Annotated in this window: 148 protein-coding genes and 1 tRNA gene (1 of these 149 cut by a window edge); 65 read left to right on the top strand and 84 right to left on the bottom strand. The window is 72.7% G+C overall.

Features of this window, described 5'->3' with window-relative positions; genetic code table 11:
- Positions 1-2: 2 nt before the first annotated feature.
- Positions 3-605 carry a DUF222 domain-containing protein gene (locus tag ACYVK7_RS13530; RefSeq protein WP_460888244.1) on the bottom strand — a complete coding sequence of 201 codons (603 nt, stop codon included), beginning with the start codon at positions 603-605 and terminating at the stop codon, positions 3-5.
- A 415-nt stretch (positions 606-1,020) separates the two neighbouring features.
- Between ACYVK7_RS13530 and ACYVK7_RS13525 the strand changes: the two genes are divergently transcribed.
- Together ACYVK7_RS13525 and sigJ are read left to right on the top strand one after the other, a co-directional pair.
- The gene (locus ACYVK7_RS13525; protein ID WP_460888239.1) at positions 1,021-1,194 is read left to right on the top strand and encodes a hypothetical protein; all 174 of its coding nucleotides are present in this window, start codon (positions 1,021-1,023) and stop codon (positions 1,192-1,194) included.
- A gap of 17 nt (positions 1,195-1,211) precedes the next feature.
- Positions 1,212-2,258: an RNA polymerase sigma factor SigJ gene (gene sigJ / locus ACYVK7_RS13520; RefSeq protein ID WP_460888238.1), complete on the top strand. Its 1,047-nt coding sequence runs from the start codon at positions 1,212-1,214 to the stop codon at positions 2,256-2,258.
- A gap of 21 nt (positions 2,259-2,279) precedes the next feature.
- Here sigJ and ACYVK7_RS13515 read toward each other — a convergent pair whose 3' ends face one another.
- Together ACYVK7_RS13515 and ACYVK7_RS13510 are read right to left on the bottom strand one after the other, a co-directional pair.
- Complete coding sequence (locus ACYVK7_RS13515) at positions 2,280-3,704, bottom strand: MFS transporter (RefSeq protein ID WP_460888237.1); 1,425 nt, start codon at positions 3,702-3,704, stop codon at positions 2,280-2,282.
- Positions 3,705-3,795: 91 nt separating this feature from the next.
- A complete protein-coding gene (locus ACYVK7_RS13510; RefSeq protein ID WP_460888236.1) occupies positions 3,796-5,148 on the bottom strand; it encodes an alpha-hydroxy-acid oxidizing protein in 1,353 nt (450 codons plus the stop codon).
- A 124-nt stretch (positions 5,149-5,272) separates the two neighbouring features.
- On the opposite strand from ACYVK7_RS13510, the gene ACYVK7_RS13505 reads away from it, so the two are divergent.
- Entirely contained in the window at positions 5,273-6,283 is a 1,011-nt protein-coding gene (locus ACYVK7_RS13505) for an alpha/beta fold hydrolase (protein WP_460888235.1), read from the top strand.
- Between the two features lie 107 nt (positions 6,284-6,390).
- Positions 6,391-7,164, top strand: coding sequence for a glycerophosphodiester phosphodiesterase family protein (locus ACYVK7_RS13500; protein ID WP_460888234.1), 774 nt, complete (start codon positions 6,391-6,393; stop codon positions 7,162-7,164).
- A 59-nt stretch (positions 7,165-7,223) separates the two neighbouring features.
- Here the strand turns inward: ACYVK7_RS13500 and ACYVK7_RS13495 are convergent, their stop codons facing one another.
- Positions 7,224-7,949 carry an excalibur calcium-binding domain-containing protein gene (locus ACYVK7_RS13495; RefSeq protein ID WP_460888233.1) on the bottom strand — a complete coding sequence of 242 codons (726 nt, stop codon included), beginning with the start codon at positions 7,947-7,949 and terminating at the stop codon, positions 7,224-7,226.
- 167 nt (positions 7,950-8,116) lie between these two features.
- Here ACYVK7_RS13495 and ACYVK7_RS13490 point away from each other — a divergent pair, with 167 nt between their 5' ends.
- Positions 8,117-8,848 (top strand): hypothetical protein, encoded by a 732-nt coding sequence (locus ACYVK7_RS13490; protein WP_460888232.1) that lies wholly within the window; start codon positions 8,117-8,119, stop codon positions 8,846-8,848.
- 26 nt (positions 8,849-8,874) lie between these two features.
- On the opposite strand, the gene aroB is transcribed toward ACYVK7_RS13490, so the two are convergent.
- From aroB to rpsD, 11 genes are all read right to left on the bottom strand, one after another.
- Complete coding sequence (aroB, locus tag ACYVK7_RS13485) at positions 8,875-10,032, bottom strand: 3-dehydroquinate synthase (protein ID WP_460888231.1); 1,158 nt, start codon at positions 10,030-10,032, stop codon at positions 8,875-8,877.
- Entirely contained in the window at positions 10,029-10,655 is a 627-nt protein-coding gene (locus ACYVK7_RS13480) for a shikimate kinase (RefSeq protein ID WP_460888230.1), read from the bottom strand. Before ACYVK7_RS13480 ends, aroB begins: the two co-directional genes overlap by 4 nt.
- Positions 10,652-11,866: a chorismate synthase gene (gene aroC, locus ACYVK7_RS13475; RefSeq protein WP_460888229.1), complete on the bottom strand. Its 1,215-nt coding sequence runs from the start codon at positions 11,864-11,866 to the stop codon at positions 10,652-10,654. The genes ACYVK7_RS13480 and aroC overlap by 4 nt, the downstream gene beginning before the upstream one ends.
- A 96-nt stretch (positions 11,867-11,962) precedes the next feature.
- Entirely contained in the window at positions 11,963-12,844 is an 882-nt protein-coding gene (locus tag ACYVK7_RS13470) for a shikimate dehydrogenase (RefSeq protein WP_460888228.1), read from the bottom strand.
- 2 nt (positions 12,845-12,846) lie between these two features.
- Positions 12,847-13,869 (bottom strand): endolytic transglycosylase MltG, encoded by a 1,023-nt coding sequence (locus ACYVK7_RS13465; RefSeq protein ID WP_460888227.1) that lies wholly within the window; start codon positions 13,867-13,869, stop codon positions 12,847-12,849.
- Between the two features lie 341 nt (positions 13,870-14,210).
- Positions 14,211-15,347, bottom strand: a complete 1,137-nt coding sequence (gene mltG, locus ACYVK7_RS13460) for an endolytic transglycosylase MltG (protein ID WP_460888226.1) — start codon at positions 15,345-15,347, stop codon at positions 14,211-14,213.
- Between the two features lie 7 nt (positions 15,348-15,354).
- On the bottom strand, positions 15,355-15,924 hold the full coding sequence (gene ruvX / locus ACYVK7_RS13455; protein ID WP_460888243.1) for a Holliday junction resolvase RuvX: 570 nt from the start codon (positions 15,922-15,924) through the stop codon (positions 15,355-15,357).
- A 68-nt stretch (positions 15,925-15,992) separates the two neighbouring features.
- Positions 15,993-18,707, bottom strand: a complete 2,715-nt coding sequence (gene alaS / locus ACYVK7_RS13450) for an alanine--tRNA ligase (RefSeq protein ID WP_460888225.1) — start codon at positions 18,705-18,707, stop codon at positions 15,993-15,995.
- A gap of 142 nt (positions 18,708-18,849) precedes the next feature.
- Complete coding sequence (locus ACYVK7_RS13445) at positions 18,850-19,104, bottom strand: hypothetical protein (protein WP_460888224.1); 255 nt, start codon at positions 19,102-19,104, stop codon at positions 18,850-18,852.
- Positions 19,101-19,511 carry a DUF948 domain-containing protein gene (locus tag ACYVK7_RS13440; protein ID WP_460888223.1) on the bottom strand — a complete coding sequence of 137 codons (411 nt, stop codon included), beginning with the start codon at positions 19,509-19,511 and terminating at the stop codon, positions 19,101-19,103. The genes ACYVK7_RS13445 and ACYVK7_RS13440 overlap by 4 nt, the downstream gene beginning before the upstream one ends.
- A 219-nt stretch (positions 19,512-19,730) precedes the next feature.
- Positions 19,731-20,357, bottom strand: coding sequence for a 30S ribosomal protein S4 (gene rpsD, locus ACYVK7_RS13435; RefSeq protein WP_460888222.1), 627 nt, complete (start codon positions 20,355-20,357; stop codon positions 19,731-19,733).
- A gap of 328 nt (positions 20,358-20,685) precedes the next feature.
- Between rpsD and ACYVK7_RS13430 the strand changes: the two genes are divergently transcribed.
- Positions 20,686-21,996 (top strand): LuxR family transcriptional regulator, encoded by a 1,311-nt coding sequence (locus ACYVK7_RS13430; protein ID WP_460888221.1) that lies wholly within the window; start codon positions 20,686-20,688, stop codon positions 21,994-21,996.
- A gap of 62 nt (positions 21,997-22,058) precedes the next feature.
- Here ACYVK7_RS13430 and ACYVK7_RS13425 read toward each other — a convergent pair whose 3' ends face one another.
- The gene (locus tag ACYVK7_RS13425) at positions 22,059-23,711 is read right to left on the bottom strand and encodes an FAD-binding oxidoreductase (RefSeq protein WP_460888220.1); all 1,653 of its coding nucleotides are present in this window, start codon (positions 23,709-23,711) and stop codon (positions 22,059-22,061) included.
- 137 nt (positions 23,712-23,848) lie between these two features.
- Between ACYVK7_RS13425 and ACYVK7_RS13420 the strand changes: the two genes are divergently transcribed.
- Genes ACYVK7_RS13420 through ACYVK7_RS13405 form a run of 4 tightly spaced genes read left to right on the top strand, consistent with a single transcriptional unit; the run spans position 23,849 to position 28,497 of the window.
- A complete protein-coding gene (locus ACYVK7_RS13420) occupies positions 23,849-25,138 on the top strand; it encodes an aspartate kinase (RefSeq protein ID WP_460888219.1) in 1,290 nt (429 codons plus the stop codon).
- A 26-nt stretch (positions 25,139-25,164) separates the two neighbouring features.
- Positions 25,165-25,923: an amidohydrolase family protein gene (locus tag ACYVK7_RS13415; RefSeq protein WP_460888218.1), complete on the top strand. Its 759-nt coding sequence runs from the start codon at positions 25,165-25,167 to the stop codon at positions 25,921-25,923.
- Entirely contained in the window at positions 25,920-27,239 is a 1,320-nt protein-coding gene (locus ACYVK7_RS13410; RefSeq protein WP_460888217.1) for a phenylacetate--CoA ligase family protein, read from the top strand. The genes ACYVK7_RS13415 and ACYVK7_RS13410 overlap by 4 nt, the downstream gene beginning before the upstream one ends.
- 10 nt (positions 27,240-27,249) lie before the next feature.
- The gene (locus tag ACYVK7_RS13405; protein WP_460888216.1) at positions 27,250-28,497 is read left to right on the top strand and encodes an FAD-dependent monooxygenase; all 1,248 of its coding nucleotides are present in this window, start codon (positions 27,250-27,252) and stop codon (positions 28,495-28,497) included.
- 94 nt (positions 28,498-28,591) lie between these two features.
- Here the strand turns inward: ACYVK7_RS13405 and ACYVK7_RS13400 are convergent, their stop codons facing one another.
- Entirely contained in the window at positions 28,592-28,966 is a 375-nt protein-coding gene (locus ACYVK7_RS13400) for a VOC family protein (protein WP_460888215.1), read from the bottom strand.
- Between the two features lie 80 nt (positions 28,967-29,046).
- On the bottom strand, positions 29,047-29,523 hold the full coding sequence (locus ACYVK7_RS13395) for an AtaL-like protein (protein WP_460888214.1): 477 nt from the start codon (positions 29,521-29,523) through the stop codon (positions 29,047-29,049).
- A gap of 300 nt (positions 29,524-29,823) precedes the next feature.
- On the opposite strand from ACYVK7_RS13395, the gene ACYVK7_RS13390 reads away from it, so the two are divergent.
- Positions 29,824-31,254 carry an MFS transporter gene (locus tag ACYVK7_RS13390; RefSeq protein WP_460888213.1) on the top strand — a complete coding sequence of 477 codons (1,431 nt, stop codon included), beginning with the start codon at positions 29,824-29,826 and terminating at the stop codon, positions 31,252-31,254.
- 63 nt (positions 31,255-31,317) lie between these two features.
- Here ACYVK7_RS13390 and ACYVK7_RS13385 read toward each other — a convergent pair whose 3' ends face one another.
- Genes ACYVK7_RS13385 through ACYVK7_RS13375 form a run of 3 tightly spaced genes read right to left on the bottom strand, consistent with a single transcriptional unit; the run spans position 31,318 to position 36,469 of the window.
- Positions 31,318-34,134 (bottom strand): helix-turn-helix transcriptional regulator, encoded by a 2,817-nt coding sequence (locus ACYVK7_RS13385; protein ID WP_460888212.1) that lies wholly within the window; start codon positions 34,132-34,134, stop codon positions 31,318-31,320.
- Positions 34,131-35,738 carry an FAD-binding oxidoreductase gene (locus ACYVK7_RS13380; RefSeq protein ID WP_460888211.1) on the bottom strand — a complete coding sequence of 536 codons (1,608 nt, stop codon included), beginning with the start codon at positions 35,736-35,738 and terminating at the stop codon, positions 34,131-34,133. The genes ACYVK7_RS13385 and ACYVK7_RS13380 overlap by 4 nt, the downstream gene beginning before the upstream one ends.
- A complete protein-coding gene (locus ACYVK7_RS13375; protein ID WP_460888210.1) occupies positions 35,735-36,469 on the bottom strand; it encodes an SDR family oxidoreductase in 735 nt (244 codons plus the stop codon). The genes ACYVK7_RS13380 and ACYVK7_RS13375 overlap by 4 nt, the downstream gene beginning before the upstream one ends.
- Before the next feature lie 212 nt (positions 36,470-36,681).
- On the opposite strand from ACYVK7_RS13375, the gene ACYVK7_RS13370 reads away from it, so the two are divergent.
- Together ACYVK7_RS13370 and ACYVK7_RS13365 are read left to right on the top strand one after the other, a co-directional pair.
- Complete coding sequence (locus ACYVK7_RS13370; RefSeq protein ID WP_460888209.1) at positions 36,682-37,146, top strand: SRPBCC family protein; 465 nt, start codon at positions 36,682-36,684, stop codon at positions 37,144-37,146.
- An 8-nt stretch (positions 37,147-37,154) separates the two neighbouring features.
- Complete coding sequence (locus tag ACYVK7_RS13365) at positions 37,155-38,984, top strand: FAD-dependent monooxygenase (protein WP_460888208.1); 1,830 nt, start codon at positions 37,155-37,157, stop codon at positions 38,982-38,984.
- Here ACYVK7_RS13365 and ACYVK7_RS13360 read toward each other — a convergent pair whose 3' ends face one another.
- The 8 genes from ACYVK7_RS13360 to ACYVK7_RS13325 form a co-directional block, all read right to left on the bottom strand.
- Complete coding sequence (locus ACYVK7_RS13360) at positions 38,985-39,434, bottom strand: MarR family winged helix-turn-helix transcriptional regulator (RefSeq protein ID WP_460888207.1); 450 nt, start codon at positions 39,432-39,434, stop codon at positions 38,985-38,987.
- Between the two features lie 88 nt (positions 39,435-39,522).
- Entirely contained in the window at positions 39,523-40,650 is a 1,128-nt protein-coding gene (locus ACYVK7_RS13355; protein ID WP_460888206.1) for a 3-dehydroquinate synthase II family protein, read from the bottom strand.
- Between the two features lie 61 nt (positions 40,651-40,711).
- A complete protein-coding gene (locus ACYVK7_RS13350; RefSeq protein WP_460888205.1) occupies positions 40,712-41,527 on the bottom strand; it encodes a 2-amino-3,7-dideoxy-D-threo-hept-6-ulosonate synthase in 816 nt (271 codons plus the stop codon).
- A 24-nt stretch (positions 41,528-41,551) separates the two neighbouring features.
- Positions 41,552-42,754, bottom strand: coding sequence for an IS701 family transposase (locus tag ACYVK7_RS13345; protein WP_460888204.1), 1,203 nt, complete (start codon positions 42,752-42,754; stop codon positions 41,552-41,554).
- Positions 42,755-42,912: 158 nt separating this feature from the next.
- A complete protein-coding gene (locus ACYVK7_RS13340) occupies positions 42,913-44,799 on the bottom strand; it encodes an anthranilate synthase family protein (protein WP_460888203.1) in 1,887 nt (628 codons plus the stop codon).
- Positions 44,799-45,422, bottom strand: coding sequence for an isochorismatase family protein (locus tag ACYVK7_RS13335; RefSeq protein WP_460888202.1), 624 nt, complete (start codon positions 45,420-45,422; stop codon positions 44,799-44,801). The genes ACYVK7_RS13340 and ACYVK7_RS13335 overlap by 1 nt, the downstream gene beginning before the upstream one ends.
- 40 nt (positions 45,423-45,462) lie before the next feature.
- Entirely contained in the window at positions 45,463-46,239 is a 777-nt protein-coding gene (locus ACYVK7_RS13330) for a 2,3-dihydro-2,3-dihydroxybenzoate dehydrogenase (protein ID WP_460888201.1), read from the bottom strand.
- A gap of 49 nt (positions 46,240-46,288) precedes the next feature.
- Positions 46,289-47,503 (bottom strand): 3-deoxy-7-phosphoheptulonate synthase, encoded by a 1,215-nt coding sequence (locus tag ACYVK7_RS13325; RefSeq protein ID WP_460888200.1) that lies wholly within the window; start codon positions 47,501-47,503, stop codon positions 46,289-46,291.
- 175 nt (positions 47,504-47,678) lie between these two features.
- Here ACYVK7_RS13325 and ACYVK7_RS13320 point away from each other — a divergent pair, with 175 nt between their 5' ends.
- Positions 47,679-49,070, top strand: coding sequence for a replication-associated recombination protein A (locus ACYVK7_RS13320; protein ID WP_460888199.1), 1,392 nt, complete (start codon positions 47,679-47,681; stop codon positions 49,068-49,070).
- Positions 49,071-49,104: 34 nt separating this feature from the next.
- Here ACYVK7_RS13320 and ACYVK7_RS13315 read toward each other — a convergent pair whose 3' ends face one another.
- From ACYVK7_RS13315 to ACYVK7_RS13305, 3 genes are read right to left on the bottom strand one after another with little or no spacing between them, the layout of a single operon-like run.
- On the bottom strand, positions 49,105-49,719 hold the full coding sequence (locus ACYVK7_RS13315; RefSeq protein ID WP_460888198.1) for a GNAT family N-acetyltransferase: 615 nt from the start codon (positions 49,717-49,719) through the stop codon (positions 49,105-49,107).
- A 40-nt stretch (positions 49,720-49,759) separates the two neighbouring features.
- Positions 49,760-50,998, bottom strand: coding sequence for an AI-2E family transporter (locus tag ACYVK7_RS13310; protein WP_460888197.1), 1,239 nt, complete (start codon positions 50,996-50,998; stop codon positions 49,760-49,762).
- Positions 50,999-51,002: 4 nt separating this feature from the next.
- Complete coding sequence (locus ACYVK7_RS13305) at positions 51,003-52,145, bottom strand: AI-2E family transporter (RefSeq protein WP_460888196.1); 1,143 nt, start codon at positions 52,143-52,145, stop codon at positions 51,003-51,005.
- A gap of 239 nt (positions 52,146-52,384) precedes the next feature.
- Between ACYVK7_RS13305 and ACYVK7_RS13300 the strand changes: the two genes are divergently transcribed.
- From ACYVK7_RS13300 to ACYVK7_RS13260, 9 genes are all read left to right on the top strand, one after another.
- Positions 52,385-52,472, top strand: a tRNA-Leu gene (locus ACYVK7_RS13300).
- Between the two features lie 235 nt (positions 52,473-52,707).
- Positions 52,708-53,388: a GntR family transcriptional regulator gene (locus tag ACYVK7_RS13295; protein WP_460888195.1), complete on the top strand. Its 681-nt coding sequence runs from the start codon at positions 52,708-52,710 to the stop codon at positions 53,386-53,388.
- Entirely contained in the window at positions 53,385-54,344 is a 960-nt protein-coding gene (locus ACYVK7_RS13290) for a carbohydrate ABC transporter permease (RefSeq protein WP_460888194.1), read from the top strand. The genes ACYVK7_RS13295 and ACYVK7_RS13290 overlap by 4 nt, the downstream gene beginning before the upstream one ends.
- Positions 54,344-55,165 (top strand): carbohydrate ABC transporter permease, encoded by an 822-nt coding sequence (locus tag ACYVK7_RS13285; RefSeq protein ID WP_460888193.1) that lies wholly within the window; start codon positions 54,344-54,346, stop codon positions 55,163-55,165. Before ACYVK7_RS13290 ends, ACYVK7_RS13285 begins: the two co-directional genes overlap by 1 nt.
- On the top strand, positions 55,162-57,864 hold the full coding sequence (locus ACYVK7_RS13280) for a family 78 glycoside hydrolase catalytic domain (protein ID WP_460888192.1): 2,703 nt from the start codon (positions 55,162-55,164) through the stop codon (positions 57,862-57,864). The genes ACYVK7_RS13285 and ACYVK7_RS13280 overlap by 4 nt, the downstream gene beginning before the upstream one ends.
- 81 nt (positions 57,865-57,945) lie before the next feature.
- Positions 57,946-59,205 carry an ABC transporter substrate-binding protein gene (locus tag ACYVK7_RS13275; RefSeq protein WP_460888191.1) on the top strand — a complete coding sequence of 420 codons (1,260 nt, stop codon included), beginning with the start codon at positions 57,946-57,948 and terminating at the stop codon, positions 59,203-59,205.
- Positions 59,206-59,247: 42 nt separating this feature from the next.
- Positions 59,248-60,114 carry a dihydrodipicolinate synthase family protein gene (locus ACYVK7_RS13270; RefSeq protein ID WP_460888190.1) on the top strand — a complete coding sequence of 289 codons (867 nt, stop codon included), beginning with the start codon at positions 59,248-59,250 and terminating at the stop codon, positions 60,112-60,114.
- Between the two features lie 60 nt (positions 60,115-60,174).
- Positions 60,175-61,674, top strand: a complete 1,500-nt coding sequence (locus tag ACYVK7_RS13265; protein ID WP_460888189.1) for an exo-alpha-sialidase — start codon at positions 60,175-60,177, stop codon at positions 61,672-61,674.
- Between the two features lie 306 nt (positions 61,675-61,980).
- Entirely contained in the window at positions 61,981-63,018 is a 1,038-nt protein-coding gene (locus ACYVK7_RS13260) for a TerC/Alx family metal homeostasis membrane protein (RefSeq protein ID WP_460888188.1), read from the top strand.
- A gap of 154 nt (positions 63,019-63,172) precedes the next feature.
- Here the strand turns inward: ACYVK7_RS13260 and ACYVK7_RS13255 are convergent, their stop codons facing one another.
- Positions 63,173-63,955, bottom strand: coding sequence for a hypothetical protein (locus ACYVK7_RS13255; protein ID WP_460888187.1), 783 nt, complete (start codon positions 63,953-63,955; stop codon positions 63,173-63,175).
- Positions 63,956-63,975: 20 nt separating this feature from the next.
- Positions 63,976-65,472 carry a DUF1963 domain-containing protein gene (locus tag ACYVK7_RS13250; protein ID WP_460888186.1) on the bottom strand — a complete coding sequence of 499 codons (1,497 nt, stop codon included), beginning with the start codon at positions 65,470-65,472 and terminating at the stop codon, positions 63,976-63,978.
- Between the two features lie 98 nt (positions 65,473-65,570).
- On the opposite strand from ACYVK7_RS13250, the gene recQ reads away from it, so the two are divergent.
- The 6 genes from recQ (at position 65,571) to ACYVK7_RS13220 (ending at position 73,264) form a co-directional block, all read left to right on the top strand.
- Positions 65,571-67,418 (top strand): DNA helicase RecQ, encoded by a 1,848-nt coding sequence (gene recQ, locus ACYVK7_RS13245; protein ID WP_460888185.1) that lies wholly within the window; start codon positions 65,571-65,573, stop codon positions 67,416-67,418.
- Positions 67,419-67,470: 52 nt separating this feature from the next.
- Positions 67,471-68,133, top strand: coding sequence for a GntR family transcriptional regulator (locus ACYVK7_RS13240; protein ID WP_460888184.1), 663 nt, complete (start codon positions 67,471-67,473; stop codon positions 68,131-68,133).
- Positions 68,134-68,266: 133 nt separating this feature from the next.
- Positions 68,267-69,613, top strand: a complete 1,347-nt coding sequence (locus tag ACYVK7_RS13235) for an MFS transporter (protein WP_460888183.1) — start codon at positions 68,267-68,269, stop codon at positions 69,611-69,613.
- Positions 69,610-70,518, top strand: coding sequence for a dihydrodipicolinate synthase family protein (locus ACYVK7_RS13230; protein WP_460888182.1), 909 nt, complete (start codon positions 69,610-69,612; stop codon positions 70,516-70,518). The genes ACYVK7_RS13235 and ACYVK7_RS13230 overlap by 4 nt, the downstream gene beginning before the upstream one ends.
- Positions 70,515-71,663: a mandelate racemase/muconate lactonizing enzyme family protein gene (locus tag ACYVK7_RS13225; RefSeq protein ID WP_460888181.1), complete on the top strand. Its 1,149-nt coding sequence runs from the start codon at positions 70,515-70,517 to the stop codon at positions 71,661-71,663. Before ACYVK7_RS13230 ends, ACYVK7_RS13225 begins: the two co-directional genes overlap by 4 nt.
- Positions 71,664-71,767: 104 nt before the next feature.
- Positions 71,768-73,264: an aldehyde dehydrogenase family protein gene (locus ACYVK7_RS13220; protein WP_460888180.1), complete on the top strand. Its 1,497-nt coding sequence runs from the start codon at positions 71,768-71,770 to the stop codon at positions 73,262-73,264.
- Positions 73,265-73,665: 401 nt separating this feature from the next.
- Here ACYVK7_RS13220 and ACYVK7_RS13215 read toward each other — a convergent pair whose 3' ends face one another.
- Positions 73,666-74,964, bottom strand: a complete 1,299-nt coding sequence (locus tag ACYVK7_RS13215) for a hypothetical protein (protein WP_460888179.1) — start codon at positions 74,962-74,964, stop codon at positions 73,666-73,668.
- 88 nt (positions 74,965-75,052) lie between these two features.
- Here ACYVK7_RS13215 and ACYVK7_RS13210 point away from each other — a divergent pair, with 88 nt between their 5' ends.
- Positions 75,053-75,697, top strand: coding sequence for a hypothetical protein (locus ACYVK7_RS13210; protein ID WP_460888178.1), 645 nt, complete (start codon positions 75,053-75,055; stop codon positions 75,695-75,697).
- Positions 75,698-75,745: 48 nt separating this feature from the next.
- Here the strand turns inward: ACYVK7_RS13210 and ACYVK7_RS13205 are convergent, their stop codons facing one another.
- Positions 75,746-76,234 (bottom strand): heme-degrading domain-containing protein, encoded by a 489-nt coding sequence (locus ACYVK7_RS13205; protein WP_460888177.1) that lies wholly within the window; start codon positions 76,232-76,234, stop codon positions 75,746-75,748.
- Between the two features lie 127 nt (positions 76,235-76,361).
- On the opposite strand from ACYVK7_RS13205, the gene ACYVK7_RS13200 reads away from it, so the two are divergent.
- A complete protein-coding gene (locus ACYVK7_RS13200; RefSeq protein ID WP_460888176.1) occupies positions 76,362-76,736 on the top strand; it encodes an ANTAR domain-containing protein in 375 nt (124 codons plus the stop codon).
- A 47-nt stretch (positions 76,737-76,783) separates the two neighbouring features.
- Here the strand turns inward: ACYVK7_RS13200 and ACYVK7_RS13195 are convergent, their stop codons facing one another.
- From ACYVK7_RS13195 to ACYVK7_RS13165, 7 genes are all read right to left on the bottom strand, one after another.
- Complete coding sequence (locus ACYVK7_RS13195; protein ID WP_460888175.1) at positions 76,784-78,685, bottom strand: glycoside hydrolase family 76 protein; 1,902 nt, start codon at positions 78,683-78,685, stop codon at positions 76,784-76,786.
- Between the two features lie 102 nt (positions 78,686-78,787).
- Positions 78,788-79,882, bottom strand: coding sequence for a GntR family transcriptional regulator (locus ACYVK7_RS13190; RefSeq protein WP_460888174.1), 1,095 nt, complete (start codon positions 79,880-79,882; stop codon positions 78,788-78,790).
- Positions 79,883-79,945: 63 nt separating this feature from the next.
- Positions 79,946-80,992 (bottom strand): glycoside hydrolase family 76 protein, encoded by a 1,047-nt coding sequence (locus tag ACYVK7_RS13185; protein WP_460888173.1) that lies wholly within the window; start codon positions 80,990-80,992, stop codon positions 79,946-79,948.
- 13 nt (positions 80,993-81,005) lie between these two features.
- Positions 81,006-82,256 carry an ABC transporter substrate-binding protein gene (locus ACYVK7_RS13180; protein WP_460888172.1) on the bottom strand — a complete coding sequence of 417 codons (1,251 nt, stop codon included), beginning with the start codon at positions 82,254-82,256 and terminating at the stop codon, positions 81,006-81,008.
- 41 nt (positions 82,257-82,297) lie between these two features.
- On the bottom strand, positions 82,298-83,233 hold the full coding sequence (locus ACYVK7_RS13175) for a carbohydrate ABC transporter permease (protein WP_460888171.1): 936 nt from the start codon (positions 83,231-83,233) through the stop codon (positions 82,298-82,300).
- Positions 83,230-84,117 carry a carbohydrate ABC transporter permease gene (locus ACYVK7_RS13170; RefSeq protein ID WP_460888170.1) on the bottom strand — a complete coding sequence of 296 codons (888 nt, stop codon included), beginning with the start codon at positions 84,115-84,117 and terminating at the stop codon, positions 83,230-83,232. The genes ACYVK7_RS13175 and ACYVK7_RS13170 overlap by 4 nt, the downstream gene beginning before the upstream one ends.
- Positions 84,114-85,451 carry a glycoside hydrolase family 125 protein gene (locus ACYVK7_RS13165; protein ID WP_460888169.1) on the bottom strand — a complete coding sequence of 446 codons (1,338 nt, stop codon included), beginning with the start codon at positions 85,449-85,451 and terminating at the stop codon, positions 84,114-84,116. Before ACYVK7_RS13165 ends, ACYVK7_RS13170 begins: the two co-directional genes overlap by 4 nt.
- A gap of 183 nt (positions 85,452-85,634) precedes the next feature.
- Between ACYVK7_RS13165 and ACYVK7_RS13160 the strand changes: the two genes are divergently transcribed.
- The gene (locus tag ACYVK7_RS13160; protein WP_460888168.1) at positions 85,635-86,390 is read left to right on the top strand and encodes an SDR family NAD(P)-dependent oxidoreductase; all 756 of its coding nucleotides are present in this window, start codon (positions 85,635-85,637) and stop codon (positions 86,388-86,390) included.
- An 83-nt stretch (positions 86,391-86,473) separates the two neighbouring features.
- Entirely contained in the window at positions 86,474-87,226 is a 753-nt protein-coding gene (locus ACYVK7_RS13155; RefSeq protein ID WP_460888167.1) for a GNAT family N-acetyltransferase, read from the top strand.
- On the opposite strand, the gene ACYVK7_RS13150 is transcribed toward ACYVK7_RS13155, so the two are convergent.
- The 9 genes from ACYVK7_RS13150 to ACYVK7_RS13110 form a co-directional block, all read right to left on the bottom strand.
- Entirely contained in the window at positions 87,216-88,160 is a 945-nt protein-coding gene (locus ACYVK7_RS13150; RefSeq protein WP_460888166.1) for a DUF808 domain-containing protein, read from the bottom strand. The genes ACYVK7_RS13155 and ACYVK7_RS13150 overlap by 11 nt on opposite strands.
- A 107-nt stretch (positions 88,161-88,267) precedes the next feature.
- Positions 88,268-91,006: a glycoside hydrolase family 97 catalytic domain-containing protein gene (locus ACYVK7_RS13145; protein ID WP_460888165.1), complete on the bottom strand. Its 2,739-nt coding sequence runs from the start codon at positions 91,004-91,006 to the stop codon at positions 88,268-88,270.
- 94 nt (positions 91,007-91,100) lie between these two features.
- Entirely contained in the window at positions 91,101-91,805 is a 705-nt protein-coding gene (locus ACYVK7_RS13140) for an N-acetylmannosamine-6-phosphate 2-epimerase (protein WP_460888164.1), read from the bottom strand.
- Positions 91,802-92,764: an ROK family protein gene (locus tag ACYVK7_RS13135; RefSeq protein ID WP_460888163.1), complete on the bottom strand. Its 963-nt coding sequence runs from the start codon at positions 92,762-92,764 to the stop codon at positions 91,802-91,804. The genes ACYVK7_RS13140 and ACYVK7_RS13135 overlap by 4 nt, the downstream gene beginning before the upstream one ends.
- On the bottom strand, positions 92,757-93,683 hold the full coding sequence (locus ACYVK7_RS13130) for a dihydrodipicolinate synthase family protein (protein WP_460888162.1): 927 nt from the start codon (positions 93,681-93,683) through the stop codon (positions 92,757-92,759). The genes ACYVK7_RS13135 and ACYVK7_RS13130 overlap by 8 nt, the downstream gene beginning before the upstream one ends.
- 80 nt (positions 93,684-93,763) lie before the next feature.
- Complete coding sequence (locus tag ACYVK7_RS13125) at positions 93,764-94,588, bottom strand: ABC transporter ATP-binding protein (RefSeq protein ID WP_460888161.1); 825 nt, start codon at positions 94,586-94,588, stop codon at positions 93,764-93,766.
- The gene (locus tag ACYVK7_RS13120; RefSeq protein ID WP_460888160.1) at positions 94,585-96,594 is read right to left on the bottom strand and encodes a dipeptide/oligopeptide/nickel ABC transporter permease/ATP-binding protein; all 2,010 of its coding nucleotides are present in this window, start codon (positions 96,592-96,594) and stop codon (positions 94,585-94,587) included. The genes ACYVK7_RS13125 and ACYVK7_RS13120 overlap by 4 nt, the downstream gene beginning before the upstream one ends.
- A 1-nt stretch (position 96,595) precedes the next feature.
- Positions 96,596-97,552, bottom strand: coding sequence for an ABC transporter permease (locus tag ACYVK7_RS13115; protein ID WP_460888159.1), 957 nt, complete (start codon positions 97,550-97,552; stop codon positions 96,596-96,598).
- 113 nt (positions 97,553-97,665) lie between these two features.
- Positions 97,666-99,267 carry an ABC transporter substrate-binding protein gene (locus ACYVK7_RS13110; RefSeq protein WP_460888158.1) on the bottom strand — a complete coding sequence of 534 codons (1,602 nt, stop codon included), beginning with the start codon at positions 99,265-99,267 and terminating at the stop codon, positions 97,666-97,668.
- 184 nt (positions 99,268-99,451) lie between these two features.
- Between ACYVK7_RS13110 and ACYVK7_RS13105 the strand changes: the two genes are divergently transcribed.
- The 5 genes from ACYVK7_RS13105 (at position 99,452) to ACYVK7_RS13085 (ending at position 104,787) form a co-directional block, all read left to right on the top strand.
- The gene (locus ACYVK7_RS13105) at positions 99,452-100,147 is read left to right on the top strand and encodes a FadR/GntR family transcriptional regulator (RefSeq protein ID WP_460888157.1); all 696 of its coding nucleotides are present in this window, start codon (positions 99,452-99,454) and stop codon (positions 100,145-100,147) included.
- Positions 100,144-101,199: a Gfo/Idh/MocA family protein gene (locus ACYVK7_RS13100; protein ID WP_460888156.1), complete on the top strand. Its 1,056-nt coding sequence runs from the start codon at positions 100,144-100,146 to the stop codon at positions 101,197-101,199. The genes ACYVK7_RS13105 and ACYVK7_RS13100 overlap by 4 nt, the downstream gene beginning before the upstream one ends.
- The gene (locus tag ACYVK7_RS13095) at positions 101,196-102,293 is read left to right on the top strand and encodes a Gfo/Idh/MocA family protein (protein ID WP_460888155.1); all 1,098 of its coding nucleotides are present in this window, start codon (positions 101,196-101,198) and stop codon (positions 102,291-102,293) included. Before ACYVK7_RS13100 ends, ACYVK7_RS13095 begins: the two co-directional genes overlap by 4 nt.
- Complete coding sequence (gene nagB, locus ACYVK7_RS13090; protein WP_460888154.1) at positions 102,293-103,075, top strand: glucosamine-6-phosphate deaminase; 783 nt, start codon at positions 102,293-102,295, stop codon at positions 103,073-103,075. Before ACYVK7_RS13095 ends, nagB begins: the two co-directional genes overlap by 1 nt.
- Positions 103,076-103,518: 443 nt before the next feature.
- Complete coding sequence (locus ACYVK7_RS13085) at positions 103,519-104,787, top strand: sialidase family protein (RefSeq protein ID WP_460888153.1); 1,269 nt, start codon at positions 103,519-103,521, stop codon at positions 104,785-104,787.
- Positions 104,788-104,794: 7 nt separating this feature from the next.
- Here the strand turns inward: ACYVK7_RS13085 and ACYVK7_RS13080 are convergent, their stop codons facing one another.
- The 6 genes from ACYVK7_RS13080 to ACYVK7_RS13055 form a co-directional block, all read right to left on the bottom strand.
- A complete protein-coding gene (locus ACYVK7_RS13080; RefSeq protein WP_460888152.1) occupies positions 104,795-106,912 on the bottom strand; it encodes a heavy metal translocating P-type ATPase in 2,118 nt (705 codons plus the stop codon).
- Positions 106,913-107,066: 154 nt separating this feature from the next.
- Positions 107,067-107,408: a metal-sensitive transcriptional regulator gene (locus ACYVK7_RS13075; RefSeq protein WP_460888151.1), complete on the bottom strand. Its 342-nt coding sequence runs from the start codon at positions 107,406-107,408 to the stop codon at positions 107,067-107,069.
- Between the two features lie 23 nt (positions 107,409-107,431).
- Entirely contained in the window at positions 107,432-107,677 is a 246-nt protein-coding gene (locus tag ACYVK7_RS13070; RefSeq protein ID WP_460888150.1) for a YHS domain-containing protein, read from the bottom strand.
- Between the two features lie 45 nt (positions 107,678-107,722).
- Positions 107,723-109,981, bottom strand: coding sequence for a heavy metal translocating P-type ATPase (locus tag ACYVK7_RS13065; RefSeq protein ID WP_460888149.1), 2,259 nt, complete (start codon positions 109,979-109,981; stop codon positions 107,723-107,725).
- Complete coding sequence (locus ACYVK7_RS13060; RefSeq protein ID WP_460888148.1) at positions 109,981-110,877, bottom strand: heavy-metal-associated domain-containing protein; 897 nt, start codon at positions 110,875-110,877, stop codon at positions 109,981-109,983. The genes ACYVK7_RS13065 and ACYVK7_RS13060 overlap by 1 nt, the downstream gene beginning before the upstream one ends.
- The gene (locus ACYVK7_RS13055) at positions 110,874-111,089 is read right to left on the bottom strand and encodes a heavy-metal-associated domain-containing protein (protein ID WP_460888147.1); all 216 of its coding nucleotides are present in this window, start codon (positions 111,087-111,089) and stop codon (positions 110,874-110,876) included. Before ACYVK7_RS13055 ends, ACYVK7_RS13060 begins: the two co-directional genes overlap by 4 nt.
- A 125-nt stretch (positions 111,090-111,214) precedes the next feature.
- Here ACYVK7_RS13055 and ACYVK7_RS13050 point away from each other — a divergent pair, with 125 nt between their 5' ends.
- Positions 111,215-111,517 carry a hypothetical protein gene (locus tag ACYVK7_RS13050; protein WP_460888146.1) on the top strand — a complete coding sequence of 101 codons (303 nt, stop codon included), beginning with the start codon at positions 111,215-111,217 and terminating at the stop codon, positions 111,515-111,517.
- Between the two features lie 40 nt (positions 111,518-111,557).
- Here the strand turns inward: ACYVK7_RS13050 and ACYVK7_RS13045 are convergent, their stop codons facing one another.
- Positions 111,558-114,752: an efflux RND transporter permease subunit gene (locus ACYVK7_RS13045; RefSeq protein WP_460888145.1), complete on the bottom strand. Its 3,195-nt coding sequence runs from the start codon at positions 114,750-114,752 to the stop codon at positions 111,558-111,560.
- Positions 114,753-114,918: 166 nt separating this feature from the next.
- Here ACYVK7_RS13045 and ACYVK7_RS13040 point away from each other — a divergent pair, with 166 nt between their 5' ends.
- A complete protein-coding gene (locus tag ACYVK7_RS13040) occupies positions 114,919-115,368 on the top strand; it encodes a MarR family winged helix-turn-helix transcriptional regulator (protein ID WP_460888144.1) in 450 nt (149 codons plus the stop codon).
- 76 nt (positions 115,369-115,444) lie between these two features.
- Positions 115,445-116,611 carry an epoxide hydrolase family protein gene (locus ACYVK7_RS13035; protein ID WP_460888143.1) on the top strand — a complete coding sequence of 389 codons (1,167 nt, stop codon included), beginning with the start codon at positions 115,445-115,447 and terminating at the stop codon, positions 116,609-116,611.
- A 152-nt stretch (positions 116,612-116,763) separates the two neighbouring features.
- On the opposite strand, the gene ACYVK7_RS13030 is transcribed toward ACYVK7_RS13035, so the two are convergent.
- Positions 116,764-118,521 (bottom strand): HNH endonuclease, encoded by a 1,758-nt coding sequence (locus tag ACYVK7_RS13030; RefSeq protein ID WP_460888142.1) that lies wholly within the window; start codon positions 118,519-118,521, stop codon positions 116,764-116,766.
- Between the two features lie 278 nt (positions 118,522-118,799).
- On the opposite strand from ACYVK7_RS13030, the gene ACYVK7_RS13025 reads away from it, so the two are divergent.
- Positions 118,800-119,792, top strand: coding sequence for an aldo/keto reductase (locus ACYVK7_RS13025; protein WP_460888141.1), 993 nt, complete (start codon positions 118,800-118,802; stop codon positions 119,790-119,792).
- A 30-nt stretch (positions 119,793-119,822) separates the two neighbouring features.
- Here ACYVK7_RS13025 and ACYVK7_RS13020 read toward each other — a convergent pair whose 3' ends face one another.
- From ACYVK7_RS13020 to ACYVK7_RS12990, 7 genes are all read right to left on the bottom strand, one after another.
- Positions 119,823-121,316 carry an aldehyde dehydrogenase family protein gene (locus ACYVK7_RS13020; protein WP_460888140.1) on the bottom strand — a complete coding sequence of 498 codons (1,494 nt, stop codon included), beginning with the start codon at positions 121,314-121,316 and terminating at the stop codon, positions 119,823-119,825.
- Positions 121,317-121,377: 61 nt separating this feature from the next.
- The gene (locus ACYVK7_RS13015) at positions 121,378-122,379 is read right to left on the bottom strand and encodes a proline racemase family protein (RefSeq protein ID WP_460888139.1); all 1,002 of its coding nucleotides are present in this window, start codon (positions 122,377-122,379) and stop codon (positions 121,378-121,380) included.
- A gap of 24 nt (positions 122,380-122,403) precedes the next feature.
- Positions 122,404-123,321, bottom strand: coding sequence for a dihydrodipicolinate synthase family protein (locus tag ACYVK7_RS13010; protein ID WP_460888138.1), 918 nt, complete (start codon positions 123,319-123,321; stop codon positions 122,404-122,406).
- Positions 123,318-124,808 carry an FAD-dependent oxidoreductase gene (locus tag ACYVK7_RS13005; RefSeq protein ID WP_460888137.1) on the bottom strand — a complete coding sequence of 497 codons (1,491 nt, stop codon included), beginning with the start codon at positions 124,806-124,808 and terminating at the stop codon, positions 123,318-123,320. The genes ACYVK7_RS13010 and ACYVK7_RS13005 overlap by 4 nt, the downstream gene beginning before the upstream one ends.
- On the bottom strand, positions 124,805-125,128 hold the full coding sequence (locus tag ACYVK7_RS13000; RefSeq protein ID WP_460888136.1) for a (2Fe-2S)-binding protein: 324 nt from the start codon (positions 125,126-125,128) through the stop codon (positions 124,805-124,807). The genes ACYVK7_RS13005 and ACYVK7_RS13000 overlap by 4 nt, the downstream gene beginning before the upstream one ends.
- Positions 125,125-126,309 carry an NAD(P)/FAD-dependent oxidoreductase gene (locus ACYVK7_RS12995; protein WP_460888135.1) on the bottom strand — a complete coding sequence of 395 codons (1,185 nt, stop codon included), beginning with the start codon at positions 126,307-126,309 and terminating at the stop codon, positions 125,125-125,127. Before ACYVK7_RS12995 ends, ACYVK7_RS13000 begins: the two co-directional genes overlap by 4 nt.
- Before the next feature lie 52 nt (positions 126,310-126,361).
- Entirely contained in the window at positions 126,362-127,042 is a 681-nt protein-coding gene (locus ACYVK7_RS12990) for a GntR family transcriptional regulator (RefSeq protein WP_460888134.1), read from the bottom strand.
- 327 nt (positions 127,043-127,369) lie between these two features.
- On the opposite strand from ACYVK7_RS12990, the gene ACYVK7_RS12985 reads away from it, so the two are divergent.
- From ACYVK7_RS12985 to ACYVK7_RS12955, 7 genes are all read left to right on the top strand, one after another.
- Positions 127,370-129,079: an ABC transporter substrate-binding protein gene (locus ACYVK7_RS12985; RefSeq protein ID WP_460888133.1), complete on the top strand. Its 1,710-nt coding sequence runs from the start codon at positions 127,370-127,372 to the stop codon at positions 129,077-129,079.
- Positions 129,080-129,083: 4 nt separating this feature from the next.
- A complete protein-coding gene (locus ACYVK7_RS12980; RefSeq protein WP_460888132.1) occupies positions 129,084-130,007 on the top strand; it encodes an ABC transporter permease in 924 nt (307 codons plus the stop codon).
- The gene (locus ACYVK7_RS12975) at positions 130,007-130,999 is read left to right on the top strand and encodes an ABC transporter permease (RefSeq protein WP_460888131.1); all 993 of its coding nucleotides are present in this window, start codon (positions 130,007-130,009) and stop codon (positions 130,997-130,999) included. The genes ACYVK7_RS12980 and ACYVK7_RS12975 overlap by 1 nt, the downstream gene beginning before the upstream one ends.
- Complete coding sequence (locus tag ACYVK7_RS12970) at positions 130,996-131,892, top strand: ABC transporter ATP-binding protein (protein ID WP_460888130.1); 897 nt, start codon at positions 130,996-130,998, stop codon at positions 131,890-131,892. The genes ACYVK7_RS12975 and ACYVK7_RS12970 overlap by 4 nt, the downstream gene beginning before the upstream one ends.
- A complete protein-coding gene (locus tag ACYVK7_RS12965) occupies positions 131,889-132,740 on the top strand; it encodes an ATP-binding cassette domain-containing protein (protein ID WP_460888129.1) in 852 nt (283 codons plus the stop codon). Before ACYVK7_RS12970 ends, ACYVK7_RS12965 begins: the two co-directional genes overlap by 4 nt.
- A gap of 88 nt (positions 132,741-132,828) precedes the next feature.
- Complete coding sequence (locus tag ACYVK7_RS12960; RefSeq protein ID WP_460888128.1) at positions 132,829-134,271, top strand: aminopeptidase P family protein; 1,443 nt, start codon at positions 132,829-132,831, stop codon at positions 134,269-134,271.
- Positions 134,264-136,966, top strand: coding sequence for a glycoside hydrolase family 127 protein (locus tag ACYVK7_RS12955; protein WP_460888127.1), 2,703 nt, complete (start codon positions 134,264-134,266; stop codon positions 136,964-136,966). Before ACYVK7_RS12960 ends, ACYVK7_RS12955 begins: the two co-directional genes overlap by 8 nt.
- A 16-nt stretch (positions 136,967-136,982) precedes the next feature.
- Here ACYVK7_RS12955 and ACYVK7_RS12950 read toward each other — a convergent pair whose 3' ends face one another.
- Together ACYVK7_RS12950 and ACYVK7_RS12945 are read right to left on the bottom strand one after the other, a co-directional pair.
- A complete protein-coding gene (locus ACYVK7_RS12950; RefSeq protein ID WP_460888126.1) occupies positions 136,983-138,281 on the bottom strand; it encodes a glycosyltransferase in 1,299 nt (432 codons plus the stop codon).
- Positions 138,282-138,387: 106 nt separating this feature from the next.
- A complete protein-coding gene (locus tag ACYVK7_RS12945) occupies positions 138,388-138,774 on the bottom strand; it encodes a hypothetical protein (RefSeq protein ID WP_460888125.1) in 387 nt (128 codons plus the stop codon).
- Positions 138,775-138,896: 122 nt separating this feature from the next.
- Here ACYVK7_RS12945 and ACYVK7_RS12940 point away from each other — a divergent pair, with 122 nt between their 5' ends.
- Positions 138,897-139,583, top strand: coding sequence for a TetR/AcrR family transcriptional regulator (locus ACYVK7_RS12940; protein WP_460888124.1), 687 nt, complete (start codon positions 138,897-138,899; stop codon positions 139,581-139,583).
- The gene (locus ACYVK7_RS12935) at positions 139,580-141,154 is read left to right on the top strand and encodes an ABC transporter permease (RefSeq protein ID WP_460888123.1); all 1,575 of its coding nucleotides are present in this window, start codon (positions 139,580-139,582) and stop codon (positions 141,152-141,154) included. Before ACYVK7_RS12940 ends, ACYVK7_RS12935 begins: the two co-directional genes overlap by 4 nt.
- 60 nt (positions 141,155-141,214) lie before the next feature.
- Here the strand turns inward: ACYVK7_RS12935 and ACYVK7_RS12930 are convergent, their stop codons facing one another.
- On the bottom strand, positions 141,215-141,646 hold the full coding sequence (locus ACYVK7_RS12930) for a nitroreductase/quinone reductase family protein (protein WP_460888122.1): 432 nt from the start codon (positions 141,644-141,646) through the stop codon (positions 141,215-141,217).
- 87 nt (positions 141,647-141,733) lie between these two features.
- On the opposite strand from ACYVK7_RS12930, the gene ACYVK7_RS12925 reads away from it, so the two are divergent.
- Complete coding sequence (locus ACYVK7_RS12925; RefSeq protein ID WP_460888121.1) at positions 141,734-142,354, top strand: TetR/AcrR family transcriptional regulator; 621 nt, start codon at positions 141,734-141,736, stop codon at positions 142,352-142,354.
- 19 nt (positions 142,355-142,373) lie between these two features.
- On the opposite strand, the gene ACYVK7_RS12920 is transcribed toward ACYVK7_RS12925, so the two are convergent.
- Genes ACYVK7_RS12920 through ACYVK7_RS12910 form a run of 3 tightly spaced genes read right to left on the bottom strand, consistent with a single transcriptional unit; the run spans position 142,374 to position 144,467 of the window.
- Positions 142,374-143,306, bottom strand: coding sequence for a cation diffusion facilitator family transporter (locus ACYVK7_RS12920; RefSeq protein ID WP_460888120.1), 933 nt, complete (start codon positions 143,304-143,306; stop codon positions 142,374-142,376).
- Positions 143,299-144,069 (bottom strand): cation transporter, encoded by a 771-nt coding sequence (locus tag ACYVK7_RS12915; RefSeq protein ID WP_460888119.1) that lies wholly within the window; start codon positions 144,067-144,069, stop codon positions 143,299-143,301. The genes ACYVK7_RS12920 and ACYVK7_RS12915 overlap by 8 nt, the downstream gene beginning before the upstream one ends.
- Entirely contained in the window at positions 144,066-144,467 is a 402-nt protein-coding gene (locus ACYVK7_RS12910; RefSeq protein WP_460888118.1) for an ArsR/SmtB family transcription factor, read from the bottom strand. The genes ACYVK7_RS12915 and ACYVK7_RS12910 overlap by 4 nt, the downstream gene beginning before the upstream one ends.
- Positions 144,468-144,576: 109 nt before the next feature.
- Between ACYVK7_RS12910 and ACYVK7_RS12905 the strand changes: the two genes are divergently transcribed.
- A complete protein-coding gene (locus ACYVK7_RS12905; protein ID WP_460888117.1) occupies positions 144,577-145,710 on the top strand; it encodes an L-talarate/galactarate dehydratase in 1,134 nt (377 codons plus the stop codon).
- Positions 145,711-145,738: 28 nt separating this feature from the next.
- Complete coding sequence (locus tag ACYVK7_RS12900; RefSeq protein ID WP_460888116.1) at positions 145,739-146,455, top strand: FadR/GntR family transcriptional regulator; 717 nt, start codon at positions 145,739-145,741, stop codon at positions 146,453-146,455.
- A 16-nt stretch (positions 146,456-146,471) separates the two neighbouring features.
- Here ACYVK7_RS12900 and ACYVK7_RS12895 read toward each other — a convergent pair whose 3' ends face one another.
- From ACYVK7_RS12895 to ACYVK7_RS12880, 4 genes are read right to left on the bottom strand one after another with little or no spacing between them, the layout of a single operon-like run.
- Complete coding sequence (locus ACYVK7_RS12895) at positions 146,472-146,867, bottom strand: universal stress protein (protein ID WP_460888115.1); 396 nt, start codon at positions 146,865-146,867, stop codon at positions 146,472-146,474.
- Positions 146,864-148,402 carry a tripartite tricarboxylate transporter permease gene (locus tag ACYVK7_RS12890; RefSeq protein WP_460888114.1) on the bottom strand — a complete coding sequence of 513 codons (1,539 nt, stop codon included), beginning with the start codon at positions 148,400-148,402 and terminating at the stop codon, positions 146,864-146,866. The genes ACYVK7_RS12895 and ACYVK7_RS12890 overlap by 4 nt, the downstream gene beginning before the upstream one ends.
- Before the next feature lie 47 nt (positions 148,403-148,449).
- On the bottom strand, positions 148,450-148,956 hold the full coding sequence (locus ACYVK7_RS12885; protein WP_460888113.1) for a tripartite tricarboxylate transporter TctB family protein: 507 nt from the start codon (positions 148,954-148,956) through the stop codon (positions 148,450-148,452).
- A 35-nt stretch (positions 148,957-148,991) separates the two neighbouring features.
- Positions 148,992-150,008 (bottom strand): tripartite tricarboxylate transporter substrate binding protein, encoded by a 1,017-nt coding sequence (locus tag ACYVK7_RS12880; RefSeq protein ID WP_460888112.1) that lies wholly within the window; start codon positions 150,006-150,008, stop codon positions 148,992-148,994.
- Between the two features lie 171 nt (positions 150,009-150,179).
- Here ACYVK7_RS12880 and ACYVK7_RS12875 point away from each other — a divergent pair, with 171 nt between their 5' ends.
- From ACYVK7_RS12875 to ACYVK7_RS12855, 5 genes are all read left to right on the top strand, one after another.
- The gene (locus ACYVK7_RS12875; protein ID WP_460888111.1) at positions 150,180-151,064 is read left to right on the top strand and encodes a LysR family transcriptional regulator; all 885 of its coding nucleotides are present in this window, start codon (positions 150,180-150,182) and stop codon (positions 151,062-151,064) included.
- Between the two features lie 142 nt (positions 151,065-151,206).
- Positions 151,207-152,157: a 5-dehydro-4-deoxyglucarate dehydratase gene (gene kdgD / locus ACYVK7_RS12870; RefSeq protein WP_460888110.1), complete on the top strand. Its 951-nt coding sequence runs from the start codon at positions 151,207-151,209 to the stop codon at positions 152,155-152,157.
- Positions 152,154-153,758, top strand: coding sequence for an aldehyde dehydrogenase (NADP(+)) (locus tag ACYVK7_RS12865; protein WP_460888109.1), 1,605 nt, complete (start codon positions 152,154-152,156; stop codon positions 153,756-153,758). The genes kdgD and ACYVK7_RS12865 overlap by 4 nt, the downstream gene beginning before the upstream one ends.
- Positions 153,755-155,083, top strand: a complete 1,329-nt coding sequence (locus ACYVK7_RS12860) for an enolase C-terminal domain-like protein (RefSeq protein ID WP_460888108.1) — start codon at positions 153,755-153,757, stop codon at positions 155,081-155,083. The genes ACYVK7_RS12865 and ACYVK7_RS12860 overlap by 4 nt, the downstream gene beginning before the upstream one ends.
- A gap of 30 nt (positions 155,084-155,113) precedes the next feature.
- The gene (locus ACYVK7_RS12855; protein WP_460888107.1) at positions 155,114-156,064 is read left to right on the top strand and encodes an AEC family transporter; all 951 of its coding nucleotides are present in this window, start codon (positions 155,114-155,116) and stop codon (positions 156,062-156,064) included.
- 4 nt (positions 156,065-156,068) lie between these two features.
- Here ACYVK7_RS12855 and bla read toward each other — a convergent pair whose 3' ends face one another.
- Together bla and ACYVK7_RS12845 are read right to left on the bottom strand one after the other, a co-directional pair.
- Positions 156,069-157,046: a class A beta-lactamase gene (bla, locus tag ACYVK7_RS12850; protein ID WP_460888106.1), complete on the bottom strand. Its 978-nt coding sequence runs from the start codon at positions 157,044-157,046 to the stop codon at positions 156,069-156,071.
- A gap of 118 nt (positions 157,047-157,164) precedes the next feature.
- The gene (locus tag ACYVK7_RS12845) at positions 157,165-158,565 is read right to left on the bottom strand and encodes a cation:dicarboxylate symporter family transporter (protein WP_460888105.1); all 1,401 of its coding nucleotides are present in this window, start codon (positions 158,563-158,565) and stop codon (positions 157,165-157,167) included.
- A 167-nt stretch (positions 158,566-158,732) separates the two neighbouring features.
- Between ACYVK7_RS12845 and ACYVK7_RS12840 the strand changes: the two genes are divergently transcribed.
- Positions 158,733-160,415 carry a sensor histidine kinase gene (locus tag ACYVK7_RS12840; protein WP_460888104.1) on the top strand — a complete coding sequence of 561 codons (1,683 nt, stop codon included), beginning with the start codon at positions 158,733-158,735 and terminating at the stop codon, positions 160,413-160,415.
- Positions 160,412-161,107, top strand: a complete 696-nt coding sequence (locus ACYVK7_RS12835) for a response regulator (protein ID WP_460888103.1) — start codon at positions 160,412-160,414, stop codon at positions 161,105-161,107. Before ACYVK7_RS12840 ends, ACYVK7_RS12835 begins: the two co-directional genes overlap by 4 nt.
- A gap of 17 nt (positions 161,108-161,124) precedes the next feature.
- Here the strand turns inward: ACYVK7_RS12835 and ACYVK7_RS12830 are convergent, their stop codons facing one another.
- A complete protein-coding gene (locus ACYVK7_RS12830; protein ID WP_460888102.1) occupies positions 161,125-161,685 on the bottom strand; it encodes a hypothetical protein in 561 nt (186 codons plus the stop codon).
- 48 nt (positions 161,686-161,733) lie between these two features.
- Positions 161,734-162,738: a helix-turn-helix transcriptional regulator gene (locus ACYVK7_RS12825; protein WP_460888101.1), complete on the bottom strand. Its 1,005-nt coding sequence runs from the start codon at positions 162,736-162,738 to the stop codon at positions 161,734-161,736.
- A gap of 112 nt (positions 162,739-162,850) precedes the next feature.
- Here ACYVK7_RS12825 and ACYVK7_RS12820 point away from each other — a divergent pair, with 112 nt between their 5' ends.
- The gene (locus ACYVK7_RS12820) at positions 162,851-163,888 is read left to right on the top strand and encodes an ATP-binding cassette domain-containing protein (RefSeq protein WP_460888100.1); all 1,038 of its coding nucleotides are present in this window, start codon (positions 162,851-162,853) and stop codon (positions 163,886-163,888) included.
- Entirely contained in the window at positions 163,885-164,685 is an 801-nt protein-coding gene (locus ACYVK7_RS12815; protein ID WP_460888099.1) for an ABC transporter permease, read from the top strand. Before ACYVK7_RS12820 ends, ACYVK7_RS12815 begins: the two co-directional genes overlap by 4 nt.
- 38 nt (positions 164,686-164,723) lie before the next feature.
- On the opposite strand, the gene ACYVK7_RS12810 is transcribed toward ACYVK7_RS12815, so the two are convergent.
- From ACYVK7_RS12810 to ACYVK7_RS12800, 3 genes are all read right to left on the bottom strand, one after another.
- Positions 164,724-165,401, bottom strand: coding sequence for a response regulator (locus tag ACYVK7_RS12810; protein ID WP_460888098.1), 678 nt, complete (start codon positions 165,399-165,401; stop codon positions 164,724-164,726).
- On the bottom strand, positions 165,398-166,564 hold the full coding sequence (locus ACYVK7_RS12805) for a sensor histidine kinase (protein WP_460888097.1): 1,167 nt from the start codon (positions 166,562-166,564) through the stop codon (positions 165,398-165,400). The genes ACYVK7_RS12810 and ACYVK7_RS12805 overlap by 4 nt, the downstream gene beginning before the upstream one ends.
- A 65-nt stretch (positions 166,565-166,629) precedes the next feature.
- Positions 166,630-167,403 (bottom strand): hypothetical protein, encoded by a 774-nt coding sequence (locus ACYVK7_RS12800; protein ID WP_460888096.1) that lies wholly within the window; start codon positions 167,401-167,403, stop codon positions 166,630-166,632.
- A 93-nt stretch (positions 167,404-167,496) separates the two neighbouring features.
- On the opposite strand from ACYVK7_RS12800, the gene ACYVK7_RS12795 reads away from it, so the two are divergent.
- Both ACYVK7_RS12795 and ACYVK7_RS12790 read left to right on the top strand, forming a co-directional pair.
- Positions 167,497-168,120, top strand: coding sequence for a cation transporter (locus ACYVK7_RS12795; RefSeq protein ID WP_460888095.1), 624 nt, complete (start codon positions 167,497-167,499; stop codon positions 168,118-168,120).
- Positions 168,121-168,306: 186 nt separating this feature from the next.
- Positions 168,307-169,413, top strand: partial view of an HNH endonuclease signature motif containing protein gene (locus ACYVK7_RS12790; protein ID WP_460888094.1) — the 5' portion only. The gene runs 702 nt beyond the window's last position; 1,107 of the gene's 1,809 nt are visible here — the first part of the coding sequence; its start codon is at positions 168,307-168,309; its stop codon lies off the right edge, out of view.

Genomic DNA, 169,413 nt, shown 5'->3' with positions numbered 1-169,413 from the left:
CCCTACACGCCGCTGCCCACCCGGTCCCGGCAAGCCTGGAAACCAACTAACCAGCTCTCCACCAAACCCGGGGCTTGACACAGGACCAGGCCCTCACCCGTGACCAGCGTCCCGTCGGTGACCGCGTCCTGCAGCACCCGGGTGACCACCGCGCGGGTGCGGGACCCGTCCGGGTCATCCACCGGGTCCGGGACATCCACCGGGTCCGGGACATCCACCGCGACGCTCTGCACGAACTGTTCCGGTGTCGTCGTCTCACCCGTACGGGTATCGATCAACCACGCCAACGCATCCGTACGCGTCTCGCTGGTCGGCGCGACCTGCGTCAACACCCGCACATGATCCACACCCACGGTTCCCGCGACCAACCGCTCCCGCGTCACCGGCAGCGACGTGACCAGGCGGCGGGCCATCAGCACGTCCTTACGCGCCGTCCCCGCCGAGACACCCTCACGCACCCGCAGCCAGGACGCGAACGTACGCGCCACACCACCCGACCGCCACGACCCTTCCGCCTCGATCCGAGGCAGCAGGGTGTATCGGACACCGTCCAAGCGGCCCGTCACCCGCCGGATCCGCGCATGCGCGTCGACCAACCGGCTCACACTGGGTGCGTCCCACCCTTCCAACACCTCCGGGTCAGTCAGGACCGTGAGGTCAGCTACCGCGTCCTCGATCCGCGCCAGCGCGTCCTCGACCGACCGGGCAGGAGGCAGACCACCAGGAGGCAGACCACCAGGGGCCGTCCCGTTCGTCGACTGCACCACCAGCACTCACCCCCCGCCCGTCGCCTGTTCGCTGATCCCATTATCTCGAACACTCGTACGGGCTGCAGGGCCAAACTGAAATCTGTGGATAACTCTTCATGCGCCCGCAGTAACGGCTCCTCTGCTCGTCGCCGTCCCGCCGTGCCATGGAGAAGTTCGCCGAGTACATCGCGAGCCCGGGGGCTCGGCGCGGCACGTCGCCGAGCATGTACGAGCGCGAGCGCCTCAGCTCGTTCCGGATGCCGAGGAGGGCATGAGCTACGGCATCGACGCGATGCGCGCGCTGACCGGCCGCCCCCAACAGACGGCCGCGCCCGCAACAGACCCCCGCAACAGACCCCGCATCAGACGGGCCATCCCGCAGCAGATGCTGCAGTCGCGGCACGGCCGTCACGTCCGACGCTCGCATATCGTCATCGGAGCATGACGCGAGAGCATGTCCTCATGACGGAACCCGATTCCTCGCAGCCCGGCAGCGCACAGACACCCGGCAGCTCACCGAAGGGCGACGCCCGGCTCGACGGCGCCGCGCTGGACCGGCTGCGTCCCCTCGCGTTCACGGTGGCCTACCGGATGCTGGGCAGCGTCACCGAGGCGGAGGACGTGGTGCAGGAGGCCCTGGTACGGCTCTCCCAGGCGGAGGGTGTGCGCAACCCCGACGCGTTCGTGACCACCGTGACGACGCGCATAGCGATCGACGTGCTGCGGTCGGCCCGGGTGCGGCGGGAGTCCTACGTGGGTGAGTGGCTGCCGGAGCCGCTGGTAGGCCCGGTGCAGTCGACCCTCCCCGTCGCGATGTCGGCCCCGCCCGCCGACGCCGCGGCGCACGCGGAGCTGGCCGACGACCTGTCGACGGCGTTCCTGGTGCTGCTGGAGACGCTGACCCCGGCCGAGCGCGCGGCGTTCCTGCTGCACGACGTGCTCGGCTTTCCGCACGCCGACGCGGCCGACGTCATCGGCACGAGCGAGGTCGCCGCACGCCAGCTGGCGTCGCGGGCCAGACGACGGATCGCGGGACGGCGGGACAGCTCAGGTGGGGGCCGGGCCGAGCGGGCGCGTGCCGACGAGCTCGTGACCAGATTCCTGGCGGCCTGCGAGGAGGGTGCGGTGGACTCGTTCCTCGAGCTGCTGGCCGAGGACGTGGTGCTCTCGGGCGACAGCGGCGGGAACGTGCCGCGGGGTATGTCGCTCGCCCGGCCGGTAGCGGGCCGGGTCACGGTCGCGCGGATGCTGGCGAGCTTCATGCGCCGGGGCGGGCCGTTCCGGTTCGAGCGGGCGCTGGTCGGTGGCGAGCCGGGGCTGCTCATCATGGCGGACGAGGCCCTGGGCGGCGGCCTGATCGGCACGTGGGCGTTCGAGGTCTCCGACGGGCGGCTCGCGGCGATCCGCGGCGTGATCAACCCGGAGAAGCTGTGGCACCTGGCGCCGTTGGCCGACCTGGACCGGATCCAGGCGTGGCTGAAGGGCCCGGGGCGGCGGACGGCGCGTTGACCGCGCCCGCCGCCGTGCGTCTCACGCGTCGGCGGACGGCGCCTCGGCGGACGGCGCGTCGCGCACGAACCACATCAGCACGAGGCCGACGAGCACGACGGTGACGATTCCGAGGGTGCCCCAGATGGTCGCGCCGGTCGCGACGATCGCGACGGTCCACAGGGAGCTCGACAGCCACGAGGTCGCGCGCCCGGTGGTGGCGTAGAGACCGAAGATCTCGGACTCCTTGCCCGCGGGGGTCACCCGGGCGAGGTAGGACCGGGACGCCGCCTGCGCGGGGCCGACGCACGCCGACAGGGTCAGCCCGCCGATCCAGTAGACGACGGGGCCGAGGTCGCGCAGGAAGACCACGGCGAGCCCCGCGACGACGATGACGCCGAGCGCGCCGAGGATGACCGACCGAGGACCGAACCGGTCGTCGAGGCGGCCGACGAGCACGGTGCTCACGCCGGCGACCAGGTTGGCCGCGATGCCGAAGACGATCACCTGGTCGGCGGAGAAGCCGAAGCTCACGCTCCCGATGATCGCGCCGAACGCGAAGACCCCGCTCAGCCCGTCCCGGTACACGGCGCTGGCCGCCAGGAACCAGAAGGTGCGCCGGGAGGTGCGCCACAGGGCCTGGATGTCACGGAAGAGCACGACGTAGCCGGCGAAGAAGCCGACCTTGGGCCGGCCCTTCGTGGGAGCGAGCTCCGGGACGAACGCGAAGATCGGCCACACGAACGCGAGCGCCCACAGTGCGCAGGCCACCGCGATGATGCGGAACGCGAGGCCGTTGTCGGTGGGCATGCCCCACCACTGGGAGCTGTTCGCGACCACGACGAGGAGGAGCATGAGGATGCCGCCGACGTAGCCGAGGCCCCAGCCGAGGCCGGACACCTTGCCGACGGTCCTTGGGGTCGCGACGGACACCATCATCGCGTTGTAGTTGACGCCGGCGATCTCGCTCAGCACGCTGCCCAGGCCGATCACGGCGGCGCCGAAGACGAAGTAGGCCGGGTCTGCCTCGACGAACCACAGCGAGAGCATGCACAGGACCATGCCCGCGGTGGCGCCCGCGAGCCAGGCCTTGCGCCGGCCGGTGGCGTCGGCGCGCTGTCCCAGCACCGGGGCGAGCAGGAAGATGAGCACGCCGGCGAGGGCGTTCCAGAAGCCCAGACCGCTGGTCAGCTCGGCGAGCCCACGCTGGTAGGCGGGGCTGTTCTCCCCGAGGGCCGCGACACCCGGTTCGAGGAACGACTCCGTGGTCAGGTACAGCGCGGTGAACACGAAGGTGAGGATCACCGTGTTGAACGGCTGGGTGCCCCAGTCCCACAGTGCCCAGGAGAAGACCTGGCGGCGTGGGATCCGCGCGCCCTCCTGCAGCTCCAGCCCCATCGTCGGGGTGGGCGGAGCGTTCGTCGTTCCGGAGGCCGGTACGTCGGGTCGGCGGGGGGCGTCGGTCATGGCCGCAGTCTGCCCGGATCACATGAAGCGTGGGCGCCGGGCCGGTCACGATCTCATACCGACCGCCGCCCGGCCCAGGCCGGACGACCGGTCAGAGTGCCAGGTTGTGCCGCCCGATCTGCGCGGTGCTCGCTACGCCCGCGAGCGCCATCGTGAGGTCGAGCTCGGCCAGGACGTGCTGGGTGACGGCGCGGACGCCGTCGGCTCCGGCGAGGGCGAGGCCGTAGACCCAGGGGCGGCCGAGGAGGACTGCGTCGGCGCCGAGGGCGAGTGCGGTGAAGACGTCGGCTCCGGTGCGGATACCGGAGTCGAACAGGACGGGGACGGGAGGCCCGGCCGGATCGGCGCCCGAGTGCGTGCGGACGGCGTCGACGATCGGGGCGAGGGTGTCGAGCGAGGCGACGGCGTTGTCGATCTGGCGTCCGCCGTGGTTGGACACGATGATGCCGTCGGCTCCGTGGTCGAGGGCGGCACGGGCGTCGTCGGGGTGCTGGATGCCCTTGACAAGGATGGGCAGGGTGGTGCGTCGGCGCAGCCAGGCCAGGTCTGTCCAGGTGAGGGTGGAGCGGGAGAAGACGTCGAGGAAGGTCTCGACGGCGGCGCGGGCGTAGGGCTGGGTCAGGTTGCGCAGGGTGGGTCCTGGGTGGTGCGCGGCCATGGAGAGCAGGGAGCGGACGGCGGCGATCGTGGGCCGGGCCGGTGCCTCGGCGGGTGGTGTCGCTTCGCGGACGCGTGCTTCGACGAGCTTCTGGAACGCGGGGTCGGTGAGGTACTGGGCGATGCCCTCCGCGCGGGCGAAGGGCAGGTAGCCGAGGTCGAGGTCCATGGTGCGCCAGCCGAGCACGTGGGTGTCGAGGGTGACGACCAGGGCCTCGCAGCCGGTGGCCTCGGCGCGGTTGACGAACGACTCGACGAGCGCGTCGTCGGAGGACCAGTAGAGCTGGAACCAGCGGGGGCTGTCGCCGAGGGCCGCCGCGGTGTCCTCCATGGGTACCGATGCCTGGGTGGAGATGACGACGGGCAGGCCGAGGTCGCGGGCGGCGTGGGCGAGCGCCGGCTCGGCGTTGCGTGGTGCGGCGTTGCGTGGTGCGGCCGGCCGGCCCGCGCCGGTGCGCTGGTGCTGTACTGCGAGCTCCAGCGCGCCGACGGGCGCGAACAGCAGGGGTGCGGGCAGGTCGCGGCCGAGCAGCGTGGTGGCCAGCGACCGCTCCCCCACGTCGACCATCTGCCGCGGCACGATCGGGTAGCGGCCGAACGCCTCCCGGTTGGCCGTGACGGTGCGTTGCGCCCCGGCACCCCCGGCGACGTAGGACCAGGCGGCACGGTTCATCCGCCGTCTGGCCGCGGTGGCGAGCGCGTCGGGGCTGGTGGGGACGACCGGCCGGCGGCCGTAGACCCCGTTGCGGTAGATCGACGACTGCACGCTCCGGCCGATATTTCGCATGCCGGACATCCTGCCATGGGGCTTCGCTCAGCCGGCCGGACCCATCCCTCCGAGGATGAGCCGACCGGGACCGCACCGGCCCGTCGTGCCGGGCACCGTCACCGGACCGGGCTACGATCCACTCGTGCCCGTACCGCCCCTGCCCGAGTCGCCGCAGGTCACGCACGGCTGGCGCACCGACCGCCTGCTCGGTGAACCGTTCGAGGAGACCCCGCTCGGACCCGCGACCCTGGTGCGCTACCCGCGACCGGCCGACGTTCCCGAGCCGCACGCCGCCGTCATCCACGTGCACGGCTACAACGACTACTTCTTCCAGACGCACCTGGCCCGCGTGTTCGCCGCGGCCGGCTTCGCGTTCTACGCCGTCGACCTGCGGGCCGCGGGCCGCTCACTGCAGCCCGACCAGATCCCGCACTTCGTGATGGACCTGCGCGAGCAGGCCACCGACATCGCGGCCGCCGCACGGGCCGTGCGTGCCCTCGAGCCCGGGCTGCCGCTCGTCGTGCACGCACACTCCACGGGCGGGCTCACCGCGGCCCTGTGGGCGCACGCGCACCGGAACGCGGCCGGTGCCGACGCCGGGCCCGACGCACTCGTGCTCGACTCACCGTTCCTCGACCTGCACGCCCCGCGCTGGAAACGGACCTTCGGCACGCGGGTGCTGGACACCGTCGGTCACCTCGCCGCGACCGCCGTCGTCAGCGAGGGCCCGTCCCGGTACGCGGAGCATCTGCTCGCCGCCAACGGCGGACGCTGGGAGTTCGACACCACGCTCAAGCGTCCGGAGGGTGTACCCAGCAGGGTCGCGTGGTTCGTCGCCGTGCGGCGCGGCCAGGCCCGGGTCGCCGCCGGACTCGACATCGCGTGCCCCGTGCTGCTCGCCCGGTCCGACTCGTCCGGTCCCGACACGCTCGACAACCCGCTGCTCGACGCGCAGGACACCGTGCTCGACGTGCAGCAGATGGCGGCGCTCGTGCCGTGCCTCGGGCTCGACGTCACCGAGCTGGTCGTACCGGGCGGCGTCCACGACCTGACGCTGTCGGCCGACGGACCACGCGAGGCCTACCTCGACGGCATGTTGGAATGGACGAGGACCCGGGTGGGCGCCGCCGTCGGTGCCCGCGACGCGACATAGGACCGACCAGCGCACGACCGAGACACGGCGCAGCACGAGACGCAGCACCGAGACGCAGCACCGAGACGCAGCACCGAGACGCAGCACCGAGATACGAGGGACAGCCAGTGACCTACTTCGAGGGGCCGTTCCAAGCCCTCGCCCACCGCGGATTCGCGCACGCCTCGGCCGGCACCGAGGGTCTGGAGAACTCGCTGGCGGCGTTCGGTGCCGCCGTCGACCTCGGCTACCGCTACGTCGAGACGGACGCGCACGGCACGTCCGACGGCGTGGCCGTCGCCCTGCACGACGAGTCCCTCGACCGCACCACCGACGGCACCGGCCTCGTCGCCGAGCTGCCCTGGTCCGAGGTCCGCGAGGCGCGCATCGCCGGCCGGGAGCCCGTCCCGCTCCTCGAGGACCTGCTGGGCGGCTGGCCGGCGCTGCGGGTCAACATCGACGTCAAGCACGTCTCCGGCGTGGGGGCCGTGGCCCGGGCCATCGAGCGGACGGGGTCCTGGGACCGCGTGTGCGTCACCTCCTTCGACGCCGCCCTGCGCCGCGGGACGGTCGGGCGGCTGTCCCGCCCCGTCGCGACGTCGGCCGGGCGTGCCGAGGTCAGAACGTTCCTCGCCGGGGTGCGTCTGCGCGTGCGGCCCTTGGTCCGGCGCGCGCTGCGCGACGTCGACGCGCTCCAGGTCCCGGTCGGCGAGGGGTCGATCACCGTGGTCGACGGCGCGACGATCGAGGCAGCGCACACCCTCGGCAAGAAGGTGCACGTCTGGACCATCGACGACCCGGACGAGATGGACACGCTCATCGACCAGGGCGTGGACGGGCTGGTCACCGACCGCGCCGACCTGCTCAAGGACCTCCTGATCGGGCGCGGCCTCTGGGAGTGACCGCACGCTCGGGAGTGACCGCACGCTCTGGGGTGACCGCACGCTGACAGGCCCGGCCGTCACTCACAGCCCACGCCGTCACCGTCCCGGTCCAGGTGCGAACCGTAACCAGGGTCCCCGCTGTACACGGGCGCGGCTCCGGCGGCCCGCGCCGCGTCGCAGTTGTCGTAGTACTCCGCGCTGCCCATCTCCGTGCCGCCCGTGTCCGCGGCGCCGTCGTCCGAGGATCCCCCGCCCGCGGCTCCGGCGAGGGCCGCGGCCTCGGCCGCCTCCACCGCTGCCTCGCGTTCGTCGACCTCTGACTCCCTCGTCGCGACCTGGTTCTCGGCGGTCCTGACCGCCTCCTCACGGCCTGTCACCTTCTCCTCCTTCTGCGCGACGGCGGCCTCCCTGGCCTCGAGGTCCTTCGCGTCCTCCGCGAGCTCGGCCTGGTCGGTCTCGAGCGTCTTCTGAGCACGCGTGAGCGTCTTGATCTCGGACCGAGCCGCCGCGGCACCCTGGTCCCCGCCCCCGACGCCGACGCCGACACCGACGAGGAAGACGACCACGCCCGCCGCCACCGCCCCGAGAACCCGCAGCGGCCTGCGGCGGGTCGTTCTCCCCGCCGCCTCGTCCGGGACGTCGACGACCACGGCATCGCTGCCGATCATCGCCGTGTCCGGTACGTCGACCCAGAGCTGCCATCCCGGCGGCACTCTTCCCGGGTCCGGCTCCCACGCCGGATCGGGGCTCCAGTCGACGGGCGGAGCGGGCCAGCCGGGTGGGAGGTTGTAGACCTTGCGCACGTGGGCACCTCTCGGTCGGCGCACGAACGGGCCGTGCGCGGCTTCCCCCTGTGCCTCGGACGGTAGGCCTCATCCACCCCGCAAGCGCTCAAAATGGGACAAGATCACCCTCGGTGTGCAGCGGTCGGGACCTTGCGCACGCGTCGGTGCCCGTCGAGAATCAGGTGATGAGCAGCTCGGACGGTGTTCCCGACGACCCTGCGCCGCGCCCGCCACGACGTGGTCGGCGCACCGTGCTGCTCGCCGCCGTAGCAGTCGCTGCCGGTGTCGCCTCGACGGGAGTCGTGCTCGCAGCCACGGCGCACGACGCGACCCCGCGGGGCGGGGCCGCGCCGTTGCAGCCTTTCGCGACGCCCTCGCTGTCGTTGGCCCCGCCTGGGCAGCCCCCGTACGGGCGCGTCCCGGTCCCGGACCCGGAAGCAGGTCTGGACCCGGGCGAGCTGCGGCACGCCCCGATCGGTGACGCGACGGTCGAGTGGATCGACAGGCTACAGACCGCGGTGCAAAGCGACCCGGACTTCGGCTCCGTGGCGATCTCCGAGGACCGCACCACGGTCACGGTCACCTGGTTCGGCGACCCGAGCGCGACCCTGCGCGAACAGATCGACGCCGCCCCCGAGAAGCTGCGGGTCGTCGTCCAGGCCGCGGCGTTCCGCCCCGCGGAGCTGCAGAAGCTCGTCCTGGAGGCGATGCGACCCGGGCTGATACCCGGCATCCGGGTCACGACCGGCAGCCCCGAGAACGACGGCTCAGGTCTCCAGTTCACCATCGAGGAACTGCCCGCCGGGCAGTCCCTCGACGACGTCGGCCGTGACCTCGCTGCCGCCCTCGGCCGCACCGACGTACCGGTCTCCGTCGAGGTCAGCGGACCGATCATGCCCATCGCCGGCGTCGGCTGACAGCCCGGGGACCCAGCCCGGGACTCTCAGCCCAGCGTCAGCGTGACCGGCGTGCACGGCCCCTTCGCCGGGGGCTCCTTGGACACCTCCGCGTAGGCGGCGGCCAGGATCGTCGGATCGGGCCCCTCCAGGCGCACCGGCTTGCCGATGTCGTCCAGCACGACGAACCGCAGCAGGTCACCGCGCGTCTTCTTGTCGCGCCGCATCGCGGACAGCAGCTGGTCCCAGCGGTCGCCCCGGTAGTGCACCGGCAGCCCGAGCGAGGACAGGATGGCGCGGTGCCGGTCGGCGACGTCGTCGGGCAGCTTGCCCGCCATCCGCGCGAGCTCCGCGGCGAAGACCATGCCCACGCTCACCGCGGCACCGTGCCGCCACTGGTAGCGCTCGGCGAGCTCGATGGCGTGCCCCAGGGTGTGCCCGTAGTTCAGGATCTCGCGCAGGCCGGCCTCCTTGAGGTCCTCGCCGACGACCTGGGCCTTGACCCGGACCGAACGCTCGACGAGCTCGGCCACCACGGCCCAGGTCTCGTCGGTGGCGTCCGCGCCGGCCCAGCCCCGCAGCTCGTCGACGTGCGCCTCGACCAGGTCGAGGATCACCGGGTCGGCGATGAAGCCGGTCTTGACCACCTCGGCCAGCCCTGCGACGAGGTCCCACTTGTCGAGCGAGCCGAGCGCCGCCAGGTCGCACAGCACACCGGCCGGCGGGTGGAAGGCGCCCACGAGGTTCTTGCCCTCGGACGTGTTGATGCCCGTCTTGCCGCCCACCGCGGCGTCGACCATGGCGAGCAGGGTGGTCGGCACGTGTACGACGCGGATCCCGCGCAGCCAGGTGGCGGCCACGAAACCAGCCAGGTCGGTCGTCGCTCCCCCGCCGACGCCGACGATCGCGTCCGAACGCGTGAAGTCCAGCTGACCGAGCAGGCCCCACAGGAACGCCGCGACCTGGGGCGTCTTGGCCTCCTCCGCGTCGGGCACCTCGGCCACGAACGCCTCGTAGCCCGACGCCTTGAGGTCCTCCGCGATCGTGTCGGCCGTCGCGGACAGCGCGGCCGGGTGGATCACCATCACCTTGCGGGCGGCGCCCACCAGCGACGGCAGCTCGCCCAGCAGGTGGCGGCCGATGACGACGTCGTACGGCGCGTCGCCCCGCACGGTGATCCGTGTCGGAGCGCTGTCGGTGCTCACGTGGTGCTCTCCTTGTCCTTCGGGTCCTTCGACTCCCGCCGGTCCTGCGGGTCCTGGGCGTCCACCAGGTTCTTCGGGTCCACCAGCTCGGGAACCTCCTGCGCGAGGCCCAGGGCCTCGATGATCTCGGTCGCCACCTGCTCGCCGGGCCGCTCGCTCGACACGATGGTCAGCGTGGCGAGCCGCTCGTAGGTGGGCCGTCGCTGCGTCATCAGCTTCTGCCACTGCGCACGCGGGTTGCCGAGCAGCAGCGGCCGCGCCTGGTTCATGCCGACACGCTGGGCGGCGATCGCCAGCGGCACGTCCAGGAACACGACGTGGCCACCGTCCGCCGCGTACTTCTCGAGCGCGTCCTGGGTGGCGGCGTTCATGACCGCGCCGCCGCCGAGCGACAGCACGCCGTCGTGCTCGGCGAGGGCCGCCAGCACCGCATCGCGCTCGAGCTCGCGGAACCGGGGCTCGCCGTCGTCCACGAAGATCTCGCTGACCGGCTTGCCCGCCGCCGTCTCGATGTCGGCGTCGGTGTCCCGGACCGTGACGCCCAGGCCTGCCGCGAGGATGCGCCCCACCTTCGACTTGCCGGATCCTGGCGGCCCGATCATGACCGCGACGGGCCCGCTCACCGCAGCAGGTCCGGGATCGCGGCGACGTAGGACCGCAGGTTGCGGCGCACCTCGGCCACGGAGTCGCCACCGAACTTCTCGCACGCGGCCTCGGCCAGCGTGAGGGCGACCATCGCCTCGGCGACCACGGCGGCGGGCGGCACGGCGCACACGTCGGACCGCTGGTGGTGCGCGGTGACGGGTTCGCCGGTCGCGGTGTCGACGGTCGGCAGGGCGCGGGGAACCGTCGAGATCGGCTTCATCGCGGCGCGGACGCGCACGATCTCGCCGTTCGACATGCCGCCCTCGATGCCGCCCGCGCGGTTGGTGGTGCGCTCGATGCCGTCGGCGCCCCGCACGATCTCGTCGTGGGCCGCCGTGCCACGGCGGCGCGCGGTGCGGAAGCCGTCGCCCACCTCGACGCCCTTGATCGCCTGGATGCCCATGAGGGCCGCGGCGAGGCGCGCGTCGAGCCTGCGGTCGCCCTGCACGTAGGTGCCGAGGCCGGACGGCACACCGTAGGCGAGCACCTCGACCACACCGCCGAGGGTGTCGCCGTCCCGCTTGGCCAGGTCGATCTCCTCGACCATGAGCTTCGAGGACGCGGCGTCGAAGCAGCGCACCGGGTCGGCGTCGAGCGCGGCGACGTCGTCGGGGGTCGGCGCCGCTGCGTCGTCGGGCGCCGCCGCCTCGCCGATGGCGACCACGTGCGACACCAGGCGGATGCCGAGCGCCTGCTCGAGGAACTTCGCGGCGGCCACGCCGAGCGCGACGCGGGCCGCGGTCTCGCGGGCCGAGGCGCGCTCCAGCACGGGCCGGGCGTCCTCGAAGCCGTACTTGCGCATGCCGACCAGGTCGGCGTGCCCGGGGCGCGGGCGGGTGAGCGGGCGGTTGCGGGCCACCTCGCGCTCGTCACCGGTGCCCGCGTCGACCAGCAGCGCCTCCGGCGGCACCGGGTCGGCCGACATGACGTCGGTCCACTTGGGCCACTCCGTGTTGGCGATCTCGATCGCGAGCGGGCCGCCCTGCGTGATCCCGTGGCGCAGCCCGCCGACGACGCGCACCTGGTCCTGCTCGAACTTCATGCGTGCGCCCCGGCCGTACCCGAGACGCCGACGCGCGAGCGCGTCCTGTATGTCCGATGTGGTCAGCTCCACCCCGGCGGGCAGACCTTCCATCATCCCTACCAGGGCAGGACCGTGCGACTCACCCGATGTCAACCAACGCAGCATGCTCGGATTCTTTCACGCGTGACACCCACTCGGCGCCCGCTGTCCACAGGCCGTCAGCAGAGCGCCGTCAGCCCAGCGCCCGAGAACCCAGCGCCGTCAGCCCAGTGCCGCGCGCAGCGCCTCGTCCATCGCCGCCAGCGGCGCGGGACGTCCCGTCATCAGGCGCACCTGCTCGGCGGCCTGGTGCAGCAGCATGCGCTCCCCGCCCACGGCGTCGGCCCCGAGCGCGGCCCACGCCGTCTGCAGGGCGGTGGGCCGAGGGTCGTAGACGACGTCGAGCAGCACGCCGCGGGGCTTCTCCCCCGTGCCCGTCGACAGGTCGGTCAGCAGGGGCGCCCAGGTGTCGGCCGCGTGCTTCGGCGTCGTGGAGACCACGACGTCCGCCGCCGCGAGGGCCGACGTCGTCGCGCGCTCGTCGAACACCTCGAACGACGGGCTCACGCCCATTCGCGCCACGGCCTCACGCAGCGGCCCGATCCGGTCGAGGGACCGCACGAAGACCCGCCGCGAGGTGCAGCCGAGCTCCGCGACCGCCGCGAGGGCCGACGCCGCCGTGGCTCCCCCGCCCAGGACGACGGCGTCGCCGGCACGACGGGCGCCGAGGCCCTCGCGCAGCGCCGCGACGATGCCGTGCACGTCGGTGTTGGTGCCCGTCGTCGAGCGGGCGCCGCGGCCGGCACCACCGACCGTGGAGAACAGCACGGTGTTCACCGCGCCCACCGCCTCGGCGAGGGGCTCCACGTGGTCCAGCAGGGGGATGATCGCGTGCTTGAGCGGCATGGTCAGGCTCAGGCCGGCCCAGTGCGGCTCCAGGCCCCGCAGGAACCCCGGCAGGGTGTCCTCGGTGACGTCGTGGACGCCGTACTCCCAGCCGTCCAGCCCCAGGGCACGGTAGGCCGCGCTGTGCAGCACCGGGGACAGGGAGTGGGCGACGGGGTGGCCGAGCACTGCGGCCCTGTGCGTGGTCGTGGTGCTCATGATCAGTAGCCGTTCTCCGCTGCCCAGGCCTGGTACTCGTCCTTGAAGACCAGGAACTCGTCGTAGCTGTCGGTGAACTTCGTCTCCTGCGAGTCGAGGTTCACCGTCACGTACCACCGCCACGGCCCTTCGGGCGCGTTCAGGACGGCTTCGAGCGACGCCATGCTCGGTGCACCGATGGCGGTCGGCGGCAGCCCCGCGACCACGCGGGAGGCGTACGGGAACGACTCGTCGTTGAACTCGTCCCTCGTGATCTCGTGCGACGGCTTCTTGCGGCCGTAGGAGTCGATCGCGTCCAGGCCGAGCGGCTCGTCCGCCGCGAGCCGGTTCTCGATGACCCGGGCGACCTGGCCGCGGTACTCGTCCGGTGCCTCGCGCTCGACCAGCGACGCCTTGATGACCAGCTCGTTGCGTTGGTCGGCCGGCACGCCCAGCTCCTCGAGCTCCTCCACGGTCAGGGCGACCGCCTCCTTCAGGACGTCCGCCGCGCTCGTGTTGTCGGGCGTGACGTCGTACGAGTTCGCGGCCAGCCAGCCCTCCAGCTGCCCGCCGGCCTCAGGGGGCAGGCCCAGCGCCTCGGTGTCGGCCACGGCCGCCTCGACGTCCGCCTGCGGCCAGCCCTGGTCGATCATCGTCTGCTGGATCTGGGCCACGGTGTGGCCCTCGACGATCGTCAGACCGCTCCGGTCCACCTTGTTCTGCGCCAGCAGCTCCACGGCTGAGGCGGCGCTCATGCGCAGCTTCATCTCGCGGGTGCCCGGCTGGATCGCGCTCGCGTCCGGGTTGGCGTTGAACGCGTGGACGAAGGCGTCGGCGCTGGCGACCACGTCTTGCTCCGCGAGTGCCACGCCGATCGTGTGCCCGTTGCCCTGCGGCACCTCGACGGTGACCGGCTCACCGCCGGTGCCCTCGTAGTCGGGGGCGGCAAAGGGCGTGCGCAGACCGAAGAGGTACCCGTCGTTCAGCACGGTCCACCCGGCCAGGGCACCGACGGCCACGAGGGCGGCCACCACCGCGACGATCACGGGTCGCCTCGACCGCCTGGACCGCCTGTTCGACCGCCTGTCGCGCCGGCTGGTGTGCACGTCCCGATCCCCTCGTCCGCCGCGAGAGCCGCTGGCGTGCCGCGGTGGCCCCTGGTAATTCACTCCGGGCAGGGCCTCGGTCACGCTCGCTCCATCCTCTGCACTGCCTGGATCTCTGGTCGATCCACGCCTGGTCTCGGGCCGGGCGCGCGACGCCGCGATCGCATGTCACGATCCCATCACAGCCCGGATGCCGCGAACGCTACCCCGATCCGTACATTCCCGGCCAACTCCCGGGATTCACGGCCCGGGAGCATCAGGAGCCCCCGCGACCTGCGAATTCACCCGTTCGCTTCCTCCCAGGCCCGCAGTTCCTGGACGTACTCCTCGTGCTGCGGCTGGGTCTCGGAGAACTTGGTCTCCCCGGTGTCGAGATTGACCGTGACCCAGAACTTCCAGGCGCCCGGTGCCGGGTTCAGCACCGCGTCGATCGACACCTCGCCCGGGTTGGCGATGGGGCCGGGCGGCAGGCCCTCGTGCTGGTAGGTGTTGTACCGGTTCTTCTCGTCGTTGAGGTCGTCCCGCGTCAGCTCGGTGCCCGGCTTGCCGGCCCCGTACGCGACCGACGCGTCGATCTGCAGGATCATGTCGTCCTCGAGCCGGTTCTCGATCGCACGCGCGATCTTGGGCTTGTCCTCGGCATGCAGGCCCTCGCGCTCCACGAGCGAGGACTTGATCAGCACGGCCTGCCAGTCGGCCTCCGGCACGTCCTTCTTCCGGAGCAGGGACGTGGTCCGGCCGACCATGCGCGACAGGAGGTCGGCGGCGGTGTCGTCCGGCTTGATCATGTAGGTGTCGGGGTAGAGCCAGCCCTCGACCTCGCCGTCGGCCTGCTTCGGCAGCCCGATCTCGGCGGGCTTCTTCAGCGCGGCCGCGAAGTCCTTGGCGGGCAGGCCCGTGACCTGCACGGCACGCTCCACGATCTGGTCGGCCGTGTAGCCCTCGGGGATGGTGAGCCGCAGGTCCACGGTGTCGTTCTTCACGAGCAGCGCCACGGCGTCCCTGGCCGGCATCTCCTCGAGCATCGTGTGGGTGCCCGGCCGGATCAGCACCGAGTCCGGGTTCGCCTCGAACGCCTTCGTGAAGGCGGAGACGCTCGCGACGACACCGGCCTCGTAGAGCGACTCCCCCATGGCGGTGCCGGTGGCGCCCTCCGGGATCTCGACGTCGACCTGGTCGCCGCCCGGCCCCGCGAAGTCCTTGGACTGGAGGGGGTTGGTCAGGCCGGTCAGGGAGTCGAGGTTCATCCAGACGGCGTAGCCGGAGCCGCCGACCAGCACCAGGGCCACCAGCAGCACGACGAGCGAACGTCCGTGCCGGTTGCGTCTGCGCCGCCGCTGGGCGCGCCTGCTGGATCTCGGTTCGGGGAAAGCGGGGTCTGCCTGGTTACGCGGGGGCGCCGTGAAGAGGTCCGTCACCGGAGACTCACTGTCCTTCGTCGGGGGGTCCACTGGGTCGGTCGTGCGTGTCGTGCACGGTCCGCGCCTCGACGAGCTCGCCGGCGCGCTCCCCCTTCGCCCGCTCCGCGTCGAGTGCAGATTGCAGAATGATAACGGCTGCGGCCTGATCAATCACGGACCTGTGCCGCTTACTTTTCCGGCCCGCCGCGTGCAGCGCCTGGTGCGCCGAGACGGTGGTCATCCGCTCGTCCACGAGACGGACCTCCGCGTCCTCGCCCGCCGCCGCCAGAGCGGACACCAGGCGGGCCGCGAAGGACCGCGCGTCGGCCGTCGCGGCACCCTCCTTGCCGGACAGGTGCCGCGGCAGCCCCACGTAGACGACGGCGGCGAAGCGCTCCGCCGCCTCGGCGACGATCCGTGTCACGTCGGCGGTGGTGCCCTCAGCGCTCCGGACGGGCCGCTTGCCCCCGCCGGACCGCTGACCGGGCTGCTTACCGGGCTGCTTGCCGGAACCGGCGAGCACCCGCGGCACCGTCTCCACCGGGGTGGCGACGAGGCCGTCGGGGTCGCTGGCGGCGAGCCCGATCCGGGCCATGCCGACGTCGATCCCGAGCCGGGCCCCCCGTGGGAGGCCCGGCTCGGCGCCTGCGGGCACGGACACCGTCAGGCGCCGACGGCGGCCAGGCGCACGCTCTCGGCGATCCCCGCCAGCGCCTCGCCCAGCTTGGCCGGGTCGGTGCCGCCGCCCTGGGCCATGTCCGGCTTGCCGCCGCCACCGCCACCGAGCGTCTGCGCCGCCGTGCGGACCAGGTCGCCGGCCTTGTAGCCCGCCTCGCGCGCGGCGGCGTTGGTCACGACCACCACGACGGGGCGGCCGCCCGACACACCGCCGGCGGCGGCCACGACGGGCTCGGCCTCACCGAGGCGGCCCCGCACGTCGAGCACGAGGGCGCGCAGGTCGTCGGCCTGGGCCTCGCCGGCGTCGTGCGCCACGACGCGGACGTCGCCCACCCGGGGGGCCTCCGCGGCGAGTCTGCCCGCGGCGGCCAGGAGCTGGCCCTGACGCACGGCGGCCAGCTCCTTCTCGGCCTCCTTGAGCCGGGACACCAGCGCCCCCACGCGGTCCGGGAGCTCCTCGGCGCGGGTGTTCAGCAGCCCCGTGAGCTGGCCGACGAGGGCGTGCTCCTTGGCCTGGAAACCGTAGGCGCCGTCACCGACCAGAGCGTCGACGCGGCGCACGCCCGAACCGATGGACGACTCCCCCAGCAGCGTCACGCGGCCGAGCTGACCCGTCTGCCGGACGTGCGTGCCCGCGCACAGCTCGCGCGACCAGTCGTCACCGATCGAGACCACACGCACGACGTCGCCGTACTTCTCACCGAAGAGCGCCATGGCACCGGCCTCGCGGGCCTTGGCGATCGGCATCAGCTCGTCGGTCACCTCGAGGTTGTCGGCGAGACGCACGTTGACGCGCTCCTCGATCTCCGACAGGGCCGACGACGGCACGGCCGACGGCGAGCGGAAGTCGAACCGGATACGGCTCGGCGCGTTCTCGGAACCGGCCTGCGTGCGGTCGGGGCCCACCAGCTCGTGCAGGGCCTTGTGGATCATGTGCGTGGCCGAGTGGGCCCTGCTGATGGCCTTGCGCCGGTCCGTGTCGATCTGCGCGGTACCCGGGTCGCCCAGGGCCACCGTCCCCTCGACCAGACGACCACGGTGCACGCTCAGGCCCTTGACGGGGCGCTGCACGTCGTCGACCTCGATGGTCGCGCCACCGTCGAGCACGATCGTGCCGTGGTCGGCGAGCTGGCCACCGGCCTCGGCGTAGAACGGGGTGCGGTCGAGGATGACCTCGACCTCGGCGGGGGCCGAGACCGCCGGGGCGGGCACGCCGCCGCTCAGCAGGCCGGCCACACGCACGGAGGCGTCGGTCTGGGTGTATCCGAGGAACTCGACCGGGGCCGTCAGCTCCTTCTCCAGGGCCTCGTAGGCGGCGACGTCGGCCCCGCCGGTGCGCTTGGCGAGGGCGTCGGCGCGGGCGCGCGAACGCTGCTCCTGCATGAGCGAGCGGAAGGCGCGCTCGTCGACCTGCACACCCTGCTCGGCGGCCATCTCGAGGGTGAGGTCGATCGGGAAGCCATAGGTGTCGTGCAGCTGGAAGGCGGCCTCGCCCGGCAGGACCAGGCCCCGGTCGCCCGTGCCACCCTGGTCGGCGGCGCGCCGCTTGAGGCTCGTCACGGCGTTGTCCAGGATCGTGGTGCCGGAGACCAGCGTGCGCCGGAAGGCCTCCTCCTCGGCGTAGGCCACCGCGGAGATCTGCTCGAAGTTCTCGGCGAGCTCCGGGTAGGACGGCGCCATGGCGTCCTTCGAGACCGGCAGCAGGGACGTCAGGGCGAGGCCGTCGACCCCGAGCAGGCGCATCGCGCGCACGGAGCGGCGCAGCAGACGGCGCAGCACGTAGCCGCGGCCCTCGTTGGACGGGCGGACGCCGTCGCCGATGATCATCAGGGACGAGCGGACGTGGTCGGCGACGACGCGCATGCGTACGTCGTCCTCGTGGTTGTCGCCGTACTTCTTGCCGCTGAGCTTCTCGGCGGCCTCGATGACGGGGAAGACCTCGTCGATCTCGTACATGTTGTCCTTGCCCTGCAGCAGGAAGGCAACACGCTCGAGACCCATGCCGGTGTCGATGTTCTTGTTCTCGAGCTCCCCGAGGATCCGGAACTCCTCCTTGGACCTCACCTCGTCGATCTCGTACTGCATGAACACGAGGTTCCAGATCTCGACGAAACGGTCACCGCCCTCGTCGACCAGCGGCCCGCCGTCCGGCCCGTAGGCGGCACCACGGTCGTAGAAGATCTCCGAGCACGGGCCGGCCGGGCCCGGCTGGCCCGTGGACCAGTAGTTGTCCTTCTTGCCGAGCCCCTGGATGCGCTCGTCGGGCAGCCCGACGATGTCCTTCCAGAGCTGCCTGGCCTCGTCGTCCTCGTGGTAGACCGTGACCCACAGCAGGTCCGGGTCGATACCCAGCCTGCCGTCGTCCAGCGAACCGGTCAGGAAGTCCCAGGCCATCCGGATGGCGTCGGCCTTGAAGTAGTCGCCGAACGAGAAGTTGCCGTTCATCTGGAAGAACGTGCCGTGGCGCGTCGTCTTGCCGACGTCGTCGATGTCGAGCGTCCGCACGCACTTCTGGACGCTCGTCGCGCGCTTCCACGGCGGCGTCTGCTGCGCCGTCATGTACGGGATGAAGGGCACCATGCCCGCGATGGTGAACAGCGTCGACGGGTCCGGCGAGATCAGCGACGCAGACGGCACCACCGCGTGACCCTGAGCTTCGAAGTAGTCGAGCCAACGCTTGCGGATCTCGGCGGTGCGCATGAGGTCAGTGGTCCTTCTTCTCGGTCGTACGGGAACGGGGCGCGAGACACGTAAGGCTTCTTACGTGGCGCAGGTCCTATTCTGCCGCTCCAGGAGGGGCAGACGGAAACTGAAAGGTGCGGCTGAACGGTCCGGGCAGGCGCTACAGCTCGTGGCGCGGGAGCTCGCCCCGCAGGGACGCCATGAGCTGGGCCTCGCGCTCGGCGCGGGCCGTGGTGAAGTCGGACCGGAACGAGTGCGCCATCCGGCCCAGCCGGACGCCCGCGTCGTCCACCGCGGCCGCGGCGCGCTCGCTCACGGCCTCCGGCGTGTACCGGGCCACGACCTGGCGGCCCTTGCGGATGACGACGACCGTGACCGCCACGCCGACACCCACCCAGAACAGGCGGCGGATCATGCGCCGGCCCCGGTGGCGCTCGCGTTCGGGTCGGTGTGCTTGCCGGCCCGGCCCTTGGCCTGGCCGAACGCCTGGCGCACGCCGTAGGAGAAGGCGGCGACCTTGACGAGCGGCTTGCCGAGCGTTGCGGCGTACAGCCCCGTCAGGGCGGACACGTTCTCGCTGACCGACGCCGCCGACGTGGTGATCGTGTCGACCTTGACGAGCTGCGTGTTCGCGGACGCGACGGTGCTCGCGGCCTCGTCGAGGATCGGGACGGAGTGCTCGGTGACGTCCCGCACGCTCGATCGCGCCTCGTCGAGGAGCTTGCCCAGCTTCCACAGGGGAACGGCGAGAAAGCCCACCAGGAGCACGAACGCGATCGCCGCGATCAGTCCCGCCACGTCTCCGAGGTCGCCGAGGGTCATGCGCAAGCTCCTTGCCTGAAGGTCCGCTGGTGGTCAGCTGAGGTCCGGCCCGGTCGGACTGCGACCCGTCGGCACGGAACCGTTCGCCACCCTATCCCGGACGCCGCCGCCGGCGCCGCCCGGCGCCAGCGCGCCGCGAGAACGGGCCCCCTGCACAGCAGGACGCCCCGCCGGCGCCGAAGCGCGGACGGGGCGTCCTGGACTGCTGAGCAGACTGGATCAGCGAGCGTAGAACTCGACGACCATCTGCACGTCGCAGGTCACGGGGACCTCGGCGCGCTTGGGCGCACGGGTCAGCGTGGCCGACAGCTTCTCGATCTGCACGTCGAGGTAGCCGGGGACGGCGGGCAGCACGTCGCGGTGCGCACCGGCGGCCGCGACCTGGAACGGCACGGTGGCCTGGCTCTTCGGCTTGACCTGGATGGTCTGGCCCGGCTTCACGCGGAACGACGGGCGGTCCACGATCTTGCCGTCCACGAGGATGTGGCGGTGCGTCACGTGCTGACGCGCCTGCAGGATGGTGCGGCCGAAACCGGCACGCAGCACGACCGAGTCGAGACGCGTCTCCAGGTCCTCGACCATGACCTCACCGGTCAGACCGGCCTGCTTGCGGGCGTTCTCGTACACCTTGAGCAGCTGCTTCTCGCGAAGCATGTACTGCGCGCGCAGACGCTGCTTCTCGCGCAGACGCACCGCGTAGTCCGACTCGGTGCGACGGCGGGCACGGCCGTGCTCACCGGGCGGGTAGGGGCGCTTCTCGAAGTGCTTGACGGCCTTGGGCGTGAGCGCGAGGCCCAGCTTACGGCTCAGGCGCACCTGACGGCGCGCACGGGTCACAGAAGTCACTGTGATGTCCTGTCCTGTAGTGAGTGAAGGTCACACCCGGGCACGGCTCTCCCGTGGAGGGAGACCACACCGGGTGCGGGACCAGCCGATGGAACGTGGCGACCGGATCGGTGATCCGGGCATCGCGTCCGCGGGGCCGAGGTCCCAGGGAGCTGCCACAGGCAGCCCCAACATCCTAGCGCACGCGGGCACCCCGGCCCGCCCCGCGGACTTTCCTTGCGTTCGCTCACCGAACACAGCAGGCTGACCTGCACGGACGCACGTGTCCAGACACCCCCCGCGACGTCACGGCCCAACGCACAGGTTCGCCGACCTCGATGGAGAGCTGTTGCCCACACTACGCTCGACGGCCGCCGTGACCGGGGCCCGCGTCCTCGGCCTCGGCGAGGCGCTCGACCACCTGGACCAGGTCGTACGGCAGACGGGCCGTACCCGCTCGACCGCCGTGAGCTGCTACCTCGTCACCGGGTGGGCGGGAACCGGCAAGAGCAGGGCGCTCGAGGCGGCGCGCGCCGCGGCGGCCTGCCTGCGCATCCCGGCACCCAGCGCCGCGGCGCTGCTCTCCGACCCGGAGATCCCGCTGCGGACCCTGTTCCGGGTGCTCCACGACCACTGCCTCGCGCACCTCGCCGGCGACCGGCTCGCGCGGATCCGGTGGGTCGACGGCGAGGCCGGCGCACGCCTCGACCTCCTGGAGCGCCTCAGGGGCCTCCTGGCGGACCTCGCCGCCGGCACACCCCTGCTGATCGTCATCGACGACTTCCACCTCGCCGACCGGTCGAGCGCGTCTGCGGTGCACCACCTGGTCTCCGAGCTGCGCGGGGCCCCGGTCCTGTGGCTGCTCGGCGGCCGACGACGGCCCGCCGACGACGGCCCGGACAACTTCGCCGTGTTCGACGACCTGCCCGTGGCAGAGCTGAGCCTGCGCCCGCTGGGCGCGCCCGAGATCGACCGCCTCTACGGGGACCGGGTCGGGCTGCTCCCCGCAGCCCTCGCCCGGCGCGTGCACACCGAGTGCGACGGCAACGCCTACCTCATCGAGACACTGATCGGCCTCGGCCGGTCGGCCGGGACAGGGGCGGCGCGCGGGCCCGGCGTCCCCGAGCACGTCGCCACCGCCGTGGCCACCCGCTGGCTGGCCGGCCTGTCGGTGGACACGCGGACCCTGCTCAGGAACGCCTCCGCCTTCCCGGGGCGGATCGACCTGAGCCTCCTGGGCGAGCTCACCGGCCAGCGCTCGATCGGGGTGACGCGCTCGGTCGAGGAGGCGGTGGCGGCCGGCGTCCTGACCGGCACGAGCCGCACCCTCCGGTTCCGCAGCGAGCTGGTCAGACGGTCCGTCCACCGGAGCCTGTCCGAACATCGCAGGCGTACGCTCGCCGACGCGCTGCGGTCGGCGGTACCCGCCCCGGACGCCCCGCCGCGGCACGACCCCGCCGTCACCGCGGGGCTCACCGAGGCGGAGCTGAAGGTCGTGTGGCTCGTCGTGACCGGCATGACCAACAAGTCGGTCGCCCGCACGCTGGGTCTCTCCCCCCACACCGTGGACACCCACCTACGGCACGCCTTCGTCAAGCTCGGGGTCCGCAGCCGCACCGAGATGGCCAGGACGATCATGCTCCAGGGCCGCGGCTCCTGACACCCGGCGGCGCCTCGGTCCGGTGTCACGTCGGTCCGTCGCCGCGTCGGTCCGGCGCCACGTCAGTCCAGCGCGACGGACTGCGCGTGCCGGAACGTGTTCGTCGGGTCCCACCGCCGCTTGACCTGCTGCAGGCGCTGGTAGTTCTGCTTGTAGTACAGCTCGCTCCACGGCACGCCGGAGGTGTTCCAGCGCTCGTCGCCGAGGTCCGTGTCCGGGTAGTTGATGTAGCAGCCGTCCGTCACGTCGCCGGGCACCGGCACGCCTCCGGTGTCGGCGAACAGGTCCCGGTACAGCTCGCGGGTCCAGCGCACGTTGGCGTCGTCGTCACCGGGATCGGTCCAGAACGACTGCACGAGCAGCTTCAGCACGCTGTCGCGCTGCGCGACGGCGGTCGCCGTCGGGTCGACGGCGTTGATCCGGCCGCCGTACCCGAACAGGACCACGCCGGCGTCCGGGTTGGCGGGAGCGGCCCCGGTCAGGTGGTCGTGCAGCACGGCGGCCTGCCGCCCGGTGAGCCCACGGCGGAAGTACGCGGCCTTGTGGTCGGCGCGGCGCGTCGGGTCCGTCAGCGCGGGGGTGTTGGTGCCGAGCAGTCGCACCGCGTGCAGCCAGGGCAGGCGGCGCGCCTCGGCCAGCTCGGGCAGTGCCCCGATCTCGAGGACGGGCTCGGTCACGGGCCGCGCCGCGAGGCCGACGCCGCCCAGCACCTCGGTGAAGAACCGGTCGATCCGCTCCGCCGCCCCGGCCTCGTCGCCGTCCGTCTGGGCGAGCAGCGCGACCGCCCCCGCGCTGCTGTGGTTCAGCGCGAGGATCGCCGACAGCCCGCCCGCCGCGGCGTCCGGGCCGCTGTTGGCCTCGTGCCACCTGCCGTAGTTCCCCACAAGCCGGACGAACCGGTCCCTGTCCAGCCCGGCCCAGTCCACGGCGACCGCCCGCAGCAGCACCGTGGACGGCGGCCGGGGCAGCAGGTCGGCGGGGTCGCCCGGCGACCGCAGCAGGTAGCGGGTCACGACGCCGAAGTTCCCGCCTCCCCCGCCCGTGTGGGCCCACCAGAGGTCGCGGTGCCGCGTGCGCGTGGCCCGGACCTGACGGACCGACCGGTCCGCCCCCACGACCACCACGTCCACGCCGTGGAGGTGGTCGACCGTCAGACCGTGGCGGCGGGACAGCAGCCCGTAGCCGCCGCCCATGATGTGGCCCCCGGCACCGACGGAGTAGCACGAGCCGCCGGGGATCGTCACGCCCCAGCGCCGGTAGAGCGACTCGTAGACCTGGAGCAGCGTCGCACCCGGTTCGACGAAGAACGCCCGCTCCCCCGCGTCGAGGCCCACCGCACGCAGCTCGGACAGGTCCAGCACGACGTCGGTCTCCGCGTTGTGCACGAAGTCCTCGTAGCAGTGCCCTCCGCTGCGCACGGCCAGCCGCCGTCCGGTGCCGACCGCGTCCCGGACCGCGGACACCACGTCCTGCGGCGACACGGCGACGACCACGTGGTCGGGCCGCGAGACCCACCGCTGGTTGTTCCCCACGGTCAGCTCGGGGTAGCGCGGGTCGTCCGGACGGACGAGCAACGGACCCGGCCGCGACGCCGACACCGGTGCCGTCCCCGGGTCCGCTGCCGGCGCCGCGCCCGCTGCCCTCCCGCCCGCGAGCAGGGCCGCCCCGGCCACCGGAGCGGCGGCCAGCAGCTGTCGTCGATCGATCCTCGGCATCTCGGGCTCCTCTCGCCGATGCGAGTATTGGCCCCGTACCAACCCAAGACCACTGCTCAGACGGGTAAAGATCGCCGCCGCAGGACTACTCGATCGAGTGGTGACTGCCTCAGGACCGTCTGGCTAACGTCATGGCCGTGGCTGTCCAGAACAATGCCGGAGCAGGCTCCGCCCCCGATCCCCGCGACCTCACCGAGATCGTCGTCAAGAAGTTCGGCGGCAGCTCCTTGGCCGCCGCGGAGCAGATCCGTGCGGCGGCACGGACGGTCGCCGCTGCGCACGCGAGCGGGAGCGCCGTCGCCGTCGTCGTGTCCGCCCGTGGCGACACCACCGACGAGCTCCTGGCGGCGGGGCGGGCCCTCAGCACGGCCCCACCGCCGCGCGAGGTCGACCAGCTGCTGTCCACCGGCGAGATCGCGTCGGCGGCGCAGCTCGCGATGGCGCTCCACGCCGCCTCGGTGCCCGCCGTCTCCCTGACCGGCGCGCAGGCCGGGATCGTGGTCGGCGGCCAGGCCGGCGCCGGGGTCATCGACTCGATCGACACCACGAGGCTGCGCGCCCTCCTCGCGGCCGGGACGGTCCCGGTGATCGCGGGGTTCCAGGGGACCGACCAGGCGGGCGACGTCGTCACCCTCGGCCGCGGCGGCTCCGACACCACCGCCGTCGCGCTCGCCGCGGCGCTCGACGCCCGGCGGTGCGAGATCTACACCGACGTGCCGGGCATCTTCAGCGCCGACCCGCGGCTGGTCCCCGACGCCCGCCGGCTGCCCGATGTGCCCGGGCCGGTCATGACCGAGATGTCGTTCTCCGGGGCCCGGGTGATGCACTCCCGAGCGGTCGAGCTCGCCTCGATCCGCGAGGTGGACCTGCAGGTCCTCAGCTCGCGCGAGGCAGGGGACGGCACGACCGTCGTCGCCCGGCCGGAGGACGGGTTGGAGAGCGGAGGCGCCGTCGTCGCCGTGACGCACGACGGCGAGGTGGCAAGGGTGCTGCTCGAGGCGGAGCGGGACCTCGCCACCGAGGTCTTCCAGGTGCTCGCCGAGCACGGCATGCCGATCGACGTGGTCGCTCGCTCCGGCCGGCACGAGCCGATGTTCCGGATGGGGTTCACCATCCCGTCCGCGCACCTGGGCCGCGCCGTCCCCGCCCTGCGCAGGGCCGTCCAGGAGCACGGAGGCCAGCTCCAGGTCAACGACGACGTCGGCAAGGTGTCCCTGGTCGGCACCGGCCTGCTGAGCCGGCCCGAGCTCACCGCTCGCGCGCTGACCAGCCTCGACCGCGCGGGGATCCCGACCACCTGGCTCTCCGCCACCCAGCTCCGTACCTCGGTCACCGTCCCCCGGGACCTCGTCCACGCGGCGGTGGCCGCCCTGCACACGGAGTTCGGCCTCGGCACCGAGCCGTCGCCACAGCCGGCAGCCGTATGACCGGCAGCGCCACGAACGGAGCGGACATGGACGCGGTCTTCGACTTCAAGGTACGGCTCGCACCCCGGCCCGGCGCCCCCGAGAAGCTGGCGAGCACCCTCACCAGGAACGGCATCCGGGGCGCCGCCGTCACGGCGGGCGGGGTGATCGACCTGGCGGGCCTGTCCAGGCAGCTGGTCGACGGCGGACACGTGACGACCGACCCGGACAACGAGCTCGTGCGGGAGTTCTGCCTGCGTTCCTCCGGCCGGTTCGTGCCGGTGTATTTCGCCAACCCCCATCGCCCGGCGCAGGAGTACGCCGACCGGGCGGCCGGGTTTCGCGGCCTCGAGATCTCGCCGGCCGTCCACGGCGTGCCGCTCACCGACCCGCGCGTCGCCGAGCTGGTACGCATCGCCGGGCGCGCGCGGCACTCGGTCTACGTGGTGTGCCTGATCCGGCCGGGCTGCGGGGTGGCGGACCTGGCCGCCCTCGCGCGAGCCCACCCCGGCACCGTGTTCGTCCTCGGCCACGCGGGCACCGGCAACATCGACTTCTACGCCGTCGACCTGATCGCGGACCTGCCGAACGTGCTGCTCGAGACGTCGGGCGGCTACACGAGCGTGCTGTCGGCGGCGCTGGACCGGCTCGGACCCGAGCGGCTGCTGTTCGGGTCGGAGTACCCGCTGCAGGACCCGCGGGTGGAGCTGGCCAAGTTCCGCGCCGTCGACGTGACACCGCAGGACTGGGCACTCGTCGGCCGGCGGAACGCCCACCGTGTTCTCGGACTGGAGGAGCTCGCATGACCTCGACCACGACCACGTCCGCGTTGCCGCAGATCGGGCAGTGGCGCGACCTCGCGGAGCTGACCGCGCTGCAGGACCGCCGGCTGCCCTGGCTGTTCGCCCGCGCCGCCGGGTCGCCGTTCTACCGCGACCGGCTCGGTCCGGCGACGCCCGGCTCGCGGCAGGCGCTCGCCGACCTGCCGCTCACCAGCAAGCAGGACCTGCGCGACGCGTACCCGTTCGGGCTGCTCGCGGTCGACAAGCGCGAGCTGGCCACCTACCACGAGTCGAGCGGCACGGCGGGGCAGCCGACCGCCTCCTACTACACCGCCGACGACTGGACCGACCTCGCGGAGCGCTACGCGCGCAAGCGGGTGGAGATCGGCCCCGACGACGTCTTCCTGGTCCGCACGCCGTACGCCCTGATGATCACCGGGCACCTGGCCCACGCAGCGGCCCGGAGCCACGGAGCCACCGTCGTGCCGGGCGACAACCGCTCCGCCGCGATGCCCTACGCCAGGGTGGTGCGGGTGCTGCACCGCCTCGAGGTCACGCTGTCGTGGTCGATGCCCACCGAGACCCTCATCTGGGCGGCGGCCGCGAGCGCCGCGGGGCTCCGGCCGGGGGCGGACTTCCCGGCGTTGCGGGCGCTCTTCGTCGGCGGTGAGCCGATGACGGCGCAGCGGCGGGCGCGGATCGGCGAGCTGTGGGGGGTGCCCGTGGTCGAGGAGTACGGGTCGACCGAGACGGGCAGCCTCGCGGGCGAGTGCCCGGAGGGGGTGCTGCACTTCTGGGCGGACCGTGCGGTCCCCGAGGTGTATCACCCGGAGTCGGGCGAGGTCACGGTGGAGGGCAGCGGGCAGCTCGTGGTGACGCCGTTGTTCCGGGCGGCGATGCCGCTGCTGCGCTACAACCTGGAGGACGACGTCGAGCTCTCGTACGCCGACTGCGCGTGCGGCTGGCAGCTGCCGACGATCCGGGTGCTGGGCCGGGCGGCGTTCGGCCATCCGGTGGGTCGCGGGCGCGTGACCCAGCAGCAGGTCGAGGCGCTCGTGTTCACGCTGCCCGCCGACCACGGCGTGCTGTTCTGGCGCGCGAAGGCGGACCCGGCGCGGCTCGTGGTGGAGATCGAGGTCGCTCCGGGCCGCCGCGCGGCGGCTACGGCCGAGCTGTCTCACCGGGTCCAGGAGGTGCTCGGCGTTCCGTGCGAGGTGCGTGGGGTCGAGCCGGGCACGCTCATGCCCCGCGAGGTGCTCACGGCCACGCAGGACGTGGTCAAGCCGCGCAGCCTCTTCGGCCCCGACGAGGACTGGGGCAAGGCACTGCTCTACTACTGAGGGAGTCATCGTGGATGTTCAGAGGCACAGCGGCGAGGTCGCGATCATCGGCGCGGGTATCGCCGGTCTGACGCTCGCCGCGGAGCTGGCGCGGGTCGGCTCCGCCTTCCGGGTGTTCGAGCAGGCGCCGCGCCTCGGTGAGGTCGGGGCGGGTGTGCAGCTCGCGCCGAACGCCGTGCGTCTGCTGGAGCGGCTCGGTCTCTCGGACGCGCTGCGCGACGTCGCGGTGCGGCCGGAGGCCATCGAGCTGAGGCGGTGGGACGACGGCCGGGTGATCGCCCGGACGACGCTGGGTGCCGAGTGCGAGGAGCGGTACTCCGCGCCGTACTACACGGTGCACCGGGCTGACCTGCACCGTGCGCTGGTGGACGCGGTCGGGGCCGACGTGGTCGAGCTGGACCGGCGGTGCGAGTCCGTCCAGGCGTCGGCGGACGGCGTGCGGATCGACTTCGCGGGTGGGGCGTCCGCCGCGGCGGGTCTCGTGGTCGGGGCGGACGGCATCCATTCGGCCGTCCGCAAGCGGCTGAGCGCCGACCGGCCACGGTACTCGGGGCAGGGGATCTATCGCACGGTGATCTCCGCCGGCTCCGTCCCGGCGCTGCGCGCGGAGCCGAAGGTCGTGCTGTGGCTGGGTCCGCGGCAGCACCTGGTCTGCTATCCGATCTCCGGGGGAGAGCGGATCAGCGTCGCCGCGACGACGCCGGTGGTCCAGTGGCAGCCCGAGTCGTGGACCGCGCCCGCCTCGCCGGACGACCTGCGGTCCGCCTACGCGGGCTGGCACCCGGACGTCCGGGCGGTCGTGGAGGCCGCCGAGGAGGTCACGCTGTGGGCGCTGCACGACAGGGACCCGATCCCGAGCTGGTCCACCGGGCGGATCGCCCTGCTCGGTGACGCGGCGCACCCGATGCTGCCGTTCTTCGCGCAGGGCGCGAACCAGGCGGTGGAGGACGCCTGCGTCCTCGCTGCCTGCCTGTCGGCCGCCGGCGGGGACGGCGTGTCCTCCGCGCTGGCCCGGTACGCGCGGATCCGGCGGGACCGGGCGGAGCGTGTGCAGCAGATCTCCCGGCGCAACTCGTCGGCCCTGCACCTCGGTGACGGTCCCGCGCAGCCGGACCAGGGGGCCGAGCTGGGCCGTTCGCAGCGGCTGGCGGAGCAGGACTGGCTGTACGGGTACGACGCGACCCGTGCCCTGGAGGAGGCACCGGTGGAGGGGGCACCGGTGGACGAGGCACGGGTGGGCGGCTCGCACGTGGGCTGACCGAGCTGGCTCGAGCTGGCTCGAGCTGACACGGGTCCGGCCCGGCCGCGCGCGACGCGGCCGGGCCGGACCCGTTGCTCGGGCGAGCTTCCGCTCAGGCGAACTGCCAGAGACCGACGGTGTTGCCCTCGGGGTCGGAGAAGTAGGCGACGAAGCCGACCTCGCCGACCGGTGCCTTCTCCTGGACCAGCTTGCCGCCGGCCTGCTCGACCTGCCGCAGGGAGTCCTCGATGTCGTCGACGTGCACGGTGACGAGCGGCGTGGTGATGGCCCCGCCCCGGACCGCGAGGCCGCCGTTGATGCCGCCCGGCTCGGTCGGCTGGCCGTACTCGTTCGACGGCGTGGTGCCGACCATCGCGGCCGTCTCGCCCTGTGGTGTGACCGACCAGCCGAAGACCTCGGTGTAGAAGGTGCTCGCCCGGCCCAGGTCGTCGGTGGGCAGCTCGAAGTGCATGACGCGTCCGCTCATGATGTGTGGTGCCTTTCCTCTCGGGGGTGGTGCAGGTGTGCTGACAGATCAGTGCGTGGTGACATCAGTGCGTGGTGACGTCAGTGCGCCACGGCGTCCGTGGCCGCGGCGTACAGCCGCGCGGTGGTCACCGTCGCCCGCGCGGTGTCGTAGAAGAGCAGGTCGTTCTCGGCGACGAAGCCGCTCTCCCTGCGGCTGTGCTCGACCCCCGCCGGCGACAGCGTCGCGGTGAAGGTGAACGTGAGCCGCCCCTGGTCGTCCTCGCCGATCTCGTTGGTGATCGTCTCCAGGTGGGGGTTGTCCAGCTGCGTGAACACGATGCGGCTGCGCGGCTCGAGCGACACACGCTCCCTGACGGTCTGGTTCTCGCGCAGCTCGATCTCGCGGGTGAAGCCGTCGTCGAAGCGCTCGAGCACGACGGCAGCCGTGATGGACGGTACGTACGACACCGGGTTGGCCGCCTTGTGGACCAGGATCTCCCACAGGCGGTCCGCGTCCAGCTGCGGAAACTCCAGCCCTTCGTCGTTCACCAGGATCGTGTGCTGGAACATCACCATGTCATTGCGCCTTTCGCCGAGGTCTCCCGTCACCGGACCTGCTCACTATCGCGACGGGGGTGACCGGCAGGACATCCCGCGTTCACGGGATCTTTCCGGAGCGGACGGCGACGCTCGTGGACCAGGCACCGACCAGGCACCGACCAGGCACGGATCAGGCACTGATCGCGGACGGATCACGCGAACACGTGATGCACCGGACCACCGCCGCTCGGGACGATCGGCACGAATGTCAACGGTGATCCGCGAAACATGTCAACTGCGACCCGCGGTCCGATCCACGAGGAGTGATCTAGTTCGATGAGCAGCGACGTCGAGAGTTCATCGGCCGGCACGTCGGCCGAGCCGGGCAGGACCGCGCGCAACCCCTGGGTGATCTTCAGCGTTCTCGCGCTGATCGAGTTCATCACCGTGATGGACGCGTCGGTGGTCAACATCGCCCTGCCGGCCATCCGCGACGGCCTCAGTTTCTCCCCGACGACGATCGCGTGGGTGGTGGACGCGTACCTGGTGGGCTTCGCGGGCTTCCTGCTGCTCGCGGGGCGCGCCACGGACTTCGTCGGCCGGCGCAGGCTGTTCCTGATCGGCGTCGTGGTCTTCACGGTGTTCTCGCTGGCCTGCGCCGCCGCCGTCGAGCCGTGGCACCTCGTGGTCGCCCGTGTGCTGCAGGGCTTCGGCGCGGCGCTGGTCTTCCCGGCGGCGCTGGCGCTGATCACCGACATCTTCCCGGAGGGGCCCAGCCGCGGTAAGGCGATCGGCCTGTTCAGCGGGATGGCGGGCCTCGCGGCCCCGGTCGGCCTCGTGCTCGGCGGGCTGCTGACCACCGTGTCGTGGGAGCTGATCTTCCTGATCAACATCCCCATCGGCATCGTGGTGCTGGTGGCGAGCTTCGTCCTGCTCCCGTCGCCCCGGCCTAACCCGCAGGGACGCCTGGACGTGGCCGGGGCGGTGACCTTCACCGGCGGCCTCATCATGCTGATCCTGGCGATGGTGCGCGGCGGCGCGCAGGGCTGGACGTCCCCGCTGACGCTCGTGGAGCTCGGTGTCGCCGTGGCGCTGCTGATCGCGTTCGTCGCGCGCCAGCGGGTCGCCGCCGAGCCGCTCATCCCGACGGTGCTGCTGAAGATGCGCAACGTCTCGGTCGGCAACATCATCTTCGCGATCGTCGGCACCATCCTCATCTCGGTGTTCTTCTTCATCACGCTGTACCTGCAGCAGGTGCGCGAGTTCGGCTCGCTCGAGGCGGCCCTGCTGTACCTGCCCATCCCGCTGGGCATGTTCGCGGGCACCCAGGTGGCACCGCGGGTCCTCCGGTTCGGGCCGCACAACGTGCTGGGGGCCGGCCTGGTGATCCAGGCGGTCGCGCTGGCGGCCTGGGCCCTGATGATGAGCGAGTCCGGGTCGCTCCTGGTGTCGTTCCACATCCCCGCCACGCTCTGGGCCTTCGGCCTCGGTATGTCGATCGTGTCGTCGTTCGTCGTCTGCACGATGGGCCTGGAGGGCCCGATCGCCGGTGCCGCGTCCGGCATGGCCACGACGTCGTACCAGGGCGGTGGCGCGCTCGGCCTCGCCGTGCTGGTCGTCGTGGCCGACGCGGTCACCCGCGGCAGCTCGAGCCCGGCCAGCCTGATCTCCGGCTACACGGCCGCCCTGTGGGTGGCCGTCGGTATCGCGCTCCTGGGTGCGCTGTTGACCCGGCTGATCATGGGCGGCAAGCAGCCAGCGGGCTGAGCCTGCGGGACGGCGCGGGGCCCGTCGCCGACGGGCCCCGCGCTCACGCCGTGTACGGGTCGCTCACGCCGTGTACGGGTCGTCGTGCGCGAGCACGATCCGGGCCAGCTCCACCCGGTTGGAGACGTCCAGCTTGGCGAACGCGTGCCGGATGTGGCTGTCCACGGTGTGCGGTGAGAGGAACAGCTGCGCCGCCACCTCCCGGTTGGTGCGGCCCTCGGCGACCAGGCGCACGACCCGCAGCTCCGAGGTGGTCAGCCCGGCCCAGCCGCTGCGGTGGCGAGCGGCCTTGGCGGCCGCGGGGCTGCGTACGCCGAGCGAGCGCAGCCCGCGCCGGACCCGGTCCGCGTCGTCGTGCGACCCGCACTCGGTGTAGATGTTCCTCGCCTGCTTGAGCATGGCGACGGCCGCCTCGTGGTCGCCGGCCCTGCGCTCGGCACCGGCCGTGTCCTCCAGCGCGTACGCCAGGCACAGGGGGCGCGGGCCGGCACGGTGCGCGGAGACCGCCGCGTGCAGAAGGTCCCGGTCGTCCAGGAGGAGCCCCTCCGCGTGGTCGGCGGCGCCGTGCAGCGAGACCACGCGCGGGTTGCGCGCGGCGACCTCCCGGGCGGCCGCCGCCACGGTGCCCGCCGCCTCTCGGTCGCCCGCCGCCAGCGCGAAGCGCACCAGCCACGGTCCGGACAGGGGCTCCTGCACCAGCAGGTACGGCCGCTCGCCGAGGATGCCGACGAGCTTGTCGAAGGAGCGCCGCGCGGCCGCCTGCTCGCCCAGGGCGGCGTAGCACACCGCCCGTTCCCAGTGCAGCTCCTCGGTCAGCGCGCAGATCCCCTGTTCGATGCAGGCGTCCGCACGCGCCAGCAGCTGGGCTGCGGCCTGCGGCTCACCGCGCAGCGCCGCCAGGTAGGCGAGGGTGGCCAGGAGCGCCGGGGTGAGGGCCGCCGAGTTCAGCTGCCCCGCCACGCGCAGGCCTGCCTCGGCCTCGGCCCTCGCGTCCTCGAGCTTGCCCGCCGCCAGCTCCAGCTCGGCGTGGAACTGGTGGCTCATGGGCTGCGACCAGGCGGTGCCGAGCTCGGCGGCGGCGAGCTTGTCCGCCGCGTACATCGCCTTGGCCTCGGGGAACCGGTCCGCGGCGACGAGTGCCCGGGCCAGCCAGAGCCGGGGGTGCCGGTGCCGGGGCTCACCACCGGACGACTCCGCCGCGGCGACCGCCTCGCGAGCCTGCTCCATCGCCCCGTCGACGTCGCCGTCGGCGTAGGCGACCATGCTGGTCGCGCACAGCCCCACGACGACGGCCAGGTCGGCGCCTGCGGACCGGCCCAGCCCGACGGCGCCGTGCGCGGCGGTCCGCGCCGAGGACAGGTCGTCGAGCTGGAGGAACGCGTGCGCCTGGACCGCGAGCAGGTGCGCGCGCTCCCCCGGGCCGCTGCCCGTGCCGGACAGCGCCCGCCCGGCGAACTCGACCGCGCCACGGTCCTGCCCCGCGTGCTTGAGGGCCTCGGCGAGCCCGATCAGCACCGCCGACTCGGCCGCCGGCGGCATGCCGTGGGCGAGGGCCTGCTCGGCGAGCGCACGCGCCTCGGCGAGCCGGCCGGCCGAGGCGAGGAACCTGACCGCGTCGGCGACCAGCGGTAGGTGCGCCGGCTCGTTGCTCCCCTGCAGGTCCAGGAGCCGGAGGATGAGGTCGGCCGCGGCCGACGGCGCGCCCGGCGCGATGTCCGCGAGCGCCTCGCGGAACATCGCCAGCGTGGACTCGTCGGCCCGTTGCGCCCCGCGCAGGAAGTGCTCGGTGACCTCGGCGCCGGAGCTGCCCTCGCGGCGGAGCACTGCGACGGCCTCCCGGTGCAGGGCCTGCCGCACGGTGCCGGGCAGGCTGTCGTAGACCGCCTCGCGGATGAGGTCGTGCCGGAAGGTCAGGCGGGCGCCGTCGTCGACGAGGAGGCCCGCCGCCACCGCTTCGCGGGTGGCGCCGAGCATCGCGGCGGGGGGCCGGCCGAGCACCCCGGCGGCGGCGTGCACGGTGAAGGGGCCCGACAGCACCGCGCCGGCTTCGAGCAGGCTGGCGCCGTCGGCGGACAGCTCGCGCAGGCGCCGCTGGACGGCGGCGACGAACCCCAGGGGCAGGCCGTCCCCGACGGGCCTGGCCAGGCCGTCGTGGACCTGGACGCGGCCCTCGGACTGCAGCGTGACGAGCAGCTCCTCGAGGAGGAACGGGTTGCCGCCGGTGCCGGCGGCGAGCTCGAGCACGCCGTCGTCCGGTGGTGCGCCGAGCACGTGGGCGCAGAACTCGACGAGGTCCGGGCGGTCGAGGGGCTCCAGCGGCAGGATCGTCGCGTCGGCGCCGCCGACGTCCGCGAGGGCGTGCGTGCCGGGGCGCTGGGCGAGCAGCCAGAGCACGCTGGACGACCGGAGCGTGGGGACGAGGATGCGCAGGGCGAGGGCCGAGAGCTCGTCGGCCCAGTGGAAGTCGTCGATCACGACGGCGACCGGCTGCTCCCGCGCGAGCTCCTCGACGGCCTCGCCCAGGCGGTCGATCAGCCGGTACGCGCTCTGTCCCGTGTCGACGGTGTCACCGGTGCCGGCCGTCCCGAGCAGTGGCCGCGTGCCGCGCCGCAGCGCGGTACGCAGCGTGCTCAGCGGCGCTGCCCGGTCGATCCGGGTGGCCCGGCCCGCCGCGACCACGAACCCCAGCTCCTCGGCGCGGCGGGCCGCCGCCGTGACGAGCCGGGTCTTGCCGATCCCCGCTGGGCCCTCGAGCACCACGCAGGCACCGGCGCCCTCCGCCGCAGCGGTCAGCCGCTGATCGACGCTCCGCAGGGTGTCGCCCCTGCCGACCAGCGGCAGGGGCGACTGCGGCGGGGCCGCCGCGCGCGTCCGGGTCACGCCCGGACCGACTGGGCGTGCCGGAACACGTCGTGCGGGTCCCACTGCCGCTTGACCCGCTGCAGCCGCTCGTAGCCGTCCTTGTAGTACAGCTCGGTCCAGTCGACGCCCGAGGTGTTCCACTCGGGGTCCCCGAGGTCGACGTCGGCGTAGTTGACGTAGCAGCCGTCGGTCCGGGGCCCGGGGACCGGCACTCCCCCGGTGTCCGCGAAGACGTCGCGGTAGAGCTCGCGGACCCAGCTCAGGTGCTGCTCGTCGGCGGCGGGGTCGGTCCAGGACACCATGAACTGCGGCTTGAGCACGGAGTCGCGCTGCGGCACCGCCGTCTCGTCCGGCGCCACCGCGTTGACCTGGCCGCCGTAGGAGGTGAGCAGCAGCAGGGCGCCCGGGTGCTCGTAGTCGGTCCGGGTGAGGTGGTGGTGGATCGCGGCGGCCTGTTCGTCGGTGAAGCCCTGGCGCAGGTATGCGGACTTGATCTTGAACCGCCAGTTGGGGTTCCGGCCGCCGGTGAAGCCCGGCCACTCGACCGCGTGCAGCCACGGCAGGCGGCGGCGTTCGAGGGTGACGGGCCGTGCGCCGACGCCCGCGCCGACCTCGGCGAGGAAGCCGTCGAGCAGTGCGTCGGGGTCGCCCGTCGTCGCGTCCACCTCGATGGTCATGCCGAACGAGCCGGCGACCCGGTGCTGGGGCTTGAGCTGGCAGAACAGCGCGTTCGCCGCGGACCCTGGCGCGCTGTTGCGTGTGAGCCAGTCGCCGTAGTTGCCGAGCAGCCGGGTGAACCCGGCCTCGGTGAGGTCGGCCCACCGCCAGCTCAGGTCGGCCACCAGCGTCTCGCCCGGCCCCGCGGGGAGCAGCCGCTCCGGTGCGCCGGTCGCCCCGGGCGTGCGGAACCAGTACCGCGTCACGATCCCGAAGTTGCCGCCGCCACCGCCGGTGTGCGCCCACCAGAGCTCGCGGTTCTTCCCGTCCCTCGTCGCCACCACGGTCCTGGCAACTCCGTCGGCTCCGGCGACCACGACCTCGACGGCGTACAGGTGGTCGACCGTGAGGCCCCTGCTGCGGGAGAGCACGCCGTAGCCACCGCCGGCGATGTGCCCGCCCGCGCCGACCGACGGGCACGAGCCACCGGGGATGGTCACGCCCCAGCCCCGGAACAGGGCGTTGTACACCTGCTCGAGGGTGGCGCCCGCCTCGACGGCGAACGCCCCCATCCGCGGGTCGTAGTAGACCCGGTTCATGTCGGCGAGGTCGATCACGACGCCCACGGCCGGGTCGGTGACGAAGTCCTCGTAGCAGTGACCGCCGCTGCGGACCGCCACGCGGGTGCCCGTGTCCAGGGCGTGCTGCAGGGCGTGGGTCACCTGCCGCGCATCGGTGGCGAGCCGGATCTGGTCAGGGGTGCCGGCGAAGCGGAGGTTCGCGCCGCGCACGAGCTCGGCGTACTGCCGGTCGTGCGGCACGACCGTCACCGGCGCCGACCCGCGCGCACCGCCTGCGGCCGGAGCGGCAGCGGCGGCGGGTGGCACGTCGGCGAGCAGCGCCGCCCCGCCCGCCGCCCCCGCGAGGCCGGTCACGAACGCGCGGCGGCTGACCTGCCCGCTCAACTGAGCCCGCCGTCGGCGTAGAGGATCTGCCCGGTCACCCAGCCGCTGTCCTCGCCGGCGAGGAACGCCACCACCGAGGCGACGTCCTCGGGCCGGCCCAGCCGGCGCAACGGCGTCTGGGCCGAGATGGCGTCGGCGTTGGCGCGGGCGCCGGGGTCGAGCATCGGGGTGTCCGTGGGGCCGGGGGCCACGGCGTTCACCGTGATCCCGCGCGGTCCGAGCTGGTGCGCCAGCGACCGGCCGAGCGCCTCGACGCCCGCCTTCGCGGCGGCGTAGACGCCGAGCATCGGGGCGGCCGCGGCCGGGATGCGCGCCGAGACGTTGACGAGGCGCCCGCCGTCGGCGAGCCGCAGCGCGGCCTCCCGGCAGGACAGGAACGTCCCGCGCAGGTTCACCGACATGACGCGGTCGAACTCGTCCGCCGTGGTGGCCTCGATGGGCCCGCCGGTGACGACACCGGCGTTGTTCACCACCACGTCCACCCGGCCGAACTCGGTCACGGTCGCATCGAACAGCGCGCGGACGTCGTCCTCCACGGCGAGGTCGCCCCCGACCAGCAGTGCGCGCCCGGTCCCTGTCCCCTCGCCGATGGCACGGGCGGTCGCCTGCGCGCCGTCCTTGTTGCGGTGGTAGTGCACCACGACGTCGGCTCCCTCACGGGCGAGCCGTTCCGCGACGGCCCGGCCGATCCCCCCGGACGCCCCGGTCACGATCGCTGTCTTCCCCTGCATGGTCACGAGCGGCCTCTCGTCAGATCGTCCAGAGCGTTTGCGCACAAAGGTTATGCGGATAACGACCTCGGCCGTCAAGCAAAACACCACCCGCGCGGACTCACGAGAACACGTGATGTCGCGACGTCGGTGGCACACCTGAGAATCGGACCCGCAGCACCCCGCCGCGCCCGCGGCGGGCGGAAGGCGCAGACGGAGAGGTGCCGAGATCCATGAGGTCCAGCCAGTCCGAGAAGCCCGCGACATCCGACCAGCCCGAGAGGCTGCTGTCCGCCACCCTGCCGGTCCGTCTGGGCCGCGAACGCCTGTGGGACGAGCTCGTGCGCAAGGCCGAGAACCCGGTCCCGTTCATCCCCGCCATCATCGGGTGCACCGTGCTGGAGCGCCATCCGGACGGGTTCCTGCGCGAGATCGTCATCGAGGGCGGGCACCGGCAGCGGGAGCGCGTCGTGCTCGTCCCGCCGCACCGCGTCGAGTTCGAGCAGGTCACCGATCCGCTGCTGGTCCGGATCACGAACGAGATCACCGGTGACGACGACGCCCTGAGCCTGACCCTCACCGTCGAGCTCAGCCCGGAGGGCCTCGCCGGCGGGCCGCAGCTCGTCGCCGGCACGCGCGAGTACTTCGCCGGCACGCTGCGTTCCATCGTCGACACCCTGCACGGCACGGACCGATGACCACGGCGGTGACCACAGAGAGCAGCGCGCCGGTCCTGGTCGTCGGCGCGGGCCCCGTCGGCGCGACCCTCGCGCTCGAGCTCGCGCGGCACGGGGTGGCCTGCCTGGTGGCCGAGCGCTCCGTCGCGCCGTCACGGCACCCCAAGATGGACTTCGTCAACGCCAGGAGCATGGAGCTGTTCGCCCGGCTCGGCGTCGCGGACGACATCCGGGCCCGCGGGGTGCCGCCCCAGCACGGTTTCGTCTTCCACTGGTCCCGCACCTTCGCCGAGCCACCCGTCGCCACGTGGAGCTACCCGTCCGTCGAGGCCGTGGGCGATTCCATCGCGCGGGACAACGACGGCGCAGTCCCCGCCGAGCCGTACCAGCGGCTCGCCGGCTCGATCCTCGAGGACGTCCTGCGCGAGCACGCCCGCGCGCACCCCCTGATCGACCTGAGGGAGGGGTGGACCGTCGCGGAGCTCGACCCCGACACCCCCGGCGCGCTCCTCCTGGGCCCGGACGGCGAGCGCCACCGCGTCTCGGCGACGTACGTCGTGGGGTGCGACGGCGCGGGCAGCGACGTCAGGCGGCAGCTCGGCATCGGGATGACCGACGACGGCCCGACGGCCGACCACTGCGACATCTACTTCACCAGCAGCGACCCGGTGCTGCGCCGCCATGGCCGGTACTTCCTGTCGATCGTCGGGACCGGGGTCACCCTCGTGTCCCGGGACGAGGACGTGACCTGGACCGCCGCCCTGCCGCTGCTCGGCGACGAGCGGGTGCGCACCGACCCGGTGGGCGCGCTCAAGGCGCGCCTCGGCGTGGACTTCGTCATCGACGAGGTGCTGGACGTGACGCAGTGGCAGGGCAGGCTCGCGGTCGCCGACGAGTACCGACGGGGGCGGGTCTTCCTCGCGGGGGACGCGGCGCACCAGTTCTTCCCGACCGGTGGCCACGGCGCCAACACGGGGATCGGCGACGCCGTGGACCTGGGCTGGAAGCTGGCCGCCTGCCTGAACGGCTGGGGCGGCCCCGTGCTGCTCGACAGCTACGAGGCCGAGCGTCGGCCGGTGGCCCTGTTCAACCGGGAGATGTGCCACAACCTCCTCGAGGTCTGGCGGCGGTTCCCCGTGCTCGCCGCCCAGGGCGCCTCCCGGGCGCACCTGGCCGGGTTCCTCGCCCAGGACGCCTACCAGATCGACAACATCGGCATCCACTGCGGCTACCGCTACGAGACGTCGCCCGTCATCAGCCACGAGGACGGGGAGGCGCCGCCCTGGCACTGGCGCAGCATCGTGCCGACCACCTGGCCGGGCGGCCGCGCCCCGAGCCTGCGGCTCGCCGACGGGACCGCGCTGTACGGGCTGCTCGGCACCGGGCTCACCCTGGTGGACCTCACCGACGACCGGTCGGGGGCCGCCCTCGTCGAACGGGCGGTGGCACGGGGCGTCCCGATGACGCACCTCGCCGTCGACGACGACGCGGTGCGCCGGGTCTGGGAGAGCGATCTGGTGCTCGTGCGGCCGGACCAGCACGTCGCGTGGCGGGGCGGCTCCCCCGTGGCCTGGGACGACGTGCTCGACCTGGTCCGTGGGGCGGACGGCGGTCTCGAGCCGGCCGGGGACCCGGGGACGGAGCCCGCGTCACCCGGCCTGCCGGAGGCGCTGACCTCGCTGAACGACCGCGAGCGCACCATCGCGCAGCTCGTCAGCCGCGGGTTCACCAACCGGGAGATCGGCTCGCGGGTGTTCCTGTCGCCGCACACGGTGAACTACCACCTGCGGCAGATGTTCCGGAAGCTCGACGTCGGGTCGCGTACCGAGCTCGCCGGTCTCCTGCCGCGCGACCTGTGATCACCGGCCCCGCGCGCCGAGGCCGGCGGCGAGGTCGGTGAGCGCGGCGATGAGGGCGGGGGCGGGCGTCGTCCCGAGCCCGGCGACCGTCGTGTCCGCGAGCTCCTGCCAGGTCGCGTGCAGCTCGGGGACCAGGGCGCGGCCGCGCGCCGTCAGCGAGACGGTGACCGACCGCCGGTCGTCGGGCGACGGTTCCCGGGCGACCAGTCCAGCGGCCTCGAGCTTGCGCACCATGAGCGTGACGCTGGGCGGCTCGCACCCGGCCCCGGCCGCGAGCTGAGCCTGCGTCCGGGGCCCGTGCTCGTCGAGCTGCAGCAGCAGCACCTCCTGGCCGGGATGCAGCCCGAGGCGGCCGAGCAGCGAGGCGGCCAGCGCCTTGTGGCGGATGCCGACCAGCCGGATCGCCTGGTTCAGCGCCGCCGCCTGCTCGTAGCTCAGGGCCTCGTCCATGGGGCTCAACCTAACCCAGCGCCGAACCGGTGCCCGGACGCGGAGAGCGTCCGGGCACCGGCGTGGGTGCGCGTCTCCCTGCAGCTCCCTACCGCTCGAGCGAGAACTCGCTGATGGCGTAGCCGACGTGGCGGTCCTCGCGGGGCAGGTAGCCCCACACCCGGTCGCCGGGCTTCAGCTCGGTGCTGTTGTGCACCCGGTACGCGTCGGCGGCCTCACCCGGGCCGAGCACGCGGACGTGCCAGTCGTCCTGGAGGATCAGGTTGACCTCCTCGCCCTGCGGGCCCACGGCGTCGACCGAGATCAGGGGCCTCGACTCGATCTTGACCCGGCCGACCGTCACCAGCCGGGTGCGCCCCTTGGTGTCGACGGCCAGGACCTTGCTGCCCGCGTGGAGCTCGCTGAGGTAGTTGGTGCGGCCATCGGCCGACATCGTGTAGGAGTGGATCGCGCCGGCGTTGACCCGGAACGGACGCGTCGGCATGTAGGGCAGCGGGTGCGTCTCGCTCACGCAGAGGATCATGCCCTTGGAGTGCGAACCGACGAGGATGCCCTCGTCCTTGCCGAAGTACGCGGTCGTGTCCACGCAGGCCCGCTCCCCGATCCCCACGTGCTGGGTGCCGGTCACCGTGAGCTCGACGAGGTCGACCGGCGCCGGCTGCGCCGTCGCGGCGGCCTGGAGCGCGGTGACCTCGCCGACGGCCCCCGGAGCCATGGCGACGCCGTCGGAACCGTGCTCCAGCACCGTGAACACCACCTCGGCCTCGGTGATGTCGGCGACCTGGGTGATGGTGCGGCCCTTGTTCTCGCCGCGTCCGGCCCCCGCGGCGGCCAGCACGATCTCGAGCGGGATCTTCGTGGGGTCGCGGAAGACCAGGTACGTCCAGGTCTCCTCGCGCGCGGAGGTGCACGCCTCCTCGAGGGTCGGGGCGTCCACGACGTCGACGTAGCGGCCGAACTCGACGCCCTCGTGCTTGAGCGCCAGGGTGCGCGTGTCCCCGTGCCGCGCCACGTCCACGAGCACGACGTCGACGCCGGTGAGGTCGTCCGGCACGTCCCCGCGCGGGATGAGCACCCTCGTGACGGTGGGTGGCAGACCCGTGAGGTCGGACGTCTCGGCGCCGATGACGCCGCCGACGCGCTGGTGGATGGCCTCGGTGCTGACGGCCTCGGTCAGGTCGCCGATGTCGCGGATGTCGATCCAGCAAAGCCTCATGCTCGTGTGCCCTTTCGTCATGGGTCGATCGGTCGGGTCGTGCGGTCAGGAGGTCGTGCGGTCAGGAGGTCGCGGCCTGCAGCGGTGGCACGGTCAGCCGTGGCTCCGGCGCGTCGATGTGGATGAGGTCGGCGATCCGGCGCGCCAGGGCCGCCGGGTCGGGGGACTCGAAGATGTTGCGCCCCATGGCGACGCCCGCCGTCCCGGCACGGAGCAGCTCCGCCACGTCGTCGATCAGCCGGGTCTCGTCGACCTTCGGCCCGCCCGCGGTCAGGATCGGCACGGGCGAACGGTCGACGATCCCGCGCATGTCCGCCGGCGACTCGGTGGTGAGGGTCTTGACCAGGTCGGCGCCGAGGTCGACGGCCACGGCCACCGCGTGCTCGACCAGCTCGGGGCGGTGGGGGCGCTCGAGCTCGGGCCCCCTCGGGTACACCATCGCGAGCAGGGGCAGGTTCCACCGGTCGCAGGCCTCCGCGACGGTCGCGAGGTCCCTGAGCTGCTCGGTCTCGTGGCGGGACCCCAGGTTGACGTGGACGCTGACCGCGTCGGCCCCGACCCGGACGGCTTCCTCGACGTTGGCGACCAGCCGCTTCGCGTCGGGGTCGGGTGCGTGCCGGGTGCTCGCGCTGAGATGGATGATCAGCGACATGTGGGTGAACCGCGACGGGTCGATCTCCCGGACGCGGCCCTTGTGCAGGACCACGGCGTCGACCCCCGCGCCGGCCAGACCGCCCACCAGGGCGTCGAGGCTGGCCGGGAACGAGATCGGCCCGTTGGTCACCGAGTGGTCGAGCGGTACGACGAAGAACCGCCGGCTCATCTGCCCCAGCCGCAGCATCCGCAGGCTCCGGCCGAATGGATAGTTGGAGAGCATGGACATTGACACCTCAATGACACCTCAATCGTGGTCGATGCCGGGACCGGAGCCCAGGCGGGCGAGCGCGTCGACCGCGTGGGCGGCGGACGCGAGGGTCAGGTGGCGGTGCCAGCCGCCGTAGGAGCGACCGGCGAAGTCGCGCAGCCCGGTCGTCGCGCACGCGCTCACGAACTCCTGCCGCACCTGGTCGAGCAGGAGCGTGAGCTCGTACAGGGCCGTCGGGGCCGCCGCGGTGAGGTTGGTGAGCCACAGGCAGGTCGGCCAGGGCTCGTCGAGGCCGCCCAGCCCCAGGAGGGCGAGGGGCTCGGCCGGCCGGGCCCGGCCGGCGACGTCCGTGGCCAGGTGGACGGGCACGGTCGTGCCGACCAGAGGGTGCCTGCCCGCCCCGGACGTCGCGCGTGCCGCGACCGGCCGCCGCATCCGGCCGTGCGCCCGGAGGATGCGCCGCCCGGTGGGCAGCGCGGTCAGCGCCGAGCCGTCGGCGGGACACAGCGGCAGGGACCCGTCGACCCGGAAGAGGAAGGGCAGGCGGTACGCCCGCAGCCGCGACACGATGTCGGCCACGTCCATGTCCCGGGCGTCCATGACCACCGGCCGGCGCGGCAGGCCCCAGTCGTCCGCCATGCTCGCGCACGTCGCGACGACGAGGTCGGCCACGCTCTGCTCCCGCACGGTGTCGGGGATCTGGGCGCTGCGGCGGGACCTGTCGTCCTCCAACCAGGCCCTGGACAGCCGCAGCTGCCAGTCGACGGGGCTGCACGCGTCCCTGGAGACGGCCCAGACGTCGACGCTGCGCTGGGCGCTGACCATCCTGCCGCGCGCCGGGTCGAAGATCCGTTCCACGCCCACCGAGCTCCGCCCGGTCTTCGGGAACACCGACTGGTTGACGACCCAGGCCCGTGGGGGCACGGTCAGGGCGAGATGCCGGGCCGTCGCGCGGCGGACCGGCTGCCAGTCCCAGGGCGAGCTGCTCACGAAGTGGTGCAGCCGCTGAGCGGCGGCCGACCCGCCGATGGTCCGCGCGATGCCCCGGATGGACTTGCGACCCCGGGTCGCGAGCAGGGCCTGGACGTACTCCATCGCCTTGCGGCGCTGGTCGTTGCGGGTGAGCGAGGCGAACAGCGTGGGTCCCAGGTCACCCAGGACCAGCTCCTGCGTGGTGGGGCGGGCGATCGGGTACTCGGGTGCGGTGAGGGGGGCAGGACTCAGCACGAGCTCGGGCATGTCGGGCCTTCCGTAACGGGGCGCTGTCCCGACAGGTCGGGTCCCCGCACGACGAGTGTGCGACGCGCAGGCTCCCCTCCGCGTCACGCATCCACGCGATATCGGCGCCGTGCGCCCGGCCCCGTCGCACCGTGTCTGACCTGCGGGTTCGATGGCGCTCACGCCTCGGCACGCTCCCACGCGGAGCTGAGCACACCCGCGGCGAGGCGAGCCAGGATCCGGTCGCCGTCGATCGTCAGGACCGACTCCGCGTGGAACTGCGCCGACGCGAAGGTGGCCCCGCGCAGCGCGTGCACCTCGCCGCTCGCCGGGTCCCGGCACACCTCGACCCGGCCCGCGGCGCCCGCGTCGATCTCGTCCGCGTCGCACACCGCGGCGAACGAGTTGTAGAACCCGACACGCTCGACCCTGCCGAAGAGGTCGATCGGGCGCTGCACCCCCTGGTGCGGACGTTCGCGCCGGGCGACCACCAGCCCGAGCTCCCGGCTCAGCACCTGATGGCTCAGGCAGACGGCCAGGAAGGGGCGGCGCTCTGCGAGCAGGCGCCGGACCGCGGAGCGCAGGTGCCGCATCTTGGCGGAGCCGAGGTCGCCCGGGTCCCCCGGCCCCGGCCCGAGCACCACGAGATCGTGGGACGCGTCGTCGTACGGTGCGTCGAACCGGCGGACGGTCACGGTGGCGCCCGTCGCGGCGAGCTGGTGCACCATCATGGCGGTGAAGTCGTCCTCCGCGTCGACGACCAGCACGCTCCGGCCCGTCAGCTCCGGGAGCGGCCCGCCGCCGGTCCCGGAACCCAGCCAGAAGTCCGACAGGTGACCGTTGCGGCTCGCGAGCGCCGCCCGGACCTCGGGGTGGCCGGTGAAGCCGCGGCGCACGGGGGCACGGAGCGCGGAGAGCAGGCCTTCTGCCTTGGCGTGCGTCTCCGCGACCTCGGCGGACGGGTCCGAGTCCCGCACGATCGTCGCGCCGACCGACAGGCTCAGCCGGCCCGAGGGGTCGACGTCGGCGGTGCGGATGAGGATCGCGGAGTCCATGGCCCGGTCCCCGGCGGCGTCGCGGCCGATCAGGGCGGCGACGCCGCTGTAGTACCCGCGTCCCTCGGGCTCGTACCGGTTGATGACCCGGCAGGCGCTCTCCAGTGGGCTGCCCGTCACCGTGGGCGCGAAGAGCGTCTCGCGCAGGATGTCGCGCGGGTCGCGGGTGGTGCGCCCGGTGATGAAGTACTCGGTGTGGGCGACGGCGGCCATCTCCTTGAGGTGCGGGCCGGTGACGCGCCCTCCCCCGTCGCACACCCGGGCCATCATCTTGAGTTCCTCGTCCAGGACCATGGCCAGCTCGCCCGACTCCTTGCGGTCGGCGAGGAACCCCATGACGCCGGGCAGGTCGGCCCCGCCGGACGGGTACCGGTAGGTGCCGCTGATCGGGTTCATGACGGCGACGCCGTCGTCCAGGCTGACGTGCCGCTCGGGGCTCGCGCCGACCAGGACGCGGTCGCCCGTGAACACCACGAACGTCCAGTGGGCGCCCTGCTCGCGCTCCAGCAGACGGCGGAACACGGTGAGCGCCGCGGCGACCGGCTCAGCGTCGAGCTGCGCGGTGAACGTGCGGCGCAGCACGAAGTTGGCGCCCTGCCCGGTCGCGATCTCGTCGCTGATGACCCGCCGCACGCGTTCGGCGTAGCCGGCGTCGTCCGGCTCGACCGACTCCCCCGACCAGGCGAGGGGACGGTCCGCCACCCGTCCGAGCACGTCGTCGAACGGGACCTGGAGGCTGTCGGTCACGGTGAGGGCGACCAGCCGCGTGCCGTCGTCGGGGGCCTCGAACCCGCGCTCGGCGAGCTGGGCGTACGGGAGCAGCAGCAGCACGTCGTGCGCGGGTGTGCCTGTTCGCACGGGCGCCGGCAGGGCGACGTCGGCGAGGCGTCCGGGGTACGTCACGTCGCCGGCGAGCACGTCGACGACGTGCCGCCCGCCGGACCCTGGACGGTGCAGCAGGGCGAACGGAGCCGGGTCGGCGCCCAGGACACGGTCGAGGAGATCGGGCATCACGCCAGCACCTCCTTCGCCGCGAGCACGTTTCCGCAGCGCGCGGCGACGTACGCGAGGGCCTGCCGGTGCTCGGTGGCGGAGAAGTCGGCCGTGGCGTCGCCGACGACGAACGTCTCGAGGTCGTGGGAGAAGGACTCGATGGCGGTGGCGAGGATGCCGACGTGCGCGTACACGCCGCACACGACGAGCTGGTCCCGGCCCGCGGCGCGCATCCGGGCCAGCAGGTCGGTGTTGAAGAACGCGCTGTACCGCCACTTGGTGAGCAGCCAGTCGCCGTCGGCGGGCGCGAGCTCGTCGACGACGGCCCGCTCGGCGGGGCTGCGGCGCATGCCAGGGCCCCAGAAGTCCTTGAGCAGGCCGCGTTCCTGCTCGGTCATGTCGCCCGGCTGGGCGGTGTACGCGACGGGCACGCCTGCCGCGACCGCGCGTTCGCGGAGCAGCACGGTGTTCTCGACGAGCGGGCGGCGGACCGTTCGGGGCAGCGGGTCGAGGAAGTACCGCTGCATGTCGTGGACGAGCAGGACCGCCCGGTCGGCACGGGGCGTCCAGTCCACGGCGCTGGTGGGCAGGTCTGCCGCGTCGGGCAGGGGGTAGTCGGTGATCTCGGGTATGCCAGCCATGGCCCTTCTCCGGTCGGGGAATCGGGTGCGGTGGTGCGCGTCAGCGGCCAAGGGTGGCGCCGCCGTCGACGGTGAGGGTGTGCAGGACGATGTGGGACGCCTGGTCGGACAGCAGGAACAGCACCGCGTCGGCGATGTTCCGCGGCTGGGCCACGCGGCCCACCGGGATGCCGAGGCGGTAGCTGCCCAGGTTCCCCGCGACGGTGCGCTCCCGGCCGGACTCGTCGTCCCACATCGCGCGCAGCATCGGGGTGTCGGTCGATCCGGGGGCGACGACGTTGCACCGCACCCCGTGCTCGGCGACCTCGAGACCGAGGCTCTTGGTGATCATCGCGGCAGCGGCCTTCGACGCGCCGTAGATCCCCATCCCGACCCGCGGCGTCTCCGCGGCGTTCGACGCGACGGTGACGATCGCGCCCCGCCCGCGGGGCACCATCCGGCCGGCCACGTCCTGGGAGAGGTACAGCACACCCTCCGTGTTCACGGCGAGCGTCTCGCGGGCTGCGGCGGGGCTGAGGTCGCGCACCGCGCCGCCGCGCAGCACCCCCGCCGCGTTGACGAGGTACTCGATGGCGCCGATCCGCTCCTCCACGGTGTCGACGAGCCGGGTGACCTCGTCCCTCCGGCTGATGTCGGCGGCGCAGGCGACGACGTCGAGCCCGTCGGCGGTGAGCGCGTCGACGGTCGTGCGCAGCCGCCCGCCGTCGCGGTCCACCGCGGCGACCGTGGTCCCCTGCTCGGCCACGGCGCGCGCCACGGCGCCGCCGATCCCTCCGGCCGCGCCCGTGACGAGTGCGACCCTGCCGGTGCGTGTCATGGCTCCTCCTGTGCGAGACGGTGGTGCTGACGAGGGTGTGTGCGGTGCGTCAGGCGTTCACCACGAGCCGGTCGCCGTTCCGGGCGTCGCCGGCCCGTGCGGCACCGCTCCTGGCGTCACCGCTCCTGGCGTCCCGGCCCCTGACCGCGCCGGCCAGGACGTGGAGCAGCTCCTCGGTGGTGTCCCAGCCCAGGCACTTGTCGGTGACCGACTGGCCGTAGGTGAGGGTGGGCAAGGGGCCGGGCCGCTGGGCCCCCGCCTCGAGGAAGGACTCGAGCATCACGCCGGTGATGCCCTGCTCGCCCCGGCTGAGCCGGTGCGCGATCTCGTGGACCACCTCGACCTGGCGCAGGTGGTCCTTGCCGGAGTTGCCGTGGCTGGCGTCCACCACGAGGCCGTGCCCGACGGTCCCGCCCAGGCCCGAGGCGCGGGCGGCCGCGAGGGCGGCGGCGACGTCGTGGGCGTGGTAGTTCGGCCGGCCGCGGCCCCCGCGCAGGATCACGTGGCAGTCGGGGTTGCCGGTGGTGCGGACCGCGGCGACCCGGCCGGCCGGGTCGGCGCCGAAGAACGTGTGCTCGCTCGCGGCGGTGACGCAGCCGTCCACCGCGATCTGCACGTCCCCGTCGGTCGCGTTCTTGAACCCGACCGGCATCGACAGGCCGGAGGCCAGCTGCCGGTGCACCTGGGACTCCGCGTTGCGTGCCCCGATGGCGCCCCAGGTGACGGCGTCGGCGATGTACTGCGGGCTGGTGGGCTCCAGGAACTCGCACGCCGCGGGCACCCCGGCGTCCAGCACCCCCAGGAGCACCTGGCGCGCCAGCCGCAGACCGTGGCCCACGTCGTGGCTCCCGTCCAGGTGCGGGTCGTTGATCAGTCCCTTCCACCCGACCGTGGTGCGCGGCTTCTCGAAGTACACCCGCATCACCACCACGAGCTCCCCGGACAGCTCGTCCGCGGCCTGGGCGAGCCGCCCCGCGTACTCGAGCGCGGCGGCCGGGTCGTGCACGCTGCACGGCCCGACGATCACCAGCAGCCGGTCGTCCCTGCCCGCCAGGACGTCCCGCACCGCGGCACGGGAGCTGGCCACCAGCTCCCCGCGCCGCGCACCCAGGGGCAGCTCGGCCAGGACCTCCCCCGGTGCCGGCAACGGGTCGACCGTCCGGACCCGCAGCCCGGACGTGTGCGTCCCCAGGGACGACCCGCTGGGTACCGGGGTGCTGACGTGGGGAGGTCGGACGGCTTCGGTCACGCGTGAGGCGCTCATCAGGTCGTGGACCTTTCTCCTTCTCGAGCGAGCGGCGGACGACAGGAGTCTGTGTCCGGGTCCGACGTTTCCCCTACGAATCGGGCACGGCTGTGTCAAGTCGCGAAACGCCTGTTCAGGCAGCGTCCAGCCGGACCAGCCGGTGCGTGTCGCCGGCGCCCTTAGAGTGAGGCGCATGGACCTGTTCTCAGCCAGCACGACGTCGGGGCGCGGCACCCCCGAGGTGAGCGACACCGCGCCGCTCGCCGTGCGGATGCGCCCGGCGACCGTGGACGAGATCGCCGGGCAGAGCCATCTCCTCGAGGCGGGCTCCCCGTTGCGGCGGCTCATCGACTCCCCCACGGAGGGTGGCGCGCGCGTCGCGCCGTCGTCGGTCATCCTCTGGGGTCCGCCCGGCACCGGGAAGACCACGCTCGCCTACCTGATCGCCACCGTGTCGGGCCGCCGGTTCGTGGAGCTGTCCGCCGTGACCGCGGGGGTCAAGGACGTGCGGCAGGTCGTGGAGGACGCGCGACGCCGGCTCGCCACCGGCGGGTCCGAGACCGTGCTGTTCGTCGACGAGGTGCACCGGTTCTCCAAGGCCCAGCAGGACGCGCTGCTGCCGAGCGTCGAGAACCGCTGGGTGACGCTCGTGGCCGCCACGACGGAGAACCCGTCGTTCTCCGTGAACTCACCGCTGCTGTCCCGCTCGCTGCTGCTCACCCTGAGGCCGCTCACGGCCGACCACGTGCGCGAGCTGGTGGAGCGCGCCACGACGGACCCGCGCGGGCTGGACGGCGCCGCCACCCTCGCGAGCGACGCCGCCGACCACCTCGTCCGGCTCGCGGGTGGCGACGCCCGCAAGGCGCTGACCATCCTGGAGGCGGCCGCCGGAGCCGTGCTGTCGGACGAGGACGCCGCCCCGGCCGGGCCGGACGGCGTGCCCGTCATCGGCCTGGCCGACGTCGAGCGCGCCGTGGACATCGCGGCCGTGCGCTACGACCGGGACGGCGACCAGCACTACGACGTCATCTCGGCGTTCATCAAGTCGATCCGCGGGTCGGACGTCGACGCCGCCCTGCACTACCTCGCGCGCATGGTCGCCGCAGGCGAGGATCCGCGGTTCATCGCCCGGCGGCTCATCATCTCCGCCGCGGAGGACGTGGGGATCGCCGACCCGTCGTCCCTGCAGACCGCCGTGGCCGCCGCGCAGGCCGTGCAGATGATCGGCATGCCCGAGGGCCGCATCGTGCTGGCGGAGGCGGTGGTGCACCTCGCGACGGCACCCAAGTCGAACGCCGCCTACCTCGCGGTGGACGCCGCACTGGCCGACGTGCGGGCGGGGAAGGCCGGGACGGTCCCGCTGCACCTGCGCGACGCCCACTACGCGGGGGCCGAGGGGCTCGGGCACGGCAAGGCCTACCGGTACGCGCACGACTGGCCGCACGCCGTGGCGCCGCAGCAGTACCTGCCCGAGTCGCTCGCCGGCACGCAGTACTACACCCCGAGCGACCGCGGCTTCGAACGGCAGGTCGCCGAGCGGCTGGAGCGGGTGCGCGGCATCCTGCGGTCGGACCCGCCGTCCTGACCCGCTGCGGCCGTGCCGCCCCGGGGCAGCACGGCTAGCCCGGCCGCACCCGCGACAGCGGCGCGTCCGCGGGCCAGGGCTCGACCGGCTCGCGCGGGTCGCCCGGCAGCACCGTGCCCACCCAGGCGTCCCGGCGCACCCCACGCTGCAGGGCGTGCTTGCGCAGGGTGGCCTCCACGCGGAACCCGAGGCGCCAGGCGACCCGGCGCGACGCCCAGTTGCCCACGTACGCCACCCAGCTCACGACCGACAGGCCGAGGCCGCCCGGGTCGAGCGCCCAGTCGACCACCAGCCGGGACGCCTCGGTGCACAGCCCGTGGCCACGGACGTCCGGCGTCATCCAGTAGCCGAGCTCACCCGCGCGCTCCTCCCCCGGGCTGCCCTCGCACGTGAGGCCCACCATGCCGATGAGCGGTCCGTCGGCGTCGCCGGGCGCGCGCACCGCCCACGTGTACACGGAGCCCTTCGCCCAGCCGCCGGCGACGTGGTGGCGCACGAACCCCTCGGCGTGCCTGCGCTCGTACGGCACGGGGACCACCGTCCACTCGGCCACGGCGGGGTCCTGGCAGGCCGCCGTGATCGCGTCGACGTCCCCGTACGTGGGGACGGACAGGCGGACGTGCTCACTGGCCAGGACGAACGGTTCCATAGGTCGATGGTGTCACAGAAAGTTGGTCCGACCTGCAGTTTTACCGTCTCGCGGCGGCTTCGTCGGTAGCGGGCGACGGGCCTGCCTGGCCGTCGGGCGCACCACCGTCCGGCGCACCACCGTCGGGCGCACCGCCGTCGGGCGCACCGCCGTCGTCGCCGGGCGCTTCGCCCTCCGGCCCCGTGCGCAGCGTGGTGAACACCGACCAGGCCACCGCGATCAGGGGGACGGCGATGATCGCTCCGAGGATGCCGCCCACCACGGTGCCGCAGGTGACGCCGAGGGCGACCACCACGGGGTGCAGCGAGACCTGCTTGCCCATGATGAGCGGCTGCAGCACGTGCCCCTCGAGCTGCCCGATGCCCGCGATGCCGAGCGTGACGACGAGCGCCGCCAGCAGCCCGTCGGCGGCGAGCGCCACCACGGCGGCGATGATCATGGCCAGGGGCGCGCCGATGAGCGGGATGAAGGTGCCGATGAAGACGAGCACGGCGAGCGGCGCGGCCAGCGGCACACCGACGATCGTCAGGAAGATCCCGGCCAGGATGCCGTTCGTGATGGCCACCAGCACGATGCCGCGGGTGTAGCCGGAGAACGTGTACCAGCCCGCGCCGGCGACGGCGTGCCAGCGGTCGCGCGTGCGGACGGGCACCTGGGTCATGAACCAGCGCCACATGGAGGCGCCGGACGCGACGAAGAAGATGGTGCAGAAGATCGAGAGCACCAGCACGGCGACGCCCTCGACGATCGAGCCGGCGCTCTCGGCGGCGCGGCCCACGAGGCTCTCGGCGTTCCGCTGGAGCCAGTCGGCGGCGTCGTCGATCCACTGGTCGCGCGTGTCGACGTCGACGTCGACCCGCAGCGGGTTGTTCTCGATGAGGTCCACGATCTGGTCGATGCCCGTGTTGAACTGGCCGGCGAGCCGTTCCCACTGGCCGGCGACCGAGACGACGACGTACGTCAGGAGGCCGCCGACCACGAGCACGCCGGACAGGATGGCCCCGGCGGTGGCGAGGGCGCGGGGCATGGCCCGGGCGTAGAGGTCGGTGAGCGGGTTGAGCACCGCGGTGAAGACCAGGGCGAGGAACACCGCCACGAAGACGATCAGCACCTGGGTGACGGCCCAGAACACCAGGGCGACCCCGGCGGCGAGCACGATGAGGCGCCACGACCAGCCGGCGGAGGTGCGCAGCCAGAACGGCGGCACGGGCTCGTTCGGCAGCTCGCGGCGCGCGGCGTGCGCGCGTGCTACGGGGTCGGACGGTGCGGGGTCAGGCACCGAGTCAGTCTGCCTCAAGGTCGGGCGCCGCGCCCTGTGCACGGAGCGTGCTGAACACGGCCCAGGACACCGCGGTGAGCGGCACGGCGACGACCGCGCCGAGCAGACCGCCCAGCACGGAGCCGCCGGCGACGACGAGCGCCATCACCACGGGGTGGAGCGAGACCTGCTTGCCGGTGATCAGCGGCTGGAGCACGTTCGCGTCGATCTGCGCCACCACCACCATGCCGATCAGCACGACCAGCGCGAGCACCGGCCCCTTGGCGGCGAGCGCGACGAGCACGCTGACGACGATCGCGGCGACCGGGCCGATCATCGGGACGAACGCCCCCAGGAACACCACCACGGACAGCGGCAGCGCGAGCGGCACGCCCACGACGGACAGGAAGATCCCTGCCATGGCGCCGTCGGCCAGCGCGACGAAGAACATGCCGCGCGTGAACCCGGAGAATGCCGTCCAGCCGGCGGTCGCGGCGGTCTGCCAGCGGTCGTGCCGGTCGGCGGGGACCAGGGACAGCACCCACTGCCACATCCGGCCGCCCTGGGTCAGGAAGAACACGGTGCAGAAGATCGCGAGCACGACGGCGGTGGCGCCCTCCGCTATCGATCCGGCGCTCTCGGCGGCGGTACCCGCGAAGGCCCCGCCGTTCTCCTGGAGCCAGGCGCCGCCGTCCGCGAGCCACTCGTCGGGACCGCCGAGGCCGGCCAGGACCGGGACCCCGGTGAGGAGCCCGGCCAGGTCGGTCAGCCCGGTGCCGAACTGGGTGGCGAGCTCGTCCCAGCGGCTCACCACGGACGACACCACGTACGTCACGAGCCCGCCGACGGCGAGGACCGCGGTCAGCAGGGAGGCGGCCATGGCGAGCCCGCGGGGCATCACGCGGTCGTACAGGTCCCCGAGCGGCAGCAGCACGGTGGTGAAGACCAGGGCGAGGAACAGCGCGACGAACACGAGCTGGACCAGGCCCACCACGTAGAACACCACGGCGATGGCGGCGACGATGCCGACGAGCCGCCAGGCCAGGTCGCCGGTGGACCGGATCCAGGGTGCTCCGAAGGTGGTCCCTGGCGAGGCGTCTGCCTGCTGCGGGGTGGTCGGCGGCTCCGCCGCTGTCGTCGGCGCTACCGTCGGCGCGTCAGCCGTCATCGCCTTGCTCCCACTATTTGTTTTGGGCGAATTGTCCTCGCGGACGTTAGCGGCAGGTCGTGGGTCGCGACAACTGGTCCGCGTCCGACAGACTCTCCTGCAGGCTGTGCGAAGCGCCAGATCCGGGCCGCGAACCGGCGCGACCCAGGTCACACGCTTTTCGATTCGGAACCGGCCCGTCCTGCGTGTTATGTTTTTCCCCGCACCGGAACGGCGGAAACGCCGGGGTCGGTCCACCTGTCCGGGTGGCGGAATGGCAGACGCGCTAGCTTGAGGTGCTAGTGCCCTTTATCGGGCGTGGGGGTTCAAGTCCCCCTCCGGACACCATCATCGCCACGTCCCCTCACGAGGGGGCGTGGCGATTTTTCGTTTGCGAGCCCGACGCTGCGAGCCCGACGCTGCGAGCTCGACGCACTGCCGAGCCTGGCAGGCGCCGACCGCTCGGCCCGCCGCGGGGCGAACATCCCGATGTCCTGAGTCAGCAGCTGCCCCTTGTCGACACGACGATCACCCCCTACTGTCTACCGTTAACGGTAGACGAAAGGGTGACACAGTGGTCACAGTGAGGCCCTCACGGGCACCCGCGCTCGGCGACCAGCTCGCGGCAGTACTGCGCGACCAGATCGTGCGGCGCACCCTCGGGCACGGAACGCATCTCGTGGAGGATCTGCTCGCGGAGCAGTACGACGTCAGCCGCGGCCCGGTGCGGGACGCGCTGCGACAGCTCGAGTCGCAAGGTCTGGTCGAGTCCCGCAGACGGGGTTACTTCGTCGTGGGGTTGAGCCAGCGCGACATCGACGACCTGTACGAGCTCCGAGAATCGATAGAGCTCACCGCCACCCTGCGGGCGATCGAGAACGTCACGCCCGATCTGCTCGCTCAGGGCCGCGAGATCGTCCGGGAGATGACCGGGTGCGCCGACCGGTCGGCGGCAGCCGACTTCGCGGACGCCGACATGCGGTTCCACGCGCTGCTCTACCGGATGAGCGGCAACCGGCGGCTGGTCGACGTGTGGAAGGCCTACGAGCCGCTCCTCGCGAGCCTCATGCAGCTCACCGTGGAGGAGGACGTCGACCTGCACCCGTCGGCGAACGACCACGGCCGGCTCCTCGACCTCATCGACGAGGGCGACGTCGAGCAGGTCCGCGCAGAGCTGCGTGAGCACCTCGACGGTGCGCGGGCGCGCATGGCCAGCGCCGTGCAGGCGCTGATCGACGACGGCGCCGAGGAGGGTGTGCCGTGAGCGTCGCAGCCGGAACGTCTCACCGACCGCCACCGTCCGAGCTACGCCGCGCCGACGCGACGACCGCACCCGATCGCCGTCGCCTTGCCGGAGTTGGACAGTCCCGGGCGCTGCTCGTGCTCGCGATCCCCGCCCTTCTGTTCTACGGGTTCGCGGTGGTCGTCCCATCGGTTCGCGGCGCGGTACTCGCCTTCACCAACTGGGACGGTCTGTCACAGACCTACGACTTCGTCGGCCTGGACAACTTCGTCCGGATCTTCACCACGCAGAGCTCGCTCGACGCGCTGAAGATGACGCTCGTCTTCGCCATCGCGGTGACCGTGCTGCAGAACGGCATCGGCCTGCTCCTCGCGCTCGGGGTCAACAGCGGCCTGAGGTCGCGCAACTTTCTCCGCGTGCTGTTCTTCGCGCCGGTGGTCGTCACACCGGTGGTCGTCGCGTACCTGTGGAAGTTCATGCTGACCCCCGGGGGCGCGGCGGACCGGCTCCTCGCTGCCGTCGGCCTCGGCGAAGCGGCGCCGAGCTGGCTCGGTGACCCCGGATGGGCGGCCGTCTCGGTGGTGATGATGATCGTCTGGCAGCACGCCGGGTACTCGATGGTGATCTACATCGCCGGCCTCCAGTCCATCCCGCAGGAGGTGAACGAGGCGGCGCTCGTCGACGGCGCGGGTCCGTGGCGACGGTTCTCGTCGGTGACCTGGCCGCTGCTCGCTCCGGCTACCGCGATCAACGTCATGCTCACGATCATCGGCGGGCTCAAGATGTTCACCGAGGTGTTCGTGCTCACCGCAGGTGGTCCTGGCGGGGCCACCGAGACACTCTCCACCCTGCTCTACAAGTCGGCCTTCCAGTTCAGCGAGTTCGGCTACGGCATAGCGCTCGCGCTCGTGCTGGCCCTCGTCGTCGGCGTGTTCTCGGTGACGCAGCAGCGCATGGCGCGAAGGGGGGCCTACTGATGCTCCGCTACTCGAAGCGCGTCTTCGCCCGCGAGATCGTGATGTTCCTCGTGGCCCTCGTGTTCGTCTTTCCCGTCTACATCCTCGTCAACATGTCCCTGCGGCCCGCGAACGACGCCTCGTCGCCGCTCGCCCCGGTCACGCAGCCGACGTTCGACAACTTCGTCGCCGCGTGGCAGCAGGCGGGCCTTGCCTCGGCGCTGCTCAACAGCGCGATAGTCACCGTGACGAGCGTGGTGCTCATCGTGGCCATCTCCTCGATGGCGGCGTACCCGCTCGCTCGAGTGCTCTCCCGGCTCTCCACCGCGCTGTTCTGGTTGGTGCTGGCGGGGATGATGATCCCGTTCCAGGTGGCGCTGATCCCGCTCTACCAGACGATGCGTGACCTGGGCCTCCTGGGCTCGCTGGTCTCGCTCATCCTCTTCTACACCGGCAGCCAGGTGCCGTTCTCGGTGTTCCTCTACACCGGGTTCGTCCGCACCCTCGAGCGCGACTACGAGGAGGCGGCCGCGCTCGACGGCGCCGGCACCTTCCGCACGTTCCTCAGCGTCGTCTTTCCGCTGCTGCGCCCGATCACCGGCACCGTCATCATCCTGAACGCCATCACCGTGTGGAACGACTTTCTCGTGCCGCTGCTCTATCTCAGCGGCACTCCCCAGCAGACGGTCACCGTCGCGCTCTATGCGTTCGTCGGGCAGTTCGTCTCGAACTGGCCGGTGGTGTTCGCCGGCCTCGTGATCAGCGTCGCGCCGGTGCTCCTCGTCTACTTCCTCATGCAGAACCAGATCATCAAGGGCTTCGCCGGAGGGCTGAAGGGATGAGCGGACACGGAGCAGGAGTCGAGGCCTACGCGCTGCGGGCCGACGGGCAGCACGAGCCGCAGGGCATCGTCGCGGGTCCGGCCTTCTCGTGGCGCCTGCGTGCCGGCCGGCGGGGCGCACGCCAGGTGGCGTACCGCGTCGTCGTCACGCAGCTGACACCATCCGGCGAGACTCCACGGGTCTGGGACTCGGGCCGCGTCGAGGCGACGGGGACGGTCGGCGCCCGCTATGCGGGAGCGCCGCTGGTCAGCTCCGCCGACTACGGGTGGACGCTCGAGGTGGAGGACGAGCACGGCGTGACGACCACGGCGAGTGCCCGGTTCGCGACCGGGATCGTGCACGGCGACGAGTGGCAGGCCACCTGGATCGGGCGCAGCCCCCTGGCTCGCCGGACCGCGCTGCCTCCGCAGGACGTCGACATCAGCTACACGGTCAACAAGCTGACGCCCGTGCGCCGGTTCGTGCGCCATGTCGACCTGGACGACGTGCCGGCCCGCGCCAAGGTGCATGCTTCCGCGAAGGGCGTCTACCGGCTGTACGTCAACGGCCACCGGGTCGGGAACGACGAGCTCGCGCCGGGATGGACCGAGTACCGCGACCGCATCACCTACCAGTCCTGGGACGTGACCGAGCTGCTGCGCCCCGGACGCAACAGCATCGCGGCGCTGGTCGGCGACGGCTGGTACGTCGGCTTCATCGGCACGGACCGGCGGCACCAGGCCCAGCACTACGGCAAGGAGCCGGCGCTCCTGGTGCAGCTCGTCGTGGACGCCGCGGACGGCGGCCGCGTGGTCGTCGGCACCGACACCGCATGGCGGGACACCGAGAGCGAGATCCTGTACGCGGACCTGTTGATGGGCCAGTACGAGGACTCCCGGCGGGCGCAAGCCGACTGGCACCTTCCCGGCTGCGACCTGTCCGGCTGGTCGGACGTCATCGTCGTCGACGACGACACCTCGCTCCTCACCCCTGAGGTCGATCCCGGCGTCCGCGCGACGCGACGGCTGGCCGCCGTCTCGGTGACGTCGAAGAGCGAGGGCCGGCACATCGTCGACTTCGGCCAGAACCTCGTGGGCCGTGTGCGGCTCACGCTGCGCGGCCGGTCCACGGGCACCCGGGTGCAGCTCAGTCACGCGGAGGTGCTCGACGACGGCGAGCTCTACACGGCCAACCTGCGCACCGCCGAGCCCGTCGACGTGTTCTGGACCAACGGCGCGCAGGAGCAGGTGTTCGAGCCCCGCTTCACGCTGCACGGGTTCCGGTTCGTCGAGGTCCGCGGTGTCTCCGGCACGCTGGACGCCGCAGACATCGAGGCAGTGGTGCTGCACAACGGTGTCGAGCTCGTCGGTGGGTTCTCGTCGTCGAGCACCGACCTGGACCGTCTCTACCAGAGCATCTCGTGGTCGCTGCGGGGCAACTTCGTGTCCATCCCGACCGACTGTCCGCAGCGCGACGAGCGCCTCGGCTGGCTCGCCGACGCGCAGGTCTTCGCGCCCACTGCGCTGGCCATCGCCGACGTCGGCCCGCTGCTGAAGCGCTGGCTCCGGGACATCCGCAGCGCGCAGTCCGACGACGGCGCGTTCCCCGACATCGCGCCACACCTGATCCACCTGCGCGAGGGCGCGCCCGCGTGGGGCGACGGCGGAGTCACGATCCCGTGGCACGTCTACCGCGCGACGGGCGACCTCACGGTGCTCGAGGAGGCGGCCGACTCGATGGTCGCGTGGGTGCGGCACATCGAGCGCCACAACCCCGACCTGGTCTGGCGCGAGCTGGTCGGCAACAACTACGGGGACTGGCTGCAGGTCGGCGAGGAGACGCGCAGGGACGTGCTCGCCACCGCCTACTTCGCCCACAGCACCGACCTCACCGCCCGTTCACTGCGGATCCTGGGCCGGGACGTGGCGGCCGCCGAGCTCGAGGCCCTGGCGGAGCGGATCCGTGACGTGTACCGGAGGGAGTTCGTCGCGCCCGACGGCACGGTCGCCGGGGACACCCAGGGCGGCTACCTCGTCACGCTCGCCTTCGGGCTGTGCTCGGACGACGCACAGCGCGGTCTCGTCGCGGACCGGCTGGTCGCCGCCGTCGAGCGGCGGGACGTGTCGCTCACCACCGGCTTCATCACCGTGGGGCTGCTGTGCCCGGTCCTCGCCGACCTCGGACGAGAGGACCTGGCGTTCCGCCTGCTGCACAACGACCGGTACCCGTCCTGGCTGTTCTCGATCCGCAACGGTGCGACCACGATCTGGGAGCGCTGGGACGGCTGGACACCCGAGAACGGGTTCCAGTCGGCGCGGATGAACAGCTTCAACCACTACTCCCTCGGCTCGGTCGGCCAGTGGTTCGCCGGGGGCATCCTCGGAATCGGCCAGGCGGAGGGATCGGCCGGGTACCGAGCCATCGAGCTCACGCCGCGGTTCGATCCGTTCCTCGACAGTGCCGCCGGGTGGCTGGAGACGCCGCGCGGGCGCATCGAGAGCCGTTGGCAGCGCGACGGCGACCGCATCACCTGGTCCGTAGCCGTTCCCCCCGGGGCGGCGACGACCGCCGTCCTGCCCTGCGGGAGCGGGGCCGAGCTCCTGGAGGGAGGCGAGAACGCGACGCGCTCGGAGGGCGTCACCGTGACGGACCGCGACCTGAGCCGCACCTGGCTCCGGCTGGAACCCGGTACCTACGAGCTCCGGTTCCCGGCGCCCTGACCAGGCCTTCCACCCCCCACCTGCCCTCGACGACTCCCCCACCGACGGGGAAGCCCATCCACCTCTTGGAGTCCCAGCACCATGAAATCAAGGAACATCGCCACAGTCGCCGGTGTCGCCGTATCGCTCGCTCTGACGGGCTGTGCGTCCGCGGAGCCGACAGCGGGGTCCACAGAACCCACCGACGCCCTCACCATCGCGACGACCTCGAACAACCAGGCCCCGATGGAGGCCGTCATCGAGGCCTACAAGGACAAGACCGGTCACGACGTGAGCCTGACCGTCTCGGACACCTCGCAGTTCCAGACCACCATCCGCACCCAGCTCTCCAGCGGCACGGCCCCCGACGTCTTCACCGTCTGGGCCGGCGGCGGCAACCCGGGCGCCATCGACGTGCTCCAGGGCGGCGGCTACCTTGCCGACCTCTCCGACCGCGAGTGGGTCGACTCCGTCGACCCGGGTACGGCCGAGACGCTCCAGATCGACGGGAAGACCTACGGGCTCCCGTCCAAGCTCGACGCGATCGGCACCATCTACGACAAGGCCACGCTGGACGAGCTGGGCCTCGAGGTGCCCACCACCTACACCGACCTCCTCACGTACTGCCAGGACGTGCGGGACGCCGGCAAGGTCGCCTTCGCTCTCGGCATCCAGACCGACTGGGTCACCCAGCTCATCCCGTACGCCCTGGTCGCCTCGACCGTGTACGGCGAGGCGCCGGACTTCGACCAGCAGCTCGCCGACGGCTCGGCGACGTTCGCAGGTTCCGGCTGGTCGGCCGCGTTCGAGAAGTACCAGGAGATGAGCGAGGCCGGCTGCTTCAACGACGACCCGCTCGGCACCGACGTGACCGCCTCGTACAACCTGGTCAACTCGGGTGAGGCCGTCGGCGTCGTCCAGGTGCTGGCCTCCTACCCGCAGATCGCCTCGACGGCACCCGAGGGCACCGACTTCGGGTTCTTCCCGCTGCCCGGCGACGACTCGGGCACCAACCCGATCCCCCGCGGCATCGGCGTGAGCTTCGCCGTCAACGAGTCGGCGACCAACAAGGCCAACGCGCTCGACTTCGTGGACTGGCTCGCCACCCCCGAGGCCACGAGCGTCTGGTTCGGGGCAGCTCCGGGCATCCCCGCTCTTGCTGACGCGGACGTCGAGCTCGACCCGGTCATGCAGTCCGCGTCCGACCTCATCGCCGCGGGCGAGACCGCCCCCATGCCCGACCAGGGCTGGCCCGACGCCAAGCCGCAGTCGGCCCTGTTCGTCGGCACCCAGCAGCTGTTCTCCGGCCAGGCGGGGGTCGACGACGTACTCGGCTCGATGGACGAGGCATATACCGGCTGACGCGACCGCTCAGCCGCTGACGAACCAGAAGAACAGGTACACATGCGTTCGCACGACATCATCACCGCCGTCCCCCTCTCGTTCCGCGCCGACGGCAGCCTCGACCTCGACGGCTCGCGGGCGATCCTCGCGTACGTCGCGGCGTCGGGGGTGCAGGGCGCCCTCGTGCTCGGCACGACGGGTGAGTTCCCTGCCCTGTCGATCGAGGAACGAAACACGGTGGCCGCGCTCGCGACGGAGGTTCTCGGCGACCTGCGCGTCATCGTGCACGTCGGCGCGGCGAGCCGGTTCGAGGTGTCGCAGCTGATCGAGGGAGCCCGGCGCGCCGGCGCCCGCGAGATCGCCGTGCTGACGCCGTACTACCTTCCCGCACCCCCGGACGAGGTGTACGAGTTCTTCCGCGACGTGGTCGCGGAGGCCGAGGGGCTCGACGTCTACGTGTACATGTTCGAGGCGCGCACCGGTATCCCTGTCGACGAGGACCTGATCGTGCGCCTCGCCGGGCTGGACGGGGTGGTGGGCGTCAAGGTGAGCGGCGAGTCGCTCGACCTCATCTCGGCGTTCCGGGCCCGGCTCCCGGAGGACTTCGTCATCTACACGGGGGCGGACGGCGATTTCGCGCGCGCCGGTCACGCCGGTGCCGACGGGGTCATCTCCGGCGTCGCCTCGGTGTTCGCCCGACCGTTCGTCGCGATGCGGAAGGCCCTGCTCGCAGAGGACGGGGTGCGGATCGCAGCCCTGCAGGCGGACATCGACGAGGTCGTCGAGGCGGTGGACGGCTCCTCCGCGCGGATGCGGGCGGTCCACCACCTCGCCGGCCGCCCGGTCGGGGGCAAGCGGATGCCGATCCCCGACCCGGACGAAGAGGTGCGCGCGCGCCTGAAGCGCGCGATACCCACCTACCACTAGTACGTCGGCGCCCGACGACGGGCGCCGACCGACACGACCGATCACAGAGGAGAAGCAGCGTTGCTCTCACACACCTCACGCTCCCGCCGGACCGCGGTCCTGGGTTCGCTCACCGCCGTCGTCGCGCTCGTCGCGACGCTCACGACGGGACCGGCCGCCGCCCAGAGCGACGAACCACCGTTCCGCGTGGTCGACGACCTGATCGACACGACCGACGCGGTGGCGCTCGGTCTTCCGCAGCACGAGGGCGCGGAGACCACCACGGTCTTCGCTCCGGGCGCCGACGACCCGAAGTTCAACCACGGCGTCGTCCTCATGCCGTTCAAGGGCAAGCTCTTCGCGCAGTGGCAGAGCTCGGCGCTCGACGAGGACGCACCGGACACGGTGGTCACGTACAGCGTCAGCGACGACGGCGACTCGTGGTCGGAGCCCACCGCCCTCACCGAGCCGCGTTCCGACGGCTACACGTCGAGCGGCGGCTGGTGGACCGACGGCAAGACGCTCATCGCCTATCTGAACGTGTGGCCGGCGGAGCTCGACCCGCGCGGTGGCTACACCGAGTACGTCGCGAGCCGCGACGGCGTCACCTGGACGGAGCCGCGACGGGTCACCGACGCGGACGGCCGGCCCGTCGAAGGCATCATCGAGCAGGACGTCAAGGCGCTGCCGAGCGGCCGGCTGCTGACCGCGTTCCACGTGCAGCCCGGCCTCTTCGTCAAGCCCTACTACACCGACGACCCGCGCGGCATCACCGGCTGGACGCAGGGTGCGTTCGAGAACCAGCCGAACACCGACGAGATGTCGCGCGAGCTGGAACCGAGCTGGTACGTGCGGGAGGACGGCGCCGTCGTCATGGTGTTCCGCGACCAGGGCGGCAGCACGCTGCGGAAGCTCGGCTCCGTGAGCGAGGACGGCGGCGAGACCTGGACCACGTCCCAGCTCACGAACGTGCCCGACTCCCGCACCAAGCAGAGCGCCGGCAACCTGCCCGACGGCACCTCCTACCTCGTCGGCAACCCCACGGGCACACGCAACCGGTACCCGCTGTCGATCCTGCTGAGCGCGGACGGCGAGACCTTCGACACCGGATACACCCTGCGCGACGCGAACGACCTCCAGCCACGACGGTACGAGGGGCTGTACAAGAACCCCGGCTACAGCTACCCCAAGAGCGTGCTCTGGGGCGACGACCTGTACGTCGCGTACGGCACGAACAAGGAGGACGTGGAGATCACGCGGGTGCCGCTGGACACCATCTCGGTGCGCGAGGCACCCGGAGCCGTCGAACGGCCGGTCGCCGACGGCGGCCGGGAGTCGCTCGCGGTCTCCTGGCAGGCACCGGCCGACACCGGCGACGCCGCGCTCACGAGCTACGTCGTGACTGCGACCGCCCGCTCGGGTGCGACGGTCCGGACCGAGGTGGGACCTGACGGGACCGACGCGGTCCTGACGGGAGTGCGTCCCGGCCGGTACGAGGTCACGGTGACGGCGGTCAACGGGTTCGGGTCCGGCGAGACCTCCGAACCATCACACTGGACGACGGTGAACCACCGGGGCTGACACCGGGTCTGTCATCGACGTCATGCGTTCGAAGAACCAGCTCGCTGCGCACGCTCTCGACAAGAGCGTGCGCAGCGAGCCCGGACCTCGTCGAGAAATAGAGCACGTTTTCCCCCGCCGCCCGCCCGCGTGAGGTAGTGTGTGCCCTGCGAGGGGAGTACTTCCCTAACATCGTCCGGTCATTACGGCGCACCAGCGACCTCGGGCGGCGACCTTGCGGAGCAAGGTGAAGGAGACCTCGGAGCCAACTACCTTGGGGACTCCTTGCTCGCACACCTGACCAGTTCTGCCCCTGCCCTGACCTCGGTGGCCACCCCCACGCTGTGGGCCGTCACCCTCGTCGGCGTCCTGGCCCTGATCGCCGTCGACTTCCTGCTCACCCGACGCCCGCACGAGGTGTCCATGCGGGAGGCGATCGGGTGGAGCGTCTTCTACATCGCCCTCCCGCTGGCGTTCGGCGGCTGGATCTGGGCCACGTTCGGCTCGGACACCGGCGTGCAGTACCTCACCGGGTACCTCGTCGAGAAGTCGCTGTCGGTCGACAACCTGTTCGTGTTCATGCTGCTGCTCACCGCCTTCGCCGTACCGCCGGCGCTGCAGCAGCGTGTGCTCCTGCTCGGCATCGTCGGGGCGCTGGTGCTGCGTGGCATCTTCATCGCGCTCGGCGCGGCGGTCCTCGCCAACCTCAGCTGGGCGTTCCTCCTCTTCGGCGCCATCCTCCTCGCGACGGCGGTCAAGATCCTCGCGGACCAGCTCCGCGGGAGCTCGCACGACGTGGACGTCTCCGAGCTGCGCTCGGTCCGGCTGATCCGCCGCTTCATGCCCGTCACCGACGACTACCGCGGCCCGCGGCTGTCGGTGCGCGAGGGCGGGCGGCGCATGCTCACCCCGCTGGCCGTCGTGGTCGTCGCGGTCTTCGCCGCCGACGTCGTCTTCGCCGTGGACTCCGTGCCCGCCGTCTACGGCATCACCAGCGACCCGTACCTCGTGTTCGCGACCAACGCCTTCGCCCTGCTCGGCCTGCGCGCCCTGTACTTCGTGCTCCAGGGCGCCCTGAGCAAGCTGGTGCACCTCGGGTACGGGCTCGCGACCATCCTCGCGTTCATCGGCGTGAAGCTCGTGCTGCACTGGGCCCACGGCATCTGGGCGGGCGTCCCGGAGATCCCGACGCTCGCGTCGCTCGGCGTCATCCTCGGTGTGCTCGCCGTCGTCACGGCGACCAGCCTCTACGCCACCCGGGGGTCCGGGGAGCCGGACGCCGACCCGCGCGACGCGGTCCCCGACGACGCCGTCCTCGACGGGGCACGGGGAGACGGGGCCGCGGAGGCCGCGGACCGGTCCTAGCCCGACCGCGGCGTCGTCGAGGGGCGCAGCGGCCGGGACCGATGAGTGAGCGGCTCCCCCTGTGGAAGGGAGAGCCGCTCACAGTCCGCTGTCTCATTCGGACCCGCCGGCGCCCGCAGGCGCCGGAAGTATGGTGCCCAGCCTACAGGTTCGCCTACCGGGTCGCGGTGCGTGCCCAGGGCAGCGGTGCGCGCCGCGCCAGCTGCGCGAGGACGGTTCCGGCCGACGCGATGCCGAAGGCCGCCGCCGTGCCGAGGGGCACCACCAGCAACGCGACCAGGAGGCAGAACGCCGCGAACCCGACCAGCCCGGCCAGGACGCCGCGCAGCAGGTGCACCGCCTCGCCGGACCCGTGCTGCGCGAGCGCGAACGCGGCGACCACGCTGGACGCGATCGGGAACGGGGCGAGCACCCCGGTCATCCCGGGGCCCAGAGTGCCCGACAGGGTGGTGACGACCACGACGAGCAGTGCGGTCGCCGCGGCACGACCGGGCAGGTCCCACCACGGCCAGACCACGGCGCGGCGCGCGACCCGTGCGCCGGACGCCGGGGGCATCGCCCGGCCGGCGCCCCACATCGCCCCGAGCGCCAGTGCGAACCCCAGCGCGGGTGGTACGGACAGCCGGGCGAGCGCGACGTCCGCCGTCAGGCACGCGGCCCAGGCGGCGCCGAGCGAGCCCGCCCAGCCGATCCTGCGGGAGCACCACGCGAACACCACGGCGAAAAGGGCGAGCGTCGTGAGACCCAGCAGGGCGGACGAGGCGGCGGCGGCCCCGAACCGGGTGCCCTGCTCCAGGCAGGTGATCAGCAGGATCGGTCCGGCGACGATCGGCAGTCCCACCAGCACGCCTGTCGCCCGGGCTCCCCATCGGCGGCCGGCGAGGGACGAGCCGGCGACGAGCGCGGGCGCCAGCAGGAGCTTCAGCAGCAGCGTCACGCGCACACCTTAGGTCGTGGTCAGGGGTTGGCGTACAGCTGCACCACGACCCGGTCGAACCGGCGTGCCGCGAGGTCCTGGCGGGTGATCGTCCAGTACAGGATGCCCATCGGCACCCCGACCCACTGGGCGAGGACTGCCCAGTCCTCGGGGTGGGAGTAGTTCTCGCCCGGCTCCTGGACCGCCGAGGCCCGTGCCGGGTCGCCGTAGCCGTCGAAGTCGTAGGCGTGTCCGCCGAGCTGCCACTCGCCGCCCCCGTCGGTCTGCTCCGACCACACGTCCTGCAGCGCCTGTGCGTGGGGGTGCCTGGCGCGGTCCTCGTCGCCGAGCGGGCAGGACGGCAGCGACACGCCGGGGACGAGGCGCAGGTCGCCGGTGCGGCGCAGGTCGGCGTCCAGGTCCTCGGGCGAGTCGTACTCGTACGGCTCGTAGTCGAGCGTGACCTCCCGCTCCTCGACCGGTGCCCCCGCGGGGACGTACACGGCCCCGCCGGCCAGCATGGTGGCGTCCAGGTCGATGTCCGCGAACAGGAGCACGTGCCCGTCGTCCGGGAACGGCAGGTCGGTCGCACCGGGTGGGACGGCCGCCAGGTCGAGCGTCGCGATGAGCTGGTGCTCGTGGGGGCGGTCGGGGCCGTACGCGGTGGCCGCGGTGTGGGTTTCCGGCGGGAGCATCAGCGGGCTGCCGAGGCGGCCGACGACGGGGCCGCCGCCGCCGGGCGCGGTACGCAGGGTCGGGCGGGCGAGGCCGAGCCAGCGGTCGACGTCGTCCGCGGGGACTCCCCTGTCGAGTGCCTGTTCCCGGAATCTGTCGAGCCACCACAGCGTCGGTGCGGGCAGGGTCCTGACCGACGGGTGCAGCACGCCGGCGCCGAACTCCCAGCCGGGCTCTGGCGCCACGACGCCTGGTTCGCCGCGGTCCGCGAGCCATTCCGCGGCGGAGGTGCGCGCCGTGTCGTCGGGACCGACCAGTGCGTCGAGCGCGGCGGCCCGGGCGTCCGGGTGGTCGCCGAGCACCCGCCGGGCGGGCAGGCGGTGCCGGCCCGCGCAGAGCGCGAGCTCGGTCAGGCGCGGGACCAGCGGCTCGGGCGTGGCCGGGAACCGTTCGAGGACCGTCAGGATCATCGTGCGCGTGTCGACGGCCCGCTGGTCGGGGTGCTGCTTGTCGTCGCCTCCGTCGAGGTACTCGTGCGCGAGGTCGAGGCGCTCGGCGAACAGCGGCCACCAGCGGTCGGCGACCTCCGGTGGCGGGACGTGCCCGTGCTCGCGCGCGCTGGTGACGAGGAGCCCTGCGGCCCACCGGTCCGCGTCGGCGTCCCCCGCGGCGCGGCGCGCGTCCCGCAGGGCGCGCACGTCGGGCAGCACCGCCACCAGCCTCTGGGCGATGCTCCAGGTCCGGTCCACGTCGGGCCCGCTCCCGGGCCGCAGGGTGCGCAGGTGCCGGAGCTCCTGGACGAGGTCCGGGTCCTGGGGCGGCGTGACGGCGGGCACCGGGACGCTCTCGTCAGATGGGTACATACCGGGAGTTTATGGTCGCCCACTGACACGACCGGTCGTGCCGCACGGGGCGGGCGTCCCGGCGGCCCGTGTCAGCGACCCCTGGCACACTGGCGGCCATGACGCTCCCGGACGCCGCCCTGACCGCGCCCGCCCTCGACGTGCTCCGTGATGTCTTCGGCTACGACGCGTTCCGCGGCGCCCAGCAGGAGATCATCGAGACGGTGGCCGGCGGCGGTGACGCCCTCGTCCTCATGCCCACCGGCGGCGGCAAGTCGTTGTGCTACCAGATCCCGGCGCTCGTGCGGCACGGGACCGGCGTCGTGATCTCGCCGCTGATCGCGCTCATGCAGGACCAGGTCGACGCACTGGACGCGCTCGGTGTGCGCGCCGGGTTCCTCAACTCCACGCAGGACCCTGACCAGCGCCGCGCCGTCGAGCAGGCCTACCGCTCGGGCGAGCTCGACCTGCTGTACCTGGCCCCGGAACGGCTCGGCGTGGACTCCACCGCCCGGCTGCTCGACCAGGGCACCATCGCACTGTTCGCGATCGACGAGGCACACTGCGTGTCCCAGTGGGGCCACGACTTCCGGCCCGACTACCTGCGGCTGAGCGAGCTGGCGGAGCGCTGGCCCGGTGTCCCCCGCATCGCCCTGACAGCCACGGCCACCCAGCACACGCGCGAGGAGATCGCCACCCGGCTGGGCCTGACCGAGGCGAGGCACTTCGTCGCCAGCTTCGACCGGCCCAACATCACCTACCGGGTCGCCCCCAAGGACAACCCGGGCCGGCAGCTGCTCGACCTGCTGCGTACCGAGCACCCCGGAGACGCGGGGATCGTGTACTGCCTCTCCCGCGCGTCGGTGGAGAAGACCGCCCAGCAGCTCACCGCCCAGGGCATCCGCGCGCTGCCGTACCACGCGGGCCTGCCCGCCCCCGTGCGCGCGGCCAACCAGTCGACGTTCCTGCGCGAGGACGGCGTGGTCATGGTCGCGACCATCGCGTTCGGCATGGGCATCGACAAGCCCGACGTCCGCTTCGTCGCCCACCTCGACCTGCCGAAGTCGGTCGAGGGCTACTACCAGGAGACCGGCCGCGCGGGCCGGGACGGCCTTCCGGCGACGGCCTGGCTCGCCTACGGGCTGGCCGACGTCGTCCAGCAGCGCAAGATGATCGCCGAGTCCGAGGGTGACCTCGCCCACCGCCGCAGGCTCTCGTCCCACCTCGACGCGATGCTGGCGCTCTGCGAGACCGTCGAGTGCCGCCGCGCCCAGCTCCTGCGCTACTTCGACCAGGACCACCCCGGCAGCTGCGGTGCGTGCGACACCTGCCAGAACCCGCCGGAGGCGTGGGACGGCACCGTCCCGGCGCAGAAGCTCCTGTCCGCCGTGTTCCGGCTGGACCGCGAGCGCAACCAGCGGTTCGGCGTGGGGCACGTGGTCGACATCCTGCGCGGCAAGGCCACGCCCAAGATCACGCAGTGGCAGCACGACAGCCTCACCGTCTTCGGCGTCGGCGAGGACCTGTCCGACGGCGAGTGGCGGTCGGTCGCCCGCCAGCTCCTGGCGCTGGGCCTGCTGGAGGTCGACCCGAACCACGGCACGCTCGTGCTCACGGAGGCCAGCACGGAGGTGCTCGGCCGGCGGCGCGAGGTGCGGCTGCGCCGTGACCCGCGGCCCCAGGGCGGGGCGCGCAGGCCGGCGCGCTCCGGCGGCTCGCGCCCGGAGGCCGCCCCGCTGTCGGACGCCGACCAGCCGGTGTTCGAGCGGCTGCGGGCCTGGCGGGCGGCGACGGCCAAGGAGCAGGGCGTGCCCGCCTACGTGGTGTTCCACGACGCTACGCTGCGGGCGGTCGCCGGTGAGCGCCCGGTGGACCTGGACGCGCTGAGCGGGATCAGCGGCGTCGGCCAGGCCAAGCTGGACCGGTACGGCGAGGGGATCCTGGCGGCGCTGCACGCCGTCGAGTGACCGCGTGACAGGGTGTGCGGGCGGCACACCGCACCCTCGCGCGTCATATATGATGTACGACGTGCCTACGATGCCCCCAGCTCCGATCGCCCTGCCCTCCCGCACGGAACACGCGCTCGCGACCATCAAGGAGGGGATCCTGAGCGGACGTCTCGCCGCCGGCCAGGCGCTCGTCGAGGCGGACCTCGCCCAGGAGCTCGCGATGTCGAAGACGCCGGTGCGTGAGGCGCTCAAGATCCTGGAGATGAGCGGGCTCGTCGTCGTCCGGCCCTACGTCGGTGTGCGCGTGCGCGAGCTCACCCAGGCCGACGCCGTGGCCATCTACGAGACACGGCTCCTGCTGGAGCCGGAGGCGACACGGCGCGGCGTGCTGGGCGGCGTCGACGTCGTGGCAGCGCGGGCCGCGCTGGAGCGCGCGGCCGCCGCGACCGAGCCCGCCCAGCGCAGCCTGGCGAACCGTGCGTTCCACGCGGCGCTGTGGGCGGCCGCCGGCAACTCGATCCTCGTCGGCATGCTCGAAGGCCTCCGGGACCAGACGGCGCTCGCCGCGGTCACCACCTGGGCGCGGCAGCCGAGCTGGCGCGACGAGGCACAGGAGCACGCGCAGATCCTGGCCGCGGCGGAGGCGTCCGACGCCGACCGCGTGGCCGACCTGACCCGCCGGCACATCGCCGGCTTCCTCGACCGGCTCCGCCAGGGAGGTGCGACCGACTGACCCGCGAGCCCCGCGATCGCGGGGACCTGCACTGCGAGGTACGGCCCGTTCACCGCCAAGTTCCCGGGCCGCACCTCTGAAGCGAGTGCTCCGAGACGGAGCACCACACGTCACTCGATAACAAGGAGCAACGATGCTCAATAGTACAAAGCAGCCTGCGTCCACCGCAGCCCGCGCCCGGCGCAGCCAGATGCGCTGGACGGTCGTCGCCTTCTCGGCGCTCGGCCTCACGATCGCCTACCTCGATAGGGCGGCGCTCAGCGTCGCGCTGCCCTTCATCTCCGAGGACTTCCACATCAGCCCCGCGATGCAGGGGGTGCTGCTCTCCTCGTTCTTCTGGACGTACGCGCTGTTCCAGGTGCCGTCCGGCTGGCTCCTCGACAAGTTCGGCCCGCGCGTCATCTATCCCATCGCGGTCGGGTGGTGGTCGCTGTGGACAGCACTCACCGCGTTCGCGACGGGGGTCACGAGCCTGATCGTCTTCCGGCTCGGCCTCGGGATGGGCGAGGCACCCGTGCAGCCCGCGAACATCAAGGTGGTCTCGACCTGGTTCCCGCGCCGAGAACGAGCGTTCGCCTCCAGCCTGTTCGACATGGGCCAGCAGATCGGCTCGGCCCTCTCCATCCCACTCGTCACGTGGATCGCGGTCTTCGCGGGCTGGCGGTGGACGTTCGTCGTCATCGGTGCGATCGGGCTCCTGTGGATCCTCGGCTGGCTCGCGATCTACCGCGCCCCGCAGAACCACCGCCGGGTGAACCCCGAGGAGCTCGCGTACATCCGCTCCGACCAGGCGGAGATGGTGCGGCACTCCGGGGAGACCGTGCGCTGGAGCGCGCTGCTGCGTGACAACCAGACCTGGGCGCTCATGCTCGGCTACGTCTTCCGCTCCCTGGCGGGGGCGTTCTTCCTCACCTGGTACCCGAGCTACCTCCTGGGCGAGCGCGGGTTCACCGAGGCCGAGTTCGGCATGGTCGGGGCCCTGCCCGCGGTCATCGCCATCGGATCGACCGTGCTGGGCGGGATCGTATCGGACCGGATGCTCGCGTCCGGGCTGTCCCCCAACATCGCGCGCAAGGTGCCGATCATCTCGGGGCTCGTGCTGAGCGCGTGCATCGGGTTCAGCCCGTTCGTGGAGAGCAACGTCGTGCTCATGGTCATCCTGACCGTGTCGAGCGCCGCGCACTCCTTCGCGGGGGCGGCGATCCTCAGCCTGCCCGCCGAGGTCTCCCCCAGCCCCGAGCGCGTCGGCTCCCTGGCCGGCTTCCAGAACTTCGGGTCGCAGGTCGGCAACCTCATCAGCCCGATCGCCATCGGTCTGGCCCTGACGGCCTCCGGGGGCTCCTACCTCTGGCCGCTCGTGCTCGCGGCGGTCAGCTGCCTGGTGAGTGCCGCGATCTACGGGTTCTGGGTGCGCATCAAGCCTGTCGAGCAGGCCGACGAGCAAGAGCTCGCCGGCACCCAGCAGAACGGAGAATCATGACCCGGCACCACGACATCGTCGCGCGCCTCGAGACGGTGGTCGGCATCCCCGTCGTCCCCTATGGTCCCGACGGCGGCGTCGACCTCACGCTCGCCGGACGGCTCGCCGACCGCCTGATCGGGTCAGGGCTCGGGGCGATCACCCCGAACGGCAACACCGGCGAGTTCTACGCCCTGTCGCCGCGCGAACGCGCCGACGTCACCCGCACGGTCACCGACGTCGCCGGTGACCGGGCGGTGGTCATCGTCGGCGTCGGCCTCGACCCCGCCACGGCGCGTGCCGAGGCGCGGCAGGCCGCGGAGCTCGGTGCCCACGCGATCATGGTGCACCAGCCCGTGCTGCCCTACATGTCACGGGCCGGCTGGGTCGAGTACACGGCGGCGGTCGCGAGCGCCGTGCCCGGAACGGCCGTCCTGCCCTACGTCAGCTCGACGGCGATCCGCGGCACGGACATCGCGGCCCTTGCCCAGGTGGCACCCAACGTCGTCGGGGTCAAGTACTCGGTCCCCGATCCCGTCGCCTTCGCGGAGACCGTGCAGGAGACGGACGCCGACCTGCTCTGGATCGCGGGTCTGGCCGAGTCGTACGCGCCGTCGGCCTGGCAGGCGGGTGCACGTGCGTTCACCTCCGGCCTGGTCAACGTCGCCCCGGAGATATCGTTCGGGCTCCTCGACGCGCTGCGGCAGGACGACGCCGCCGGCGCGGCGGCGGTGTGGCGCCGCATCCGCCGGTTCGAGCACCTGCGCGCCCGTGACCGGTCGGCGGACAACGTCTCCGTCGTGAAGGAGGCCATGCACCAGATGGGCCTGTGCGACCGGTCCGTCCGGCCCCCGAGCACGACGCTGGCGGACACCGACCGGGCGGAGATCTCGCGGATCCTCGACGACTGGAAGGCCACGGTATGACGACCGGCATGAAGATCGACCGGCTCACCACCTACCTGCAGCGCGTGGGCGACCGCCCGCGGGTGCTGCTGCGGGTCAGCACCGTCGACGGCATCGACGGCTGGGCGGAGATCTACAACCACGGACCCGATCGCGCCTACCCCGCGATCATCGAGTACATCGCGGACCAGATCGCCGGGATCGACGCGTCGCGCGTCGCCTTCGTGAACCAGCTGCTGCACCAGTCCGGCCGGTTCCCGCAGGGGGCGCTGGGCCTCGCGGCGATCGCCGCGGTGGACCACGCGCTCTGGGACATCGCGGCGAAGGCCGCGGGGGTGCCCGTGTACCAGCTGCTCGGCGGTCGCGTGCGGGACCGGGTCCGCGTCTACGCGGGGCTCTACTCGGCTCCCGACGTTCCCGACCTGCGCGACCGCACGGCCGAGCTGCACTCGACGCTCGGTGTCGACGCCTTCAAGCTCAGCCCCTACCGGCGCGACCTGCACCGGTCGCGGTTCGGGCTCGTCGCGCGGGAGCTCGGCGACTGGTTCGCGGACATCCGTGCGACGCATCCCGACGAGTGGGAATTCGCGTTCGACGCGCACGGCTGCCTCTGGGAACCGAGGCAGGCCGTCGACCTCGCCGCGGCGCTCGCGCCGAACGAGCCGATGTTCCTCGAGGAGCCGATCCGCCCGGAGTACCTGCCTGCCTGGGGACGGATCCGCGCGGAGATGGCGGTGCCCCTGGCGACGGGCGAGTCGCTGTACTCGCCGAACGAGTTCCTGGGCCTGCTGACCGTGCAGGGCGCCGACATCGTCCAGCCCGACATCTGCGTCGTCGGCGGGCTGACGCAGATGCGCAAGATCGCCACCCTCGCCGAGGCGCACGACGTCCCCGTCGCACCGCACAACCCCCTGGGCCCCCTGGCTACGGCGGCGAACCTGCACTTCGCGGCGGCGACCTGGAACTTCTCGATCCTCGAGTACAAGCCCGACGACGTGTCGTGGTGCCACGACCCCTACGTCCCGGTCGACGGGCACCTCGAGCTGCGGCCGGACCGGCCGGGCTGGGGCATCGAGATCGACGAGGCGGCGCTCGCCCACGACGACTGGGTGCACTGGGAACGCAAGGTCCCCGTGCGCAGGGACGGGTCGACGGCATGGATGTGAACGGAACGGATGTGAACGGCATGGATGCGAACGGGATAGGTGCGAACGGGACGGATGCGAAGGGCACCGACACGGAGGTGGACAGGACGGCCGTCAGGCGGCCGGTGACGAGCCGCGACGCGCGCACCGGCGAGGAGCGCGAGCTCCCGGCCCGGGAGACGACGCCGGACGAGCTCGACGCCGTGCTGGGCCGCGCGTCCGGGGCGGCGGACCGGCTCGCCGCCCTGCCGCGGGCGTGGCGGGCGGACCTGCTGGACCGGCTCGCGGATGACCTGGAGGCCGACCGCGACGCGCTCGTCACGGAGGCGGACCGCGAGACCGCCCTCGGCCAGGACCGGCTCCGGGGCGAGATCACCCGCACGGCGTACCAGCTGCGCGCCTTCGCCGACGTCGTGCGCGAGGGCGCCTACCTCGAGGCGACGATCGACCACGCCGGACCCACCCCCATGGGCCCACGCCCCGACCTGCGCCGGCTGCTCGTGCCGCTCGGTCCGGTCGCCGTGTACGCGGCGAGCAACTTCCCGTTCGCGTTCTCCGTGCTGGGCGGCGACACGGCGTCGGCGCTCGCCGCGGGCAACCCGGTGGTCGTGAAGGCGCACCCGGGCCACCCCGCGACGTCCGAGCTCGTCGTGCGGCTCGCCGAGCGGGCCGCCGGGGAGTGCGGTGCGCCCGACGGCACCATCGCTCTCGTGCACGGTTTCGACGCGGGGCTCCGGCTCGTGTCCCATCCGTCGGTCCGGGCGGCGGGGTTCACGGGATCGCTGGCGGGCGGACGTGCGCTCGCCGACGCCGCGGCGGCGCGCCCCGCGCCCATCCCGTTCTACGGCGAGCTGAGCAGCATCAACCCGGTGCTCGTCACGCCGAGCGGCGCCCGGGCGGACGCCGCCGGCTACGGCCGTGGGCTCGCCGCGTCGGTGCTCCAGGGCGGGGGGCAGTTCTGCACCAAGCCGGGCCTGCTGCTCGTCCCGGTCGGCGAGGCGGGCGACCAGGTGGTGACGGCGCTGGCCCAGGCCATCGAGCGAGCGCCCGCGTCCCCCGCGCTCACGGCGGGGATGGCCGACGCGTACGAGAAGGGGGTGACGGCCCGCTCGCTCGACGCCGTCGTCCGGGCGCGAGGCCAGGGTGCCGGCACGGGAGCAACGCGGCCGGTCCTGCTCGAGGTCGCGGCCGGGGCGCTCACCTCGCGGCTCGTCGACGAGTGCTTCGGGCCGCTCGCGGTCGTCGTGCGGTACGGCTCCGACGCCGAGGCGGTCGCCGTCGTCGAGCGGGTCGAGGGGTCCCTCACCGCGAGCATCCTCACCGGTGGTGCGGACGACCGCGACCTGCCCGCGGCGCGCGGCGCACTCACCGCGCGCGCCGGCCGCGTGCTCTATGACGGCTACCCGACCGGTGTCGCCGTCAGCTGGGCACAGCACCACGGTGGGCCGTGGCCGTCGACCAACACGCTGCACACCTCGGTCGGCGCCACCGCGGTGCGCCGGTTCCTGCGGCCGCTCGCGTGGCAGCAGGCACCGCAGCACGCTCTTCCGCCCGAGCTGCGGGACGGCCCGCCGCTCGTCCCCGTGCGGATCGACGGGACCCTCGTGCTGCCGGAGGCGTGAGGGTCGGCGGAGCGAGGTGACCCGCCGCCGGCCGCGTAGCCATCCCGGCGCCGTCGGCCTAGGCTGGGGGTCTCCTCCTTTCCGCGACGACGACGTGGCGGTGGCACCTGATGAGCTGGCACTTCTGGTTACGGCCGGCGCGTACGCCGGATCCCTTGGTCACGCTGCGGCTGCAGGTGCGGCTCGGAGAGCTCGCCGCCGAGCTGCGTCGTGTCGAGGAGGATCCGGAGGTGTACGCGCGGGCCCACCACTGGTTCGCCGTGCAGGCCGCGTACGACGGGCTCCTGCGCGAGGCCTGCCGGCACAGGCCGCACCGCTGGGCGTCGACGACCACGCCACGGCAGACGAACGACTGCGCGAGGAGCTCGAGCTCAGCGCGCGCGGCTGGTCCTGGTGAGGCCTCAGCCACCGGACTCGCTGGAATCCGGCAGCCCGGGCGGCGCGGGGAACGAGGTCACCACGGGACGCGGCAGCACGACGGAACGGCCGGGCCGGCCGGTTCCCGCCGGTGCGACCCGGCCGGGCAGCCGCACCAGCGCCGGGTGCACGGGGGCGTCGCCGGCTCGGTCCTGGAGCCACGCGACGCCCTCCTGCATCCAGGTGAAGCCCGGGCGCCCGAGGACGGCGCGGTAGATCTCGCCCGCACGGACGGGGTGCCGGTCCGCGAGGTCCTGGAGCGCGAAGCCGGGGACGTCTCCCGCGTCCAGGAGCGCGGACACGTCGCGAACCGCCGCCGAGTCGATCGGCGCCGTGGACCGGTGCAGCTCGGCGAGCCTCCCGTACGAGGCCCCGAGCACGCGCAGCCCGTGGACCGGATCGTGCACCGGGTACCACGTCCCGGCGTCGGGCCGCTCCCCGTCCAGCGCCTCACGGAGCCCGGACAGGTCGCGCTCCAGCGACAGGCCGGGCCACCACGCGTCCCAGATCTCCGACGACTCCCAGAGCTCGTCCAGGAGATCGACCAGCCGCGAGCCGGGCACCGGCGCACCGCTGCGCCCGAACAGGCGCAGGAACTTCTGGTGCTGCGCCAGGAGCACCGCACGGGCCTGCTCCACGATCGCGGGGTTGCGGTACGGCAGCGCCGGTGCACAGCGGGCCAGCTCCGCCATCAGGCCCAGCATGGCGTGCCGCTCCCCTGGCGCGTACAGGTCGAAGTCGCCCGCCAGCATCCAGGTGTCGCCGATCGGCAGGGTGTGCCCGGCGACGTACCGGCCGGTCCGCAGGTCGGCGCGCCGCAGGGGCGTCCTCGGGTCCACGTGCAGCGTGTACTCCAGGTCGTCGCCGAGGCACCGGGCCAGCACCCCCGGCCCCGCACGACGCACGATCTCGAAGACGCCGTAGGCCCCCTCGGTCCGCCAGGCCTCGAGCAGCCTCCGGTCGGGCTCCTCCAGGTCCGCGGACCAGAGCGCGTAGCGGTCGATCAGGCGCATGCCGTACGGCGGTACGTCGAAGACGATCTGTGCCACCGCCTGTGCCACGACACGATCGCCCTGATGGTGCGTGCACAGCCCTGACCCGTGCCGCTGCGCCCTCTCGGTCAGGCGGCGCACGTTGGCCCCCGTGCGTTCGGCGAACGGTGGGCTCACCGCGTACCGGAGGAGCCTCTCGTACAGCGCGGACGCGCGCCGCAGGTCGGGTGTCGCTGTGTCTGCCGCTGTGACTGTCGCTGTGTCTGCCGTCGTGCCGGTCTCGAGATCCATACGATGATCATCTGACACCAACCGTGCCAACAGGCATCTTTGTCCACAGTTCTATGGCGCCTCGCGCCCGAAGCCATAGGGTCAGGGCATGTTCCCCTGGCTCGAGACCGCCGGGTGGGTGGGTTCCGCCCTCATCGTGCTCTCCCTCACGCAAGCGCGCGTGTTCCGGTTCCGCTGGCTCAACCTCACCGGCTCTCTCGTCGCGACCACCTACAACGCGATCCTGGGGATCTGGCCGTTCGTCGCCATGAACGCCGCGATCAGTCTCATCAACACCTACTGGCTGTGGCGGCTGAACCGCGAGCGCCATGACGCCACCGTGTACGAGGTGGTCGAGGTGGCGCCCGACGACGCGTACCTGCTCCATGTGCTGCGCACCCACGCCGCGGACATCGCGACCTTCGCCCCGCGCTTCGCACCGGTGCCGTCGCCGGGCGAGGAGCGGTCGGCGTTCCTGGTGCAGCGCGGTGACGAGACGGTCGGGGTCGTGGAGGTGCGTGACGCCGGCGACGGGGTGGGCGTCGTCGAGCTGGACTGGGTGACCAGGCGGTTCCGCGACTTCACGCCGGGCGAGTTCGTGTACCGCCGTAGCGGGATCTTCGCCGCCAAGGGGTTCGGCCGCGTCGTCGTGCCGCGAGCGGGCGCGAGCGACCGGGCCTACCTGCGCGGTGTCGGCTTCCGCCCGGAGGGCTCCGCGTGGGTGCGGGACGTCGTCGCGGGCGCCGAGGGCTGACCCCCCGTCCGGGTCCGAGCCGTGCCGGCATTCGCCCGGCCGGCGTGCCTAGGCCGCGCCCGGTGTCCCGGCGAGCTCGCGCAGCGCCTCGACCACGAGGGCGTGGTCGTCCTGCTGGGCCAGGCCGGAGACGGTGACGACGCCGACGATGCCGACTCCCTCGACCCGCACGGGGAAGGCCCCGCCGTGCGCGGAGTACTCCTGGAACGCCAGGCCGTGGTCGGCGTTGAAGTCGCGGTCCTTCGCCCGCGCGCGCAGGCCGACCAGGTACGACGACGCGCCGAACCGGTAGACCACGCGCACCTTGCGCTCGATCCAGGAGTCGTTGTCCGGCGTCGTTCCGGGCCGGGCCGCGTGGAAGACCTGCTGCGTGCCCTTGCGGATGTCGACGGTGACGGACAGGTCGCGTTCGGTCGCCAGCTCGACGAGCCGCACACCGAGGCGCCAGGCCTGGTCGTGCGTGAACGTCGTCAGGGCGAGCTCGGCCTCCTGGGCCTCGACCTCGGCGACGGCGGTGGTGACATCGGATGCGCTCATGCCCCCATCCTGCCCTGCGCTCGGCGGGCGCCTGGACCGCATCTGTCCCAATCGTCCGAACTGATCTAGACTCAAGGATTCGGAGTCAGGAAGCGGCTCCAGGTCCGCACGGATCTGGGAGGTTCACGTGCCATCCTTCAACCAGCCTCGCGGCTCCTCCGCGGACGGCGTCGCAGGTGCCGCCGGCCCCGGCGGGACGGACGAGGCGGTGTCCCCGGCGCTCCTCGGCGAGACGATGATCGAACGGGCCAAGACCGTCGTCGTGGTGGCCCGGCGGTGCGACGAGGACCAGGCCGCGCAGATCCTGCTCGACGCCGCCAGCAAGGCCCACATCCCGCTACGTATGGCCGCCGACCAGGTCATGTGCGCGTTGCAGGCCGACGACCAGGCGGGCCTCACGCAGGACATGCTGACCCACGCGCTGGGCTGCGTCCGGCCCGTGGAGCAGCCGCGAGAGGCTGCGCCCCTGCCGACCGGACCCTCGACGGACGAGGCAGCCTAGGGTCCGGTCGGCCGGGGCCGTACCCGGCTGGGTACGGCCCGAACGGCTCAGGACGTCCCGTACCGGGCCGAGACGTGGTAGACCCCGCCACCCCAGCCGTCCTGCGTGAAGGCGTCGGACATCCTGATGTAGACCGCCTTGTCGGGCCCGAGGTGGGGTGTCAGGTCGAGGGTGTGGTCGGCCTTGTTGGAGCTGTCCCGGATCTGCTCGTCCTCGACGAGCACCGTGGTCCAGCTCTCGCCGTCGGGCGAGACGTCGACCACGTACTGGTTGTCGATGGTCAGGGTCGCCTCTGCCGAGGTGGCCTCGGCGGGGAACGGGAACTTGTAGGTGAAGTGGCTGGTGCCGTCGGCGAACCGGCTTCCCACGTGACTCAGGCCCGAACCGCCCGCGTCCCAGAGCCACGCGAGCTCCTGCGTCGACCCGGCGTCGAAGTCGATGGTGCTCGCCACCTGGATCGTGGCCCGGGTGGTGTAGCTGAGCCCCGGCCGGGCGGTGACCGTCACGGCCACGGGATAGCTGCCGTCCGCGGTGTCCGGGGGCACCGAGACGTCGATCGGGACGCTCGCCCGGGCCGGTGTCCCGTCGCCGGTGGGTGCCAGGTCGACACGGTCCCTGACCGGGTCCACGGTCCAGCCGTCCGGACCGTCGACGCGCACGTCCACCCGGAGCGACCTCTGGCCCGGCGAGGTAGCCGCCACCTGGACCTCCGTGGTCACGGACGACGCGGTGCCCGGGCTCGGCATCATGACCAGCTGCGTCGGCGCCATGGTCGCGGACAGCGACCGGCTCGGCGGGTCCTGCGGGACGTCGGCGATCAGGGCGCTGAGCGCGCTGGCCTGGGTGCGCCAGTCGAAGACGTTCGGGGACGCCTCGGTGCTCGCGCCCGCCCAGCGCAGGCCCAGCCGCTCGGAGGAGTCGCGGTCGTTCGCCCAGATGGTCTCGGCTTGGCGGTCCACGAACTCGGCGTAGCGCGGCTCGCCGGTGAGGTCGGCCAGCTCGGTGAGGTACCGCAGGAAGATGCCCTTGAACTGCTTCTGGTTGTCGTCGCAGGTGCGGCCCAGCGGGTCGCACGACTCGGTCAGCACGCCGTCGGTCACCAGCTCGTCGGACTCGAGCGCGGCGTCGGCCAGCCGCTGGGCGGCAGCCAGCAGCTCCGGGTCACCCGTCGCGCGCCACAGCTCCAGCGGGGCACCGATGGCCAGCCCCTGGTTGTAGCTCCACACGGTGTCGCCGTTGCTGGCGCAGTCGTCGGTGAGCCCGTCGTTGACCAGGCCCTCGCCGTTGATCATGCCGCTGCCGACGTACCAGTCCCAGGCTTCCTGGGACCGCTCCAGCCAGGCCGTGTCCCCGGGGATCCGGTTGTGCAGCTCGGCCGTGAGGCGGACCCACTGGCCGTTGGTGACGGCGTTCTTGTACGTACGCTCCTCGTTCCACCAGATGCCGCCGCCGCAGGTGCTCGGGTCCCAGAAGCCGTGCATGAAGTCGGCGATGGTGCCCGCCATGTCGAGGTACTTCTGGTCACCCGTCAGGTCGTAGGCGGTGACCCAGTTCAGCGCCCACCAGCCGGCGTCGTCGATGGCCCGGCTCGTGAAGTTGCCGTAGATCTCGTCCGTGGACCGCTCACCCGCCGGGAAAGGGCCCTTGTTGGTCTCGAAGCTTCTGTCCAGCTCGTCCACGTAGCTCAGGTCGCCGGTGCGCTTCATGTAGTCACCGATCGTCTGCAGCGCGACCGCGGAGTTCCACCAGCTCGACGGGAACCACGCCTTCTCCTCGTCGTAGGAGTCGAGCAGCACCTCGGTGGCGACCCGTGCACGGGCGACCTCGGTGGCACCGGCGGCCGCAGGACTCGGCGGAGGCGGGGCCGCATGGACGGCGACCACGGGCTGTAGGCCGACCAGCAGGACCAGGCTGAGCAGGGCAAGGCGGATGCGACGCAGCATCGACATCGATGAGCTCCTCCCCCGGGCGCGACGTTGCGTCCCGGATTCAGTACAAAACCTACATGAGGAATGGGTGAAATGCACCAGCCTGTGCAGAATCCGGAACCCTCAGCGCGTCGAGCTGCCCGGCACCAGCTCGGTCGGCAGCGTCACCTTGGTGACCTGTCCGGCGTCCCGGAGCTGCGCGAGGACGAGGGCGACCGCCTCGTGCCCCATCCGCGCCTCGTCCTGCCGGATGTGGGTGAACCGGTAGCGCGCCTGGTCGTAGAAGGCGTCCGGGTGGTCGAAGCAGACGATGCCGAGGTCACCGGGCACCGTCCGCCCGGCCCGTAGCGCCGCCTCCCGCAGCAGCACGGCGATGTTGTACTCGGTGGCGACCAGGCCCGTCAGGCCGGGGTTGGTGCTCAGGAACTTCTCGAGCCCCGCGAGGTCGTCGTCCGGCGACACCCCGCTTCCCGGCACCGTCGACCGGACCTGCCGGAACTGGTGCGCCGGGTCGAACGGGACGTGGCGGGTCGCGTGCGCGGCGACGACGCCGTCGAGCCGGTCCTGCACGGTCGACACGGCGCTCGCCGCCGACACCAGCCCGATGCGGTCGTACCCCGCGGTGAAGAGGACGTCCGCGGCCTGCCGGCCGGCCGAGACGTTGTCGGAGCAGACCGACGACACCGGGACGCCGTCGAACACGCGGTCCAGGATGGCCACGGGGAACGACTGGGTGATGAGCTCGAGCACAGCCGGCGGCACGTACTGCGACGAGCTCGGCTCCAGGATCAGCCCCTGGACGCCGTCGGCGACGAGCGCGCGCACGATGTCGTCCTCCGCCTCGCGGTTGCCGAGACTGCGCTTGACCACGACGTTCGCTGCGGTGCCCGACGCGTCGAGCAACCCGGCGAGCACCCGCGTGCCGAACGTGTCGTCGAAGTCGGTCAGGACGCAGCCGACCAGGGGCGCCGGCCCGCTCCTCGTGCTGGCTGCAGCCGTGGCGGTCTCGCTCACGACGACGGTCCCGAGCCGGGGCCGGCGCGTGATGTAGCCGTCGGCACGCAGCAGGTCCATCGCGCGCTTGAGCGTGATGGCGCTGACCCCGAGCTGTTTGGTCAGCTCGTTCTCGGCGGGCATGCGGTCGCCGACCCGGTACGTGCCCGCGTGGATCGCGTCGCGGAGCTTCTCGTACACCTCGAGGTAGAGCGGCTGGCTCACAGGTGCCCTTTCACCGGTCGGACCTGACCATCGAATCTACCGTGCCCCACTCCGGGGCACGGCTCATCGACGCGCCTCGACGCGGGCGCGCAGCTCGAGCGCCATGATCGCGCTGAGCTGGTTCGAGTAGAACACCGGCGGCTGCGCGGGCAGGCGCCAGTCGTCGCCCGCCAGCAGGTACCCGTCGCGCCGGCCCGTCTCCCACAGCCGGTCGGTGCTCGTGCGGAGGAACTCCAGCACCGGCGCGGCGTCGGACGACGTCGGGCCGACCCGGTCGAGAAGCGTGCCCAGATACCGGTAGAGCACGCCCTTGAACAGCCCCTCGTCTCCCCCGCCACCCTCCCGGCCGACCACGCCGTCCGGCGCCAGCTCGCGCAGCGCCGTCGTGGCGGTGCGCAGCGCCGTGCCGGCCAGCTCCGGGTCGTGCAGCACCTCGTCCAGGGCGACGGCGGCACCGATGTACAGCCCCTGGTTGTAGGTGAAGCGCCACTGGGTGTCGACACGGCCGTCACCTTCACGGTTGATGCCGTCCTCGACGAACCCGTCGGGCCCCACCAGGGTCTTGGTGATCCAGTCGAACGCCGCCGTCCCGTACTCCAGGTACCTCGGGTCCGGGCCGTGCTGGTGCAGGCGGGCCGACAGGATGGCGAACGGACCGTTGGCCGGCGTGTTCTTGTAGTAGAGCTGCTGCTTGCGCCAGGCAACGCTCCCGCCGTGGGTCTCGTTCCACCCGTGCTCCACGACGTGCTCCCAGATGGCGCGGGCGTCGTCGAGCGGCTCGGCCCGCCCGGTGGCCCGCGCGAGCCGCTCCAGGGCCAGCGCGTACCAGAGCATGTCGTCGAAGTAGTCGTTGAACAGCGACCCGCCGTTCCGGCCGCGCAGGTTGGCGTCCACGGTCTCCGCAGCCGTCAGCCACTCCTCGTCACCGGTGCGGGCGAACGCGTCGAGCCGCACGTCCAGGACGTGCGCGAGCCACCAGTAGTTGAAGGTCGAGTTGTCGCCGACCGGGTAGGTGTTGTCGAGCAGCTGCGGCTCGGCCGTGCCGAAGAAGTGGTCCAGGCTGCGCTGGGCCAGGTCGGCCCGGGCAGACCAGGGGTTCGGGTTCGTCATGTGTCTCCTTGGGTCACCGTGCGTTGTCGGCGAGGATCCGGTCGCCGAGCTCCTGCGCCTCCTTCAGCGCCGTGGCGGCGTCGGTCTCACCACCGAGGAACTTCTCCAGGGCCGGGATGAGCGCCTTGCCCTCGACGTCGGACGCGCCCGGGATGTCGGCCCGGACCTCGGCGTACTCCATGGTCTCGATGAACGCCTTGTACCTGTCGTCCTCGGTGAAGTACGGGTCGTTCGCGGCCTCCGTGTTGGCCGGGATCCAGCCGGAGATCTTCGCGAAGTCCACGCCGTTGGCGGGCTGGGTGGTCCACCACTTCATGAACTCCCAGGCGCCGTCCGGGTTCTGGGCGCCCTGGGGGATCACCAGACCGAAGCCGCCCATGCCCGCGCCCTGCGCGCCGTCGGGCCCGACCGGCGGCTGCACGATGCCGTAGCTCACGTCGGCCTCGTCCAGCGTGGTCAGCGCCCACGGACCGTCGTACTTGATCGCCAGCCTGCCCTCGGCGAACGAGTCGACGCCCTCGCCGAAGCCCGGTTCGTAGACGCCGGCGTCCAGCAGGCCCTTCCAGAACTCGAGCACCTCGAGGCCCTCCGGGCTGTTGAACGCGGTGGTGGAGCCGTCGTCGGTGAACATCTGGCCGCCGGCCTGCTTGAGCCAGATGTTGAACAGACCCGGGTCGTCGAGCGCGAACCCGGCGATGCTCAGCTTGCCGCCGTCCCGCTCGGTGACCGCCTCGGCGGCGGCCTTGAGCCCGTCCCAGTCGGTCGGCGGCTCGACGTCCGCCGCCTCCAGCAGGTCGGTGTTGTAGAAGAGGGACCGGTTGTCCACCAGCAGCGGCAGCCCGTAGGTCTCGCCGTCCACGACGAGCTCGCCCATCGCCTGGTCGTAGAACTGCGTGACGTCCACACCGTCGGCCTCGAGGTACTCGTCGATCGGTGCCAGCGCGTTCTTCGGCACGTACAGGGGGGTGTTGTACCGGTCCCACAGGACGACGTCGGGCACGCTGCCGGACGCGAGCGCCGTGAGCAGCTTCTCCTCGACGAGCTCCTGTCCCACGTACTTCACCTCGTACTCGTCCTGGGACTCGTTGAAGGCGTCGGCCTGCTTCTGGAGCTGCTTGGCCTGGTCCCCGGACCAGGACCCCCAGAAGGTGACCTCCTCGGGGCCGCCGCCCGAGCCGGCGCCGGACCCGCTGCCGCAGGCGCTCAGGGTTCCGGCCAGTACCACCGCCGCGGCGAGTGCCCCGGCCATTCGTGTCGAACGCATCATGACTCTGCTCCTTTGCAGGGTTCCTTCACGTGGGCCGTTCACTTGGTGCCCGAGTGGGCGAAGTTCTCGATGATGTAGCGCTGGGCGAAGACGAACACCACGAGCACGGGCAGGCTCGCCAGGATGGTGCCGGCCAGCAGCGGCCCGTACTCGGTCTGGTACTCGTTGACGTACCCGGCCAGGCCCACCTGGACGGTGAGCATCTCGGGGTCGTTGAGGGCGATCAGCGGCCACAGGAAGCTGTTCCAGCCGGCTTGGAACGTCAGCACGCCGAGCACCGCCAGGCCGGCGCGGGCCAGCGGCAGGTAGATGTTCCAGAAGATGCGGAACTCGCTGGCGCCGTCGATGCGCGCGGCGTCGCCGAGCTCGTCGGGCAGCGCCTGGAAGAACTGCCGCATGAAGAACACGGCGAACGGTCCGGCGGCGAACGGGATGAGCACGGCGCCGTAGCTGTTGATGAACCCTGCCCCGCCCTCGCCGAACAGGTCGTTGCCGCCGACCAGCGGGAACCGGCGCAGCACCAGGAAGGTGGGGACCATCGTGATGATGCCCGGCACCATCATCGAACCGAGGAACAGCGAGAAGACGACGCCGCGTCCGCGGAAGTGCAGCTTGGCCAGGGCGTACCCGGCGAGCCCGCCGAAGAACAGGTTGGTGGCCACGCCGCCGAGCGCGATGATCGCCGAGTTGGCCAGGTAGCGGCCGAAGGGCCCGTCGGTGAACAGGGTCACGTAGTTCGCGAGGGTCGGGTTCTCCGGCACGAGCTGCAGGTAGGACGAGAGGATCTCGCCCTCGGGCTTGAGCGACGTGGACAGGGTCCAGACCAGCGGCATCACGGTGGTGAGGGCGATCACCACCACCGCGAGCGCCCACACGGACCGTCCGAGCACGGCGCGGGTGGTCAGGGGCCGCTTCTCGAGGTCCGCCGGGGCGGTGGCCGGTGTGGCCGGCGGGGCGGTGGTGACGGCGCTCATCGGTCGTTCTCCCGTCCGGTGGCGCGGGCGTTGGCGATCGAGAACACGAGGATGACGAGGAACAGCACGAACGAGAGTGCGGAGGCGTAACCCATCTCGAGGCGTCCGAACCCGCGGTCGTAGATGTAGTAGACGAGGGTGAGGGTGGAGTTGCCCGGTCCGCCCTTGGTGAGCACATAGGCCTGGTCGAACACCTGGAAGGCGGCGATCAGGAGGAGGGTGAGGATGAGGAACGTGGCCCGGGAGATGGCGGGGCGGGTCACGTGCCAGAACACGCGGAACGCTCCCGCGCCGTCGACCCGCGCGGCGTCGACGAGCTCGCCCGGCACGCCCTGGAGCGCACCGAGGTAGATGATCATGTTGGCGCCGAACCCGGCCCAGACGCTCATCATGACGATGGCGATCATGGCCCAGCGCGACTCGTACAGCCAGGCGGGTCCGTCGATGCCGAACCAGCCGAGCACGGCGTTGAGCAGGCCGTACTGGGGGTTGAGCAGCCAGAACCAGATGGCGGCGGTGGCGACCGTCGAGGAGACGACGGGGATGTAGAAGAGGGTGCGGAACACGCGTGACACCCGGGTGCTGCGGTTGAGCAGAAGTGCGGTGCCGAGGGCCACGAGGAGCCCGGCGGGCACGTACAGCACCGTGTACAGCGCCGTGTTGCGTACGGCGACCCAGAAGATGGGGTCGTCGGCGATGCGCGCGTAGTTCGCGAGGCCTACCCACTCGAAGTCGCCGATGACGGCGTAGTCGGTGAGGCTGAGCCCGATCGCCATGACGACCGGCAGCAGCAGGAAGACCGCGAACAGCGCCACGGGTACGCCGAGGAAGATCCAGGCGCTGATGGACTGCTGACGCCGGGTGGCGCTGACGGCGGCACTCACGGCGCTTCTCCGCCGCGAGCCGGCGTGAGAGTCGGACGGCGGTACGTGCGCAGGCCGGCGGTCTCGAGGGCGAGTTCGCAGAACATCGAGTTCGCCCAGGAGAACCACTCGCGCGTGTACGTGGCGGGATCGTCGACGTGGAACGACTCGTGCACCGCTCCGGTTCCCGCGTCGGTCGCCAGGATCAGGTCGAGCAGCGCGCCGGCCTCGTCGGGATCGGTGGTGGTCAGCCCCTGGATCGCCAGGGCGATCGGCCAGACGTGCCCGGCGGGCGTGTGCGGGCTACCGATGCCCGACGCCGCCGAGCCGCTGTAGTAGTACGGGTTGGCGTCGCTGAGGATCAGGTCGCGGGTGGCGGCGTAGAGCGGGTCGTCGGCGGCGCACCAGCCCAGCATCGGCAGGGAGAGCAGGCTGGGCGAGTTGGCGTCGTCGGCCAGGAGCACACCGCCGCGGCCGTCGACCTCGTACGCGTAGACCGGCCGGCCGTCGGGCCCGGTGACGATGCCGTGCTCGCGGATGCCACGCTCGATGTCGGACCGCAGGGCGGCGGCGTCGGCGGCGAGGGCGTCGTCGTGCAGCACCTCGGTGGCGAGGCGGTCCAGGTAGCCGAGCGCGACGGCGGCCAGCGCGTTGCCCGGCACGTTGTAGCCGTACCGGCAGGCGTCATCGCTGGGCCGGAACCCGGCCCAGGTCATGCCGGTGAACGCGACCTCGGGGCCGCGCCCGGCGCGGACCAGCGTGTCCGACGGTGGGCAGTCGGTTCGTTCGAACGTGTACGGGGAGCCGTCGTGCCGCTGCTCGGTGCGCCACAGGTCGACGACGGTGCGGGCGACCTGCCCGAGCTGGTCGAGGTGGTCGGTGCGCCCGGTGGCGCTCCACAGGTCGTGGGCGAGCTGCACCGGGTAGGCAAGGGAGTCGATCTCGTACTTGCGCTCCCACACCCAGGCCGACTGGCCGGTGCCGGGCGGACCGGTGCGGTCCCGGTGCCCCGCCCCGGTGGGACCGTCGTTGAACGCGTTGGCGTAGGGGTCACGCAGGATCGAGGCCTGCTGGCACCGCGACACCGCCGCGATGGTCTCGGCGAGCCGCTCGTCCTTCTCGGCGAGGTGCAGGAAGGGGGCGAGCTGCGCGGTCGAGTCCCGCAGCCACATCGCGGGGATGTCCCCGGTGATCACGAACGCCGTGCCGTCGGGGTGCCGGGTGATGGTCCGGGCGAGGGTGTCCGACATGCAGCGCCCGACGGCGTCCGCGACCCGGTCGCCCAGCCGGTCGGCCACCTCGGCGACGAGCCCGGCCAGGATCTCGCGGCTGTACAGGGCAGGTGTAGCGGTCATCGTCCGAACTCCATCGTCCGTCTCCTTCTCGGTCGTGCCGACGTTGGTCCGACCTGCCGAGCAGCGTACGAACGGATTACCACTATGTCAACGTATGGTAATAGCGGTAATAGATACAAGCGCCCTCGGGCGCCACCGCGGGTAGCCTGCCGGGGAACCGCCCACCGACGAGAGGCACCAGCTATGACACGCGACCTGGACGGACGCACCGCGGTCGTCACCGGCGCCGCGAGGGGTATCGGTGCCGCTACCGCCCGGCGGCTCGCGGAGCAGGGCGCCGACGTCTTCCTCCTCGACATCTCCCCCACCGTGCTCGACCTCCGTGACGAGCTGCGCACCGCCGGCCACCGGGCCGCCGCGGCCGTCATGGACGTCGCCGACGAGGGCGCCTGGTCCGCGGCGGCGGCCGCCTGCCGGGCCGAGCTGGGGCCGCCGCAGGTCCTGGTCCACAACGCCTACGCCACCACGGTCGCGTCGCTCGAGGACACTCAGCTCTCCAGCTGGGAGCATCAGCTCCGCGTATCCCTCACCAGCGCCTATCTCGGGACCCGCGCGCTGCTGGGCGACCTGACGGCGTCAGGTCGGGGCGCGATCGTCATGGTGTCGTCGGTGCACGCGCGCTTCGGGCTCCCCGGCCGTGCGGCCTACGCCTCGTCGAAGGCGGGGATGACGGGGCTCGCGCGGCAGCTCGCCGCCGAGTACGCCCCGGCCGTGCGGGTCAACAGCGTGCTGCCGGGGCCGGTGCTGACGCCCCACTGGGACGGGATCGGCGAGGCGGACCGGGCGAGCGCGGCCCGCGCCACCGCCCTCGGACGCCTGGGCGAGGCGACCGAGGTAGCGGACGCGATCGCCTACCTCTGCTCCGACCGCGCCTCGTACGTCACGGGCGTCGAGCTGCCGGTGGACGGCGGCTGGAGCATCACCAAGGACTCCGTCTAGGGCTCCAGGAACCGCTGCCCGGCAACTGCCCGGAACTGGAGTTGACCTGGAATGCGCCCGACCGGGACCCGGTTGGGATGGGCGTGAGCATCATCGACACCGACCGCGCCGCAGGCCACGACGACCCGGCGCTCGAGGACCCCGTGCTGGACAACGCGGCGTGGTCAGCGCTCTCGGGCGCACACGCCCACCTGGCGGAGGGCGGCGACCTCGCCCGCCGGTACCCGGCCGACGTCTCGCCGTTCGCCGCCGTGCGCAGCTGGGACGATCCCGGCGTCTGGGCGGCGATCATCGACCTGGTCGGTCACGACGCGGACTTCCCCGCCCCGCCGGAGTCCGTCCGGCTCCCGGCGGGGTGGGTCCGCGGGGAGCCGTTCGCGGGCGTCCAGCTCGTCGAGACCGACCGCCTGCACGGCCGGCCCGACGACGAGGCGGTGGTCCTCGGTGCCGCCGACGTCCCGGAGATGCTCGACCTGGTGGCGCGCGCGCAGCCGGGGCCGTTCCTGCCCAGGACCTACCTGCTGGGCCGGTACGTCGGCATCCGGCGCGACGGGGAGCTCGTGGCCATGGCCGGCGAGCGCCTGCAGCCCGCCGGCTGGACGGAGATCAGTGCCGTCGCCACCGACGAGCGGCACCGCGGGCAGGGGCTGGCCTCGCGCCTCGTCCTGGACGTCGTCCACCACGTCCACGAACGCGGGGCGCGCGCGATGATGCACGCCTCGGCGGGCAACACGAACGCGATCCGGCTCTACGAGGGCCTCGGCTTCCGGCTGCGCCGGCGCCTGACGTTCGGCACCGTGCGCACGCCGGTCGCCGGCGAACCGGTCAGTGGCTGACCGGTTCGTCCTTCTTCTTGCGGGACGGCAGCAGGTGCATCACCGCGACCACGGCGGCACCGACGATCAGGCCGACGACGGCCGAGCACAGCGTGTTGAACAGCCAGCCGAGCGTGCCGCCGAACGCGCCGGTGGCGTCGTGGATCGCGACCTCGACGTGGTGCACCCACTCGTACGGCGCCGGCACCCAGCCGGTGCCGTCCGCCCCGAGGTTGACCAGCAGGATGTGCCCACCGACCCAGAGCATGGCCACGGTGCCGACCACGGAGATCACCGCGAGCACCCGCGGCATGGCCTTGACGAGTCCGCGGCCCAGGGACTTGGAGAACCCGGAGTCGTTCTCGGCCAGCCGCAGCCCCACGTCGTCCATCTTGACGATGGCCGCGACCACGCCGTAGACGATGATCGTGATGACCAGGGCGACCACGACGAGGATCGTCAGGCGGGACCAGAACGGCTCGCTCGCCACCTCGGCCAGTGCGATCACCATGATCTCGGCCGACAGGATGAGGTCGGTGCGGACGGCGCCCGCGATCATCTTCTTCTCGGCCTCCGGGCTGACCTCCGTGGCCGGCACCTCGGCCTCGTGGTGGCCGGCGACCTTGTGCCAGATCTTCTCGGCGCCCTCGAAGGCGAGGTAGGTACCACCGATCATGAGGATGATCGGCAGCAGCCACGGCAGGAACTGGCTCAGCAGCAGTGCCGCGGGGAGGATGAAGAGGAGCTTGTTGCGGATCGACCCGATCGCTATCTGCTTCACGATCGGCAGCTCGCGCTTCGCCGCGACGCTGCGCAGGTACTGCGGTGTGACGGCGGTGTCGTCCACGACGACACCCGCGGCCTTGGCGGTCGCGCGCCCTGTGGCGGCGCCGACGTCGTCGATCGACGCCGCAGCCAGTCTCGCCAGCGCCGCGATGTCGTCCAGCAGTCCCATCAGTCCACCCACGGCATACCCCGCTCCGATCGATGTGTCGTCATGCCCCGCACCTTATGCAATCACGGCCCGTCACCGGGCATCAGGTGCGGGGCGACACGTCGAGCTCAGCGTTCGCCGCACTCGACGAGGGCGTCGGCCCAGTCGGCGTGGTCGAAGTTCTTGCCGTCGCCGCCGTCCGAGACGGCCAGGCGCAGCCGGCGGACGTCGGTGACGTCGACGTCGAGCGGCACCCCGCCGTCGGCAGCCGTCAGCACCGGGGTCTCGGCCAGCAGGACGTCGTCACCGTAGACATGGAACCGCACCGACGCGGCCCCGGACACCTCGTCGTCGATGCCGACCACCGCACGGAACGTCGTGCACGTGCCGCCGAGCCAAGCGGTCAGGGAGCCCGGGGCATGCATACCGACGCCCTTGGCGTAGGTGACACCCGCGATCGTGATCGGCTGCCCGTCCCCCGCCACGGCCTCACCGTTCGACGCGTCACGCTCGACCGGGCCGTAGCCGTTGGACTGCTCGATCCAGTCGAGGTCGGAGACGTAGTGGTCCCCGGTCAGTGCCGGCGGCGTGACCCACAGCGTGGCCTGGTTCGCCGCCGTGTAGCGACCGGTGCCCGAATCTCCCGCCGCGCCCGCGTCGCCCGTGGCACGGTAGGTGACCGCGACCGGCACCTCGTGCGTGCCGACCGCATCCTCCGGGACCCGGACCTGCCAGGTGATCCGTGCCTCCTGACCGGCGGGGAGCCGGGTGACGGTCCGGGCGCCCTGGTCCGCCGTCCAGCCGTCCGGCAGCTGCGGGGTCAGCCGCACGCGGGTGACGTCACGGTCGGCCACCGAGAACGTGGCATCCACCTCGACCGTGCTCCCCGGCTCCACGTCGGCCTGCACCGGCTCGACGGCGAGCACCGCGGCCGGACGGGCTTCGACCGGCTCGAGGCAGCTGGTACGGCCCTCGGTCGCCGCGCACACCACGGCGACGAACCCGCCGTTGTTCGCGGTCGGGACGTGGAGCGTCTCGGACGCCGCGGCCCGGACCGTGGTGTGCACGGTGGCCGACCCGTTCGCACCGTCGTCGGTCAGCAGGTCCACGACGACCTCCTGCCCGCCCCTGGCGAGCCCGGCCAGCGGCAGCTCCAGCGCGTCGCCGGAGCCCGCGCGCAGGCCGCCCACGAACCACCGGTCCCCCGAACGGCGGGCGATCACCGCGTGCTGTCCGGGCGTGCCGCCCAGCAGGCGCGTCTCGTCCCAGTGCGCCGGGATGTTCTGCAGGAACGGCATCGCGGCCGGCTCGGCGTCGTATCCTTCGGGCTTGTCCGAGATGTGCTGCCAGCCCGACTCGTACGCGACGCTCATCGCCGCCTGCTGCGCCTTGGACGTCTTGTCGTTGTCGCGGGAGAACACCACGGGCGTGAAGTCCATCGACCCCGTGACGTTGCGCGTGAACGGCACGATGAGGCTGCGCTCCGGGCTGATGCCGTTCTCCATGCCACGCACCGACTCGTAGCTCATGATGTGCGGCCAGGTGCGCTGCATGCCGGTCGGCAGGGCCGACCCGTGGAAGTTGATCATCAGCTCGTACCGGGCGGTGTCCCGGGCGACGTCGTCGTACCACTGGTGGATCTCCTGCGAGTCGGAGTCCATGAAGTCGACCTTGAGGCCGCTCACGCCCCACGACTTCAGCCGTGGCAGCCACTCGTCGCGCTGCTCCTGCGTGCGCAGGTCACGGCTGTGGAACCAGGCGAGGACGTCGACGCCCCGGGTGTGGGCGTAGCGGACGGTGCGCGGCACCCAGCTCGCGTCCCAGCCCTCGTCCAGGAGCACGTACTCCCAGCCGTTGCGCGCGGCCAGGTCGACGAAGTCACGCTGCCTGGCCTCGTCGCGCGGGCTGCTCCAGTCGGTCAGCCAGCTCCAGCTGGACCGACCCGGCTTGATCCAGGACGTGTCCTGCCCGTCGAGCTCGCTCGGGGTGGCGAGGTCGTCGACGAGGTTGGAGCCGACCACGGCGGGCAGGTCGCCCACGATCGCCACGCGCCACGGCGTCGACAGCTCGCCCGTCGACGTGACGGGCCGCCCCTCGAACAGGTCCACGTCGTAGCGCAGCGAACCCGGCGTGTGCGTCAGGTGCGAACCGGCGTAGTCGCCGTGCACGTCCGCCTCCGTGACCAGCACGTACCGGTCCGCCTGCTGGAAGAGCACCGGGAAGCCGACGCTGCCGCCGCCGTTGCCCGCCGCGGCGGTCGTCGTGGTCCACTCCGCCTCGTAGTTGACCGCGTACGAGGTCTGCATCCACGCCGGCCCGTCCGCGGCCGGCTCCCACGCGCCGGACTCCTCGTCCACCCGGTGCTCGCCCGCGCCCTCGAGCAGGTAGCGGTAGGCGACGCCGTCGTCGGACACCCGCACCACGACGCCGAGCCGCCCGCCGTCGGGGGCCTCGAACGTGAACACCGACTCCTCGTGGACGTACGACCTGCGTGCGCTCTTGCCGGTCGTCATGGTGTACGAGTCGGCGACGGTGCGGTCCTGCCGGCCGGTGAACGTCAGGCCGGTGGTGAGGTCGCCGTCGCTGCCGCGCAGGCCCAGCCGCGTGGCCGAGACCACCGTCTCGCCCTGCGCGACCACGTCGAGCAGCACCTGCCCGGCATCGTCGAGACGCAGCACCCCGTCCAGGTCGGATCCCCGCGGGCCACCCACCCGCCACTGCGTCTCGGTGTCGGTGTCGTCGGTGGCGGTGGCCGGGGCGGCGCTCGCGGCGCTCCCCACGACCACCAGGCCGCTCGCGACGAGCGCGAGGGCTGACACCGCTGTCACTGCACGGACCGCCAAGCGGCGCGCGGGTACGAGCTTCACGAGGTCTCCCTTGACTCCGAACGAGCACGGCGCCCGGTGCGCCGTCGGTCAGGTTAGGGAACTCGGTCGGCCCGGTCAACCGTTTGATCAGAAGCTACGAGTCAGGATCCATGGCCGAGACGAACCACCCCGTCAGCGTGGCGGGGTGCGTGATAGCGGTCCCCACGCAGACGCTGAACGCGCCGCGCGCCAGGGCGGCGGCCGCCTGGCCCGGCGTGTGCACCCGCCCCTCGACGACGACGGGCAGCGCGCATCCGGCGACCATCGCGTCGACGAGCTCGAGGTCGGGGCCGTCCGTCTTCCGGCGCTCTCCCGTGTACCCCGCGAGGGTCGTCCCGAGCAGGTCGACGCCCGCCTCCTGCGCCGCGAGCGCGTCGTCGAGCGACCCGCAGTCGGCCATGACCAGCACGTCGGCCGCGGCCTCGCGCAGGCCCGCGACCGTCTCGGCGAGCGTGCGCCCGTCCCGCCGCTGCCGCCGCGTCCCGTCGAGCGCCACCACGTGCGCGCCCGCCTCGGCCACGGCCAGGGCGTGCCGGAGCGTCGGCGTGATGAAGACTCCGTCGGCGCCGTCCTTCCACAGACCGACCACGGGGACGTCGACGACGGCGCGGACCGCCGCGATGTCGTCGAGGCCCTGCACGCGGACCGCCGCCGCGCCGCCGGTGACCACCGACCGGGCGACCTGCGCCGTCGTGCGGGGGTCGCGCATCGGCTCCCCGGGATAGGCCTGGCAGGAGACCGTCAGCCGGCCGCGCATCGTGTCCAGCACCCAGTCCTTGGTCATGTGCTCCTCGCTCATCCGGTCGTCCCCGTTCGGTCCAGCAGGTCCCACGCGCCGCGCGCGGCACCGATGATCGCAGCGGCGGGGCCCAGCGCCGCGCGGCGCAGCGGCAGGTCCACGAGCACGTCGACGACCTCGGCGCGCAGCGCCAGGTCGAGCGCCGACCACCAGGGGTCGCCGGATCCGGCGACCCCTCCGCCGACGACGACGATCTCCGGGTCCAGCACGGTCACGAGCCCGGCGATCGCCCGCCCGAGCGCCGTCGCGGACTCCCGCACCACCCGGTCCGCGAGGGCGTCGTCGCGCTGCGCCCTGGCGACGACGTCACGCGTGTCCCGGGCCGCCGGGTCACCGCCGAGCGCCAGGTAGCGGCGGTGGATCGCCGGGCCGGCCGCCACGGCCTCGAGGTGCCCGGGCCTGCCGCACGTGCACGGCAGGCCGTCGGCACCCGGTACCGGCATGTGCCCCAGCTCGCCGGCCAGGTGGTGGGCGCCCCGCAGGGGGCGGCCGTCGAGCACGACCGCCCCGCCCACACCGGTCCCGACGGCCACGAGCAGCACGCTCCGGGCGCCGGCGGCGGCGCCCAGCCAGGACTCGCCCGCCGCGTGCGCGTCGACGTCGTTCTCCACGAACACGAGTGGGGCGGCCCCGCGGGCGGCCAGCCGGTCGCGCACCCCGCCGGCCACGTCCGTACCCGGCCAGCCGGGGAACGTGTCGGTCGCGGAGACGATCGTCCCGCGCGCCACGTCCACGACGCCCGCCGTGCCGATGCCCACGCCCGCCGTGCCGGCACCGGCGTCCGCCAGCACCGTCCGCACGAGCGTGGCGACGGCGTCGAGCACGGCTTCCGGGCCGGCGCCCGCCGGGGTGGGGACGGTGCGTACCGTCCCCACCTCGCCGGAGGCCGAGACCGTCGCCGCGGCCGTCTTTGTCCCCCCGAGGTCCACCCCCACGACGACCCGGCCGGGCTCAGCCATGCAGGAGCCCGGCCTCGCGGGTGATCTCCTCGATCCGGTCGGCGACGTCGCCGTCGAGCGCCTCGAGCGGGAACGAGAGCTCCGCGGTCTCGATGAGCCCCTGCCGCTGCACCGCCACCTTGAAGGCGCCGACCCCCGCGGCGTCGCCGGACCGGCCGTGCGCCTGGAAGACGATCTCGAACAGGGCGGCCAGCCGCTCCTGCTCCTTGCGCACGTCGTCCCACTTGCCCGACTGCGCGAGGTCCCACAGCCGCACGTACCCGGCGGGGTCCACGTTGCCGAGGCCCGGCACCACGCCGTCGGCGCCGAGCAGGAGCATGCCGTCGACGACCACCTCGTGGCCCGTGAACAGGGCGAGCGGCGAACCGGCGGCCGCGTTCGCGGCGACCAGGCGGCGGAACGCCACGTCGTCGCCCGACGAGTCCTTGACGCCCGCGAGCACGCCGTCGGCGCCGAGCCGCACGAGCAGGTCGACGGGCAGCTTGGTCCGCACCCGGACGGGGATGTCGTAGGCGAACAGGGGGACGTCCACCGCCGCGGCGACGGCACGCAGGTGCCGCTCGATCTCGGCGGTGTCGTTGATCGCGTACACCGGGGGCGTCGCGACGACGGCGTCGACACCCGCCTCGACCAGCGCGCGCGCCTGCTCGATGACGCGGGCGGTCGTCAGGTCGATCGCGCCGCCGAGGACCGGAACGCGGCCGTCGGCCGCGCCCACCACGGTCCGCACGACGAGGTCGCGCTGGGTGTCGGTGAGGTAGGCGACCTCACCGGTCGAGCCGAGCACGAACACGCCGTGCACGCCGCGCTCGACGAGGTGCCGCACGAGGCGGTCGAGCGACTCCACGTCCACCTCGCCGCCGGCGGTGAGCGGGGTCAGGACGGGCGGGACGATCCCGCGGAAGAGGGGCGTGGTCACGTGAGGCTCCGGTTCTGGTGCTGGGGTGGTGTGGTCTGTGGGGACAGGGACGGTCATGGGGCCGGGTGGGGCGGGCCGCCTCATAGCAGGGCGGGTGCCGCGGCGAGCAGCGTGCGCGTGTACTCGTGCCGCGGGTGGTCCAGGACCTGCGCGGCGGGCCCGGACTCGACGATCCGGCCCGAGCGCATGACCACGATCTCGTCGGAGACGTGGCGCACGGTCTGGATGTCGTGGGAGATGAAGACCATCCCGAGGCCGAGCTCGCTCTTGAGGTCGGCGAGCAGGTTGAGGATCTGCGCCCGGACGGAGACGTCGAGCGCGGACGTGGGCTCGTCGGCGACGATCACGTCCGGTTCGAGCGCGAGCGCCCTGGCGATCGCCACGCGCTGGCGCTGCCCGCCCGAGAGCTGGCCGGGCAGCGCGTCGAGCACCGACGTGGGCAGGCCGACGAGGTGGGTGAGCTCGCGCACCCGCGCGGCCCGGGACGCCGGTGTGCCGACCCGGTGCACGTCCAGCGGGTCGCGCAGGGCCTCCCGCACCCGCATGCGGGCGTTGAGCGCGGTGGCCGGGTCCTGGAAGACGACCGACACGACCCGGCCGACCTCGCGGCGCACGCGTGGCGTGTAGGAGCGCACGGCGGCGCCGCGGAAGCGGATCTCCCCCGACGTGGGCGCCTGCAGGCCGACCAGGACCTTGGCCATGGTCGACTTGCCCGAGCCGGACTCCCCCACGATCCCGAGGGTCCGCCCACGGCTCACCTGGACCGACACGTCGTCGACGGCGTGCACCCGGTTGGCCCGGAAGAGGGTGCCGGTGCGGGCCTTGAACACGACGTGGACGCCGCGCAGCTCGACGACGGGCTCGTCGGGCGTCGCCGGGGTGCCCGGCGTGGTGGTGCCGCTCATCGCTGTGCTCCGATCGTGGTGGGGGCGCCGTCCGGCTGCTCGCCGGGGTCGGCCGGCGCGCCGGGCACGGCGACGAGGTGGTCGGGTGCGCCGTCGAGGGGGCGCAGGACGGGTCGCACACCGAGCCCGCGGTCCGGGTGCGACGAGCGCGGGGCGAACCGGTCGCCGGCCGGGAAGTCGCGCGGCGCGGGAACGGTGCCGGGGATCTGGTGCAGGCGCGTCGAGCGGGACTCGATCGACAGCACGGCGCCGAGCAGCCCCTGGGTGTACTCGTGCCGCGGGTCCAGGAGCAGCTCACGGGTGGGCGCCTGCTCGACCACCTGGCCCGCGTACATGACGGTGATCCGGTGCGCGAGCTCCGCGACGAGCGCGAGGTCGTGGCTGACGAACACCATGGCGAAGCCGAGCTTCTCGCGCAGGCTGTCGAGCAGCTCGACCACCTGTGCCTGGACGGTCACGTCCAGCGCCGTCGTCGGCTCGTCGGCGATGACCAGGCTCGGGTCACGGGTGAGGGCCATCGCGATGAGGACCCGCTGGCGCTGCCCGCCGGACAGCTCGTGCGGGTAGCTCTTGAGGGTGCGCTCCGGGTCCAGGCCGACCAGCTCCAGCAGCTCCTCGGCCGTGCGGGTCCCGCCACGCCGGGTGAGCTGGCGCAGCTGCGCCCGCACGAGCATGGACGGGTTGAGCGAGCTCAGCGCGTCCTGGTAGATCATCGCGGTCTCGGTGCCCCGCAGGGCCGCCCGCTCGCCCGGCGACATGGTGAGCAGGTCCCGGCCGCGGTACAGGATCTGTCCCGTGACCTGCGCGGACGAGTCGAGCAGCCCCATCACTGCCAGGGAGGTGATCGACTTGCCGCAGCCGGACTCGCCGACGAGCGCCATGGTCTCGCCCGGGCGGACCGAGAAGGACACGTCGTCCACGACGGCGACATCGCCGTGCCGCTCGGGGAACCGGATCGAGAGGTTGCGCACCTCGAGCAGCGGGGTCGGGTCGCCGTCGTGCACGGGCCGGTCCGTGCGCTTCTCCTCGGCGGAGCGGAGCGTCGCGAGGCGGCTGGCGAGAGGTACGGCGGGTTCCGCCGGCTCGACGTCGGGGTCCACGTCCTCGACCTCGGCTGCTGCGTCCGCCGCGACGTCCCCGCGGGCGGCACGGCCTGCGCGCGGTGCCGCGACCATGGCGTCGGTCATGCCCTCGGACAGGATGTTCAGGCACAGGACGGTGAGCATGATCGCCGCCCCGGGGAAGAACGTGGCCCACCAGTAGCCGCCCATGACGAGGTCACGGCCGGCGGCGATCACGTTGCCCCACGACGGCTCCGGGTCGGGGACCCCCGCCTGGATGAACGACAGGGACGCCTCGAAGATGATCGCGTCGGCGACCAGCACGGTGGTGAACACCAGCACGGGCGCGGCACAGTTGCGTGCCACGTGTCGCCCGAGCACCCACCAGGTCCGGGCGCCCATGACGCGGGTCGCGGCCACGTAGTCCTCGCCGTACTGGTCGAGCACGTTGGCCCGCACCACCCGGGTGAGCTGCGGCGTGTACAGGAACGCGATGGTCAGCACCAGCACCGGCAGCGAGCGCCCGAACACCGACACGAACACGGCGGCCAGCGCGATCCCGGGGAAGGACATGATGATGTCGAGGACCCGCATCAGGGTCTCGGAGACGGCCTTGCTCGCGGTGGCGGCGATCGAGCCGAGCACCGCCGCGGCGACGAGCGCGATGGCGGTCGCGCCGAGGCCGATGACCAGGGAGTACCGGGCGCCGTACACGACGCGGGCGAAGATGTCGCGGCCCTGGCGGTCGGTGCCGAACCAGTGCTCTCCGCCCGGGGCCTGCACGGGGACGCCGGTCGTGAGCGGGTCGTGCACGGCGACGAGGGGGGCGAAGACCGCCGCCACCACCACGAGCAGCACGAACACGAGCGAGATCTTGGACCCGGCCGGCAGGGCACGCAGCCGCAGGGCGGGCTCGGAGAGTCGTTCCGTCAGGTGTCGTCGCACGTCACACCGTCCTGATTCGTGGGTTGACGAGTACGTAGAGCATGTCGACGACGATGTTCACCAGCACGAACGCGAGCGCCACGGCGAGGGTCACGCCCTGCACGAGGTTGGGTTCGTTGTTGGTGACGCCGTTGAGGATGAGGGTGCCCATGCCGGGCAGGGCGAAGATGACCTCGATGACGACCGCGCCGCCGATGAGGTAGCCGACCCGCAGCCCGAGGACGGTGATGGGCGTGATGAGCGCGTTGCGCAGCACGTTGCGCCCGACGACGACGTGGCGCGGCAGGCCTGCTCCGATCGCCGTGCGCACGTAGTCCTTGTCGAGCTCCTCGACGACGGAGGTGCGCACCACGCGGGTGAGCTGGCCGACGACGGGTACCGCGAGGGCCAGTGCGGGCAGGGCCATGCGGGCGAGGTAACCGGGCAGGTCGACGCCGGGGGCGGGCAGGGGCCCGCTGGCCGGCAGCGCCCCGGTACCCAGCGTGACCGCCTGGATGAGCAGTACGGCGAGCCAGAACGACGGGGTGGCGAGGGAGGCCACGGAGAGCACGCGGATGGCCTTGTCCGGCCAGCGGTCCCGGAAGAGCGCGGCGACGACGCCGAGCAGGAGGGCGAGGACCGCGGCGACGACGAGCCCGATGAACGTGAGCTCGAGCGTGATCGGCAGCGCGCGCACCACCTCGTCGGCGACGGGGGTCTGCCGGGCGCTGAAGGTGCCGAGGTCGCCCCGCAGGAGGCCGCCGAGGAAGCCGACGTACCGCACGAGGAGGGGGTCGTCGAGCCCGTGCGCCGCGCGGTAGGCCTCGCGGGCCTCGACGGAGGCGCCCTCACCGAGGGCTTGGATGGCGGGGTCGACCTTGGAGAACGACATCACGACGAACACGAGGAACGTGATACCGAGGATCATGATCGGCAGCTGGAGGAGACGGCGGCCGACGAGCCGCAGCAGCGCGTTCATCGGGGGCCTCCTTCGGTGGTGGTGCGGGGCATGGGGCGTCCGTTCTGGTGTCCCGGCCCTCTCGCCGGTCGGGCGAGAGGGCCGGGGGCGGTACGGGTGTCAGGCGTGCGTCGTCAGCCGACCTGGCCGACGTCGAGGAACGACAGGCCGGTCACGGGCAGTGGCTGGAACCCGGACAGGCGCGAGCCGTCCCAGGCGGTGGGCAGGCTGCGGTGCAGCAGCGGGTACAGCGGAACCTCCTCCGACACGAGGTCGAAGGCCTGGTCCCAGAGCTTCTGCTGCTCGTCTCCCTCGGTGCGCACGGCCTGGTCCAGCAGGTCCTGCAGCTCGGCGAACTTCGGGTCGTCGTCCCAGCGGTAGCGGGACTGCGACCAGACGTTGTCGCCGTACCACCAGCGCATGAGCAGGTCGGGGTCGTTGCCGAAGACGGAGGGGTCACCGGGCGCGACCATGACGTCGAGGTTGCCGTTGTCGACCTTGGTGTACTGGCCACCGGACTGGCCGATGTCGAGGGTGGTGTCGACGCCCACGGCGTCGAGGTTCTCCTTGATCAGCGGGGCGAGGTCGGCGACCCAGCCGGTGTCCGTGGTCAGGAGGTTGACGGAGAGGTCCTTGACGCCGGCGTCGGCCAGCAGCTGCTTGGCCTTCTCCGGGTCGTAGGTGTAGGCCGTTGCGGCCTCGTTGTAGTTCGGGTGGTTCTCGGGCAGGAAGCTCGTCGCGGCGGCGCCGTTGCCCAGCAGGCCGGTCTCGATGATCGAGTCCATGTCCAGGGCGTAGAAGAACGCCTGGCGCACGCGGACGTCGTCGAACGGCTCCTTGTCCGTGTTGAACATCATGAACAGCGTGCCGAAGGACTGGACCGACTCGACGTCGGCGGTGCCCTCGAGCGTCGGCAGGTCGATGTAGGGGACGTCCTCGATGGCGGCGACCGTGCCGGAGCTCATCGCGGTGACGCGGGCGGCGGGGTCCGACAGGAGGTTCCAGACGAGGCCCGCTGCCTGGGCCGGGCGGGGGCCCGTGTAGTCGTCGAAGCGCTCGAACGTGATCTTGTCGTCGGGGGCCGCGTGAGTGATCGTGAACGGGCCGGTGCCGACGGGCAGGGCGTTGAACGCCTCGTAGTCGGACTCGACGACCTTCTCGGAGACGATCTTGACCGCGGACAGGCGCTCGGGCACGAGGCTGAACGGGTACTTGAGCTCGATGGACACCGTGTCGTCGTCGACCGGGGTGACCGTGTCGACGAAGTCGACGAACTCGGCGTAGAGGGACTCGTTCTCGGGGTCGAGCACCCGCTCGAAGCTGTAGGCGACGTCGTCCGTCGTGACGGGGCTGCCGTCGTGGAACACGGCGCCCTCGCGCAGGTCCACCTCGTAGTGTGTGTCGTCGATCTTCTCGGGCAGGTCGGCGCCGAGCGCCGCGTACACCTCACGCGTCGCGGGGTCGATCTCGGTGAGTCCCTCGAACACGTGCCAGTTCGCCGCTACTGTCACGGCACCGGTGGTGGTCATCGGGTCGAAACCGCCCGAGAGGGTGTACGAGATGCCTGCTTCGATCACGGCGTCCTGGTCGATCTCGCCCTGGGCGGCGCCTTCGCCGGCCGGGTCCTGCGTGGTGCCGCCGCCCGAGCAGGCCGCGAGGCCGAGGGCCACGACGAGACCTGCCGCGGCGGTCGCGACGGCGCGACGCCGGGAAGGTGAGCTGACATGAAGCGACATTGATTCTCCTGACAGTGGGATCAGAGCAGTCGGATCAGACCTCCTCGAACCTCAGCGGAGAGGGAGGGACATCTGATGTCTGATGTTGTGTAGCATGACACTAGGACCAGAAACCGAAGGGGTCAAGATGGCGACACCGCGGAGCACCGCACCCGAACCGACGGGGACCGAGACACGAACCACCATGACGGCCACCCCACGGCGGACCACGACCGCCGACCAGATCAAGGACTTCATCCTCGGCGAGGGCCTGCGTCCCGGCGACCCGCTCCCGACGGAGGCCGCCCTGTGCGAGCGGCTCGCGGTCTCCCGGTCGAGCGTGCGCGAGGCCATCCGCACGCTCTCCACGCTGGACATCGTCGAGGTGCGCCACGGCCACGGCACCTTCGTGGGCCACATGTCGCTCGACGCGCTCGTCGAGTCCCTCGTCTTCCGCGGCGTCCTGAGCCCCGGCGACGACCTGCGCGCGCTGCGGGACGTCGTCGAGGTGCGCCAGGCGCTCGACCTGGCCATGGCCGAGCGCATCGTCGACAGCCTCGCGGGCACCACCTACCCCGACCTCCACGCGCTCGTCGACGAGATGGTGGCCGCCGCCGGCGAGGGGCGCAGCTTCGCCACCCAGGACCGCGCGTTCCACACCGGGCTGCTCGCCCGGCTCGACAACTCGCTCGTCGGACAGCTCGTGGCCGCGTTCTGGGACGTCCACACCGCGGTCATCCCCAAGCTCGGCATCTCCGTCGCCGCCGACCTCGTCCAGACGGCACGCGCGCACGGCGAGATGATCACCGCCGCCGAGGCGGGCGACGTCGCGGCGTTCCGCGCCGCGGTGGTCTCCCACTACGAGCCGATCGACCGCGCGCTGGAGGGGAAGACGTCGTGAGGGACCCGCAGCGGATCGCCCGCGCGCCCGTCGGCATCGCGGTCATCGGCATCGGCGCGTTCGCCCGCGAGCACCTCCTCGCGCTCGCCTCCCTGCCGGGCGCCGCCGTCCGCTGGGTCGTCGGCCACGACCAGGGCCGGGCGGCGGCCCTCGCCGCCCTCGTCCCGGGCGCCCGCGCCACGACCCGCCTCGACGAGGCGCTGTCCGACACCGCCGTGACCGCCGTCGACGTCGTCACCGCCACGCCCGACCACGCGCGCGACACCGTCGCCGCGGGGCGCGCGGGCAAGCACGTGCAGGTCGAGAAGCCCGCGGCCCTCGGCCTCGGCCAGCTCGACGCCATGGTCGCGGCGACCGAGGGCAGCGGCACGTCGCTCGTCGTCGGGCAGACCGTCCGGTTCCAGCCCGCCGTCGCGGCGCTCGCCCGCGCCGCGCACCGCGGGGACATCGGCACGCCCCGCCTCACCCACATCTCCTGGTACACCGGGCACGCCTGGCCGGGCGGTTGGCGCGGCTGGCAGCTCGACCCTCAGCTCTCCGGCGGGCACCCCGTGCACAACGGCACCCACATCGTCGACGCCGCCGTGTGGCTGCTCGGCGACGAGCCCGTCGAGGTCTTCACGCGCGGCCTGCGCACGTTCTCCCCCGAGATGGAGTCGCCCGACTCCTTCCACCTCCAGCTCCGCACCGCCTCCGGCGCCCTGGCCACCCTCGAGCTCTGCTACGCGCTGCGCCGCCGCGGCGAGCTGCTGCGCCGCGTCGTGCTGGTCGGCACCGAGGGCACCCTGACCCACACGACGTCCGAGGAGGACGGTCTGCACTCCGACGCCGCGACGGCTCCCCCACCCTCGGTCGACGGCGCCCTGCGCGCCCAGCTCGCGCACTGGCTCGACGTGGTCCGCGGCGACGCGCCGCAGATCGTGACCACCTCCCAGGTACGCACCGCCCTGGCCACGGCGCTCGCCGCACAGCGCTCCCTCGTCTCGGGCCGCCGGGAACGGGTGGCCGACGTGCCCGGGTACACGGGTACGCCGGTGGGGGCACCGGCATGAGCGCCCTGCGGGTCGCCTTCGCCTCGGCGGTACGCCACGCCGCCGACTACCTCGCTCTGCTGAGCCAGGACGACCGGGTCGAGGTGGTCGGCGTCGTCGAGGAGCGCACGGCGTCCGGCCGGGCCGCCGAGGACTCCCGTGGCGTGGCCGACCGGGCCGGTGTGCCGTTCGCGCTCGTCGACGATGTCGCGTCGGTCGCCGCAGCGCTCGGCACACCGGTCGACCTCGTGGTCGTGTGCGCGGAACCCACCCGACACGCACGCCTCGCGGCGGCGCTGCTGGAGGCGGGGCTCGACGTCGTGGTCGACAAGCCCGTCGCGACCACCCTCGCCGACGCCGACCACCTGGCCGCCGTCGCCGAACGGTCCGGGCGGACGTGCGCCGTCGTGAACCGCACGCACGCCCCCGCCCTGCGCCGTCTGCGGGCGTGGGTGGACGCGGGCCACGTGGGACTCCCCCGCCACCTGGACCTGGAGTTCTTCGCGTCGGGCGCCCACTTCGCCACCTCGGTGGAACGACCCGAGCTCGTCGTCGACCGGAGCCTGTCCGGCGGGGGCGAGATGCTCAACTTCCTGGGCTACTGCGCCGACGCGGCGCTGTACCTCACGGGGCTGGCGGCCCTCGAGGTGCACGCCTTCATCGGCACGCTCTTCCTGGAGCCGCACCGGGCGGCGGGCGTCGAGGACACGGCCGTCGTCACGCTGGAGCTCGACCGCGGCGTCACCGTCACGATCACGCTGGGCCGCGTGCCGTACGCGCCCGGCGGGACGCCGACCACGTCGTCGGTCCGGCTGCTCGGCTCGCACGGCCACGCGGTGGCCGACGACGACACGCCCGCCGTCTCCCGGTTCGGCGCCTCGGGACGCACCACGATCGCCGACGACGTCGGCCAGGTCGCCGCCGCCGCGTACCTGCGGCACGTGGTCGGCGCCCTGCTGGCCGGCGAGCGTCCCGACTACGGGATCGAGGAGGCGCGGGCGACGCTCGCGGTGATCGACGCGGCGTACCGGTCGGTCGAGGCGGGGGACGTCGTCGCCGTGGGCGGCGCGCGGGACAACCACGATGTACACCAGCACAAGGAGGAACGGGTCTGATGGAGGTCGTGATCGCTCCGGCGCAGGAGCTCGCTCGGCTGGCGGCCGATGCCGTCGAGGTACTGCTCGGGACCACGCCCGACGCGGTGCTGGGACTGGCCACGGGGTCGTCACCGCTGGCGGTGTACGACGAGCTGGCCCGCCGCCACACCGAGAACGGCCTGTCGTTCGCGCGGGCGAGGGCGTTCATGCTCGACGAGTACGTCGGCCTGGGCGCGGACCACCCCCAGCGGTACCGCAACGTGATCGAGAAGGAGTTCACCTCCCGCGTCGACCTCGCGCCCGGTGCGGTGCAGGGCCCGGACGGCCTCGCGCAGGACCTGCCGGCAGCGTGCGCCGCGTACGAGGCCGCGATCACGGACGCCGGCGGTGTGGACCTGCAGCTGCTCGGCATCGGTACCGACGGGCACATCGCGTTCAACGAGCCCGGGTCCTCGCTCGCGTCACGCACCCGGATCAAGACCCTGACCAAACAGACCCGGCAGGACAACGCACGGTTCTTCGGCGGATCGGTCGAGCAGGTGCCCCGGCACTGCCTGACCCAGGGCCTGGCCACGATCATGTCCGCCCGCCACCTCGTGCTGCTCGCGTCCGGGCGTGCGAAGGCCGAGGCCGTGCACCAGCTCGTGGAGGGCCCGATCTCCGCGATGTGGCCCGCGACCATCATGCAGACCCACCCGCACGCGACCGTGCTGGTCGACGACGCGGCCGCCTCCCGCCTCCAGCTCGCCGACTACTACCGCCAGACCTACGCCGACAAACCCGACTGGCAAGGCCTGTGACCCCCGGCCGGCAAGCGGGCGCGGTGAGTTCGGTCGGATGCACGGGCTCCGGGCGTGAGTTCGGTCGGATGCACCCGCTCTGAGCGTGAGTTCGGTCGGATGCACCCGCTCTGAGCGTGAGTTCGGTCGGATGGGATGAGATCGGTCAATCAACCGACCGATCTCGTACCATCCGACCGAACTCACGGCAGCAAGCCACCATCGGACCGATCTCACGGATGCCTGCCGCCGGGCGACCGAACTCACCTGCGCCATCTTTCGCCGAGCTGAGCTGACAGCCGTCGACCCCGCACCAACACCCCCTTGACCCTCCCGCCGGACAGAGATACATTCCGGACGTCAGACATCTGACATCTTCTGTCCAGTTCGGCACCGTCGCCGCGCTCCGCCACCTCTCGCGGCCGGCCGCCGTGCCGAACGACACCTCCACCGGAAGGAACGGCATGAACGGACACCTCCGCAGGCCGGCGTCCCGCGTCGCGGTCACGGCGGGAGCACTCGCTCTCCTGCTCGGCATCAGCGGCACTGCCACGGCGGCCACGCAGCACACGGCACCCTCGCGCCACACGACACCTGCTCACCACTCGACGGCCGCGCCCGACTACGACGTCGCGCCGCCCGCCGGCGGGCCCGGCACCTACGCCGAGCAGCAGCTCGCGACCAACGGCGAGGGCGGTTTTCCCAACTACCGGATCCCCGCGCTGACGGTGACGAACAGCGGTGACGTCCTCGCCTCCTACGACGGGCGCCCCACCGCCGCCGACTCCCCCGGGCCCAACTCGATCCTCCAGCGCCGCTCCACGGACAACGGCGCGACGTGGGGCCCGCAGGAGGTCGTCGCGGCGGGCAAGACCACGGCGCCGATCGAGGGCTACTCCGACCCGAGCTACATCGTCGACCGCGAGACCGGCGACATCTTCAACTTCCACGTGAAGTCCTACGACGCGGGCTTCGGCAGCTCGCGGCCGGGCGTCGACCCTGCCGACCGCGGCGTGATCCAGGCGGACGTCTCCACGTCCACCGACGACGGGCGCACCTGGACCCACCGCACCATCACCGCCGACGTCACGGCCGACCTCGACTGGCGCTCCCGGTTCGCCGCGTCCGGCCAGGGCATCCAGCTCAAGTACGGCAAGTACGCGGGCCGCCTGATCCAGCAGTACACGATCATCAACGGCTCGGGCACGTTCCAGGCGGTGTCGGTGTACTCCGACGACCACGGCAAGACCTGGCAGGTCGGCGAGCCGGTCGGCACCGGCATGGACGAGAACAAGACGGTCGAGCTGTCCGACGGGCGCGTCATGCTCAACTCGCGTGACTCCGCCCGTTCGGGCTACCGCAAGGTCGCCTACTCCGCCGACGGCGGGGTGTCCTACGGCCGCGTGACGATCGACCGGGAGCTGCCCGACCCGACGAACAACGCCGCGATCGTCCGCGCCTACCCCAACGCCCCGCGGGGGTCGGCGGAGGCCAAGGTGCTCCTGTTCTCCAACGCGGGCTCCACGTCGTCGCGCAGCAACGGCACCGTACGGATCAGCTACGACGACGGCAGGACCTGGCCCGAGTCCCGCGTGTTCCAGCCGGGCGGCATGGCCTACTCGACGCTGGCCACGCTGCCCGACGGCAAGGTCGGCCTGCTCTACGAGCCCGACTCGGGCTACGGCGGCATCCGGTTCGCCACGTTCGACCTCGACTGGCTCCTGAACGGCTGAGCCAGCATCACTGCCCGGCTCGGCCTCCGGGACGGAGGTCGAGCCGGCGCAGCAGCTGGGCGTTGAGCGCCACCACGACCGTCGAGAGCGACATGAGCACCGCGCCCACGGACATCGGCAGCACGAATCCGACCGGAGCCAGGACGCCCGCGGCGAGCGGCACCGAGATCAGGTTGTACCCGGCGGCCCACCACAGGTTCTGCTTCATCTTGCGGTAGCTGGCCCGCGACAGCTCGATCACCGAAAGGACCGACCTCGGGTCGTCGCTGGCGAGGATCACCCCGGCGGACGCGATGGCCACGTCGGTGCCGGCACCGATCGCGATGCCGACGTCCGCCTGCGCCAGGGCCGGGGCGTCGTTGACGCCGTCGCCCACCATCGCGACCTTGCGGCCCTCCCTCTGGAGCTGCTGGACCTTGGCGGACTTGTCCTCCGGCCGGACGCCGGCGAAGTAGCGGTCGACGCCCAGCTCGTCGGCGACGGACCGGGCGACCGCCTCGGCGTCACCCGTGATCATGACCACCTGCACGCCCCGGTCGTGCAGCGCCCGGACGGCGTCCGCGGACTCCGCGCGCACCTCGTCCGCGAGCTTGATCCCGCCGATCACCGTCCCGTCCCGCAGGACGTGCAGGATGATCGCGCCGTCCCCGCGCCAGGCGTCGGCCACCGGAAGCTCGGCCTGCTCGCTCTCCTCGAGCAGGCGCGGCCCGCCCACGCGGACCTCGTGCCCGTCGACGGTCGCCGTGACCCCCACTGCGGGCGACGACGAGAAGCCGGAGGCTCGCGGGACCGGGAGGCCCCGGTCCTGGGCCGCACGCACGATCGCCCTGGCCAGGGGGTGCTCGCTGTCCGACTCCGCTGCGGCCGCGAGCGCCAGCAGCGTGTCGTTGTCGAGGTCGCCGGCCGGCTGCGTATCGGCGACGGTGGGCTCGCCCTTGGTGAGGGTGCCGGTCTTGTCGAACAGCACGGTGTCGACGGTGCGCATGCTCTCCAGCGCGAGCCGGTCCTTGACGAGCACGCCGCCGCGGGCGGCCCGCTCGGTGGCGATCGAGACGACGAGCGGGATGGCGAGCCCGAGGGCGTGGGGGCAGGCGATCACGAGGACGGTGACGGTGCGCACGACCGCGTCGTCCGGCAGGCCGGCGAGAGACCAGACCACGGCCGTCACGGCGGCGGCGCCCAGGGCGAACCAGAACAGCCACCCGGCCGCGACGTCGGCCAGGCGCTGCGCGCGTGACGACGAGCCCTGCGCCTCGGTGACCAGGCGCTGGATGCCGGCCAGCGCCGTGTCGTCACCGGTGGCCGTCACCTCGACCCGGAGGCCGGAGTCGGTGGCTACCGTACCGGCCGTCACCAGGTCGCCGTGGCCGCGCGAGACGGTCCGCGACTCGCCCGTCACCATGGACTCGTCCATCTCGGCCTGGCCTTCGGCGACGCGGCCGTCGGCGGGGATGCTGCCGCCCGGCCGCACGACGACGACGTCGCCGACCACCAGGTCGGCGGGCGATACGGTGACGATCTGGTCGCCGTCGACACGTTCGGCCTGGTCCGGCAGGAGGGCCGCCAGGGAGTCGAGGGCCGACGTCGTCTGCGCGAGCGACCGCATCTCGATCCAGTGGCCGAGCAGCATGATCACGATCAGGAGCGCCAGCTCCCACCAGAAGTCGAGCTGGTGATCCAGCAGGCCGAGGCTCGCGCCGAGCGAGGCGATGAACGCGACGGTGATCGCGAGCCCGATCAGCAGCATCATCCCCGGGCGTCGCGACCGGAGCTCGCCGACCGCCCCCGTGAGGAACGGCGACCCGCCCCACACGTACATGACGGCACCGAGCACGGGTGCGACCGCGTTCGCCCAGGTCGCGTCGGGCAGCCGGTAGCCGAGGAGCATCGCGAACATGTCCGAGAAGGTGACGACCGGAACGGCCAGGACGAGCATGATCCAGAACAGCCGCCGGAACTGGCCCACGTGGTCGCCGTGCCCGGCGTGCCCGCCGTGGTGCTCGTGATGCGGCGCGTGCTCGTCGTGCGCCTCGTGCGTGGCCTCGTGCTGACGACCGTGCTCGTGGTGCGGCACGGAACCAACCGCCACACGCTGCTCGGTGTGACGACCGTGTGACTCGTTCATGGAATCGCTCCTGGCTCGGCAACACTCAGGAACTTATACCCCCCTAGGGTATGAGGTCAAGGCTGATCGATGTGGTCGGTAGAACGTCAGAAGGTCGGCAACCCGGGTTGCCGACCTTCTGACGTTCTACCGATCATGCGTTGGAGTGCCGCGCTCAGGAGCGGACGAGCCGCGCTATCGCGTCGGAGGCCTCCTTGACCTTCGCGTCGGCGTCCGGCCCGCCCATCCGGGCGGCGTCCACCACGCAGTGCTTGAGGTGGTCGTCGAGCAGGCCCAGCGCCACGCTCTCCAGCGCCTTGGTCAGGGCCGACACCTGCGTGAGGATGTCGATGCAGTACTGCTCCTCGTCGACCATCCGGTGGATCCCGCGCGCCTGCCCCTCGATGCGCTTGAGCCGGGCGAGGTAGTTGGCCTTGTCGGTGATGTACCCATGGGTGGCGTGTGCGTCACCCTCCCCGGTCGCGTCGAGGGCGCCAGGGGATCCTGTCTCGGTCATGGTCCCCATGGTGTCACCTCAGGTCAGACCGCTGCCGCGTACTTCGCGGGGTCGGCGTCGAACGGTGTCTCGCACCCCGCGCAGCAGAACCAGTAACGCTCGCCCTCGTAGTCGCGGAACAGCCCCTTGGCCTCGGCGTCGGCCTTCACGACCGTGCTGCCACGCATCACGGGGCACTCGGCGAGGTCCTCGGGCGCGTGCCCGGACAGGTCACCCCCGTGGTGACAGCTTTCGCTCGCGGCATCGTGGTGGTCATGGTCGTGTCCCATGGTGGGTCCTCTCCGTTGATGGTGATCGTGTTGTCGGTGGATCTGTCAGCGCCCGGCGAACGTGCGCAGGCGCAGGCTGTTGCCGACGACGAAGACGCTGGAGAACGCCATCGCCGCACCGGCGAGCATCGGGTTGAGCAGTCCGAGCGCGGCCAGCGGGATCGCCGCCACGTTGTACCCGAAAGCCCAGAACAGATTGGTCTTGATCGTGCGGAGGGTGCGACGGGAGAGCCGGATCGCGTCGGCCGCCGAGCTGAGGTCGCCGCGCACGAGCGTGATGTCGGCCGCCTCGATCGCCGCGTCGGTGCCGGTGCCCATCGCGAGGCCCAGGTCGGCCTGCGCGAGTGCGGGGGCGTCGTTCACGCCGTCCCCGACCATCGCGACGACCTTGCCCTCCGCCTGCAGCTTCGCGACGACGTCCGCCTTGTCCTGCGGCATCACCTCCGCGATGACCTGCGTGATGCCCACCTCCGCGGCGACCTGCTCGGCCACCGCGCGGTTGTCACCCGTGAGCAGCACCGGAGTAAGACCGAGGGCGGAGAGGCGCGCGACGGCGTCCGCACTGGTCGCCTTGACCTGGTCGGCGACGACGAGGAGGCCGCGGGCCTGGCCGTCCCAGCCGACCGCCACCGCGGTCTTGCCCTCACCCTCAGCCTGAGCCTTGGACTGCGCCAGGTGTGCCGGCAGGTGCTGCGACCAGTCGGCGAGCAGGGCCTCCCTGCCGACGACGACGGCGTGCCCGTCGACGACCCCCTGCACGCCCAGCCCCTGGACGTTCTCGAAGGACTCGGGGGCCGGCAGGTTCCCGACCTGCTGTGTGGCGCCCTTGGCGATCGCCTGCGCGACGGGATGCTCGGAGGCGTCCTCCAGGGCGCCGGCGAGCCGGAGCAGCTCCTCGCGGCTGGTGCCCGCGTCGGTCACCACGTCGAGGAGGGTCATCCTGCCCGTGGTCACGGTGCCGGTCTTGTCCAGCACGACGGTGTCCACCCTGCGGGTCGACTCGAGCACCTCCGGACCCTTGATCAGGATGCCGAGCTGGGCGCCGCGCCCCGTGCCGACCAGGAGGGCCGTGGGGGTCGCCAGCCCGAGCGCGCAGGGGCAGGCGATGATCAGCACCGCGACGGCCGCGGTCAGCGCGGCGGTCGCCGGGAAACCGCCGCCGAGCCAGACGCCGAGCGTGGCGACGGCTATCGCGATGACGACCGGCACGAAGATGCCGGAGACCCGGTCGGCGAGGCGCTGGACCTCGGCCTTGCCCGACTGCGCGTCCTCGACGAGCTGCGCGATCCGTGCCAGCTGGGTGTCCGAGCCGACCTGCGTGGCACGGACGACCAGCCGGCCGCCCGAGTTCACGGTCGCCCCGGCCACGGCGTCGCCGGCGGCGACCTCGACCGGCACCGACTCCCCCGTCAGCATCGACGCGTCGACGGCGGACGAGCCCGTGACGACGACGCCGTCGGTGGCGATCTTCTCGCCCGGGCGCACCACGAACTCGTCGCCGACGGCGAGGTGCTCGACCGGGATGCGGGTCTCGACGCCCCCGCGCAGCACGGCGACGTCCTTCGCCCCGAGCTCCAGCAGCGCACGCAGGGCCGCGCCGGCCTGGCGCTTGGACCGCTTCTCGAAGTACCGCCCGGCGAGCACGAACATCGTGACGCCCGCCGCGACCTCGAGATAGATGTTCGCGGCGCCGTCCGACGGCGCGATGGTCAGCTCGAACCCGTGCGTCATGCCGGGCGTACCGGCGGTGCCGAGGAACAGCGCGTACAGGGACCAGAGGAAGGCCGCCGAGACGCCGAGGGAGATGAGGGTGTCCATCGTGGCCGCGCCGTGCCGCAGGTTGGTCCACGCGGCCTGGTGGAACGGCCAGGCGCCCCAGACAATCACCGGGGCCGCGAGCGTGAGCGAGGCCCACTGCCAGAAGGGGAACTGCCACGCGGGCACCATCGCCAGGACGATCACCGGCACGGCGAGCACGATCGAGGTGATCAGCCGGTTCCGCAGCGACAGCAGCTCAGCGTCCCGCGCGTCGACGGCGGTGCCGCCCGCGGGGGCGTCCTTCGGCGCCGGGAGCGCCGCGGTGTAGCCGGTCTTCTCCACCTCCGCGACGACGACGCCCAGGTCGTACCCCGCCGGCGCCGTGACCTTCGCCTTCTCCGTGGCGTAGTTGACGGTCGCGGTCACGCCGTCGAGCCGGTTGAGCTTCTTCTCGATCCGCATGGCGCAGGACGCGCAGGTCATCCCGCCGATCTCGAGGTCGACGGTCGTGCCCTGCGGGTCCGTCCGGGATGTGGTGTCGGACATCATTCCCTCCCTGTCGCGTCCACGACGAAGTGCGCCGTGCGCACCACCCCGTCGATCTTGAAGTCCAGGTACAGCAGGTAGCGGCCCGGCGTGGGGGCCTCCGTCACGAACCTGACGTCGGGTCCGGACACCGCGCCGGGGGCCGGTTCATCGCCCTCCGGGTGCACGTGCAGGTACGCCAGGTCGCCGTCGCGCAGCGCGACGAGGTGCCCGTAGGCACCGAGGTACGGCTCCAGCGCGGTGACGGGCTCACCGTCCTTCGTGAGCGTCACGGTGAGCGCGGATTCGCTGTTCACCCCGAGGTCTCCGTCGAGCCTGGCCGTGTACCCGTCGACGGTGTCGCTCGTGGAGACCGCGGCGGACCGCTCAGGCGAGGTGCGCCCGCCGACGTCGACCGTACGGCCGAGCGTGACGTTCTCGCCCGTGGCCTCCGGGACGAAGTCCGTGAGCACGCGGTAGCTGCCGGCCGCCTCCCACGCCCACGGGATCGACCAGACACCGTCGGCCGACATCTCCGGGTGCACGTGGCGGAACATCTGCCCGTCGGTGCGCACCACGACGAGGTGCAGCTCCTTGTCGTGCTCGGTCTCGAACGCGGTCACGGCGTCGCCGTCGGCCGTGGTGACCGAGAACGAGAGCGTCCCCTCCTCGCCGGCCCTGCCCGGCGCGCTGACCGGGCTCAGGAGCAGGCCGTCCTGCTCGAGGGAGAGCCCGCGCACCGGCGTGGCGTCGCCGTCGCCGACATGCTCGCCCATGTCCGCCGCGCCCGCCTCCGCCGTCGTGGACCAGGCAGCCACGGACGCCTTCGGCACGACCAGGCCCGCCACGGTGAACGCCGCGACGAACAGGGCGACCAGGCCCGCCCCGTAGAGGCCGAGGCGCTGGGGCGCGTTCACGAGACGCGCTCCGCCTCGTACCCGGCCTCGTCGACGGCGGCCAGGACCGCGGCGTCGTCCGGCGCCGCCGTGCTCGTGACGACGAGCCTGCCGGTCGCCGCGCTGACGTCGACGTGCTCGACCCCAGGGAGCCCGCCCACCTCGCCACGCACCGCCGTCTCGCAGTGCCCGCAGGTCATTCCGGTCACCTGGTACTCGCTGGTGGTCGCCATGGTCTCGCCCTTTCGATGGTTGATACCCCTAGGGGGTAGTGGTACGCCGTCACCATATACCCCCCTGGTGTATCCGCGTCAAGACATGGCTGCGCCACGGCGGGGCGATCGATAAGGTCGCGCGCATGGATCTCATCGTGACGGCGGCCGTCGTCATCCTGCTGTTCAGCACCATCACCGTGACCGGCAACCTGCGCTCGACGGGGCGGAACGTGGAACGGGTCGAGCGCAAGCTCGACCTCGTCATCAAGCACCTCGGCATCGAGGGGCCTGCCGCTGAAGGGATCCCGCAGGAGATGGTGGCCGAGATCGACCGGTGTATCTGGTCCGACCGGCGGATCGAGGCGATCAAGCTCTACCGCGAGGCGACCGGTCACGGCCTCGTCGAGGCCAAGGAATGGGTCGACCGGCGCGCGGCGTCGTTCTGAGCCCGCGCGCCGGTCCCCGGCCGATCCCGTCGACCGCGCCCTACCGCACTCCCGCCCCGGTCAGCTCCCCCGGGGCGTCCGCCGCACGAGCCGCACGCCGCGAGACGCGCCGGCCCGAGCGCCGCTCGAACAGCGTGTAGATCACCGGCACCACGTACAGCGTGAGCAGCGTGGAGGACACGAGCCCGCCGATCACCACCAGGGCCAGTGGCTGCGAGATGAACGCCCCACCGCCCGTCAGACCGAACGCCATGGGCGTCAGGGCGAGGATCGTCGCGGCCGCCGTCATGACGATGGGCCGCAGCCGCTGCCGCGCACCCTCCCTGACCGCCTCGTCCAGCGGCCGGCCCTCGGCCCGGTACTGGTTGATCAGGTCGATCAGCACGATCGCGTTCGACACCACGATGCCCACCAGCATCAGCGCACCGATCAGCGCGGCGACGTCGAGCGGTGTGCCGGTCAGCAGCAGTGCGCCGAGCGCGCCGGTGGCCGCGAACGGCACCGAGACCAGCAGGATCAGCGGCTGCCCGATGCTCCGGAACGTCGCCACCATCACCAGGTAGACGATGAGGATGGCAGCCAGCAGCGCCAGACCCAGGTCCGCGAACGCGTCGGCCTGGTCGGACGCCACACCGCCGATCGTCACCTCGGCACCGCTCGGCAGGTCGAGGCCGTCGACCTCCTCCGTCAGGGCCACCGTCAGCGCGCCGAGGTCCTGCCCGGCCGGAGTCACCGCGACCGTGGCACTGCGCTCGCCGTCCACCCGCGTGACCGCCGCGGGCGCCGCGACCGTCTCGACCGTCACGAGGTCACTCAGCGGGACCACACCCGCCGCCGTCGGCACCTCGACCTTCTCGATCTCGGCCGTGGTCTCCGGCAGGTCACCTGCCACCACCACGTCCAGCGACGACCCGTCCAGGTCCATCGTCCCGACGCTCGCCTCGTTCATCGCGCCCGCCAGCAGACCGGAGACCGTCGACTCCGTGAGCCCGGCCTCCGCCGCGGCGTCCCGGTCCACCGTCACCTGCACGCTCGACTGCTCGGCCGCGAGGTTGTTCGTCACGCCCTCGACACCGTCCAGGCCCGTGACCGTCTCCTCGACGGCGCTCGCGGCGTCGGCCAGACCCGTGGCGTCGGGTGCCGTGACCACCAGGTCGACGGTGGTGCTGGCGAACCCGCTGTCGCCGGCGGCGACGGTGACCTCACCGTCGAGCGCGGCTGCGCCGATCGCGTCGCTCACGTCGTCCTGCACGGCCTCGCCGTCGGCATCCTCGTCCAGCGTCATCGCGAACGACGCGCTGCTCCCGCCACCACCCATGCCGAACGCGGCGGCCATCCCGTCGCCGGACCCGACGGTGGTCTGCACCGTCTCGACGCCGTCGACGCCGGCGAGCACGTCCTCGACCTCCCGGGCCGCGTCGTCCTGGGCGGCCAGCGACGTGCCCGGCTCGAACTCCTGCGTCACCGACAGCGTGTCCTGGCCCGCCGCCCCGATGAAGTTGGTCTCCATGCGGGGCACCAGCGCGACCGTACCGGCGAGCAGCGCGACCGCGACCCCCAGGGTCACGGCCGGACGGCGCAGCGCGGCGGACAGCGACGGCACGTACGCGCGCTGCCAGATGCCACGGCGCTCCTTGAGCTCGGCGGCCTCGCGCAGGGCGGCGCCGCCGTCGGCCGAGACCGGGACCTTGATGAACCAGTAGGCCAGGACCGGCACGACGACCAGCGCCACGACCAGGGAGGCGCCCATCGCGATGGCCACGGTGACGGCGAACGGCTGGAAGAGCTCGCCCGCCATACCGCCCACGAGCGCGATCGGGGCGAACACCGCGACCGTGCAGATGGTCGACGCGGTGATGGCCGTTCCCACCTCGCGGACCGCGGTGACGATCCCCCGCACCCGGTCCTCGCCGTACGACAGGTGCCGCTTGATGTTCTCGATCACCACGATCGAGTCGTCCACGATGCGCCCGATCGAGATGGTCATGGCCGCGAGCGTGAGGATGTTCAGGGTGTAGCCCGTCAGGTTCATGACCGCGAACGTCACCGCGAGCGACAGCGGGATGGAGATCGCCGAGACGAGAGTGGCCCGCAGGGACGCCAGGAACACCAGGATCACCAGCACCGCGAAGAGCAGGCCGAGGCCGCCCTCCGTCGTCAGACCCTCGATCGACTCCTCGATGAACGGCGCCTGGTCGAACGTGACGGCCGTGGTGACGCCGGCGTCGGCCAGCTCGTCCTCGGCGCCGTCCAGCACGTCGTGCACGGCGTGGGACACGTCCACCGTGTTGCCGTCCGGCGTCTTGGTCAGGGCGATCGCGAGCGACGGCTCGCCGTCGAGGCGCGAGTACGAGGTGGGTGCCACGTCCTGCACGCTCACGTCGGCGACGTCGCCCAGGTGGATGACGGCGGGCGGGCCCGGGGCGGCGTCGGGGGACGTGGGGGCGCCGGGGAGCGCGGGGGCGCCGGGCGCCTGCGCTGCGTCAGGCGCGGCGGGCGCGGTCGGAGCGCCCGCCGCGGGCAGGATCGGCAGGTTCTCGAGCTCCTTGACGGAGTCGACCGAGGTACCGACCTGGACGCTGTTCGTCTCTCCGCCCTGCGTGACCGCGCCCACCGGCATGACGGTCCCGTTCTCCTGCAGCACCGACGAGAGCTGCGCGGTGGTCAGGCCGGCCGCGGCGAGCTTCTCGTCGTCCGGGTCGATCACGACCTGCTGCTCCGTGGCGCCGGTCACCGTGACGTCCCGGACCTCGGTGATCCCTGTCAGCCCGGGGACCAGCACGGAGTCGACGGCGTCGGACAGCTCCTTCTCGCTGCCGTCACCCGAGACCGCGAGCTGCACGACCGGCAGGTCGTCGAGCGAACCGGCCATCACCTCGGGCTCGACATCCGCGGGCAAGCCCTGGAGCCCGCCGAGCGCCGAGGCCACCTCCTGCTCGATCGCGTCGATGTCGGTGCCGTACTCGAGCTCCACGGTCGTCACCGAGATGCCCGTCGAGACGGTCGAGCTCACACCGGTCACGCCGTCGATCCCCTGGACCGCCGTCTCGACGGGTTCGGTGACCCGGTCCGCGACGATCTCCGGTGCGGTACCGGGATAGCCGGCAGTGACCGCGAGCATGGGCACGTTGATCGACGGGATGAGTTCCTGACGGAGCTGCCCCATGCTGAAGACGCCGACGAGAAAGACGGCGATCGTCGCGAGTGCGACGAGCGCACGGTTCGCGAGCGACATTCGGGCAAGATGAAACACACTGCCTCCAGATCTGGGGGTTCTCCGGGCCCACGACTCCTTCGGCGCAGTATTTTGCCTAACGCAAAGGATCGTGACCGAGTTCCCGCCCGGCAGCGACGATTCGGGTGCGGATTCCGGGGGTGAAAATCCCGGCTAGGGTCAGGCCGTGACCGACCAGACCCGCGACCAGCTCATCGCCGAGCTCGCCACGCTGCACCGCCGGCTCGGCGAGGAGTTCTTCGCCACGCGACTGCGCCCTCTGCTGGAGACCGACCTCACGGTGCAGCAGCTCCGGGCACTGGCGCTGGTCCAGGTGGACCGGGAGTCGACACCGCAGCGTCTGGCCGAGGCGCTCGGCGTCTCCGCCGCCACGGTCTCCGGGATCCTCGACCGGCTGACCGCCGCCGGCATGACCGTGCGCACCCCCGACCCGACCGACGGGCGGGTGCGCCGCGTGACCAGCACACCGAAGGGCGCCGAGGCGATCCGCCGTCTCGTCGCGCACGACGAGGATCTTCCGCCCGACCTGCTCGCTCTGCTCGACGTCGAGGACCTGCGCGCGCTCACACGCGGGACCCGTGCCCTCCTGGAGGCGGCACGCAGGACGCAGTCCTGACACTCTGCTCGGGGTGCCCCGCTGACACCACGGCCTGCCCCTGCTCTCCACCGCGAGCGCCCGTACGCTGACCACCGTGCAGGACACTTCGTCAGCTCCCGAGCCGTTCACCTCACGGACCGCCCCCGAGGCGATCGAGGACCTCCGCACCCGGCTACGGATGACCCGCTGGCCCGACGCCCCCGAGGACGCCGGCTGGTCGCTGGGCACCGACCTCGACTACCTCCGCGAGCTGGTCGCGTACTGGGCGGACGGCTTCGACTGGCCCACCCAGGAGGCCGCGCTCGCCCGGCTCCCGCGCTTTCGTGCCCGGGTCGGCGGGCTGGGAATCCACTTCGTGCACGCCCGCGCGGTCGCACCGGCCGGACCGGTGCTGCCGCTGGTCCTCAGTCATGGCTGGCCCGACTCCTTCTGGCGGTACTCGAAGGCCGTGCCCCTCCTGACCGATCCGGGTGCGCACGGCGCCGACCCGGCCGACGCCTTCGACGTCGTCGTCCCGGACCTGCCCGGCTTCGGGTACTCGGACCGGCCGACCGGGGCACCGCTGAGCTCCGTCGGGGTCGCGGGGCTGTGGGCGGAGCTCATGGGGACGCTCGGGTACGAGCGGTTCGGCGCCTCGGGCGGCGACATGGGCAGCCACGTGAGCCGGTACCTCGCGCTCGACCACCCCGACCGGGTCGTCGCCGTGCACCGCACGGACGGCGGTCTGCCCGTGTTCGCCGGGGACCCCGCGACCCTCACGCCCGAGGAACGCGCCTGGTTCGCCGAGGCCGCCACCTGGACCGCGGCCGAGGGTGCCTACGGCGCGATGCACCGCACCAAGCCCCAGACCGCCGCCGCCGCGCTCAACGACTCCCCCGCCGGCCTGGCCGCCTGGATCGTCGAGAAGCTCCACGGGTGGAGCGACGGCGGGGTCGAGCGCGCGTACACGCGGGACGAGGTCCTCACGCTCCTGTCGATCTACTGGTTCACCGGGACGATCGGCTCGTCGATGCGCATGTACCACGCGAACTCGGCGATCCCCGCGCAGCAGCTCACGCGCCGGGTCGAGGTGCCGTCCGGGTTCTCGCTGTTCCGCGGCGACATCGTCCGTCCGCCGCGTGCCTGGCTCGAGCGCACGGCCAACACGGTGCGGGTGACCGAACCCGAGCGCGGCGGGCACTTCGCGCCGTTCGAGGAGCCGGAGCTCTACGCGCGGGAGCTGCGCGACTTCTTCCGGCCGTACCGCGCCGTGCCGCGCTAGGGCGAGGCGGCGTGCGGCCGTCGCGTGGGACGAGGGCAGTGGGCCGCGCGCTCCGGCGTCACGGCGTCACGGCGTCACGGCGTCACGGCGTCACGGCGTCACGGCGTCACGGCGTCACGGCGTCACGGCGTCACGGCGTCACGGGCACGATGTCAGAAGGGCGGCTCGTCGGAGACACGCGGTGGTTGCGGGCCTGGAGTCGGCGGCTTTCTCAGTGAGGGCTGCCCCAGGCGTGCTCGGGTGTCCTCGGCGAGGCTGGTGATGTCGTCGCTGACCTGCCCGACCTGTGTCGTGGCCGGCCGGGTGTAGTGGTGTCCGGTTGGTGCGGTCCAGGTGGTGGTGCCGGTGGTTGGGTCGCGTACGGGGGTCCAGCCGTGGTGGGTCTTGGCGAGGTGGTGTGCGCGGCACAGGGGTTGCAGGTTGGTCGCGCGGGTCTGCCCGGGTGTGCCGGGTGGTTCCGTCGCGGGGTCGGGGTCGTGGTCGTGGTCGAAGGGTGTGATGTGGTCGAGGTCGGCCCACCGTGCGGGCCGGTCGCACTGCAGGAAGGCGCAGGTCTGGTCTCGGGCGATGACTGCTTGGCGCAGGATCTTGCCTGGTTGGTAGGTGGTGGTGGAGTAGTCGGTCAGGATCCCGGTGATCGGGTCGGTGACCAGTCGTTGCCAGGTCGCGTCGGTCGCGATCCGGGCGGCGACGTCGGCCGGGATCGGCCCGTAGCCGTCCAGGTGGCCGGGGACGTTGTCCAGTCCCAGGAGAGTCGTGGCCGCGATGGTGATGCGGATGTGTGGCTTGACCGGGATGACGCGCACGCTGGCTGCGTCGCAGGTGCACCCACCGCAGGTGCAGCCCGACGCGGGCACGGTCGTGCGCGGCAGCACGGAACCCGCCAGCACGGAACCCGCCGGCACGGGACCCTCTGGTGCGGGACCCGCCGGTGTAGTACCCGCCGGTGTGGGGTCTTTCGGTGGGGGTCCGCAGGGTGCCTGGGGTGGGACGACGAGGCGGCCGGTCGTGATCGCGACCAGGGCGTCGGCCCGTGCCTGGGCCAGGGTCCTGGTCGCTCCGGGTGCACGGCGCAGGGTGTGCGCGGCCTGCTCGATGGCGTCCCAGACGGCAGTGGCGTCGGTGGCGGGAAGGTTCGCGCTGATCCAGGCCATCGTGTTGTCGGCGGGGTCCAGGAAGACGGCGCGCCGGGTCATGGCGTGCTTGGTCACCGTGGTCCGGCCGTGCAGGGCGTTCGCGTAGGCGTTCATCGCGTCGCGTAACCATCGGCGGGTGTGGTCCGGTGCTTGGGGCAGGTACCGTGTGATGGCGGCATCGCGTTCCTCGATCGTGAGGGGGTTGCCGCTACGGAGCAGGATGTCGGCCTTGGCGGTGTCGATGAGGCCCTGGTGCAGCGCGGTCAGGACCTGGGGGTGCTCGGCCAGGCCCGCACCGCGGGCCAGATGCTTGTTCGCCTCGCCCTGCGGCACGCGGAGCCGGGCACTGATCTCCGCGGCCGCCGCGTTGTGCTCCTTCGTCCAGCCACGACGCCGGGTGATCTCGGCCAGGGCCCGGGACTGCATCGCCGTGGCCCAGGAGACCACGTCCTGCCACCGCGCAGCCACGTCCAGCAGCGTGCCGTCCCCGAGATCAGCGACCTCCAGCTCCGCCAACGTGCCAACCAGCCCCGCACCAACGGGCAACGCACCCAGCTCGGCAGGATCGGTACGACCATGGCCGAGCCAGGTGACCGTCGCCGCGGGCAGGGCGCCATCCCCGTCGAGAGCCATCGCTCCCCAGTTCAGGACGGGGCCCACGGACACGGTGCGCGAACCGGTCGGCGGCGCCGCCGGGAACCCCGTGATCAGGGACCGCTCCGCGACGCTGGCCAGGCTCGTGTTGCTTGCAGCCCGCACCGTCGACCCGTCCATACCGATCCCCTTTCGACTCGATCAGCCGTTCATCATTGTCATCGCGTCGAATATACGTTCGAATCGGGTGCACCGCATCCCCAGATCCGAAGATGTGGACAACCGAGACTCAGAGTCGCACGCGGCCGCACACGCCACGGGCCACCGTCACCGTCTCCATCACCATCGACCCTACGCAGCCCCACTGACACCCCGCGTGTCAGTGTCGCCTGCCAGACTGCTCACGCCGGCGCCACAACGCTCGGCGCCATCCGTTTCACCACGACAAGGAGCCGGTCATGCAGAGACGGACGCTGGGATCCGGGACGAGCAGCCTCGAGGTCTCCGCCATCGGGCTGGGCTGCATGGGCATGAGCCAGAGCTACGGCCCCAACCCGGGCACGCGCGACGAGATGATCGCCGTGCTGCGCGGGGCCGTCGATCGTGGCATCACGCTCTTCGACACGGCCGAGGTCTACGGCCCGTTCGTCAACGAGGAGCTCGTCGGTGAGGCGCTCGCCCCCGTGCGTGAGCAGGTGGTCATCGCGACGAAGTTCGGCTTCGCGATCGACGACGCGGGCCGGAGCGTGGGGACCGACAGCCGCCCCGAGCACATCAGGCAGGTGGCCGACGCCGCACTGCGCCGCCTCGGCACGGACGTGATCGACCTCTTCTACCAGCACCGTGTCGACCCTCAGGTGCCGATCGAGGATGTCGCCGGCACGGTCGCCGAACTCATCCAGGCGGGCAAGGTACGCCGCTTCGGGCTGTCCGAGGCGGGTGCCGACACCATCCGCCGTGCGCACGCCGTCCAGCCCGTGACGGCGCTGCAGAGCGAGTACTCCCTGTGGACCCGTGACCCCGAGCCGGAGATCCTGCCGACGCTCGAGGAGCTCGGTATCGGGTTCGTACCGTTCAGCCCTCTCGGTCGGGGCTTCCTCACGGGTGCGCTCGACACCGCGCTCGAGGACGACGACATGCGGACCGGCCTGCCTCGCTTCAGCGCGGAGAATCGCGAGGCCAACCTGGCCTTCGTCGAGCTGCTCCGCACGGTCGCCGAGCGCAAGGGGTGCACGACGGCGCAGGTGGCGCTCGCCTGGCTGCTCGCGCAGCGGCCGTGGATCGTCCCGATCCCGGGAACCCGCAGGACCAGCCGCCTCGAGGAGAACATCGGTGCCGCCGACCTCGAGCTGACCACCGCGGACCTGGACGAGATCGTGGCCGGCGCCGAGCGGATCCAGGTCAGCGGCGAGCGCTACACCGAGGCGATGCTCCGCATGACGGGTCTGTAGGCACCCCGGACGGCTGGGAGGAGCCGCGCGTCACCAGGCCACCGACTCTCCGCGCGCGGCGACCGTCCGCGGCACGCCCCAGGGGTTGTCGTCCCGCAAGGGCGGGGGCAGCAGCTCCTGCGGGGCGTCCTGGAACGCGACCCCGCGCAGGAACCGGCCGATCGCGGCGGTGCCGACGGAGGTCGCGTCGGTGGTCGTCGCGGGCCACGGGCCACCGTGCTGCATCGCGGGCGTGACGGCGACGCCCGTGGGCCAGCCGCCGAGCAGCACGCGGCCCGCGTGGCGGGCCAGCCGGGTCACGAGCGCGCCCTGCTCACCAGCCGTCTCACCGGTCCCCAGGTGCAGGGTCACCGTCAGGTTCCCGGGGAACAGCTCGGCCACCACTGCCCCCAGATCTGCCCCTGCCGGGTACTCCACGACCACGGAGAACGGCCCGAACACCTCGTCCAGCAGCGTGGCCCCGGCGTTCCGCAGCAGGTCGAGCGGCACGGCGACGAACGTCGGCGTCACCCAGGCCTGTCCCTCGCCGTCGCGCCGGGACCCGCCGGCGTGGACCACCCGCACGCCGTCGACGTCCAGCACCTGCGCGACCCGCCGCTCGTAGCCGTCCGCGATCGGCGGGCTGAGCAGCCGGTGCTCCGGCACCTCCGACGCGGCGGCGACCACGACGTCGTCGTACGGGGTGCCCTCCGGGACCAGCAGGAAGCCCGGCTTGGTGCAGAGCTGGCCTGCGGAACCGGACACGCTGGCCACGTAGCCGGCGAGCAGCTCCCCCGCCCGTTCGCGCAGCGCCTGCCCGGAGACGAGCACGGGGTTCACGGAGCCCAGCTCGCCGAAGAACGGGATCGGCTCGGGCCGCGCGGCCGCCCGGGCGGCGAGGAACTGCCCCACGCGCTGGGACCCGGTGAACGCCACGGCCCGGACCGCGGGGTGCTCCAGGAGCGCCACGCCGGCGTCCTGCGAGGTGACGAGCTGCAGCGTCGAGGTGGGCAGCCCTGCCTCGACCAGCGCGGCCGAGACCAGCTCGGCGACCCGCTCGGACAGTCGTGGGTGCCCCGGGTGCGGCTTGACGATCACCGGGCAGCCCGCCGCGAGCGCCGCGGCCGTGTCCCCGCCGGCCACGGAGAACGCGAACGGGAAGTTGCCGGCGGCGAAGTTCAGCACGGGGCCGACGGGCCAGAGGGCACGGCGCAGGTCCGGGCGGGCGCCGAGGACGAAGCCGGGGTCGGCCTCGTCGAGCCGGACGTCGAGGTAGGCGCCGTCGGCGGCGACGTGCGCGAACAGCCGCAGCTGCACCTGTGTGCGCGTGAGCTCGCCGCGCAGGCGCGCTTCGGCGAGCCCGGTCTCCGCCTGGGCCGTCGTGACCAGCTCGTCCGCGTGGCCGGCGAGGGCGGCGACGGCACGCCGCAGGGCCTCGGAGCGCAGTCCGGGGGCGGTCTGGCAGAGCTGGTCGAAGGCGTCGGTGGCCCGGCGGGCGACGTCGTCGACCGTGCGGTCGAGGTCAGGTGCCGCGGTGGCGGTCATGGATCGGCTCCTCAGCAGATGGCGGGTGCGATGGTCGGCGTCGTGCGGGCGGTGGGCGGGCTCAGAAGACGAACCCCGTGGGGAACGGGTCGCTCGGGTCGAGCAGGTAGTTGGCCGTGCCGGTCACCCAGGCCCGTCCCGTGATGGTCGGTACGACGGCGGGCACGTCGCCCACGGTGGTCTCGGCGACCAGCCGGCCGACGAACCGGCTGCCGATGAACGACTCGTTGACGAAGTCGGTGTCCAGGGCCAGCTCGCCGCGGGCCCAGAGCTCGGCCATGCGGGCCGATGTGCCGGTGCCGCAGGGCGACCGGTCGAACCAGCCGGGCCGGATGGCCATCGCGTGGCGGGAGTGCCGGGCGTCGGAGCCGGGCGCGATCAGCTCGACGTGGTGGCAGCCCTCGACGCCGTCGAGAGCCGGATGCTTCGGCATCGCCGTCTCGTTGATCGCGTCCATGACGGACAGCCCGGCGGCCAGCAGGTCCTGCTGGCGGGCCCGGTCGAAGGGCAGCTTCAGGTCGTCGAGGTCGACGAGCGCGTAGAAGTTGCCGCCGAACGCCATCGAGTAGGGCACGGTCCCGTAGCCGGGTACCTCGACGACCCGGTCGAGCGCCGTCACGAAGCTGGGCACGTTCTCGATGGTCACGGCGTCCGCATGGCCGTCGCTGACCGCGACCTGCGCGACGACCACGCCGGCGGGCGTGTCGAGCCGGATCTCGGTGACCGGCTCGACCACGTCGACCATCCCCGTCTCGACGAGCACCGTGGCCACGCCGATGGTGCCGTGCCCGCACATGGGCAGGCAGCCGGACACCTCGATGTAGACGACGCCCCAGTCGCAGTCGGTCCGTGTCGGCGGCTGCAGGATGGCGCCGCTCATGGCGGCGTGCCCGCGCGGCTCGTTCATCAGGAAGAGCCGCAGCTCGTCCAGGTGCTCCATGAAGTAGAGCCGCTTGTCGTTCATCGTGTCGCCGGGGATCGGCCCGACGCCGCCCGTGACGACGCGCGTCGGCATGCCCTCGGTGTGCGAGTCGACGGCGGTGATCGTCCTGCTCGAACGCATGGTGTCTCCCTGGTACCCGGTCGGTCAGCGCGATGCGATGTAGCTGAGCGCCGCCTCGGTGTCCTTGCGCACCTGGGCCTCGTGCTCGGCGCTGAGAGGGCCGCGCGGCGGGCGGGTGGGCCCACCGTAGCTCTGTCCCGCCATGTCGATGGAGAGCTTGATCGCCTGGACGAACTCGGTGCGAGAGTCCCACCGGAACGCGGCCACCAGGTGGCTGTACAGCTCGCGCGCCTCGACGAACCTTCCTTCGGTGACCAGGGTGTAGATCTCGACCGCCTCGCGCGGGAACGCGTTGGGGTAGCCGGCGAACCAGCCGGTGGCGCCGGCCACCAGCGACTCGAAGAGCAGGTCGTCGGCGCCCGCGATCACGTCGAGGTCGGGGGCGAGCTCCTTGATCTCCAGCACCCGCCGCACGTCGCCGGAGAACTCCTTGACGGCCACGACGTTCTCCAGCTCGGCCAGCTCGGCCAGGAGGTCCGGCGTGAGGTCGACCTTGGTGTCGAACGGGTTGTTGTAGACCATGATCGGGATGCCCACCTCGTTGACCGCCGCGTAGTGGGCGAGGACCTCCGACCGGTTCGCACGGTAGATGGTGGGCGGCAGGAGCAGCACGGCGTCGGCGCCGTCCTCCGCGGAGATCTCGGCCCAGTGCCTGGCCTGGTGCGAGCCGACGCCGTGCACGCCCGCGACGACGAGGCCACGGTCGCCCACCGTCTGCACGGCGGTCTGGACCACGCGGCGACGCTCGTCGTCGGTGAGGGACGAGTACTCGCCCAGCGAGCCGTTCGGGCCCACGCCGCGGCAGCCGTTGTCGATCAGGAACTCGCAGTGCGCGGCGAACCGGTCGTGGTCGACGGCGAGCCCCGCCGGTGCGGAGTCGTCCGGCGTGAAGGCGAGGGTGGTGGCGACGATCACGCCGCCGAGGTCGAAGCGCTGGCTCATGTCGGTTCTCCTGTGGGTCGAGGTGCCGGTCGTGCGGGGGAAGAACGCGCGGGGGAAGAAGGGGAAAGGTCGGCGAGGTCGGCGAGCCGTACCGGGACGACGAGGGGACGGAGGTCCACGCCGGGGCTGGTGTCCGGCGCCCCGGCCGCACCGGGTGGGGCCGGGCCGTCCAGCAGCTCCTGGAGCGTCCGGCCGCACATCCGCGCCTGGCACGGCCCCAGGCCGGCGCGGCTCGTGAGCTTGACGGAGCGGGTCGCGTGCGAGGCGGTCGCGTCGACGACCTCGCGGATCCGGCCGTAGGTGGTCTCCTCGCAGCGGCAGACGACGGTGTCGTCGCGCAACCAGTGGACCCACCCGCCGCGCACGCCGTGCGCGGCGTCGAGACGGGCCGCGAAAGCGCCGGATCTGGTCCGCGCGGTGAGGGCGGCGCGCACGGCCCGGGTCCCCAGGTCCCCGCCGGCGGCCACGGTGCCCGCGATCGTGCCCTCGGCGAGTGCGGCGTCCGCCCCGGCGATACCGGTGATCTCGCCGGCGGCCAGGACCCCGGGGACCGAGGTCGCCTGCGCGTGGTCCACGACGACGAATCGGCTCGCCGAGAGCGCGCAGCCGGCGGCGACCGCCAGCTCGAGGCGCGGCGTGAAGCCGTGGCTGACGCACACCGCGTCCGCCGCGACCGTCCGCTCCGTGCCGGCGACCGGGGACCAGCGCTCGTCGAGGCGGGCCACGGTCACGGCCTCCACCTGCCCGTCGCCGTGCGCCGCGACCACCGCCTCGCCGGGACGCCATGGCACGCGGTGGCGCACCAGCTCGCTCACGTACCCGACCAGCTCGGCGGCTTTTCCGGCCGCGCCGGCGAGCTCCCACGGCCGGCTCAGCCAGCCGCGCGCGAGGGCACCGGTGCGGCCCGCCTCGTGCACGCCGACGACGGTCGCGCCGGTCCGCAGCAGCGACGACGCGACGGGCAGGAGGAACGGCCCGGCGCCGGCGACGACGACGCGCCGTCCGACGGCGACCCGTTCTCCCTTCGCGAGCGCCTGCGCGGCACCTGCCGAGTAGACGCCCGGCAGCTGCCAGCCGGGGAACGGCAGGGTCCGGTCGTGGGCGCCGGTGGCCAGCACCAGGGTGTCCGGTTCGAGGGACCTGGCCTCACGGCCGGCGGAGTCGGGCTCCCCCACCAGCACGTGCAGCCGGACCCCCGCATCGAGCCGTTCGAGCGACCAGACCTGCGCGGACGGGACCACCGTCACCGCCGGGTGCGTCAGCAGCGCGTCACGCAGCGCACCGAGCTCGCCCCAGCGGTGGTGCAGCAGGTGCTCGCGCCGGGCCGGCCGCTCGGGCGGCAGGTGCCGCCAGAACTGGCCGCCGAGCCCGTCGGCGGCGTCGAGCAGCGTGACCTCCGCGCCGGCGGCCGCGGCGGCACGCGCCGCCGCGAGGCCCGCGGGGCCCGCGCCGACGACCACGACATGCCGCCGCACCCCGCCCCTCACGTCGTCCCCTCCGGGTCCGGACCACCCTGACGGACGACGACGTCGCCGTCGTGCGCGCGGCGCAGGCAGGCCCGCACGTCACGGAGGCCGTTGACCTCGACGAGGCAGTCGAAGCACACGCCGATCCCGCAGAACACGCCGCGCGGCGCACCGCCGGCGGTGGTCGTACGCCACTCGCGCCGCCCAGCGCCCAGCAGCACTCCCGCGATCGTCTGGCCGGCCGTGCCGGGCACGGGCGCGCCGTCGACCCAGAGCGTCAGCGGGCGGTCGGCACCCGGGCGTACGGGGTCCTGGTCCACCGGTATCCGGTACGACGTCATGATCCTGCCTCCTGGGTCAGGCCAGGCCGGCCGACGGCGAACGGGCGGGGGTCCACGGCCGGCCCGAGCCCCAGCAGCTGGGCGGCGAGCAGGTCGGCGGTCGCGGGGGCAAGACCGACTCCGGCTCCCTCGTGGCCGGTGGCGAACCAGAGCCCCGCACGCTCCGGGTCGGGACCGATCACCGGGAGGTGGTCGGGCGTGTACGGGCGGAAGCCGAGGTAGGACCGCATGACGCTCGTCCGCGCCAGGAACGGGAACACGGCGATGGCGCGCCGCGCCATCGCGCTCAGCACGGCGGCCCGCAGGCGGTCGTCGAACCCCACCTGCTCCCGGCTCGACCCGATCAGGACGGTCCCGCCCCGCGTCGACTCGATCACGGCGGACGTCTGCAGCTCGGCGCCCGCCGACTGCGTGGCCGCGAAGTAGTCGCCGTCGTAGACCTTGTGCCGCACGCGTGGGCGCATCGGGGTGGTCACGAGCACCATCCCGCGGCGCGGCAGCACCGGGACAGCGCTGCCGAGCCGCCGCGCGACCTCGGCCGACCACGGGCCGGCCGCCACGACCACGTGGCCCGCGCGCACGTCCCCCCGCGTCGTGGAGACACCGGTCAGGCGACCGCCGACGCCGCGGAGCGCGCCGGTGACCTCGGCGCCGGTGCGGACCTCGGCCCCGGACCGGCGCGCCGAGGCGAGAAGCGCCTCCGTCGCCGCGACCGGCTGCAGCTGGGCGTCCTGCGGGTAGTGCACCCCGCCGAGGATGCCGGGCGCCAGGTCGGGCTCGAGCTCGCGCGCCTGTTCCGCCGACACCTCCACGGCGTCGACCCCCGCGGCCCGCTGGCCGCCCGCGAAGGCGCGCAGCCCGTCCAGGCCGCCGTCGGACGACACCACGACCAGGCCACCCTTGGCCTCGTGCTCGATAGCCGGGAACCGCGGCCCCAACTCGTCCAGGAGCTCGTGGGCGAGCGCCGCCCAGCGCCGCAGGGACTCACTGGCGAGGTCCAGCTCAGGGCCCGGCCCCTTGTCGGAGACCAGGAGGTTGCCCTCCCCGTGGGCGCTGGTGCCGGAGGCGGCAGCGGCGCGGTCGAGCACCACCACGCTCGCCCCGGACCGGGCGATCGCCCGTGCGCAGGCCGCACCGACGATCCCGGCGCCCACCACGACCACGTCCGTTGCCACGTCCACCCTCTCGATCGTCGGTCCAGGTCTCACGGCGCACCCCTGCGCCACGGGCAGATCAGTCCTCCGGCTTGCCCGCCCACGTGCCCAGCGAGTGCCCGATGTGCCGCTCCATGAGCGCCTTGGCGCCCGCCCCGTCACCGGCTGCCAGCAGGTCGAGCAGCTCGTGGTGCTCCTGCGCCGAGCTGGCCAGCGTGTCGTTGGCGACCATGGTCGACAGCCCGAGCAGGCGCGCCCTGTCCCGCAGGTCGGACACGATCTCACCGGCCACCGGGTTGCCCAGCAGCCCGGTCAGCCGCAGGTGGAACGTCTGGTCCGCCTGGAGGTAGGCGATCAGGTCCCCCGTGCGCGCACGCTCGACGATCTCGTCGGCGAGCGCCCGGAACTCCTGCAGCTGCCCGACGGGAAACGTCTTGGCCAGCCGCTCCATCCACACCGGCTCGATCACGAGGCGGACGGCGGCGACGTGCCGCAGCGTCTGGTCGCTCACCCGGGTGACCCGGAAGCCCTTGTTCCGCACCGCCTCGAGGAATCCCCGGCGCTCGAGGTCCAGGACGGCCTCGCGCACCGGCGTCGCGGACACGTCGAACCGTGCGGCGAGCGTCGGCACGGAGACGAGCTCACCCGGCTCCAGCTCGCCCGCGACGATGGCCGCCACGAGGGCGCGATGGACCTGCTCGCGCAGGCTCGCGACGGGCGGAAGACGGCGGACGGACGGGGTCGGTGACGTGGCGCTCATGAGGGCACTCCTGGGTGGTCAGGCAACGCTAGTAGTATATTACACAAGGTGTGATCCACCTCGCCAACTCGCGCAGAGGGTACCCGAGCCGTCGGCGCGCGGCCCGCCCGTGGCCTGCCGGATTGGCCGGTCAGGCCGAAACCGGACGTTTACATTCACCCCATCGACACCGTCGTCGACGATCAGTAAAATATCACGCATCACATATCGCGGACCGACCCACCGACCTCGTCGACGACGACGCGGACGCGCTGGTACGGGGCCACAGCCCCATGTCCTGACCGTACGACCTCGACGCGTTCGCGTCACCGACCGAGAGGCCAGAACGTGAAGCTCCATCGGATCCCGACCCTGTTCGCCGCTGCCGCCCTGACGCTCGCGCTTGCCGCCTGCGGCGGCGGCACCCAGGACGCCTCCTCAGGGGGTGGCGGCGGATTCACCGCTGAGCCCGCCGAGGGCGGCACCGTCCACGTGCTGCAGAACGCCGACTTCTCCTACCTCGATCCGGCACGCGGCTTCGACGGCGGGGTGAACAACTTCTACCGGCTCGTCTACCGCCAGCTCACCACGTCGGCGCCCGGCTCGGCCGAGGACCCGAACGAGATCGTCCCGGACCTCGCCGAGAGCCTGGGTGAGGTGTCCGACGACGGCCTCACCTGGACCTACCGGCTCAAGGACGGAGTGAGGTTCGCAGGCGGCGACCCGATCACCTCCGCGGAGGTCAAGTTCGGCATCTCCCGGTCCTGGGACCCCGAGATCGGCATCGGCTCCCCCTATCTCAAGCAGGTCATCGACGCGCCGAAAGGCTACGAGGGGCCGTACCGGTCGGGCGACCTGCCGACGATCGAGACACCCGACGAGAAGACGATCGTCTTTCACCTCAAGGAACCGTTCCCCGAGTTCGACGCCGCTCTCGCGCAGGTGAACGGCACGCCCTTCCCGGAGGGCACCGGCGAGGGGGACGAGTTCATCCACGACATCGTCGCCTCCGGCCCGTACCAGCTCGCCGAGTACGTACCAGGGAGCAGCATCAAGCTGACCCGCAACGAGAGCTGGGACCCGGCCACCGACGAGGTGCGCACCGCGAAGCCGGACGCCTGGGAGTTCACGATCGGTCTCGACCCTGCGACCATCGACGAGCGCCTCATCGCCGGACAGGGCGCCGACGTCAACGCGATAGCCGGCACCGTCCAGCCCGCCACCCTCGCCCGGCTGCAGACGCCGCAGCTCCAGGAGCGAGTGCTCGAGCTGCCCGGGATCTGCACCACCTACATGGGCCTGAACACCACGAAGAAGCCGCTCGACGACGTCCGCGTACGCCAGGCGATCAGCTACGCCATCGATCGCGACGCCATCGTCAACGCGAGCGGCGGAACCCAGCTCGGCGCCCCGTCCACGACGATCCTCCCGCCCACCGTCGCCGGCCACAAGGACTTCGACCTGTACCCGTCCGCGGACGGCACGGGCGACGTCGAGGCCGCGAAGGAGCTGCTCGACGACGCGGGCCTGTCCGACGGGTTCACGCTCACCCTGGACATCCGGTCGCAGGAGTCCATGCAGGCGCAGGGCGAGGCGGTCCAGCAGGCGCTCGAACGGGTCGGCATCACGGTCGAGCTCAACCTGATCGACACCGCCACCTACTACGAGACCATCGGTACCCCGTCCCAGCAGAACGACGCGGCCATCACGGGCTGGTGCCCGGACTGGGCCTCGTCGGCGGCGACCTTCATCCCGCCGCTGTTCGACGGCCGCACCATCTACGAGAAGGGCAACTCGAACCTCGCCCAGCTCGACGACCCGGAGATCAACACCCGGATCGACGAGATCAAGGCGATGACCGACATCGACGCGGCGAACGAGCAGTGGGGCGACCTCGACGAGCAGATCCTCGGGCTGGCGCCGGTCGTACCGCTCATGGTGGCCAAGACGGTCTCGCTGCCCGGCGAGAACGTCGCGGGCCTGCACCCCTCGGCGAACGCCGCGACCGGCGGCATCGACTACGTCGGCGTCGGTCTCAAGGACCCCGAGAAGGGCTGACCCCATGGCGTCCTCCCCGACCGTCCTCAGGGCCACCCCGGCCCGTACCGACGGGGTTTGGCGGGCGATGCGCCACGACGTCGGCGCGATGCTCGGTCTCGGCTACATCGCCGTCGTGGCGCTCGCGGCGGTCCTCGCCCCCGTGCTCACCGCGATCAGCGGCTGGACCCCGTACGAGTTCGACCAGGCCGCCATCGACCCGAACCTCGGCGGCATGCCGATCGGCCCGTGGGGCGGGATGGGCGCCGAGCACTGGCTCGGCGTCGAGCCGGGCAGCGGGCGCGACATCTTCGCCCGCATCGTCTACGGAGCGCGGGTCTCGATGGGTATCGCCCTGTCGGCGACCGTGCTGACCACGGTGCTCGGCGTCTCGCTCGGGCTCGTGGCGGGCTACTACGGCGGCCGGGTGGATCTCGTCGTCTCGCGCGTCATGGACTTCCTCATGGCGTTCCCGGCGCTGATCTTCATGATCGCCGTGCTCTCCGCCCTGCCGGCGAGCAACCGGTCCACGCTCCTCGTGGTGGTGATCTCGGTCTTCGGCTGGCCGTACCTGGCGCGCGTCGTCCGTGGCCAGACCATGTCCCTGGCGCAGCGCGAGTTCGTCGAGGCGGCCCGGGCCGCCGGAGCCAGCGGTACGCGCATCGTGTTCCGCGAGATCCTGCCCAACCTGCGCTCGACGATCATCGTGATGGCGACGCTCGCGGTGCCCGGGTACATCGGCACGGAGGCCGGCCTGTCGTTCCTCGGGGTCGGCGTGGTCCCGCCCGCGCCGAGCTGGGGGCAGATGATCGCCGCCTCCGTGAAGTGGTACGCCGTCGACCCCGCCTACTTCCTGGTGCCCGGCGTGGCCCTGTTCCTGCTCGTGCTCTCGTTCACCGTGATCGGTGACCGCCTGCGGGCCGTGATCGACGCTCAGGAAGGTCGCTGATGCCTCGTTTCCTCCTCGGCCGCGTCTCGTCCGGCCTCGTGGTCCTGCTGCTGGTGTGCCTGTTCACGTACCTGGTGTTCTTCGCCCTCTCGCCGGACCCGGCCGTGCAGATCTGCGGCAAGAACTGCACGCCGGAGGTCATCGAGCAGATCCGGGGCAACCTCGGGCTGGACCAGCCGTTCTGGACCCAGTTCTTCCTGTTCGTCGCCGGTATCTTCGCGGGCCGCACCTACGGCGACGGCGCCACCGCCGTCGAGTGCGCGGCCCCGTGCCTCGGCTACTCGTTCCAGTCCAGCCAGGCGGTCTGGGACATGATCGTGCAACGGCTCCCGGTCTCCGCGACCATCGCGATCGGCGCCGCCGTCCTGTGGCTGCTCGCCGGGCTCGTCGGCGGACTGCTCAGCGCCGTCAAGGAGGACCGGTTCCTGGACCGGTTCACCACCGGCCTGTCGCTGACGGGCATGTCGATCCCCAACTACGTGCTCGCCCTCGTGCTGCAGTACGTGCTGGTCGTCAGGCTCCAGTGGCTGCCCTTTCCCCAGGCCGTCCGGTTCGCGGACGACCCGGCGGCGTGGTTCGGGAACTTCGTGATGCCGTGGATCGTGCTCGCCGTCGGGTACGCGGCCGCCTACACGCGGCTCACCCGCGCCAACGTGCTCGACGTGCTCCGCGAGAACTACGTGCGCACCGCCCACGCGAAGGGTCTGCCCCAGTCGCTCGTGTGGCGGCGGCACGCGCTACGGCCGGCCCTGACGCCCGTGGTGACCATCTTCGGCATGGACTTCGCCGGCCTGCTGGGCGGGGCGCTCATCACCGAGACCGTCTTCGGCATCAACGGCGTGGGCAAGATGGCCGCCGACTCGATCGCCCGCAACGACCAGCCGGTGATCATGGGCGTCACGTTGCTCGCCGGGTTCCTCGTCGTCGTCGGCAACATCGTGGTCGACGTCGTCTACACCGCCATCGACCCGAGAGTGCGGGTGAACGCATGACGACCGACACCGGCAGCAGGAACGACACCGGCGCGCTGCTCGAGGTGCGCGACCTGACCGTCACCTTCGCCACGCCACGCGGTCCGCTCGATGCCGTCAGGTCCCTCGACCTGGACCTCGAGCCCGGCGGCGCGCTCGGCATCGTCGGCGAGTCGGGATCGGGGAAGTCCATGACCAGCCTCGCGATCATGGGCCTGCAGCCCCGCGCGGCGCGGCGCACCGGGAGCGTCCGCCTGCGCGGGCGCGAGCTGGTCGGCAGGTCCGAGGCCGACCTGCGAAGGATCCGTGGCGACCGTGTCGCCATGGTCTTCCAGGACCCCCTGTCCTCCCTGAACCCGTACTACACCGTGGGGCTCCAGATCGAGGAGGCGTACCGCGCCCACCGACCCGGCGTCACCCGCCGGGCGGCCCGCAAGGTCGCGATCGCCGCGCTGGAGCGGGTGCACATCCGGGACGCGGCACAGCGTGCGCACCACTACCCGCACCAGTTCTCCGGCGGCATGCGTCAGCGCGTCATGATCGCCATGGCACTGAGCACCGAGCCGGAGCTGCTGATCGCCGACGAGCCGACCACCGCGCTCGACGTCACCGTCCAGGCGCAGATCCTCGACCTGCTCCAGGAGATCCGCCGCGAGACCGGCACCGGACTCGTGCTGATCACGCACGACCTCGCGGTCGTCAGCGAGGTCACGGAGCACATCGTCGTCATGAAGGACGGCATCTGCGTCGAGCGAGGCGCCGTCGAGCAGATCTTCACCCGGCCGCAGCACCCCTACACCCGGGCGCTGCTCGACGCCGTGCCGCGGATCGACGACGAGATCGGCGAGCTGCGCGCGGTGTCGCCCGGCGCCGTCGTCCCCGAGAACGCCCCCACGAACGGAGGTCCCGCATGAGCGAGCCGCTCCTGAGAGCCACCCACCTGGTCAAGGAGTTCCCGGTCCTGGGCACCGGCGGGCTGCTGCGCCCTCCGGCACGGTTCCGGGCCGTCGACGACGTGAGCTTCGAGCTCCGCACCGGCGAGACCCTCGCGCTCGTGGGCGAGTCCGGTTCGGGCAAGTCGACGACGGCGCGGCTCGCCGCCCGCCTGCTGGACGTCACGTCCGGCACGGTCGAGCTCGACGGCGAGGACGTCACCACGCTGAGGCGGTCGGCGCTGAACCGGTTCCGCAGCGAGGTGCAGGTCGTCTTCCAGGACCCGTTCTCGTCGCTCAACCCGCGGCACACCGTGGAGCGGATCGTCACGGCTCCCCTGGTCTATCAGGGGCGGCCGGTCCCCGGCGGTCCCCGCGCCTTCACCCGCGCACTCATGGAGCGGGTCGGGCTGGACCCCGACCACTCCCAGAAGTACCCGGCGCAGTTCTCCGGCGGTCAGGCGCAGCGCATCGGGATCGCCAGAGCGCTGGCGGTCGGCCCGCGCGTCGTCGTGTGCGACGAGGCGGTCTCGGCGCTGGACGTCTCGGTCCAGGCCCAGGTGATCAACCTGCTGCGCGACCTGCAGCGTGAGGAGGCCCTGACCTACCTGTTCATCGCGCACGACCTGGCGGTGGTGCGGCAGATCGCCACGCGGGTCGCCGTGATGACCCACGGGCAGATCGTCGAGGAGGGTGAGCGGGACGCCGTCTTCGGCGCACCCCGCCACGAGTACACCCGCACCCTGCTCGACGCGGTCCCGCGGATCCGCCCGGAGTGGGAGCGGCAGCGCCGCGCGAACGCGGGCCGGCCGGCCGGGGCCACGGCATGAGCGCGGGTACCGGCCCCAGCTGGACGTCCTACCTGCTGCCGGGCATCGGCGTCCGCGAGCAGGTCCCCGACCGAGGAGGAGAGATCCGATGAGCCAGCACATCACCCCTGACCGGCCCCCCTACGCGGGCACGCGCGCGCCCCGGCTGGTCGAGAGCGCGGCGTTCAACGCCCACATGTCACGCGGGTGGGCCGCCCCCGACGTCGCCGTGCCGGTGACGCCGGGGGCACCTGCCGCAGCGGCCGCGCACCGGGAACGCCTGTCGACGAGGCTCGGCGCGCGCGACGTGGTGGCCAGCGCCGGGCACGCGAGCCTGCGCAACGGCGACGTGCAGCACGGGTTCCGCGCGGACAGCGACTTCGTCTGGCTCACGGGCGCGCAGGCCGAGGGCGGTGTGCTCGTGCTGCGGGCGAGCGGCGACGGCCACGACCCGACGCTCTACCTGCCGCCGCCGGCCAAGCCGGGCGACACCGCGTTCTTCGGGAACGCGGCGTACGGCGAGCTGTGGGTCGGACCGTCACCCGACCTGGGCGACTGGGCGGAGGCGCTCGGCATCGCCGTCGAACCGCTGTCGGCGCTCGACGCCGTGCTGGAGACCCTCGACGGGGCGCTCGCGACGCCGTCGGTCGACGACGACGTGGTGCGCCGGTTCGGTCTGAAGCCGTCCGAGGACCTGGCCCGGGCGCTCTCGGACCTGCGCATGATCAAGGACGACTGGGAGATCGCCCAGCTCCGCGAGGCCGTCGACCACACGGTGACCGGCTTCGAGGCGGTGGTCGCTGAGCTGCCGCGCGCGATCGGCGGGCTGGGCGAGCGCTGGCTGCAGGGCACGTTCGACCGGCACGCCCGGACGTTCGGCAACGGTCCGGGGTACGCGACGATCGTCGGCTCCGGGCCGCACGCACCGACCCTGCACTGGGTGCGCTGCGACGGACCGGTGCTACCCGACATGCCGCTGCTGCTCGACATGGGGGTCGAGGCGAGCTCGCTGTACACGGCCGACGTGACGCGGACGATCCCGCCGTCGGGCAGCTTCAGCCCGGTGCAGCGCGAGGTGCACGACCTGGTCGAGAAGGCGCACCGCGCCGGGCTGGCACAGATCCGGCCGGGCGTCGAGTACCTCGACTTCCACTTCGCCTCGATGGAGGTGATCGCGCAGGGGCTGCACGACTGGGACCTCCTCGACGTCTCGGTGGACGAGGCCCTGTCCCCCGGTGGGCAGCAGCACCGCCGCTGGCTCGTGTGCGGCATCGGCCACCACCTCGGGCTCGACGTGCACGACTGCGCCCACTCCGACTACGCGGCCTACCAGGCCGCGACCCTGCGGCCCGGCGTGGTCATGACCGTCGAGCCCGGCCTCTACTTCCATGCGCACGACGAGACCGTGCCGCCGGAGCTGCGCGGCATCGGCGTCCGCCTGGAGGACGACCTCCTGGTCACGGCCGACGGCGCCGAGGTGCTGTCCGACGCGCTGCCCATCGACGCCGCCGGCATCGAGCGCTGGACGCAGGAGCGGATCCCGGATGCCTGAGCCGATCACCGCCGACCTCACCGCCGCGGTCGCCGAACCGTTCCCCCTCGACGCCGTCGCGCTGTACGACGGCATCTTCACGCGTGCCAGGGACAAGCTGCTGCACCTGGCGCGCGCCTACCCGGTCGACCGGGTGCTCGCCGTCTTCCGGGCCAACGCGGGCCTGGACACGCGCGGGGCGCTGCCGCCCGGCGGCTGGGAGGACTTCGGCCACGCCGACGAGGAGGCGTGGGGACCTGACGACTACCCCGGACGCGAGGCGGCCCCGACGGCGAACCTCCTGCGTGGCCACTACGCGGGCCACTTCCTGTCCATGCTGGCGCTCGCCCACGCCGGTGCCGCTCCGGGATCCGGGCTGAAGACCGTGCTCAAGGGCAAGATCGACCACATGGTCGAGGGCCTGCGAGAGGTCCAGGACGCGCTCGCGGCGTCGGGCCGCTACAGCCATCCCGGGTTCCTCGCGGCGTACGGCGAGTGGCAGTTCTCCCGGCTGGAAGACCTCGCCCCGTACGGCGAGATCTGGGCGCCGTACTACACCTGCCACAAGATCATGGCGGGGCTGCTCGACGCCTACCGGCACGCGGGGTCGCGGACCGCCCTGGAGATCGCTACCGAGATGGGGCGCTGGGTGCACGGCCGGCTGTCCGTGCTGCCCGCGGACCAGCGCCGGGACATGTGGTCCCTGTACATCGCCGGCGAGGCCGGCGGCATGAACGAGGTGCTGTGCGACCTCGCGGTACTGACCGGCGACAAGGAGTTCGTCGAGACCGCCCGGCTCTTCGACCTGGACTCCCTGCTGGAGGCGACGGCGGCGGGCCGGGACGAGCTGGACGGCATGCACGCCAACCAGCACGCCGCGACGCTCCTTGGCTACCTCGCCCTGCACGACCTGACGGGCGAGGCACGTTACCTGGACGCCGTCGTCAACATCTGGGACATGCTCGTCCCGGGGCGCACGTACGCGCACGGGGGTTCCGGCGAGAACGAGCTGTGGGGCCCGGCCGGCGCCGTCGCGGGCGACATCGGCAACCGCAACGCCGAGACCTGCGTGACCTACAACATGCTCAAGCTCGCGCGCGCCCTGTTCGGGCGCACCGGCGACCCGCGGTACGCCGACTACTACGAGCGGGCGGTCACCAACCAGGTCCTCGGCTCGCGGCGCGACGTCGACTCGGACGACTCCCCCGAGGTCACGTACATGTTCCCCGTCCACCCCGGCGCGCTGCGCGAGTACGACAACGTCGGCACCTGCTGCGGTGGCACGGGCCTGGAGAACCACGTCAAGTACCAGGACTCGGTCTACTTCCGGTCGGTGCCCGGCGCCGAGCGCACGGTCTGGGTCAACCTCTACGCGGCCTCGACCCTGCGCTGGGCCGAGCAGGACGTACGCCTCGTCCAGCAGACCGCCTACCCGCTGGAGGGCACCAGCCGGATCCGCGTGGACGCCACCGGGGACCTCGACCTCCGGCTCCGGGTGCCTGGCTGGGTCACGGGTGACGTCACCGTGACGGTCGACGGCGAGACCCAGCCGGTGGCCGCCGCGCCCGGGACGTACGTCTCCGTGCGTCGGGAGTGGCGCCCGGGCACCGTCGTCGAGATCAGCATGCCGCTGACCCTCCGGGAGGTGCCGGCGCCCGACGACACCTCGCTGGTGACGCTGGAGCTCGGGCCGACCGTCCTGGTGGCTCGCAGCGCCGCGACGACCTGGCTGCCGGTCGCGGCGGCGCCCTGGCGGCGCCTGGACGGGACCCTCGACGCGCCCCTCACCCCCGCGGACGACGGCGCGTGGCGGCTGGGTGACCTCACCCTTGAGCCGGCCTGGTCGGGGTCCGACGCGCGGTACCACATGTACCTGCGCCGGTCCGATGCCCGCATCGTGTTCGCCGGACCGGGCGCCGACTCCGGTGTGCCGAACGTGGCCCGCCGGGACGGCAGCACGTTCCTCGACGTCCTCTGGTCGGACGGCGGCTTCGGCTCCCGGGCCGAGTTCCTGCGCGCGGTGCTGCGCACCGCGCACGAGTTCGTCGGGCTCGGGCTGCTCGGCGCCGCCGAGGCCGACCGCGTCCTGCGGGCCGCGGCCCGGTCCGGTGTCGGGCGGGCCTCGACCGGGGAGGCCGCCCGGGACGAGGCCGCGCGCGAGGAGGCCGCCCTCCTGGCCGAGGCGCCCACCGCCGCCCGGGACGGCTCGGCGCCCCGCGTCGAGGTGGTCCCGGCCACCGCGCCGGGCGTCACCGGCTGGTACCACCAGCCCGCGGAGCTCACCGTCGCGGCCCGCGCCGACACCGGCGAACCCACCGTCGAGCTCCGGGTCGGCGACGGGCCGTGGGAGCCGGCGGGACCGGAACCGCTGCGGCTCGGTGACGGCGTGCACACGGTCACCGCACGCGCCGTCGACGCCGAGGGCCGCGAGCGCCACGTTGTCAGCGAGGTCAGCGTGGACACCGCTCCTCCCCTGACCACGGCAACGGCCCGGCGCCTGGGCCCGCGCGGCGTCGAGATCGACCTCGCCGCCACGGACGACGTCTCCGGCGTGGACAGCATCCGGTGGAGAGCACCGGACACGTTCTGGGCGACGTTCCGCGAACCGTTCACGCGGGCCCTCGGCGACGCGCCCCAGGTCATCGAGTTCCGGGCCACCGACCGGGCCGGCAACGAGGAGCCGGTGCGGACCCTCGAGCTCCCGGCCGCCGGCTGACCCGTACGTCCGGCGACTACGACGGGCTGCGGCCCGCCTGCAGGTGCCGTTCCAGCGCGTCGACAGCCGTGCCGAGGCCGTCCTCGGCACGGATGGTCGCGCCGAGGTCGGCCGCCCGCGCCGCCATCGCCTCGTCGGAGACGGCTCGCCCGAGCGCCTGGGCCAGCCCGTCCGGGGTGAGCCGCGACTGCGGCTGCCCGGCCGGTGCGACGCCGATCTGCTCCATCCGGCGTGCCCAGAACAGCTGGTCGCCCAGGAACGGGCAGATCACCTGGGGTCGCCCGGAGGACAAGGCGCCAGAGGTGGTGCCGCTCCCGCCGTGGTGGACGATCGCGGCCATCCGCGGAAAGAGCCAGTCGTGCGGCGCCTCGTCGAGCACCAGGACGTCGTCGCCGAGCTCTGCGGCGTCGATCCCTCCCCAGCCGGTGACGAGGACCGCCCGGACGCCCGACCGGCGGACCGCCTCCGCGACCGTCCGACCGACGCGGGCCGGTTCGGTGCCGGACATGCTGCCGAACCCGATGTAGACGGGCCGCTCCCCCGCGTCCAGGAAGGCGCTGGCCTCGTCCGGCGGTGTCCGTTCCGCGGTCTCCGGCACGAACCAGAACCCGGTGGTCCGCGCCCAGTGCGGGAACTCCGGCGGGCCGGGCAGCACGTGCGGGCTGAACGCCTGCAGCACGAGTGTGTGCTCGCCGTCGGGCCGCCGGGTGATGTCGTGCTGGTGCCGTCGACGCGGCAGCCCGAGGGTCTCGGACCGCCACCTGTCGCCCATCCGGGCCAGCATCCGCAGGACCGGGGTGGTCAGCGCGTAGCTGAGGCGGTTGAACCGCTGCGGGAACCCGGCCGGCAGCTGCGGGGCGGGAAAGCTGGTGGTCGGGACCCAGCCGGGCTGGAGGCAGACGGGCACCGCCGGGACGCCGAGCTTCTCGGCGAGGTAATGCATCGGCAGCCCGCTGTGGTGGATGACGACGTCGACGCCCCTGTCCGCCGCGGCAAGGTCGGCAGCGGCGCTCGCGTCGACGTACACCTTCTCCATCAGTGGTTTGCTCAGGCGCATCGCCCGTACGCCGGCCACCTTGCCGCGCCACCCCCGGTAGTTGGTCTCGATCGCCGCGCTGATCTCCGGGTCGTCCATCAGTGCCTTCGTGCCGTCGTTGAGGGGCGCGAACGGCACGTCGTACCGCTGGACCAGCTCGGCCATCTCAGCGGGCGCGGCGAGGAGGACGTCGTGCCCCGCGCGGCGCAGGGCGTCAGCCAGCGCGACGAACGGCTGGACATCGCCTCGGGTGCCGTGGGTGATGAGAAGTGCCTTCATGGGTTCTTCCGCTCCTTCGCGACCCTGTCCCACGCCCCGAGCGCACGCTCGTCGGCGAAGACTCCGTGGGTGAACATCTCCAGCGCGACACGTGCGTGCCCGATGGTCACGTCGGCCTCGTGCAGGTCTCGACCCCGAGCACGCGTTCCAGGTGGTCGGCGAAGGCGATCGGCGCGAGCAGCCAGCTCACAAAGATCGCGCCCCAGGTGCGTGGGTCGGACGTCGGCCGGGCCCACCCGTCCCGCTCGCCGTCGGCGAGCCAGGCGGTGGTGACCTCGACGATCTCGTCGAACAGCTTCGCGGCCTCGAGCGTGCCGTCGAGCAAGGCGCAGGCGAGATACCGCCGGACCGGGGTCGCGACTTCGAGCCTGCCCGCCAGTCCGGCGGGGTCGCCGGCCATCACGCCGTCGGGTGCCCCGGCACGCCCTGCGTCCTCGGTCCCGCGCACCATCGACACCACGTACGCGTCGCACTCGCGACGTAGCGCCTCCATGGATCCGAAATGGTGCACCACCAGCCCTGGGTGCGGCCACCCGGCCAGACTAGACAAACGTTTAGTCCGAGTCCATGACAATACACTTGTATGGTTTGCGATACATCCGTATTGTGGACGACATGCCGACCCACCAGTACTCCGCGAGCGATCTCAACGCACGCGCCCGGATCCGCGACGCGGCGCTGGAACAGTTCGCGCAGCACGGCATCAGCGGCGCCACCATGCGGGGGATCGCGCAGGCCGCCGGCGTCTCCCTCGGCCTGGTGCAGCACCACTTCGGGACGAAGGACGGGCTGCGTCTCGCATGCGACGAGCTGATCGTCGAGGTGTTCCGCCGTCGGGTGCTGCACCTGGCGACAAAGGACCAGCTCGCCAACGCCGACGCGCTCGGGGAGCTGTTCGACGAGTCCCCGCTCCTGCTGCGCTACCTCGCGCGTGCATCGCTGGACGGTTCCGCGGCGGCCGACGAGGTGTTCGACCAGCTCGCCGACGGCACCCAGGCCTTCCTCACCGAGACCTGGCCGGACCGGTTTCCCGACAGCAGCGACGAGGCCAGGGACACGGCCACCGTGATGACTGCCATGCACTCCGGGATCGCACTCCTGATCGGCCAGATCGCACGGCGGTTCGGTCAGGAGCCGGAGGAGGCGATCGGCTCGGCCCGCGTCGCCATGGGAGTCGTGAACCTCTACGCCGCCATGGGCGAGTTCGCGGAGTCCGCGACCGGCAAGGGCGTCCGCGCCGCCGTCGAGGACCGTGGGGCCGACGCCGGCCACCGCGCCACCGAGCCGAAGCCGGCTCCATGACCGTCGCCCGCAGGCAGGCGCTCGCCGGAACCGGGCACCTGCTCGCGGCCGCGCTCCGCCGCGACCGCGTGGTCCTTCCGGTCTTCGTGCTGCTGATCATCGTGGTCCTGGTCGGCGCCGGAACCACGGTCACGCCCACGTACCCGACACCGCAGGCCGTCCAGGACCGGTACGACCAGATCCAGGCCCTGCCCATGTTCGTCCTGTTCCAGTCGCAGGCCTTCGCCGCGACGTCCGAGGCACTCGTCGCGCAGCAGGCGTTCGGCGGCACCACGATCTTCGCGGCCATCGGCGCAGTTCTGCTCGTGGTGCGGCACACCCGGTCGGAGGAGCAGCGCGGGCGCCTGGAGCTGGTGCGGTCGGCCGCCGTCGGGCACGCCGCGCCGCTCGCTGCCGCCGTCCTCCTCGTCGGCCTCTCCGGCGTGCTGATCGGCCTGGTCTCCGCCGCAGGGCTCGCCACCACCGGGCTCCCGACCACCGGGTCCGTGCTGCTCGGCCTGATCGCCACCGGGGCCGTCTGGATCGCGGTGGCGCTCACCGCCGTGCTCACCCAGGTCTTCGAGCACGCGCGCACCGTCGGCGCCGTCGCCGTGGTGATCATGTACGCCCTGCACTTCGTCCGCGGGCTCGGCCACCTCACCGACACCGCCTGGGTCACCTGGGCCTCCCCCAGCGGCTGGCTCGAGGGCACCCGCGCCTATGCGGGCGACCGCTGGTGGCCGCTCGCGCTGGTGCTCGCCGCCGTCCTGGCGGCACTGGTTCTCGCGTTCGTCCTGTCGGCCCGCAGGGACCTGGGCGCTGGGCTCGTCCCAACGCGCCGAGGGCGTACGACCGCTCCCGCCTACCTGAGCGGTGCCGCCGGCATGGCCTGGCGGCAGAACCGGACGCCATTCCTGGTCTGGACGCTGGCATTCATCGCCCTCGGCCTCGCGTTCGGCAGTGGCGGCGCCGCGGCCGTGGCCGACTATGCCAGATCGCCCTGGGCGGCCGACAATGCGGCCGCGATGGGCCTCGACGACCCCGCCGCCGCGTTCTTCGTCTACGTCGAGTTCGTGCTCGTGTTCCCGGTCGCCGCCGCTGCGCTCCTCACACTCCTGCGCGTACGCCACGACGAGGTCTCCGGCATCGCCGAGCTGACGCTGGCGGCCCCCGTCGCACGGGTGCGCTGGGTGGCCGCGTCCGTCGGTGCGGCCCTGACCGGCTCGGCGACGATCCTCACCCTCCTCGGCCTCACTCTTGCGGCGACCGCGCCCGACATCGACGGCGTGCTGCCCGTCGCGATCCGTCTGATCCCGGCCGTCTGGGTGCTGATCGGCGTGGTCACCCTGACGTTCGGGCTCGCGCCACGGGCCACCGTCCCGGTGGCCTGGCTGGCCCTCACCATCGGTGTCCTCGGCGAGATCCTGGTCAAGGCGGGCCTGCCCGACGTCGTCTATCTCACGACCTCGCCGTTCGCACACGTCAGCCCGTACTACACGACCCCGTGGTCGCCGTACGTGCTCCTGGCGCTCGCCGCCGGACTGATCACGGCAGGGCTCGCGGGAGTGCGGCGGAGAGACCTACCGCGCTGACCCCCTCGCCGACCGTGCCGACGCGCCGGCGTTCCTGGTGCTGCACGGCCGGCCGAGGGATCAGGCTTGCGGCTCGAGCCGGATCACCGGGAACTTGCGGTCGGTGTGGGTCTCGTACACCTTGGCGTCCGGCCAGTACTCGGCCCAGATGCCGTAGAGCCGCTCCCAGTCGGGCTCACCGGGGCGAACCACCGTGGCCTTGACCTGGATGATCCTGTCCCCGATCTCGATGGTGGTCTCGCCGGGGCCGTCCTCGACGTTCGCCACCCAGGCCGGGTCCTTGGGTGCGCCACCCATCGAGCCGGTGATCACGTACGCGTCGCCGTCGGCCGCGGCCACGAGCGGTGTCACGTACGCCTTGCCGCTCACGCGTCCGGTGTGGTGCAGCAGCACCAGGCGCTTGCCCGTGAAGTGCCCGCCCGCCACGTCGTCGCCCACCACGCCCGCGTTCGCCCGGAACGCCTCGATCACACCGGTGTTCATGTCTGCCATGTCGTCCTCCACAGGTCTCGTGTCGGCCGTGCCGGTCGACGTAACCGGACTTTACCCCGGTTACGCGATTCCCGATAGCATCCGGGAATGAGTACACCGCTGACCTGGGGCGCTCCGCCGCCTGAGCGCGCCGACGCGGCTCGGAACCGTCAGCGGCTGCTCACCACCGCCCGCGAGCTCCTGGCCGAGGGTGGGCCGGGCTGCCTCACGATGGACCGGCTCGCCGAGCGCTCCGGGCTGGGCAAGGGCACGGTGTTCCGGCGGTTCGGGACCCGGGCGGGAATCTTCCAGGCACTCCTGGACGACAACGAGCGCGCGCTGCAGCAGGAGATCCTCTCGGGTCGGCCGCCGCTCGGCCCCGGAGCCCCGCCGGTCGACCGCCTCGTCGCCTACGGCTCGGCCCGCATCCGCTTCCTCGCGGAGAACCAGGACATCGCCCACGCCGCGATCGGCGGCCGCCGGCCGGGCAGCCGGCGCCCGCCGTTGTCCCAGATCCACATCCGCGTGCTGCTGCGCGAGCTCGACCTCCCGGGGGCCGACATCGACCTGCTCGCCGGCCAGCTCGCGTCCGCACTGGAGGGGCCGCTCCTGGTCCAGCTCTTCGACGTCCCCGAGCGGGACCGCCCCGCGCTGATCGCCGACTTCGAGGCGGGCTGGCGCTACCTGGTCGAACGCGTCTGCGGTCCGGCGGGTACACCGGCGGGCTGACCGGCGGCGCCGGACGCCGTCACGCGTGCGTCGGCGCCTCGTGCCGCGCGTGCTCGGAGGGTTCGAGCTGGAAGGTCGAGTGCGCCATCGGCACGGCGAACTCGGTGGCCACGCACCGCTGCAGGGCGTCGAGGACCGGTGGCGCGTGCCCGTCGCGGAAGCAGGCGTCCCGGACCACCACGTGCGCGCTGATGGTGGGCAGCCCGGTGGCGACGAGGGATGCGTGCAGGTCGTGCACCGCCTCGACGTTCTCCACCTCCAGCAGCCGGGCCCGCACCTGGTCGAGGTCGATGCCGGCAGGCGTGGCCTCCAGCAGCACGTTCGCCGAGTCGGCCAGGAGCCTGGCCGCCCGCGGCAGGATCAGCACGGCGATGAGCAGGCCCGCCACGGCATCCGCCCGCTGCCAGCCGGTAGTCGCGATCACGACGGCCGCCACGATCACGGCCACCGACCCGAGCGCGTCGTTCGCCACCTCGAGAAAGGCGGCGCGCAGGTTGAGCGACGCCGACCGGCCGCCCGCGAGCACGAGCAGCGCCACGAGGTTGCCGACCAGGCCGACGATGCCGAACACCAGCAGGCCGGGGCCGGGGGCCTGTGCCGGACCGACCAGGCGGCCGATACCCTCGACCAGCGCGTAGATGCCCACGGCGAGCAGCACGGCCGCCTGGGCCAGCGCCGCCAGCACCTCGGCCCGGCGAAAGCCCCAGGTGCGCCGTGGTGACGGTGGCCGGAGCGCGAGCGACGCGGCGAACAGCGCGATGCCGAGCCCCGCGACGTCGGTGAGCATGTGGCCCGTGTCGACGAGGAGCGCGAGGCTCCCGGTGAGCACCGCGCCGACAGCCTGGGCCACGAAGACCACCGCGGTGGTCCCGAACGCGATCGCGAGGCGCCGCCGGTTGGTCTGGTCGCCGGGGGCACCGTGGGCGCCGTGGTGGTGCTGATGGTCAGGCATCGGCCGGGGCCCTCCCCTGGTCGGCGTCGTGCTCGCACTCCGCGTCGTGGTCGTGGACGTGGTCGTGCTCCAGCCTGCCCGCCCAGGCCTCTCTGCCCTCGCGGATCGCGAACGCCGCGATCACGAAGCCGGCCACCGCGTCCACCCAGCCGGCGCCGGTCAGCGCGAAGACGACCAGGCCGAGCAGCGTGGACAGGGACAGGAGCACGTTGATCCGGGTCTCCGCCGCGTCGGCGAGGACGAGCGGGTCGTCCAGGGCGATCCCGACGCGGCGCTTCGCCGCGGCCAGCAGCGGCATGACCACGAGCGACGCGACCAGGAGCACGATGGCGACGGGTGATCCCCGTGGCGTGTCGCCGGCCACGAGGCCGCGGACCCCCTCGACCGTGAGGTACGCGGCCAGGAGGAAGAAGGTGACCGCCACGACTCGCAGCGTGATCAGCTCCCTGCGCTCGTCGGCCTCGCCGTGCCGCAGCCGGGCGGCCAGCCGGAGACCCACGAGCACGGCGGCGACCGACTCGATGCCCGAGTCGATGCCGTACCCGATCACGGAGACCAGCCCGGCCGCGATGCCCGCCGCGACCGCCAGGACCCCCTCGGCCACGTTGTAGGCGACGGTGATCCGCGCCAGACGCAGCCCGCGGCGCGTCAGCTCCTCCGTCGTCCGGGCGGAAGTCCGGGCGGAGGTTCCGGCGGGTGCCCCGGCAGGGCCCGGCGCGTCCTCGGGCGGCCGCGCCGGCGCGTCGATCGGCTGCGCGCTCACGACGCCCCGTCCCGCGCCGTCGCCTGCACGGCGGAGCCCTCGACCCCGTACATCGGGCAGAGCACCACGGAGTCCCCGGTCAGCGCGAGCAGGTGCTCGGCGGACTCCAGCACGGCGAGCGTCGCCTCCGGGTGGGTCAGCGAGCACACCGAGGCCCTGCCCTGCGGCCGGGACTCGACCAGCCCGCAGTCGCGCAGGCAGGCCAGGTGCTTGGACACGGTCGACTGCGCCAGGCCGAGGTGCCCGGTCAGGTCGACGACCCGGTGCTCACCGAGCGCGAGGTGTCGCAGGATCGCCAGCCGCGACGGGTCCGAGAACCCGTGGAACAGACAGGCCGCCACCGCCATCGCCGCTGGACCGTCGGGGGCACGATCGTCGATCACCTCTGTCATCGCCATTTGACGATGTTAGCAAACCGAACCGCACGGCACGGCAGGCGGTCCATGCACCTGTCGTACCACTTCCTTACTTGTATACTCGCTTGCACACCCATCGCAAAGGAGCGCCATGACCTACCACCCCGACGCCGTCCGGACGGTGCGACTCTCGACCCTCACACTGCCGCTGGCCACCGCCATCTCGGACGCCAAGGTCTTCACCGGCCGGCAGAAGCCGATGACCGAGGTCGTGTTCCTGGTCGCGGAGATCACCACCGAGCAGGGGTTCGAGGGGCTCGGCTTCTCCTACTCCAAGCGCGCGGGCGGCCCCGCCCAGTACACGCACGCGAAGGAGGTGGCACAGGCCGCCGTCGGCGAGGATCCCAACGACATCGCCAAGCTGTACACGAAGCTGCTCTGGGCCGGCGCCTCGGTGGGCCGCTCCGGCGTGGCGACCCAGGCGCTGGCCGCCATCGACATCGCGCTGTACGACCTCAAGGCCAAGCGCGCAGGCCTGCCGCTCGCCAAGCTGCTCGGGGCGCACCGCGACTCCGTGCGCACCTACAACACCTCCGGCGGCTTCCTGAACGCGAGCGTCGAGGAGGTCACCGAGCGCGCGAGCCGTTCGATCGCCGAGGGGATCGGCGGCATCAAGATCAAGGTCGGCCTGCCCGACGGCCGGCAGGACCTGGCCCGGGTCGAGGCCGTACGCGCGCACATCGGCCCGGACGTACCCCTCATGGTCGACGCCAACCAGCAGTGGGACCGCACCACCGCCCTGCGCATGGGCCGGCGTCTCGAGCAGTTCGACCTCGACTGGATCGAGGAGCCGCTGGACGCCTACGACGCCGAGGGCCATGCCGCGCTCGCCGCCGCCCTGGACACCCCGATCGCCACCGGCGAGATGCTGGCGTCGGTCGCCGAGCACGAGCGCCTCATCGCGACCCGTGCGTGCGACATCATCCAGCCGGACGCACCGCGCGTCGGAGGCATCACCCAGTTCCTGCGCCTGCTCACGCTCGCCGACCAGGCCGGCCTCGACCTCGCGCCGCACTTCGCGATGGAGATCCATCTCCACCTGGCGGCGACCTACCCGCGCGAGCCGTGGGTGGAGCACTTCGACTGGCTCGACCCGCTGTTCGACGAGCGCTTGGAGACCACGGACGGCCGCATGCTCGTCCCGGACCGCCCGGGCCTGGGTGTCACGCTGAGCGACCAGGCGCGCGCGTGGACCACGGACACCGCCACCTTCGGCGCGCGCTGAACCTCTCCGCCGATGGAAGCATGAGGGCATGGCCCAGACACTGAGCGGCACACTCGTGGAGACGCTGCGGACCCGCATCGTGAGCGGCGACATCGCACCGGGCGACAAGCTCCCGAGCGAGCCTCGCCTCGCGGCAGAGCACCAGGTCAGCCGCACCGTCGTGCGGGAGGCGATCGCCCGCCTCAACCTGGAGGGGCTGGTCCACACCCGCCGGGGCAGCGGCAGCTACGCGCTCACTCCCCCGGCGGACGGCACCGACGGCGCGCCGCCCCTCGCCCGGTCGCTGGACGACCGCCTCGCCCTCGTGGAGTACCGCCTCGCGCTGGAGGCCGAGGCAGCGGCGCTCGCCGCGACCCGCCGCACGCCCGCCCAGCTGGCCGCGCTCGGCGACCACCTCGGCGCCCTGGCCGCGTCCGGCGGGCACCCTGCCACGGCGATGCGGCACGACTTCGCGTTCCACCGGCTCGTGGCCGAGGCCGCGGCCAACCGGTTCCTGCTGGAGGCGCTGGACCGGCTCGGACCGCAGATGATCGCCATGCCCCGCGGCCGGCTCGACCAGCCCGGGCCGGCCGCGGACGGGCCTCCCGACGGCGACCGCTTCGCCGCCGTCGTCCACGAGCACCGCGCCGTGCTCGAGGCCCTGGACGCACAGGACCCGCTCGCCGCGTCGGCGGCGATGCGGGTCCACCTGGCGGCCTCGCGCCGCCGCCTGCTCCAGGAGTCGTCCGCCGACGGGCGGATCTGACCTCTCCCCCGGGCGGTCAGCGCGGGGGCTTGACCGCCAGGACCGGGTGGTCCGCCTGGAGGAGGATGCGCTGGGCCACCGAGCCCATGATGAACTTGCCCACCGTGCTGCGCCGGCGCAGGCCGATCACGATCAGCGTGGCGTCGTGCTGCTCGGCCAGGTCGAGGATCTCGTCGGTGAAGTCGTCGCGGTGCGTGCCCCGCACCACCTCGGCGCGCACCCCGGCGTCCTGGGCCAGCGCGAGCACCCGGGAGAGGTCCTCGTCCGTTGCGACCGTCGACTCGACCAGGGAGCCCTCCCGCGCCGAGTTCACGACCAGCAGCCCTTCGTCCCTGAGGACGGCCTCGGCGATCGCCGCGCGCACGGCGGCCTCCCCTGCGGGCGTGGGCACATAGCCGACGACGATGCTCATACTGACTCTTCCTCTCGGTCCTGCGCTGATGTGTCTCCCGCCGCCGTCCGGGCCGCCCGCCGCTCGCGGGCCGACCGGACCAGCGGCAGCACGGCCACCACCACGAACAGCACCAGGAGCGTCGCGGAGATGGGCCGGGTGAGGAAGCCGGTCGCTGAGCCGTCGAACATCAGCAGCGAGCGCCGCAGGCTGGACTCCAGCAGGGAGCCCAGCACGAACGCCAGCACGAGGGGGCCGGGCTCGAACCCGAACTTCTTCATGAGGTAGCCGACGGCGCCGAACAGGACGACGAGGAGCACGTCGAAGACGGAGTTGTTGATGGTGTAGGCGCCGATCATGGTGATCAGCGCGGTGACGGGCGCGAGGATCGCGGCGCGCACGCGCAGGATCCGGACGAAGACGCCCACCAGCGGGATGGACATGATCAGGAGCAGCACGTTGCCGATGTACATGGAGTTGACGACGCCCCAGAACAGCTCGGGGTCCTCGGTCACGAGCTGCGGGCCGGGGGTGACTCCCTGGATGAGCAGCGCGCCGAACATGAGCGCCATGGTCGCGTTGGCGGGGATGCCGAGGGTGAGCAGCGGGATGAACGAGCTGGTGGCGGCGGCGTTGTTGGCGGTCTCCGGCCCGGCGACGCCCTCGATGGCGCCCTTGCCGAACCGGCTCGGGTCCTTGGCGCGCTTCTTCTCGGCGGCGTAGGCCGCCATGGAGGAGATGGTGGCGCCGCCTCCGGGGAGGATGCCGAGGAAGAACCCGAGCACCGATCCGCGGGCCACGGCGCCGGACGACTCCTTGAGGTCCTTGCGGCTGGGCCAGACGTTCGTCACCTTGCCGGGCGCCGACACGGCGCGGTGCCGCTCCTCCAGGTTGTAGAGGATCTCGCCCAGGCCGAACAGGCCCATGGCGACGGGGACGAAGTCAATGCCGTCGGCCAGGCTGAGGCTGTCGAACGTGAACCGTTCGGCGCCTGTGAAGGCGTCGCGCCCGATGGTGGCGAGCAGCAGGCCGACGGCGGCGGCGACGAGGGCCTTGACCTTGGCGCCCGAGGCGATGGTCGCGACCAGGAGGATGCCGACGAGGGCGAGTGCCGTGTACTCGGGCGGGCCGAAGTCGAGGGCGAAGCCCGCGACTAGCGGCGCGAGGAAGGTCAGCCCGACGATGGCGACGGTGCCGCCGACGAACGAGCCGACGGCGGCGACGCCGAGCGCGGTGCCGGCCCGGCCCTGCTTGGCGAGGGCGTGCCCGTCCAGGACGGTGACGACGGAGCTCGCCTCGCCCGGCAGGCGCAGCAGCACCGAGGTGATGGTGCCGCCGTACTGGGCGCCGTAGAAGATGCCCGCGAGCATGATGATCGCGGTGACGGGTTCGACGCCGTAGGTCAGCGGCAGCAGGATGGCGATCGTGGCGGCGGGGCCGAGGCCGGGCAGCACCCCGATGAGCATGCCGATGACCACCCCGACCAGGCAGTACAGGAGGTTGGTCGGTTCCAGCACGACGGCGAAGCCGTCGGCGACGTTCTGCAGCGATTCCACGGGCGGTTCCCTTGGGTGGGGTCTGAGGCGGCGGTGCGCTCAGCAGGTCAGAAGAGGTGCGGGATGTTGGTGCCGAGCGCGCCGACGAAGACCGCGTAGAGCACGCCGACGACGAGCACGGAGCACAGGACGGCCGACCGCCACGTCTCGCCGCCGAGGAACTTCATCCAGACGACGCTGAGCAGCAGGGACGGGATCTCGAAACCGATCACGGGCAGCAGCGCCACGAGACCGAGGAGGGTCGCGAGCCCGGCCAGGGACAGCCACGAGTACCGGGAGAACTTCTCCCCGTCACCGCCCCCTCGTCCGATCAGCGCCTGGGCGAGCGACAGCACCAGGACGGCGACGCTGACGGCCAGCGGCCACAGTCCGGCGCCCGGCTGCGCGGGGGTGCCGAGGCCGAGGCCCAGCGCCGCCGCCGCACCGGCAACGCCGACGGCCGCGGTCACCAGGCAGGCGGCCAGGTTCGCGACCCCGCCGGCGGGCGGCTGCATGTCCTCGGCCGGGCCGTCGGCCCGCTCGTCGGCCCGTTCGCCAGCCGCGGCGCTGTCCACGTGTGCCTCCTCGGTTGCCGTTGCCACGGGTCCGCTCAGCCTTCCGCGAGGCTGATGTCGTACTCCTCGGTGAGCGCGCGGTACTTCTCGGCGAGCTCCGTCCACTCGGCCGTGACCTCTTCGCCGGTGATCTCGTGCGGGGTGAGGAGGTTGTTCTCGTTGAACGCCGTGTAGGTGTCCGCGGCGATGGCCGCGTCGATCGACTCGACGAGCCGGGCCTTGACGTCCTCGGGCAGGCCCTTCGGCGCGGCGACGGCCCGGTACTGGGAGACGGGCACGTCGTAGCCCTCCTCGACGGCGGTCGGCACGTCGGGCAGGAACTGGTTGCGCTCGGCGGAGAAGGCCAGCAGCGGCACGACCTTGCCCGCGTCGATCTGCGGCTTGGCCTCGCCGAGCTGCACGGTCGCGACCTGCACCTGGTCCCCGACGACGGCGGTGAGCGCGGGCGACCCGGAGTCGAACGGGACGGCGGTGCCGTCGATCTTTGCCTGTGCGAACAGCGCGGCCTGCGCGAGCTGCGAGCCCGTGCCCACCCCGGTGGTGCCGTACGTGATGTCGCCGGACGCGTCCTGGAGGTCCTTCAGGTTCTCGAAGCCGGACTCCGCGCTGGCGAGCAGCACGTAGTCGTCCTGGGACAGGCCCTTGAGCACGTCGAGGTCGCTCAGGTCCACCGCCTCGTCGTCCGACACGGCCAGCGGCGTGATCGTGATGAGGGAAGCGTTCAGCAGCACCAGCTCGTGGCCGTCGGCGGGCTCGGCCGCGACCTCCTCGGTGGCCAGCGCGCCGTTCGCACCCGCCCGGTTCACGACCGGTACGGACACGCCGAGGTCCTCGGCCATGCCGTCGGCGACGGCGCGCGCGATGAGGTCGGTGGAGCCGCCGGCGTCCTGGCCCACCGTGATGGTCACGGGACCGGTCGGGAACTCGGCACCGGCGGCGTCGGCCCCGCCGGCCACGTTCCCTCCGCACGCGGCGAGGGTCAGGGCGGCACCGGCCGCCGCTGCGCCCAGGAGGACCCTGCGGGTGTGTGCCGGGCGGGTCAGAGATGTCATCACAGCTCTCCTCATTGAGATCTTGGACGGATGGAGATCTTGGACGGAATGGAGATCTTGGACGGGTGGAGGCCGTCGGGCGTTGAGCATAGGAAGCCCATACGATGCCTGTCTAAGCCTCTTACTGCATTGCTTGATTCTCGGAATGCATCAATCCCCGGAAAGGCCATCGTGTACACCCTCGATCAGGTCCGCTGCTTCGTCGCCGTCGCCGAGGAGCTCCACTTCGGCCGTGCCGCCGAGCGGCTCTCCATGACCCAGCCCCCGCTGAGCCGTCAGATCCAGAAGCTCGAGCGTGCCGTCGGGGTCCCGCTCCTGGAGCGGGACAACCGGCACGTCGAGCTGACGACGGCGGGCGCGGTGTTCCTCGCGGAGGCCCGCCGCCTCCTCACCGCCGCCGACGCCGCACCCGCGCTGGCCCGGAAGATCGCCGCGGGCCGCGCCGGCGTGCTCCGCCTCGGGTTCACCGCGGCGTCCGGGTTCAGCCTGCTCGGCACACTGGTCCAGGAGATCGCCGAGTTCATGCCCGACGTCGACCTGGACCTCCAGGAGCTCGTCACCGTCGAGCAGATCGAGGCGATCCGGCGCGGCGAGCTCGACCTCGCGCTCGGCCGTCCGCCGTTCGACCAGGAGAGCTTCGACTCCCGGCTGCTCCTGTCGGAGGACCTGGTGCTCGCCGTGCCGGAAGGGCACCCGCTCGCCCGGACGGACCGCCCCGTCGCCGTCGGCGACCTGCGCGACCAGCCGATCATCGGCCATCACCCCACCCGGGCCAGGTACTTCTACGACATGGTGGTGCGGTACGTCCCGCTCGAGCACTCCGCCGTCGTGCACGTCGTCAGCCAGATCCTGACCATGTGCTCGCTGGTCGCGGCCGGCCGCGGCGTGGCGTTCGTCCCCGAGTCGGCGCGCCTGCTGGGCCTGTCCGGCGTGACGTTCCAGGAGCTGGGCGACGTGCCCCACGGGGTGGTCGAGCTGCACGCCATCTGGAACCGCGAGTCGAAGAACCCGGCCCTGCACGAGTTCCTCCGCTTCCTCCACTCCCCGCCGCACTGACCCGCCGCACCGACCCACCGCGCTGAACAGGAGAGCGATACCTGGGGAGTATCAGCCGATGCCAAATCGGGCTTGGACAGGCATCGTCGGACGTTCCTAGGTTGGCGGCGTCCAGCCGGGCCAAGTCATAGGAGGGGCCACCGTGGCCACGTACGCACCGCAAGAGCTCGCCGCCGTCCTCAAGGACGGGCTGCTCTCGTTCCCGGTCACCCCGTTCACCCCGCAGGGCGAAGTCGACGAGGAGCGGTACCGCGAGCACATCGACTGGCAGTCGAGCTTCGACGTCGGCGGGCTCTTCGCCGCCGGCGGAACGGGCGAGGGCTTCAGCCTGACCCCCGAGGAGTCCGCGCGCGTGGTGCGGCTCGCCGTCCGGACCGCCGCCGGACGTACCCCGGTGCTCGGCAGCGCCGGCGGCAACACCGCCCAGGCGATCCAGAACGCCCGCGCCGCCGAGGCCGCCGGCGCCGAGGGGCTCCTCTTGCTGCCCCCGTACCTGACCGAGTGCGACCAGGACGGGCTCCTCGAGCACGCCTCCGCCGTCTGCGCCTCGACGAGCCTCGGCGTCATCGTCTACAACCGCGGCAACGCCGTCTACTCCGCGCAGACCGTGGCCCGGCTCGCCGAGCGGCACCGCAACTTCATCGGGTTCAAGGACGCGCTCGGCGACATCGAGCAGCTCACTCGCGTCTACACCGTCAACGGCGACCGCCTGTTCTACCTGGGCGGCCTGCCCACCGCCGAGACCTTCGCCCTGCCGCTCCTGCAGCTCGGCATGAGCACGTACTCCTCAGCCATGTACAACTTCGTGCCCGAGTTCGCCCTCGCCTTCTACCAGGACGTACGCCACCAGGACCACGCGGCCGTCACCGAGAAGCTGAGCCGCTTCGTGCTGCCCTACCTCGACATCCGCGACCGCGCCAAGGGCTACGGGGTGTCCATCGTCAAGGGCGGCCTCAAGGCCGTGGGCCGCGACCTGGGCAGCGTGCGCCCGCCCCTGCAGGACCTGGCCGCCCAGGACCTCGCGGACCTCACCACGCTGATCAAGGCCGCCGACATCCACCCCGAGTCCCCCACGGAAGGACACCCGCGATGACCACCCAGCTCACCGGGCACTCGCTGGTCGCCGGCACACCGCTGGTCGGCACCGCAGGCACCTTCGCCGCCCAGGACCCGGCGACCGGCCAGAGCGTCGAACCCGCCTACTCGCTGCTCGGCGAGGACCAGGTAGCCCGGGCCACCGCCGCCGCGCAGGAGGCCCTCCCCTCCTTCTCCGCGCTCGCCCCCGAGCCCCACGCCCGGTTCCTCGAGCAGATCGCGGCGAACATCGACGCCCTGGCGCCCGACGTCGTCGCGCGCGCCGCCCGCGAGACCGGCCTCCCCACGGCCCGCCTCACCGGCGAGGTAGCCCGCACCACCGGACAGCTGCGCCTGTTCGCCCAGGTGGTACGCCAGGGAGACCACCGCGGCGTGCGGATCGACCCCGCCCTGCCCGACCGCACCCCCCTGCCGCGCGCCGAGATCCGGCAGCGCAAGGTACCTCTCGGCCCCGTCGCCGTGTTCGGCGCGAGCAACTTCCCGCTCGCCTTCTCCACGGCGGGCGGCGACACCGCCTCGGCGCTCGCCGCGGGCTGCCCCGTGGTGGTCAAGGCGCACAACGCGCACCCGGGCACGGCCGAGCTCGTGGCCCGCGCGGTGGCGGACGCCGTCGCGGCGTGCGGCCTGCACCCCGGCGTGTTCTCCCTGGTCTACGGACCTGGCAAGGTGGTGGGCCAGGCACTCGTGTCCGACCCGGCGATCCAGGCGGTCGGCTTCACCGGCTCCCGCGCGGGTGGCCTCGCGCTGGTCGCCGCCGCGGCGGCCCGGCCCGTGCCCATCCCGGTGTACGCGGAGATGAGCTCGATCAACCCGACCATCCTGCTCGACGGCGCTCTGGCCGGCGACGTCGATTCCCTCGCCGCCGGCTATCTCACGTCGGTGACCGGCTCGTCGGGCCAGCTCTGCACGGCGCCCGGCCTGGTGTTCGTGCCCGCAGGGCCCCGCGGCGACGCGTTCGTCGAGGCCGCCGGTCGGGCCGCGGCGGCCGCCGCCGGGCAGACCATGCTCACGGCAGGCATCGCCGAGGCGTGGCAGCAGGGGGTGGACACGCTGGCCGCCCAGGGCGGCGTCCGGCTTGTCGGGGCAGGCGCTCCCGGCGACACCCGCAACGCGCCGCCACCCGCGCTCTTCGCGAGTGACGTGACCACCCTGCTGGACAACCCGGTGCTGCAGGCCGAGATCTTCGGCGCCGCCTCGCTCGTGGTCCGGTACGCGGACGCCGACGAGCTGCTGGCCGCCGTTGCCGGCCTGGAGGGGCAGCTCACCGTGACGCTGCACCTGACCGAGGCCGACCGCGAGACCGCGGCCCGGCTGCTGCCCGTCCTGGAGCGCACCGCCGGCCGGATCCTCGCGAACGGCTGGCCCACCGGCGTCGAGGTGGGCCACGCGATGGTGCACGGCGGGCCGTTCCCCGCGACGTCGGACAGCCGCAGCACCTCGGTGGGGACGCTCGCGATCGAGCGGTTCCTGCGCCCTGTCGCGTACCAGAACCTGCCGGACTACCTGCTGCCCGAGCCGGTCCGGCCGGACAACCCGTGGGGCCTTGCGCGCCGGGTCGACGGCGTGCTGCGGGCCGCGGCGCCGGAGGCGGCCCGGTGAGCGCCCACCCCACGGTCGCGCGCGTCGAGGTGGTGCCCGTCGCCGGGCACGACTCGATGCTCCTGAACCTGTCCGGCGCGCACGCCCCGTTCTTCACGCGGAACATCGCGATCGTCACCGACTCCGACGGCCGCACCGGGCTCGGCGAGGTCCCGGGCGGCGAGAAGATCCGGGCCACGATCGAGGAGGCGGGACGGCTCGTCGTCGGGCAGCCGGTGGCGCGGTACCGCAGTCTGCTGCGCTCCGTCTCCGCTGCCTTCGCCGACCGCGACGCGGGCGGGCGCGGCCTGCAGACCTTCGACCTGCGCACCACCGTGCACGCGGTCACCGCCCTGGAGTCGGCGCTGCTCGACCTGCACGGCCAGGACCTGGGCCTGCCCGTCGCCGAGCTGCTCGGCGACGGCGCGCAGCGCGAGAGCGTGCCGATGCTCGGCTACCTCTTCTACGTGGGCGACCCCGACGCCACCGACCTGCCGTACCTGCGCGGCGACGACGAGTCCGACGCGTGGGGCCGCGTGCGGCGTGAGCGCGCCATGACGCCGGGCGACGTCGTGCGGCTGGCGGAGGCCGCCCAGGAGCGCTACGGGTTCGCCGACTTCAAGCTCAAGGGCGGGGTGCAGGCGGGCGACGTGGAGGTCGACACCGTCGTCGCGCTCAAGGAGCGGTTCCCCAGTGCCCGCATCACGCTCGACCCGAACGGCGGCTGGCCACTCGCGGAGGCGATCCGGCTGGGCCACCGCATGCGCGGCGTGGTCGCGTATGCCGAGGACCCGTGCGGCGCGGAGGGCCGGTTCTCCGGCCGCGAGGTCATGGCGGAGTTCCGCCGCGCGACGGGCCTGCCGACCGCCACCAACATGATCGCGACCGATTGGCGCGAGCTGGCGCACGCCGTGCGCGCGGGCGCCGTCGACATCCCGCTGGCCGACCCGCACTTCTGGACCATGGCGGGCTCCGTGCGGGTGGCGCAGCTCTGCCACGAGTTCGGGCTGACGTGGGGTTCGCACTCCAACAACCACTTCGACGTCTCGCTGGCCATGTTCACGCACGTCGGCGCGGCGGCGCCCGGCGCGATCACCGCGTTGGACACGCACTGGATCTGGCAGGACGGGCAGGGCCTGACGACCGCGCCTCCGCGGATCCGTGCCGGTGCCATCCAGGTGCCGGCGACGCCGGGGCTCGGCGTCGAGCTGGACCGCGACCGCCTGGCGGCCGCGCACCAGCTCTACCTGGAGCACGGGCTCGGGGCCCGGGACGACGCGGTGGCCATGCAGTACCTGGTGCAGGGGTGGGAGTTCGACCCGAAGCGACCGTGCCTGGTCCGTTGAGCGGTCCAGCGTCCCCGGAGGGCTGAGGCCATGAGCGGCGTACTGCTCGGGTTCGCGGTCGTGCTGGTGCTGGTGGGCATCGGCTACGTGGCCGCGTGGGTGCTGCCCGGCGAGGCCCACGCCATGCGGCGGGGTATCTCGCCGCTGGTCTACTACATCACCAACCCCGCGCTGATGTTCCAGCTGATGTCGCACGCCGACCTCGGCGCCGTGCTGCGCACGTACACACCCATCGCGCTGATCACGGCGGCGGCGACGGGGCTGCTCTACGCCCTGGTCGCGGGTGGTCTGCTCCGGCGCGGCGCCGGGCGGGTCGCGGCCGGGGCCATGGCCAGCTCGTACGTGAACGCGGGGAACATCGGCGTGCCGATCGCGCTCTACGCCGTCGGGAGCGCCGCCCCGGTGGTCTCCGTGCTGATCGCGCAGCTGCTGGTGATCGCGCCGCTGTACCTGTCGGTCTTCGCGTGGTGCCGGCACCGAGCGGACCGGGCGGCCGGCGTCGCGGACCCCGCGGGCGGGCTCGGCGCGACCCTCGGCCGGTCGCTCGCCAACCCCGTCACGGTGGCGACCGCGCTGGGGCTGCTGACCGCCGTGCTCTCCGTCGACCTGCCCGCCGTGCTCGCCCAGCCGGTCGAGATGCTCGGCAACGCGTCGGTGCCGCTCCTCCTGCTGCTGTTCGGCATGTCGCTGCGCGGACAGCGGCCGATGGGCCGGGAGGCGCGCGCGGAGGTGGTGCTCGGCACCGCGCTCAAGGCACTGGTGATGCCCGCGCTCGCCTGGGCGGCCGGCCGCTTCCTGTTCGGGCTCGACGGCATCGAGCTGCTGGGGGTGGTGCTCATGGCGGCGCTGCCGACCGCGCAGAACGTCTTCCTGTTCGCGGGCCACTTCCGGCTGGCGACGACGTCGGTGCGCGATGTCACGCTCCTGAGCATGCTGCTCGCGCTCCCGGTGTCGCTGCTGGTCACGCTGCTGCTGGGCTGAGGGCTCAGCGGGTCAGCGCCTCGACGGCGACCGCCGTCGCCTCCGCCAGGAGCGCGTCGTCAGGCTCCGCCTCGGGGTCCTCGGTCTGGGTCAGGACCGCGAGGACCACCGGGTCGCCGTCGGGCGGCCAGAGCACGCCGATGTCGTTACGGCCCCCGTGCCCGGTGGTGCCGGTCTTGTTGCCGACGACCCAGCCGTCGGGCACGCCCGCGCGGATGGTCTCGTCACCCGTCCGGCTGCCCCGGAGGGCTTCGACCAGGATGGTGCGCCCGGCGTCGTCCAGGACGTCCCCGAGCACGTAGGACCTGAGGTCACCGGCCAGGGCCCGCGCGGTGCTGGTGTCACGCTCGTCGCCGGGCGTCACGTCGTTCAGCTCTGGCTCGTAGCGGGCGGACACCGTCGTCTCGTCCCCGAGCGCCCGCAGCGCCTCCTGGAAGCCGGCCGGGCCGTCCACGGCGTCGAACAGGAGGTTGCCGGCGGTGTTGTCGCTGGTCTCGACGGCCGCGGCGATGATCTCGAGCATGGTCATGCCCGTCTCGACGTGCTGCTCGGTCACGGGCGAGTACGCCACCAGGTCCGCGGCGTCGTAGGTGACGACGCGCTCGAGCTCGTCGGCGTCGCTGCGCTCAAGGACCGCCCCCGCCGCCAGGGCCTTGTAGGTCGAGGCGAAGGCGAAGCGCTCGTCGGCGCGGTGCTCCACCCGCGCCCCGTCACCCGTGTCGACCGCGTACAGGCCGACCGTGGCCTGGTACTTCTCCTCGAGGCGGTCCAGCTCGCCGGCCACGTCGAGCACCGGCGGAGGCTCGCTCGGCCCCGCGGAGCCCGGGCCCGCGGAGCCCGTGCCGGCGGGGCTCGGTCCGGCGGGGCTCGGTCCGGTGGCCGTGGACGACGGGGCCGGCTGGGCGCTGCCGGGCGTGCAGGCGGACAGGACGAGTGCGGCCGAGGCGACCAGAGGCGCCAGCCGTCGCAGGTTCCGAAGCATGCGACCAGTGTGCTGCCCTGGCCGCGCCGGCGCCGTCCGGCACGCAGGCCGGCGCGCAGGACGGCGGTCCAGGCACCCCCAGAGTGCCTGGACCGCCGTCGGTCAGTGGGCGCGGCGCTCAGACCGCGGCCGGCTCAACCACCTTCTCCCGGGAGCCGCTGTCTCGCCCGTCGGCGCCACCGGTGGTCGACTCGGCGTCGGGCTCACCGCCGTGCGCGTCGTCCACCATGGACTCGTCGAACGGGAGTCGGCCCGCGAGGACCTCGTCCACGCGCCCACGGTCGATCTCGCGCGTCCAGGTGCCGATCACGACGGTCGCGACGGCGTTGCCGGTGAAGTTGGTCAGCGCCCGCGCCTCGGACATGAAGCGGTCGATGCCCACGATGATCCCGACGCCGTCGACCAGGTCGGGACGGTAGGTCTGCAGGCCGCCCGCGAGGGTCGCCAGGCCGGCGCCCGTGACACCGGCAGCGCCCTTGGAGGCGATGATCATGAAGGCCAGCATGCCGATCTGCTCGGGGATCGACAGCGGCGTGCCCAGGGCCGACGCGATGAACAGCGAGGCCATGGTCAGGTAGATCGCCGTGCCGTCCAGGTTGAAGGAGTACCCGGTCGGCACGGTGATGCCCACGACGGGCTTCGAGACGCCCAGGTGCTCCATCTTGGAGATGAGGCGCGGCAGGGCCGCCTCGGACGACGACGTGCTGACGATCAGCAGGTACTCGCGAGCGAGGTACTTCATCAGCCGGAAGATGTTCACGCCGGACACGAACCGCAGCACGGCGCCGAGCACGACGACGATGAACAGGACGCACGTCACGTAGAACCCGAGCATCAGCGTGCCGAGCGCCACGACGGCGCCCCAGCCGGTCTCGCCCACGACGCCGGCGATCGCACCGAAGGCACCGACCGGCGCCACCCACAGGATCATCGTCAGGACACGGAACACGATGGTCTGGAAGATCCGGATCGCGTCCAGCGCGGGCTTGCCGCGAGCGCCGAGCTGCTGGATCGCGAACCCGACGAGCAGCGCGACGAACAGGGTCTGCAGCACGGAGTCGCCGGTGAGCGGGGAGACCAGCGTGGTGGGGATGATGCCGAGCGCGAAGTCGACGAGGGACTCGGCCTCGCCTTCCGCCTCGTAGGTGGCGCCCTCGATGGACAGGCCCTGGCCCGGGTGCAGCACGTTGCCGACGACCAGGCCGATCACGAGCGCGAACGTGGACATGGCGAGGAAGTAGAGCAGTGCGAGGCCGCCGACCCTGCCCACGGTGGCCGCCTTGGCGATGGAGCCGATGCCGAGCACGATGGTGCAGAAGATGACGGGCGAGATCATCATCTTGATGAGGGCGACGAACCCGGTGCCGAGCGGCTTCAGCGCCGCTCCGGTGTCCGGGGAGGCCAGTCCGACGATGACGCCGGCGACGACGGCCACGATCACCGCGATGTACAGGTAGTGACTCTTGTCGAGCCGGCGGCGCGGGGTGGTCCCGGTGCCGGCGGGCTGCGTTACCGCCATGGTGTGTTCCTCTCACAACGCTGTGTGGTCAGCGACAAGAGTGCTGGCGTGGGCGGTGTTCCTCACCATTGCGGCCATAGTGTTCTCAGCCGGGGTTCTCAGCCGGTGTTCTCAGCCGGGGTTCTCGGCCGGTCGGCGGTATCGCGGGCGCGGGCCACAATGGGTCCGTGGCACAGCGACGAGGTGCGAGCATCGCGAGGTGGTTCCTCGCGGTGCACACGGCGCTGCTGTTCGCCGGTGCGGTGATCGTGTTCGGGCTGCTGGCGCTCGATGCCCGGTCGTCCGCGGAGACGCACGCGGAGGAGGAGAGCACCGACCTGGCCGCGACGATCGCGGCGGAGCCCCTGGTGATCGACACCGTGACGCGCGCGCACGCCGCTGCGAGGAACGACCGTACGGGCTCGGTCGCCGAGGCGTCGGGCCGGCTCCAGCCGCACGCCGAGCGGGTCATGGCGGTGACCGGCATCGACTACCTGACGATCATGGACACGGACCGGACGCGCTACACGCACCGCAACACGTGGCAGATCGGCGGCTCGTTCGTCGGTACGACGGCCCCCGCGCTGCGGGGCGAGACGTTCACCGAGGTCTACGACGGCACGCTCGGCCCGTCGGTGCGTGCGGTGGTCCCCGTCGTGGCCGACGACGGCGAGGTGGTCGGCCTCGTCTCGGCCGGGGTGACGCTGGACCGGCTGCGGGACAGCATCGTGCCCCGGCTGGTGATCGTCGGGATCGGCACGCTCCTGGCGTTCGTGACGGGTGCGGTGGCGGCGACGCTGCTGGCGCGCCGTCTGGACCGCATCACGGAGAGCAAGGGACCGGACGAGCTGGCGCACCTGTTCACGGCGCACGAGGCGGTGCTGCACTCGGTCGAGGAGGGCATGCTGCTCGTCGAGGACGGCACGGTGGTGCTCGCCAACGACGAGGCGCTGCGGCTGTTGGACGTCCCTGAGCTCGCCGTACCGTTCGCCGTCGCGGACCCGCGCCTGTCCCCGGCGGTGCGCGACCTGCTGGGCGGCGCGGCACCCGACGGTCCGGTCCGGGTGGGCGACCGGGTGCTGCTGGTGGGCCGCGACACCGCGGCGGCATCGGGCCGGAACGTCGGTGAGGTGGTCTCGCTGCGGGACCGCACCGAGCTGCAGCGGGTCACCGGGGAGCTGTCGTCGGTGCGCACCATCTCGGAGGCGCTGCGGGCCCAGACGCACGACTTCAGCAACCGGCTGCACACCATCGCGACCCTCATCGAGCTGGGCCGCAGCGACGAGGCGCTGCGGTTCGTCGCGAGCGAGCGGGACCTGGGCCAGCGGCTCACGGACCGGGTGGTGCAGGCGATCGAGGAGCCGGTCATCGCGGCGCTCGTGCTCGGCAAGGCGGCGCAGGCGCGCGAGCGGGCGGTGGAGATGCACTTCGAGACGCATCTGGCGCCGGGCACGCACTGGCTGGAGCCGGTCGACGTGGTGACGGTGCTCGGTAACCTGATCGACAACGCGATCGACGCGGCGGCCGGCCGGGCGCTGGCGGGCGCACCGGAGGAGGCGTGGGTGGAGGTCTACCTCGCCAACGGCGACGACGGGTCCCTGGTGTTCCAGGTCTCCGACAGCGGGAGCGGCGTCGCGGAGGCCGACGCGGACCGCATCTTCGACAAGGGCTGGAGCACCAAGGACGCGGTGGCCGGCGGGCGCGGCTACGGGCTGGCGCTGGTGCGCCAGGTGGTGGAGAGCCTCGGGGGCGACGTCGAGGTGTCGCGGGGCACCGGGCCGGGCGCGGGCGCCGTCTTCACGGTCACGCTCCCCCGCCCGCCCGCCGTCGCACCGCCCGACCGGGTCGGCGGGGCGGTGAGCCGACCATGATCCGTGTCCTGGTCGTCGAGGACGACCACCGCACGGCCGCCGCGCACGGCGAGTTCGTGCGCCGGGTGGACGGGTTCGAGCTGGCCGGGGTGGTGCACACCGCGGGCGACACGGTCCGCGCGCTGCGCGACGCCCGGGCCGAGGGCGCCGACGTGCACCTGCTCCTGCTGGACATGAACCTGCCCGACCGGCACGGCCTGGTGCTGTGCCGCCAGCTGCGCGCCGCGGGCCTGGTGGTCGACGTGATCGCGGTGACGGCGGCCCGCGAGCTCGAGACCGTGCGTGAGGCGGTGGCCGTCGGCGTGGTGCAGTACCTGATCAAGCCGTTCGTGTTCGGGTCGTTCGCCGAGAAGCTCGGCGCCTACCGCAAGTACTTCGAGCAGATGCGCTCCCCGGTCTCGACGCTGAGCCAGCGCGAGGTGGACACGGCGTTCGCGGCGCTGCGCACGTCCAACGCCGCCGGGCTCCCGAAGGGGCTGTCGCAGGACACGCTGGACTCCGTGTCGGACCTGCTCGCACGGCGGCCCGGGGCACTGTCGGCGAGCGAGGTGGCCGACGAGCTGCGGCTCGCGCGCATCACGGCGCGGCGCTACCTGGAGTTCCTCGCGGACGCCGGGGTCGCCACCCGCGCGCCCCGGTACGGGACGCGCGGGCGGCCGGAGCTCGAGTACGCGCGCCAGCGGCTGGTCTGACTCCTCGTCGTGGCTGCTCAGCCCTTGATCGCGGCCGCGAGCCGGTCGAGGTAGGCACGCTCCCCCTCGGAGAACTTGACCCGCTTGCTGAAGAGGCCGCGCGTCCTCGACCTGGTCGCTCCGGCGACCTGCTCGGCGATCCGGAGCAGCCACGCGCCGTAGGCGTCGACGTCGGCGGAGTCGGCCCGCCCGCGGAGCAGCGCGACCGCGGCGCCGGTCAGCTCGACCGCCAGGGCCGTCGCGCCCTCCGGGTCGGGCTGCACACCCACCTTCGCCGCCTCCGTCGTGGCCGCTGCCGCCGCCGCGACCCCCACCTGGGCGGCGGGGTTCTCCGCGGCCGCGACCGCCGCCGCCTCGCGTGCCTTGCCCCGGTCGCGCAGCGCGGTCGCCACCGACCGGACGAGGGCGTTCTCGTGTTCCTGGGCCTCGTGGAACACCTTGGCCCCCGACACGGACTCGCGCAGGAACCGGACGGCACCCGGCTCCCCGTCGGCAAGGGTCGCGCCCTTGAGCACCGCACCCGGGGCGTCGAGGATCTGGTCGAGCTCGTCCTCGCTGAAGTCGGACAGCTTCGTCATGCGCACGTTCTCTCTTCTGTGCAGGTCGGCGGGAGGAACGCGCACAACCTACTGGGTACCGGCCCCGCGCGGAGCCGCCGCCGCGTACCGGACGGCCAGCTCACCGGTCGCCGCGACGAGCTCGGGCGGGCCCACCACCTCGAACGGCACGTCGAACGCGCCGAACCGGCCGGCCAGCCCGCCCCACGACCACGAGCCCAGCACCACCCGGCAGCGGGGCGAGCCGTCGACGTCGGGCAGCGGCTCGCACAGGCCCTGGCCGCCCACCCAGGGCGCGATGTCGGCGGCACGCGCGTGCAGCACCGCCTCGCCCCGCACCGGGGACGGGGACCCGCTGATCCGGGAGCCGACGAAACCGGCGACCGAGCCACCCGGCACCTCGCGGCGGACGAACCGGGGGCCGGTCCCGGTGCGGAGCGTCAACCGGTCCACCCGGAAGAGCCGCCAGTCGTCGCGGTCCAGGTCGAAGGCGACGAGGTACCAGCGCCCCTCCGAGGTCACGAGGTGGTGCGGCTCGGCCCGCCGGGGCGGCCGGAACGCGCCGTCGCCCTCGCCGACCGTGGCCATCGTGCCGCCGTCGTAATCGAAGCGCACCACCTCGCGCGCCTGGCACGCCGAACCCAGCGCGAGGAGCAGGTCGGGGTCCACCACGGGCTCGGCAGCCCCGGTCCGACGCCGCACGGTGGTCACCTCGAGCGCGTCCAGCCTGGTCCGGAGCCGGGCCGGCATCACCTGCCGGATGGTGGCCAGCGCCCGCAGCGCCCCCTCCTCGGCGCCCGGGATGGTGCCGGTGCGCAGCGCGACCGCCACCGCGACGGCCTGCTCGTCGTCGAAGAGCAGCGGCGGTAGCTCGGCACCCGCGCCGAGGCGGTAGCCGCCGTCCGGCCCCTTGGTGGCGCCCACGGGGTAGCCGAGCTCCCGCAGGCGGTCCACGTCGCGCCGCACCGTCCGGGGGCTCACGCCCAGCCGGTCGGCGAGGAGCGCGCCCGGCCAGTCCCGCCGGGCCTGGAGCAGCGACAGGAGGGTGAGGAGGCGTCCGGAGGTCTCGAGCACCCGTCCAGCATCGCACGCGGTAGAGGACAGGACCTGACCGCTACTGCCGAAAGAGTGGTCCCCGTAGCCACCGGCCGCACAGCCGGACCCCCGACCGCAAGAAGGAGACACGGTGATCCGCACCCACGCGCTCACCAAGGACTTCGTGGTGAGCCGTAGCCGCACCGTGCACGCCGTGCGCGGCATCTCGCTCGACGTCGAGCCCGGCGAGCTGGTCGCCGTGCTCGGCCCCAACGGCGCGGGCAAGACCACCACGCTGCGCATGCTCACCACGCTCATCCCACCGACGTCCGGCACCGCCCAGGTCGCCGGGTACGACGTCACCACCCACCCCGACCGGGTACGTGCCGCCATCGGCTACGTGGGCCAGGGCGGCGCCGGCGGCGCGTCCCAGCTCGTGCGCGACGAGCTCGTCGCGCAGGGCGAGATCTACGGCCTGGACCGGCGCACGGCACGACACCGCGGCGCCGAGCTGCTCGAGGCCCTCGACCTGACCGAACAGGCGGACCGCAAGGTCGAGAGCTTGTCCGGCGGCCAGAAGCGCCGCCTCGACGTCGCCGTCGGCCTGGTCCACGAGCCCTCGCTGCTGTTCCTCGACGAGCCGTCGACCGGGCTGGACCCGCACAGCCGGGCCAACCTGTGGGAGCACATCCTGCGCATGCGGTCCGCCGCGGCCGAGCCCATGACCATCGTGCTGACCACCCACTACCTCGACGAGGCGGACACGTTCGCCGAGCGGGTGCTGGTCGTCGACCACGGCCAGGTCATCGCGGACGACACCGCCGACGCCCTCAAGGCGGAGCTGGCCGGCGACCTCGTGACGCTCCGCGTGAGCCCCCAGGACGCGGCGAAGGCTGCCGTGGTCGCCGAGCGCGCGCCGGGCACGCGGACGGTACGGGTCACGACGGACGGTACGGCGAGCACCGTCGAGATCCGCACGGCCGACGGGCCGGGTGCCACGCCGGGCCTGCTCCGCGCCGCGGACGCCGCCGGGCTGTCGGTCAGTCGCGTCGACGTCGCACGCCCCACCCTCGACGACGTGTTCCTCGGCCTCACCGGTCGCAGCCTGCGGGAGAACGCGGTCGTCGACGAGGCGCTGACCGACGACCTGACCACCGAGCACCCCACCACGAAGGAGGTCCTGGCATGAGCGCCGCGACCCTGACCACCGCCCAGCGCCTCCCCCGCCGCGGCTTCCTGCGCGACACCCGCATCGTCCTGGTCCGCGAGCTGCGCCCTGTGGCCCGCGACCCGTTCTCGCTGCTCTTCGGTCTGGTGCAGCCGCTGGTGTTCCTCGGGTTGTTCGGGCCGCTGCTCGCCGGGTCGGCCGGCGGCGCGCTCGGCGGCGACGTCTGGTTGTGGTTCGTTCCGGCGGTGCTGGCGATGACCACGCTCTTCGGCACGTCGGTCACGGGCTCCAACCTGCAGCTCGACCTCTCGTCGGGCGTGCACGAGCGCATGCTCGTCACCCCGCTCTCCCGCCCCGCGCAGCTCGTGGGCCGCGCGCTCAAGGAGATGGTGCCGATCGTCGCCCAGTCCGCCGTCGTGCTGCTCGTCATGCTGCCGTTCGGCCTGCGCCCCGACCCGCTCGGCGCCGCGCTCACCCTGCTGCAGCTCGCCGTGCTCGGGATCGGCGTCGGCTCCCTGTCCTACGCGCTGGCGCTCGCCGTGCGCAAGCAGGAGTGGATGTTCTGGGTGGTGCAGCAGACCGTCCTGTTCCCGGTGATGCTGCTGTCGGGCATGCTCCTGCCGCTGGAGAACGGCCCGGCGTGGATGCGCGCGGTGTCGACGGTGAACCCGCTGCGGTACGTCGTCGACTCGGGCCGGGCCGCGTTCGCCGGCGACCTCGTGTCCTCGGCGGTGGCCTGGGGCTGGGTGGCGGCGCTGGCGACGGCCGTGCTCGGGCTCGTGGTGGGCGTGCGTGCGATGGTCCGCTCGGCGGACTGAGGCGGACTGAGGCGGACTGAGGCGGACTGAGGCGGACGTCAGCCGTCGCGCCGGCCGACCAGCCCTGTGCTGTAGGCGACGATCACGAGCTGCGCGCGGTCCCGCGCGCGGAGCTTGGCCAGCAGCCGGCCGACGTGCGTCTTGATCGTGGCGGGACTGAGCTGGAGGTGGTCGGCGAGCTCGGCGTTGGACAGGCCGCGCGCGATCAGGCCGAGCACCTCCAGCTCACGGTCCGTGACGCCGTCGAGCGTCCGGGCCGGGGGCCTGCCCGGCTCGGGACGGCTCGCGAACTCGGCGATGAGCCGGCGGGTGACCGACGGCGCCAGGAGCGCCTCGCCCGCCGCGACCACCCGGATCGCGTGCAGCACGTCCGCCGGCGGGGCGTCCTTGAGCAGGAACCCGGCCGCCCCCGCGCGCAGCGCCGCGTAGACGTACTCGTCGAGGTCGAAGGTGGTCAGGATGAGCACGCGGACGCCGGCCGTCGCCGCGCCGGAGCAGATCTCGCGCGTGGCCTGGATCCCGTCGACACCGGGCATGCGGACGTCCATGAGCACGACGTCGGGCAGCTCGCGACGCGCCAGCTCGACCGCCTCGGCGCCGTCAGCGGCCTCGGCGACGCCGATCATCCCCGGCGTGTGGTCGATCAGCACCCGGAGGCTGCCGCGGAGCATCGCCTGGTCGTCGGCGACGAGGACACGGACAGGATTCGGCGTCACGCGCGCGCCCCCTGCCCCAGCGGCAGCCGCGCCCGGAGCGCGAAGCCGCCGCCCGGGCGCGGCCCCGCCTCGACGCTTCCCCCGTACAGGAGCGCTCGCTCCCGGACACCGGTCAGCCCGTGCCCGCCCCCGGGTCGGGGACCGCTCCCGGACCTCGCGGCCCCGGCGGCACTCCCCTCGTCGACGACGTCGACCCGCGCCTCCCCGCCGTCCACGACCACCGAGACCCGGCACGTCGTCGGGCCCGCGTGCCGGACCACGTTGGTCAGGCCCTCCTGCACCACCCGGTAGACCGTGAGCTGGTCCGCCGCAGCCAGCGAGGCCGCGTCGCGCACCTCCAGGTCCACGGAGACCCCGGCCCGCCGCGCGCCGTCCGCCAGCCGGCCGAGGTCGCCGATGCCCGGCGCCGGCCCGAGCGGCGCGGCGCCCGTCCGCAGGACGCCGAGGGTGCGACGCATCTGGGTCAGTGCCGTCCTGCTCGTCTGCTCGATGTCCCGCAGCGCGCCGACGGCCTCGTGCGGGTCGGCGTCGGCGACGTGGGCCGCCACCCCGGCGCGGACCGCGATCAGGCTGAGGTTGTGCGACACGATGTCGTGCAGGTCGCGGGCGATCTGCAGGCGCTGCTCGTCCAGCGCTCGGTCGGCCTGGCGGCGCACCTCGCGCAGCGCCTCCGCGCGCCGCCCCCTGACCACCCGGCCCGCTGCCCACGAACCGCCCACGGTCAGCAGCGCCAGGGCGGCCACGCCCGCCGCGTCCTGCGGGCTGCCCGACGGGGTGTGCACCGCCTCGCCCGCGTACACACCACCGGCCACGACCGGCAGCGTGACGCCGAGCGCCACGACCGAGCGGCGGACAGGCTCTGCCAGGCCCACCAGGTAGGCGGCCAGCCCGGCGGCGGCGTACGGCTCGCGCGTGAGGTCGAGGAAGGTGGCGGCGGTCAGGGCCAGCACGACGACGGCGAGGACGGGCACGGGGAACCGTCGGCGCAACGCGACCGGCAGCCCGACGCCGGCCGCGACGACCCAGCCGAGCCAGGCAGGGCCGGCATAGGTGGGCTGACCGTCGACGGCGGGCAGCCCGGCCAGGCTGACATAGGCGGCGGTCAGGGCGAGCGCGGCCACGAGGTCGACGACCCAGAGCCGCCTGCCCGCCACGTCGTCCATGGCGTGACCGTATCCGCTGGCGGTGCCGCCGCGCCCGCTCACCGGGTGCTCGCTGGGCACGGCCCTCAGCCGGCCTGTCCGAACGCGAACATCACGGCGAGCACGAGCACGACGACCCCCGCCCGACGCAGCGCGACCGCCGGACGCGGGCGCGGGGACCGTGCCAGCTCGCGCACCCCGAGCGGGACGAGCGCGACAGCCAGCCCGACCAGCGCGACCAGGGACAGCAGGGTCGTCCCCTTGAGCAGGCCGAGCGGCAGCGCGCACGTCACCGCGAGCGCCACGGCCCGCGCGGGGCCCAGCACCTTCGCGCGCCAGGCACCGACGGCGAGCACGAGCCACCCGGTGAGGATCGCCGCGTTCAGCACCGAGAAGATCTGGAACGACCCGTACGTCGCCGAGACCGCCTCCGTGGTGACCGACGCGCCCGTGGCGTCGGCGAACCGGAACGCCATGTGGTCCATCCCGGCGTGGAACGCCCGGGCAACCGTGCCGGAGACCACCAGCACCCCGCCCCACAGACCCCAGCCCGGGCTGCGTTCTGCTGTCCGCCCGGCCAGGAGCAGCACTGCGGGCCAGAGCAGCAGGTTCCCGACCGCGAACAGGGCGTACGCCGTGGACACGAGACCGGGGTGACGGTCGAAGGCCGCGATCTGCGCGGGAAAGAAGAAGTCGAACGGCACCCGCAGCAGGGCTCCGACGAGCAGGAGCAGCGGTCCGGCCACCATGGCCACGCCGCCGACCCACCGGCCGGGAAAGACGTCGAGCGGCGGGGTGGCGGTGCTGGCGGTGCTGGCGGTGCTGGCGGTGCTGGCGGCAGCCTGCGGGAAGATCCTCATGCCCCCGACCCTGCCGTGGCCGGTGGCCCGGGTCGTCGGACCAGGATCCGGACCTTCGGGTCAGCCCTGGGTACTACGCGGACAATGGCGAGCGTGACCAGCGCCCATGATCCCCACGCGGCACGGCTGCGCCGCACCGTGGCGGTCGTCGCCGCGCTCAACCTGGCCTACTTCTTCGTCGAGCTCTCCGTGGCGCTCGCCGCCGGGTCGGTGTCCCTGCTGGCGGACAGCGTCGATTTTCTCGAGGACACCGCCGTCAACGTGCTGATCCTGGTCGCCCTCGGCTGGCCACTGGCCCGGCGGGCCGTGCTGGGCAAGGCCATGGCCCTGGTCATCCTGGTGCCGGCCGCCGTGGCGGCCTGGGAGGTGGCACAACGGTTCGGCGGTCCGCCGCCGCCCGACGTCGTCCCCGTGGTGCTGGCCTCGCTCGGGGCCGTCGCCGTCAACGGGACCAGTGCCTGGCTCCTGGCCCGGGTGCACCACCACGGCGGGTCGCTCGGCCGCGCGGCGTTCCTGTCGGCCCGGAACGACGTGCTGGTGAACTTCGCGATCATCGCCATGGCCCTGACGACGGCGTGGACCGGCTCCGGGTGGCCCGACCTCGTTCTGGGCTGCGTGATCATCGTCCTGGCGGTGCACGCCGCGCACGAGGTGTGGGAGGCCGGTGAGGAGGAAAGCCTCGCGGCCAAGGCCTTGGCGGGCGAGGACGTCGGCTGACCATGCGGCCTCGTGACCGCGGGCGATCCCCGGTACGCCCTCCGCTGGCGGGACGCCCGTTCCTACGCGGCGGGCAGCAGCGGAGGTGGATGTCAGTGGTGACGGCTAGGGTCGAACATGCGTCCGCAGGATTGATGCATGGGACGAGGCTTATCCATGATGTGACCCGGTAAAGGAGTGTGCCGCATGCGCAACAGGCTTTCCGACGGCGGCGGTCTGCCTCCGGGCGAGCCGTTCGGCGGCATGTCGCCCGAGGAGGCCGCGCGCGAGGAGGCCTGGTTCGACGAGGCATGGAGCGCATGGGCGGCCGATGACCACGTGGGAACGGACCCCACGCCGAATCTCCCGCCGGAGGCGGAGCCGGTGTGGCCGCCAGGCGACGTGCCGGTCGTGCTGTGGCCGGAGCGGGTTCTGCGGGAGACGTTGCGGGGCGCGCCGGGAGCAGGGACGGCGCGCGTGGTCGCGGAGGCGGTCGACCTGGACGGCAACCTGGACGCCGGCTCGGGTGCGGAGTCGACGGCCCTGGCCGAGCTGTCGGACGACGCGCTCGGTGACCTGGTCACCGCGTGCGGGCGCCTGCAGTCCTGGGCCGCCGGCCTCCAGGCCAGAGTGGTCGCCGAACGGGCCGCCCGCGAGACCCACGCCCTGGCGCACAGCTCGCTGATCGGGCAGGTCACCGGCGAGCTCGTCGTGACCGAGAAGGAGGCCACGGAGGTCGTCGTCCGGGCCGAGTCCGGAGCCCAGCACCCCACCGTGATCGCCGCCCTGGTCACGGGACGCATCGACGTACGCAAGGCCCACACCCTGCTGCGTTCCGCAGCCCAGCTCACCGTGACCGAACGCGCCGAAGCCATCGCCCGATACCTGCCCCACGCGCCCCGCCGCACCTGGAAATGGCTACAGACCCGGATGCTCGCGTTCGCCAAGACCCGCCACGGCGCCGGTGAGACCGCACGTGCCGAAGCGGCCCGACGCACCGTGCAGATCGACCGTGCCGAGAACGACATGGCCTGGCTGACCGCCTACCTGCCCGCCGTGGACGCCACCGCCGTCTGGGGCGTCGTGGACGACATGGCATACCAGCTACGACACACCAGCGGCGAGGACCGCAGCCTGAGCCAGCTCCGGGCCGACTCCCTGACCGGGATCGTCACCGGCCGCCTCCTGCCCGCCGACCGGTTCACCGACGGCACCGACGGCACCAGCGGCACCAGCGGCACCAGCGGCACCAGCGACAACGACGAGAACGGCACCGCCCGTCCCGCATGCACCTGTGGCGGCCGCGCACCCGTC

Source organism: Promicromonospora xylanilytica, assembly GCF_054782895.1.
The sequence above is the reverse complement of the archived record's forward strand: the minus strand, read 5'-3'. Positions and strand labels throughout refer to the sequence as shown.

Bases quoted from the DNA above. Each gene is read 5' to 3' on its own strand.
- ACYVK7_RS13440 (WP_460888223.1), bottom strand. From the start codon at position 19,511: ATGACCCTCGGCGACCTCGGAGACGTGGCGGGACTGATCGCGGCGATC.
- ACYVK7_RS12990 (WP_460888134.1), bottom strand. From the start codon at position 127,042: ATGAGCGCCACGTCACCGACCCCGTCCGTCCGCCGTCTTCCGCCCGTC.
- ACYVK7_RS13350 (WP_460888205.1), bottom strand. From the start codon at position 41,527: ATGCTCTCCAACTATCCATTCGGCCGGAGCCTGCGGATGCTGCGGCTG.
- ACYVK7_RS12830 (WP_460888102.1), bottom strand. From the start codon at position 161,685: ATGACGAAGCTGTCCGACTTCAGCGAGGACGAGCTCGACCAGATCCTC.
- ACYVK7_RS12920 (WP_460888120.1), bottom strand. From the start codon at position 143,306: ATGCCTGACCATCAGCACCACCACGGCGCCCACGGTGCCCCCGGCGAC.
- ACYVK7_RS13330 (WP_460888201.1), bottom strand. From the start codon at position 46,239: ATGACACGCACCGGCAGGGTCGCACTCGTCACGGGCGCGGCCGGAGGG.
- ACYVK7_RS13410 (WP_460888217.1), top strand. From the start codon at position 25,920: ATGACCTCGACCACGACCACGTCCGCGTTGCCGCAGATCGGGCAGTGG.
- ACYVK7_RS13395 (WP_460888214.1), bottom strand. From the start codon at position 29,523: ATGGTGATGTTCCAGCACACGATCCTGGTGAACGACGAAGGGCTGGAG.
- ACYVK7_RS13150 (WP_460888166.1), bottom strand. From the start codon at position 88,160: ATGGGACTGCTGGACGACATCGCGGCGCTGGCGAGACTGGCTGCGGCG.
- ACYVK7_RS13425 (WP_460888220.1), bottom strand. From the start codon at position 23,711: ATGCCGAGGATCGATCGACGACAGCTGCTGGCCGCCGCTCCGGTGGCC.
- ACYVK7_RS13000 (WP_460888136.1), bottom strand. From the start codon at position 125,128: ATGACGTCGTACCGGATACCGGTGGACCAGGACCCCGTACGCCCGGGT.
- ACYVK7_RS13415 (WP_460888218.1), top strand. From the start codon at position 25,165: ATGGACGCGGTCTTCGACTTCAAGGTACGGCTCGCACCCCGGCCCGGC.
- ACYVK7_RS13400 (WP_460888215.1), bottom strand. From the start codon at position 28,966: ATGAGCGGACGCGTCATGCACTTCGAGCTGCCCACCGACGACCTGGGC.
- ACYVK7_RS13095 (WP_460888155.1), top strand. From the start codon at position 101,196: ATGAGCGCCCTGCGGGTCGCCTTCGCCTCGGCGGTACGCCACGCCGCC.
- ACYVK7_RS12960 (WP_460888128.1), top strand. From the start codon at position 132,829: ATGAGCCAGCACATCACCCCTGACCGGCCCCCCTACGCGGGCACGCGC.
- ACYVK7_RS13070 (WP_460888150.1), bottom strand. From the start codon at position 107,677: ATGGGACACGACCATGACCACCACGATGCCGCGAGCGAAAGCTGTCAC.
- ACYVK7_RS13180 (WP_460888172.1), bottom strand. From the start codon at position 82,256: ATGCGTTCGACACGAATGGCCGGGGCACTCGCCGCGGCGGTGGTACTG.
- ACYVK7_RS13320 (WP_460888199.1), top strand. From the start codon at position 47,679: ATGGACCTGTTCTCAGCCAGCACGACGTCGGGGCGCGGCACCCCCGAG.
- ACYVK7_RS13325 (WP_460888200.1), bottom strand. From the start codon at position 47,503: ATGAGCGCCTCACGCGTGACCGAAGCCGTCCGACCTCCCCACGTCAGC.
- ACYVK7_RS12930 (WP_460888122.1), bottom strand. From the start codon at position 141,646: ATGGCAGACATGAACACCGGTGTGATCGAGGCGTTCCGGGCGAACGCG.
- alaS (WP_460888225.1), bottom strand. From the start codon at position 18,707: ATGCGCACCGCCGAGATCCGCAAGCGTTGGCTCGACTACTTCGAAGCT.
- ACYVK7_RS13370 (WP_460888209.1), top strand. From the start codon at position 36,682: ATGAGGTCCAGCCAGTCCGAGAAGCCCGCGACATCCGACCAGCCCGAG.
- ACYVK7_RS13470 (WP_460888228.1), bottom strand. From the start codon at position 12,844: ATGAGCACCACGACCACGCACAGGGCCGCAGTGCTCGGCCACCCCGTC.
- ACYVK7_RS13205 (WP_460888177.1), bottom strand. From the start codon at position 76,234: ATGAGCGCATCCGATGTCACCACCGCCGTCGCCGAGGTCGAGGCCCAG.
- ACYVK7_RS13065 (WP_460888149.1), bottom strand. From the start codon at position 109,981: ATGTCCGACACCACATCCCGGACGGACCCGCAGGGCACGACCGTCGAC.
- ACYVK7_RS13125 (WP_460888161.1), bottom strand. From the start codon at position 94,588: ATGAGCGGCACCACCACGCCGGGCACCCCGGCGACGCCCGACGAGCCC.
- ACYVK7_RS13160 (WP_460888168.1), top strand. From the start codon at position 85,635: ATGACACGCGACCTGGACGGACGCACCGCGGTCGTCACCGGCGCCGCG.
- ruvX (WP_460888243.1), bottom strand. From the start codon at position 15,924: ATGGCCCGGATCGGGCTCGCCGCCAGCGACCCCGACGGCCTCGTCGCC.
- ACYVK7_RS12980 (WP_460888132.1), top strand. From the start codon at position 129,084: ATGGCGTCCTCCCCGACCGTCCTCAGGGCCACCCCGGCCCGTACCGAC.
- ACYVK7_RS13195 (WP_460888175.1), bottom strand. From the start codon at position 78,685: ATGTCGATGCTGCGTCGCATCCGCCTTGCCCTGCTCAGCCTGGTCCTG.
- ACYVK7_RS13135 (WP_460888163.1), bottom strand. From the start codon at position 92,764: ATGGCTGAGCCCGGCCGGGTCGTCGTGGGGGTGGACCTCGGGGGGACA.
- ACYVK7_RS13210 (WP_460888178.1), top strand. From the start codon at position 75,053: ATGTTCCCCTGGCTCGAGACCGCCGGGTGGGTGGGTTCCGCCCTCATC.
- ACYVK7_RS12925 (WP_460888121.1), top strand. From the start codon at position 141,734: ATGAGTACACCGCTGACCTGGGGCGCTCCGCCGCCTGAGCGCGCCGAC.
- ACYVK7_RS13165 (WP_460888169.1), bottom strand. From the start codon at position 85,451: ATGACCGCTACACCTGCCCTGTACAGCCGCGAGATCCTGGCCGGGCTC.
- ACYVK7_RS13390 (WP_460888213.1), top strand. From the start codon at position 29,824: ATGAGCAGCGACGTCGAGAGTTCATCGGCCGGCACGTCGGCCGAGCCG.
- bla (WP_460888106.1), bottom strand. From the start codon at position 157,046: ATGCTTCGGAACCTGCGACGGCTGGCGCCTCTGGTCGCCTCGGCCGCA.
- ACYVK7_RS12940 (WP_460888124.1), top strand. From the start codon at position 138,897: ATGCCGACCCACCAGTACTCCGCGAGCGATCTCAACGCACGCGCCCGG.
- ACYVK7_RS13445 (WP_460888224.1), bottom strand. From the start codon at position 19,104: ATGATCCGCCGCCTGTTCTGGGTGGGTGTCGGCGTGGCGGTCACGGTC.
- ACYVK7_RS12880 (WP_460888112.1), bottom strand. From the start codon at position 150,008: ATGACATCTCTGACCCGCCCGGCACACACCCGCAGGGTCCTCCTGGGC.
- ACYVK7_RS13185 (WP_460888173.1), bottom strand. From the start codon at position 80,992: ATGACGAACCCGAACCCCTGGTCTGCCCGGGCCGACCTGGCCCAGCGC.
- ACYVK7_RS13215 (WP_460888179.1), bottom strand. From the start codon at position 74,964: ATGGATCTCGAGACCGGCACGACGGCAGACACAGCGACAGTCACAGCG.
- ACYVK7_RS12865 (WP_460888109.1), top strand. From the start codon at position 152,154: ATGACCACCCAGCTCACCGGGCACTCGCTGGTCGCCGGCACACCGCTG.
- nagB (WP_460888154.1), top strand. From the start codon at position 102,293: ATGGAGGTCGTGATCGCTCCGGCGCAGGAGCTCGCTCGGCTGGCGGCC.
- ACYVK7_RS12945 (WP_460888125.1), bottom strand. From the start codon at position 138,774: ATGGAGGCGCTACGTCGCGAGTGCGACGCGTACGTGGTGTCGATGGTG.
- ACYVK7_RS13490 (WP_460888232.1), top strand. From the start codon at position 8,117: ATGAGCAGCTCGGACGGTGTTCCCGACGACCCTGCGCCGCGCCCGCCA.
- ACYVK7_RS13235 (WP_460888183.1), top strand. From the start codon at position 68,267: ATGCTCAATAGTACAAAGCAGCCTGCGTCCACCGCAGCCCGCGCCCGG.
- ACYVK7_RS13230 (WP_460888182.1), top strand. From the start codon at position 69,610: ATGACCCGGCACCACGACATCGTCGCGCGCCTCGAGACGGTGGTCGGC.
- ACYVK7_RS13525 (WP_460888239.1), top strand. From the start codon at position 1,021: ATGAGCTACGGCATCGACGCGATGCGCGCGCTGACCGGCCGCCCCCAA.
- ACYVK7_RS13175 (WP_460888171.1), bottom strand. From the start codon at position 83,233: ATGAGCGCCGTCACCACCGCCCCGCCGGCCACACCGGCCACCGCCCCG.
- ACYVK7_RS13280 (WP_460888192.1), top strand. From the start codon at position 55,162: ATGAGCGGACACGGAGCAGGAGTCGAGGCCTACGCGCTGCGGGCCGAC.
- ACYVK7_RS13110 (WP_460888158.1), bottom strand. From the start codon at position 99,267: ATGTCGCTTCATGTCAGCTCACCTTCCCGGCGTCGCGCCGTCGCGACC.
- ACYVK7_RS13010 (WP_460888138.1), bottom strand. From the start codon at position 123,321: ATGAGCCAGCGCTTCGACCTCGGCGGCGTGATCGTCGCCACCACCCTC.
- ACYVK7_RS12950 (WP_460888126.1), bottom strand. From the start codon at position 138,281: ATGAAGGCACTTCTCATCACCCACGGCACCCGAGGCGATGTCCAGCCG.
- aroC (WP_460888229.1), bottom strand. From the start codon at position 11,866: ATGCTGCGTTGGTTGACATCGGGTGAGTCGCACGGTCCTGCCCTGGTA.
- ACYVK7_RS12805 (WP_460888097.1), bottom strand. From the start codon at position 166,564: ATGGACGACGTGGCGGGCAGGCGGCTCTGGGTCGTCGACCTCGTGGCC.
- ACYVK7_RS13250 (WP_460888186.1), bottom strand. From the start codon at position 65,472: ATGTACCCATCTGACGAGAGCGTCCCGGTGCCCGCCGTCACGCCGCCC.
- ACYVK7_RS13285 (WP_460888193.1), top strand. From the start codon at position 54,344: ATGCTCCGCTACTCGAAGCGCGTCTTCGCCCGCGAGATCGTGATGTTC.
- ACYVK7_RS13240 (WP_460888184.1), top strand. From the start codon at position 67,471: ATGTACGACGTGCCTACGATGCCCCCAGCTCCGATCGCCCTGCCCTCC.
- ACYVK7_RS12815 (WP_460888099.1), top strand. From the start codon at position 163,885: ATGAGCGCCGCGACCCTGACCACCGCCCAGCGCCTCCCCCGCCGCGGC.
- ACYVK7_RS13080 (WP_460888152.1), bottom strand. From the start codon at position 106,912: ATGAACGAGTCACACGGTCGTCACACCGAGCAGCGTGTGGCGGTTGGT.
- ACYVK7_RS13270 (WP_460888190.1), top strand. From the start codon at position 59,248: ATGCGTTCGCACGACATCATCACCGCCGTCCCCCTCTCGTTCCGCGCC.
- ACYVK7_RS13115 (WP_460888159.1), bottom strand. From the start codon at position 97,552: ATGAACGCGCTGCTGCGGCTCGTCGGCCGCCGTCTCCTCCAGCTGCCG.
- ACYVK7_RS13275 (WP_460888191.1), top strand. From the start codon at position 57,946: ATGAAATCAAGGAACATCGCCACAGTCGCCGGTGTCGCCGTATCGCTC.
- ACYVK7_RS13360 (WP_460888207.1), bottom strand. From the start codon at position 39,434: ATGGACGAGGCCCTGAGCTACGAGCAGGCGGCGGCGCTGAACCAGGCG.
- sigJ (WP_460888238.1), top strand. From the start codon at position 1,212: ATGACGGAACCCGATTCCTCGCAGCCCGGCAGCGCACAGACACCCGGC.
- ACYVK7_RS13050 (WP_460888146.1), top strand. From the start codon at position 111,215: ATGGATCTCATCGTGACGGCGGCCGTCGTCATCCTGCTGTTCAGCACC.
- ACYVK7_RS12855 (WP_460888107.1), top strand. From the start codon at position 155,114: ATGAGCGGCGTACTGCTCGGGTTCGCGGTCGTGCTGGTGCTGGTGGGC.
- ACYVK7_RS13225 (WP_460888181.1), top strand. From the start codon at position 70,515: ATGACGACCGGCATGAAGATCGACCGGCTCACCACCTACCTGCAGCGC.
- ACYVK7_RS13085 (WP_460888153.1), top strand. From the start codon at position 103,519: ATGAACGGACACCTCCGCAGGCCGGCGTCCCGCGTCGCGGTCACGGCG.
- ACYVK7_RS13510 (WP_460888236.1), bottom strand. From the start codon at position 5,148: ATGCGAAATATCGGCCGGAGCGTGCAGTCGTCGATCTACCGCAACGGG.
- ACYVK7_RS13030 (WP_460888142.1), bottom strand. From the start codon at position 118,521: ATGGACGGGTCGACGGTGCGGGCTGCAAGCAACACGAGCCTGGCCAGC.
- ACYVK7_RS13355 (WP_460888206.1), bottom strand. From the start codon at position 40,650: ATGAGGCTTTGCTGGATCGACATCCGCGACATCGGCGACCTGACCGAG.
- ACYVK7_RS12845 (WP_460888105.1), bottom strand. From the start codon at position 158,565: ATGGCGGTAACGCAGCCCGCCGGCACCGGGACCACCCCGCGCCGCCGG.
- ACYVK7_RS13315 (WP_460888198.1), bottom strand. From the start codon at position 49,719: ATGGAACCGTTCGTCCTGGCCAGTGAGCACGTCCGCCTGTCCGTCCCC.
- ACYVK7_RS12965 (WP_460888129.1), top strand. From the start codon at position 131,889: ATGAGCGAGCCGCTCCTGAGAGCCACCCACCTGGTCAAGGAGTTCCCG.
- ACYVK7_RS13345 (WP_460888204.1), bottom strand. From the start codon at position 42,754: ATGCCCGAGCTCGTGCTGAGTCCTGCCCCCCTCACCGCACCCGAGTAC.
- ACYVK7_RS12975 (WP_460888131.1), top strand. From the start codon at position 130,007: ATGCCTCGTTTCCTCCTCGGCCGCGTCTCGTCCGGCCTCGTGGTCCTG.
- ACYVK7_RS12970 (WP_460888130.1), top strand. From the start codon at position 130,996: ATGACGACCGACACCGGCAGCAGGAACGACACCGGCGCGCTGCTCGAG.
- ACYVK7_RS13335 (WP_460888202.1), bottom strand. From the start codon at position 45,422: ATGGCTGGCATACCCGAGATCACCGACTACCCCCTGCCCGACGCGGCA.
- ACYVK7_RS13075 (WP_460888151.1), bottom strand. From the start codon at position 107,408: ATGACCGAGACAGGATCCCCTGGCGCCCTCGACGCGACCGGGGAGGGT.
- ACYVK7_RS12910 (WP_460888118.1), bottom strand. From the start codon at position 144,467: ATGGCGATGACAGAGGTGATCGACGATCGTGCCCCCGACGGTCCAGCG.
- ACYVK7_RS13025 (WP_460888141.1), top strand. From the start codon at position 118,800: ATGCAGAGACGGACGCTGGGATCCGGGACGAGCAGCCTCGAGGTCTCC.
- ACYVK7_RS13140 (WP_460888164.1), bottom strand. From the start codon at position 91,805: ATGAGCGAGGAGCACATGACCAAGGACTGGGTGCTGGACACGATGCGC.
- ACYVK7_RS12895 (WP_460888115.1), bottom strand. From the start codon at position 146,867: ATGAGCATCGTCGTCGGCTATGTGCCCACGCCCGCAGGGGAGGCCGCC.
- ACYVK7_RS12900 (WP_460888116.1), top strand. From the start codon at position 145,739: ATGGCCCAGACACTGAGCGGCACACTCGTGGAGACGCTGCGGACCCGC.
- ACYVK7_RS13340 (WP_460888203.1), bottom strand. From the start codon at position 44,799: ATGCCCGATCTCCTCGACCGTGTCCTGGGCGCCGACCCGGCTCCGTTC.
- ACYVK7_RS12955 (WP_460888127.1), top strand. From the start codon at position 134,264: ATGCCTGAGCCGATCACCGCCGACCTCACCGCCGCGGTCGCCGAACCG.
- recQ (WP_460888185.1), top strand. From the start codon at position 65,571: ATGACGCTCCCGGACGCCGCCCTGACCGCGCCCGCCCTCGACGTGCTC.
- ACYVK7_RS13055 (WP_460888147.1), bottom strand. From the start codon at position 111,089: ATGGCGACCACCAGCGAGTACCAGGTGACCGGAATGACCTGCGGGCAC.
- ACYVK7_RS13045 (WP_460888145.1), bottom strand. From the start codon at position 114,752: ATGTCGCTCGCGAACCGTGCGCTCGTCGCACTCGCGACGATCGCCGTC.
- ACYVK7_RS12800 (WP_460888096.1), bottom strand. From the start codon at position 167,403: ATGAGGATCTTCCCGCAGGCTGCCGCCAGCACCGCCAGCACCGCCAGC.
- ACYVK7_RS12835 (WP_460888103.1), top strand. From the start codon at position 160,412: ATGATCCGTGTCCTGGTCGTCGAGGACGACCACCGCACGGCCGCCGCG.
- ACYVK7_RS12935 (WP_460888123.1), top strand. From the start codon at position 139,580: ATGACCGTCGCCCGCAGGCAGGCGCTCGCCGGAACCGGGCACCTGCTC.
- ACYVK7_RS12905 (WP_460888117.1), top strand. From the start codon at position 144,577: ATGACCTACCACCCCGACGCCGTCCGGACGGTGCGACTCTCGACCCTC.
- ACYVK7_RS13020 (WP_460888140.1), bottom strand. From the start codon at position 121,316: ATGACCGCCACCGCGGCACCTGACCTCGACCGCACGGTCGACGACGTC.
- ACYVK7_RS13515 (WP_460888237.1), bottom strand. From the start codon at position 3,704: ATGACCGACGCCCCCCGCCGACCCGACGTACCGGCCTCCGGAACGACG.
- ACYVK7_RS13105 (WP_460888157.1), top strand. From the start codon at position 99,452: ATGACGGCCACCCCACGGCGGACCACGACCGCCGACCAGATCAAGGAC.
- ACYVK7_RS13375 (WP_460888210.1), bottom strand. From the start codon at position 36,469: ATGCAGGGGAAGACAGCGATCGTGACCGGGGCGTCCGGGGGGATCGGC.
- ACYVK7_RS13015 (WP_460888139.1), bottom strand. From the start codon at position 122,379: ATGCGTTCGAGCAGGACGATCACCGCCGTCGACTCGCACACCGAGGGC.
- ACYVK7_RS13305 (WP_460888196.1), bottom strand. From the start codon at position 52,145: ATGACGGCTGACGCGCCGACGGTAGCGCCGACGACAGCGGCGGAGCCG.